This is a genomic window from Burkholderia sp. BCC1999 (assembly GCF_905339975.1).
GTDB lineage: Bacteria > Pseudomonadota > Gammaproteobacteria > Burkholderiales > Burkholderiaceae > Burkholderia.
Map to the genome: position 1 here is coordinate 115,344 of NZ_CAJPHP010000001.1, position 230,686 is coordinate 346,029.

General features: G+C 65.6%; 201 protein-coding genes and 1 pseudogene (2 of these 202 only partly in view). 122 read left to right on the forward strand and 80 right to left on the reverse strand.

Translation table 11 applies throughout. From position 1 onward, the window contains the following. The 3 genes in view from U5809_RS00530 to U5809_RS00540 are tightly spaced (at most 10 nt apart) and all read right to left on the reverse strand, a layout consistent with a single transcriptional unit that may run on beyond the window. On the reverse strand, window positions 1-469 hold the 5' portion of the coding sequence (locus tag U5809_RS00530; protein ID WP_282512172.1) for an ABC transporter permease. The gene continues 185 nt to the left of window position 1, outside the view; 469 of the gene's 654 nt are visible here — the first part of the coding sequence; the start codon lies at window positions 467-469; its stop codon lies off the left edge, out of view. 10 nt (window positions 470-479) lie between these two features. After that, window positions 480-1,391, reverse strand: coding sequence for a glycine betaine ABC transporter substrate-binding protein (locus U5809_RS00535; RefSeq protein ID WP_322085027.1), 912 nt, complete (start codon window positions 1,389-1,391; stop codon window positions 480-482). Continuing rightward, a complete protein-coding gene (locus tag U5809_RS00540; RefSeq protein ID WP_322085028.1) occupies window positions 1,388-2,104 on the reverse strand; it encodes an ABC transporter permease in 717 nt (238 codons plus the stop codon). Before U5809_RS00540 ends, U5809_RS00535 begins: the two co-directional genes overlap by 4 nt. Here U5809_RS00540 and U5809_RS00545 point away from each other — a divergent pair. Then, complete coding sequence (locus U5809_RS00545) at window positions 2,103-2,288, forward strand: hypothetical protein (RefSeq protein ID WP_322085029.1); 186 nt, start codon at window positions 2,103-2,105, stop codon at window positions 2,286-2,288. The two genes, U5809_RS00540 and U5809_RS00545, sit on opposite strands and share 2 nt — an antisense overlap. 365 nt (window positions 2,289-2,653) lie before the next feature. On the opposite strand, the gene U5809_RS00550 is transcribed toward U5809_RS00545, so the two are convergent. Next, window positions 2,654-3,748, reverse strand: a complete 1,095-nt coding sequence (locus tag U5809_RS00550) for an AraC family transcriptional regulator (RefSeq protein WP_322085030.1) — start codon at window positions 3,746-3,748, stop codon at window positions 2,654-2,656. A 251-nt stretch (window positions 3,749-3,999) separates the two neighbouring features. Between U5809_RS00550 and U5809_RS00555 the strand changes: the two genes are divergently transcribed. The 7 genes from U5809_RS00555 to U5809_RS00585 all read left to right on the forward strand — a co-directional run bounded on the left by U5809_RS00555 (window position 4,000) and on the right by U5809_RS00585 (window position 17,288). Next, window positions 4,000-5,391 carry an APC family permease gene (locus U5809_RS00555; protein ID WP_322085031.1) on the forward strand — a complete coding sequence of 464 codons (1,392 nt, stop codon included), beginning with the start codon at window positions 4,000-4,002 and terminating at the stop codon, window positions 5,389-5,391. Window positions 5,392-5,440: 49 nt separating this feature from the next. Then, complete coding sequence (locus U5809_RS00560; RefSeq protein WP_322085032.1) at window positions 5,441-6,838, forward strand: aspartate aminotransferase family protein; 1,398 nt, start codon at window positions 5,441-5,443, stop codon at window positions 6,836-6,838. A 30-nt stretch (window positions 6,839-6,868) separates the two neighbouring features. After that, the gene (locus U5809_RS00565; RefSeq protein ID WP_322085033.1) at window positions 6,869-8,293 is read left to right on the forward strand and encodes an aldehyde dehydrogenase family protein; all 1,425 of its coding nucleotides are present in this window, start codon (window positions 6,869-6,871) and stop codon (window positions 8,291-8,293) included. Window positions 8,294-8,422: 129 nt separating this feature from the next. Further along, window positions 8,423-9,925, forward strand: a complete 1,503-nt coding sequence (locus tag U5809_RS00570) for a M81 family metallopeptidase (protein WP_322085034.1) — start codon at window positions 8,423-8,425, stop codon at window positions 9,923-9,925. Window positions 9,926-10,047: 122 nt separating this feature from the next. Further along, window positions 10,048-11,235: a beta-propeller fold lactonase family protein gene (locus tag U5809_RS00575; protein ID WP_322085035.1), complete on the forward strand. Its 1,188-nt coding sequence runs from the start codon at window positions 10,048-10,050 to the stop codon at window positions 11,233-11,235. A gap of 523 nt (window positions 11,236-11,758) precedes the next feature. Then, window positions 11,759-14,371, forward strand: a complete 2,613-nt coding sequence (locus U5809_RS00580; RefSeq protein ID WP_415877918.1) for a GH92 family glycosyl hydrolase — start codon at window positions 11,759-11,761, stop codon at window positions 14,369-14,371. A 28-nt stretch (window positions 14,372-14,399) separates the two neighbouring features. Continuing rightward, window positions 14,400-17,288: a glycoside hydrolase family 2 protein gene (locus U5809_RS00585; protein WP_322085036.1), complete on the forward strand. Its 2,889-nt coding sequence runs from the start codon at window positions 14,400-14,402 to the stop codon at window positions 17,286-17,288. A gap of 6 nt (window positions 17,289-17,294) precedes the next feature. Here the strand turns inward: U5809_RS00585 and U5809_RS00590 are convergent, their stop codons facing one another. Next, window positions 17,295-17,429 carry a hypothetical protein gene (locus U5809_RS00590; RefSeq protein ID WP_006405345.1) on the reverse strand — a complete coding sequence of 45 codons (135 nt, stop codon included), beginning with the start codon at window positions 17,427-17,429 and terminating at the stop codon, window positions 17,295-17,297. A 401-nt stretch (window positions 17,430-17,830) separates the two neighbouring features. Between U5809_RS00590 and U5809_RS00595 the strand changes: the two genes are divergently transcribed. The 7 genes from U5809_RS00595 to U5809_RS00625 all read left to right on the forward strand — a co-directional run bounded on the left by U5809_RS00595 (window position 17,831) and on the right by U5809_RS00625 (window position 26,298). Next, the gene (locus U5809_RS00595) at window positions 17,831-18,301 is read left to right on the forward strand and encodes a hypothetical protein (RefSeq protein ID WP_322085037.1); all 471 of its coding nucleotides are present in this window, start codon (window positions 17,831-17,833) and stop codon (window positions 18,299-18,301) included. An 87-nt stretch (window positions 18,302-18,388) separates the two neighbouring features. After that, entirely contained in the window at window positions 18,389-19,201 is an 813-nt protein-coding gene (locus tag U5809_RS00600) for an alpha/beta hydrolase (RefSeq protein ID WP_322085038.1), read from the forward strand. A gap of 363 nt (window positions 19,202-19,564) precedes the next feature. Continuing rightward, window positions 19,565-20,740: a class C beta-lactamase gene (gene ampC / locus U5809_RS00605; protein WP_322085039.1), complete on the forward strand. Its 1,176-nt coding sequence runs from the start codon at window positions 19,565-19,567 to the stop codon at window positions 20,738-20,740. Between the two features lie 170 nt (window positions 20,741-20,910). After that, entirely contained in the window at window positions 20,911-23,022 is a 2,112-nt protein-coding gene (locus U5809_RS00610; RefSeq protein ID WP_322085040.1) for a hypothetical protein, read from the forward strand. A 12-nt stretch (window positions 23,023-23,034) separates the two neighbouring features. Continuing rightward, a complete protein-coding gene (locus U5809_RS00615) occupies window positions 23,035-23,295 on the forward strand; it encodes a hypothetical protein (protein WP_322085041.1) in 261 nt (86 codons plus the stop codon). A 37-nt stretch (window positions 23,296-23,332) separates the two neighbouring features. After that, window positions 23,333-25,471, forward strand: a complete 2,139-nt coding sequence (locus tag U5809_RS00620; RefSeq protein WP_322085042.1) for a phosphocholine-specific phospholipase C — start codon at window positions 23,333-23,335, stop codon at window positions 25,469-25,471. A gap of 140 nt (window positions 25,472-25,611) precedes the next feature. Further along, window positions 25,612-26,298: an HAD-IB family hydrolase gene (locus tag U5809_RS00625; RefSeq protein WP_322085043.1), complete on the forward strand. Its 687-nt coding sequence runs from the start codon at window positions 25,612-25,614 to the stop codon at window positions 26,296-26,298. Window positions 26,299-26,310: 12 nt separating this feature from the next. Here U5809_RS00625 and U5809_RS00630 read toward each other — a convergent pair whose 3' ends face one another. The 3 genes from U5809_RS00630 to U5809_RS00640 all read right to left on the reverse strand — a co-directional run bounded on the left by U5809_RS00630 (window position 26,311) and on the right by U5809_RS00640 (window position 28,887). Then, on the reverse strand, window positions 26,311-27,198 hold the full coding sequence (locus tag U5809_RS00630; RefSeq protein ID WP_322085044.1) for a LysR substrate-binding domain-containing protein: 888 nt from the start codon (window positions 27,196-27,198) through the stop codon (window positions 26,311-26,313). A gap of 121 nt (window positions 27,199-27,319) precedes the next feature. Then, window positions 27,320-27,691, reverse strand: coding sequence for a cupin domain-containing protein (locus U5809_RS00635; RefSeq protein ID WP_176046598.1), 372 nt, complete (start codon window positions 27,689-27,691; stop codon window positions 27,320-27,322). A gap of 77 nt (window positions 27,692-27,768) precedes the next feature. Next, complete coding sequence (locus U5809_RS00640; RefSeq protein ID WP_282512000.1) at window positions 27,769-28,887, reverse strand: polyamine ABC transporter substrate-binding protein; 1,119 nt, start codon at window positions 28,885-28,887, stop codon at window positions 27,769-27,771. 271 nt (window positions 28,888-29,158) lie between these two features. Between U5809_RS00640 and U5809_RS00645 the strand changes: the two genes are divergently transcribed. From U5809_RS00645 to U5809_RS00660, 4 genes are all read left to right on the forward strand, one after another. Beyond that, window positions 29,159-30,013: a helix-turn-helix transcriptional regulator gene (locus tag U5809_RS00645; protein ID WP_322085045.1), complete on the forward strand. Its 855-nt coding sequence runs from the start codon at window positions 29,159-29,161 to the stop codon at window positions 30,011-30,013. 42 nt (window positions 30,014-30,055) lie between these two features. After that, complete coding sequence (locus U5809_RS00650) at window positions 30,056-30,718, forward strand: ankyrin repeat domain-containing protein (protein WP_322085046.1); 663 nt, start codon at window positions 30,056-30,058, stop codon at window positions 30,716-30,718. A 139-nt stretch (window positions 30,719-30,857) separates the two neighbouring features. After that, window positions 30,858-31,769 carry an NAD-dependent epimerase/dehydratase family protein gene (locus tag U5809_RS00655; protein ID WP_322085047.1) on the forward strand — a complete coding sequence of 304 codons (912 nt, stop codon included), beginning with the start codon at window positions 30,858-30,860 and terminating at the stop codon, window positions 31,767-31,769. 208 nt (window positions 31,770-31,977) lie between these two features. Further along, entirely contained in the window at window positions 31,978-32,880 is a 903-nt protein-coding gene (locus U5809_RS00660) for a LysR substrate-binding domain-containing protein (protein ID WP_322085048.1), read from the forward strand. Window positions 32,881-33,136: 256 nt separating this feature from the next. Here the strand turns inward: U5809_RS00660 and U5809_RS00665 are convergent, their stop codons facing one another. Next, on the reverse strand, window positions 33,137-33,481 hold the full coding sequence (locus U5809_RS00665) for a DUF4148 domain-containing protein (protein ID WP_322085049.1): 345 nt from the start codon (window positions 33,479-33,481) through the stop codon (window positions 33,137-33,139). Window positions 33,482-33,802: 321 nt separating this feature from the next. Here U5809_RS00665 and U5809_RS00670 point away from each other — a divergent pair, with 321 nt between their 5' ends. Further along, window positions 33,803-34,822, forward strand: a complete 1,020-nt coding sequence (locus tag U5809_RS00670) for an aldo/keto reductase (RefSeq protein ID WP_282511993.1) — start codon at window positions 33,803-33,805, stop codon at window positions 34,820-34,822. Between the two features lie 17 nt (window positions 34,823-34,839). After that, window positions 34,840-35,256, forward strand: coding sequence for an SRPBCC family protein (locus U5809_RS00675; RefSeq protein ID WP_322085050.1), 417 nt, complete (start codon window positions 34,840-34,842; stop codon window positions 35,254-35,256). A gap of 113 nt (window positions 35,257-35,369) precedes the next feature. On the opposite strand, the gene U5809_RS00680 is transcribed toward U5809_RS00675, so the two are convergent. Then, window positions 35,370-36,317: a LysR family transcriptional regulator gene (locus tag U5809_RS00680; protein ID WP_322085051.1), complete on the reverse strand. Its 948-nt coding sequence runs from the start codon at window positions 36,315-36,317 to the stop codon at window positions 35,370-35,372. A gap of 231 nt (window positions 36,318-36,548) precedes the next feature. On the opposite strand from U5809_RS00680, the gene U5809_RS00685 reads away from it, so the two are divergent. Continuing rightward, window positions 36,549-37,337, forward strand: coding sequence for an SDR family oxidoreductase (locus U5809_RS00685; RefSeq protein WP_322085052.1), 789 nt, complete (start codon window positions 36,549-36,551; stop codon window positions 37,335-37,337). 66 nt (window positions 37,338-37,403) lie between these two features. Here the strand turns inward: U5809_RS00685 and U5809_RS00690 are convergent, their stop codons facing one another. Then, on the reverse strand, window positions 37,404-38,372 hold the full coding sequence (locus U5809_RS00690; RefSeq protein WP_322085053.1) for a cyclase family protein: 969 nt from the start codon (window positions 38,370-38,372) through the stop codon (window positions 37,404-37,406). A 306-nt stretch (window positions 38,373-38,678) separates the two neighbouring features. On the opposite strand from U5809_RS00690, the gene U5809_RS00695 reads away from it, so the two are divergent. After that, window positions 38,679-40,262: an aldehyde dehydrogenase (NADP(+)) gene (locus tag U5809_RS00695; protein WP_322085054.1), complete on the forward strand. Its 1,584-nt coding sequence runs from the start codon at window positions 38,679-38,681 to the stop codon at window positions 40,260-40,262. Window positions 40,263-40,322: 60 nt separating this feature from the next. On the opposite strand, the gene U5809_RS00700 is transcribed toward U5809_RS00695, so the two are convergent. Then, window positions 40,323-41,234 carry a LysR family transcriptional regulator gene (locus U5809_RS00700; protein WP_322085055.1) on the reverse strand — a complete coding sequence of 304 codons (912 nt, stop codon included), beginning with the start codon at window positions 41,232-41,234 and terminating at the stop codon, window positions 40,323-40,325. Between the two features lie 101 nt (window positions 41,235-41,335). Between U5809_RS00700 and U5809_RS00705 the strand changes: the two genes are divergently transcribed. Then, complete coding sequence (locus tag U5809_RS00705; protein ID WP_322085056.1) at window positions 41,336-42,355, forward strand: aldo/keto reductase; 1,020 nt, start codon at window positions 41,336-41,338, stop codon at window positions 42,353-42,355. Window positions 42,356-42,441: 86 nt separating this feature from the next. Here U5809_RS00705 and U5809_RS00710 read toward each other — a convergent pair whose 3' ends face one another. Then, a complete protein-coding gene (locus tag U5809_RS00710) occupies window positions 42,442-43,758 on the reverse strand; it encodes an MFS transporter (protein WP_322085057.1) in 1,317 nt (438 codons plus the stop codon). 228 nt (window positions 43,759-43,986) lie between these two features. Between U5809_RS00710 and U5809_RS00715 the strand changes: the two genes are divergently transcribed. Both U5809_RS00715 and U5809_RS00720 read left to right on the forward strand, forming a co-directional pair. Next, window positions 43,987-45,150, forward strand: coding sequence for an iron-containing alcohol dehydrogenase (locus tag U5809_RS00715; RefSeq protein ID WP_322085058.1), 1,164 nt, complete (start codon window positions 43,987-43,989; stop codon window positions 45,148-45,150). A 47-nt stretch (window positions 45,151-45,197) separates the two neighbouring features. After that, window positions 45,198-45,512: an NIPSNAP family protein gene (locus U5809_RS00720; protein ID WP_006497967.1), complete on the forward strand. Its 315-nt coding sequence runs from the start codon at window positions 45,198-45,200 to the stop codon at window positions 45,510-45,512. On the opposite strand, the gene U5809_RS00725 is transcribed toward U5809_RS00720, so the two are convergent. From U5809_RS00725 to U5809_RS00745, 5 genes are all read right to left on the reverse strand, one after another. Then, complete coding sequence (locus U5809_RS00725; RefSeq protein ID WP_322085059.1) at window positions 45,505-46,446, reverse strand: LysR family transcriptional regulator; 942 nt, start codon at window positions 46,444-46,446, stop codon at window positions 45,505-45,507. The two genes, U5809_RS00720 and U5809_RS00725, sit on opposite strands and share 8 nt — an antisense overlap. Before the next feature lie 111 nt (window positions 46,447-46,557). Continuing rightward, the gene (locus U5809_RS00730; protein ID WP_322085060.1) at window positions 46,558-47,340 is read right to left on the reverse strand and encodes an ABC transporter substrate-binding protein; all 783 of its coding nucleotides are present in this window, start codon (window positions 47,338-47,340) and stop codon (window positions 46,558-46,560) included. 40 nt (window positions 47,341-47,380) lie between these two features. Next, window positions 47,381-48,817 carry an NAD(P)/FAD-dependent oxidoreductase gene (locus U5809_RS00735; protein ID WP_322085061.1) on the reverse strand — a complete coding sequence of 479 codons (1,437 nt, stop codon included), beginning with the start codon at window positions 48,815-48,817 and terminating at the stop codon, window positions 47,381-47,383. Further along, a complete protein-coding gene (locus tag U5809_RS00740; RefSeq protein ID WP_322085062.1) occupies window positions 48,814-49,113 on the reverse strand; it encodes a (2Fe-2S)-binding protein in 300 nt (99 codons plus the stop codon). Before U5809_RS00740 ends, U5809_RS00735 begins: the two co-directional genes overlap by 4 nt. Next, window positions 49,106-50,230 (reverse strand): FAD-dependent oxidoreductase, encoded by a 1,125-nt coding sequence (locus U5809_RS00745; protein WP_322085063.1) that lies wholly within the window; start codon window positions 50,228-50,230, stop codon window positions 49,106-49,108. Before U5809_RS00745 ends, U5809_RS00740 begins: the two co-directional genes overlap by 8 nt. 149 nt (window positions 50,231-50,379) lie before the next feature. Here U5809_RS00745 and U5809_RS00750 point away from each other — a divergent pair, with 149 nt between their 5' ends. Then, entirely contained in the window at window positions 50,380-51,294 is a 915-nt protein-coding gene (locus U5809_RS00750) for a LysR family transcriptional regulator (protein ID WP_322085064.1), read from the forward strand. Window positions 51,295-51,373: 79 nt separating this feature from the next. On the opposite strand, the gene shc is transcribed toward U5809_RS00750, so the two are convergent. Further along, window positions 51,374-53,413: a squalene--hopene cyclase gene (gene shc / locus U5809_RS00755; protein ID WP_322085065.1), complete on the reverse strand. Its 2,040-nt coding sequence runs from the start codon at window positions 53,411-53,413 to the stop codon at window positions 51,374-51,376. 53 nt (window positions 53,414-53,466) lie between these two features. Here shc and U5809_RS00760 point away from each other — a divergent pair, with 53 nt between their 5' ends. After that, a complete protein-coding gene (locus U5809_RS00760; protein ID WP_322085066.1) occupies window positions 53,467-54,156 on the forward strand; it encodes a TetR/AcrR family transcriptional regulator in 690 nt (229 codons plus the stop codon). 194 nt (window positions 54,157-54,350) lie between these two features. Further along, window positions 54,351-54,926 (forward strand): ATP-binding protein, encoded by a 576-nt coding sequence (locus tag U5809_RS00765; protein ID WP_322085427.1) that lies wholly within the window; start codon window positions 54,351-54,353, stop codon window positions 54,924-54,926. On the opposite strand, the gene U5809_RS00770 is transcribed toward U5809_RS00765, so the two are convergent. From U5809_RS00770 to choX, 4 genes are all read right to left on the reverse strand, one after another. Continuing rightward, entirely contained in the window at window positions 54,887-56,386 is a 1,500-nt protein-coding gene (locus U5809_RS00770; protein ID WP_322085067.1) for an FAD-dependent monooxygenase, read from the reverse strand. The two genes, U5809_RS00765 and U5809_RS00770, sit on opposite strands and share 40 nt — an antisense overlap. Window positions 56,387-56,580: 194 nt before the next feature. After that, window positions 56,581-56,964 carry an ATP-dependent protease gene (locus U5809_RS00775; protein ID WP_322085068.1) on the reverse strand — a complete coding sequence of 128 codons (384 nt, stop codon included), beginning with the start codon at window positions 56,962-56,964 and terminating at the stop codon, window positions 56,581-56,583. A 244-nt stretch (window positions 56,965-57,208) separates the two neighbouring features. Beyond that, the gene (locus U5809_RS00780) at window positions 57,209-58,582 is read right to left on the reverse strand and encodes an amidase (RefSeq protein WP_322085069.1); all 1,374 of its coding nucleotides are present in this window, start codon (window positions 58,580-58,582) and stop codon (window positions 57,209-57,211) included. Between the two features lie 49 nt (window positions 58,583-58,631). After that, the gene (gene choX, locus U5809_RS00785) at window positions 58,632-59,573 is read right to left on the reverse strand and encodes a choline ABC transporter substrate-binding protein (RefSeq protein ID WP_322085070.1); all 942 of its coding nucleotides are present in this window, start codon (window positions 59,571-59,573) and stop codon (window positions 58,632-58,634) included. A 375-nt stretch (window positions 59,574-59,948) separates the two neighbouring features. On the opposite strand from choX, the gene betI reads away from it, so the two are divergent. Continuing rightward, a complete protein-coding gene (betI, locus tag U5809_RS00790) occupies window positions 59,949-60,587 on the forward strand; it encodes a transcriptional regulator BetI (protein WP_322085071.1) in 639 nt (212 codons plus the stop codon). 248 nt (window positions 60,588-60,835) lie between these two features. Here betI and U5809_RS00795 read toward each other — a convergent pair whose 3' ends face one another. Beyond that, entirely contained in the window at window positions 60,836-61,273 is a 438-nt protein-coding gene (locus tag U5809_RS00795) for a hypothetical protein (protein ID WP_322085072.1), read from the reverse strand. Window positions 61,274-61,395: 122 nt separating this feature from the next. After that, window positions 61,396-62,691 (reverse strand): citrate synthase family protein, encoded by a 1,296-nt coding sequence (locus U5809_RS00800; protein ID WP_322085073.1) that lies wholly within the window; start codon window positions 62,689-62,691, stop codon window positions 61,396-61,398. 103 nt (window positions 62,692-62,794) lie between these two features. Here U5809_RS00800 and U5809_RS00805 point away from each other — a divergent pair, with 103 nt between their 5' ends. The 3 genes from U5809_RS00805 to U5809_RS00815 all read left to right on the forward strand — a co-directional run bounded on the left by U5809_RS00805 (window position 62,795) and on the right by U5809_RS00815 (window position 66,511). Next, window positions 62,795-64,228, forward strand: a complete 1,434-nt coding sequence (locus U5809_RS00805) for a CoA transferase (protein ID WP_322085074.1) — start codon at window positions 62,795-62,797, stop codon at window positions 64,226-64,228. 111 nt (window positions 64,229-64,339) lie between these two features. Continuing rightward, window positions 64,340-64,750, forward strand: coding sequence for a VOC family protein (locus tag U5809_RS00810; RefSeq protein ID WP_322085075.1), 411 nt, complete (start codon window positions 64,340-64,342; stop codon window positions 64,748-64,750). Window positions 64,751-64,945: 195 nt separating this feature from the next. Beyond that, window positions 64,946-66,511, forward strand: a complete 1,566-nt coding sequence (locus U5809_RS00815; protein ID WP_322085076.1) for a methyl-accepting chemotaxis protein — start codon at window positions 64,946-64,948, stop codon at window positions 66,509-66,511. Window positions 66,512-66,560: 49 nt separating this feature from the next. Here U5809_RS00815 and U5809_RS00820 read toward each other — a convergent pair whose 3' ends face one another. After that, on the reverse strand, window positions 66,561-66,968 hold the full coding sequence (locus U5809_RS00820; RefSeq protein WP_322085077.1) for a DUF3224 domain-containing protein: 408 nt from the start codon (window positions 66,966-66,968) through the stop codon (window positions 66,561-66,563). 169 nt (window positions 66,969-67,137) lie between these two features. Between U5809_RS00820 and U5809_RS00825 the strand changes: the two genes are divergently transcribed. Further along, window positions 67,138-67,782, forward strand: a complete 645-nt coding sequence (locus tag U5809_RS00825; RefSeq protein WP_322085078.1) for an HD domain-containing protein — start codon at window positions 67,138-67,140, stop codon at window positions 67,780-67,782. A gap of 10 nt (window positions 67,783-67,792) precedes the next feature. Here U5809_RS00825 and U5809_RS00830 read toward each other — a convergent pair whose 3' ends face one another. Then, window positions 67,793-68,773, reverse strand: a complete 981-nt coding sequence (locus tag U5809_RS00830) for a YafY family protein (RefSeq protein WP_322085079.1) — start codon at window positions 68,771-68,773, stop codon at window positions 67,793-67,795. Between the two features lie 99 nt (window positions 68,774-68,872). Here U5809_RS00830 and U5809_RS00835 point away from each other — a divergent pair, with 99 nt between their 5' ends. Then, window positions 68,873-69,535 carry a glutathione S-transferase family protein gene (locus U5809_RS00835; RefSeq protein ID WP_322085080.1) on the forward strand — a complete coding sequence of 221 codons (663 nt, stop codon included), beginning with the start codon at window positions 68,873-68,875 and terminating at the stop codon, window positions 69,533-69,535. Between the two features lie 76 nt (window positions 69,536-69,611). Here U5809_RS00835 and U5809_RS00840 read toward each other — a convergent pair whose 3' ends face one another. Beyond that, window positions 69,612-70,442 (reverse strand): alpha/beta hydrolase, encoded by an 831-nt coding sequence (locus tag U5809_RS00840; protein WP_322085081.1) that lies wholly within the window; start codon window positions 70,440-70,442, stop codon window positions 69,612-69,614. A 168-nt stretch (window positions 70,443-70,610) separates the two neighbouring features. On the opposite strand from U5809_RS00840, the gene U5809_RS00845 reads away from it, so the two are divergent. The 4 genes from U5809_RS00845 (at window position 70,611) to U5809_RS00860 (ending at window position 74,047) form a co-directional block, all read left to right on the forward strand. Further along, window positions 70,611-71,060, forward strand: coding sequence for a MerR family transcriptional regulator (locus tag U5809_RS00845; RefSeq protein ID WP_322085082.1), 450 nt, complete (start codon window positions 70,611-70,613; stop codon window positions 71,058-71,060). 176 nt (window positions 71,061-71,236) lie between these two features. Continuing rightward, window positions 71,237-72,154, forward strand: coding sequence for an acetoacetate decarboxylase family protein (locus U5809_RS00850; protein ID WP_322085083.1), 918 nt, complete (start codon window positions 71,237-71,239; stop codon window positions 72,152-72,154). Window positions 72,155-72,197: 43 nt separating this feature from the next. After that, window positions 72,198-73,442 carry a saccharopine dehydrogenase family protein gene (locus U5809_RS00855; RefSeq protein WP_322085084.1) on the forward strand — a complete coding sequence of 415 codons (1,245 nt, stop codon included), beginning with the start codon at window positions 72,198-72,200 and terminating at the stop codon, window positions 73,440-73,442. 125 nt (window positions 73,443-73,567) lie between these two features. Continuing rightward, entirely contained in the window at window positions 73,568-74,047 is a 480-nt protein-coding gene (locus U5809_RS00860) for a MerR family transcriptional regulator (RefSeq protein WP_322085085.1), read from the forward strand. A 20-nt stretch (window positions 74,048-74,067) separates the two neighbouring features. Here U5809_RS00860 and U5809_RS00865 read toward each other — a convergent pair whose 3' ends face one another. Both U5809_RS00865 and U5809_RS00870 read right to left on the reverse strand, forming a co-directional pair. Then, window positions 74,068-74,751 carry a type 1 glutamine amidotransferase domain-containing protein gene (locus U5809_RS00865; RefSeq protein ID WP_322085086.1) on the reverse strand — a complete coding sequence of 228 codons (684 nt, stop codon included), beginning with the start codon at window positions 74,749-74,751 and terminating at the stop codon, window positions 74,068-74,070. A 132-nt stretch (window positions 74,752-74,883) separates the two neighbouring features. Beyond that, entirely contained in the window at window positions 74,884-75,591 is a 708-nt protein-coding gene (locus tag U5809_RS00870) for a TetR/AcrR family transcriptional regulator (RefSeq protein ID WP_322085087.1), read from the reverse strand. 45 nt (window positions 75,592-75,636) lie between these two features. On the opposite strand from U5809_RS00870, the gene U5809_RS00875 reads away from it, so the two are divergent. Then, window positions 75,637-77,112 (forward strand): coniferyl aldehyde dehydrogenase, encoded by a 1,476-nt coding sequence (locus U5809_RS00875; RefSeq protein WP_322085088.1) that lies wholly within the window; start codon window positions 75,637-75,639, stop codon window positions 77,110-77,112. A gap of 52 nt (window positions 77,113-77,164) precedes the next feature. On the opposite strand, the gene U5809_RS00880 is transcribed toward U5809_RS00875, so the two are convergent. Next, window positions 77,165-78,043 carry a LysR substrate-binding domain-containing protein gene (locus U5809_RS00880; RefSeq protein ID WP_322085089.1) on the reverse strand — a complete coding sequence of 293 codons (879 nt, stop codon included), beginning with the start codon at window positions 78,041-78,043 and terminating at the stop codon, window positions 77,165-77,167. Between the two features lie 132 nt (window positions 78,044-78,175). Between U5809_RS00880 and U5809_RS00885 the strand changes: the two genes are divergently transcribed. Next, the gene (locus U5809_RS00885) at window positions 78,176-78,808 is read left to right on the forward strand and encodes an FMN-dependent NADH-azoreductase (RefSeq protein WP_282511939.1); all 633 of its coding nucleotides are present in this window, start codon (window positions 78,176-78,178) and stop codon (window positions 78,806-78,808) included. Window positions 78,809-78,835: 27 nt separating this feature from the next. On the opposite strand, the gene U5809_RS00890 is transcribed toward U5809_RS00885, so the two are convergent. After that, on the reverse strand, window positions 78,836-79,453 hold the full coding sequence (locus U5809_RS00890) for a LysE family translocator (protein ID WP_322085090.1): 618 nt from the start codon (window positions 79,451-79,453) through the stop codon (window positions 78,836-78,838). Between the two features lie 67 nt (window positions 79,454-79,520). On the opposite strand from U5809_RS00890, the gene U5809_RS00895 reads away from it, so the two are divergent. Together U5809_RS00895 and U5809_RS00900 are read left to right on the forward strand one after the other, a co-directional pair. After that, window positions 79,521-80,444, forward strand: coding sequence for a LysR family transcriptional regulator (locus U5809_RS00895; protein ID WP_322085091.1), 924 nt, complete (start codon window positions 79,521-79,523; stop codon window positions 80,442-80,444). 309 nt (window positions 80,445-80,753) lie between these two features. Next, complete coding sequence (locus U5809_RS00900; protein ID WP_011549124.1) at window positions 80,754-80,987, forward strand: hypothetical protein; 234 nt, start codon at window positions 80,754-80,756, stop codon at window positions 80,985-80,987. Window positions 80,988-81,188: 201 nt separating this feature from the next. Here U5809_RS00900 and U5809_RS00905 read toward each other — a convergent pair whose 3' ends face one another. Together U5809_RS00905 and U5809_RS00910 are read right to left on the reverse strand one after the other, a co-directional pair. Further along, window positions 81,189-81,590: a hypothetical protein gene (locus U5809_RS00905; protein ID WP_322085428.1), complete on the reverse strand. Its 402-nt coding sequence runs from the start codon at window positions 81,588-81,590 to the stop codon at window positions 81,189-81,191. Between the two features lie 1,072 nt (window positions 81,591-82,662). Further along, a complete protein-coding gene (locus U5809_RS00910) occupies window positions 82,663-83,019 on the reverse strand; it encodes a hypothetical protein (protein ID WP_322085092.1) in 357 nt (118 codons plus the stop codon). 303 nt (window positions 83,020-83,322) lie between these two features. Between U5809_RS00910 and U5809_RS00915 the strand changes: the two genes are divergently transcribed. Further along, window positions 83,323-84,537, forward strand: a complete 1,215-nt coding sequence (locus U5809_RS00915) for an MFS transporter (protein WP_322085093.1) — start codon at window positions 83,323-83,325, stop codon at window positions 84,535-84,537. A gap of 42 nt (window positions 84,538-84,579) precedes the next feature. Here the strand turns inward: U5809_RS00915 and U5809_RS00920 are convergent, their stop codons facing one another. Beyond that, on the reverse strand, window positions 84,580-85,383 hold the full coding sequence (locus U5809_RS00920) for a glutathione S-transferase family protein (protein ID WP_322085094.1): 804 nt from the start codon (window positions 85,381-85,383) through the stop codon (window positions 84,580-84,582). 284 nt (window positions 85,384-85,667) lie between these two features. On the opposite strand from U5809_RS00920, the gene U5809_RS00925 reads away from it, so the two are divergent. Further along, window positions 85,668-86,045 carry a RidA family protein gene (locus U5809_RS00925; protein ID WP_322085095.1) on the forward strand — a complete coding sequence of 126 codons (378 nt, stop codon included), beginning with the start codon at window positions 85,668-85,670 and terminating at the stop codon, window positions 86,043-86,045. A gap of 99 nt (window positions 86,046-86,144) precedes the next feature. Beyond that, window positions 86,145-86,477, forward strand: coding sequence for a cupin domain-containing protein (locus tag U5809_RS00930; protein ID WP_322085096.1), 333 nt, complete (start codon window positions 86,145-86,147; stop codon window positions 86,475-86,477). 133 nt (window positions 86,478-86,610) lie between these two features. On the opposite strand, the gene U5809_RS00935 is transcribed toward U5809_RS00930, so the two are convergent. Further along, window positions 86,611-86,910, reverse strand: a complete 300-nt coding sequence (locus U5809_RS00935; protein ID WP_176046550.1) for an H-NS family nucleoid-associated regulatory protein — start codon at window positions 86,908-86,910, stop codon at window positions 86,611-86,613. A gap of 226 nt (window positions 86,911-87,136) precedes the next feature. Here U5809_RS00935 and U5809_RS00940 point away from each other — a divergent pair, with 226 nt between their 5' ends. Continuing rightward, window positions 87,137-87,625 carry a RidA family protein gene (locus U5809_RS00940; protein WP_322085429.1) on the forward strand — a complete coding sequence of 163 codons (489 nt, stop codon included), beginning with the start codon at window positions 87,137-87,139 and terminating at the stop codon, window positions 87,623-87,625. 36 nt (window positions 87,626-87,661) lie between these two features. On the opposite strand, the gene U5809_RS00945 is transcribed toward U5809_RS00940, so the two are convergent. Continuing rightward, window positions 87,662-88,654, reverse strand: a complete 993-nt coding sequence (locus U5809_RS00945; RefSeq protein ID WP_322085097.1) for an AraC family transcriptional regulator — start codon at window positions 88,652-88,654, stop codon at window positions 87,662-87,664. Continuing rightward, entirely contained in the window at window positions 88,651-89,709 is a 1,059-nt protein-coding gene (locus U5809_RS00950; RefSeq protein ID WP_322085098.1) for an NAD-dependent epimerase/dehydratase family protein, read from the reverse strand. The genes U5809_RS00945 and U5809_RS00950 overlap by 4 nt, the downstream gene beginning before the upstream one ends. 215 nt (window positions 89,710-89,924) lie before the next feature. Between U5809_RS00950 and U5809_RS00955 the strand changes: the two genes are divergently transcribed. From U5809_RS00955 to U5809_RS00965, 3 genes are all read left to right on the forward strand, one after another. Continuing rightward, window positions 89,925-90,329, forward strand: coding sequence for a hypothetical protein (locus U5809_RS00955; protein WP_322085099.1), 405 nt, complete (start codon window positions 89,925-89,927; stop codon window positions 90,327-90,329). Window positions 90,330-90,434: 105 nt separating this feature from the next. Further along, complete coding sequence (locus U5809_RS00960; RefSeq protein ID WP_322085100.1) at window positions 90,435-91,487, forward strand: ankyrin repeat domain-containing protein; 1,053 nt, start codon at window positions 90,435-90,437, stop codon at window positions 91,485-91,487. 309 nt (window positions 91,488-91,796) lie between these two features. Further along, window positions 91,797-92,048, forward strand: a complete 252-nt coding sequence (locus tag U5809_RS00965; protein ID WP_322085101.1) for a hypothetical protein — start codon at window positions 91,797-91,799, stop codon at window positions 92,046-92,048. A 69-nt stretch (window positions 92,049-92,117) separates the two neighbouring features. Here the strand turns inward: U5809_RS00965 and U5809_RS00970 are convergent, their stop codons facing one another. After that, window positions 92,118-93,605 carry a histidinol-phosphate transaminase gene (locus U5809_RS00970; RefSeq protein WP_322085102.1) on the reverse strand — a complete coding sequence of 496 codons (1,488 nt, stop codon included), beginning with the start codon at window positions 93,603-93,605 and terminating at the stop codon, window positions 92,118-92,120. Between the two features lie 55 nt (window positions 93,606-93,660). On the opposite strand from U5809_RS00970, the gene U5809_RS00975 reads away from it, so the two are divergent. The 12 genes from U5809_RS00975 (at window position 93,661) to U5809_RS01030 (ending at window position 114,444) form a co-directional block, all read left to right on the forward strand. Further along, window positions 93,661-94,752, forward strand: a complete 1,092-nt coding sequence (locus U5809_RS00975) for a helix-turn-helix transcriptional regulator (RefSeq protein ID WP_322085103.1) — start codon at window positions 93,661-93,663, stop codon at window positions 94,750-94,752. Window positions 94,753-95,182: 430 nt separating this feature from the next. Next, window positions 95,183-96,169 (forward strand): TRAP transporter substrate-binding protein, encoded by a 987-nt coding sequence (locus U5809_RS00980; protein WP_176046543.1) that lies wholly within the window; start codon window positions 95,183-95,185, stop codon window positions 96,167-96,169. Further along, window positions 96,166-96,744: a TRAP transporter small permease gene (locus U5809_RS00985; RefSeq protein ID WP_322085104.1), complete on the forward strand. Its 579-nt coding sequence runs from the start codon at window positions 96,166-96,168 to the stop codon at window positions 96,742-96,744. The genes U5809_RS00980 and U5809_RS00985 overlap by 4 nt, the downstream gene beginning before the upstream one ends. A gap of 4 nt (window positions 96,745-96,748) precedes the next feature. After that, the gene (locus U5809_RS00990; RefSeq protein ID WP_176046541.1) at window positions 96,749-98,101 is read left to right on the forward strand and encodes a TRAP transporter large permease; all 1,353 of its coding nucleotides are present in this window, start codon (window positions 96,749-96,751) and stop codon (window positions 98,099-98,101) included. A gap of 663 nt (window positions 98,102-98,764) precedes the next feature. Beyond that, window positions 98,765-107,677 carry a filamentous hemagglutinin N-terminal domain-containing protein gene (locus U5809_RS00995; protein ID WP_322085105.1) on the forward strand — a complete coding sequence of 2,971 codons (8,913 nt, stop codon included), beginning with the start codon at window positions 98,765-98,767 and terminating at the stop codon, window positions 107,675-107,677. Window positions 107,678-107,690: 13 nt separating this feature from the next. Beyond that, window positions 107,691-107,984, forward strand: coding sequence for a hypothetical protein (locus tag U5809_RS01000; RefSeq protein ID WP_322085106.1), 294 nt, complete (start codon window positions 107,691-107,693; stop codon window positions 107,982-107,984). A 198-nt stretch (window positions 107,985-108,182) separates the two neighbouring features. Further along, complete coding sequence (locus U5809_RS01005; RefSeq protein ID WP_415877919.1) at window positions 108,183-110,297, forward strand: filamentous hemagglutinin N-terminal domain-containing protein; 2,115 nt, start codon at window positions 108,183-108,185, stop codon at window positions 110,295-110,297. 4 nt (window positions 110,298-110,301) lie between these two features. Continuing rightward, on the forward strand, window positions 110,302-110,433 hold the full coding sequence (locus U5809_RS01010; protein WP_322085107.1) for a hypothetical protein: 132 nt from the start codon (window positions 110,302-110,304) through the stop codon (window positions 110,431-110,433). A gap of 71 nt (window positions 110,434-110,504) precedes the next feature. Beyond that, window positions 110,505-112,238, forward strand: coding sequence for a ShlB/FhaC/HecB family hemolysin secretion/activation protein (locus tag U5809_RS01015; protein WP_415877923.1), 1,734 nt, complete (start codon window positions 110,505-110,507; stop codon window positions 112,236-112,238). A 94-nt stretch (window positions 112,239-112,332) separates the two neighbouring features. Further along, a complete protein-coding gene (locus U5809_RS01020) occupies window positions 112,333-113,187 on the forward strand; it encodes a peptidylprolyl isomerase (protein WP_322085109.1) in 855 nt (284 codons plus the stop codon). Between the two features lie 95 nt (window positions 113,188-113,282). Further along, window positions 113,283-113,426, forward strand: coding sequence for a hypothetical protein (locus U5809_RS01025; RefSeq protein WP_322085110.1), 144 nt, complete (start codon window positions 113,283-113,285; stop codon window positions 113,424-113,426). 193 nt (window positions 113,427-113,619) lie between these two features. Next, window positions 113,620-114,444, forward strand: a complete 825-nt coding sequence (locus U5809_RS01030; protein ID WP_322085111.1) for an alpha/beta fold hydrolase — start codon at window positions 113,620-113,622, stop codon at window positions 114,442-114,444. Between the two features lie 60 nt (window positions 114,445-114,504). On the opposite strand, the gene proP is transcribed toward U5809_RS01030, so the two are convergent. Further along, complete coding sequence (gene proP, locus U5809_RS01035) at window positions 114,505-115,974, reverse strand: glycine betaine/L-proline transporter ProP (protein WP_322085112.1); 1,470 nt, start codon at window positions 115,972-115,974, stop codon at window positions 114,505-114,507. Window positions 115,975-116,453: 479 nt separating this feature from the next. Here proP and U5809_RS01040 point away from each other — a divergent pair, with 479 nt between their 5' ends. Next, window positions 116,454-116,981: a hypothetical protein gene (locus U5809_RS01040; RefSeq protein ID WP_322085113.1), complete on the forward strand. Its 528-nt coding sequence runs from the start codon at window positions 116,454-116,456 to the stop codon at window positions 116,979-116,981. A gap of 74 nt (window positions 116,982-117,055) precedes the next feature. Here U5809_RS01040 and U5809_RS01045 read toward each other — a convergent pair whose 3' ends face one another. Beyond that, complete coding sequence (locus U5809_RS01045; protein WP_322085114.1) at window positions 117,056-118,444, reverse strand: MFS transporter; 1,389 nt, start codon at window positions 118,442-118,444, stop codon at window positions 117,056-117,058. Window positions 118,445-118,575: 131 nt separating this feature from the next. After that, window positions 118,576-119,499 carry a LysR family transcriptional regulator gene (locus tag U5809_RS01050; RefSeq protein ID WP_322085115.1) on the reverse strand — a complete coding sequence of 308 codons (924 nt, stop codon included), beginning with the start codon at window positions 119,497-119,499 and terminating at the stop codon, window positions 118,576-118,578. Between the two features lie 119 nt (window positions 119,500-119,618). Between U5809_RS01050 and U5809_RS01055 the strand changes: the two genes are divergently transcribed. The 7 genes from U5809_RS01055 to yjfF all read left to right on the forward strand — a co-directional run bounded on the left by U5809_RS01055 (window position 119,619) and on the right by yjfF (window position 126,717). Continuing rightward, window positions 119,619-120,197, forward strand: coding sequence for a YceI family protein (locus U5809_RS01055; RefSeq protein WP_282511820.1), 579 nt, complete (start codon window positions 119,619-119,621; stop codon window positions 120,195-120,197). Window positions 120,198-120,224: 27 nt separating this feature from the next. After that, window positions 120,225-120,830, forward strand: coding sequence for an FMN-dependent NADH-azoreductase (locus tag U5809_RS01060; protein ID WP_282511818.1), 606 nt, complete (start codon window positions 120,225-120,227; stop codon window positions 120,828-120,830). A 36-nt stretch (window positions 120,831-120,866) separates the two neighbouring features. Next, complete coding sequence (locus U5809_RS01065) at window positions 120,867-121,718, forward strand: pirin family protein (RefSeq protein ID WP_322085116.1); 852 nt, start codon at window positions 120,867-120,869, stop codon at window positions 121,716-121,718. Between the two features lie 323 nt (window positions 121,719-122,041). Next, window positions 122,042-123,004 carry an ABC transporter substrate-binding protein gene (locus tag U5809_RS01070; RefSeq protein WP_176046520.1) on the forward strand — a complete coding sequence of 321 codons (963 nt, stop codon included), beginning with the start codon at window positions 122,042-122,044 and terminating at the stop codon, window positions 123,002-123,004. 76 nt (window positions 123,005-123,080) lie between these two features. After that, entirely contained in the window at window positions 123,081-124,595 is a 1,515-nt protein-coding gene (locus U5809_RS01075; RefSeq protein WP_322085117.1) for a sugar ABC transporter ATP-binding protein, read from the forward strand. Beyond that, complete coding sequence (locus U5809_RS01080) at window positions 124,592-125,632, forward strand: ABC transporter permease (RefSeq protein ID WP_322085118.1); 1,041 nt, start codon at window positions 124,592-124,594, stop codon at window positions 125,630-125,632. Before U5809_RS01075 ends, U5809_RS01080 begins: the two co-directional genes overlap by 4 nt. Continuing rightward, on the forward strand, window positions 125,629-126,717 hold the full coding sequence (yjfF, locus tag U5809_RS01085) for a galactofuranose ABC transporter, permease protein YjfF (protein WP_322085119.1): 1,089 nt from the start codon (window positions 125,629-125,631) through the stop codon (window positions 126,715-126,717). The genes U5809_RS01080 and yjfF overlap by 4 nt, the downstream gene beginning before the upstream one ends. A 101-nt stretch (window positions 126,718-126,818) precedes the next feature. On the opposite strand, the gene U5809_RS01090 is transcribed toward yjfF, so the two are convergent. Together U5809_RS01090 and U5809_RS01095 are read right to left on the reverse strand one after the other, a co-directional pair. Continuing rightward, window positions 126,819-127,907, reverse strand: coding sequence for an aldose epimerase family protein (locus tag U5809_RS01090; RefSeq protein WP_322085120.1), 1,089 nt, complete (start codon window positions 127,905-127,907; stop codon window positions 126,819-126,821). Between the two features lie 27 nt (window positions 127,908-127,934). Further along, the gene (locus U5809_RS01095; protein ID WP_322085121.1) at window positions 127,935-129,128 is read right to left on the reverse strand and encodes a DNA-binding transcriptional regulator; all 1,194 of its coding nucleotides are present in this window, start codon (window positions 129,126-129,128) and stop codon (window positions 127,935-127,937) included. A 273-nt stretch (window positions 129,129-129,401) separates the two neighbouring features. Between U5809_RS01095 and xylA the strand changes: the two genes are divergently transcribed. The 8 genes from xylA to U5809_RS01135 all read left to right on the forward strand — a co-directional run bounded on the left by xylA (window position 129,402) and on the right by U5809_RS01135 (window position 139,518). Next, complete coding sequence (gene xylA / locus U5809_RS01100) at window positions 129,402-130,724, forward strand: xylose isomerase (protein ID WP_322085122.1); 1,323 nt, start codon at window positions 129,402-129,404, stop codon at window positions 130,722-130,724. A 4-nt stretch (window positions 130,725-130,728) separates the two neighbouring features. Then, complete coding sequence (gene xylB / locus U5809_RS01105) at window positions 130,729-132,207, forward strand: xylulokinase (RefSeq protein WP_322085123.1); 1,479 nt, start codon at window positions 130,729-130,731, stop codon at window positions 132,205-132,207. A gap of 104 nt (window positions 132,208-132,311) precedes the next feature. Next, window positions 132,312-133,340 (forward strand): D-xylose ABC transporter substrate-binding protein, encoded by a 1,029-nt coding sequence (gene xylF / locus U5809_RS01110; protein ID WP_322085124.1) that lies wholly within the window; start codon window positions 132,312-132,314, stop codon window positions 133,338-133,340. Between the two features lie 60 nt (window positions 133,341-133,400). After that, window positions 133,401-134,960, forward strand: coding sequence for a D-xylose ABC transporter ATP-binding protein (gene xylG / locus U5809_RS01115; protein ID WP_322085125.1), 1,560 nt, complete (start codon window positions 133,401-133,403; stop codon window positions 134,958-134,960). Then, complete coding sequence (locus U5809_RS01120; protein WP_322085126.1) at window positions 134,957-136,192, forward strand: sugar ABC transporter permease; 1,236 nt, start codon at window positions 134,957-134,959, stop codon at window positions 136,190-136,192. The genes xylG and U5809_RS01120 overlap by 4 nt, the downstream gene beginning before the upstream one ends. 74 nt (window positions 136,193-136,266) lie before the next feature. Beyond that, window positions 136,267-136,560: a hypothetical protein gene (locus U5809_RS01125; protein ID WP_322085431.1), complete on the forward strand. Its 294-nt coding sequence runs from the start codon at window positions 136,267-136,269 to the stop codon at window positions 136,558-136,560. Between the two features lie 824 nt (window positions 136,561-137,384). Next, a complete protein-coding gene (locus U5809_RS01130) occupies window positions 137,385-138,680 on the forward strand; it encodes an MFS transporter (protein WP_301803453.1) in 1,296 nt (431 codons plus the stop codon). Window positions 138,681-138,735: 55 nt separating this feature from the next. After that, window positions 138,736-139,518, forward strand: a complete 783-nt coding sequence (locus U5809_RS01135) for a substrate-binding domain-containing protein (RefSeq protein WP_322085127.1) — start codon at window positions 138,736-138,738, stop codon at window positions 139,516-139,518. 24 nt (window positions 139,519-139,542) lie between these two features. Here the strand turns inward: U5809_RS01135 and dctA are convergent, their stop codons facing one another. From dctA to U5809_RS01190, 10 genes are all read right to left on the reverse strand, one after another. Beyond that, the gene (dctA, locus tag U5809_RS01140) at window positions 139,543-140,871 is read right to left on the reverse strand and encodes a C4-dicarboxylate transporter DctA (RefSeq protein WP_322085128.1); all 1,329 of its coding nucleotides are present in this window, start codon (window positions 140,869-140,871) and stop codon (window positions 139,543-139,545) included. A 33-nt stretch (window positions 140,872-140,904) separates the two neighbouring features. Beyond that, the gene (locus U5809_RS01145; RefSeq protein WP_322085432.1) at window positions 140,905-141,828 is read right to left on the reverse strand and encodes a LysR family transcriptional regulator; all 924 of its coding nucleotides are present in this window, start codon (window positions 141,826-141,828) and stop codon (window positions 140,905-140,907) included. Window positions 141,829-142,173: 345 nt separating this feature from the next. Beyond that, window positions 142,174-143,376: an MFS transporter gene (locus U5809_RS01155; protein ID WP_322085433.1), complete on the reverse strand. Its 1,203-nt coding sequence runs from the start codon at window positions 143,374-143,376 to the stop codon at window positions 142,174-142,176. A gap of 122 nt (window positions 143,377-143,498) precedes the next feature. Then, window positions 143,499-144,926: an MFS transporter gene (locus U5809_RS01160; protein ID WP_322085434.1), complete on the reverse strand. Its 1,428-nt coding sequence runs from the start codon at window positions 144,924-144,926 to the stop codon at window positions 143,499-143,501. 204 nt (window positions 144,927-145,130) lie between these two features. After that, a complete protein-coding gene (aroQ, locus tag U5809_RS01165) occupies window positions 145,131-145,574 on the reverse strand; it encodes a type II 3-dehydroquinate dehydratase (protein WP_322085129.1) in 444 nt (147 codons plus the stop codon). 19 nt (window positions 145,575-145,593) lie between these two features. Next, window positions 145,594-146,427 carry a shikimate dehydrogenase gene (gene aroE, locus U5809_RS01170; RefSeq protein ID WP_322085130.1) on the reverse strand — a complete coding sequence of 278 codons (834 nt, stop codon included), beginning with the start codon at window positions 146,425-146,427 and terminating at the stop codon, window positions 145,594-145,596. Beyond that, window positions 146,427-147,647, reverse strand: coding sequence for a CoA transferase (locus U5809_RS01175; RefSeq protein ID WP_322085131.1), 1,221 nt, complete (start codon window positions 147,645-147,647; stop codon window positions 146,427-146,429). The genes aroE and U5809_RS01175 overlap by 1 nt, the downstream gene beginning before the upstream one ends. After that, complete coding sequence (locus U5809_RS01180) at window positions 147,647-148,105, reverse strand: MaoC family dehydratase (RefSeq protein ID WP_322085132.1); 459 nt, start codon at window positions 148,103-148,105, stop codon at window positions 147,647-147,649. Before U5809_RS01180 ends, U5809_RS01175 begins: the two co-directional genes overlap by 1 nt. A 2-nt stretch (window positions 148,106-148,107) precedes the next feature. Beyond that, on the reverse strand, window positions 148,108-148,500 hold the full coding sequence (locus U5809_RS01185; protein ID WP_027790149.1) for a VOC family protein: 393 nt from the start codon (window positions 148,498-148,500) through the stop codon (window positions 148,108-148,110). Continuing rightward, entirely contained in the window at window positions 148,497-149,447 is a 951-nt protein-coding gene (locus tag U5809_RS01190; protein WP_322085435.1) for a 2-dehydropantoate 2-reductase, read from the reverse strand. The genes U5809_RS01185 and U5809_RS01190 overlap by 4 nt, the downstream gene beginning before the upstream one ends. 132 nt (window positions 149,448-149,579) lie before the next feature. Between U5809_RS01190 and U5809_RS01195 the strand changes: the two genes are divergently transcribed. Continuing rightward, window positions 149,580-150,500 (forward strand): LysR family transcriptional regulator, encoded by a 921-nt coding sequence (locus tag U5809_RS01195; protein WP_322085133.1) that lies wholly within the window; start codon window positions 149,580-149,582, stop codon window positions 150,498-150,500. Window positions 150,501-150,630: 130 nt separating this feature from the next. Here the strand turns inward: U5809_RS01195 and U5809_RS01200 are convergent, their stop codons facing one another. Then, entirely contained in the window at window positions 150,631-151,356 is a 726-nt protein-coding gene (locus U5809_RS01200) for a TetR/AcrR family transcriptional regulator (protein WP_322085134.1), read from the reverse strand. A gap of 154 nt (window positions 151,357-151,510) precedes the next feature. Here U5809_RS01200 and U5809_RS01205 point away from each other — a divergent pair, with 154 nt between their 5' ends. From U5809_RS01205 to U5809_RS01240, 8 genes are all read left to right on the forward strand, one after another. Continuing rightward, the gene (locus U5809_RS01205; protein ID WP_322085135.1) at window positions 151,511-152,374 is read left to right on the forward strand and encodes an alpha/beta fold hydrolase; all 864 of its coding nucleotides are present in this window, start codon (window positions 151,511-151,513) and stop codon (window positions 152,372-152,374) included. Between the two features lie 16 nt (window positions 152,375-152,390). Further along, a complete protein-coding gene (locus U5809_RS01210; RefSeq protein ID WP_322085136.1) occupies window positions 152,391-153,401 on the forward strand; it encodes a VOC family protein in 1,011 nt (336 codons plus the stop codon). Next, complete coding sequence (locus tag U5809_RS01215) at window positions 153,398-155,164, forward strand: bifunctional 3-(3-hydroxy-phenyl)propionate/3-hydroxycinnamic acid hydroxylase (RefSeq protein ID WP_322085137.1); 1,767 nt, start codon at window positions 153,398-153,400, stop codon at window positions 155,162-155,164. The genes U5809_RS01210 and U5809_RS01215 overlap by 4 nt, the downstream gene beginning before the upstream one ends. Before the next feature lie 26 nt (window positions 155,165-155,190). After that, a complete protein-coding gene (locus tag U5809_RS01220; protein WP_322085138.1) occupies window positions 155,191-156,000 on the forward strand; it encodes a 2-keto-4-pentenoate hydratase in 810 nt (269 codons plus the stop codon). After that, window positions 155,997-156,944: an acetaldehyde dehydrogenase (acetylating) gene (locus U5809_RS01225; RefSeq protein WP_322085139.1), complete on the forward strand. Its 948-nt coding sequence runs from the start codon at window positions 155,997-155,999 to the stop codon at window positions 156,942-156,944. The genes U5809_RS01220 and U5809_RS01225 overlap by 4 nt, the downstream gene beginning before the upstream one ends. An 11-nt stretch (window positions 156,945-156,955) precedes the next feature. After that, the gene (gene dmpG, locus U5809_RS01230; RefSeq protein WP_322085140.1) at window positions 156,956-157,987 is read left to right on the forward strand and encodes a 4-hydroxy-2-oxovalerate aldolase; all 1,032 of its coding nucleotides are present in this window, start codon (window positions 156,956-156,958) and stop codon (window positions 157,985-157,987) included. A gap of 78 nt (window positions 157,988-158,065) precedes the next feature. Further along, window positions 158,066-159,121, forward strand: coding sequence for an amidohydrolase family protein (locus U5809_RS01235; RefSeq protein ID WP_322085141.1), 1,056 nt, complete (start codon window positions 158,066-158,068; stop codon window positions 159,119-159,121). Window positions 159,122-159,241: 120 nt separating this feature from the next. Beyond that, on the forward strand, window positions 159,242-159,967 hold the full coding sequence (locus U5809_RS01240) for an OmpW/AlkL family protein (RefSeq protein ID WP_322085142.1): 726 nt from the start codon (window positions 159,242-159,244) through the stop codon (window positions 159,965-159,967). A 282-nt stretch (window positions 159,968-160,249) separates the two neighbouring features. Here U5809_RS01240 and U5809_RS01245 read toward each other — a convergent pair whose 3' ends face one another. The 4 genes from U5809_RS01245 to U5809_RS01260 form a co-directional block, all read right to left on the reverse strand. Then, window positions 160,250-162,208, reverse strand: a complete 1,959-nt coding sequence (locus tag U5809_RS01245; protein ID WP_322085143.1) for a phosphatase PAP2 family protein — start codon at window positions 162,206-162,208, stop codon at window positions 160,250-160,252. A gap of 337 nt (window positions 162,209-162,545) precedes the next feature. Then, window positions 162,546-164,066 (reverse strand): GGDEF domain-containing protein, encoded by a 1,521-nt coding sequence (locus U5809_RS01250; protein ID WP_322085144.1) that lies wholly within the window; start codon window positions 164,064-164,066, stop codon window positions 162,546-162,548. A gap of 271 nt (window positions 164,067-164,337) precedes the next feature. Further along, a complete protein-coding gene (locus U5809_RS01255; RefSeq protein WP_322085145.1) occupies window positions 164,338-166,686 on the reverse strand; it encodes a sensor histidine kinase in 2,349 nt (782 codons plus the stop codon). Further along, window positions 166,679-167,512 carry a response regulator gene (locus U5809_RS01260; protein ID WP_322085146.1) on the reverse strand — a complete coding sequence of 278 codons (834 nt, stop codon included), beginning with the start codon at window positions 167,510-167,512 and terminating at the stop codon, window positions 166,679-166,681. The genes U5809_RS01255 and U5809_RS01260 overlap by 8 nt, the downstream gene beginning before the upstream one ends. A 1,435-nt stretch (window positions 167,513-168,947) precedes the next feature. Between U5809_RS01260 and U5809_RS01265 the strand changes: the two genes are divergently transcribed. From U5809_RS01265 to U5809_RS01275, 3 genes are all read left to right on the forward strand, one after another. After that, the gene (locus U5809_RS01265; RefSeq protein WP_322085147.1) at window positions 168,948-173,654 is read left to right on the forward strand and encodes a YadA-like family protein; all 4,707 of its coding nucleotides are present in this window, start codon (window positions 168,948-168,950) and stop codon (window positions 173,652-173,654) included. Window positions 173,655-173,781: 127 nt separating this feature from the next. Beyond that, window positions 173,782-174,444 (forward strand): OmpA family protein, encoded by a 663-nt coding sequence (locus U5809_RS01270; protein ID WP_322085436.1) that lies wholly within the window; start codon window positions 173,782-173,784, stop codon window positions 174,442-174,444. Between the two features lie 85 nt (window positions 174,445-174,529). Then, the gene (locus tag U5809_RS01275; RefSeq protein ID WP_415877926.1) at window positions 174,530-174,706 is read left to right on the forward strand and encodes a hypothetical protein; all 177 of its coding nucleotides are present in this window, start codon (window positions 174,530-174,532) and stop codon (window positions 174,704-174,706) included. 183 nt (window positions 174,707-174,889) lie between these two features. Here U5809_RS01275 and U5809_RS01280 read toward each other — a convergent pair whose 3' ends face one another. After that, window positions 174,890-175,078, reverse strand: coding sequence for a hypothetical protein (locus U5809_RS01280; protein WP_175952373.1), 189 nt, complete (start codon window positions 175,076-175,078; stop codon window positions 174,890-174,892). Between the two features lie 163 nt (window positions 175,079-175,241). Between U5809_RS01280 and U5809_RS01285 the strand changes: the two genes are divergently transcribed. The 8 genes from U5809_RS01285 (at window position 175,242) to U5809_RS01320 (ending at window position 181,524) form a co-directional block, all read left to right on the forward strand. Further along, window positions 175,242-175,457 carry a DUF3820 family protein gene (locus tag U5809_RS01285; RefSeq protein WP_282511803.1) on the forward strand — a complete coding sequence of 72 codons (216 nt, stop codon included), beginning with the start codon at window positions 175,242-175,244 and terminating at the stop codon, window positions 175,455-175,457. A gap of 119 nt (window positions 175,458-175,576) precedes the next feature. Then, a complete protein-coding gene (locus U5809_RS01290) occupies window positions 175,577-176,086 on the forward strand; it encodes a hypothetical protein (RefSeq protein ID WP_043184322.1) in 510 nt (169 codons plus the stop codon). A gap of 206 nt (window positions 176,087-176,292) precedes the next feature. Then, window positions 176,293-176,808 carry a hypothetical protein gene (locus U5809_RS01295; protein WP_322085148.1) on the forward strand — a complete coding sequence of 172 codons (516 nt, stop codon included), beginning with the start codon at window positions 176,293-176,295 and terminating at the stop codon, window positions 176,806-176,808. Between the two features lie 104 nt (window positions 176,809-176,912). Further along, on the forward strand, window positions 176,913-178,064 hold the full coding sequence (locus U5809_RS01300; protein WP_322085149.1) for a c-type cytochrome: 1,152 nt from the start codon (window positions 176,913-176,915) through the stop codon (window positions 178,062-178,064). 13 nt (window positions 178,065-178,077) lie between these two features. Beyond that, on the forward strand, window positions 178,078-179,835 hold the full coding sequence (ctaD, locus tag U5809_RS01305; RefSeq protein WP_322085150.1) for a cytochrome c oxidase subunit I: 1,758 nt from the start codon (window positions 178,078-178,080) through the stop codon (window positions 179,833-179,835). Then, window positions 179,832-180,443, forward strand: a complete 612-nt coding sequence (locus U5809_RS01310) for a cytochrome c oxidase subunit 3 (RefSeq protein WP_322085151.1) — start codon at window positions 179,832-179,834, stop codon at window positions 180,441-180,443. Before ctaD ends, U5809_RS01310 begins: the two co-directional genes overlap by 4 nt. Next, window positions 180,440-181,174, forward strand: a complete 735-nt coding sequence (locus U5809_RS01315; RefSeq protein WP_322085152.1) for a heme-copper oxidase subunit III family protein — start codon at window positions 180,440-180,442, stop codon at window positions 181,172-181,174. The genes U5809_RS01310 and U5809_RS01315 overlap by 4 nt, the downstream gene beginning before the upstream one ends. A gap of 8 nt (window positions 181,175-181,182) precedes the next feature. Next, window positions 181,183-181,524 (forward strand): cytochrome C oxidase subunit IV family protein, encoded by a 342-nt coding sequence (locus U5809_RS01320; RefSeq protein ID WP_322085153.1) that lies wholly within the window; start codon window positions 181,183-181,185, stop codon window positions 181,522-181,524. A gap of 379 nt (window positions 181,525-181,903) precedes the next feature. Here the strand turns inward: U5809_RS01320 and U5809_RS01330 are convergent, their stop codons facing one another. The 4 genes from U5809_RS01330 to U5809_RS01345 form a co-directional block, all read right to left on the reverse strand. After that, a complete protein-coding gene (locus U5809_RS01330) occupies window positions 181,904-182,194 on the reverse strand; it encodes a hypothetical protein (protein WP_322085154.1) in 291 nt (96 codons plus the stop codon). A gap of 97 nt (window positions 182,195-182,291) precedes the next feature. Continuing rightward, window positions 182,292-183,470, reverse strand: a complete 1,179-nt coding sequence (locus U5809_RS01335; RefSeq protein ID WP_322085155.1) for a chromate transporter — start codon at window positions 183,468-183,470, stop codon at window positions 182,292-182,294. After that, complete coding sequence (locus U5809_RS01340) at window positions 183,467-184,444, reverse strand: chromate resistance protein ChrB domain-containing protein (RefSeq protein WP_322085156.1); 978 nt, start codon at window positions 184,442-184,444, stop codon at window positions 183,467-183,469. Before U5809_RS01340 ends, U5809_RS01335 begins: the two co-directional genes overlap by 4 nt. 208 nt (window positions 184,445-184,652) lie before the next feature. Beyond that, entirely contained in the window at window positions 184,653-185,060 is a 408-nt protein-coding gene (locus U5809_RS01345) for a plastocyanin/azurin family copper-binding protein (protein WP_322085157.1), read from the reverse strand. A 563-nt stretch (window positions 185,061-185,623) separates the two neighbouring features. Between U5809_RS01345 and uvrA the strand changes: the two genes are divergently transcribed. Continuing rightward, complete coding sequence (uvrA, locus tag U5809_RS01355) at window positions 185,624-191,518, forward strand: excinuclease ABC subunit UvrA (protein ID WP_322085158.1); 5,895 nt, start codon at window positions 185,624-185,626, stop codon at window positions 191,516-191,518. 80 nt (window positions 191,519-191,598) lie between these two features. On the opposite strand, the gene U5809_RS01360 is transcribed toward uvrA, so the two are convergent. From U5809_RS01360 to U5809_RS01370, 3 genes are all read right to left on the reverse strand, one after another. Continuing rightward, window positions 191,599-192,540, reverse strand: coding sequence for an amino acid ABC transporter substrate-binding protein (locus U5809_RS01360; RefSeq protein ID WP_322085159.1), 942 nt, complete (start codon window positions 192,538-192,540; stop codon window positions 191,599-191,601). Between the two features lie 13 nt (window positions 192,541-192,553). After that, on the reverse strand, window positions 192,554-193,861 hold the full coding sequence (locus U5809_RS01365; protein ID WP_176046482.1) for a dicarboxylate/amino acid:cation symporter: 1,308 nt from the start codon (window positions 193,859-193,861) through the stop codon (window positions 192,554-192,556). A gap of 491 nt (window positions 193,862-194,352) precedes the next feature. Then, window positions 194,353-195,087 (reverse strand): ABC transporter substrate-binding protein, encoded by a 735-nt coding sequence (locus U5809_RS01370; protein ID WP_322085160.1) that lies wholly within the window; start codon window positions 195,085-195,087, stop codon window positions 194,353-194,355. A 278-nt stretch (window positions 195,088-195,365) separates the two neighbouring features. Here U5809_RS01370 and U5809_RS01375 point away from each other — a divergent pair, with 278 nt between their 5' ends. Together U5809_RS01375 and U5809_RS01380 are read left to right on the forward strand one after the other, a co-directional pair. Then, a complete protein-coding gene (locus U5809_RS01375; protein ID WP_322085161.1) occupies window positions 195,366-196,844 on the forward strand; it encodes a sensor domain-containing diguanylate cyclase in 1,479 nt (492 codons plus the stop codon). A gap of 188 nt (window positions 196,845-197,032) precedes the next feature. Then, window positions 197,033-197,359 (forward strand): EthD family reductase, encoded by a 327-nt coding sequence (locus tag U5809_RS01380; RefSeq protein ID WP_322085162.1) that lies wholly within the window; start codon window positions 197,033-197,035, stop codon window positions 197,357-197,359. Between the two features lie 128 nt (window positions 197,360-197,487). On the opposite strand, the gene U5809_RS01385 is transcribed toward U5809_RS01380, so the two are convergent. Further along, entirely contained in the window at window positions 197,488-198,057 is a 570-nt protein-coding gene (locus U5809_RS01385; RefSeq protein WP_322085163.1) for a YdeI/OmpD-associated family protein, read from the reverse strand. 86 nt (window positions 198,058-198,143) lie between these two features. Beyond that, complete coding sequence (gene pstS / locus U5809_RS01390; RefSeq protein WP_322085164.1) at window positions 198,144-199,169, reverse strand: phosphate ABC transporter substrate-binding protein PstS; 1,026 nt, start codon at window positions 199,167-199,169, stop codon at window positions 198,144-198,146. Between the two features lie 466 nt (window positions 199,170-199,635). Here pstS and U5809_RS01395 point away from each other — a divergent pair, with 466 nt between their 5' ends. The 6 genes from U5809_RS01395 to U5809_RS01420 all read left to right on the forward strand — a co-directional run bounded on the left by U5809_RS01395 (window position 199,636) and on the right by U5809_RS01420 (window position 205,092). Further along, complete coding sequence (locus U5809_RS01395) at window positions 199,636-200,049, forward strand: metalloregulator ArsR/SmtB family transcription factor (protein ID WP_322085165.1); 414 nt, start codon at window positions 199,636-199,638, stop codon at window positions 200,047-200,049. Further along, complete coding sequence (locus U5809_RS01400; protein ID WP_322085166.1) at window positions 200,042-200,563, forward strand: SRPBCC domain-containing protein; 522 nt, start codon at window positions 200,042-200,044, stop codon at window positions 200,561-200,563. Before U5809_RS01395 ends, U5809_RS01400 begins: the two co-directional genes overlap by 8 nt. A gap of 227 nt (window positions 200,564-200,790) precedes the next feature. Continuing rightward, a complete protein-coding gene (locus U5809_RS01405; protein ID WP_282511748.1) occupies window positions 200,791-201,228 on the forward strand; it encodes a tetratricopeptide repeat protein in 438 nt (145 codons plus the stop codon). A 39-nt stretch (window positions 201,229-201,267) separates the two neighbouring features. Beyond that, window positions 201,268-201,717: a GNAT family N-acetyltransferase gene (locus U5809_RS01410; RefSeq protein WP_322085167.1), complete on the forward strand. Its 450-nt coding sequence runs from the start codon at window positions 201,268-201,270 to the stop codon at window positions 201,715-201,717. A gap of 121 nt (window positions 201,718-201,838) precedes the next feature. Then, complete coding sequence (locus tag U5809_RS01415; RefSeq protein ID WP_322085168.1) at window positions 201,839-203,257, forward strand: HD domain-containing phosphohydrolase; 1,419 nt, start codon at window positions 201,839-201,841, stop codon at window positions 203,255-203,257. Between the two features lie 65 nt (window positions 203,258-203,322). Then, complete coding sequence (locus U5809_RS01420) at window positions 203,323-205,092, forward strand: histidine kinase (RefSeq protein WP_322085169.1); 1,770 nt, start codon at window positions 203,323-203,325, stop codon at window positions 205,090-205,092. 8 nt (window positions 205,093-205,100) lie between these two features. Here the strand turns inward: U5809_RS01420 and U5809_RS01425 are convergent, their stop codons facing one another. Continuing rightward, window positions 205,101-206,804, reverse strand: a complete 1,704-nt coding sequence (locus U5809_RS01425; RefSeq protein WP_322085170.1) for a cobaltochelatase CobT-related protein — start codon at window positions 206,802-206,804, stop codon at window positions 205,101-205,103. A gap of 4 nt (window positions 206,805-206,808) precedes the next feature. Further along, the gene (locus U5809_RS01430) at window positions 206,809-208,008 is read right to left on the reverse strand and encodes an AAA family ATPase (protein ID WP_322085171.1); all 1,200 of its coding nucleotides are present in this window, start codon (window positions 208,006-208,008) and stop codon (window positions 206,809-206,811) included. A 311-nt stretch (window positions 208,009-208,319) separates the two neighbouring features. Between U5809_RS01430 and U5809_RS01435 the strand changes: the two genes are divergently transcribed. The 3 genes and pseudogenes from U5809_RS01435 to U5809_RS34655 all read left to right on the forward strand — a co-directional run. Beyond that, window positions 208,320-208,844 (forward strand): GNAT family N-acetyltransferase, encoded by a 525-nt coding sequence (locus tag U5809_RS01435; protein WP_415877924.1) that lies wholly within the window; start codon window positions 208,320-208,322, stop codon window positions 208,842-208,844. Window positions 208,845-209,083: 239 nt separating this feature from the next. After that, window positions 209,084-209,374 carry a toxin-antitoxin system YwqK family antitoxin gene (locus U5809_RS34650; RefSeq protein ID WP_415877920.1) on the forward strand — a complete coding sequence of 97 codons (291 nt, stop codon included), beginning with the start codon at window positions 209,084-209,086 and terminating at the stop codon, window positions 209,372-209,374. A gap of 43 nt (window positions 209,375-209,417) precedes the next feature. Continuing rightward, window positions 209,418-209,579 (forward strand): annotated as a pseudogene (locus U5809_RS34655) (hypothetical protein); the annotation flags it as partial. A gap of 69 nt (window positions 209,580-209,648) precedes the next feature. On the opposite strand, the gene U5809_RS01440 reads toward U5809_RS34655, so the two are convergent. After that, window positions 209,649-210,899 carry an ATP-grasp domain-containing protein gene (locus U5809_RS01440; RefSeq protein ID WP_322085173.1) on the reverse strand — a complete coding sequence of 417 codons (1,251 nt, stop codon included), beginning with the start codon at window positions 210,897-210,899 and terminating at the stop codon, window positions 209,649-209,651. A gap of 32 nt (window positions 210,900-210,931) precedes the next feature. Beyond that, window positions 210,932-211,876 (reverse strand): hypothetical protein, encoded by a 945-nt coding sequence (locus U5809_RS01445; RefSeq protein WP_322085174.1) that lies wholly within the window; start codon window positions 211,874-211,876, stop codon window positions 210,932-210,934. A 166-nt stretch (window positions 211,877-212,042) separates the two neighbouring features. Here U5809_RS01445 and U5809_RS01450 point away from each other — a divergent pair, with 166 nt between their 5' ends. Further along, a complete protein-coding gene (locus U5809_RS01450; protein ID WP_322085175.1) occupies window positions 212,043-212,918 on the forward strand; it encodes a LysR family transcriptional regulator in 876 nt (291 codons plus the stop codon). On the opposite strand, the gene U5809_RS01455 is transcribed toward U5809_RS01450, so the two are convergent. Continuing rightward, complete coding sequence (locus U5809_RS01455; protein ID WP_322085176.1) at window positions 212,915-214,183, reverse strand: ATP-grasp domain-containing protein; 1,269 nt, start codon at window positions 214,181-214,183, stop codon at window positions 212,915-212,917. The two genes, U5809_RS01450 and U5809_RS01455, sit on opposite strands and share 4 nt — an antisense overlap. A 52-nt stretch (window positions 214,184-214,235) precedes the next feature. Continuing rightward, on the reverse strand, window positions 214,236-215,669 hold the full coding sequence (locus U5809_RS01460) for an MFS transporter (RefSeq protein ID WP_322085177.1): 1,434 nt from the start codon (window positions 215,667-215,669) through the stop codon (window positions 214,236-214,238). 448 nt (window positions 215,670-216,117) lie between these two features. On the opposite strand from U5809_RS01460, the gene U5809_RS01465 reads away from it, so the two are divergent. Next, window positions 216,118-217,239 (forward strand): TauD/TfdA family dioxygenase, encoded by a 1,122-nt coding sequence (locus U5809_RS01465; RefSeq protein WP_322085178.1) that lies wholly within the window; start codon window positions 216,118-216,120, stop codon window positions 217,237-217,239. 93 nt (window positions 217,240-217,332) lie between these two features. Further along, complete coding sequence (locus U5809_RS01470) at window positions 217,333-218,271, forward strand: ABC transporter substrate-binding protein (RefSeq protein ID WP_322085179.1); 939 nt, start codon at window positions 217,333-217,335, stop codon at window positions 218,269-218,271. Window positions 218,272-218,290: 19 nt separating this feature from the next. Here U5809_RS01470 and U5809_RS01475 read toward each other — a convergent pair whose 3' ends face one another. The 5 genes from U5809_RS01475 to U5809_RS01495 all read right to left on the reverse strand — a co-directional run bounded on the left by U5809_RS01475 (window position 218,291) and on the right by U5809_RS01495 (window position 222,961). Beyond that, a complete protein-coding gene (locus U5809_RS01475) occupies window positions 218,291-218,761 on the reverse strand; it encodes a fucose-binding lectin II (protein WP_322085437.1) in 471 nt (156 codons plus the stop codon). A 118-nt stretch (window positions 218,762-218,879) separates the two neighbouring features. Then, window positions 218,880-219,263 carry a GtrA family protein gene (locus tag U5809_RS01480; protein WP_322085180.1) on the reverse strand — a complete coding sequence of 128 codons (384 nt, stop codon included), beginning with the start codon at window positions 219,261-219,263 and terminating at the stop codon, window positions 218,880-218,882. Between the two features lie 15 nt (window positions 219,264-219,278). Beyond that, a complete protein-coding gene (locus tag U5809_RS01485; RefSeq protein WP_322085181.1) occupies window positions 219,279-220,322 on the reverse strand; it encodes a glycosyltransferase family 2 protein in 1,044 nt (347 codons plus the stop codon). Between the two features lie 24 nt (window positions 220,323-220,346). Beyond that, a complete protein-coding gene (locus U5809_RS01490) occupies window positions 220,347-221,726 on the reverse strand; it encodes a glycosyltransferase family 87 protein (protein WP_322085182.1) in 1,380 nt (459 codons plus the stop codon). Further along, entirely contained in the window at window positions 221,723-222,961 is a 1,239-nt protein-coding gene (locus U5809_RS01495; RefSeq protein ID WP_322085183.1) for a glycosyltransferase family 87 protein, read from the reverse strand. The genes U5809_RS01490 and U5809_RS01495 overlap by 4 nt, the downstream gene beginning before the upstream one ends. Window positions 222,962-224,008: 1,047 nt before the next feature. On the opposite strand from U5809_RS01495, the gene U5809_RS01500 reads away from it, so the two are divergent. From U5809_RS01500 to U5809_RS01540, 9 genes are all read left to right on the forward strand, one after another. Then, on the forward strand, window positions 224,009-224,200 hold the full coding sequence (locus U5809_RS01500; RefSeq protein WP_322085184.1) for a Flp family type IVb pilin: 192 nt from the start codon (window positions 224,009-224,011) through the stop codon (window positions 224,198-224,200). Between the two features lie 142 nt (window positions 224,201-224,342). Beyond that, on the forward strand, window positions 224,343-224,534 hold the full coding sequence (locus U5809_RS01505) for a Flp family type IVb pilin (protein ID WP_322085438.1): 192 nt from the start codon (window positions 224,343-224,345) through the stop codon (window positions 224,532-224,534). Window positions 224,535-224,616: 82 nt separating this feature from the next. Continuing rightward, window positions 224,617-224,823 carry a Flp family type IVb pilin gene (locus U5809_RS01510; protein ID WP_322085185.1) on the forward strand — a complete coding sequence of 69 codons (207 nt, stop codon included), beginning with the start codon at window positions 224,617-224,619 and terminating at the stop codon, window positions 224,821-224,823. Between the two features lie 28 nt (window positions 224,824-224,851). Next, window positions 224,852-225,391 (forward strand): prepilin peptidase, encoded by a 540-nt coding sequence (locus tag U5809_RS01515; protein WP_322085186.1) that lies wholly within the window; start codon window positions 224,852-224,854, stop codon window positions 225,389-225,391. A 32-nt stretch (window positions 225,392-225,423) separates the two neighbouring features. Continuing rightward, window positions 225,424-226,824 carry an ATP-binding protein gene (locus tag U5809_RS01520; protein ID WP_322085187.1) on the forward strand — a complete coding sequence of 467 codons (1,401 nt, stop codon included), beginning with the start codon at window positions 225,424-225,426 and terminating at the stop codon, window positions 226,822-226,824. A 35-nt stretch (window positions 226,825-226,859) separates the two neighbouring features. After that, entirely contained in the window at window positions 226,860-227,699 is an 840-nt protein-coding gene (gene cpaB, locus U5809_RS01525) for a Flp pilus assembly protein CpaB (RefSeq protein ID WP_322085188.1), read from the forward strand. 104 nt (window positions 227,700-227,803) lie between these two features. Next, window positions 227,804-229,741, forward strand: coding sequence for a type II and III secretion system protein family protein (locus tag U5809_RS01530; protein ID WP_322085189.1), 1,938 nt, complete (start codon window positions 227,804-227,806; stop codon window positions 229,739-229,741). A gap of 20 nt (window positions 229,742-229,761) precedes the next feature. Next, complete coding sequence (locus U5809_RS01535; RefSeq protein ID WP_322085190.1) at window positions 229,762-230,058, forward strand: hypothetical protein; 297 nt, start codon at window positions 229,762-229,764, stop codon at window positions 230,056-230,058. Window positions 230,059-230,083: 25 nt separating this feature from the next. Beyond that, window positions 230,084-230,686, forward strand: the 5' portion of a protein-coding gene (locus tag U5809_RS01540) for a pilus assembly protein TadG-related protein (RefSeq protein ID WP_322085191.1). 663 nt of this gene lie beyond the right edge of the window; only the first 603 of its 1,266 coding nucleotides appear in the window; it begins with the start codon at window positions 230,084-230,086; the stop codon falls past the right edge of the window.

Sequence of the window (230,686 nt, forward strand, 5' to 3'; positions counted from 1 at the left end):
TCACGCCGATGTTCATCACGACCGCGGTGCGCACGCCCGCGAGAATCACGGGCACCGCCAGCGGCAGATCGACGAGGCGCAGGCGCTGCCACGAGGTCATGCCGATGCCGGTGCCGGCTTCCTTGATCCCCGCATCCACGTTGTGCAGCGCGAGGTACGTGTTGCGCATGATCGGCAGCAGCGAATAGAGGAACACGGCCGTGATCGCGGGCGCGGCGCCGATGCCCAGGCCGAAGCGCGAGAAGAACGGGATCATCAGGCCGAACAGCGCGATGGACGGCAGCGTGAGCACGACCGTGGCGATGCCGAGCAGCGGCCCGGCGAGCCAGTCGTGGCGATTGATGAGGATGCCGAGCGGCACGCCCGCGACGATCGCACAGCCCACGGCGATCGCGACGAGCCACATGTGTTGCAGCGTGAGCTGCAGCAGCTCGGGCCAGCTCGAAGCGAGATAGTCGAATACGCTCATCGGGTCTCCTTCAAGGTAGCGGATGCGTGCGCAGGAACGCGTCGGCGACGTCGCGCGGCGACTGGCCGTCGAGGTCGACGGCCTTGGCCATGGCCTGCATCACGTCGTTGTCGAGTGCGGCCGACAGCGCGTTGAGCTGCGCGGCGAGTTTCGGGTTGCGCTCGAGCGTGTCCTTGCGCACCACGGGCGTCGCGTTGTACGGCGGGAAGAAATGCTTGTCGTCTTCGAGCGGCACGATGCCGAAGCCCTTCACGCGTCCGTCGGTCGTGTAGACGAGGCCGATCTTCAACTGGTTGTTGTGCAGCGCCGTGTAGACGAGCCCCGGATCCATCTGCTTCAGCTGCGCGCGGCCGAACTGCATGCCGTATGCGGCGAGCAGCGGCTTCAGGCCGTCGGGGCGGTTCGCGAATTCCGCATCCATGCCGAACACGTAGTGCTTTGCGGCCGGATCGGTCCGTAGGTGTTCGGCGAGCTGCGACACGGTCCGGATGCCGGTGGCCTGCGCGAGCTGGCTCGGCAGGCCGATCGCGTAAGTGTCGTTGAGCGGCGACGCGTCGAGCCACACGAGCCCGCGCGGCACGTCGAGCGCCTTGACGCGCCGGTACATCTCGTCCGGCGAGAGCTTGTCCTGGATCTTGTTGTAGACGAGCGCGGCGGTGCCCGTGTAATCCCACATCAGGTCGAACTGGCCGTTCTCCAGCGCGCTGCGTACGAGCGTGCTGCCGAGGCCCGAGCGGACTTCCACGTCGTAGCCGCGCGAGCGCAGGTACTGCGAGGTGACTTCCGCGAGCACGTATTGCTCGGTGAAGTTCTTCGCGCCCAGCACGAGCTTCGCGGCGAATGCCGGCGTGCCGGCCGCGAAGCACAACGCACCGGCCGCGCACAGGCGGGCGAGCGATCGAAACGTGCGATGGAGCGTCATGCCGCACCTCCGTGGCGCGCGAGCCAGTGGCGGCTGCCGGCTGCGACGATGCCATCCAGCACGAGCGCGAGGATCGCGGTGAGCGACGCGCCGAGCAGCAGCAGCGGCTGGTTGTCGAGGTAGATGCCGGGGAAGATCAGCGAGCCGAGGCTGTCCGCGCCGATCAGGTAGGCGAGCGGCGCCGTCCCGACGTTGATCGCGAGCGCGGTGCGCACACCGCCGACGATGATCGGCAGCGCATCGGGCAATTCGACGCGAACCAGCGATTGCCAGCCTGTCATGCCGATGCCCTTGGCCGCTTCGCGCAGCGCGGCCGGCACGTTCTTCATGCCTTCGTACGCATTGCGCGTGATGGGTAGCAGCGACGCGAGGAACAGCGCGACGATCGCGGGCACGTCGCCGATGCCGAAGATGCCGAGCGCGATGGCCAGCACGGCCAGTGACGGGATCGTGTTGCCGATGTTGAAGACCTGCATGAAGCGCTCGGCCTGGTGCTGAAATCGCGGCCGGCTCAGCAGCACGCCGGCCGGCACGCCCACGACGATCGCGAGCGTCATCGAGTAGACGACCAGCAGCATGTGCTGGCCCGCGTAGTAGGCGAGATCGTCCGCGCGCTGGTGGAACGTGTCGGCGCCGATACCGCGCGCCAATGCCCAACCGACTGCGATGATGGCTACCAGGCTGCCCACCAGCTGGACAGTGCGTCGAGTCATGAAGATACGCCTCCTCAATCCCGGTGCGGCACGCGCGCAGGCGCACGCCGCGATGACGCCGGATGGCGTCGCGATGGAAGTTCGTGATCCCGGCATGGCCGCGATTGAACTGACGGAAACAGTGCTGCCGGCTGCACGGATGTGCGGCTGGCGGTCGGGTGAACGCGATGCTGCGTTCGTCTGATTGTCAGGTTCAGCCCGGCGGCGCCGTAACGGCGAGGCGCGTTCGAGCAGGGCGCCGTCGAGTGAAGACGGCATGGATGCGGGCGGCTTGACGCCGACCGCTGGGACCGGTGGCCCCTTTGACGTGGCGAAACGGATGCATGCGCAACAAAGTGCGAAATGGCATCACGTTGCGCACGAGATCATGCGTTTTGTGATGAAGTTGGGGCGAGTATAGAGCAATCAAAAGATCGCGTCTACCTTGGGCGAGGCACGCGATCGTGCGACGTCATCGGGATCGATGACGTCATCGGTCTTCGTTAAAATGATTCGAAATCCAAACTATTTGGCGGCGCCGTCGTTCCGAAACGGAATATGCGAGCGGCGTTACGTGTCGATGTCGGCGTCCGCGCGCGGCGTCTTTCCCGTCCAGCGCCGGTACGCGTGACGGAAGCTGCGCGGTTCGCTGTAGCCGAGCCGCTCGGCGATCGCCGCGACCGTCAGCGTATGGTCGTCGAGCATCCGCGCCGCCTCGTCATGACGCACTTCGTCGAGCAGCGACTGGAACGTGATGCCATCCTTGTCGAGCCGCCTGCGCAGCGTGCGCTCCGTCAGGTGCAGCGCGCTCGCGAGCGACGTCATCGACTTGAAGCGCGCGAGGTCGCGTGCCATCAGCTCCTTCGCGCGATCGGCGAAGCGCGTGCCGACCGACGCGGCCCACTGTCGTTCGAGCACTTCGCACTGGCCATGCAGCGCATTGAAGCTGACTTCGTTCGCGAGACGCGGCGCTTCCGTGCCGTTCACCGACGTGAACACGAGGCGGTTGTCGGCCGCATTGAATGCGACCGGACAGGCGAAGTGGCGCGTGTAGTCGGCCGCGTTGCGCGGCGTGCGTCGCGCGAGCTGCACCTGTTCCGGCCACACCGGCTTGCCGACGAGGTCGGACACGATCAGCCTCAGGCTCGACAGGCACATGTCGACCTGGAATCCCTCGAGATCGGGGTCGCCGTTGTAGCGGCCGATGGTCACGCTCATGCCATCCGCGTGCGTATCGATACGTACGTCGAAATACAGCCCCATGAATAGCGGAAATTGCCCCATGCAGCGGAACGCCTGCATCACGGAGCCGCTGATCAGCATCGCGTAGCCGGCGAGGCCGAGCGTCGACACGTGCAGCCGCGCGCCGATCGACAGCCCGATCGACGGTACGCCGCTGCAGCGCAGCAGGTTGCGGAAGCAACGCTGCTCCTGGCCGCGATTCACGTGCAGGTTCGGCGACGCGACTTCGTCCGCGCCAAGCCCCGTGCCTTCGAGCAGCGCGGCGCCGTCGACGTGCCGCACGCGGCACTCGTCCAGCGCAACCGCGATCGCGTGGACGGTGGCCGGAATATCTTCCTGGCGCCCGGCCGGGCGCGCGAGGCCGAGCGACGTGCGCAGGCTGCGCTCGGCCCGGCTCTGGTTTCGTTGGGAGCGGCTGCCCATGATGCCGATACGGTGACGGGGTCGCGTAGAACATAGCCGGAATGTCCGAAAAATGCCAGTGCGGCACAGTAGCATGCAGGGACGGACGGTGCGATGCACGACACCGTGTCCGAAAATATCCCTCGATTACGTCCGCATTTCTCATTCGTCCTCGATTTTTTGGCGCACCACACTTTCTTCCAGTCGTGCCCCGCCGGCAGCGCCGGACGCACGCGTGTTGAGGTCATGAACGCCACCGAAGTGAGGACAGCATGGACAACGACAGGCCAGGTCGAACCGCATTCGCCGCCGCGACGCATGATGTCGGCGCGCCCGCGCATCGGGGTGACCCGGACGAACGCCGCAAGCCGCACCTGCTCGGCCTCTCGACGCTCGTGATCTTCGGCCTCGCATACATGCTGCCGATGACGGTGTTCACGACCTACGGCCTCGTCACGAGCGAGACGAACGGGCATCTGACGGCCGCGTATGCGGTCACGCTGGTCGCGATGCTGTTCACCGCGCGCAGCTACGGCCACATGGCGCGGCTGATGCCGAGCGCCGGTTCCGCCTACACGTTCGCGAGCCGCAATTTCGGCACGTCGGCCGGCTTCATCGTCGGCTGGGCGTTGCTGATGGACTACCTGTTCATCCCGATGATCAGCTACCTCGCGATCGGCATCTACATGAAGCAGATTGTCCCCGGCGTGCCGGCCAGCGTGTGGATCGTCGGCAGCATCGCGCTGATCACCGGGCTGAACATCGTCGGCATCCGGCTCGTCAACCGCGTGAACCTGATCCTGATCGCGAGCCAGCTCGTGTTCATCGCGATCTTCGTCATCGCATCGGCGCGCGTTGCGGCAGGCGAAGGGCTGTCGATGGCCGTCGCATTGCCGTCGTCGGGCGATGCGCGCGCGATCTTCGCGGGCTCCGCGATCCTGTGCCTGTCGTTCCTCGGCTTCGATGCGGTCACCACGCTGTCGGAGGAGACGCGCGAGCCGCGGCGCACGGTGCCGCGCGCGATTCTGCTGTGCACGCTGGCGAGCGGCCTGCTGTTCATGCTGATCGCGTATGTCGGGCAAGTGGTGTTTCCCGACTGGCACACATTCAAGGATCTCGATTCGGCCAGCCTCGACCTGATGCGGCGCATCGGCGGCGGCACGCTGTCGGCGTTCTTCGTCGCCGTGTACGTGGCCGGCTGCTTCGCGAGCGCGATGGCCGGGCAGGCGAGCGTGACGCGCGTGCTGTTTGCGATGGGCCGCGACCGCGTGCTGCCCGAATGCGTATTCGGCCGCTTGCATGCGCGGCTGCGCACGCCGGTGCGCGCGACGCTCGCGGTCGGCGTCGTGTCGCTATCCGCGCTGTTCATCACGCTCGATCTCGCGTCGACGATGATCAGTTTCGGTGCGCTCGTTGCGTTCGCGATCGTGAACCTGTGCGTGATGCGCAGCTATCTGGGCCGGCCCGAGCATCGCCGCTTCGTGGGCTGGATCACGTTCGGCGTGATGCCGGCGATCGGCTTCGTGATGAACGTGTGGCTCTGGTCGGGACTGTCGCGCCAGACGTTCTACGTCGGCATCGGCTGGCTCGTGCTTGGACTCTGCCAGCTCGTGTGGCTGACGCGCGGCTTCACGCGCCCGGCACCGACGCTGTCGATGAATTGAATGACCGGCCGCGCGGCGCCGGTTCTGAAACCTTGAAGGAGGAGTGACCATGAATGCAGTTGACGTCAATCTCGATGCGGATCTGCAGGCGCTCGGCAAGCGCCATCTGCTGATGCATTTCACGCATGCCGATGCGTACCGCGAGAACGCGCTGACCGTGTTCGACCGCGGCGAAGGCTGCTGGCTCGTCGATCGCAACGGCAAGCGCTATTTCGACGGGCTGGCCGGGCTGTATTGCGTGCAGGTCGGCTACAGCCACGGCGCGGAGATCGGCGACGCGATCCGCGAGCAGATGGTGCGGCTGCCGTTCGCGACCAACTGGGGTGTCGGCCACGAGCCGGCGATCCGGCTCGCGCACAAGCTCGCGGCGCTCGCACCCGAAGGTCTGAACCGCGTGTTCTTCACGTCGAGCGGTTCGGAGTCCAACGAATCGGCGATCAAGCTGGTGCGCCAGTATCACCAGTCGCGCGGCGAGCCGCAGCGGCGCAAGTTCATCGCGCGTCGCGTCGCGTATCACGGTACGTCGTTCGGCGCGCTCGCACTGAACGGGATGACGAACTTCCGCAAGCATTTCGAACCGCTGATGTCGGGCGTGCGGCACGTGGGCAATACGAAGCGCTACGGCCGCCCGGCGGGCGAGACGGAAGCGCAGTTCACGCGCCACCTGCTCGACGAGATCGAATCGCTGATCGTGCAGGAGGGGCCGGATACGGTGGCCGCGATCGTCGTCGAGCCGTTGCAGAACGCGGGCGGCAGCCTGACGCCGCCGGCCGGCTACGCGGCAGGGCTGCGCGACATCTGCGACCGGCACGGCGTGTTGCTCGTCGCGGACGAGGTGATCTGCGGGTTCGGCCGGCTCGGCGAATATTTCGGGTCGGCGCGCTACGGGTTGAAGCCGGACATCATCACGTTCGCGAAAGGCATTGCGTCGGGCTACGTGCCGCTCGGCGGCGTGATCGCGAGCGACGCGGTCGTCGACACGGTGCTCGACGGGCCGCAGCAGATGTTCCTGCACGGCGCGACGTACGGCGGCCATCCGGTCGCATGCACGGCAGCGCTCGCGAACCTCGAGATCATGGCGCGCGAGCGCGTACTCGAGAACGTCCGCGACAACGAAGCCGTATTCCGCCAGACGCTCGACGGCCTGCTCGAGTTGCCGTGCGTCGGCGACGTGCGCGGCGACGGCTACCACTATTCGCTCGAACTCGTGACCGACAAGGCCGCGCGTCGCTGGTCGGCCGGCATCAGTGCGCAGGCGTTCGTGTCGACGCTGCTCGCGCCCGCGATCTTCGATGCGGGGCTGCTGTGCCGGGCCGGTGTCGATCACGAAGGCACGCCGATCGTGCAGTTCTCGCCTCCGCTCGTGATGTCGCGCGACGAGATCGTATGGTTCGTCGCGAAGATCCGCGACATCCTCGTCGACACCTACGCACGGGCGACACGCTGAGCGCTGCGTTCTTCATTTCAGGAGCATTCGATGCGAACCTCGCAACAGTCCTATATCGACGGCCAGTGGCTCGATCCGGCCGATGCACGATCGATCGACGTGATCGACCCGGCCACCGCGCGGCCGTATGCGCAGCTCAGGATCGGCGGCGCGGCCGACGTCGATCGCGCGGTCGGCGCGGCGAAACAGGCCTTCGACACGTACTCGCGCTGGTCCGTGGACGAGCGCGTCGCGCTGTTGAAGCGCGTGCTCGAGATCTACCAGCGCCGCTACGAAGAGGTCGCGCAGACGATCAGCCAGGAAATGGGCGCGCCGATCGCGTTTGCGCGTGCGGCACAGGCTGCCGTCGGTACCGCGCACCTCGAACAGACGATCCGTGCGCTGCAGTCGTTCCGTTTCAGCACGCAGACCGATGCGCTACTGGTGTCGCACGAACCGATCGGCGTGTGCGCGCTGATCACGCCGTGGAACTGGCCGATCAACCAGATCGTCTGCAAGGTCGCGCCGGCGCTCGCCGCCGGTTGCACGATGGTGCTCAAGCCGAGCGAGATCGCGCCGTTCAGCGCGATCCTGTTCGCGGAGATCCTGCACGAAGCCGGTGTGCCGCCCGGCGTGTTCAACCTCGTGCATGGCTACGGGCATGAAGTGGGCGATGCGCTGTCGCGGCACCCGGATGTCGACATGGTGTCGTTCACGGGCTCGACGCGCGCCGGTGTCGAGGTCGCGAAGGCGGCCGCCGATACCGTGAAGCGCGTGCACCAGGAGCTTGGAAGCAAGAGCCCGAACCTGATCCTGCCCGACGCCGATATCGAGGATGCCGTCACGCGCGGCGCGCGCAGTTGCTTCAGCAACAGCGGCCAGTCGTGCAATGCGCCGACGCGCATGCTTGTGCATGTCGATCATCTGGCGCTCGCCGAGCAGGCGGCGCGGCGCGAAGCGGAACGTACCGTCGTTGGCGATCCGCGTTCGACGGAAACCGGCATTGGGCCGGTCGTCAGCCTTACGCAGTTCGACCGCATCCAGCACTTCATCCGGCTCGGGATCGAGGAAGGCGCAACGCTCGTCGCAGGTGGCCCCGGCCGTCCGGAAGGGCTTGGCGACGGGTTCTACGTTCGGCCGACGGTGTTCTCGAACGTCGCGCCGGACATGACGATCGCGACCGAGGAGATCTTCGGGCCGGTGCTGGCGATCATGACCTACCGGACCGAAGAAGAAGCCGTCGCGCTCGCGAACGATTCGGTCTACGGGCTCGCGGCTTACGTGCAGTCGAAGGATCTCGAGCGGGCGCGCCGCGTCGCGGCAAGGCTGCGGGTCGGCAACGTCCACATCAATTACCCGGCGTGGAACCCGGCCGCGCCGTTCGGCGGTTACAAGCGTTCGGGCAACGGGCGCGAGTATGCGGAGTTCGGTCTCGTCGAATATCTGGAGACGAAGGGCACGACGGGGTACGCTTGAGCGGCGCGCAAGCGCGCTGACCGGGTGACGGCGTCCTGCGGGACGCCGTACCTTTTGATCGATTGCGAGGAGGTCGACGATGCAGGTTTCGCAGATGAACGACGGCATGCGCGGGGAGGGCTGCGCGCCATGAAGATCCTGATCGCCCGGATGAACCACGAGACCAACACGTTCTCGCCGGTGCCGACGCCGCTTGCCGCGTTCGGCCGCAACGGCCCCGACTGGGGCGAGGAGGCGTATCGCGCGAACCACGGGATGCGCACGGCGATGGCCGCGTTCATCGACGCGGCGGCGCGCGAAGGCGCCGACGTCGTGACGCCCGTGTCGGCGGCCGCGAACCCGAGCGGGCCGGTCGCGGCCGACGCGTATGCGGCGATCTGCGACGCGATCGTCGCGGCCGCGCCCGGTTGCGACGCCGTGATGCTCGACCTGCACGGCGCGATGGTCGCCGAGCAGAGCGCGGACGGCGAGGGCGACCTGCTCGCGCGCGTGCGCGCGGCGCTGCCCGACGCGCCGATCGCGGTCGCGCTCGACCTGCACGCGAACGTCACGCAGAAGATGATCGACCATGCGGACGTGATCGTCAGCTTCAAGACTTATCCGCACGTCGACATGTACGAGACCGGCGAGCATGCGGCGCGCGTGCTGCTCGAGCGGATCCACGGCCGTGCCCGGCCGGTGCTCGCATGGCGGCGACCGCCGCTGATGACGTCGACGCTGCTCAGCGCGAGCGCCGAAGGCGCGATGCGGCGCGCGGTGGAGGCCGCGCGCGCGGCCGAAGCTGACGGGATGCTGGCGGTATCGGTGCTTCCCGGGTTCTCGCTCGCGGACATTCCCGCGCCGTGCATCAGCGTCGTCGTGGTCGCCGACGGCGACCGGGCCGCGGCCGATGCGGTGGCCGAGCGTATCGCGCGGCAGATCTGGGATGCACGCGAAGAATTCGTGTACCGCAGCGCGCCGCTCGACGAATCGGTCACGCAGGCGGCGGCGCTCGCACGTGGCGCGGACCGCCCCGTACTGATGCTCGATCACGGCGACAACTGCATGTCGGGCGGCCCATGCGACACGATGGACTTGCTCGAGGCTGCGCTCGCGCACGGGCTCGACGGCATCGTCAGCGGGCCGTTGTGCGACCCCGAAGCCGTCGCGGCGCTGATCGACGCGGGCGTCGGTGCGACGGTCACGGTGCCGGTCGGCAACCGGCTGCCGTCGCATGGCGGCATGCGGCGCGAACCGTTCCGTGCGACGGGCGTCGTGCGCGCGATCACCGACGGCGAATACGTGATCACGGGGCCGACGTACACGGGGCAGCGTGCGTACATGGGCCGCGCGGCCGTGCTCGACATCGGCGCGGCCACGCTCGTCATCACCGAGCGCACGCAGGAACCCTGGGATCTCGGCGTGTTCGAGAGCGTCGGCGTCGATCCGCGCCGCGCGCGCTTCCTGCTGCTGAAGTCGCGGATGTATTGCCGGCCGGTGTTCGTGCCGATCGCGGCCGCGCTGGTCGAGTGCGACAGCCGCGGCGTGACGGGCTCGGACTATGGGCTGTTCCGCTACGAGCGGCTCGCGCGGCCGGTTTATCCGCTCGACGATGTCGCACAGTGGGAGCCGGGCGCGCGATCGGCAGCGTGACGGACCGCGACGCGAGACGCCGGATTTGCGCGCTTTCCGGCATCATGCGATGGCATCGACCCGTCGAGCAGCAGGGTCGTGCCATCCATTGCGTCCGCAACCGATCCGGAGAACCGACCGCCATGCATTCGAATCCCTTCCGCCTGCGCAGCGCGCGCCTGCTCGCCGCGCTGACCCTCGCCACGACGGCCGTTGCCGTACACGCCGCCGACTGGATCGTGTCCGGCAACGACGGCAAGTACCAACGCGTCGAGGGCCGCGACACCTATCTGCCTTCTCCGCCCGCCGACACGCTGACGCTGCTCGACGCGAGCACGTTCCCGCCGAAGGTCGCACTGCAGGTCGACGTCGAGAACGGCATCCAGGGGCCGCCACAGGCCGTCGCGATCACGCCCGACGCGAAGCTCGCGCTCGTCGGCGCGCCGACGCGCTACGACACGGCCGCGAAGCAGCTCGTGTTCGACACGTTCCTGCAGGTCGTGAAGCTCGACGCCGCGCCGCCCGCGATCACGCGCATCGAGCTCGGCTCGCATCCGCAAGGGATCGCGATCGACCGCTCGGGCCGGCTCGCGCTCGTCGCCAATGTCGACGGCAGCGTGTCGATCCTGCGCATCGACGGCACGCAGGTGACACTCGACGGCAACCTGAAGATCGGCAAGAAGCGGCTGGCCGGGATCAGCTTCACCCACGACGGCAAACACGCGCTCGTGTCGCTGCGCGACGAGCAGGGCGTCGCGGTGCTGAACGTCGACGACGGCAAGGTGACCGACAGCGGCACGCGCCTGAGTACGGGCGTCGCGCCCTACACGATCGACGTGTCGAGCGACAACCGCTGGGCCGTCGTCAGCAACGTCGGGCTGGCGGGGCTGCCGGGCTATACGGGCACGCTCGCGGGCGATGCCGATTCGATCGCGCTGATCGACGTATCGCGCGTGCCGTTCCGCACGGTCCAGTACCTGACGGTGCCGTCGCTGCCGGAAGGCGTCGCGATCTCGCCGGACGGGAAATGGATCGCGGTGCAGGCGATGGACGGCTCGAACCTGACGCCGGACAACCCGGGCCGCCACAAGCTCGGCAAGGTGCTGCTGTTCGCGATCCGCGACGGGCAGGCCGCGAAGGTGAGCGAGTTGCCCGGCGGCGAGGCCGCGCAAGGCATCGTGTTTACCGCCGACAGCCGCCATGTGATCGTGCAGTTCAACGTCGAACGGCAGCTTGCACTGTATGCGGTAGAAGGCGGCAAGCTGCGCGATACGGGCAAGCGGATCGCGCTGACGGGCGGGCCGTCGTCGTTGAGGACGCTGCCGCGCTGACGCGCACGGCATCCCGTTCATTCCTCTCTGCGAGTTCATGCGGCGCCCGGATTCGCCGGGCGCCCGTCGTTGCACGCCCTTCTGCGCGGGCGCTGCAACGCAACAAATGGTGGCAATTTGTACCCAAAGCCACTTAACGACCGATTGTTTAGTTAAACAAGCTGAAAACTCGGGAAACTTCCTGTAGTGAATAAACAGTTGTTGCGGCACTGTAAGCCACTGGGAAGGATGTGACATTCCCGGAAACAGGAGGAGGGGGCGACGGTTGTGGCAGCAACGATCGTCGCTGCGTACATGCATGTGGCAATCGGCGCGACGTCGCCTCGAGGGCATCCGGCGTCGCGTCGCGCCACGCGACGCCGATATGCCGCGCCAGGCCACAAGCATGGCGGCGCTTCGAACTATCATCGACGCCGGATTAATCGTTTTAATTAACGGTACTAATCAAAAAATGAAAAATCCACGATTCTTGCTCGTCGCTGCACTGACCTGTGCAGCGCTTGCCGCGTGTGGCGGAGACGACGTGAACAGTGTTCCGACGGCCAGCAACGGCGCCGGCGATACGCCGTCGACGCTGCCGCCGACCGCTGGGCCATCCCAGCCGTCGCAGCCCGGCCAACCGGCGCCGCCCAAGCGCGTCAACATGCAGCTGACCCAGTTCGTCAACCCGCTTATCGGCACGCAGGTCAACGCGGATTCCGGCTACGCGGGCAACGTGAGCCCGGGTGCGATGGTGCCGTTCGGCATGGTGAACTTCGGGCCGAACACGCCGCGCTACAACTTCAACGGCTCGGGCGGCTACCTGTCGTCGGGCGGCTCGGGCGGCACGATCGACTTCTTCAGCGTCACGCACCTGAGCGGCGTTGGCTGCCCAGGGCAGGGTACGGTCGCCATGCTGCCGACCGATGCGGCGACCGCGGTGGCGTCGGGTGGCCGGCCGATCGGCATCGGGTACAGCTACGCGGATGAAACGGCCCAGCCGGGGTATTACAAGGTGCGCCTCGCGAACGGTATCGTGACGGAGCTGAGCGCGACGGCGCGCTCCGGCATCGCGCGCTTCACGTACACGAACAAGGACAAGGGCTTCTTCTCGATCGATGCGAAGCTGAACGGCAACAGCGATTCGGGCAGCACGAAAGTCACCGCGAACAACGTCTCGCTGGCGCTCGCGAGCGACGGCAAGTCGCTGAGCGGGCAGGCCGTGGCGCCGGCATTCTGCACGCCGTACGGCACGGTATGGAATGCGCCAGTGTATTTCTACGCGACCTTCGACAAGCCGCTGCGCAAGCAGGCCGGCGCGTCGTCGGTGAACACGGCCAGTAACGGCGCGGCGACGCTGCAGTTCGACCTGACCGATGCGGACAGGACGGTGACCGTGAAAGTCGGGATCTCGTCCGTCAGCATCGGGAATGCGCAGGCCAACCTGAAGGGCGAGGGTGAAAAGCTCGCGTTCGACGACGCACGGACGAACGCATCCGGCTTGTGGAACGACCGGCTCAACACGATCCAGATCGACCAGGCCGCGAATCCGTCTTCGCTCGATGCGACGCAGAAGGCGAACCTCACGAAGTTCTATACCGCGCTCTATCGCGTGTTCGGCACGCCGACGCTCTACAGCGACGCGAACGGCGAATTCCGCAGCATGCGTCAGCCGAGGAACGCGGACGGCAGCTATCCGAAGTCGGTCGACCAGACCGGCACGATCCCGCCGCGCGCGACGGCGAAGGTCGGCGACTACGCGTTCCGGCGCGCCGACGGTTCGCAGGGCGGTGCAGGCGCTCACTACACGGGCTTCTCGCTGTGGGACACGTACCGGTCGCAGGCGCAACTGCTGGCGATGCTCGCGCCGAAGGAGTCGAGCGACATGATGCAGTCGCTTGTTGTCGACGCATTGCAGTGCGGCGCTTTCCCGCATTGGGTCGACGGCAGCGACGACTCGACGCCGATGGCCGGCGACAACGCATTGAACGTGATTGCCGGCGCGTACAAGTTCGGCGCGACCGACTTTGATCTGGTGTCGGCCGCGCGGCTGACGAAGCAGTCGGTGTTCGATCCATCGAGCGCCTGCAACGACCGCACGAGTGCGGCGGGGCTCGCCAATTTCCTGACGGCCCACTACCTGTCGCAAAGCGACGACGGCCATTCGTCGTCCGCGACGATCGAGCGCGTGCTGAGCGACCGCTCGGCCGCGGCGTTCCTGCAGGCGCTGCCGGCCAGCGTGCTGAACGCGCCGTCGGTCGGCGTGACGCCGGACAACATCGGCACGCTGTACACGCGGGCGGGATGGTGGCGCAACATCTTCGACTACACGAACAAGGTGATCGCCGCGCGCAACGCACCGCCGTCCGGTTCCGCGCCCGGCACGCTGGGTACGCTCGTGCAGGGTTCGTTCCACGAATCGACGGAACCGAACTACTTCTGGACCTTCGCGCAGGACTGGACCGCGCTGATCGACGCGATCGGCGGCAAGCAGGCGGCCGTCACGCGGCTGAACAACCTGTTCGCGATCACGACGCCATTCTCGACCGTGCCGGGCTCCGCCGACCTGAACGGCGGCGAATCGTCCACCAACCTGTACATCGGCAACGAACCGTCGCTCCAGTCGCCGTGGGGATACAACTGGGCCGGCCAGCCGAGCGGCGCGCAGTACATCCTGCCGATCATCATGTCGAAGTCGTTCACGACCGCGCGCGACGGCCTGCCGGGCAACGACGACATGGGCGCGACGTCGAGCTGGTACGTGTGGGCCGCGCTCGGCATGTTCCCGGTCATTCCGTCGGAAGCCGGGCTCGCGTTGTCCACGCCGCAGTTCGGCGGGATCACCGTCTGGCTCGGCAACGGCAAGACGCTGCGGCTCGAAAGCGACAAGCAGGTCGCGATGGACGCGTCGGGTCATCCGTCGTTCGCGTATATCCGGTCGCTGAAGGTCAACGGCGCGGACTATGCGGGTTCGTGGCTGCCGCTGGGCACGATCGCCAACGGCGGGACGATGACCTACGCGCTGTCCGCGACGCCGACGCAGTGGGCGGCCGCCGACAACCTGACGCCGCCGTCCGGGCCGAACGCGGACTACACACGCATGACGGCAGGCACGTCATCTTCTGCCATGCGACTGGGCCAGGCTGGCGCGCACTGACGACGACACCATCAGGGAGGAACGCAACGTGACATCGAAAGAACGCCGCAAATTCCTGTCCTACGGTGCCACGCTGGTCGGCACGAGCTGGCTCGCGGGCTGCAATGGCGACATCGATTCGCCGGCCGCCTCGTCGGGCATGCCCGGCGCCGACGGCCCGGCAACGGTCACACCCACCGTACCGGGCGTGCCGGCCGACCCGGAGCATAGCCTGCTGGCTGCGCAGGACCTCGCGCAGAACTGGACCTTCGCGCCCGCAAGCAGCCTGCCGGGTGCGGGCGGTGCGCAACTGTCGGGCGCGGGCGGCATGACGGGCATGGCGCCCGCGACGGTGCCCGGCACGGTGCTCAACAGCATGATCGTCAACGGCAAGTATCCCGATCCGTTCTACGGTCGCATCGTCACGGACACCGTTCCCGATACGCTGAAGGACACCGACTACTGGTACCGCACGACCTTCGCGGCGCCGGCGCGGCGGCCGGGGCAGCGGTTGTGGCTGCACTTCGGCGGCGTCAACTACTGCGCCGAGATCTGGCTGAACGGCGCGCTCGTCGGCCGGCTCGAAGGGGCCTTCAAGCAAGGCGCATTCGACATCACGCGGCTCGTGCCGCAGGCGGGCGGCGCAGCGAATCTGGCGGTGCGCGTCGTCAAGCTGGATTTCTCCGAAGGGCCGCTGCTGCCGAATTACAAGAGCGGCGTGACGCGTGGCGGCCGCAACGGCGGCCCGACCGGCGTCACGCTGAAAAACGGGCCGACCTTCTTCTGCTCGGCCGGCTGGGACTGGCTGCCGACGATTCCCGACCGCGATCTCGGCATCTGGCAGCCGGTCCGGTGGTTCACGACCGGCGCGGTGCGCATCGCCGCACTGAATGTCGCTCATACGCTGTCGGCCGATCTCTCGCGCGCCGAGTTGCGGCTCGATCTCGAACTGGACAACGGCTCGGGCGCCGATCTCGTCGCGACGCTGGTCGGCAGCATCGGCAACGGCGCGACGTTCAGCCATGACATCGCGATTCCCGCATCGACTACGACGACGAAGGTGTCGCTCACGTCGTCGGACATCGCGGCACTGTCGATCAGGCAGCCGCGCCTGTGGTGGCCGAACGGGTATGGCGACCCGAATCTCTACGCGGTGACGGTGGGGCTCAAGGTCGGGCGCGTGCTGTCCGACGAGCGCAAGTTGAACGTCGGCCTGCGCCGCATCGAGTATTCGCGCGATATCGGCATGGGCACGCAACTGAGCATCACCGTCAACGGCCTGCCGATCCTCGTGATGGGCGGCAACTGGGGGCTCGACGAAGCGTTGAAGCGCATCCCGCGCGAACGGCTGTTCAACCAGGTGCGACTGCATCGCGACGCCAACCTCAACCTGATCCGCAACTGGAACGGGCAGAGCACGAGCGACGATTTCTTCGACGCGTGCGATCGCTACGGGATCCTGGTGTGGCAGGACTTCTTCTTTTCGACCGAGGGCGACGGTTCGGGCGCCGCCAACGTGCCGCGCGATCTCGCCAACATCCGCGACGTGATCGCGCGCAACCGTCATCGTCCGTCGATCCTGCTCTGGTGCGGCGGCAACGAGGGCTCACCGCCGCCGGCGCTCGTGAAGGGGCTCGACGCGCTCGTCGCCGAGCTCGACCCGCAACGCCTGTGCCTCACGAGTTCGGCGGGCGATACCGGCGCCGGCGCGGTCAACGGCTATTCGTCGGGCGGCCCGTACAACTGGGCGTCGCCGCAGGCCGCGTTCAGCCGTGGCTATGGCACGACGTCGATCGCGTTCCACAACGAAGTCGGTTCGCACTCGATTCCGACACTCGAATTCGTCGAATCGATGCTGCCGCCCGGTTCGTACGAATGCCCGGACGACTTCTGGGCCGACCGCGACATGAACGGCAACGGTGCGTACTACGCCCAGGTCGGCGAGCAGGGCGGCGCCGGATATATCGCGATGACGGCGCTGCGCTACGGTGCGATCCGGAATCTGGCCGACTTCGTGCGCAAGGCGCAGATGATGAACTACGAGTGCATCCGCTCGATCTACGAGGCGAATGCAGCCGTGATGATCGGCCCCGTGGCCGGGAAGATCACTTCGCCGGCCACCGGCGTGATCATGTGGATGACGAACCCCGCGCAACCGAGCTTCGTTTGGCAGATGTACAGCCACGATCTCGAGGAGCACGCATCGTTCTTCGCGGTTCGGCACGGCTGCCGCCGCGTCAATGCGATCCTCGATGCGAATACGTCGGACGTGACGATTGCGAACCACACGGCGGCGGCCGTCACGGGCCGCGTCGAGATGCGCGTGTACAACCTGGACGGCACGCTGAGCAGCCGGACCGCCGCGGATGTCGGCGGCGTGGCGAAGGCGTCGTATCGTGTGGTGGCGAACCTGAAGGCGGCGATCGCTGCCGCGAAATCCGACGTGTGCATCGTCGCGCTCGCGCTGACCGATGCGGGTGGCAATGCGATCGCGGAGAACGTGTACTGGCGGCAGCGCGACGGTGGCGACACGACTTACACGTCGCTCGATGCGATGCCGGCGGCGGCAGTGGCCGTCAGTGCGACGGCATCCGAGGCCGACGACGTGACGACGCGCATCACGGTCGACGTCGCGAACGTCGGGGCGGGCATCGCGTTGATGACGCACCTGCAGGTATTCGACCCGTCGACCGGTGCGCGCGTGCTGCCCGCGTTCTACAGCGACAACTACCTGAACCTGGTGCCGGGTGCGAAGCGGCGGATCACGATCGACCTGCCACATGCGAGTGGCGCACCGGTGTCGCGCGTCGCGCTGCGCATCGACGGGTGGCGGCTCGATCGTCCGAACTGCAAGCTGGGGCTCGGCGGTGTGCCGGTCGTCTTCAACGAGCGTGCGCTGGCGGTCGATCCGGCAGTGGCGACGTTCGCGGCCTGCTGACGTGCGTTACGGACGCAGCAGATCGAACCCGCCGAACACGACGACACCGCTCAACGCGATCATCGCGACGGAGTGCTGGCCGAAATAGAGAATCGCGGCGGCAAGCCACGTCGTGATGCAGAAGGCGCCGATGCGGGCCATCGTGTGTTCCTCGAATGCGTGATGAATGGAGCGCGCCGCACGGCGTTCGCCGCTCGAACCGGCGAGCGGGTCACGAAGGCGACGGAAAAGGCGACCCGCTGCGCCGCGATTGCGGCGTCGGCATGTGTGGCATGCCGCGCCTGACAGGGCGGGAGTCGAAACCGACGACGTTGCGCGCGGGCGCCCGAAGGCGGTCGACGCGCGATGCCGGCCGGCGAAGCCGCAATTTTACCAGCGCCGCCGTGGCGCTAATCTGGCCCTTTCGCGCATGGAATGCGGCGATCTGCGCGGCATTCGTCCGACCCCTACACTCAAGTTTCGTGTGACGAATGCCGTAAACGAGTTGGAAGGCATTTCCCGCCCCGTCACGATTCGCTTACCGACACACACGGACCGACACGATGCAGATCGATCTCTCCACGACCTCGCGCGCCTCACTGGCGGACAGCAGCGTTACCGCAAACACGTCGGCCGTCCCGGCCGCGGCTTCGTCCGCCGACGGCACGACGGTTGCCAAGGGCAGCACCGGCACGACGGGCAGGAGCAGCACCACCGGCACGAAGGCGGCGGCCGGCGACACCGGCGAAACGCTCGGCGCGGCAGGCGCATCGTCGGCGGAGGATCCTGCCGTCACCCAGTTGAAGGCGCTGATCGAGCGGCTGCAAAAGCAGCTCGCGACACTGGAGCGGCAGATGGCGGACGCGGCCCAGCGCGCGAAGGACGACCCGTCCGCGGTCATCGAGCAGCAGACGCTGGGCGCGGAAGCCAGCTCGATCTCGGCGGCGTTGTCAACGGCGATCTCGCAGCTCGCGGCGGCGCTCCAGAAGTCGGGCAACTCGTCGTCGGGCGGGCTGGTGTCGACGCAAGCCTGACGGCTTCGGGCTGCGCGGCCGTCACGGCTGCGTCGGCCACACGCATTACAATCGCAAGCTCGTCTCCCTCGAAAGGACGGCAGAACGATGAATGCGGAACTCGACGACGACGAACTCGTCCGCTTCGACGCCCATGGCGGCACGCCGCTGCCGGCGGCCGATGCCGAAGGCTGGCTGGAACACGACGGCGCGCGCATCTGGCACGCGTCGTTCGGCCATGGCCCGCCGGTCGTGCTGCTGCATGGCGGCCTCGGCCACGGCGGCAACTGGGGCAACCAGGTGCCGGCGCTGCTCGCGGCCGGCTATCGCGCGATCCTGATCGACAGTCGCGGCCACGGTCGCAGCACACGCGACGCGCAACCCTATTCCTACGAACGCATGGCGTCGGACGTGCTCGCGGTGCTCGACGCGCTGCACGTCGACCGTGCGCGCTTCGTGGGCTGGAGCGACGGCGCGTGCATCGCGCTCGTGCTGGCGGCCCGCGCACCGGAGCGCGCGGTGGGCGTGTTCTTCTTCGCGTGCAACATGGACCCGGGCGGCACGAAGGAGATGGTGCCGGGCCCGGTGATCGAGCGCTGTTTCGCGCGGCACCGCAAGGACTACGCGCGGTTGTCCGCGACACCCGATCAGTTCGACGCATTCGTCGCAGCCGTCAGCGAAATGATGCGCACGCAACCGAATTACAGCGAGCGGGATCTCGCGGCGATCGCGGTGCCGGTGGCGATCGTGCAAGGCGAGCACGACGAATTCATCCGGCCGGAGCATGCCGCGTACCTGGCGCGCACGATTCCGGGCGCGACGCTGACGATCCTGCCCGGCGTGAGCCATTTCGCGCCGCTGCAGCGACCCGCGCGATTCAACGCGGCGATGCTGACGTTTCTCGACCGGTTGGCGGGGTGATCGTACGCGGCAGTCGGCTGCCGCCGCCGTTTTCCGACAACGGCTACCTGCTGTTCTCGCGTGGCATCGACCTCTGGCAACCCGGCGTGTCCGAGTTTCTCGAGCATCACGGTTTTCCTGCCGTACACCAGCCTTGACCCGCATGGCGGCCGAGCCGCGAGCGCGGCAGGCGCGGCGACACCCATGGCGATGTGTCGTGTCGCATATCTCATAAGATTTTCTTTAGGCTCGCGCAACATATCGTCGATTGTTGGCGGCCGGCCGGCAGCGGATAGTCCTGCTTCGACAGGCCGGCACGATCGCCGTGTGACGCGTACCGGCCTGTTGCTCACGCAACCATTCGATACCAAAGGAACCGCAACCATGCGATTCAACGTGACACGCTTCGCCGCGACGCTGCTCGTCGCCGCGTGCGCAATCACAACGGCCGGCCGCGCGGCCGCTGCCACTGCCGCGCAGGACGACCTCCACGACACCGTGACCCGCCACATCGCGCCACTGATGAAGCAGTACGCGATTCCCGGCATGGCGATCGGCATCGTCGCGGACGGCAAGCCGTACGTGTTCGACTACGGCGTGATGTCGAAGCAGACCGGCAGGCCCGTCAACGGCGATACGCTGTTCGAGATCGGTTCGGTCAGCAAGACGCTGACCGCGACGCTCGCGTCGGATGCGCAGGAAGGCGGCGAGTTGTCGCTGGCAGACCCGGTCGCCAAATATCTGCCCGAACTGCAGGGCAAGCCGTTCGGCGTCGTCACGCTGCTCCAGCTCGGCACGCACACGCCCGGCGGGACACCGCTGCAGGTACCGGACAGCATCCGCGACGACGCCGGCCTGATCCGCTATCTCGACGCGTGGCGGCCCGAGTATGCGCCGGGCACGCACCGCAAGTATTCGAACGTCGCGATCGGCATGCTCGGCTGGCTCACGGCGAAGGCGATGCACAAGGACTTCGCGACGCTGATGGAGCAGCGGCTCTTTCCCGCGCTCGGGATGACGCACACGTACATCAACGTGCCCGACGCACGCATGGCCGACTACGCGCAGGGCTATACGAAGGACGGCAAGCCGGTCCGGATGACGCAAGGCATGCTGTGGCAGCCGGCCTACGGCGTGCGGACCACGGCAGCGGACCTGTTGCGCTTCGTGCAGGCGAACATGGGGCTGATCCAGGCGGCGCCGCGCCTGCAGCGCGCGATCGATCGCACGCACACCGGTTATTTCCGCGCGGGCCCGCTGACGCAGGACCTGATCTGGGAACAGTATCCGTACCCGGTCGCGCTGCCGACGCTGCTTGAAGGCAACGCGCCGAAGATGCTGTACGACGCGGTACCGGCCAGCGCGATCAAGCCGCCGCTGGCGCCGAACCCGGCGACGTGGATCAACAAGACCGGCTCGACCGGCGGTTTCAGCACGTATGTCGCATTCGTGCCGTCGAAGCGGATCGCGATCGTGATGCTCGCGAACGGCAGTGTGCCGATCGAGGACCGTGTGAAGGCTGCGTACGGGATTCTCGGCTCGCTTGGCGACGGGCGGTAACGTTTCCACGGGCGGGCCGGCGATGTTGCCCGGTCCGGCCCGCCCCGCCCCCAAAAAAGCCGATACCTGTATCGGCGCGCTTCTGCAAAACGAAATACGCGCATCGCATCCCCTGAGCAGAATCCGGGCAGATCTCCGGGCCTATCCGGATAGTCCAGTCAGGGGGAAACATGAGGAAGACCACTCTCGCGCGGCTGCTGTGCGGGCTGACCTTGGTCGGCGCGCTCGGCGCGTGCGGCGGCAACATGGATGGCTCGGGCGGCACCGGCAGCGCGTCGACGAACGCGGCCGGCGGTACCGACAACGGCAAGGGCAACAACGGCACGCCGCCGGGCCAGCAGGTCACGAACCGTGCGCTCGTGATCGAGCTCGACGGCGTCACTTATGCGGCGCTCGCGGCCGGCATCGCGGGCGGCACGTTGCCGAATCTCGCGAAGCTGCAGGTCGCGCCCGCGTATAGCGGCGGCGTCAACGGCCAGCTGTCGCAGCAACCGAACCTCGATACGCCGAGCTGGGCCACGCTGCTCACCGGCGCGTGGGGCAACCGTCACCAGGTGCTGTCCGATGCACCGAACCAGGCGCTGCAGGCGCCGACCGCATTCGACACGCTGAAAACCGCGAACGCGGGCCTGCTCGGCGCGGCAGTCGGATCGCCGGCGCTCGCGACGCTGCTGACGGCCGGACGCAACGCGGGCAGCCTCGACACGCTCGCGAATTGCGCGGCGGTCGACAGCTGCGTCACGCAGCAAGGCACGACGATGATCCAGCAGGGTTACTCGCTCGTCGTCGCGCAATACCATTCGGCGCAGGATGCGGCGCTGAACTACGGCCTCGGCGCAGCGGCGTATGCGAACACGCTGAAACAGCTCGACGCGGCCGTCGGCGCGCTCGTCGCCGAAACCGCGAAGCGCAACAAGGAGAACTGGCTGGTCGTCGTCACTGGCGGCCATGGCCTGAACGCGGCCGGCGGCAGCGACGGCCTGCCGCTGCTGTCCGAATCGACGACTTTCATCGCGATGAACCAGGCCGACAACGGGCGACTGGGCAGCGCCGCGCAGCCGGCGTCGCTGGCCGACCTGCACACGCGTGCGAGCATCGCGGACATCGCGCCGACCGTGCTCGCGCAGTTCGGTGCGCTGCCCGCGGCGTCCGCGTACGAAATGGACGGCGGCGAACTGATCGGCGCGCAGCCGGTGTCGCAGCTCGCCGGTGCGGCGAGTACCGACGGCCACAGCGTCGTGCTGACGTGGGCCGCGCCCGCGAGCGGCGCGATCGCGGTGTACCGTGCGGGCCAGCAGATCGCGACGCTGCCGGCCGGCACGACGACCTATACCGACAGCGATCTCGGCCTGACCGCGGCCGGCACCTACAGCTTCGACTACGTGGTGACGGCTGGCGGTGCACCGCTCGGCAGCATCGCGCGGATCGCGTACGTGCCGCCGCCGCCCCCGCCGCCGCCGCTCGCGACGACGCTGAAGAACGGCCTCGCGTCGTACTACCCGTTCGGCGCTCTGCCGGCCGTCGATGCATTGAACGCGAGCACGATGGGCCCGTTCTCGGCCGCCGCGAACGGCGGCTCGCTGAGCGCCGATCCGTTCGGCGGGCAGGCGCTGCAGGTGACGACGCAGACCGTCGATACGAACGGCTATGACGGCTACAAGCTCGTGCAGAACGCCGACATCACGACGCAATCGCAATTCACGATCGGCATGTGGCTGAAGACGCCGTGTACCGACGTGGTCGGCTTCGGAACACCGGTGTTCGCAAACAAGAACTGGCAGAGCGGCAAGAACGCGGGCATCGCGATCGGGCTGTTCCCGCAGGCATCGGGCGCGCCGTCGGGCACCTGCAACATCCAGTACAACGCGGGCGATGGTTCCACCCGCAATGACCTGAAGACGATGAGCGTGAGCGCGAACCAGTGGGTGTATGCGGCGTTCGTGATCGACACGGTCGGCAAGACGATGACGGCCTACACGTTCGATCCGGTGCTCGGCGAGCAGAAGCAGAGCACGCCGCTGACGGTGTCGGTGGCCGCGCTGCCGGGCCTCGGCACGAAGACCTTCGGCGTGAACGAGGACGGCACGGGCCAGTACCACATGCTTGCGTGCGGCTACCCGGCGAGCCACTACAGCGGCGGCTACACGGTCAACGCGTGCACGACGGTCAAGCCGAACGTCGAGAGCTTCTCCGACGTCGCGATGTGGAACCGCGTGGTGACCGAAACCGAACTGCAGTCGGTCGCGGGCTCGGGCAAGCCGCTGTCGACGATCCTTCACTGACGGAGTGCCGACATGACCATCACAGACCTGCGCCGCGTGCGCGTCGTGCTCGCCGCCTGCGTGCTGAGCGCGCTGGTCGCCGGGTGCGGCGGCGACGATTCGGGCGGCACGCCCGCCAGCGCCGCGAAGGCGAATGCCGCGCCGGCCGGTGCCGGCGGCGCGAGCGCGCCGGTGCCGATCGTCGCGCTGCCGGGCGCCGGCCCGTGCGCCGCCTCGGGCACGGCCGCGCTGCCGTCGCCGTTGCTGAACTCGCAGCTGCGCTGCGCGCCGTGACGCGCGCGCCTTTCCGGAACGACCTTCCTTCCCGATCATGACTTCCATCGACCGCCGCTCGTTTCTCCGTGCCGCCGCTGCCGGCACGGCCTTCTCGATGTTCCCGCCGGCGATCCGGCGGGCGCTCGCGATTCCCGCCAACAACCAGACGGGCACGATCAACGACGTCCAGCACGTCGTGATCTTCATGCAGGAAAACCGCTCGTTCGATCATTACTTCGGCACGATGCCCGGCGTGCGCGGTTTCGGCGATCGCCTGACGATCCCGCAGCCGGGCGGCACGCCGGTCTGGCAGCAGAACGACGGCAAGCGCCCGGTGCTGCCGTTCTATCTCGACAGCACGAAGGGCAACGCATTGTTGGTCGGCGGCGCGCACTCGTGGACCGATTCGCATTCGGCATGGGACAACGGCCGGATGACCGCATGGCCCGCGTCGAAGGGCGATGCGTCGATGGGCTACCTGCGCCAGTCCGACCTGCCGTTTCACTTCGCGCTCGCGAATGCGTTCACCGTGTGCGACGCGTACCACTGCTCGCTGCACGGCGGCACGAACTCGAACCGGATCTTCCTGTGGACCGGCACGAACGGCCCGACCGGCTCGAACACGGCCGTCGTGAACAACGACGGCTGGGACGGCCTGGGTTCGTCGAAGACGGGCCTCACGTGGACGACCTACCCGGAGCGCCTGCAGGCGTCGGGCGTGAGCTGGAAGGTCTACCAGAACATGCCGGACAACTACACCGACAACCCGCTCGCGGGTTTCGCGACGTTCCGCAAGGTCAACGAGACCGTGCCGGGTTCGCCGAATGCGCCGTACACACCCGCGATGGAGGCACTGTCGCCGCTGTACAAGGGGATCGGCAACACGATGCCGGACGGCGGCTTCCTGCAGTCGCTCGCCGACGACATCGCGGCGAACCGGATGCCGCAGGTGAGCTGGATCGTGTCGCCGACCGCCTACTGCGAGCACCCCGGCGCGTCGACGCCGGGGCAGGGCGCGTACTACCTGCAGCGCCTGCTCGACACGCTGACCGCGAATCCGGACGTGTGGAGCAAGACCGTGCTGTTCGTGAACTACGACGAGAACGACGGCTTCTTCGATCACATGCCGCCGCCGAACCCGCCGTCGCGCAACACGGACGGCACGTATGCGGGCAAGTCGACCGTGACCACGCAGTACGAGTACTTCACGCTGCCGAACCCGCCCGGCGATTCGTCGCCGCTCGCACCGGACGGCCGCCCGTACGGGCCGGGCCCGCGCGTGCCGATGTTCGTCGTATCGCCGTGGAGCACGGGCGGCTGGGTCAACTCGGAAGTGTTCGACCATACGTCGGTGCTGCGCTTTCTCGAGCAGCGCTTCGGCGTGCAGGAGCCGAACATCAGCCCGTGGCGCCGCGCGGTGTGCGGCGACATGACGTCGGCATTCAACTTCAGGAACCCGAACGGCAACCCGACGACGTCGCTGCCGGCGCCGACCAAGGCCGCGGCCGATGCGCAGCACGTGCAGCAGGCCCTGATGGGCGCGGTGCCCGTGCCGTCGGTCGCGTCGCAGCAGATGCCGGTGCAGCCGCAGGGCACGCGGCCGTCGCGCGCATTGCCGTACGAGCTGCACACGAGCGCGAGCGCCGACGTATCGGGCGGGCTGCTGTGGCTCACGTTCAGCAATACGGGCACGGTCGGCGCGGTGTTCCATGTGTACGACAAGCTGCATCTCGATCGCGCGCCGCGCCGCTATACGGTTGAAGCGGGCAAGCAGTTGTCGGATTCGTGGCGCGCGGTGGCCGACGACGCGGGCAACTACGACCTGTGGGTGCTCGGGCCGAACGGCTTCCTGCGCGAATTCCAGGGCAATGTCGCGCAGGCCGCGAGTGGCCCCGTGCCGGAAATCCGCGTGTGCTACGACCCGGCGAACGACGCCGTGTACCTGACGATCATGAACGTCGGCAACGCGGCGAGCCAGGTCACGGTCACGTCGAACGCGTACCGCACCGACGGCCCGTGGAGCTATGCGGTGCCGGCCGGGATGCAGGTCGAGCCGTACTGGACGCTCGCCGCGTCGAGCGGCTGGTACGACTTCACGCTGACGGCCGAGAACGGCCTCGTGCGCCGCTTCGCGGGCCGCGTCGAGACCGGCAAGGACAGCATCAGCGATCCGGCGATGGGCGTGTCCAGCTGACGGGCGCCGGCCGTGCGGCCGGCGTCGCATCACCGGGTGCCGGCGGCGCGCCGATTCGCGCCACCGGCTTTTGTGCGCGGCTTCGCGTGGGCGAGGCCGCGCGTTTTTCATTCCTTCCTGTTCACACGACGCTTCATTCGATGACGCAACTCGCGCTTTTCGATCTCGACCTCACCCTCATTCCGTTCGACAGCGACCAGGCCTGGGGCCGTTTCATGGTCGAGCACGGCCTCGTCGACGCGGCCGAATTCGACCGTATCGACGCCGCATTCGCGGCCGGCTATGCAGCCGGCACGCTCGACATCCACGCGCATCTGTGCAACATGCTTGCGCCGCTCGCACGCTATTCGCGCGAACGGCTCGCACACTGGCACGCGTGCTTCATGGCCGATGTCGTGTGGCCCGCGATCTCGCCGGCTGCACTCGACCTCGTGCGCCATCATCGCGAGCGAGGCGACCTGTGCTGCATCGTCACCGCGACGAATGCGTTCATCACGCGGCCGATCGCGCGCGCATTCGGCATCGAGGCGCTGATCGCCTGCGAGCTCGAGACCGTCGACGGCCGGCCCGAGTCGCGCTATACGGGGCGCCCGGCCGGCGTGCCGAGCTATCGGGAGGGGAAGATCGTGCGCACCGATGCGTGGCTTGCGTCGCTCGGTCTTACGTGGACGGATTTCGAGCGCAGCTGGTTCTACAGCGATTCGCACAACGACGTGCCGTTGCTCGAGAAGGTGACCGATGCGATCGCGACGAATCCGGATGAACGATTGCGCGCGGTGGCGATGCAGCGAGGCTGGCAGATCGTCGACTTGTTCGAAACGGTGTGAGCGTGTGCGTCGCTATGCGCGTGCAAACGTACGTTCGTCGCGGCGTTCGACGTTCGCCATGAACGCCGTGATCAGCCGCGTATCGGCGCGCGCATCGAGGTAGTACAGGTATTCGTGCATCGGCGGCAGATCGTCGGCGATCGCGATCGCGCGCAGCTCGGGATGCGCGCCGACCTCGCCGCGCGGCATCAGCGTGCAGCCCATGTCGTGCCGCACGGCTTCGCGAATCGCTTCGCGGCTGCCGAGCTCGATCGCGTTCGCGGGCACGTCGATGCCCGCGTGCTTCAGCACGTGCTCCATCAGCGCACGCGTGCGCGAGCCGGCCTCGCGCAGCAGCAGCGTCACGCGGGCCAGCATCGCGAGCGTCACCGACTCACGCGCGGCGAGCGGATGCGACCGGTGTACGACCAGCACCAGCGGATCGTTCGCGATCGTATGCCGGACGAAGCGTGGATCGTCGTCGCGCTGCGACGACACGGCGACATCGACGCGAAAATCGACGAGCGCGTCGAGCACCTGCTGCGAGTTGCCGATCTCGATGCTGATCTTCACGGCCGGATACTGGCGGCGGAATGCGGCGATCGCGGGCAGGATGTAGAACGGGCCGGTCGTGCCGACGCGCAGGTTGCCCGTGTGCAGTTCGCGCTCGTTGCGCAGCGCGAAATCGATGTCGTATTCCATCTGCAGCATCTGGCCGATCATCGGCATCAGCGACGCACCGGCATCGCTGAGGTCGAGACGGTTGCCGCGACGATGAAACAGCTCGACGCCGTAGTGGCGTTCGAGCTGCTGGATGCGCGACGTGATCGTCGGCTGGCTCACGTCGAGGCGCTTCGCGGCCGCGGTCACGCTTCCCTGGCGGGCGGTTTCGTAGAAGGCGGCAAGAAGCAGGGCAAGCATGGCGACACACGGGACGGGACGACCGGAAATTACCGGTCGCGTGTGTCATTTCCATGTCATCGGCGTGGAAATGCGTGGCAAATTGGGGCGCGATGTTGCGCGTGCCCCGCACTGCTGTCGCTTACCCGGCCGGTTGCTCGTCGTACGCGACGAAGATCTTGCGCGTGCGTTCGACCACTTCCCACGTGCCGCGAAAGCCTGGCGGAATCACGAAGCGGTGGCCGGCACGCAGGGTTTTCCGGTTGCCTTCGAGGTCGGTGATCACCGACGTGCCTTCGAGGATCTCGCAGTATTCCGCTTCGGTGTACGCGACGTGCCAGCATCCGGGCGTGCTTTCCCAGATGCCGGTCGAGAAGCGGCCGCACGGACTCGCGAAGCCGGGCGTGAGCGTGTGCAGCGGATCGCCGGAAATCAGCTTCTCGGGCGATACGCGGTACTGCGTCGGCTCGCCGCTGGGGGCAAACGCGTCGGTGATGGAGGAAACGTCGATCATGATGGTCAGGTTGCGTCGAATTGAAATGAACGCGCCGACGGCGCGTTCGCATGATTGCACGGTTGAGGGCGGCGCGGTCAGTTGCCGGTTTTCAGTTGCTGCCACAGGCGGTTCTCGAGTCGCGCGATGTCGGCCGAACGCGGCTTCGACAGCGTCATCCTGTCGAGCACGTCGGCGGACAGGTACACGTTCGGATCGTGCGCGACGGCCGGCGTCACGTACTGATGGGCCGCCTTGTTCGCGCTCGGGTAGTAGATCTCGTTGGTGATGTCCGCGTTGACCTTCGGGTCCTGGATGTAGTTGATCCACTGCAGCGCGGCTTCCGGATGCGGCGCATCCTTCGGAATCGCCATCACGTCGAACCACAGGATGCCGCCTTCCTTCGGGTTCGCGTAGCGGATCTCGTAGCCGCGCTTCGCCGCCGCCGCTTCGCGGCGTGCGACGCTGACGTCGCCCGACCAGCCGAGCACGACACAGACGTCGTTGTTCGCGAGGTCGTTGTTGTAGCCCGACGAGTTGAACTGCGTGATGTACGGGCGCACCTTCTTCAGCATGTCGAACGCCGTGTGATAGTCGGCCGGGTTCTTGCTGTTCGGGTCCTTGCCAAGATACTGGAGCGCGGCCGCAAACACGTCGTCCGGTGCGTCGAGGAACGACACGCCGCAACTTTTCAGCTTCGACACGTTGGCCGGATCGAACACCAGCGCCCAGCTGTCGAGCGGCGCGCCGTCGCCGAGCGCCTTCCTGACCGCCTGCACGTTGTAGCCCACGCCGTCGGTTCCGTAGGCCCACGGTACGCCGTACTGATTGCCCGGGTCGGATTCGGCGATCTTCTTCATCAGCGCGGGATCGAGGTTCGCGAGGTTCGGCAGCTTCGTCTTGTCGAGCTTCTGGTATACGCCGGCCTGGATCTGCTTGGCCATGTAGTTCGACGTCGGCACGACGATGTCGTAGCCGGAACTGCCGGCCAGCAGCTTCGACTGCAGTGTGTCGTCGCTGTCGTAGACGTCGTAGCGCACATGGACGCCGGTCTGTTTCTGGAAGTCCGGGATCGTCGTTTTCGCAATGTACTCCGACCAGTTGTAAACGTTCAGTTCGGCGTCGGCCGCGCGGGCCGGCGATACCGACAGCGGCGCGAAGCAGGCAACGGTCGCGATTGCAACGGGGAAGGCGAGACGAAAAACGCGGACGATCATGGTCACTCCCTTTCGGAACGAGGGCGGCGCACTGCGAGGCGCAGACGCGCCGCGGGTCGGTCGGCGAGGCGCGCGGCGGGTCGCTTCGAACCGCGAACGCGCCGACGGGCCTCGCCGGATATCGGGAACGACTGTATGTGGCGGCCGGCCGGATGTCTGTCCATGAAATCCGTACAGCCGGGCGGCCGTGCGTAAGGGAACCCGGCGCGAGGGAATTGGCAATGCACTTTTGGCGTGGTAACGGTAAGCGTCCCCACTGCCCGTGCAACGTATGACCGACCATGACGCCGCCGCGACGATCGATATCCAGTTGAATCAGCTCGTGTTCATGTCCGACGCGCTGTCGGCCGTGGCCGGTGCGATCGGATCGCCGGATTTCGTCGCGGTCGTGTTCGAGAACCTGACGCGCATCGTCGATTGCGATTCCATTCATCTGGATTACGAAGACGAGTCGCTGCTCGAGCGTCGCGTCGGCTGGATCGGCAGCTACGGCACGTATCCGGACCAGATCGAGCGCACCATGACGCGCTATTACCGCGATTTCGCGCAGATCGATACCACGTTCGACTGCATCCGCGGCGAACGCGATACGCAGCTGCTGCAACTGTCGACGCTGCGGCTGAACCCGGAAATCCGGCGCGCGTTTTACGATACCGAGGACATTCACGACGAATGCGTGGTCACGTATCGCGTGGACGAGCTGACCTATGCGCTGTCGGTGTGCCGCGCGCGCCGGCTGCCGCCGTTTTCGCTGAAGGAGCTGAGCATCGTGCGGCATGTCGCGCTGATCGTGTTGCCGCTGGCGGTCGCGCATCGGCGTATCGTCGGCGACCGGCCGGCCGATGCGGGCACGGCTCGTGCGCGCGAGGGCATCGCCACGCAGCGACTGCACGACGTGTTCGAGAAGCTGACGTCGCGCGAGTCGGAAGTGTGCGTCCGCCTCATTCGCGGCCGCAAGACGCAGGATATCGCGCACGAACTGGGCATTCGTCCGTCGTCGATCGACACCTATGCACGGCGCGCATTCGCGAAGCTCGGCATCGAATCGCGGCGCCAGCTGCTGAACCTGCTGGTCGATCACGATGCGCTCGACGCGTCGTCGTCGGCGCGCCGGAGCGACGCGTGACGATGTTGCCGTGAAGCACACGCGATACCCGAGGAGAGCCGCATGAGCATGGCATGGGATGGCATCATGGGCGCCGATGTACTCGGCAATGCGGAGGTCGCGAGCCGGCACGCGTTGGCCGACGCGGCACGCAATGGCGAATGGGCGACGATGCTCGACTGCGTCGCGCGACAACCTGACCTCGTCAACGCGACGCGGCTCGGCGGCACGTCGCTCTACACGCCGCTGCACCAGGCCGCTTACGGCGGCGCGCCGAAGGCGGTCGTTGCCGAACTGCTGCGACTGGGCGCATCGCGCATGCTGCGCGATGCGCAACGCGAGCGCGCGATCGATATCGCGGTGCGGCGCGGGCACCGGCATCTGGTCGAGTGGCTGACGCCGCAGCCGCGGCGCTTCGTGCCCGCCGATGCGCTGCTGGCCATCCAGCGCCATTTCCACGCGATGATCCTGGGCCGCATCGCGCACCTGCGCGTCGATGCACTGCGCCTGCCCGAACTCGAACCGCTGCTGGAACTCGACGCGCGGGCCAGAAGCACGTGGTTCGCGGTGCCGGGCATGTACGGCGGCTTCAGCTATGCGTTGCGCACGGATGGCGAGGCGGCCGTGCTCGTGTCGGCGAGCTGGAGCCGCGTGGTCGGCGGCTCGGGCCAGCGCCACGAGATCACCGCGAACGGCTGTACGCTGGTCGAAGAGGGATTCGTCTGACGCGGCCGATCATCCCGTTGCGCTCAAAACTGTTTTGGCGATTCGTGCCTTTCCCGGGCAACGCCGGCCGTCGATACTGCGGCACACGACATTTCGCGAGACGTGACCGGTACTGGCCGTCTCGCTCTCGGAGCAGCGGATGAAAGGCATCAAGATATTCGTGACGGGCGCAAGCGGCTACATCGGCGGCTCCGTGGCCGCGCGGCTCGTATCGGCCGGGCACGTCGTCACCGGCTTGACGCGCGACGGCGAGAACGCCGCGAAACTCGCGGCGGCCGGCATCATGCCGGTCGTCGGCTCGCTCGACGACTCGGCGCTGCTGCATGCGTTCGCGCGCGACGCGGACTGCGTCGTCAACGCGGCCAGCAGCGATCACCGCGAGGCCGTCGAGACGATCATCGCGGCGCTGGGCGGCTCGGGCAAGACGTTCCTGCATACGAGCGGCACCAGCGTGATCGCGGACGACGCACAGGGCGCGCATGGCGATGCCGCCGTATTCGACGAAACGACGCCCGTCGTCAAACCCGCGAAGGCCGAGCGCCACGCGATCGACCGGCTCGCGATGTCGGCCGCGACCCTCGGCGTCCGCTCGGCCGTGATCTGCAACAGCATGATCTACGGCGACGGCCTCGGTATCCGCCGCGACAGCGCGCAACTGCCGCTGCTCGCGGCCATCGCGCGCGACGCCGGCGCGGTGCGCGTGATCGGCAAGGGGCTGAACCGCTGGTCGAACGTGCATGTCGACGACGTTGCCGATCTGTATCTGCGCGCGATCCATACCGCGTCGCCGGGCGCGTTCTACTTCGCGGAAAACGGCGAAGCGTCGTTCGCGGAAATCGGCCATGCGCTTGCCGAACGTCTCGACCTGCCGTCCGTCGTCGAATGGGACGTCGCCGACGCAGCGCAGGTGCTCGGTCATTCCCGCGCGCATTTCTCGCTCGCGTCGAACAGCCGCGTGAAGGCGTTGCGCGCGCGACAGGAACTCGGCTGGGCGCCGAAGCATGGCGCGATGCTGGACTGGATTCGCAACGAGATGCCCGTCGCCGCATGAAGCCGGTGGATCGACCCGTATGAAGAAAAGCGCGCCCGCCTGGGCGCGTCCGCGCGACCGGCCACGGGCCTCACGCAGGATTGTTCCGACAATATTCGCCGCGCATTGTTGAATCGAAATCAACTGTGATTCGCGTCCGCGCCCGCTTATCAACGCGGTGCGGCGGCACTATCGTGACGGTTCCTGAAACCGCTGACGACTGCCGACCATGAAGACGACCCTCGACGAGATGCTCGCGTTCGTGACCATCGCCGATACCGGGTCGCTGACTGGCGCGGCCGACAAGCTGCACCAGCCAACCTCGGTGATGAGCCGGATCCTGCGGCGCCTCGAGGAGAAGCTCGACACGACGCTGATCCGCCGCACGACGCGTCGCCTTGAAGTGACCGAGGAGGGCAAGCGCTTCCTCGAGTACGCGCGCGACATCATCGCGTCGGTCGAATTTGCCGAGGAGCAGATCGTCAGCCAGCGCGAGACGCCGTCGGGGCGCCTGCGGATCAATGCGGCGATGCCGTTCATGCAGCACGTGATCGCGCCGATGATGCCGGGCTTCCGCGAAGCGTATCCGGCGATCGCGGCCGAACTCCATACGAGCGACGAGATCATCGACCTGCTCGAACAGCGCACCGACGTGGCGATCCGGATCGGCGAGTTGCGCGATTCGACGCTGCATGCGCGCCGGCTCGGCAGCAGCCGGTTGCGTATCCTGGCGAGCCCCGCTTATCTGGAGAAAGCCGGCGTGCCGACGAGCGTCGCCGATCTCGCGAACCATACGCTGCTCGGCTTCGTGCAGCCGGAAACGCTGAACCACTGGCCGCTGCGCACCGCCGACGGCGACAGCTATCGAATTCACCCCGCGCTGCAGGCATCGAGCGGCGAGACGCTGATGACGCTGGCGTTGAATGGCGCCGGCATCGCATGCCTGGCCGACTACATGACGAGCAATCATCGTCGTGACGGCAGCCTGGTCGAACTGCTCGTCGACGAAACCGTCGAGTTCCGTCAGCCGATTCATGCGGTTTACTATCGAAATACCCGGCTGTCGTTGCGCATCTCGAGCTTTCTCGACTATGTCGCCATGCAATTGAAGAGCAGCGGCGATATCGACTGACGCGCATCGGCTGCCTGCCGTGCATCGCCATCGGTTGCGCGATGCATTCGTCTGCGGCGGCAGTCGTCTCCTTTCCTGTTGAAATTCAGATCGTTCCGTTTGTCGATCTGGCGCATCGATGCCGCCGTGGCGCCGATTGCATTCGAACGACGCGCGGCCCGAATGCCTGTTCAGGCGATCCGGGCCGGCCATGCTGAAGGCAGGGGCGAGCGGTGGCGCGTATCGAGAGGCGTGCCCTCTTGCGCGTCTACGCGACTCAATGACCGCGATAGATCGAGTCGCGGCCGTTGATCATCGTCGCGCGGCCGGATTCGCTGGTGGTGAGGGCTTCGCTGCCGTAACCGGCTTTGTCGGCGGCCGGTGCGGCATTCGGTGCTGCCTGTGCAACGGCGTTTTCACGCACGCGCTTTTCGGCAGCGAGGATCGCGACCGGATACTGGTTGTGGTCCAGCGCCGGCGTGTAGCCGACGGCCGCGAGGCGAGCCATTTCGGCCTTCACTTCGGCGCGGGTCAGTTGATGGTCGGCCTGCTGCGCGAACGACAGCGCCGGGGCGGAAAGGATCAGTGCGGCAAGCGTGGAAGAAATCAGCGTTTTCATCATGGGTACCTGTCAGGTTGAGTGAACCGCAACCACGTTGATGTCGTTGCGAGTGCAGCCAATATAGGTATCGCGGCGCCCGGGAAAAACGGCTGCCGGCCCAAATGATTTTTGATCTCAAATCACGAATTGGGCGCGGATTCGGTCGAAAGCCTTGCCGGCCGGGCGTCCTGCCCGAACGGGGTGTCGGCATGGCTCATCGAGACAGGTCTCAAATCGGCCAATCAGACCTCGTGGGACTCAAGTGTGTTGAATTCCGTCTTGGACAGACTTAACCTGCATCCCTAGACTGAACTCGCTTTCCCTCACTCCCTGGAGAAAATCATGAGTCTCAAAGACAAGCTGCCCGGTAACAAGATCCTTGGTTTCGGTACTGCCCCGCTCGGCAACATGTTCCGCAACATCCCCGACGCGGAAGCTGCGGCGACCGTCGAAGCGGCATGGCAACACGGCATCCGTTATTTCGATTCGGCCCCGTTCTATGGCGCCGGCCTGGCGGAAATCCGCCTCGGCGACGCGCTGGCGAACCACCCGCGTGACGAATATGTCCTGAGCACGAAGGTCGGCCGCGTGATCCTCGACGAAGTCGAAGACGTGTCGGCGCGCGATCTCGGTGAAAAGGGCGGCCTGTTCGAACACGGCCGGCCGAACCGCATCGTCAACGACTACACGGCCGACGCGACGCTGCGTTCGATCGAGGACAGCCTGAAGCGCCTGCGTACCGACCGCCTCGACATCGTCTGGGTGCACGACATCGCGCAGGATTTCTATGGTGACGAATGGCTCGCGCAATTCGAAGTGGCGCGCAAGGGCGCGTTCCGCGTGCTGAGCAAACTGCGCGAAGAAGGCGTGATCAAGGCATGGGGCCTCGGCGTAAACCGCGTCGAACCGGTCGAGCTGGTGCTCGATCTCGCCGAACCGCAACCGGACGGCATGCTGCTGGCCGGCCGCTACACGCTACTCGATCACGAGCGCGCGCTGCAACGCGTGATGCCGGCGGCTGCCGCGCAGAACGTCGGGATCGTCGTCGGCGGCCCGTACAGCTCGGGCGTGCTCGCAGGCGGCACGCACTTCGAATATCAGAAGGCTTCGCCGGAAATCCTCGCGAAGGTCGAGCGGATCAAGGCGATCGCCACGCGCTACAACGTGCCGATCAAGGCCGCCGCGCTGCAGTTCTCGATGTCGCATCCGGCCACCGTCGCGGTGATTCCGGGCGCGAGCCGTCCGGAGCGGATCGCGGAAGACCAGGCTGCGCTGAACGTGGTGATTCCGGCCGACTTCTGGCGCGACATGCGTGAACAGGGTCTGATTGCGGCCAATGCGCCGCTGCCGACCGATCGTTAATCGACAAAGGTGATGACATGGCACAGGCAAATGCAAGCATCGAACTCCCGGCTTCGGCCGGGACCGTCTGGCAACTGATCGGCGGCTTCGGGTCGCTGCCCGACTGGCTGTCGTACATTCCGGCCAGCGAGCTGGGCGAAGGCGGGCGCGTGCGGCGTCTCGCGAACCCGGCCGGCGACGCGATCGTCGAGCGGCTGGTCGCATTCGACGAAGCGGCGCGCAGCTACACGTACGCGATCCTCGAAGCACCGTTCCCGGTCGTGAACTATCGCTCCACGCTGCGCGTGCGCGAAAACGGCCCGAACGCGTCGACCGTCGAGTGGTCGGGCACGTTCACGCCGCACGGCGCGACCGACGACGACACCGTCAAGCTGTTCCGCGGAATCTACGAAGACGGCCTCGCGGAACTCGCGAAGCGGTTCGCGGCGGCCTGACGGCAGCGCATCGCATCGCATCGTGCGAGCAGGAGCCTGGCGATATCGGGCTCCGTCAGCGCCTTCGTTGCGGGTTCAGGCTCGCAGCGAAGGCGTTGGCATGTTTGCCTGGTCTACGCCGTTGAGTCCGGCGCGCCGCCGTTGTCGACATGCAGTTCGTCGATCAGCAGCCGCGCGCCGGGCGAGATAGGCGCGCCCTTGCGCGTGACGAGTTCATAAGGCTCGCTGCGCGAACCGATCCTGAGCGGCAGGATGCGCGTCATGTCATGCCGCGCGAAGAACCTGGCGACATCGATCGACACGAGCGCGACGAACGACGGATTACCCTGCAGCAGCGCGAGCGTCGCGAACGCCGACGTCGTTTCGAGCAGATGCGGCGGAAAGCGGATGTCGGCCTCGAGGAATTCGCGTTCGAGCAGCAGCCGCATCGGCATGTTCGCGCGATACACGACCCACCGGTACTCGGCGAGATCGCGCAGCGTGAGCTTCTTTGCGCCCTTCATCGGATGGCGCACGTTCGCGACCACCGCGAGCGTCTCGTCCTGCAGCTTCACGCTGTCGTAGAGCTGCGGCGTGCGGCTGATCGTCGTGCGGCAGATCGCGAGGTCGAGCCGGCCCGCATCGATCTCGCTCAGCAGCGCTTCGCTGGTGTCCTCGACGATTTCGACGGACATCTCCGGGTGGCGTGCGACGAGCGTCGAGATCGCGTCGGTCAGCCGCGGCACCGCGCCCATGATCACGCCGACGCTCACGCGCCCGCCGTGCCCGCGCAGGATGCCGACGATTTCCTCGCGCAGGTGCGCGAGGTCGGTATGAATCAACCGCGCATAGCGGATCACGCAATCGCCGACCTCGGTCGGCTCGAGCCCGCGATTGGTGCGATTGAACAACGGCGTGCCGAAGGTCGTCTCGATCTCCTGCAGCGCCTTGCTCGCGCCCGGCTGCGTGAGCGCGACCTGCTGCGCGGCCTTCAGCAGCGAGCCCTGGTCGGCGAGCGCGATCAGCAGGCGCAACTGCTTCAGGTGAAGGCGGGAAATGATTGAGTGCAGCGGCGGCGTCATGGATGTGACAAAAAGTTATACCGGTATCACATCCTGTCAATTGCCGCGCCGGGTGCGCCTCCTTATGCTGGCGCATTTGGCCTTGTTTTAAGCGTGTTCGTCGGACGTGCGAACCGGTGGGCCGCGAAGGTGCGGCGAAACGGGTCGCACGCACTATAACTTGAACTTATTGCCGTGTCGATTGCGGTCACGCCGGAACGATACGCGCCGGATGCCTGGAGCGAAGCAGAAATGGATCTGAACATCGAAGGCCGCTGGGCGCTGGTCTGCGCGGCCAGCAAGGGGCTGGGCAAGGGCTGCGCGCAGGCGCTCGTCGCCGAGGGCGTGAACGTGGTGATCACCGCGCGCGGCAGCGATGCGCTCGAGGCGACTGCCCGCGAACTGCGCGCACTCAATCCGGCCGTCACGGTGGTCGCGGTGGCGGGCGACATCACGACGAGCGCGGGCCGCGCGGCAGCGCTTGCGGCCGCGCCGCACATCGACATCCTCGTGAACAACGCGGGCGGCCCGCCGCCGGGCGACTTCCGCGAGTGGACGCGCGACGACTGGATCGCCGCGCTCGACGCGAACATGCTGACCGCGATCGAGCTGATCAAGGCAACCGTCGACGGAATGACCGCGCGCGGCTTCGGGCGCGTCGTCAACATCACGTCGAGCGCGGTGAAGGCGCCGATCGACGTGCTCGGCCTGTCGAACGGCGCGCGCACCGGCTTGACTGGATTCGTCGCGGGCATCGCGCGGCAGAAGCGCATCGCGGCAAGCAACGTGACGATCAACAATCTGCTGCCGGGGCTGTTCGACACGGATCGCCTGAAGAAAGCGACCGAGGCGTCGGCGCAGGCGGAAGGAACGGACTACGAAGCGATGCGTGAAGCGAAGCGCCGGAACGTGCCGGCCGGGCGTTTCGGTACGGCCGCCGAGTTCGGCGCGGTCTGCGCATTCCTGTGCAGCGCGCATGCGGGCTATCTGACGGGGCAGAATGTGCTGCTCGACGGCGGCGCGTATCCGGGCACGTTCTGATTTCCGGCGCGGCTGCAGTCGAATGCCCGGGGCGCGCGACGTGCCCCGGGCGTGGCGTCATGCGCGTTACTTGATCACGAGTGGATTGACGGGCGCGCCGGTGCTGGCGACGATCTTCAGCGGCGCGGCCGTGTACAGGAACTGCCACTGGCCGTCGCGCGCGCAATCTTCCGCGAGCGCGTCGAGCAGCACGACTTCGGTGAACACGATGCCGAGGTTGCGCATCAGCGCGTTGTGCAGCGGGATCATCACGCCCGACGCGGGATCGACCGTGACCTCGTTGCCCATCGTGTCGGTGACGAGGTTCGGGATCTCCATCTCGCGGAACCATTCGACGAGTTCGCGGCTGAACGTGAGCCCGGGCTCGATGTAATCGCGATAGAACTCGGCCTCGTCGCGCTCGTAGAACGATCCGATCCAGCCGGTGCGGATCAGCAGGATGTCGCGCGGCTCGATCGTCACGTTCTGCGCGCGCGCCGCTTCGAGCAGGTCGTGGTGATCGAACGTCTCGCCCTTGTCGAGTACGCGCTTGTCGCGATGGCGCGCGATATCGATCAGCACCGCGCGCCCGACGATCCCGCGCTCGGCGATCGGCAGGATGCTCGCGCGATCGAGGCCGCCGACCGTGCTCAGCGCGTCATAACCGTTCCACAGCGTATCGTCGTACCACACGTGGCCGAGCGCATCGCACTGCGTCGAGCCCTGCACGTGCATGAAGATCACGTCGTCCGCGTATTCGACGTTGCCGTCGAAGTGCGCCTTGCCCGCGAGGAAGTGGCCCTTGTCGAGCACGTTCATCCGCATCGACGGGCGCCGCCCCGGAAACAGCGGCTCGCCCTTCGCGTGGCCGATATCCACCTGCAGTGTGAAAGTTCGGCCCTGGCGCACGGCGCCGATGCCGCGCATCACTTGTTCGGCCTGCAGATAGTTCAGCGCGCCGACTTCATCGTCGGGCCCCCACTTGCCCCAGTTGGTCGGCAGGCCCTCGAGCAGGCGCTTGACGTCCGGGCCGTCGGCCGGTTTCTGCACACACATGTTCGTCTCCATCGTTATGGTCGAAGCGAGCCCCGAGCCGTCTGACGCCAGGGCATTCGAGTCTCACGGGCGCGCCCGGTATGGCGCGGCGCAGGGCCAGTATGAAGATCGCGCCGCGCATCCGGTATTGAGAGCGGCTCATAGCGTTATGAAAAGCTGTCATGCGCGAAGTATTGACGCGGGCCGGGCGGTTTTGAAACCATCGTGGTCATTCGCGTCGACGTCGCATACGTGTCGTCGCCAATGCATTCATACGCACGCCGGAGCATCGCGTGCGCAGTCGATCGACTCACACAGGAAACGGAAATGAACATCGCAGGCAACTTGCTGATCGGTCAGCACTCACGACGCGGCACTCACGGCGTCACATACGCGATCGACGCGGGGAGCGGCGATCGCATGGAGCCGGCCTTCGGCGGCGCGACCGTCGTCGATCTCGACGAAGCGTGCGCGCTGGCCTGGGCGGCCTTCGACGCGTATCGCGAGACGTCGCCGGAGGCACGCGCCCGGTTTCTCGAAGCGATCGCGGCCAACATCCTCGCGCTTGGCGACGTGCTCGTCGAGCGCTGCGTGACCGAATCGGGCCTGCCGCGTGCGCGTGTCGAAGGCGAGCGCGGCCGCACGGTCGGCCAGTTGCGCATGTTTGCCGGCGTGGTGCGCGCGGGCGATTACCTCGAGGTGCGCATCGATCCGGCGCAGCCGGACCGCCAGCCCGCGCCGCGTCCCGACCTGCGCCTGCGTCATGTCGGCCTCGGCCCCGTCGCCGTATTCGGCGCCAGCAACTTCCCGCTCGCGTTCTCGGTCGCGGGCGGCGATACGGCATCTGCGCTGGCGGCCGGCTGTCCGGTGATCGTGAAGGCGCACTCGGCGCACCCCGGCACGTCGGAACTCGTCGGGACGGCCGTGCAGCAAGCCGTGAAGGACTGCGGGATGCCGGAAGGCACGTTCTCGCTGCTGTTCGGCAGCGGCCGTGAAATCGGCCAGGGGCTCGTACGTGACCGCCGCGTCAAGGCGGTCGGCTTTACCGGCTCGCGCCACGCGGGCACCGAGCTGATCGCGATCGCGAACGCGCGGCCCGAACCGATCCCCGTCTATGCGGAGATGAGCAGCATCAATCCGGTGCTGCTGTTCCCGCATGCGCTCGAACAACGCGGCGATGCGATCGCGCACGCGTTCGTGCAGTCGCTGACGCTCGGCGCCGGCCAGTTCTGCACGAACCCGGGGCTGGTCTTCGCGGTGGAAGGGCCGGCGCTCGACCGCTTCATCGCGGCGGCGGCGGAGCGGCTTGCGCAGGCGCCCGCCGCGACGATGCTCACGCCGGGCATTCACCAGGCGTTCGAGCGTGCGGTCACCGCGTTCGCGCAGCATCCGCAGGTGCAGACGGTCGCGCGCGCGAATGCGCCGACCGGTGCGAACCAGGGGCAGGGCGCGCTGTTCTCGACGAGCGCGGACGCGTTCCGCGAAACGAAGGCGCTGCACGAGGAGATTTTCGGCGCGGCGTCGCTGATCGTCCGCTGTCCCGACCTGAAGACGATGCGCGCGCTGATCGAGTCGCTGGAAGGGCAACTGACGACGTCGATCCAGATCGACGAGGCCGATTACGCGGACGTGCGCACGTTCCTGCCGGCGCTGGAACGACGTGCGGGCCGTGTGCTGGTCAACGGTTTCGGCACGGGTGTCGAGGTTGCCCATGCGATGGTGCATGGCGGCCCGTATCCGTCGACGGCGGACGGACGCTCGACGTCGGTCGGCAGTCTCGCGATCCGGCGTTTCCTGCGCCCGGTCAGCTATCAGGACATGCCGGATGCGCTGCTGCCGGAGGCATTGCGTACGAGCAACCCGTGGGCGCTCAACCGCCTGCTCGACGGGAAGCTGACGCTCGCGCAGTAAGGTTCGCGCGGCAGGCAAGCGGGAAATCGCGCCGCGATGGCGCCCCGCGATTTCCGCGGCTTACTTGCCGGCCGTCGCGACGACCTCCTCGCCGGTCAGGATCTCGCGGAAGATGCCGACCAGCGGCCGCAGATTGACCTTGTGCCACGCGGCCCACAGCGGCGTGTGGTAACAGAACCACGGCAGCTCGCGCAGCACGACGCCTTCCGGCACCTGGTGGCGCAGGCTCTGCTGGATCATCGTCACGCCGAGTCCGGCAGCGACGAGGCCGAGCGCCGCGAGCGGCTCGGTCGCCTCCACCGAGATGTCCGGCGAAAAGCCGGCCTTTGCACAGGCCGCGACGAACGCGCCATGACGCGGCGCGCTCTCCTGCTGCGTCACGCCGATCCACGCCTGCGCGGCGAGATCGTCGGCGACGAGCGTCTTCTTCTTCGCGAGCGGGTGCCCGTCGGGCAGCGCGAGCAGCATCGGATCGTTCAGCACCATCATCGAATCGAGTTCGGGATCGTCCGGTGCGGGCGGCTCGGTGACGAGCGCGATGTCGAGGCTGCGCTCGCGCAAGCCTTCGAGCTGCGCGGCGGATTGATAGTTGTACAGCGCGATGTGTACCGACGGGCGATCGGCGCGCAGCGTCTTCAGCGCGCGCGGCAGCACGCCCGAGTGCGTAGCCGTTTCCAGGTAGCCGACGCACAGGCCGCCTTCGTCGCCGCGGCCGAGCCGGCGCGCGAGCGATTCGAGCCGGTGCGCGTGGCGCAGGAACGCATGTGTTTCGCTGAGGAACGTGCGTCCGTCACGCGTCAGACGAATGCGCTGCTGGCTGCGTTCGAACAGCGTCAGGCCGAGCTTTTCCTCGAGCTGCGCGATCTGGCGGCTGAGCGGCGATTGCGAGATGTGCAGGCGTTCGGCCGCGCGGCCGACGTGTTCCTCTTCCGCGACCGCGATGAAATACTGAAGCTGGCGGATGTCGAGCATATAAGACCATAAGAGACTCAAGTTTGACGAATTATGTCTTGGACAGACTTATTCGTGCAACCTAGACTGGGTTCACTTTCCCGTCAAACCCGGAGCAATCCATGAGTCTCAAAGACACGCTGCCGGCCGACAACCGGCTCGGTTTCGGCGCGGCGCCGCTCGGCAACATGTTCCGCGATATTCCCGACGAAGAGGCGATCGCCACCGTCGAAGCCGCATGGGCGCGCGGCATCCGCTACTTCGATACCGCGCCGTCGTACGGCGCCGGCCTGGCCGAATCGCGCCTCGGCGACGCGCTCGCCGGCCATCGCCGCGACGAGTACTTCATCAGCACGAAGGTCGGTCGCATCGTGTCCGACGAAATGGAAGACGCGAAGGCGCGCGACTACGGCGAAAAGAGCGGGATCTTCGCACACGGCCGCGCAAACCGGCTGGTGAGCGACTACTCGGCCGACGCGACGCTGCGCTCGATCGAGGACAGCCTGAAGCGGCTGCGCACCGATCGTCTCGACATCGTGTGGGTGCACGACATCGCGCAGGACATCTACGGCGACGAATGGCTCGCGCAGTTCGAGGTCGCGCGCAAGGGTGCGTTCCGCGTGCTGGGCAAGCTGCGCGAAGAAGGCGTGATCGGTGCATGGGGCCTCGGCGTGAACCGCGTCGAGCCGATCGAACTGGTGCTCGACCTGGCCGAACCGCAACCGGACGGCATGCTGCTGGCCGGCCGCTATACGCTGCTCGATCACGAGCGCGCGCTGCAGCGCGTGATGCCGGCCGCCGCGGCCCGTAACGTCGGGATCGTCGTCGGCGGCCCGTACAGCTCGGGTGTGCTCGTCGGCGGCGCGCACTTCGAATACCAGAAGGCGCCGCCCGAGATCGTCGCGAAGGTCGAGCGCATCCGCGCGATCGCGGCGCGTTACGACGTGCCGGTCAAGGCGGCCGCACTGCAGTTCGTGCTCGCGCATCCGGCGACGGCAGCGGTGATTCCGGGCGCGAGCCGCCCGGAGCGGATCGCGGAAGATTCAGCGGCACTGACGTTCGATATCCCCGCCGACTTCTGGCGCGAGATGCGCGAGCAGCAGCTCGTCGCGGCCGATGCGCCGCTGCCGATCGATCGTTGAGCAGCACAAGGCCGCTGACGATGTGACGAGGCCCGCTTGCGCGGGCCTCGTCGTTTCGATGCAGGGGAAGCGTGATCGCGTGGCGGTCAGCCGTGCGCGCGCGGCCGGTAGTCGATCATGCTGGAGAACACCGCGATCAGCACGGCCATCACGACGAAGAACAGCAGCGCGAGGAAGTACGAACCCGACCACTGCACGATCAGGCCGATCAGGATCGGCACCACGACGCCGACCATGCTGCCGCAGAAGTTCATCGTGCCGCCGAGCACGCCGGCGCGCTCGGGGCCGCCGACGATTGCCGGCAGGCTCCAGTACATGCCGCAGAAGCGGATGAAGAACATCGCGATGCTCAGCAGCAGCACGACCGCATTCGCATTCGCGATATAGGCCGCCGCGAGGATGCACGCGGCCGCGATCAGCGACGAGCCGCTGAACATCGTGCGCATCACGAGGTTCGGCGACGCGCCCGACGCTTTCCAGCGATCGCCGATGGTGCCGCCGATCAGTTCGCCGACGAAGCCCGACATGAAGATGATGAAGGTCGCGCCGCCGGTGGTCGCGATGTTGAAGCCGTAGGTCTTGTGCAGGTAGCTCGGCATCCACGTCAGCAGCCCGTAGAACACGGCGAGAATGCAGCTGTAGCCGGCGAACATCGCGAGCACCGAGCGGTCCTTCACGAGTTCGCGCAGCGGCACGCGTTCGCCCGCGGCCTTCGCCGGCGCATTCTCGCGCGTGATGTGTTCGAGTTCGGCCGCATTGACGCCCGGATGCTCGGACGGATGGTTGCGGATATAGCGCCACACGAGCACGCCCACCAGCATCGTGCCGACACCCGCGATCACGAACGCGATGCGCCACGAGTCGAACCACGCGATCAGCCCGGAGATCAGGATCGCGCCGAGCGCGCTGCCGAGCGGCGCACCGCCGTCGACGAGCACCGCGCCACGGCCGCGTTCATGCGGCGTCAGCCATGAGCCGATCAGCTTCGCGCCGGCCGGGAACACCGGCGATTCCGAGAAGCCGAGGCCCATGCGCGTCAGCATCAGCAGGAACCAGCTGTGCGATGCCGCTCCGAGCGCCTGGAACGCACCCCATGCGAGCGTCGCGGTCGCGATGATGCCGCGCGTGTGATAGCGGTCGAGCATCACGCCGACCGGAATCTGCATCAGCGCGTACGACCAGAAGAACGCGCTCAGCATCAGACCTTCGAGTGCCGGCGACATGTTGAATTCCGGCGCGATCAGCGGCATCGCGACCGACAGCGACGCGCGGTCGATGTAGTTGATCGCGACCAGCAGCAGCATGATCAGGAAGATGCGCCAGCGGACGTTGGTCGGCCGCGCCGCCGCATCGAGCGAGGCCGGCGATGCCGCGTGAACGGCGGGGGAATTCGAGGGGGGCATGGGTGTCTCCGTCGTTATGGTTGCGGGGGCGATGGCATCGTCCCGTGCAGCGACTGTAGGGGCACGGTTGGATCTTGCCTAATGACGCTTCGTGATCGCGTGATAACCAAATGGCGCGGCGCGCGTGGGGAATAAGCAGGCGTTATCGGGCGATCCGGTTTTTTCATTACCGGCGGCGAACGGCCGCTTGTAGTGTCTGGTGCGGAGACTTCACACGGAGAAAGCACCATGAGCCCATTCCAATACTTCTTTCCCACCACGCTGAAATTCGGCAACGGCCTTGCGCGCCAGGCCGGTGAACTGCTGAAGCCGCTGTTCAGCGGCAAGCTGCTGGTCGTGACCGACGAAGGCCTGATCAAGAGCGGCGTGCTCGAAGGGTTCTTCACGTCGCTGCGCGACGCAGACGTCGCATACGCAATCTTCTCGGGCGTCGAGGCGAACCCGAGCACGGCCGTGCTCGACAGTGCGCTGACGTTCCTGAAGGAGCACCGCTGCACTGCCGTGATCGGCGTCGGCGGCGGCAGCAGCATCGATACCGCGAAGGGCGTGGCCGCGATGGCCACCAACGGCGGCACGATTCTCGATTACGAGGGCTACAACAAGATTCCGGACGAACCGCTGCCGATCTTCGCGATCCCGACGACGTCGGGCACCGGCAGCGAATGCACGGCGTCGACGGTGTTCACCAACAAGGAAACGCTGTTCAAGACGGTGATCGTCAGCCACAAGCTGTTCCCGAAGCTCGCGATCCTCGATGCGGAACTCACGCTGAAGCTGCCGGCCGCGATCACGGCCGCCACCGGCATGGATGCGCTCACGCATGCGATCGAGTCGTACGTGTCGAAGCAGGCGAACCCGGTGAGCCAGTCGCTCGCGCTGGGTGCGATCCGCCTGATCGGGCGCAGCCTGCGCAGCGCGTTCTACGTCGGCTCCGATCTCGCGGCGCGCGAGGACATGCTGCTCGGCTCGTTCCTGGCCGGCGTCGCCTTTTCGCAGTCGAAGCTCGGCAACGTGCACGCGATCTCGCACACGATGGGCGGCGTGTTCAACATCGCGCACGGCATCGCGAACGCGGCGCTGCTGCCGTACGTGATCGATTTCAACCGCCCGGCGTGTCCGGCGCTGTTCCGCGACATCGCGGAAGCGCTCGGCGGCGACGTGGCCGGCGTCGATGCGCAAACGGCCGCGCGCGGGCTGGTCGAGCAGATCGTCGAACTCAATCGCGCGCTCGAGATTCCGTCGAACATCCGCGAGCTCGGCGTCGACCTCGCACACCTGCCGCAGATGGTGGCCGACTCGATGCGCAGCGGCAACGTGCTTGTCAATCCGCGCCTGACCACCGCGCGCGACGTCGAAGCGATCATCCGTGCCGCGTACGCGGGCGAACGCTGAGCGCCCGCGAATACCGATTACCCGATTCGATTCAACCAGGAGCAGTCATGTATTACGAAATGCGGACCTACACGGTCCAGATCGGCAAGATGAACGAATACCTGCGGCACTTCGAGAAGGAAGGGCTGCCGGTGATCTCCCGCTATGCGACGCTCGTCGGCTGGTGGTACACGGAGATCGGCGAACTGAACCAGGTCGTGCATATCTGGGCATACGAAAGTCTGGACGATCGCATCAAGCGCCGCACCGCGCTGTACGAAGATCCGGACTGGCTCGAGAAATTCGTGCCGAAGGCGTTCCCGATGCTCGAGAAGATGGAATCGAAACTGCTGCGCCCGGCCGCGTTTTCGCCGATCAGGTAAGCAGGTGATCCTGTAGCGTTTCGACGAGCAGACGCGCGCCTGGGGACAGGTGCGCGAAGGTGCGCGCGACGACGCCGTACGGCTCGTCGAGCGCCGGGATCGCAACCGGCAGGCGCGCGATGAGGCCGAACCGTTCGCCGAATTCGGCGACTTCGTGCGGGATGACCGCTACCAGTTCGGGATTCGCCTGCAGCAGCGTGAGCGTCGCGAACGTCGACGCCGTTTCGATCGGATAGCGAGGTACGTCGATGCCCGCATCGGCGAGCGCACGCTCGAGCGCGAGCCGCATCGGCGTGTTGACCGGATACGCGACCCATTCGGCATCGGCGAGATCACGCAGCGTCAGCGCGTCGCGCTCGGCCAGCGCATGCGTGCGTGCCGTCACGACCGCGAGCGGTTCGGATTTCAGCGGCACGTAGTCGTACGCCTCCGGGCGCCGGCTGTTGCCGTTGCGGCAGATCGCGAGATCGAGCCGGCCGTCGTCGATCAGTGCGAGCAGGCTCGCGCTGGTGCCTTCGACGATCTCGACCGACAGGTTCGGCTGGCGGCGGCGCAGGTCGGTGAGCGCGCGCGTGAGCAGCGGCACCGCGCCCATGATCACGCCGACCGCGAGATGGCCGCCATGGCCTTGCGTGAGCGCGAGGACTTCGGTGTGCAGGTGTTCCAGGTCGCTGTAGATGAGGCGCGCGTAGCGCGTGACACAGCGGCCGAGATCGTTCGCGACGAGGCCTTTCGGTTGCCGCTCGAACAGCGGCATGCCGAGGATGTCCTCGATCTCGCGCAGCACCTTGGTGGCGCCGGGCTGCGAGATCGCGATTTCTTCGGCGGCCTTGTGCAGCGAGCCGTGGTTTTCGAGCGCGATCAGCAGCTTCAGCTGCTTGAGGCGAAGACGCGATGCGATGTTCGCGAGAGAGGGAACGGCCAGCGGCTTCATGGCAACGACCAAACCGAAAGCGCGCATTATAGCCCGTCCGGTTCTCGAATGATCTTGAGGATCGCTAAGGCAACGCGGGTTTTCCGGCTGTCGGGCCACCCGCGTTCGCCGTCAATTCCCGTACATGTCGAAATCGAAATACTTCGACTGGATCGTGTTGTAGGTACCGTCGCTGCGGATCTGCGCGATCGCGCGATTGAGTGCGTCGCGCAGGTCGCCGTCGGCCTTGCGCACGCCGGCCGCGTCGCCGTTGCCCATGATCTTCGGGTCGTACACCACGCCGCCCGCGAACGAGAAGCCCTTGCCGCGCGGCGTTGACAGGAACCCGAGCTGGCCTTGCACCGCATCCATCAGCACGCCGTCGACGCGCCCGGTGACGAGATCCGCATACGCCTGGTCGTAGCTCGGATACGGGACGACCTCGACCTTCGCCGCGGCCCACTTTTCACGCGCATAGGTTTCCTGGATCGTGCCCTGTTCGACCGCGACGCGCTTGCCGGCGAGCTTCGCCGCTTCCGGGAGCAGCCCCGAGCCGGTGCGCGCGATCAGCCGCGTCTGGTTGCGGTACAGGCGGTCGGTGAAGTCGATCTGCTGGCGTCGCTGTTCGGTCGCGGCCATCGACGACAGGATCACGTCGAACTTGCGCGCCTGCAGCCCCGGAATCAGCCCGTCGAAACTGCTCGATACCCACACGCATTTCGCATTCAGCTTCGCGCACAGCGCGTTGCCGAGATCGATGTCGAAGCCTTTCACGCTGCCGTCGGTCGCCGTCGATTCGAACGGCGGGTAGGTCGGATCGACGCCGATGCGGATGGTCGTCCATTCCTTCGCCGACGCCATCGACGCGAAAGCCATCGCGGCGGCGGAAAGGAGAATCGTGAGGCGCGTCTTCATGGGTTGGCTCCGTTCGTGTGGGGATGAATCGGTTTATGCGTCAGCTCGGAAATTCGCCGCGCTGGAAATCGTTCGACAGTTCGAGGGCGTCGGCCATCTCGCCGACGGTGACCGGCTTGATCGGCGCGCGGATCCGGTAGTACCCGACATCGTCGACGCTGCGCTGCTGCACGTCGGCGATCAGCTCGCCGACCGTCGTGCCGCACCAGCGCCCCTGGCACGGGCCCATCCCGCAGCGCGTGAACGCCTTCATCTGGTTTGGCCCCGGGCAGCCGCGTGCGGCGAGCTCGCGGACCTCGCCGGCCGTGATTTCCTCGCAGCGGCACACGATCGTGTCGTCACCGGGGCGGCGGATGGCGGCGGGCGGCGTGTACAGCGCGTCGAGTAACGGGCGCACCGCGAGATGACGGCGCAATGCGCGCAGCACCGGGCGTTCGCGTGCGGCTCGGCGTTGTGCGTCGAGTGCGCCGAGTTGCGCGGCGATGTCGAGCGCCGACACTTCGCCGGCGAGTGCCGCGGCCTGTGCACCGCCGATGCCTGCGCCATCGCCAGCGATCCAGACATGCGGCACGCTGCTGCGGCCGCGCGCGTCGCACTGCGGACGCCAGCATGCCGACGATGCGTCCCATGCATGCGCGCAGCCGAGCGATCGCGCGAGCTGCGTCGACGGAATGACGCCTTGATGGAGCAGCACGAGCGACGTGTCGAGCGTCTGCACGATGCCGTCTTCGTCGCGAAAGCGGATGCGTTCGGCGCGCGTGTCGCCGTCGATGCCGATCTCGCTCGCGCCGCGATACACGGGAATCCCGGCGTTGCGCACCGCACGCAGCATGCGCCAGCCCTTGAGCAGGTAGTCGGCTCCGCGCAGTGCCGGCAACGCATGCGGGAGCGCACGCCGCCATGCGTCGCGCGGTGTCGTATCGACCAGCGCACGCACGCGCCGGCCCGCGTTCAGCAATTGCGCGGCGAACAGCCACAGCAGCGGGCCGCTGCCCGCGAGCACCGCATCGGCCGACGGTGCGAGGCCCGACGATTTCAGCAGCGTCTGCGCGGCGCCGACACCCATCACGCCGGGCAACGTCCAGCCGCGCACCGGCCACGGGCGTTCCTGCGCACCGGTCGCGATCAACACCGCACGCGAGCCGACTTCGAGCGTGCCGCCTGACGGGCCGCTTTGCGTGAGCATCGCGACGGGCTCCGGTTCGAATGCGACCTGCCAGACGACGCTGCGCGGCAGATAGTGCGCACCGCTCGCGAGCAGGCCGTCGACGAGCGGCCTGCCAGCCGTGTAGTCGGTGCCGAGCCATGACACGAGCGGCGCCGGTGCATCGGTCACGTTGCGGTAGATCTGGCCGCCGGGTGCGCGGCCTTCGTCCGCGACGACGACCGACAGCCCCGCCGAGCGCGCGGCGGCCGCTGCCGCCATCCCGGCCGGCCCGGCGCCGACGATCAACAGGTCACACTGGCGGCGCGTCATGCGAGCCTCGCCTTGCCGTGCATCGCACGCACCTGCATGCCGTCGGAGACGGGTGTCATGCAACCCTGCACGTTGGGCACGCCGTCGACTTCGACGAGACAGTCGAAGCACACGCCCATCATGCAGAACGGGCCGCGCGGCGCACCGCTCACGGCGCTCGCGCGGCACGCGGCCGAACCGGCGGCGAGCATCGCGGCAGCAACGTTGTAGTGCGCGGGCACGTCGTGCGGCGTGCCGTCGATATTGATGCGCACGCGGTCGAACATCGCGGCGGCGGGAATGAGGGATTCAAACATGCCGGGCTTCCGTGGGCGCGGCGAAGCGCGCGGTGGTAAAGGCGGACAGGTCGGCGGGCGCGGCGCCGCCCGCGATCCACGGCGCGACGAGATCGGCATGGGTTGCCGCGAGCGTCACGCCGCTGTGGCAGATCGCGATGAACGCGCCAGGATGGGCGGCCGACGCTTCGTAGACGGGCAGGCCGTCGGGCGTCATGATGCGCAGCGCGCCCCACGCGCGCACGATGCGCGCATGCGCGAGCGCCGGAAACGCGGTGCGTGCGCGGCGCGCGATGTCGACCATCGCGGGGCGTGTCTGTCCGTCGTCGAAGCCGACGTCCTCGGCCGAGTCGCCGAGCAGCACCGAGCCTTCCGGCGTTTGCCTGACGACGAGCGTCGGGTAGTCGAGAAACGGTGCGAGGCGCTCGGTGACCATGATCTGGCCGCGCAACGGCGAGACCGGCGCACGCAGGTCGACCATCGGCGCGAGCCGCGCGTTGTCGAGGCCGGCCGCGAGCACCACGCGCCCGGCTTCGAGCCGCGCGTCGCGCGTGTCGATCTCGAAGCGCCCGGCGCGCGGGCGGATCTCCGTGACTTCGCTGCGCGGCAGATAGACGCCGCCGCACTGCTGGAACGCCTGCAGCATCGCGCGCAGCGTGTAGAGCGGATTCGCGTGGCCGTCGTTCGGCGACCACAGCGCGCCGGCCAGCGATGGCGACGCCGACGGGATGCGCCGGCGCAGCGCTGCCGGATCGAGCACTTCGTACGACAGCGCGGCTTCCTGCCGGCGCAGCGATTCGAGCAGGTCGGTTGCGCTGTCGAGTTCGGCACGATGCTCGAACAGTTCGATGCCGCCCGGCCGCTCGAAACCGCAGTTCACACCCGTTTCGCGCTGCAACTGCGCGGCGAACGCGTGCCAGCGCTCGGACGATTCGCGCGACCAGCGCGCATACGGCAGGCAGCGGCCGCCTTTGCCCTGTACCCACACGAGCCCGAAATTGCCGCGCGCCGCACGAAACGCGATGTCGTCGCCGTCGCAGACGGCGACGGTTTTGCCGAGACGCGCGATACCCCACGCGATCGCCATGCCGACGAGGCCGCCGCCGACCACGACGACGTCGAAGCCGCGCATGGTCATGCGCGGCTCCGGTGTCGCGGGTGCAGCGGTTGCGTGTTATATCCCATGACGGCGCGGCTCCTTGCTTTCAATACGTTGCGGAACCGATGTTCGGACAGGCAAAATGTGCTGTCCAATACAGCTTGATCAACGACCCATAATCCAGTGTTATGACCACGCCATCGCTGAGGATTCGTCAGATCGAAGCGTTCCGTGCGGTGATGCAGCGCCATACCGTCACGCGCGCGGCGCGCGATCTCCACATCTCGCAGCCGGCCGTGAGCCGGCTGATCGCCGATCTCGAGGACCGGATCGGCTTCGTGCTGTTCGAGCGGCAGCAGGGGCGCTTCACGCCTACTGCGCAGGCGCGCGTGCTGTACGAGGAGGTCGAGCGCGCGTTCGTCGGGCTCGATCGCGTTGCGCAGGCCGCCGAGCAGATCCGTGCGATGCGGCGCGGCACGCTGCGCGTGGCCGGCTCGCCGGCCGTCGCGCTCGACCTGCTGCCGGAGCTCGTCACGCGGTTCTCGCACGCGCATCCGGGTGTCGACATCACGCTGCTCGCGCATAGTGCGTCCACCGTCGTCGACAAGGTCGCGTCCGGGCAGTGCGATGTCGGGTTGATCGCCGAACCGGTGCCCCATCCGGCCGTGCGCGGCGAGCGCCTCGCGGAAAGCGCGATGTGCTGCATCGTGCCGCGCGGGCATCGGCTCGCGCGCAAGCGCGTCGTGCAGCCGGCCGACCTGCGCGACGAATCGTTCATGTCATTTCCGCCGAGTTTCGAGGCGCGCAGCGCGATCGATCGCGTGTTCGTCGAAGCTGGCGTGTCGCGGGTACTGTCGATCGAGGCGCAGCTGTCGCAGACGATTGTCGCGTTCGTCGCGAACGGTGCGGGCGTCGCGCTGATCGATCCGGTGACGGCCGCGTACGCGGGCCAACGTGTCGCCGTCAAGCCGTTCGAGCCTGCCGTGCCCGATCACTTCTATCTGGTGACGTCTGCGTCGCAGCCGCTGTCGATGATCGGCGACGCGTTCTGCGTCGATCTGCGCGATGCGTTTGCGAGGATGCGGGAGAAGGGGGCCGAGTGATTCGGCGGGGAGGGGGATGCGACTGCGATGGCGATTGCGAGCGCGCCGGGTGCCTTCGGGCACCGCGGCGCGCGATCGATCAAGCGACGGCCGTGTCGGTTGCTTCGACTGCCGCGGGCGTGGCCGCCGCAGCGGCGCTCGCCAGTCGCCGGTAGCGCGCGAGCGCCCACAGCGGGAAGTACGCGGTATAGCCGTGATACTTCAGGTAGAAGATGCGCGGGAAGCCCGGCGCATTGTGCGAGCGGTGCCACCAGAAGCCGTCTTCCTGCTGCACGGACTGCAGGTACGCAATGCCGCGCTTCACCGAATCGGATTCGCAGTCGCCGAACGCCATTTGCGCGAGCAGCGCCCACGCGGTGAAGTTCGACGTGCTCTCGCCGCCATTGGTGCCGGCGAGCTTCGGGTCGACGTAGCTGTCGTTCGTCTCGCCCCAGCCGCCATCCGCATGCTGCCTTGCACGCAGCCATTCGATCGCGCGTGCGATATACGGCTGCGACTTGTCCTCGCCGGCGAGCGCGAGGCCGGCCAGTACGCTCCACGTTCCGTAGATGTAGTTCGTGCCCCAGCGGCCCCACCAGCTGCCGTCGGGTTGCTGCGTGCGCTTCACGTAGTCGATGCAGCGCGCGAGCGACGCGCGTTCTTCCGCGCGTTTCGTCACGCCGAAGCACAGCAGCACGCGGCCCGACACGTCCTCGGTCGGCGGATCGAGCAGCGCGCCGTGATCGGCGAACGGGATCGCGTTCAGGTACATGCGGTCGCAGTCGGCATCGAATGCCGCGAAGCCGCCGTTGCGCGATTGCAGCCCGCGCATCCAGTCGAGCGCGCGTGCGACGCGCTGCGCATGCGGATTCGTACCGTCCGCGTTGCGATGCGTGCGGCCGCGGCGATCGAGCATCGCGGTGACGACCGCGGTGTCGTCGATGTCGGGGTAGTACGGGTTCGCGTACTGGAACGCCCAGCCGCCCGGTTCGACGTCGGCCGGCGCGTTCTCGATCCAGTCGCCGCGCAGGTCGTTCACCTGACGCACGGCCAGCCAGTCGTACGCGCGTGCGATGCGTTCATCGAGTTCGCGCAGCGCGCCGTCCGGCTCGCCGGCTTCCGGCGCCGCGACGCCGCGCGCCTGCTCGAGCGCCATCGTGCTCCATGCGGTGTCCCACACCGGCGACAGGCACGGCTGGCAATACATGCTGCCGTCCGGACGCGTGAACAGCAGTTTCTCCAGCGCGTTTTCGCAATCGCGACGCAGCGGATGGTCGTCCGGGTAGCCGAGCACCTGCATCATCTGGTAGCTGTACACGATCGGCGGGAAGATGCCGCCGAGCCCGTCCTCGCCGTTCATGCGTTCCGCGCACCATGCTTCCGCGTGCCGGATCGCGCGCTGCCGCGGGCCCTTCGGCATCAGCGGCTCGATATGGCGGACCGTGCGGTCGAGCGCGAGGAACACCTTGCGCATGCCGCTCGCGGGCGGGAAATACTGGCGCTCTTCATCCGGCGGCGTGACGAACAGCTCGCGGATCGAGATGTTGCGCGGATTGCGCGCACGCGCCTTCAGCGAGCAGAGCACCAGCAGCGGCACCATCGTCGTGCGCGCCCAGTACGCGACCTTGTACATCGAGATCGGCACCCACTTCGGGAACAACACGAATTCGATCGGCATGAACGGCGCCGCGCGCCACGGCACCTGGCCGAACGTCGCGAGCAGGATGCGCGTGAACACGTTCGCGCGCGCCGCGCCGCCGAGCTTCAGGATGGCGTCGCGCGCGCGGATCATGTGCGGCGCCCGTTCGCTGTCGCCTGCCGCTTTCAACGCGAAATACGCCTTCACGCTGCACGACACGTCGGGCGCGCCGTCGACGTACAGCGCCCATGCGCCGTGCGTGTCGAGCCGCTGGTTCGCACGCAGATAACGCGCCATCTTCTCCTGGCGGTCGTCGTCGATCTTGTCCATGAAATGCATCATCAGAATGTATTCCGCGGTGATCGTCGCGTCGGATTCGAGTTCGAAACACCAGCTGCCGTCGGGCTGCTGAAGACGCACGAGCGCGTCGCGTCCACGGGCGATCGCGGTGTCGAGCGCGGACCAGGGAGAGGGGGCCGATTTATTCATGCGGCGGATCATACCATCCAGCCGGAATGTTTATATCGAGACGCCCGGGTGCTACCATCCGCACCATGAAAAAACGCCTCGAACCCGCGCCGCACGATGTGTCCGCGCCTGTCGAACCGGCTGGAACGGCCGGCGCACGGGCGCCTGAAGGATCATCGGCGCCGGCCGGAGCCGTCGCCGGCGTGCGGCGAAAAAAAGCGCCGGACCAGGTGCGCGCGCAGCTGCTGGCAGCCGCATCGGAAATCGCGACACATCACGGCGTGGCCGCGTTGACGCTCGATGCGGTGGCCGAGCGCGCCGGCGTGACGAAAGGCGCGCTGCAGTATCACTTCGCGAACAAGCAGGGGCTGCTGGATGCGTTGTTCGGGCAGGCGACCGCGCGGTTCGGTGCGCAGATGGACGCGCGGATGGCGGCGGATCCGAGCGGCGACGGCGCGGCGGCGCGCGCTTATCTGCATGCGGTGCTCGATGCGGCGAATCCGGCCGCGAGTACCGATGTGCTGCGCGTGCTGGTCGCGTCGATGATTACCGAGCAGGACACGCGTGAGCGATGGTCGGTGCCGATGCGCGAATGGACGCGGCCCGATCCCGTACCGCTCGAGCAGGCTGCCACGCTGATGATCTGCCGGCTCGCCGCCGACGGGTTGTGGATCTCGGAGCTGCTCGACAGTGTCGAGGTGTCGGTCGAACTGCGCGCGGAGATCGTGCGGCAGCTCGATGCGATGAGCAAGGGGGTGTTTCCGAAGGGCGATTGAAGAAACCCGTATCACACCGGCTTGCCCGCGCGCGGACGGTTCGTTATTCTGATGCGCATGAACCGATCGCCTGCCCATTCGATTATTTGCGCCGCACTTTTGCCGGCGGGGTAGCCATCGACTGAATGATTGTCATCTCAACCCGCCCGGAAGGCGGGTTTTTGCTTTCTGGGCCCTTCATGGAGTACCTGGAAATGCAGATCGAGCATCCATTTCAAGCGGCATTATCGAATGACGCGGTGTTGCTCCACATGGTGTGCGGCAAGATCGCGTCGGGAAAATCGACGCTGACCGCACGGCTGGCGAACGCGGAGCGGACCGTCCTGATCAGCGAAGACACATGGCTTGCTCGCCTCTATCCGGGCGAGATCCTGTCGATCGACGACTATGTCAGGTATGCCAAACGTATCAAGGACGTGATGGCCGATCACGTTGGTGCCGTTCTGCAGGCCGGCGTGTCGGTGGTGCTCGATTTTCCATTCAATACCGTGGCGGCGCGCGCATGGGGGCATCGCATCGCGCAGGTCGCCGGCTGCGGCCATCGTCTGCACTATCTCGATGTCAGCGATGCGGTGTGCAAGGCGCGCCTGCGTGTGCGTAATGCGCTAGGGGAACACCCGCTCCAGGCGTCGGATGCCGAGTTCGAGCAGATCACGCGGTACTTCGTCGCGCCGGATGCGGCGGAGGGGCTGAATGTCGTGAACTACGGCGACGCGGGTGGCGTGAGTGATCAGCCGGGTGGCCCGAACCAGATGTCCATCGCATCCTGAAGACCGTCTTGCGTGTGGGTTCCAACCCACGCCACATAGCCATCGGGCCGGATCAATACCGCCGTCGGTGCGGCCACCTGGCCCAACGCAGGCAGTTCCCAAGAACCGTCGTATCGGGCGTGAACCAACGTGACGCGATCCAGCCAGCGCGTGATGTCGATGCTGTCGGGTTCGTCCAGATTCAACAGCACGGGCCGGGCACGCCGGAACAGCGCAAAGACGCGGATCGGCCCGTCAGGCGTGATCAGGTCGAGGTCCGGCATGCGGCGGCCGAGCAGCGGATGCCCGGTACCGAGATCGTAATGGACGCCAAGCCCGCACATCTCGGCGGCGGTTCGCTTGCGCGGTTCCTCCATGCGAAACAGCTCCGCGGCGATTTCACGCAACGCTTCGGTGCTGTCGTCGGTGCGCTGCAGGGCGACCTGCGCCATCGTCGTGCGCAGCACGCGGGCCGCGACTGGATGTTGCTCGGCGTGATACGTGTCGAGCAGGCTGTCAGGCGATATGCCTTTCACCACCTGAGCCAGTTTCCAACCCAGATTCACGGCGTCCTGGACGCCGATGTTGAGGCCTTTTCCGCCCACTGGGGAATGCACGTGGGCAGCATCGCCGGCGAGGAGAACGCGGCCCTTGCGGTAGGTTGCTGCTTGCCGTGCCATGTCGGTGAATCGGGAAATCCACGTCAGATTATGCGCGCCGTAGTCGGTTCCGCATGCGGCGACGAGCGCTTCCCTGAGATCCTCCAGCGTGGGTTCGGTCTTCGCACCGACCGCCTTTTCAGTCACCATTACGCCGACGGGTCCCTCGGTGGCAAAGACGATCTTGCCATCACGAATTTCGTATTCCTCACGGCCGAAGGCATGAATGCCCAGCGCGGTACGATGGACGCCCAGTGGCGGTTCCTCCGTCATCTCGCACTCGGCGAGAATGCTGCTGGTCGTTGCATCCCAGCCTGGAAACTCGATGCCGGCGGTTTTACGCACGAGGCTGCGGCCGCCGTCGCACCCGACGAGATAGCGTGCCCGCAGTGACGGACGACTGGACAGTTCGATGGTGACGCCCGTGTCGTCCTGCGTGAAACCCGTCAAGTCGCAGTCGCGATAGATCGGCACGGCCAGCTCGTCGACCCACCCGGCGAGAATGCGCTCGATATGTTTTTGCCGTAGCCCCAGCACGTAATTGTGCCGGGTCGGAAAATCGCTGATGTCCAGACGAATCGACGCAAATCCGGTGACTTGCGCCTTCTGTCCTTCAGCAAGGAAGCGGTCCACGATGCCACGTTGATCGAAAATCTCGAGTGTCCGGGCAATCAGGCCGCCGGCGCGCGAACCTGCAAGCGTCTGGTCGGGGCGGCGTTCGACGATGGCGACATCGACGCCCGCCAGCGCCAGTTCGCCTGCCAGCATCAAACCGGTTGGTCCGCCTCCGGCAATGACAACTTCGTGCTCCGATACCTGCATTGGCTACCTCACGGAATCAATGCCGCCAGTCGAGCCGTTGCACCTCCGAGGGCAAGGGTCGGGGCGCAATGGTCGCGCGTTTCGACGCTCCGAAGGCTTGCCCACTCCTGGCGGATCGGTTGCAGCAGCTGAGAGCCCGACGTGACTCCAGCTCCGCACCCGGCACGACTGGAAAGCCCCATGGCAAGCAACGCTCAGAGATCGCCGCGCACTTCACCGGTTCCCAGCGCGCTCCGCTGCCGGTTGACTTCCGCCCAAAGCTCGTCGCTGTCGTCATTGCGCAGCAGGACCATCCAGTCCAGTTGATCTTCGGTTACGCCGAAGTATTCCAGGATTTCCTGGCGAACCGCATCGACGAACTGCGCGTATTCCGGGGTTGCCTGGGCCCGAGCGTGCAACGCGTCATATTCCGCATCGTCCGCACCGCCGCCGTGCTCGTCGATGTAGCGCGAGATCCACTGGTCACGTTCGTGGTCGTAGTCGGCCTCGGCGCGCATCGCCTGCACGGCCGTGTAGAAATCCAGTTGGGCAAACGCGGCGATCGCCGCCGTTGTCGCCTCGTCGAATGTAGTCGTCATGCCATTTCTCATGTTGATCGTGGCACATGATCGCACAGGCCGTACCCGGGCAGGTGTTACGAATCCGGATGGTGCAACACGCGCTTTGGCGCCGATGTTTGGCCCGTGCAAAGGCGCCATGATCGGGAGATTCATGCGCTCGGGTGCGTCACTCGCCGGGGGCGCACGGGCGACAGGGCATGCGAGCGATGAAAACAACTGTGTGTGGCAGGTTGTCGATTTAGCCGCGTGGGGACCTCCTGCCTCATTTCCAGCCGGTGATTCCTTCGATCTGAGCGCACAGTTGCAGCACCAGTGCATCCTGCGCTGGTTTAGCCGCGATCTGGACGCCTACCGGTGAGCCGCTCGCTGTTCTGAAGGTCGGGCATGACGCCGCCGGCTGGCCGCTGATATTTGCAGGAATAGAAAAAGGCGCAAATCCGTAGCCAGCTGTTCCCCACAAGTCGAGGTCGCCAAAATTGCTGAAGGCCATTTTGCCGACAGGCGCGGGATCCTTCGACAGTGTTGGCGTCAGCAAGACGTCAATGTCTCGGAGGGACGTTAAATATGCTTGCGTGTAGGCGCGACGGCCTTCCAGTGCTTTCTGGTATCCGGCTTCTCCATATCGACGAGCTTTCTCCAGCAGTGCCCACGTGAGCGGTTCGAGCTCGTCTAACTTTGGTTCGCTGCCGATTTCTCTTACCCGCTCGTCGACAAGTTTCTGAATATCGAAAATCCAAAGAAGGTCAATCCAGTCCGTGGATGCGGCGATAGCTGGAAACTGATATCGGGTGATGGAATGGCCCGCATCTTCCAGGGCACGAGCAACGTTCTCCACAGCGTTAGCTTGGCTGTCGCCTACTTCAGCACCCGAGGGGCTGCGTACGCTGATGCCAATCCTCAGCTTCCCAAGTGGCTGAGAGAGGCATCGTAGGAAGCCGGGATCTTGCGTCAAGTGCGCGGTGATATCCAACGATGCCGCGCTGTCTCTGACGCTTCTCGTAACGACGTGATCGGAATTCAAGCCGCTTGCAATCTCGGTGAAGTACGGACCGACGGAATTGAGGCCCGATGTCGGCTTGAAACCGAAAACGCCGCAGCAGGAAGCCGGTATCCGAATTGATCCACCAAGATCGGTCGCGTGGGCGATCGGGACCATCCCCGATGCGACCGCTGCCGCCGCTCCGCCGCTACTGCCTCCCACGGTTAAGGTGTGGTTGGCGGGGTTTCGAGTTACGCCAAAGGCGCGAGGCTCGGTAACGAATTCCGCAGCGAATTCAGGTGAATTGGTTTTGCCCAGTATGACCAGCCCCGCTCGGCGCCAGCGCTCGACAATGTCACTGTCGGGCCGGGGGGCAGCACCGCGAAAATACGCCGAACCGAAGCTCGTGGGCATGTCATGGGAGTAAAGGTTCACATCCTTAAGCAGGAACGGCACACCGCATAGCGGTCCGGATATGGAACCCCGCACCGGGATCGACGCCTCGTAGTTGGTTCTGACCACCGCATTCAGCGACGGGTTTTTCGTCTCGATACTGTCGATCGCTGCCTGAACGACTTCAGACGGGCTCACTTCGCCCGAGGAAATCAACTCGGCCAGCCCGATACCGTCGTACTGCGCATACTCGTCAACGTTCATACTATCTCTCTCAATGCCGTCGCGTCGCAAGGTTGGAAGTCGGTCGACCTTATTTGCCGAGGTATGCCTGAACGGCGGGATTCGCGGGTTTGCCATCAAATGTCGTAACCCCGTTCAGCCACCGCGTCAGCACCTCGGGGTGCTGTTTAAGCCATTCCTTTGCCACGGTCCGCGGATCTTCCTTCTTGACGATACGCGCCATGATCGTGTCTTCCATATTGGTGGTGAACTCGAGGTTGTCGAGCAGCTTTGCGATGTTGGGACAGCGTTCGCGATACCCGTTGGCGACTACCGTATACACTTCGGCCGCACCGTAGTTCGGTCCAAACTCCTTGTCTCCGCCCGACAGATATTTGATTGAGTGTGCCAGGTTCATCGGATGAGGCTCCCAGCCCAAAAACACTATCCACTCCTTGCGTGCGATGGCACGGTCGACCGACACCAGCATGCCAGCCTCGCTCGACTCCATTAATTTGAAATCACCGAGGTGGTGGGCGTTCGCCTTGATCATTTTCTGAATAGAAACGTTCGCATCGTCGCCCGGTTCGATCCCATAGATTCGCCCGCCGAGCTTATCCTTGAACTTCACGATGTCATCGAAGCTCCGCAGACCTTGGTCGAAAACGTAGTCCGGGACAGCAAGCGTGAACTTTGCTCCGATCAGATTGGGTTTGGGTAGGCGCGTCACCGATTTCGACTCGAGGTATGGCTTCGCATTTGAGTCTTGGGACGGCACCCAATCGCCGAGATAGATGTCGAGGTCCTTCCGTTTCAGTCCGGCCCAAGCCAACGGAATCGAAAGCGTAGTATCGGTGGCCTTATAGCCAAGTCCTGCGAGGACATTCTGCGCAAGCGCCGTCGTCGCCTCGAGGTCTGTCCACCCAATCTTCGCGAATCGAGGATCCTTGCAACTCGCGTCGTCTCGCGCTTGTGCGCTCAAGGAACATGTGATTGCCAGAACGCAAACGGACCACAGAGTGCTTGTATTCATTTAATACTCCTAAAACAAAAGGGGTAGAAGCGAGGCAAACAGGACAGGAGAGGTGCAGGCGGCCGGGAAAGTTGGGCAACTATACAATGAATTGGATGGCCATCCAATTTGACTGGCATAGGTACTTACCCGCTATGCCAGCCCTGTTTGGTAATTGAAAGACGTGGCTCAGACTGCGCTCATCGGATGCGATGTCTCGATGGTTAGCGCTCACCGTTGCGGGTGAGATCGGGAAGCCCTATGGCCCGTATCTTCTGTACGAAGTCTCACGTGGCCATCGGCTATTAGGGCTATAGCACGGAGGCGATATACTTTCGGTCCTAGGGGCCGAGTACAGCTGTTCGCTCCGTTAACGCTGATGTCGAAAGAACTCCCATGCCAAGCAAGTCGATCAGGGATATCCGCCGGGCGGACTTGATGGAAGCCGCCTACCTGACCATGCAGGAGCATGGCCTATCCGGAATTACGACAGCACGCGTAGCCGAGCGCGCAGGTATGTCGAATGGTCTTGTCCATCACTACTTCAAAGATAAAAACGAGCTTATCGAAAGTGCGATTCGCTTTTCGACTGCCGAACAGCGCAACGACGTATTGGCTTGTGTCGCGCGAGCGACGACGCCCATCGAAAGGGTCTGGGCGATCATCGAAGGGAATTTTTCAGAGCGCGGTTTTACAAGGCCGATCGCTCAAGGGTGGGTATCCTTCTGCGGAGATGCCTGCTTCAATCCGAAGTTTCTGCGTATTCAGAAGGTCGTTCATCGTCGGATGGACGACAACCTTATTTTCAGCTTGCGCTCGTTGCTACCAATCGAGCAGGCGCGACAGGTCGCATTGGATATCAGTGTCATGATCGACGGCTTCTGGATGCGGCTAGCCCTACAAGGAACCCCCGGTCGCGAAGAAGCGCTTGACCGTATGCGCGCCTACCTTGAACCGGTTCTGGCTCGGTGCGAAGGTGCGCAGCGATCGCAAGCACGGAAAACAAACAGTGCCACGCGCGTGGCACCCGCATAGCCAGTGTGTGCTTGTTGGACGCGCGGTCAAACCTAACGACTGCGCGCAAGCGCGGACACCTCTTTTTCCTTGAAGCGTCCACCTGAATTGCGCAGATGCACGATTTGCGCGCCGACATCCGGTCTCCGCTAGATAGTCTGCCCGTCGGCCGGTGAGCTATTGCCGACGTTCGAATCGCGGCAGTATCCGATGGCCAGATGACTGCTCGTGGTCGAAAACGGCCAATGGCAGCACTTGTCGCCACTGCCTCATGCCCTCGTCGCCGACGCCTCCAGTTCACGGCGGACCCGTCGCAGATCGCGAATCTGACGGATGCCCCAAAGGAACGAGGCAACCAGCCCGGCTGAGATGACGGAGAGCGTCACTGACTGCTGCAAGACCCCGCGTAACGTCATGCCGAGGCCTGCTGCAGACCAGATACAGAGGAAAATGGGTCCCCCCTCGGATTCGCACACAATCTCGCCGCTCTCGTGATCACGCCAGCCGACCAGCGTCTGCCAGTTACCGGCCTCCGACAAATAGGCGGTAATTGTCATCCCTGACTCAATGCGGGGCTTCCCCGGCGCTGCGACCGAATATTCCTTCCGGTTTTTGCTTTCGAATCCGAACAGCGTAACGGACTTGCGGTTTTGAGACGTATGTGTGACGCCAAAAACCCGATCAAGGTGGACTGTTTCGAGGGGCATGTTTGGCGAACCGTCCTGTCAATGTTGGAGTGCTTTCTTGTCGGGGCACGCACTGATCATACGGGCCCGTCCTATCCCGGCCCAGATCAAGTACCGACTTCGTGAACCACTCGCTCGCCCGGCTATCGGGCTTTGAAAAACGTCGCAAGTATGTCGTTTTCCGGAGCCGCATGCTGCGACACGGAGCGCTTTCCCGATCGCGCGCGTGACCGCGGCTGACCCGAGCCGGCACCAACACTGTCCGGCCGCACCCCCGTATAAACCGCACGAGGCCTGATCAACTCCGGATGTTCGCGCTGCTCGAGCCCGTGCGCGATCCAGCCGATCGAGCGGCCAAGCGCGAACAGGCCGAATGCCGCGCCGACAGGAAGCCGCAAATGCCTGCGTAGCGCGACGAGCGCGAGATCCAGAGAAGGCTTGTGGCCGACCAGCGAACTGCCTGCATCGATCATCGTTTTCCATTGCGGATGGCGCGGCAGGATGCGTGACAGCAGGCAGGCCGCCCGCACGTCGCCACCGGGATACAGCGAATGTCCGAACCCCGGCAGATCGTCACCTCGGTGCAAGCGCTCGCGCATTTTTCGCTCGACGTTCCGGTTGCCGATTTCATCCCACATCGCCTCGACACGTGCGGTGGTCGCGCCGTGCCGGCCACCCGACAGACCGGCGAGGCCGCCGATCACGACCGCGCGCAAACTCGCGTTCGTCGACGCCACGCATCGGCCCGTGAAGCTCGATGCGTTCAGTTCGTGATCCGCGCACAGGACGAGCGCGATCCTGATGAGTTCCGCACCGGACGGCCCGACGCCCCATGCGCGCGCGCATTGCTCGTGGATGGGCGCCGTATCGAACCCGGTGCGCAACAGGCATGCCGCGAGGATCCGTACCAGGTCGCCGCAGCCCTGCATCAGGCTGTCGGCCGATTGCTGCCACGCTGCCGTCGGTGCGTCGTCGGTGGCGACGGCGAACAGCGACAAGAGCGCCTGCTCCGCGCGTTGATCGCCGTAGTGTTTGAAGAGGGTTCGCAACACCGTCGGTGCGCGAGGGACGCGAGGGCCGAATGCAGTCCGCTCGTTGCATTGCCAAAGCAGTGCGGCGACTTCCTCGAGACTCGCGCGGCCGGCGAGATCGAGCGCGTCCACGCCGCGATAGAAAAGCTGGCCGCCCTCGATCAGCGTGATGCTCGATTCGAGCACGGGCGAACCCCAGTTCAGCGCGGCTTTCGCGACTTCCTTCGGCTTGCGGCCGCGCGCGCGTTCGGCCGCGAGACGGTCGACGTCCGCTGCGAAGTAGCGGCTTTCACGTGGATTGCCGGAGGGTTCCGCGCGAAGCAGGCCGCGGCTGACGTATGCGTAAAGCGTCTGTCGCGAGACGCCGAGCCGCGCGGCCGCTTCGGTCGAATTCAGATAAGGCGACATGGTACGAGGCTCGATTCGTTCGGCAGGTTGATCAGCATAATCAACGTTGACAATAAATGCGAGCGAGCCGATCTTTGCTTCACCAAAACGATTCGAGGCGAACATGCGTGCCGATCAAATCTCCCGTGTTGCGGCGACGGCCGATGCGGAACCGATGTCGCGTCATCTGCAGGAATTCTGGGCCGCGCTGGGTGGCGCGCCGCAACGTCTCGAGCATTGCAGTTTCAGCGGCTCGGGCGAATTACTGTCCGCGTTTCGCGTCACCGATCTGGCCAGTGCGGCGATTGGCGCGGCGGGTGCGGCTGTCGCCGAATTGCTGCTCGAATCGACCTGCACATTGCCGGCGGTTCACGTCGACCGGCGCATGGCGTCGCTGTGGTTCGGCACGTCGCTTCGCCCGTCGGGATGGACGCTGCCGCCTCAATGGGATCCGGTGGCCGGCAACTATCGGGCGCGCGATCGCTGGATCCGGTTGCACACCAACGCGCCCCATCATCGGCAGGCCGCCTTGACGGTGCTCGGCTGCGCGGCAGACGCACAAGCGGTCGCGCAAGCGGTCAGCCGCTGGGATGCCCATGCGCTCGAAGACGCGATTGTCGAGCGTGGCGGCTGCGCGGCGATGATGCATTCGCGGCAGGAATGGGCCGCGCATCCGCAAGGCAAGGCTGTTGCGTCCGAACCATTGCTGCATGCTCACACCGCGAAGGCGGTTGGGGCGCGCGACTGGCAGCCGTCGCGAGACCGGCCGCTGCGCGGCATTCGCGTGCTCGACCTGACGCGCATACTCGCCGGCCCCGTCGCGACGCGATTTCTGGCGGGCCTCGGTGCCGACGTGCTGCGCATCGATCCGCATGGCTGGGAAGAGCCCGGTACGGTGCCGGACGTCGTTCTCGGCAAGCGCTGTGCGCGACTTGACCTGAAGCAGCCTGCGGACCTCGATACGCTCAAGCGGCTGCTGCGCGACGCGGATGTCGTCGTGCACGGCTACCGTTCCGACGCACTTGCGCGTCTCGGTCTCGACGCCGCGCAACGGCGCGATCTCAATCCCGCGCTCATCGACGTGTCGCTCGACGCGTACGGCTGGACCGGCGCGTGGCGTGCCCGGCGTGGCTTCGACAGCCTCATCCAGATGAGTACGGGAATCGCCGAAGCGGGCATGTGCGTGACGGGAAGCGACGAGCCGGTGAGCCTGCCCGTCCAGGCGATCGACCATGCGACGGGTTACCTGATGGCGGCTGCTGCCATCCGCGGGCTGACGGCGCGACTGAGGGACGGTGTGGGCACCGAAGTCCGCGCTTCGCTGGCGCGTACGTCGGCCGTCTTGCAGTTGCGTTCGGAGCCGATGAGCGACGTGGTTGCCGTGATTCCGGATTCACAACACGACCGCGCGGATCACGTCGAAGCGACGTCATGGGGGCCTGCAACGCGGCTCCACCCGCCGTTGCAGATCGCGGGGGCACCGCTCGCGTGGTTCTATCCGGCGCGGGCATTGGGAGCCTACGAACCGCGGTGGCTGGAATCGAACGTCAGCCTCTGACGAGCGGCGAAGGTGGGGTGTTCGGTATTTGAGCAACCCTTCGCATTCCTTTGCAGACAACCGGTGCGCGGAGGACAATACCGCTGACGCACGCATCGTAGGTTGCGCACCATGGCCACATTCCAGCCCGCCGGATGGCATACCGTCACGCCGCGCATTGTCGTACCGGATCCGGAGAACCTGGTCGAATTCATCCGGACGGTGTTCGACGCCTGCGGAGAATTCCGTGCCGGCTTGCCTGCCGAAATCCGCATCGGCGATTCGGTCGTGATGATCAGCGGCGGGGACGGTCTGCGCGATCCGATGCCGGCGTTCCTGTACGTGTATGTCGAGGATACCGATGCGATCCATCGGCGCGCGATCGCGGCGCGCGCGGTCTCGCTGGAAGCGCCCACCGACATGCCGTACGGCGACAAGCGCGCGATGGTGAAGGATCCGTGGGGAAACATCTGGCAGATTGCCACGCACCAGCGCGACCTGTCGGCCGACGAGATTCGTGCAAGGCTGGCCGGCGGGGAATAGCGGCACGCTCTCTCTGGCTGCCCCACCTGTCGTAATCGTCAAGATTCACGTCGCGTACAGGTAAAACCTTCCCGTTCCTCCCGCCGTTAACCCGTTCGCAGCCCCCGCGCCGCGTGTTGCGACGCGGCGCTCGTCTTTCGTGATCCGGAATCCACATCCGCCGCTGGCCGCGCCCGGCCCGCGCAAGGGAACGTCATGCGAAAACAACTCACCATCCGCGGTGGACTCGTCGCGACCATCGCCGGCTATACCGTGCTGCTCGTGCTGGTGGTTGGCGCCTGCATTGTGGCGCTCTACACGGGCAACGGCTCGCTCGAGGCGATGTACCGCGACGACACCGCGTCGCTGCTGCACCTGAAGACCAGCTCCGAGCGGATGCTCGTGCTGCGCGAACGCATGAGCGACGTCGCGCAGGTCATCAGCGCGGGGCAGTCGGGCAAGGAGGGAGCCGCGCAACTCCACACGCTTCTCAAGCAGAGCAACGACGAACTGGATGCGTATGCGCGCCTGCATGCGCGCGACGCGAACGAGCAGGCATTGTTCGACACGCTGCAAAGCCACCGGCGGGCGCTGCTCGATCGCGTGTTCCTGAAAGCGCTGTCGCAGCTCGACGGCGACGACGCGTTCAACTTCCTCGACACGCAGCGCACGGCGCCGCCGGCGTTGTTTGCCGCCTACCAGGATGCGATCGACGCGCTCGAGTCGTTCCAGGTCGCGCGCCAGAAGGCCCGCTACGACGCTGCCGGCGTGCATTTTCACCGGATCGTGTGGGGGATGGCGGCGGTCGCGGGGCTGGCGCTCGTCGTCGGTTTCTTTGCGCAGCGCGTGCTCGCGAAGGCGATCATCGAGCCGATCAATCTCGCGGTCGGCCAGTTCGAGAAAATTTCGAAAGGCGACCTGACGGGCACCGTCGTCATTGCGGGCGAAAATGAAATGGCCTATCTGCTCAATGCACTGAAGCGGATGCAGGACGGCCTCGTCGACACCGTGAACCAGGTGCGCGCGAGTACCGAGACGATCGTCGGCGACGTTCGCACGATCGCGAGCGGCAACGTCGACCTGTCCGCGCGCACCGAGCAGCAGGCCGTGTCGCTGCAGCAGGCGGCAGCGAGCGTCGAACAGCTGACGGCGGCCGTGCGCCAGAACGCGGACAACGCGCGCGACGCGCGCACGTACGTCGAAGGCGCGGCCGGCATCGCGTCGCGCGGCGGCGAGGCGATGCAGCGCGTGGTCGAGACGATGTCCGCGATTTCGCACAGCTCCGCGCGGATTTCCGGCATCGTCGGCACGATCGAAAGCATCGCGTTTCAGACCAACATCCTCGCGCTGAATGCGGCGGTCGAGGCCGCGCGCGCGGGCGAGCAGGGGCGCGGGTTCGCGGTCGTCGCGACGGAGGTGCGCGGGCTCGCGCAACGCTGCGCGTCGGCGGCGAAGGAGATTCGCGACCTGATCGGCAATGCCGCGCGGCGTGTCGAGGACGGCAGCGGCCTCGTCACGCTGGCCGGCTCGGCGATGAGCGAGCTCGTTGCCGCGGTCGAGCGTGTCAACGCGATCATGGGCGAGACCAGCCATGCATTCGAAGAGCAGTCGTCGGGGATCGAGCAGGTGAACGCCGCGGTCATCCAGATGGAGCAGACGATGCAACGCAATGCGGCGCTGGTCGAGGAGGCGGCCGCCGCGGCACTGTCGCTCGATGAACAGGGTTCACGACTGAGCGCGGCGGTCGCACAGTTCCGTTTGCGTGACGAAATCGTCGCGTGATGCGGGAGTGTGTCGCTGGCGCGGGGCCAGCGCGATCTCCGTGAGCGACTTACTGCGCCGCGTCAGGTAATGCATAGTCGAAGCTGTACGAATGCCGGCCGTTGTCGATATGGATGACCATCGAACCGGCAAGCCCCAGCAGTTCCCCCGTCCCGGAATCGGGCACGACGGTGATCGACTGCTTCGGCTCTCCACGCGTCATCGTGGAGCTGTGCTGCAGGACGAACGTGCCCTGGCGCCCGCCGAGTACACCCTGTACCGTTTCCATCGCCACATAGCCTGCCGAGCCCTGGACGCTGCTGCGAAACGCGAGCATCTCGCCGTGGCTGACGGCTTCCAGGTCACCGTGAAACTGCTTGTCCAGCGACATGCGGCCGAGCCCGGAATTTTCCGCGACGGTGCTCAGGGATTCAGGATTCAGCTTCACATCGAACGGACCGTTGGCCAGCAGTTTCATTGCAGCGCTCCTCGTTGAATGGGCACTCCGCACTATAAGCCAGCCGGGTCCTGCCGGAGGTAACGATTTGCTTGACGCGCGGACATCGAGGAAGCCGGATGCGACGTCGGGTCGTGACTGTGTGGCGCATGGGCGATAATCGTCATCCAGTCGTTGACCATCCGCCCTCGTGACTACCTCCGCGTTTGCCCCCTTTCAGGATCTGGCTCATACCTTGCTCGCCCATTGGCACGACGCCCATGGCGACGGCTCTCATGACACGTCGCATCTGCAACGCGTGTGGAAGAATGCCGCCGCGATTCGTGCCGAGGAGGGCGGCGATGCCGAAGTGCTGTGCGCGGCAACGCTGTTGCATGACTGCGTGGCGGTCGAGAAGGATTCTCCGCTGCGCGCGCAGGCATCGCGGTTGTCGGCGGAAAAGGCGCGGCGGGTGCTGAAGTCGCTCGACTGGCCGGATGCGAAGAGCGACGCGGTCGCGCACGCGGTCGAGGCGCACAGTTTTTCCGCCTGCATTGCGCCGAAGACGCTCGAAGCCAAGGTGCTGCAGGATGCCGACCGGCTCGATGCGATCGGCATGGTGGGCGTCGCGCGCTGCTTTTATGTCGCGGGTCGGATGGGTAGCGCGTTGTATGACCCGGCCGATCCCCACGCGGCGGAGCGGACACTCGACGACACGCGATTCGCGATCGATCACTTCCGCACGAAACTGCTGAAGCTGGCAACCGGTTTCCAGACCGTCACCGGTACGCGCATGGCGATCGTTCGTCGCGATCGGTTGCAGCGTTTTCTCGACGAGTTTTCCGACGAGATCTGAAGGCGACGCTTCAATCGCCGCCGGATCGATAAAGCGCTGTCACTTGCGACAACTCGTCGATGAACTGGTCCTTGAGCGCCTGCGGCCCGAGGATCTTTACGTGCGCGCCGAAACCCAGCAGCTTGCGCGCGCCGTGCTCGATCGATTCGATCGGCATCAGGAATGCGTTCCATCCCGGCGGTACGTCCGTGCTGCGTGACGCTTCGGGAACCGGGGCGGTCTTGATCCGCGCATTGGCCAGCCACGTTTCGCCGCGCGGCGAGACGGCGATATGGGCGGTCAGCCGATGGAGATCGGCTTCGTACCGGCTCATCGCGTCACGCCAGTGCGTGGCCAGATCGAATCGCGCGGGGCGCTTGAAACGGTGGCGCGCCGCGTTGAGTTCGCGGATGTTCGCGAGCCGGAAGGTGAGCGCGCCGGGCTTGCCGACCACCTTCGCAATCAGGTACCAGGCGCCGCCCTTGAGCACGAGGCCGAGCGGTTCGAGCGCGCGGCGGGACAAGCCGCGCCAGCTCTGGTACGTGACGTCGATCCGGTACGCACCCCACACCGCGTCGGCGGCTTCACGCAGGAACTCAGGCGTTTCCTGCGCGCGGTACCAGTCCACGGTATCGATGTGCAACCGGCTGGCGACGCGATCGGCCCGCTCGCGCGAGGCCGGCGGCAGGCTGGCGATCATCTTCAGCCGGGCGGAAGTCGCCATGCCGTCGAGCCCCAGTTCGCCCGCCGGCCCGGGCAAACCCGCCAGGATCAGTGCATGCGCCTCTTGTTCGGTGAGCCCGGTGAGATCGGTGTTCCAGCCGTCGCGCAGCTGAAATCCGCCGTTGCGGCCGCGATCGCCCCAGATCGGCACGCCGGCCGTGGAGAGCTGGTCGATATCGCGCAGGATCGTGCGCTCGGACACTTCCAGCGCTTCGGCCAGCGCCGGCGCGGTCATCCGGCCGCGCGCTTGCAGCATCATCATGATCGACAACAGGCGGCTCGCTTTCATACGCGACACGTTACCTCAAATACCTGACATCAGGTGTCATGTTTTTGGGCTTATGCTTGGCCGTATCGCTGACCCGTTCCCTTGAAGCGGAGACGAACCATGAAGATCATTTCAGGACCGTTGAGCATGTTCGGTGCCAAGGTCGAGATTGCGGCGCACGAGAAGGGCATCGAATTCGAGCTGGTGATGGTGCCGTTCAGTCAACAACGCGGCTACGAGCCCAGGCATCCGGACGTCTTGCGCATCAATCCGAAGCGTCAGGTGCCCGTGCTGATCGACGGCAATCTGGAGATCTTCGATTCCACGCAAATCTTCGAGTATCTCGAGGACCTGAAGCCGGAGCCCGCGTTGTGGCCGGCGCAACCGGCGGCGCGCGCAGTTGCGCGTCAGCTCGAACACGGCAGCGACGAAGTCTATTTCCCGCAAGTCGTCCGGCTGATGGGGCTGGAGGGCACGCCGGACGTTCCGGCGGCGCAGGCCGCGCGTGCCGAAGCGGCGCAATACTATCGGCGCATGGAGCGCGTGCTCGCGGATCGGGACTTTCTGGCCGGCACGTATTCCTACGCCGACATCGCGTTCTACATGGCGCAATTGTTCGGTGCGCGCAAGGGCGCGCCGATGACTGACGAAACGCCGAAGCTGCTGGCGTGGCGCGAACGGATGACGGCGCGTCCAGCCGTGCGCAAGGTGGCCGGTGCGATGGCGGCGTATCTCGCGTCGATTGGCGAAGCGGTTCCCGAATTTATTCGCGAACGTCGGTAGCCGCGTTCGGCAGCCATGCAGGGCGGCCTTCAGCCTGCGACTCCAGCCTGAAGGCCGCACCCGTCATCCGCCGCGTTCAGCTGCGGATGAACGCGAGCAGATCGGCGTTGATCGTATCCGCGTTCGACGTCGGCATGCCGTGCGGGAACCCCTTGTAGAGCTTCAGCGTGCTGTTCCTGGCCAGCTTCGCCGACAGGACGCCAGCGTCCTCATAAGGAACGATCTGGTCGTCGTCGCCGTGCATCACGAGCACCGGGATCGTGGTGCTTTTCAGGTCTTCGGTGAAGTCGGTCTGCGAGAACGCGACGATGCCGTCGTAGTGCGCCTTCGCGCTGCCCATCATGCCTTGTCGCCACCAGTTCCAGATGACGCCTTGCGACGGTGTCGCGCCGTCGCGGTTGTAGCCGTAGAACGGGCCGGCCGGCACGTCGTAGTAGAACTGCGCGCGGTTCGCCGCGAGTTGCGCCTGCAGGTTGTCGAACACCTCTTTCGGCAGGCCGCCCGGGTTGCTGTCGGTCCTGACCATCAGCGGCGGCACGGCGCTGATCAGCACGGCCTTGGCGACGCGGTCTTCGCCGTGGCGCGCGACGTAGTGGATCACTTCGCCGCCGCCGGTGGAGTGGCCGACGTGGACGGCGCCCTGCACGCCGAGGTGGTTCACGACCGCGGCGACGTCGTCCGCATAGTGATCCATGTCATGACCGTCCCAGACCTGGCTGGAGCGTCCGTGGCCGCGACGGTCGTGCGCGATCACGCGATAGCCCTGGGCGAGGAAGAACAGCATCTGCGCATCCCAGTCGTCGGCGCTGAGCGGCCAGCCGTGATGAAAAAAGATCACCTGGGCGTCGCGCGGACCCCAGTCCTTGTAGAAGATGTCGACGCCATCTTGCGTCGTGACGTATCCCATGTCTGCTCCTGTTCGGTGGGCGATATCGATTCGTGACGGTCCTTCCGTGTGCTGCGATCGCCAGGCCGGTGCAACGCGCGCGGCGGCATCGGCCGTCCGCCCGGCTTGGCGATGCAGTCACTCTAGGTTTAAAGTTAGGTTTAATGTCAACACGCTGGCGAGGCAGGTATGAGAATCGGGGAGCTCGCGAAGCTCAGCGGTCTTTCGGCATCGCGGATCCGCTTTTACGAAGCTGAAGGGCTGATCACGGCCGTCGAGCGCAGCACGAACGGTTATCGCGACTACGCCGAGAGCGCCGTGTGGATGCTCGAAATCATTTCCAGCGCGCAAAGCGCGGGTTTTTCGCTCGAGCAGATCCGTCATCTGCTGCCGGTGAAGGCCGGAAACTGGGAGCACGACGGGCTGGTGGCGGCGCTCGAACGGAAAGTCGCCGAGATCGAAGCAATGCAGAAGCGCCTCAAGGAGAACAAGGCGCAACTGCTGGTCGCGATCGACAGCATCAGGAACCGGCCGACCGAACTAAACTGCACCGAACGCACACGCTGGGTGATGGACCGGCTGCGCGGTCACGGCGTCGTGTCGATCCGCGGCAAGGGGCGCCGCACCACGGCCAAATGATTCATCGGCGCGGCCGCGATCGCCGGAAAGGCGCTCGAACGAAGTCCGACGCGTTCCTCTATTCCGGGCCTTGACCTTAAAGTTGACTTAAAGCTTAGAGTGCTTGCTGACGGCAGTGAATCAGCAGGCTTCGGGTGTTGCCTGCCACGGTCAATCATCGACGAGAGGCGACGAGCATGGACAGGCGTTTTACACAGGTCGAATTCGGGCCGCATACGGTCGACGTGCCGGAGGGCGGGTACTACGATCGGTTCCGGATGAACCCGGACCTGGACGAAGTGGCGCGCGACCCTGCCGCGGGGAACATCGATTTTTTCCGCCGGATTCCGAAGCGTCAGGTCGCCTCGCGGGTCGGGCTGACCTGGGCGCCGAACTTCTATTACCGCTCCAGCAGCATCCAGCTGCTGTTTCTTGCGCCGCTCGAACGCCTGCGGACCACGCTGCCGGTACCGCTCGAACCGCTGCGGGCGCTCCCCGGCTACGGGCTGGTCGCGCTGACGTTCTTTTCGTATGCGGTGTGCGACAACGATCCGTATGACGAAGTATCCGTCGCGGTGGTGATCCGCAGGCCGGGTGCGAAAGGATCGCCTGCGCTGGAGCTGATCGATTCGATGCGGCGCCGCAGTTTCTTCGCGCACGTGCTGGCGCTGCCGGTCACGACGGAAATCGCGCGGGTGCGCGGCGTACACGGCTATCAGTTGCCGAAGTGGCTCGCCGATATCGACGTGAACATCGGTGCTACCGCTCGCGCGCGCATCGCCGGCCCCGGTGGCCGGCCGGACCTGAGCCTGAGCGTGCCGCTGCCGGCGCTGACCACCGTGCCATCGCAATCGCACATGGGCACGACGACGATGGTCAACCGCCTCGACGGCGAATGGCATCAGTCGACGGTGCAGACCAACATGCTCTCGTTCGCGCAGCGCCTGCTGCCGCGCAACGTCGAGCTGATTCGGCGCGGCGGGCCGTTGAGCCAGTTGCTCGACGGGCTCGGTGCGTCGACCATCATGCGGCTCGACGTGGTCAAGGACGCGCAGCTGGTCCTGAACCTGCCGACACCCCTGAAGACCTTCGATGAACCCGGAAAACCACGCTGACGATACGGATGCGCGCGACACGCGCGCACCGAAGGAGACACCCATGCCGCAACCCGCCTACGATCTCGTCGTATTCGGCGCCACCAGTTTTGTCGGTCAGATCCTGACCCGCTATTTGTCCGACTACCTGCCGGGCGCTGGCGAGACGCTGCGCTGGGCGATCGCCGGCCGGTCCGAGGCGAAGCTCAAGCAGGTCAGGGCGGCGCTCGGCGCGGCCGGGCAGTCCGTGCCGATCATCGTCGCGGACGCGGCCGACGAAGCGCAGCTTCAGGCACTGTGCGCGCAAACGCGGGTGGTCGTGTCGACCGTCGGGCCATACGCCCTTTACGGCGAGCCGCTCGTCAGGGTCTGCGCGCAAACCGGCACCGACTACTGCGACCTCACCGGCGAGACGCAGTGGATCAAGCGGATGATCGACCGGTACGAGTCGGCGGCCCGGCAATCGGGCGCGCGCATCGTGCATTGCTGCGGCTTCGATTCGGTACCGTCGGACATGGGTGTTTTCTTCCTGCAGCAACACGCGCGCCGGCAGTGGGGCGTGCCGGCCACGCAGGTGAAGATGCGCGTCCGGACGCTGAAGGGCGGCGCGTCGGGCGGCACTGTGGCGAGCGTGATCAACGTCGTGCGGGAAGCGGCGGCCGATCCCGCGTTGCGCCGCGAACTGCTCGATCCTTATTCACTGTGCCCGAAAGGGCATGGCTTTACGGCGCGACAGCATGCGGTTCGGTCCGCCGAATTCGATCGCGATTGCGACGCATGGATCGCCCCGTTCGTGATGGCGGCGATCAACGAGCGCGTCGTACACCGCTCCAATGCGCTGGCCGGCAATGCGTACGGCAGCCGCTTCACCTATGACGAAGCCGTGATGACGGGTGCGGGCCTGAAGGGCCGCCTGACCGCGCTGACGATGGTCGCGGGACTCGGCGCGTTCATGGTGGGCGTCCTGATCAAGCCCGTGCGCGGCCTGATGGAGCGCTTCCTGCTGCCGAAGCCAGGCGAGGGGCCGAGCGCCGAGGCCCAGCAGGCTGGTCGCTACGACTTGCGCTTCTTCGGCCGTGCCGACGACGGGCGGACTTTGCGCGTGAAAGTCACCGGCGACCGCGACCCGGGCTACGGCTCGACCGGCAAGATGCTCGGGCAGGCCGCGCTCAGTCTCGTGCTGGATTACAGCCGTGACGGTGTCAAGAGCGGGCGCGGCGGCGGCTTCTGGACACCCGCGACGATGTTCGACGAACGCTATGTCGAGCGTCTGGTTCGCCATGCCGGGTTGGGCTTCGAGGTGATTTGAGTACAACCCGGCCTGCCAGGGAAGAGGCAAGGATAAAGATCGGATTGCGAATCAACGTGAGGAGACTGCTTGCTGTCACGGTTGGTTGAATGGCCGGATCCGCTCCGGCCGGGGAGTATCGGAACATGAAGATCGGGGAACTGTCGGAACGCACCGGCCTTACCCCTTCGCGCATCCGCTTCTACGAACGCATCGGCCTGTTGACGCTGGTCGAGCGCGAAGCGAACGGCTATCGCACGTATCCGCAGGAAGCGGTGACGGTGCTCGACCTGATCACGGCGGCGCAGAAGGCGGATTTCAGCCTGGACGAGATTCGCACGCTGATCCCGTCCGACTTTGCGCGATGGCAATGCGGGTCGTTGCTGGACGCGCTGTGCCGCAAGGTGCAGGACATCGAGGCGCTGGAGGCGCGACTCGCGCGCAGCAAGGCGCACGTCGTCGCGCTGATTGCCGGGATCGGCGCGAAGCCCGATACGGTGGATTGCGCAACCAACGCGAAGCAACTGCTGTCGGGAATCCCGTCCGCGCATGCCGCGCGCACCGGCGACGCTGTCGCCGCCGACGTGCGTGACGAACCGCTGCCGCGCCGAACGACCGCCCATTAGGCGGCCGCCGGCGCATCGCGTTACAGCAGGGCGACGACCTGTTCGGCCGTTGCCTTCGCCGATTGCGGATTCTGGCCGGTCACCAGGCGGCCGTCGACGACGACGTTTGACGTGAACGGCAGCAGCGCCTTCTCGTAGCGCGCGCCGCGCTGCTGCATCTGCTGCTCGACGTTGTAGGGCACTTTCTTCGCGACGCCGGCCAGGATTTCCTCCACCCACGAGTAGCCGGTGATCCGGCGCCCGGCGACCAGCAGCGAGCCGTCCGACAACCGGGTGTTCAGCAACCCGCAGTAGCCGTGGCAGACCGACGATACGACACCGCCGCGCTCGTAGATCTCGCGCGTGAGCCGCTGCAGCCCGGCATCGTCCGGGTAGTCCCACATGACCGCATGGCCGCCGGTGAAGTAGATCGCATCGAAATCGGCCGAATCGATTTCGTCCGGGCGCGCGGTGTTCGCGAGCAGCGCCTCGTTGGTCCTGTCGGCGCGCCACGCTTTCGACGCGGCGTCGGCATGCGGCCATTTCAGCGAGCGCGGCTCCAGCGGCGACACGCCGCCCTTCGGGCTCACGAGCCGCTGCTCAAAGCCTTTCGCCGCGAAGATCTCATGGGCATGGGTCAACTCGGACAGCCACAGGCCGGTCGGTTGTGACGGATCGGCGTAGTGCGCGACATTGCTGACGACATGAAGGATGCGCTTGGTCATGACGCGGTTTCCTCTTGATCGGCCACGGGCGGACGTCGTCGACGTGCCGCCGGATTGTCGGATGGCAGTACCCATACCCATGGCCTCGATACGCTGCCGAGGCAAACCATAACCTTTAAGTGAAGTTCAAGGTCAAGATCTTTTCGACCGGGTTGCACGCCTGTGCGTGTCGGGCAGCACGAGTCCGTCCAGCAATGTCGTCAGTGCATCTTCGATCGCATGATCGCCCACCTTCTCGCGCACCAGTCGTCCGTCGATCGCGAGCATCGTCAGGCCGTGGAGATGGGCCCAGCACGCGGTTGCCTGGCCGAGCGCCGAGCGCGGGCGGATCGTGCCGGCGCGCTGGCCTTGTTCGAGGATGTCGACCACCAGCAGGAAGGGCGCCTGCACCCGCGGATCGAGATGAATGTCGGACGGCTCCCCGGCATCCGCGGCAAACATCAGGCGATACAGATCCGGGTTGCGCTTTCCGAACGCGAGATGGGCGTAGGCGAGCGCCAGCAGCACGTCCGGTGCGCCCGCTGAGGAGTCGACGGACGCGGCAAGCTCGTCGCGCAGGCGATCGAAGCCGATCAGCGCGAGTTCGTGCAGCAACGCGGCCTTGTCGGGGAAATGCCGGTACGGCGCGGAGTGGCTGACGTTCGCGCGCCGCGCGATCTCGCGCAGCGTGAACTGCCAGCCTTGCTGTTCCTGCAGCGTGTCGAGCGCCGTTTCGATGATCGCGCGACGCAAATCCCCGTGGTGATAAGCCTTGTGCCCGGCGTCCGCATCCCCATCCGACGACATCGCGTTGCTCCTATGTTGACAAGGAACACATTGTGGTCCTATGATCGGCCGCATGCAAGTTGACAGTGTCTACATCGACGCAACCTCGTGAGGTGCACCATGGCCGTTTCCGCAGAATCCAGCTCGAGCATCGACCCGGCGGCGTTGCTGGCCCGTCAGCGCAAGGCATTCGTCACCGAGGGGCCGCCGGGAATTCAGCAGCGCAAGGCGAAGCTCGCGCGGCTGCGTGCCGTCGTGCTCGCGCATCGTCGCGATGTGGAAGAGGCCGTCAGTGCCGATTTCGGGCATCGCTCGCATCACGAAACCGCGATCATGGAGTTGATGGGCGTGGTCCAGGCCATCGATTACCTGACGCGAAACCTGCGCCGTTTCATGAAGCCGCAGCGCCGGCACGTCGGCCTCCTTTATCGGGCCGGGCACGCGCATGTGGAATACCAGCCGCTGGGTGTCATCGGCGTGATGGCGCCGTGGAATTACCCGTTCGCGCTGACGTTCATTCCGCTGGCAACCGCGCTGGCGGCCGGCAACCGCGCGATGCTCAAGCCGTCGGAGCTGACGCCGCGCACCAGCGAAGTGATGCGCCGGATGCTGGCGGACACCTTCCCGAGCGAAGAAGTCGCGGTCGTGCTGGGCGGACCGGAAGTCGGCGCCGCCTTCAGCGGTTTGCCGTTCGATCATCTGCTGTTTACCGGCAGTACACAGGTGGGCCGCAAGGTCATGAAGGCGGCGAGCGACAATCTCGTGCCGGTCACGCTCGAACTGGGCGGCAAGAGCCCCGCGATCGTCGCGAGGGGGCATGTCGATGGCCGGACGATGTCCAGCATCGTGTTCGGCAAGCTGTCGAACGGCGGACAGACATGCGTGGCACCCGATTACGCGCTGGTCCATGAAGACGACCTGGATGCGTTCGTCGCACAATACGATGCGGCCGTCGCGCGCTTCTATCCGGACGGGCCAACCAGTCAGGATTACACATCGATCGTCAGCGACCGGCATTTCGATCGCCTGAAGGGGCTCGTCGACGAAGCGCGCAGCAAAGGCGCGCGCGTGATCGAGGCGGGCGTGAACCCGCGGCACGCGGCGACCCGCAAGCGCACGCTCGCGCCGACGCTGATCGTCGGGGCGGGCGACGATACGGCCGTCATGCAGGAAGAAATCTTCGGGCCGATCCTGCCGGTGCGCACGTATCGCACGATCGACGAGGTCGTGGATTACGTCAACGCGCGCCCGCGGCCGCTGGCGCTGTATTACTTCGGCGCACGGGACGGCGACTGCGAGACGCTGCTGACGCGCACCACGTCGGGCAATGTCGGCATCAACAACACGATCCTGCACGTCGCGCAGGAGGACCTGCCGTTCGGCGGCGTCGGGCCGAGCGGGATGGGCGCCTATCACGGCATAGAGGGATTCCGCGCGATGAGCCACGCGAAAGGCGTATTCGTGCAGGGCCGCTGGAGCCTGCCGACGCTGCTGCGTGCGCCGTTCGGCAAGCTCGCGGATGTCACGCTGGCCGCACTGCTCGGGCGCGGCCGGGAGCCTGCTGGCGGGCGCGTCGAATGGAGCGTGAAGCGGTGAGCCGGGCGGGGCACGGCGCGTGCCTCGCATGTATTCTCGCGAGCGCTGTTCGTCAGGCTCGATTGCGTTTGCCGGCCGCCGTTCGAACGGCGGTTTCGTCGACAATCGTCGCGGCGAATTCGACAGCTGCCGGTACCGCGGCGTCGTGCATCATCACGAATTCCATGTCCGGCAGCGCCGGCAATCCTTCGGATCCGCCCAATTCACGGAGCGTGTCGTCGATCGCGCTGCGCGGCAACGGCGCGATCGCGATGCCGGCGCGCGCAAACGTCAGGATGCCGGTGACGCTCGGGCTTTCGCACGCGATGCGGTAGCCCATGCTGGCCAGCGCGAGCGTCTTGACGGCGGCGCCCCGGTACGGGCATGGATCGGGGAAGCATGCGAGCGGCACGTCGCCTTCCGGAAGCGGCTCGTGGCGTGCGAATGTCCAGACGAGCGGTTCCCGCCACAACGTCGTGCCCTGGCCGGAATGCGAACACCGGCTGCCGATCACGAGATCGAACTCGCCGTTCGCGTGACGTCGAAACAGGCTGTCGCCGATGTCCACCACCAGATCCAGTCGCAAGCCGCGCCGCGCGGCGCAATAGCGGCGCATCACGTCGGGAAGCCAGTCTCCGGCAAAGTCTTCCGATGCACCGATCCGCAGCTTGACGTCGACGGCGTTGCCGGCTCCCAGCCTCGCCCGTGCTTCCTCGCTCAGGTTGAGCATCGCGCGCGCATAGCCGAGCAGGGTCTCGCCATGCGCGGTGAGCGTGACGCTGCGCGTATTGCGTACGAGCAGCGCGCGGCCGACCTGTTCTTCGAGCCGAACGATCTGCGCGCTGACCGCGGATTGGCTGAGGTTCAGCCGGTGGCCGGCGCCGGTGAAGCTTCGCACGTCGGCGACCGCAACAAACGTGTGAAGCAGCGTCGTGTCGAGGGGAGCGCCCATTGATTATCAATCCGGGTTAATTCGATCAATTAATATCATTTCCGGATTATAAGCTGGCCCGATACGCTGCGAATCGCAGTGGGCGATCGCGCATCCCGCGCGTCGCCGCCACTCGTCGCAAGGACTGGCTCCATGACACGCGTGCTTTATATCGAAGGCTCCCCCAACAAGGCCTATTCGGCGTCGATCGACGTGTGCAGCGCATTTCTCGATGCGTACCGGCACGCGCATCCCGATCATGAAATACAGACGCTCGACATCTGGGACGTGGTGCTGCCCGAATTCGATGCAGCCGCGCTGGCCGCGAAATATGCCGGACTGAGCGGCACGGCGTTGACGCCGGAGCAGGTCGCTGCGTGGCAGCAGATCGAACGGCTCGCGGCGCCGTTTCACGACGCGGACAAGTTCCTGTTCGGCGTGCCGCTGTGGAATTTCAGCATTCCGTACAAGCTCAAGCACCTGATCGACGTGATCTCGCAGAAGGATGTGCTGTTCACGTTCGACGGATCGGGTTTCAGCGGCAAGCTGGCCGGAAAAAAGGCGGCCGTCGTGTACGCGCGCGGGCTCAGCTACGAGGCGCCGGGTTCGTTTACGCCAGCCGCCGAGTTCGACTTGCAGCGTCCGTATATGGAAACGTGGCTCAAGTTTGTGGGCGTGACGGACATCGCGGGAATTGTCGTCGAACGTACGTTGTTCGGTCCCGAAGGAAAGGTCGATCGCAGTCGGGCGATTGACGAAGCGCGGACGATCGCACGCGCGTTCTGACGTTGCAACGCGTTGTGTGCGGTGAGGTCAGCGTCCGCCGCGCGCGATGGCGAGCGCGACACCGAAGCCCACGAGCAGGCAGCCGAAGGTGCGGTCGATCCAGTGGCGCAGGGACAGCAGGCGATCGCGGACGGCCGTCGCTGAAAAGCAGACGGCCACCAGGCTGAACCAGCCGGCATGCGCCAGCGCGATGAATGCGCCATAGCCGATCTGCACGATCAACGGCGTGTCGGGCCGGACTGCCTGCATGAACAGGCTGACGATGAACACCGTGGTCTTCGGATTCAGCGCGTTGGTCAGGAAGCCGGTGCGCAGCGCAGCGAGATCGGACAACGGTGCTGCCGGTGCGTCGGATTGCTCGTCATGGGCCTTGGCCATCAGCATCTTGACGCCCAAGTAGATCAGGTAGATCGCGCCGAACAGCTTGACGGTGTTGAAGAGCCACAACGACTGGCGGATCAGCAGCCCTACGCCCAGCAGTGTGTAGCTCACGTGAACCATGACGCCCAGCCCGATTCCCAGTGCGGTGAGTACGCCGGCACGGCGCGACAGCAGGAGGCTGTTGCGCGTGACCATCGCGAAGTCCGGACCTGGGCTGATGACGGCCAGCAACGTGATGGTGACTACAACTATCAATTCAGTCATTGCCTTTTCCTTGCGATGGGAATCCTGATGGCAAAATAATAGCGAGCATGTTCCATCGGGAAAAACGATGATTTCTGACCAGAATGGTGATCCTGACTCACAATCGACCAGTGCGGGCCTGCCTTCGCTGATGGCGTTGCGCTGTTTCGAGGCGGCGGCGCGTCACGAGAATTTCAGTCGTGCCGCCGACGAGCTGTGCTTGACCCACGGCGCGGTCAGCCGCGCGGTGCGTCTGCTCGAAGATGATCTGGGTGTGGCGTTGTTCCTGCGGCGTAGCCGTCGTGTATTCCTGACCGATGCGGGGCGCAAGCTGGCGCAGGCCGTCCATGACGGCCTCGGCCTGATGCGGCACGCCACGCAGGAATTGCGTAGCGAGGCTGCGCGTGCGCGGCGATGGGTGCTGTCGTGCGAGCCGACGCTTCTGATGCGCTGGCTGATCCCGCGCTGGCCGGATTTCCAGGCGCGATATGCGGGTGTCGATATCCACCTGGTCGCTGCGGGCGGGCCGTTTTCGTTCGACAGCGGGATCGACATGGCGATTCGGCGCAACGATTTTGCGTGGCCGGCGGGGTATCACGCGGAGCCGTTGTTCGCCGAGCGGGTGGGGCCGGTTTGCCGGGCGGACAAGGTCGGTGCGTGGTTTGCCGCGCGTCGCGGTGCGCGTTCGTTGAAGCAGGATGCGCCGCTATTGCATACGCGGACCCGCCCGGCGGCGTGGAAGGAATGGGCGGTGGCAGCCGGTCAGCCCGCGGCGGGCGGGCGCGGGCAGATGTTCGACCATTTTTACTTCAGTCTGCAGGCGGCTGTCGCGGGGCTGGGGGTGGCGATCGGGCCGTGGCATCTCGTGCGCGACGACATCGAAAGCGGTGTGCTAGTCGCGCCGATGGGGTTCGTCGAGGATGGTTCGCATTACTGCCTGTTGACGCCGGCGCCGGTGGTGGAGGAGAGTGCGCAGGCGGAGTTGTTGGAGTGGTTGCGGGCGGAGGGGTGACGGGGAGGGTTCGGATGCGCGGTAAATGGGGGCTGGTGCACGGAGGTGGGGGGCGATTGGCTGGTGTCGACCCTGAACGGCCCTTCAGATTCATCCAAAGCGGCCAATCGTTGTGACCTGCGGCGGGATTTTGTAGCCACGCTCGATGAGTATCTTGGCCTCGGCGCGACTGCGGAATCATTCCCGATTAAATCGCTTCTCGCGCAGCGTGCCGTTGGAACCTTCAACGGAGTCGTTCTGCCAAGGGCGGCAAGAACGGACACAGCGTGTACGATCTGGTCTTCAAGAAAACCATCCAAGGAGAGTGGAATGAATCCGGAACAGGCCCGAGCCGAAGAAACCCAGGCGATGGAGCGCATGGTGGCCGCCACGCTGCGCGTGCAGAGTACGTTCGCCTCGATGCAGAAGCAATTTCCGCCGCAAGGCAGCGGCGAGCCTTCGCCGTTCGCGCTGCAAACCTTTGATGCCGCCCTGCAGGAACTTGAAGACGCACAGGCCGCGTTCGATGCGCTGCTGAACGATCTGATCGACGGTAACCGCTAAAGGCTACGCCCTTATCTGCACCGATTGTCGACGATCTAAAAAGCTGTGTCGAACGGCCGTTTGTGGCCGCGCCCTGACGCTGGGGCATGTAACCAACGCGAGCGCTTGCTGTCCATGCACTGCCTCCCGGTCACGCAGCGTCACCACGCCGGGGAGCCTCTTTCCGTTTGAGCCGGCGGGTTTGGAAAGTCAGCGGGCAAGCTATCCGAAAACCCGAGCCCATGCGGCCCGAAGGCGTCGCGCGCGATCTTCGAGGAGATATGAGGCCGCCAGCGTCAAGAGGCCTGAAATCGCACCGGTCACGATGTGCTCGACATAGGGAATACGATAGTGACTCGTGTGCGAGTAGGCGTCGCCCAACGTTGTCAGGACGCCCACGACCAGCGCATTGCCGTATCGATGCGCGTAAAGTTTTGCGGCAGGCGTGAAAGTCAAAAGTACAGCCAGGAGTCCCGTAAGCAGACCTGTATGAAGTGCAATAGTCCAATGGGCAACGCTCATGATATTGCCCCAGCTCCCCGGCATGCAGGTCATGCACGCACTGGTCGGCTGCCAGAAACGCTGGATAAACAGTCTGACGCGGTGCTTCCACTCGGTTGACATCATGCGTTCCCGTCAATGCCGTCGTTTCGGCCGACCTCACCACACCTATCGTTGAGGCAGTTCGCCAGCCCTTTAACGAGGTTGCCGCCTTCGTCACGGATGGATTGACTGTGTGCCGTACAGTCCGAGCAATAACCCGGACATGGGGAATACTACTCCACGATCAGATGGCTGCTGTTTCGGCCGAGACCTAAATTCTGCGCTTGCATCTGTCGATGCGGTCCCGTCAATGACCGGCATCGAACGATGCGCTTCCGCGCGAAGTCGACGCCCGGCATCGACTCAGAGCGGTCCTCCAGAAATGAACCGCAAAGCGGTCATTCAGAGTCTACGCGTTCATGCGATGGGGCTGTGCGGTCCCCCGCTACAATGTTTACTGAAAGCATGCCGACAGCGTTGTTCAGTATCGGTCTTGCAAAGCAGAGGCCCAGGTGTGTTCGCTGAGTTGTCGCGGCCCTGATTACGTCGAGCATTCTTAATGCGAGTATTTCTACATGTCATTTCGATCCCTTCATGACGAGCTGCTCGCATACCACGGCCAGGCGGCTTTCGTCGATGTGCTGATTCCGTGGATAGAGGAGAATCCTGCCGAAATCGAACGGCTCCGATCCATTCGCTCGAGAACCGGTAGGCCTATTCCGAATGAGCCGAAGACGAACGCTGGTTGCTTTACGCAGCTAACCGCGTTTTCGAGCTTCTAGTACTTCGCTTCCAGAGTGGGCGAGCCGATGGAATTGAGTGGCCTGGTCCCGCCATCTCGGAGGATGAGCTTGTGTGCTTCTCCGAGCGCATCGGGTTGGATGTCGTGCGTCCCGTTCGATATTCGCCTTTCCATCATGAGATCGCCGCGCTATCGTGCTCCGCCGAGGCTACCCAGTCACCTCAAATTGCCCAATATCACTGGCCGTGCCTGATGCTCGGTCCTCTTCTCCTGATGCGGGCAGGCGTCACGCTATCTGCAAACGCCAGTGTCATGCGCCCAGGGGTTGCTGACGCGTCTACTCTTTATTGGGCTTATCGCAGAAAGACACGACCGCACCACGACCTTGCCCACGGGTGGGGACACAACTCATCATGGCGAACGTCTTTCAGGCGCGACTACCACCTGGGCGATACCTTTCACTTTAATGTCGACGGAATGGTTGATCTTTTGGAACTTCATGCGGAATCGTGTAACGAAGAGGGGCTGTCGCCGAAAGAGCGCATGGAACTCCTCGCGAACCGCTGCTTTGTTACCGTTAACAAGGATAGCGTCGATCACTTTCCCTATGGTGATCGGTTTTCTACGAAAGCTATGTAGCAGATGTTCGCGGGCTGACCTTTTCATCGAAGGAATCCCCTCCGAGAAATTCGGCTGTTTACAGTCGCCACTCATACGACAGCTTTTGCGTCTGGCCAACTGCGGCCAGCCCCAATCCTTCGTAGCCACCCTACAGACCTTTTCCTGGATGTCGCAAGGCGGACAACTACGCGCGTCGACTCCGTGACGCGTGCCCTCGACTCCTGAAGTTTCCCCACGATCTCGCGAGGCGCCCCTCATATAACTGTGCAGAAGCAAATCGGCGTCACTGTACATTTCATTCCGCTTTTACATAAAACACACTTCCTGTGAATACCGGGGCCGGGAATCTGGAAACGACCATCGTCCCGCTATATGCAGTCAAGAAAGCCGCTGAAAGAAACCGCTCCGCTTACAGCATCGCGGCGGCGATAAAAACCGGACGCCCATTCCATGAACACACCCGTTGACCCACTGCCGTCATCGCCTGGTGCCGCCACGTTCATTCCATTTCTCGGCGCGAGCATCGCGCTTGCCGCCGCATACGGTGCGAGCTTCCTGCTTTCCGAGCATTTGCGTCATTGCGGACTCGATGTGTCAATGGCCGGGGCAGTCATCTCGACCGGCATCCTGACCATGATCGTCAGCTCCCTGCTTGCCGGATGGATCGCGCAGCGAATCGGGCTGATGCGGACGATCGTTGCCGCCGCCGTCGTGATGTCCGTTTCCATGCTCGCGTTCAGTCTGGCCGCGATCGATCCGGCGATTGCGTTTATCGGCGGTCTGCTGCTCGGAATGGGATGGTCGGCGTTCTACATTCTCGCGCCGCTTCAGATCATTCACCATCTGAGGCCCGACGCACGGATCAAGTATCTGACCTTGCTGTCGGGCGGTCAGATGGTCGGGCTCGGTCTCGCGTCTCCGGTTGGCCATTTCGTCGCCAGTCGATTCGGATCGTATTCCATCGTCTATGGCGGCCTGGCGTGCATCTGCCTGATTGCAGCCGCCGCATTCTCCGCAGTCGGAAAGCGGGCGACGCACACGCTGACTCCGCAGATGGCCGCAACCGGCCTGACGCCTGCCAGCATCGCCGAGATCCTGCGCAACGTGACGCGGCTGCCGATCATCATGATTGCGCTCGCCGCTTGCGTTTTTTCCGCGTTATCGAATTTTCAGTCGACCTATGCAGAATCGCGGCACCTGTCGCCGGACCTGTTTTTCGTGACCTTCACGCTGACGACCGTTGCGTGCCGCTTCACGCTGGCGCAAACGATCAGCCGCTTGCCCGTTCGAAAACTCGCCTGCGCGCTATTCAGCGCCACGTTCGTGGCGCTGGTGCTGTTCGTCTCGAACCCGGGCAGCGCAATGCTGTACGTGACCGGCTCGATCATTTTCGCAATCGGCTACGGGCTCAGTTATTCCACGCTGAACGGCATGGCCGTCAATCTGGCCAGCGAAAGGGGATTGTCCGCATCGGCGAGTTCCCAGGTCTTTACGATTGCCTACTTCATCGGCTTGTTCGGGTTTCCTTACGTGGCAGGCGTACTGGTTGCGCGCGGCGGCGTGAATCTGATGATCGATGCGACCATCGCCGTTGTCGTCATCAACCTGCTGATGCTCACTCACACCAGCCTGCGAACCGTCAACGCGCAGATTGCGGCGCGCTGACGGACGCAAGCGGCCAGTCAGTTGAAAGCCGTCTGGAAGTCGTTACTCGGCGCTGCAGTTCCATTCTTGCGGAGCGGTCTGCGTACGGTCGCGTTCTTCCGCGTACAAGCGCAACGCAAATTGTCCGGCGGACGTATCGCGCAAACGCAGGACTTCGTCACGCATCGCGGCGGGCACGTGATCGAGCGCCGGGTAAGCCGCGCGATAGCCCGGCGGAAAGAGCACCGGTGCGGCGAGTGCCGCGAAGGTCAGATCGGCGGCCGTGAAGCGTTCGGCGACCAGGAACCGTCGGCCATCGGCCAGCCGTCCGTCGATCTCGTTGAAGACGCCGCGTACGCGTTCGATGGAGCGCGTGGCGCTTTCCGGCGTAATCCTGAGCGCTGCACGAATGAGCCGCACGACGCCTGGCAGAATGATCGGCAGCAACACGGCTTCGAACCGCGGCACGCCTCGCGACATCACGTGCAGCAGCAGGCTGCGCTCGGGCAGCAATTGCGCATATGCCCAACGCCTCGCATGCGGGCCCAGCACTTCGTCGAATTGCGTCTCGAGCGCTTCGACTTCCGGCCGCAAGTCGACGTCGCGCGGGTACAGACAATCGCCGCCGCGAAGCAGGTCGATATGTACGAGGATATCGGTGGAATCGGTGAAGCGTGCACCGCGATCAAGCAGCAAGGGCACGCTGCTGCCGCCATTGGGTATCGTGGCCAGCCGGTGCAGCAGCGGAGCATGCGGCTGTTCCTGGTAGGCCAGATCGAGCCTGTCGAGCGCCCATCGCGCCTTTTCGCTGTAATGGCTGTGCGGCATCGTGATCAGTACAGCTGGATGAACGCTATCGGTGTTCATTGATATCGCCCTCGCTCGTCACTGCATTGCGCATGCGATCAATGCGGGTCGCCTTCTGAATTGTGGCAAGTTCGAAGAACCGCTTCAAGACGCTTTCCGTGTGTCGGCCCGTGGTCGTCGCGAAAGGTCGGTTCAATGCCTGGGTGTCCGTCTAACTGCAGACGAAAGCGATCGATTTCGGCGCTCGACATTTCTCGGTATCCGGAATTGGCAGCTTCGTTTTTCCTCGATACGCTTGTGAGCGATGATCGACACAGATGCCAGGTCGGTCGAAGGAGAGTCAAATGGCGATCGAATATATTGCGGAGTGCAATCCGCTGACACGAAACCTGCCGCGCTCGCTGGCGACCAAAGGCGGCGACCTGGTATTCGTATCCGGTCAGGTCGCGCGAAACGAAGACGGGAGCCTGGTCACCGGCGATATCGAGGCGCAGACACGCCGGACGTTGCAGAACGTGGCTCACGTACTGGCGCTGGCAGGATGCACGCTGGACGACGTGGTCAAAACCACCGTATGGCTTGAAGACGCGCGCGACTTCGCGGCATTCAACCGCGTTTACGCGGAGTTCTTCCCCGGGAACAAGCCGTCACGATCGACGTTGCAGGCGACGAATATGGCCGGCACGAAGATAGAAATCGAAGCCATTGCATGCAGGCCCTGAATGCCGCCGGTGGCGCGCCAACGGCAGGACTGCAGTGAACATTTCCCGGCACCTTTAAACGCGCTTTCATCATCGGAAGGTCAATGGCGAGGTCGAGCGATGCAACTTCAAACCGGTAACCTGTTCAGCGACGACGGGCAACGCGGCGGCGACGAGCGGATCGATCTCCTCGTCACGGGCCAGCGTCTGAATGTCGAACGGATTGTGTCGATGGGGCACGCGAGCCCGGATGGATTCTGGTATGACGACTCGCGTGCCGAGTGGGTCGTATTGCTGTCGGGAGCGGCCGTGCTCGAATTCGAAGAAGGTTCGATACGGCACGAGATGCACCCGGGCGACTACGTGCTGATCGAGCCGCATTGCCGCCATCGCGTGGCGTGGACGCATGAGGAAACGCAAACCGTGTGGCTTGCGATTTATTACGAACGATGAAGCAAGAATGGGCGTGCGACGTGCCGAATGAGGCAAATCGGCATTAACCCGGAGCGGTCTTTGAATCCCGCCGGTATCAATGCCCATTCACCGGACAGCGCGCTGAACAGCGCACCGGTACGCGCCGAAAATCTTATTCCTGAATCAGGAATCGATTGCGGTTCTTCGCATCCTTGATCCATGCCGGCGCGCGACCGCGGCCCGACCAGGTCGCACCGGTCTTCGGATCGCGATACTTCGCCTGCACGGGTGCCGATGCCTGCTTGGCCGGCCGACCACGACGCGTGCCGAAAATGTCCTTCTCGGTAATGCCGAATTCCGCGACCTTGGCACGGATGTCGTCGACGATCGCCTGGAATTCCGCGACACGCGCTGCTTCGGCTTTCTCGGCCAAAGCGTCCATTTGGGCTTTCAGTTCCTTGTAAGTCGCCATATATCGCTCATCAGGTTGTGTACTCACATGATAGCGGTTTCAACCGGAAATGATGAAGAAAATTTCGCCGACTACGAATTACGGCATCGATATGGCGTGCAGGACTGCTTCGAACACCTGACAAGTGTGTCAGTTTTGTCATTTTTCGCGGATCGGCTCCGCCGGGACAAGATTCGGAGACTCAATTATTCTTTATCTTTTTTATGAAGGATCGGGGAATTCACTGATGAACAGAGACGATAAGCTGAAACAGGTCGCGGCCGATTTCGGATTCGATCCGGACGAGGAAATCAGGATCGGCGGAAAGTACACGCCCGTTCTGGTCGATGGAAGGACGGCCTATATCTCAGGCCAGATTCCGCGAATCGGGGAAGTCGTGCACTTCGTCGGGATCGTCGGCGAATCCATTTCGCTGGATGACGGCCGCCGAGCGGCCGGCATATCGGCGCTTCGTGCGCTGTCGTTGATCCGCAAGCATTGCGGCACGCTCGATGCGATCGCGACGGTGCCGCGCATCACCGTCTATGTGCGGAGCGCGCCTGGCTTCACGATGCAAAGCGAAGTGGCTGACGGCGCTTCCGACGTCCTGTATGCAGTGCTCGGCGACGCCGGCGTACATACGCGTTCGTCGGTCGGTGTGCTGCAGTTGCCCAAAGGCGCGGCGGTAGAGGCCGATTTCATTTTCGGGCTGAACCGCAACGACGCCGCGCGCTGATCGCGCATCGGTTCGACGACGGGGCGACCTTGCGCGTCAGCGTGGCGTCGTCCGCGAGCGTGCGGCGTCGGGTGTCATGCCGGTCCATTCATTGAACGCGCGGAAGAACGAGTTCGGATCCTGGTAGCCGAGCAGGAACGCGATCTGGCTGTAGGGCAGATCCGAGCGATCGAGGTAGTGCCACGCGAGCTTTTCGCGGACATCGGCCAGGAGGGTCTTGAAGTTCGCGCCGTCGTCGCCGAGCCGGCGCTGCAGCGTGCGCTTGCTGATGCCGAGCGTACGTGCAACGTCGTCCGCGGTGGCGAGGCCGCCCGGGATCAACTCGAGCAGCGCCGCGCGCACGCGCTCGACGATGCCGGCGCCGGCCGACAGCGCGTCGAGGCGGCGGCGCAGATCGGGTTCGAAGATCGCCCACATCGCATGGTTGGCCGTCACGAACGGACGTCGGGCGTCCTGCAGCGCCACGCTCACGCAGGGTACGTCGCCGTACTGCGGCGTCACGCCGAAAAACCGCGCATAACCGGGATGCGGCTTGAGCTCGCGCGGCAGCGTGACGGCGCGCGCAGGCAGGTCGGTGCGGGTCGCCAGCCGTGCCAGCTTTACGAAGAAGCCGAGTTCGGCGGCGAGCAGCATGCCGGGCGGCGGCACGTCGCGCTCCAGGAAGTCGACGGCGAGGGTCAGCATGTCGGCCTCGTGCGTCACGCGCAAACGGACCGGACCGATCAGCGGCTTGAACTGGCTGATGCGCCGAATCGCGATATCGAGGTTCGGGCTGCACAGCGCGGCGAACAGCGGCGGATCGAAGGTCTCGACCGAGACGAGATCGAGGAGGCGCAGCGCGACGGCCGGTGTGTCGCTCATCTCCTCCATTGCGCGCCACATGCGGAAGTATTCGCGGGTCGTCAGCCCGCCTTCCGGCCGCGTGAACAGATCGGCGGGCAATTGCGCGTGCCGCAGCAGTTCGTCGACGCGCAAGCCGAGGTCGACCATCACGACCTGCCAGCCGGGTGAGATCGCGAAGCGGTTCATCGCCGCAATTGCCCGGTTTCGACGAGCTGCTGGAAGAAATCGTTCATCGATTCGGCGAGCGGGCGATAGCGGATGCCGAGTTCGTTGCGGCTGCGGCTGTTGTCGCCGCGCCAAGGGAGCCCGACGTTGCGCGCGATCATGCGGCGCGTCACGCCCTTGTTCGCGAGCGGCCCGACGAGCCATACGAGCCATTTGGGCAGGATGCGCCGCGGAATCGGGTAGTCGGCGCCATACCGTTCGAGCAGCGTGGCGGCCATCGCCGGCAGGTTGGTGTCGTGACCCGAGACGATGTAGCGGCCCTTGGCGCTCGCCAGAAACGCGGCACGGAGGTGCGCGTCGGCCACGTCGCGCACGTCGACCGCGCCCATGCCGAGATCCGGTATGCCCATTTTCATCGTGCCGTTGCCCATCTGCCGCACGATCTCGAAGCTCTCCGACGTTGCATGTGGATTGATGCCGGGACCGATCACGAGCGTCGGATTGATCGTCACGAGATCCCAGCGTTGCTGCGCGCGGGCGATTTTCCACGCTTCGCGTTCCGCAACGGTCTTCGAATACGAATACGGCTGATGGGTGAGCGACGAGCTGGTGTTCCAGATCGCCTCGGTGAACACGCCGTTCGGCGTCGCGGCGAGATCGGCATTGTCGCCGTAGATCGCCGCGCAGCTGCTGGTCAGCACGACGCGTCGCACCGATGGTGTGCGATTGGCCGTTTCGAGTACATTGCGCGTGCCGAGCAGCGCCGGATCGACGAGTTCCTTCTGCGGGTCGCGAACCGTGACCGTGAACGGCGACGCGGTGTGGAACACGATGCCGCAACCGGCCATCGCGTCGGCGTACGAGCCGGGTTCGAGCAGGTCGGCGCGGAAAAAGCGGATCGTGCCGGGCTTGCCGGCCGCAATGCGCTGGAGGTGCTTCAGCTTGTCCGGGCTGTCGGGGTCGCGGACGGCCGCGTGGACCGTCAGGCCGGCCTCGAGAAGTCGTTGCACGAGCCAGCCCGCGACGTATCCGGTTGCGCCGGTCACCATGACAGGGAGGTCGGTATCGATATTCATGGGCGTGGGTTCCGTTGCAGAAGTGATGCGCCATGATGACGCTTTTTGCGCGCCAGCTCACTCGCAAAGCGCGCCAATCGATATGCAAGGTGCGACATCGGCCTTGCGTGCCGATGCGCGCGACAGTGACCGGATACGGACGTTCAGGGACGGCCATTGACGCATCGCCGCGCCTCCTATTACGCTCGTCCGCGATCCCATTCCGAGGAAGATCGATGAACGACGCCGCAACAGAACGGCTGGTCGAGCTGGCCCGACATGTCATCGGCTACATGCAGGCCGCGTTTCCCGGCTGGAGCGAAGCCTACGTTCGCTTCAACGCGCCGAGCGAGGCGCAGTATGGCGTCCGCGCGTCCTGCGCGACGGCGGCCGGCGTCGAGTTGATCTCCGCGATGCGCCATCGCGACTTCATCGACGGCATCATGCGCATCGGGCCGCCACTGCGCGACGCGCTGGCGAATGACGGCAGGAAATTCCGCGCCGCGCTGTTTCGCGCCAATGCCCGGTTTTCCTATCGAATGGATTACGACTGGGATGACGCCGCGCGCTGGAACATCACGAAGCTGGATGGCGCGTCCGGCCGTCCGGACGGTCTGGAACGGCTGGAGCCGCTGGAATGACGTGCGCGCCAGCGAGCGCCGCGCGCCGGCAGCGGATGCCAGGCCGGTTTATCACATTGACGAAATGCCGACGATACGCGCACGTTCGAAGGCAGGAGGCCCGCCATGCCGAAAGCAAAAAAGAAACTGCTGCCGAAGGACTTCGACGCACTGCTCGACGAGGGCGACCTTGCAAAGCTGCAGGCGGTGTTCGACACCTGCGACGTGAATGCGCGCGGCGGGTCGAGCAAGCGGACCGCGCTGTCGTTCGACCGGTGTCCTGACGATCTCGCGCGCTGGCTTGTCGCACAGGGCGCGGACATCGGTGCGGCCGACGCGTACGGCAACACGGCGCTGCACGCGCGCGCCCGAAGCCGGCGCAGCCGCTTCGACGTGCTGTTCGAACTGGGTGCGGACGTTCACGATGACGGCGCGTCGATCGGCACCGCGCTGCACGCGGCGGCCGATTCGCGCCATGCGCTGTCCGCCCGGCTGCTGCTGGAGCACGGCGCGCGCGTCGACGCATTGAACCGGGACGGGCACACGCCGCTCGAGCGTGCGCTGCGTACCTGCGGGAATGCGGATCTGGAACACATGGTTGCGCTCGCCGACGTGCTGCTCGGCGCCGGCGCGGCGAAGACGCCATCGATGCCGGCTTGCGTCACGGCGATCGGCGAGCGCTTCGAGTTCATGCGCGAGCGATTCAATCCGGAGACCGTCGACGCGGCCAGCGCCGCGCTGGACCGGCTCTATGCGTTGTTCGACGTGCGGCCGGTGCCGCGCCGCCAACTGCATGACGGCCGGTCGCCGATCGTCGTCGCGGACGGCACGTGGCAGGCGCAACACCAGGCCTTGTGGGCGCAACTGGTGCCGGGAACCGGGCAAGCGGCGACGGTGCAGGGTGAGCTCGTCCGGATCGCGGGCCGCATCGCGCATGAGCTCGATCACAACGGCGGCAGCAACTGGGACGCGGACTTCCGGAAGATGGCCGATGCGTTCGCGTCAATCGTACGTACCGGCACGTCGCTGCCGGCAGCCGATTTGTCTGATGTGGACGCTGTCGTACAGGACGTCAAGCGCCAGGCCGGCGATCCGGCGCAACTGTGCCGGCTTGCCGTTGCGTGGGTGCGCCTGAACCCCGATCCAGTCGAACTCGCGCCGCCGTCTTATCGACGGTAGGCCACCCAGCGCCCGAAATTTCCGGAAACCACCCCTTTCCCGATTTCGGCCAGTATCCCCACTTTTGGGGATGTCGGCGCGGGCCGGTGCGCCTACGATTGGCAGCAGGGCACAGGGGACCGGGTGTAGCGAAAACAAACGAACAGGCCTGCCATTGAAAGTCGATTGCCGCGATCGCCCGCGCAGTTGACTGACACAGCCGCTGCGTACGATGACGCACAGTGTGAGCGTCGCGTCGTTGGCGCCGCGACACGATGGCGCGTTGATGAAGGAAGGCCTGGTGTCGTATTTCGGGGAATTTCAATCAATATGCTGGCAAGAGACTATGTGGAACGAGAGCTCTCTCACATCCAGAGAATGGTGGCTCTCCTGGACAGCGACTCGGTCGCTGACGACGTGTCGATGTCGGGCGCCGGGCGCGTCAGGCATCCGAGTTACTGGCGCGGGCGCCTCGAGGAGCTGATGTCGGCGCCCGATGTACCGCGGCACGTCAGGAAGCTCGGCGAAGCCGTGCTCGCGAAGATCGACGAGCTGGAATCGCGACTCGCGACGATAAAGTAAGTACACGGTCGGATCGTGCGTCGGCACGCATTCCATTGCGTCGTCGATCGCTTCCATCGTGTCCGTTGCTCAACCGGGCGTCGTCACGTCAAGCAGCGCCGCGCGAAATGCGGCCATCTCCGCCGCGGTGCCGATCGATACGCGAAGGTACTCGGGCGGCCCGGACTCGCGAATCAGGACGCCGTGGCGCAGGAGTCCGCTCCAGATCCGGTGGCGATCCGCGAACTTGCCGAACATCACGAAGTTGGCGTCCGAATCGGCCACCGTGAGGCCCAGGCCGCGCAGCCAGCAAACGGTTGCGTCGCGCTCGGCCTTGATCGCGTCGACTTGCGACAGCATCTCGTCACGCGCGACCAGCGCCGCGCAGGCGGCCGCCTGCGTCAGCGCGGACAGGTGATACGGCAGGCGAACCAGCTTCAGCGCGTCCACGATCGCCGGCGCGCATGCACAATACCCGACGCGACCGCCCGCGAACTTGAACGCCTTGCTCAACGTGCGCGTCACGATCAGCCGCGGATGGTCGGGCAGCAGCGTCACCGCGCTGCGGACGCCGTGGCGCCGGAATTCCGCATAGGCTTCGTCGACGACGACCACGCCCGGCGCGAGGTCGAGGATCGCGCGGATCTCGTCGAGCGGCAGCGCGGTTCCCGTCGGGTTGTTCGGTGACGTCAGCAGGATCACGCTCGGCCGGTGTTCGCGGATGCTGTCGAGCGCCTGATCCAGATCCAGCGTGAAATCCCCGGTGCGTGGCAACGTATGCAGGCGCGTGAAGGTTGTCCGGCAGTATTCGTCATACATGGGATACGCGGGCGTAAAGGCCAGCGCCGAGCGCCCCGGGCCGCCGAACGCCTGCAGGATCTGCTGGATCACTTCGTTCGAACCGTTGGCTGCCCAGACACTGGCCGCGTCGACCGGCACGCCGGTGTCGTGCGTCAGGTAGGCGGCGAGATGCGATCGCAATTCGGCGAAGTCGCGGTCGGGATAGCGGTTCGCGTCGCGTGCCGCATCGGCCACCGCGGTCGCGATGCGCTCGACGAGCGCCGGTGACGGCGGATACGGATTCTCGTTGACGTTCAGGCAGACCGGTACGTCGAGCTGCGGCGCCCCATACGCGTGTTGCAACTTGAGGTCCTCCCGGAGCGGCAAATCCGACAGGGCAATGTCTTTCCACGGTTGTTGCATTGAAAACACTCCGTACGTGATCGATGGGGCGGCACAGCAGGTTTTTCGGACGGCAGAAAACAAAAAAGGCGCCGGAGGCGCCTTGGTTGTCGTCTTGATCGGGACGCTGCCCGATGCAATGACTAGATGCGAAACGAACCGCGGCGCAATGGAGGGCGGCCGTGGTGATGGTGCAGCGAGGGCGTGGCGTTTCGGATCGTCATGCGCTGCATCATGGCATACCCTGATCCGGATGAAAAGCCGGCCGCGACACGGTCCGTGCCCAGGTCGATTGCGTTTTCGTGTCGGGAATGACCCATACGTCAGACGAGAAACGGTAACAAACGTGGTATTTCGAACCAAACTCACACGGATAATTTGAACGATCTCGTTCATTGAGTAAGATGCGCTGAAGACGTTCGACAAAAAACGCACGGCGCGGGGTAGCCAGATGCAACTGAACGGATTGATTCCATCGGCGTGGGTCGACGACCTCTACGCCGCGGCACTGGGCGATCAACGATGGGAAGCGGTGCTGGACGGGCTGCGATCGTCGGTCGGCGTGCGCATGGTCACGCTGCTGTCATTCGACGAAGCGGCGAGGGTGCCGGCGATCGAGCAGGCGGCGGGCGACGACGAGTCATGGGTCGCCGAGTGCTACGGCACCTACAACGCCGAGTTCTACCGGTACGACCCGGTCGTGCCGGTCGCCGGCAACTGGCCGGCGGGCCGCTGGTTCGAGGACGTCAAGCACCTGTCCGCGCACCAGCGCACACACAGCGTGTTCTACCAGGAATTCCTGCGCCCGTTCGGGCTCGGCAGCATCTCGGGCCTGTACATCCATCGCGGCGAGGGCACCGGCGCATTCCTCAGCGTCCAGGGCGGCCCCGACTCGCAAGGCCTGTCCGACGAGCAACGCCTCGCCATCGAAATCATGGGCACGCATATCAGCCGCGCACTGCGGATCCAGGCGCGCATCGGCGAACTCGAGGCGCGCGTGGCCGCGGCTGAATCGGCGCTCGATGCGATTCCGGTGCCGGTGTTCCTGCTCGGCGCGCAACGCGAACTGCGCTATACGAACCGCGCGGCCGATCAACTGATCGCGGCGGAGCCGGCGCTGCGGGTCGTGAACGGGCGTTTCGCGCCGGAAGGCTGCATCGACGATGCGCAATGGCGGCACGCGTTCGCGCGCGGCGGGCTGTTGCTGCGGCGTGCGACCGGCGAACCGCTGTCGCTCGCACTGATGCCGGTTCCCGAGCAGTCGCGCCTCGTGCGCGAACGGCCCGGCGTCACGACGTTGATGACGGCCGCCGACCTGTGCTCGCCGGCGGCGCGCGCGCAGCGGTTGCGCGTGTTCTACGGCCTGTCGTCGGCCGAAGCCGATCTCGCCGTGCTGCTGTGCTGCGACGGGCGCTCGCCGCAGGAATGCGCGGCGCTGCGCGGCGTGTCGATCGGCACGATCCGGACGCAGATCAAGGCGATCTACGCGAAGACCGACGTCACGCGCGCGGCGCAACTGACGTCGCTGGTCATGCAGACGTGACGGCGCGGCAGGCGCTTGCGCCTGCGGATTCCCTGCCGGCCGCGGCCGGGGCCGACGCATGGGCATTGCGTCGACGCTCGCGATTTGTGGTCAGTCATCCTATGACGAAATCAAGCAACGTGAAAGCCGGCTGTCCGGCATCGCGAAAGGCGGCTGCGCGGTCATCCGGAGCGAAAACGGACCGGCCGTCGGAAAACGTTTCGCTGAAAATCACCTGAACAGAGAAAGAGATTCCCCAAATTTCGCCCCAAACCATTGGTGACGGCGGTCATAGGGGTATGCACCAAGTGAGTTAAACGATTAACCGACGTACATTCGCTCAACACGTCATACGACGTATGACTCTGCGATTCAGCGGAGCGTCTCGCCGACGCATGTGCCTGCCGACGGATCGCTGCACAACAACGATCGACCATCAAGGAGACTCACCATGAAGCACCGATTCACCGGCTCCCGTACCGTTCTGGCCGTCGCGCTGATGGCCGGCTTTGCGATGTCCGCGCAGGCGCGCGTGTTCCGCTCGGCGGACGTGCACGGCGACAACTTCCCGACCAACATGGCCGTGAAGTTCATGGGCGACGAACTGTCGAAGCAGACGGGCGGCAAGGATTCGATCAAGGTGTTCGGCAACAGCGCGCTGGGCTCCGAGAAGGACACGGTCGACCAGGTGCGGATCGGTGCGATCGACATGGCGCGCGTGAACGGTGCGTCGTTCAACGAGATCGTGCCGGAATCGCTGATCCCGTCGTTCCCGTTCCTGTTCCGCGACGTCGACCATTTCCGCAAGGCGATGTACGGCCCGGCCGGCCAGAAGATCCTCGATGCGTTCACTGCGAAGGGGATGATCGCGCTGACGTTCTACGAGAGCGGCGCGCGCTCGATCTACGCGAAGCGCCCGGTGCGCTCGCCGGCCGACATGAAGGGGCTGAAGGTGCGCGTGCAGCCGTCCGACCTGATGGTCGACGAGATCAAGGCGATGGGCGGCACGCCGACGCCGATGCCGTTCGCCGAGGTGTACACGGGGCTGAAGACGGGCCTCGTCGACGCGGCGGAAAACAACATGCCGTCGTACGAGGAAACCAAGCACTACGAAGTGGCGCCCGATTACTCGGAGACGCAGCACGCGATGACGCCGGAAGTGCTGGTGTTCTCGAAGAAGGTCTGGGACACGCTGTCGCCGCAGGAGCAGGCCGCGATCAAGAAGGCCGCGGCCGATTCGGTGCCGTACTACCAGAAGCTGTGGACCGCGCGCGAGGCATCCGCGCAGCAGCTGGTGACGAAGGGCGGCGCGAAGATCCTGCCGGCCGCGCAGATCGACCGCGCGGCGTTCGTGAAGGCGATGCAGCCGCTGTGGACGAAGTATGAAAAGACGCCGCAGATGAAGCAGATCGTCGACGAGATCGAGGCCACCAAGTGACGCGTCGCACTTCCCTGAACAGCGCGGCGGCCGCGGGTTCGTCGGCCGCTGCCCCGGACGGCGCGGCGCCGGCGCCGGCGCGGCCGCATGCCGCGCCGTTCCTGCGCTGCGTGAACGACGTGTTGTTCCGCGTGCTGGCCGTGATCGCGTCGGCGTGTCTCGCGGTGCTCACCGTGCTGGTGTTCTACGCGGTCGTGATGCGCTACGTGTTCGAGAACGCACCGGATTTCGTCGAGCCGATCGCGCTGCTGCTCGTGATCGTGATCGCGATGTTCGGTGCGGCGATGAAGGTGCGCGACGGCGGCCATATCGGCCTCGACTCGCTCGTGCGCCGGCTGCCGCCGAAATCGCGCAACGTGGTCATCGCGATCCAGCACCTGAGCCTGATCGCGTTCGCGATCATGATCATCGCCGGCTGCGGCAGCATGGCCGCCGAGACGATGGGCGACCGCATCCCGATCATCGGGCTGCCCGAAGGCGTGCGCTACCTGATCGCGATACCCGCGGCGATCGCCATCATTCTCTTCTCGCTCGAGCACCTGCTCGCGCTTCGTCGTTCTTCGTCGGGACAATAACGCCATGGAACTCGCGATCCTGTCCGTCAGTTTTCTGATTTTTCTCGTACTCGGCGTGCCCGTGTCGTTCGCGCTCGGCATAGCCTGCGTGCTGACCTACATGGTAGAAGGCCTGCCGATCGCGACCGCGATGCAGGCGATGATCTCGGGGATGAACGCGTTCTCGTTCCTCGCGGTACCGTTCTTCATCTTCTCCGGCGAACTGATGCTGCACGGCGGCATCGCGGACCGGATCCTGCGCTTTGCGCAGGCGACCGTCGGTCACTTCCGCGGCGGCCTCGGGATGGCGAACGTCGTCGCCTGTACGCTGTTCGGCGGCGTGTCGGGTTCGCCAACCGCCGATACGTCCGCGATGGGCGGCGTGGTGATTCCGCTGATGAAGCGCGAAGGCTACAGCGCCGCGTACGCGGTCAACGTGACGACGCACGCGTCGCTCGCCGGAGCACTGATGCCGACGTCGACCAACATGATCATCTACGCGTTCGCCGCGCAGGGGATCACCGGGATGCTGCACGGCCAGCCGGTGAGCGGCGTGTCGATCGGCGACCTGCTGTTCTCGGGGCTGCTGCCGGTGTTGTGGGTGATGGGCTTCGTGCTCGCCGCCGCGTACTGGCAGGCCGTGCGCCACGGCTATCCGCGCCGTGAAGACGGTTCGTCCGCGCTGCCGAAGTTCCCCGGCTGGTATGCGGTGCTGCGCAGCTTCGTCGGTGCGGTGCCCGGGCTGATGGTGATCGCGATCATCCTCGTGTGCGTCGCGAAGGGGATCGCGACCGCGACCGAAGCCGCCGCGATCGCCGTCGTGTACTCGCTCGTGCTGACCGCGGTAGTCTACCGCACGCTGACGGCCGAGAAGCTGCGCCGTGCGCTGTCGCATGCGGCGCGCACGACAGGCGTCGTGCTGCTGCTGATCGCAGTGTCCAACATGCTGCGCTTCCAGATGTCGTACCTGGAGATTCCAGATGCGATCGAAGGGCTGCTCAAGCAGTCGACCGCCGCGCCGTGGCTGATGCTGCTGTACATCAACATCATCCAGGTGTTTCTCGGCACGTTCGTCGACATGGCCGCGCACATCCTGATCACGACGCCGCTGTTCCTGCCGATCGCGATGGCGTGCGGCGTCGGGCCGGTGCAGTTCGGGATCATGCTGCTGCTGAACTGCTCGCTCGGCCTCGTGCACCCGCCGATCGGATCGGTGCAGTTCGTCGGCTGCGCGATCGGCAACGTGTCGATCGGAGAGACCACGAAGATGGCGTGGCCGTACTACCTCGCGATCTTCAGTGCGATCAACATCGTCACGTACCTGCCGTTCTTCTCGACCTGGCTGCCGAGCCTGATCAGCGGGCACGCGGTGTTCTGATCGTAGCTTGCTTCGCATGACTGCGGCGCCGGACGACCTGGGTTGTCCGGCGCCGCGGGCGTTTTTGCGGGTCGTTTCATGCATCGATTGCGCCGGGATGCGGCCCAAATCGTCGGTGGCAAGTTCGAGCGTGAATCTGCACCGATACCGAATCGCCATCGATTGCATGGCTGACGCCACGGGAAAGTCAAAAACGCGTCTGCAGAACCCGACAATCCGCCCGCTTAATCCCGGGCATCCCATGTGCTGATTGGATGGGGTTTTGCGTGCTATCCCTTGCTGCGCGCGACGATTGCCTCTCAATAACGCATTTTTCATCAAAAAAATCTCGGTAGACGGAAACGGTTTTTAACCTTATTCAGGGTTTGACGTCGCTGACTCGTCCGGCGACCAGTTTTGTGTCATCGGCATGAGAGGCTTGGCGGAAGGGGATTCGACGCTTGTCGGGCGAGATCGGATAATTATTGGAATAATAAAATCTCAAAAAACAATCGAATGACTTGACGTTGATGTGATTGCATCATCGCTGATGCTTAATAACGAAACGGACCAGATGCGGTCTATAAGCATTGATGCATCAGCAGCCCAAGCCATGACAATTGTTGACCATCTTTCGGTTTTGGCTGTGCGAGCATCTGTCGAAAATTCCGAGAGAGACCAACCATGCGCCGCAAGACGCGCGATGTCGTGTTTCGGCACGTTCAACGGGGAACGGCCAAACAGAAAATTATCTTCGGTCAAGCTTCGCTGAAAAGCGAAGAGCATGCGCTTTGGGTCAAGGCAACCGCATGGGTCATGTCGGTTCTGATGTATCTCAGCCCTGCCATGCTTCTGGTCGACCAGACTGCGCATGCTGCGCCGATCATCGATCCGCGTGCACCGATCCCGTTTCAGCCGACGGTGACCGCGACTAGCTCGGGCGTCCCCGCCATCAATATTCCGGCTCCGAACTCCAATGGTGTGAGTCTCGGACAGTATCAGTCGTTCAACGTAGGACCCGAAGGCCTCGTGCTGAATAACAGCACGATTCCGGGTACGCCTCTGCTGGGCGGTTCGCTTGGCGCGAACCCGAATCTGAACGGCCGACCAGCGTCGTTGATCATCAACCAGGTCACGTCGAACAATATCGCAGTACTGAATGGTCCGCTCGAAACCTTCGGTGCTGCGGCGCCGATCGTGATTGCGGCTCCTGGCGGGATATCAGCAAACGGTTTGTCGCTCACGAATATCCCGAATCTCACGCTGACCACGGGCACGCCGCAATTCATCACGGGCGTCGGCGGCACCTCGACTGACTTTGCGCACGCGGGTGCAGTCGCATACGACGTTCGGTCCGGCAACATTTCGATCAACGGGCCGGCAGGAGTAAACGGGCCGGGAGCAGGGATCGAAGGGACTGTCGGGAATATCGACCTGATCGGGCAAACGGTGACGCTGGCGGCCCCGATCCGCGCGGATCAACGAATCAACGTCGTGACGGGCAACCAGCTCGTTACTCCGACCACGACGGGCAATACCGGCACCGCGTACGGTATTGCTGCTAACGGTCTGCCGAACAACGTCACGGCCATTCAGACACCGAACGGCCTGGCGATCGACGCGAACCAGTTCGGATCGGTCATGGCAGGGCAAGTTTATATCGTCCAAACCGCGGCTGGCCTCGGCGCCAACATGCAAGGCCCGTTGACCGCGACGGCGGGCAACGTCGTCGTCAATTCGAACGGCGACGTCACGGTCGGTCAAACGTTTGCCAGCCAGAACGTCAGCCTGACGAGTGCGGGCAACACGACGATCAGCGGTACGGGACTCGCGAACCAGAATTACACGGTCAACGCCAACGGCGACATCAACGTGACCGGTTCGGTGTCGGCCGGGCAGAACGTGTCGATGAATTCCGGCGGCAATTTAAACGCTGCGTCAGTCGCGGCAAACGGTTCGGCGAACCTGACCGCCGGACAGTCGATGTCGATCGGCTCGCTGTCCGCGCACGACGTTGCGTTGCAGGCGACGAATGGTGATCTGACAGTCGGTGGGTTGAGCGCGCCCGGCGTGATCTCGGCCAAGGCCGGACGCGATCTGACGGTGAACGGTGCCGTTCAAGGCGGCAGCACGGTCGCGCTGACGGGTGGACGCAATGCGAGCGTGAACGGTGCCGTGTCGGGCGTCGACAAGACGTCGATTGCGGCGACCACGGGCACTGCGCAAATCGCGGGCAGCGCGATCAGCAACGCGGCACTCTCGGTGACGGCTGGACAGGACGCGCTCGTAGGCGGCAATGTCTCAGCGCAGGGCCCGTTGACCGTCACCGCGAGCGCCGGCGACGCGACAATCTCCGGCACCGCGGTGACGCCAGGCACGCTGACGGTTCAGTCCGGCGGCACCACGACGCTTGGTGGGCAAACGCAGGCCGCGACCGCAAATGTGTCCGGCGGCAATGTGGCCGTCAACGGCGCGCTGACAACGACCCACGACGCGACGCTTGCGGCGACGAACGGCAACTTGACCGGGACTGGCGCGATCGGCACGACGACGGGTAACGTTGCGCTTTCGGCGAGCCAGAACATCGCGTATAGCGGTGCGGTGCAAAGCGGTGGGGCGGTCACCGCGACGGCTGCGCAGGACGCGACGCTGGCGAATGTATCGGCGCCGGGTGCGATCTCGATTACGGCCGGTCGCGATGCGACGGAAACGGGCAATTTGACCGGTGGCAGCACGGTTTCGATGACGGCCGGCCGCGGTGCCAGCGTGAGCGGCACGGTCGCATCAGTGGGCGACACGACGATCACGGCGCAAACCGGCTCGGCGACCGTGAACGGTAGTGCTCAGTCCAATGGTGCACTGGCTGTCAGTGCTGGCCAGAACGCCTCGATTGGCGGCACGGCGCAGGCGCAAGGCCCGGTATCGATTACCGCGCGAGCCGGTTCGCTGACGGGGCAAGGCAACGTCACGTCGTCTCGAGGTGCGGTCAACCTGGCCGCCGGGCAAGCAATCGCGCTGAACGGTGCCGTGCAGAGCGGCCGCACAATCAGTGCGGCGGCGGGTACCAACGCCAGCTTTGGTGGCACCGTTGCAGCGCCGGGCGCCGTTACGATCCAGGCAGGGCAAGATACGACGCTGGCCGGGAGCGTAACGAGCGGCGGGAACTTGAGCGTCACGTCTGACGGAAACACCAGCATCAAGGCGGCGGCCGCATCCGTTGGCGACATGACGCTCGCGGCGAACGGCGGCACCTTGAGCACGTCAGGGAACGTAGTGTCGACGGGCGCGCTGAATGCGAGTGGCCAGCAGGGCGTGAATTTGGGCGGTACGGTCTATAGCGGCGGCAACGCGCAGATTGGATCGACTGCAGGCAACGTCGCGGTGGCAGGCACGGTATCGACCCCTGGCACGTTGAACATCAACGCGGGACAGGATGCCTCGGTTGCCGGGACCGTGCAAAGCGGCCAGAACTCGACGATTGCGGCCGCGCGTGACGCCAACCTGAACGGTGGTCTCGAGGTCGGCAATTCCGGCAATGCGAGTGTGACAGCTGGGCGCGACATCAACGGCACCGGCGCGATCGGCGTCGCGAACGACACGACACTGAAGGCTGGAAACAATATCGGCATCAGCGGTACGGTCCAGACCGGCAACAATCTGACGGCGACGGCAGGTAACAACCTGTCGGTCGGCGCGACAACGGCTGTCGGTACCAGCACACTGACGGCGACGAACGGCGCCGTAACGTTGACTGGCGATGCGCTGTCGGGTGGGGCGACGACGATTACGGCAGGCACGGACGTCAATACCCACGGCAGCGTCAAGAGCCTCGGCGATCTGTCGGTCAACGCGAAGTCGGGCAATCTGACGGCGGCCGGCGCAGTCTCGACTGCTGGCAACGCGGCGCTGAACGCAGGCCAGAACCTGACGCTCAACGGCCAGACGACCGTCTCGAAGAACGCGACGCTCGCAGCGACGAACATCACGACGCAGGGTGTATCGGTTGGCGCGAATCTGACGGCTACCGCGAGCAACGCGCTCGATACGTCCGCAGGGCAACTCAATGCGCAGTTCGACGCGAATGCGCCGGCGCTGTCCGTTGGCGGCAACGCGACGCTTTCGGGTGCGAACGTGACGACCGCAAACGCGGTGGTCGGCGGCGCGACGCAGATCACCGGTACGAAAAGCCTGACGACGGGTGGCACAGCCGCGTTCAAGGGCGACGCGACGTTGGCGGGCGGTACGGTCAATAACGTCGGTACGCAAATGGCGGCCGGCAATCTGAATGTGTCGGGTACGACCGTCACGAATTCGGGTGCACTGTCCTCACTACAAACCGCGACGATCAATGCCGCGGACCTCGTGAACAGCGGCTCCGTCTATGGGCCTACCACGAACGTCACGGCGAGCGGTAGCGTCACCAACTCGGGCAGCCTTCTGGCAACGAACGCGCTGAACGTCACGACGGCGAATCTGAGCAACCAAAAGGGTGTGTTGTATGCCGGTGATGTTGCGAATCCGACCGCTGCGACGGGCAATACGACCGTGACGGTGACGGGGGGCAACGGTTCGTTCAACAATTCAGGCGGCATGATTTATGGGCAGAACAACGCGACGCTGAATCTGCCGAACCAAACGTTGGATCCGTCCGCAGCGACCTTCGGTACGGTCGACAGTCGCAGTGGCGTCAATCTGTCGGCGCAATCGGTCAACAATTCGGGAACGTGGACACTGCCGAGTTCGAACGTCACAGTGTCCACCGCGCAGGGCTTCAACAACACCGGCACGATCAATCAAGGCATCGGCGCACTGACGTTGAATGGTACCGTCGGCAATACCGGCGCGATCAATGGCAACGACCTGACGATCAATGGCTCGCTCGCCAATCGGACCGGTGGCACGGTTGCGGCGCTCGATGCGCTCACGCTCAACGGCGCGGGTACGAATAGCGGCACCGTTCACGCAGACAATACGCTGACGATTGCCGGGACGAGCTACGACAATTCGAACGGGGTGACTAGTGCAGGCAATAGCAAGAGCCCGGCCGGTAGTGGCAATGCAACGATCAATCTGAGTGGTGATCTCTGGAACGCTGGAGGTACGCTGACGGCGACGAACGATCTGAAGATCACGGCAAACAACGTTAACAACTCCGCTGCGGCAACGGTCACAACCACCACGACCACGAAGACCGTCGACAATCCAGGGTTGCTGATGGCCACGCCGATCGGCTCGGAATTGGTCTATGCGATCTATAACGTCGGCAAGGACGGTGGGACGCTGACGCTTGGGCAGGCAAACTTGCCGGCGACGCTCGGCGGGCTCCTGTCGGTCGGCGGCGAGCAGCCGACAAAATCAACCGTCTGGTCGATTTCCAGCGCGCGGCTGATCTATCAAGGCTGGGGCGACGCGTCGTCACCGGTTGCGTCCTCGGGAACAGTCCAGTTTGCACTGGTACCCACGAGTAATGCACCCAAGGGTGCCATGTGGGTTGTCGTGCCGCCTTCTACGCCGGTTTCTGGTGCAACGACGGTTCAATCCCTCACCCTGCCGACCGTTACCGAGACCACCACCACGACCGGTGCGACCGTGACGTCGTCTGTCATCGCGGCCGGGCACGACCTTAACCTGACGGCCAACACGCTGAATAACCAGAGCGGTGTCGTAAGCGCGGGGCACGACGTCAACGTGAACGTGCAGCAGCTCCAGAACGGTGGCTCGAGCTTCACGTCGTCGGTCACCGACACGGTCGATGGCGCGTCGCTGAATGCGTTCCTGACGTCGCTGCAGGCGCTGCAGAAATCCGCGTCGATCGGCGTGGCTGGCACGGCGAACCCGAGTGGCACCTATCAGTGCGAGGGAGGATATTGCCTGGTCGGTACCCCAACGCCGCCGGCAACCTATACGATCAGCGCGCCGGGGACGGTGCCGCTGGAGACGACGACCAGGACCGCCACGACGCAAGGCGCCGTCGGGCAGATTCTTGCAGGGAACAATCTGAATCTGTCGGGCGGCAATCTGACCAATACCGGCACGCTCGCGGCCGGCAATGACGTCACGATTCAGGCGGCAAGCTTCACGAATCAAGGATCGAATGTCGGGTCGAAGGCCGTGACGGCCGGGTGTGCGTCGGGGGTGTCGAATGCCGGCTGCTCGAATCTGAGAACGACCAACCCGAACTCGGAGGCGTACAGCTACCAGCAGACCAACAGCAACGTGACGGCCGGCCACGACATCGTCATTGCCGCCAACCAGGTCAGCAACACCTACGGCAATTTGGTTGCGAAGAACGATGTCGTTATCGGCGGTGCTGGCACGACTGCGGCGAACACGACACAGGCTGCCAGTATGACGAACACGTCGGCCGCAATCGAGGCAGGTCATAACGTGCAAATCAACGCGGCAAGCGTGACGAACACGATTGCCGCGCCGGTGGCGGTCCACCAGAACTATGGTTCGGCGTCGCCCTATAGCGGTTGTGGCCAGAACTGCGAAGCGTATGTCGAGGTGCAGTCGGCTACGCCGTCCACGATTACGGCGAACAACGACCTGTCGATCACAGCGGGGATGTTCAGCAACACCGGCAGTCTCGTCACCGCGCTGAATACCGCGACGATCAATGCGACACAAAGTGCATCGAGCGACAACCAGTACCTGCACGCGTACTGGACTGGTAATCCGGTCGGCAACCGAACGTGGGGCTGCCTGGGCATGGCGTCGACTTGCCAGAATCTGTATGGCGGGGCGTTCAACCCTGGCGATGCGCAAGCTGTGTCGGGCCTGCCGTCGAACGTCGGATTGCCCGATTTCGTGCCGGGTACGATTCAGGCGGGTAATTTGAGCGTCCATTCGCCGACGCTGAACAACACGGGCAACGTGATCGGCCAAACGATCACGCTGACGGGCTCGACGCTCGTCAACGGGATCACGAACCCGAACGTGTTTACGCCGCCGCCAGTTGTCTCGGGGCAGGTGATTTCGCTGGCGCCGCCAACACTGCCGGGTTCGATCGCGAGTTCGGTGAACAGTGCCGGGCTGGTCACGGACCAAAACGGCCGGCCGACGTCGGTCACCGGGATGACCGGTTTGCCGGCCAATACGCCGATCGGTGCGCAGACGGTCGGTCAGCCGGTCGCGCCGGTGGTCACCGTCACGACCCGTCCGGTAGGCGCGTCGCCTGGCTCGGCGTCGGCACCCATCGCTGGGGCGCCGCAAAGCGTCACCGTCAAGACGATCGCGGGTGCGACGACCACCGTGAGCTACCTGACCAGCAATCCTGCCGCCCAGGTGGTCGATTCGCTCTCGTCGGCCTCGCTGATCGCGAATTTGCCCGCGAACCTGCAACCGGGCAGCGTGCCGTTCTACTACGACCCGTACACCGAAAACCAGCTGATCGAGCAAGCAGCATTGCAGGCGATCGGCAAGGGCAGCTTCTACAGCACGACGAGTGCGACCGACAGCACGAGCCAGGCGTCGATCAACAATCAGGACAAGGCAGCGTTGTATGGCGCGGCGCTCGAGTATGCGGAGAAAAACAACGTCGCGCTCGGCACGAAGCTGAGCGATGCCCAGCTCGCGCAGATCAACGCGCCGATGCTTTGGTATGTCGAGCAATCCGTCCCGGAGCCGGGATGCAGCACGACCGGCGGCGCAGCCTGTCCGACGGTGCAGGTGCTGATGCCTGAGGTGCTGCTGCCGAAGAACTTCGCGGAGGTGAACGCTGACGGCGAAATCACGGGAACCAATGTCACGCTCAATTTCGCGAACAGTATCCTGAATACCGGCACGGTCACGGCGCAGAACCTGACGGTCAACACGGATTCGCTGACCAACGAACAGCGTTCGACGGATATCGGCACGATTTACCAGAAGGGTCCGGAAGGCGTGACGTTACAGACCACGGGCACCGTGGCGCAGCAAGGCGGCTTCATGTCGGCCGCCAATTACGATCTGCAGGTGCAAAGCCTGAACCAGATCGGCGGAGCACTCCAGAAAGTCGGCGCGGATGGCGCGGTCGACACGGCCGGCACGCAGGCGATGCTGGCGAATCTGAAGAGCCAACTCGGCGGTAACTTCACGCAACAGGCCGTCACCGACCATCTCGATACCCAGGTTCTCGACGGCGACTCGTGGTTCGACCAGGTCTTCATGACCGGGGTGATGGTCGGACTCTCGATTATGGGGGGGATGGCTGCGTCAGCGGCAATTGGTGCGGCGGCGTCTGCAACGGCGGGGACGACGTTTGCGGCGGCTGTGCCGGCGACAACGACGACGATAGCGGTTGGCGCGACTGAGGTGACTGTAACGACGGCGGCGGCGGTTGGCGCAGGCACGGCGAACGTCGCGTTGTCGGCCGCATTTGCCGGCATGATGAACAGCACGATGAGCCAGTTGAATAGTGGCGGCTCGTTCAGTGTAGGGAAGGTGTTCGAGACTGGCGGTGTGGCGGCACTAACGGCTGGCCTGACGAATGGCCTTACGTTCGATAACGGTAGCTTGGGCTGGTCGTGGAGTGCCTCGCAGAACAGTCTCGCGGCACTTGCGGGCGTGCAATCTGTGGGCAATACGTTCGTGCCGCAGGCTGGTGCAGCAAGCGGTTCCCTGCCGACGGCACTCACTGCACTCGCGGCGGAGTCTACGCTTCAGGCAACCGTTCAGACTGCAATTCAGGGTGGCAGCTTCCTGACGAATCTGCGCAATAGCGCCGTCAGCAATGCGGCCGCGTCCGCGGCTTATGCGATCGGTAATGGCACGGATCCACTGACGCTGCAGAATATCGCTGCACATGCAGCTCTCGGCTGTGCTGCGGGTGCTGCAATGGGGCAAGGGTGCGGTGGTGGAGCCGTTGGCGCGGCTGCAAGTTCTTTCATCACGCCATTCGTTCTTTCCGGACTGGCTTCGAGCGGTGCACCGCTCGATCAAGGTCAAATGGCAATGTTGGCAGCGATTTCCACGTGGACGGGTGGAGGTGCAGCAGGACTTGCAGGACAGAATGCGACTGCCGGTGCAACGTGGGGTCAGAATGAAGCCTTGAACAACGATGCTTTGCACCTCGACAAGGTTCTCGGCGCCGTGTCGTCATTTTGGCAGAGCGCCCGGAGCGCGATACCGGGCGTTCACATGGCGGATCAGGCGCAAGCTGCCGCTAGTGCCGGCAACTATGGATTGGCGACTGCGCTGGCACTTGGATCGGTGGCAGATGCTGGGCTGGGTGTTTTGACGCTTGGCGAGGGAGCTGCCGTAAAGCAAGCCGTGGGCAAAGTCCTCGCAACGGCAGATACTATTACGGTCTACCGCGCTGTCAGCCCGGCGGAATTCAATTCGATCATGCAAACTGGGAAATTCTCGTTTGCTCCCGGTGCAAATGAAATGAAACAGTTTGGCTTCAATTTGGGTGAAGTCATGGCCTATGCAAATACTTCGTCTGAGTATGCGGCCATCATAAAGGCTGACATCCCGGCAAGTGTTATTGGAAAATTTGGTGTATCGTACTCAATTGATCCGTTTATATTCAAGAGCGGGGTGTTGTCTGTAATGAAAGAAAATCAGCTGAGTATTTTTAATTCTGTCGTGAATAATATTGGGCATGCATATTAAGTAGGGGGTGGGTATGGAAAATATTGTTGCCACGATAAAGCTTTCTATCGATGCTCAGGATCCGAAAGTCGCGGGCGTTCGCACCGGATATTCTCCACACCATAAGTTTGCCAACATTGATTGGCTTGCAAGTGGAAAGCACGTCTATGGTGACAGAGATTTACATTACCCTGGGGAAACTCTAAAGGCGAAGATAAAGTTCGCCAGTTGGGAGCACATGCGTGACAACATTAGCGTCGGCGATCGGTTTGATATTTTAGAAAACGATCGCCTGATCGGTCATGGATTTGTCGATGCAATATTATGAGTTAACACGTTCGCCACCTTTGCGGCAGCATCTCGCGAATCCATAGGGGATGTGGGTAAGTCGCGAGCAGTGGCTGCATTTAAATTTTCGTTCGATCCAAATATTTTTGATGCCGTAACGGACGCGACCTATGAGGCAGTGTCGAGCGTCACTGAAAGATAATCGATCTTTAATCTCGTGAAAAATTTTGAGATCGTAATGCGAAAACTGACTCGTAACCTAGGCGGAAAAGGAAAATTTCAAAATGCATGCAACAACCGGAAATCCTATTGCTTGATTCTCGTTGGGGCAAGTATCAATATATCTGCCTTTGCCGTTGGGATCCAACCCGACGGTGGCACGGTAACGTCCGTATCGACGGGCGGGACGGGGCGGCAGACCGTGAACATCGCGCCTGCCTTCGGCGGTGTTTCGAACAACACTTATTCGTCGTTTAACGTGTCGAAGTCCGGTGCCGATCTGAACAACGTCGGCATCAACGCGCGCACGATCGTCAATCAAGTCACGAGCACGAACCCGTCCCTGATCCAGGGCAACATCAACGTCCTCGGCCCGCGCGCGAACGTCATTCTGGCCAATCCGAACGGCGTGACGGTTGACGGCGGAAGCTTCACGAACACCGGCCACGTCGTGCTGTCGACGGGCCAGGTAAGCTTCGCCGACGTAACGCTCGCACCGGGCACGGTGCAGCGCAACGTCGTGCTCAACACGGATCGCGGCACGATCACGATCGGTGCAGGCGGCCTGACAGGCGATCTCATCGGCCTCGATCTGGTCGCGAAGCAATTGGCCGTGAACGGGCCGGTAACGAATACCTACGACAACAAAACCGGTGTGCCGAGCTTTGTCCGTGGGACGGTCGGCAGCAGCACCACGAGCTGGAACGGGGGCATGTCGCCAACCGATAACGGCCACGACTGGCTGATCGGTACCACTTCCCCAGGCGTGGCAAGCAACGCGCTCGCGGTCGACATCACGGCCGCCGGAGGACTGACGGCCGGACGCGTGGAACTGGTCATCACCGATCAGGGCGCTGGCGTGCGCAGCCTCGGCAAGCTCTACGCGAACGCGGGCGATGCCGTGGTCACGTCAACCGGCGACGTCACGATCGCCGACAACCAGTTCTTCGGCGCACATGACGTGTCGATCTCGACGACAGGCGCGGTAACGCTACAGGGTGCCCAACTGAACGCCGGGAACAACGCGACGGTACACGCTGGTTCGATTTCGCTTTCGGACGATGCGGCCGGCCCGTCGACGCTGAGTGCAAACAATGCCGTCAACTTGACCAGCAGCGGCGCCATTACGAACGTCGGCAGCGTGATTCAGGCTGGTACGACGGCGAACGGCACGCCTGCTGGCGGTGATCTGACGCTGAACGCGGCCGGCGATATTCTCAACGGATCGAGCGCCGTCAATCAGGGCATCATTTTCTCGGCCAACGGTAAAACATCGCTGACGGCGGGCGGCAACATCATCAACGATAACGCGCGCATCGCATCGAACGGTGGCATGAGCCTGATGGCGGCCGGCGACGTGCTGAACGTCATCGACCATTCGGGTGGCACGAATGGCGGCCAACCAACTGCGTACACGGATCGCGGCGGCAGCTTCCTTTTCTTCACGCATTCGACGATCGGCGTGAACGTCGACTACGGCACCGTCACTCGGCCCGATCAAATTGCCTACCTCGCGACGACCAGTGGACCGTTGACGATCACCGGACGGAACGTGACGAATTCAGGTGGCGTCATTCAAGCGACTGGCGGTGATGTCGCCATTACCGCGCAGAACGCGTTCACGAACGCGGCAGTGTTCTCGGGGAAGGCGAACTATTCGCGCAGCTGCTGGATCTTCTGTCGCGCCAACGCGTCGAGCAACGTCACTCCCTACGGCGGCACGATTCAGGCGAGCGGCGATTCGCAATCCAGCACGGGCGGCAACATCTCGATCAAGAGCGGCACCATCGCGCGCAACGTCGGCGGCAACGTCTTTGCTACGGGTGACATCAAGGTCGACGCGCCGATCACCTACGCGCAGGGCGTGACGGGATACTCGGCGATCAACCAGGATCGCGGCTTCAAGGCGTTCTTCGGTAGCACGTGGGCGCAACTGATTGCTATGGACGTCGGCGGTGGGTTCGCCGCGAACGGACAGGTGTTCCTGACCGGCGACGGCGTGATCGACGGTGGGTCGTTCAGTGGCGGAAAGGGAGTGACGGCTGCTGGCGGCATCACTACCGTGCGTGCACCGTCGCGAACGCCGGTCTCGATCGATCAGCATTTGGGCCTGACGACGTGGTGGTGGCGTTAAGCGGATGAACTATCGAACGAATAATCGCCCCGGAATCGTCGTCGTCGGTTTTCTGGATATCCCGGTCGCCTTCGCCGCGTCGATGTACAGCGCGGCCGACACCGCCACCACCGCTCACGGGTTTCCGCACGCATAACAACGATGAAAGCACCCGTTTTCCCTCGATACAAGCTGCCGGTGCTGGTCGCGAGCCTCGCAGCATGGTACATGCCGGTTCAGGCGCAATTGGTGCCTCCGGCGGCCCGACCGGTGCAGGATCCCGCGCAACTGATTATCGAACAGCAACGCGAACAGGCACGCCAGCGTCAGCTCGAGCAACCGCCGCCGTCGGTGACGATCCCGCCTCCGTCCGATACGACGCTCGACGTTCCGCCCGGTACGCCGGTCGACGCGATCGTCGAAAGTGGTCCGACATTTCGGGTCGCGGAGATTCTGCTGCAATCGGCCGATGGCAAACCGTTCGAGTCGCCCAGCGGCGTACCGCGCGCGAAACTCGACGCGATCACCGCCGAGTTTGTGAATCACGAACTCGGCACGCACCGCATCAATGTGCTGCTGAAGCGCCTGACAGATACCTTCGTCTCGTCGGGTTACGTGACGACGCGCGCCCTGCTCGGTGCACAGAACCTGACGTCCGGCACGCTCAGGGTCACGATCCAGGTCGGCCACATCTCGGGTTTTGTGGTCAACGGGAAGCCGATTCATCGCCTCAAGCCCGGTGAATTGTCGGCAGGCGGTGGCTGGCTCACCGACGTTGGTTATTCGAACGCATTTCCGGTGTCGTCCGGCGATCCTCTTCGTCTGTCGGACATCGACCAGGGCGTCGCGCAGATCAACCGCCTGCGCCGCAATCAGGCTGCGGTGCAGATCCTGCCGGGCCAGAACGCCGGCGATTCGGTTATCGCAATCGACAACAAACCCGGCGATCGGCTGTATTTCAATCTCGGTCTCGACAACTACGGCAGTTCCGCCACAGGGGTGACGCGCTATCGGGCCGGTGTCGAAGCCGACAACCTGCTCGGACTTCAGGAGTCGCTGAGTCTCAACTTCCTCGACAGTCAGGACAGCAATGCATTGGTAGGGTCGTTTGCCGTGCCGTTCGGTCGAAACACCTTCAGCTACACGATCGCGGATTCGGAATACCAGCAACTGATTGGCTCGACGGCGCTGTTGTATGGCCGCACGCTGTCGCATATTTTTGGCTGGAACTATCTGGTCGGCAGAACGGCAAGCGACATCACCAGCATCGACACGACGCTGTCGTGGCGGCGCACCGACCGGACCATCAACGGGGCAGACCTTGATCCGCAGCGCGTCGCCGTGCTCCGAATCGGCGGGAACTGGCTGCACAAGTTCGTGATGAACGACGCGCAGGGGAATTTCACCGTCAACGGCGGAGTTTCCCAGGGGCTACCGTGGTTCGGTGCAAACCACGATGAGCACGGCATTGCGCGCGACGCAGCGCACAGTCAGTTCACCAAGCTCGATGCGACGGCAACGGTTACGCTGCCGCTGCCGAAGTTGAACGGCGCGGTGCTGGTGTACCGAGGCGCATTGGGTGGCCAGTACACGAATATGGCGCTGTATGGCTCGGAGCAGCTCTACCTCGGCGGCATGGATACCATCCGCGGCTTTCGATCCGGTGAGATTGCGGGGGACCGTGGCCTCTATGCGCGTAACGAGCTCGCGTGGGTGAACGTTCCGATGTGGAAGGAAGGCCGTATCGAGCCGTATGTATTCCTTGATGCCGGCAAGACGAGCCTGATCGGTGCGTCGGGCTTTCCGACGCTCGCCGGCATCGGGGCGGGCCTGCGTGCGCAATGGCAGTGGCGCAAGCAATCGCTGTCGGGCGAGGTGTTGGTCGGTCGCGCGCTGGCACAGCCGGCCGCACTGGGCAACAAGGCGACACTGGTGCTCGGCACCTTGAACTGGTTTTACTAGCGCGATTTTGATCGTGTCCGATTCCCCCGGTGTCGGACATTTTGCGCGGCGGCCGAGGTCGCTGTGCCCATTTACGCACGCAGGAGCATCAAGCATGCACACGACGTTCAACCGGATTCTGATCGCGACGACGATTGCCTGGCAATTGGCGCTACCTGTCCAGGTGCACGCAGAATCCTCTGCGTTGCCAGCGGGTGCCATCGCAACGGTGAACGGTACACCGATCACCAAGGCAGAAGTCGACGCCGTGTTGCAAGCGTCCCGCCAGCCAGATACGCCGCAGTTTCGCCAGGCGATCAAGAATCAGCTGATCGCTCAGGTGCTGATTCAGCAGGCCGCTGAAAAGGCAAACTACGGCAGCAAGCCGGAAGTGCAGACGGCCATGCAGATTGCCAAGACGAATGCCGAGACACAGCTTTTCGTGCGCGATAACGTGAAGCCTGAACCGGTTACGGACGCACAGGCGAAGGCGCGCTATGACGAGATTGTCGCATCGCTCGGCAAGGACGAGGTCAAGCCGCGCATCATCGTGACGAAAGATGCGGTGACCGCCGTGACGGTGTTGGCCGGGCTGAAGGCAGGGCAGTCGTTCGACGCACTGGCACGACAGTACAGCCAGGCGCCGACCGCCGCGGCTGGCGGTGAACTTCCGTGGGTGAGCTTCAAGACACCGGTGACGGACGGGAATACGCAAGGATTGCCGCTCGCCGTTGCGCAGGCGATCACGCAGTTGCCCGCAGGCGGTGTGACGTCGCAATCGATCGCAGTCGGCAACGACGTAAACGGACCGCGAGCGATCGTCAAGGTCGACGCGAAGCGACCGACGCAGGTGCCGTCGTTTGAGGCGGCGAAGGCGACGATTCAGCAGCAGCTGCAAGCGTTGGCGCTCGAGAAGGCGACAGCGAATTTCGTCGGTGGATTGATGAAGAACGCAGCCATTCAACAGTAAGCGCAACCGCGCGCATTTCGCAAACGCGCATCGATTACCGACCGTGTTGTGCGGCTGAACTGTTCCCGTACTGCACGGTCGCATCGGGCAGCTACGTGCTGGTGCAGAACCTGGACGTGTGCAACGAATTCGATATCGCGGTACTGACCAACTGGCTGCTCGAACAGGCCTGCCATCCGATCGCGACGAACCCGGACGTCGCCGGCGGCAACGTGCTGCCGATGTATCGCGGCGGATAGCGCGGTCCGCTTGCAACGCTTCGTGCGGTTTCGTACGTTCCTTGCCGTCGCGCGCGGCGAAGGTTCTGCCGCTCCGTCGTGCGCAATACCAGCAACCTGTGCGATGATGCGCCGCTTCGCGTTCGTTGCAGAACGCCGCCGACCGCGGCGCCCGGTTCCGGGTCACCGCCGAGTCCTGACACCCGGAGACGACATGCCCGCACACATCATCCAAGGCAGCACGCTGCATTACCAGGATCACGGCACCGGGTTTCCGGTGCTGCTCGGACACAGCTATCTGTGGGACGCGGCGATGTGGGCGCCGCAGGTCGATGCGTTGTCGCGCCGGTATCGCGTGATCGTGCCGGACCTGTGGGGGCATGGTGCATCGGGTGCGCCGCCCGACGGCACGCTAACGCTCGACGATCTCGCCGCGCACGCGAGCGCGCTGCTCGATGCGCTGGAGATCGAACAGTGCGCGGTCGTCGGGCTCAGCGTCGGCGGCATGTGGGGCGCGCGGCTCGCGTTGCGCGAACCGCAGCGCGTGCGCTCGCTCGTGCTAATGGATGCGTCGCTGGAGGCCGAGCCCGAGGCGACACGGCTGCGCTACTTCGGGATGCTCGATGCGATCGCGGCGGCCGGCAGCATCGTGCCGCCGCTGCTTGATGCGATCGTGCCGCTGTTCTTCCGCCCCGACGTCAATCTGGCAGACCCGGTGCCGACCGCGTTTCGTGCCGCGCTCGCGAGCCTGCCGGCCGACCGGCTGCGGCAATCGATTGTCCCGCTCGGCCGGCTGATCTTCGGCCGGCCCGACACGCTGTCGGCGCTGGCCGAACTCGATGCCGACCGCACGCTGCTGATGTGCGGCGCGGGCGACATGGCGCGCCCGCCGTCGGAAACCGTGAAGATGGCGAGTGTGATCGGTTGCGCGCATGCGCTGGTGCCGGACGCCGGCCACATTTCGAATCTGGAGAATCCCGCGTTCGTCACGCGTGCGCTGCTCGACTGGTTCGACGCGCAGCAACTGTCGTCGAACTGACGAACGCGTGGGCGGCGACGCCGGCGCGGGCCGCGCGGCGTCGCGTCATGGCGGACCGTGTCAGGCGCGCTCGCCGACCGGCGTGAACTTCCTGCCCGGTACGCGGGTTTCGTCGGCACTGCCGCGCACGAGGCTCAACGCTTCCGCGCGGCTTGCGACACACGGCCCCGAACCGGGCAGCGGTTGGCGCGCCGTCTCGCGCAGCGCGAGTACCGACACGATGCCGATGAACGATGCGCCCATCAGGTAGTACGCGGGCATCATCAGGTCGCCGGTGCGATCGACCAGCCATGCGGTGACGAGCGGCGTCGTGCCGCCGAACAGCGACACCGACACGTTGAAGCCGATCGCGAGCGCGCCGTAGCGGATCCGCGTCGGGAACAGCGCCGGCAGCGCCGACGGCATCACGCCCGTGAACGTCGACAGCAGGATGCCGTAGATCAGCATCCCGCCGAACACCGGCAGCATGCCGCCGGTGCGGATCAGCATCAGCGCCGGCACCGACAGCACGAGCAGGCCCACGCAGCCGGCCATCATCACCGGCTTGCGGCCGACCTTGTCCGACAGGTGCCCGGCGTACAGCGTCATGGGCATCATCAGCACCATCACGAGCAGCACCATGAACAGGCCGTGTGATTCGCGGAAGTGCAGCGTCGCCGACAGGTAGCTCGGCAGGTACGACAGCGCCATGTAGTCGGTCACGTTGAAGATCAGCACGAGGCCGACACACTGCAGCAACGGCTTCCATTGTTCGACGAGCAGCGTCGCGAAGCGTTGCTTCGGCCGCGTGCGTTCGTCCGCCTCGCGTGCTTCTGCTTCCTTCTTGAATGCCGGCGTTTCCTCGAGTTTCAGACGGACGTAGAGGCCGACGAGGCCGAGCGGGCCGGCGATGAAGAACGGCACGCGCCAGCCCCACGACAGCAGCGCTTCCTGCGACAGCGTCGCCGTGAGCAGCGCGACGGTGGCCGCACCGAGCGTATAGCCGATCAGCGTGCCTAATTCGAGGAAGCTGCCCATGAAGCCGCGACGCCTGTCGGTCGAGAATTCGGCGATGAAGGTGGCGGCGCCGCCGTATTCGCCGCCGGTGGAGAAGCCCTGCACGAGGCGGGCGACGAGCAGCAGCACGGGCGCCATGATGCCGATCGATGCGTAGCTGGGGATCAGGCCGATCGCGAAGGTGCCGACGGCCATCATGATCATCGTCGCGGCGAGCACGCGCTGGCGGCCGATGCGGTCGCCGAGCGGGCCGAACACCATGCCGCCAAGCGGGCGCACGAGGAACGCGGCCGCAAACGTGCCGAAGGTGGCGAGTAGCTGCGCGGACGGGCTGCTGGACGGGAAGAACACCCTGCCGAGCGTGACGGCGATGTAGCTGTAGACGCCGAAGTCGAACCATTCCATCGCATTGCCGAACGCCATCGCGCCGACCGCGCGCTTGAGGACGGCAGGGTCGACGATCGTGATGTCATCCAGCTTGATGGACTTGCGCGAAGACCGGGCTTTCGCGGGGTGCGCTTGCGACGGGCTCAATGAACTCTCCTGGAATTGCCTTGGCAGCCGGCCGGGCTGGAATGCAGTGGAGTCGTGCGGGCCGATGGTCAGCGAAGGCGGATGTCTCGGGGGCCTCGATGTCGGTGAAGTGATGCGCGCTGCGGGCGACACCGGGCAAGTTTGTTGTGAGAGCCAGTTTAGAGAAACGGTCGCGGCCGACTATCGGTCATGCGCCCGGAACCCGGTTGTAAACGACACGGAAGGAACGGTGGCTGTCCATCGCTTCGATGCGCATCGGCATCTGCATTCGTTGGCAACGGCGGGGGGAGACCGGGGCAAGGCGCACGAGATGAACAAAAGCCGTCTGCCGCCGTCTTTGGTGGTAGCGTACCGTCCCCGATCGGATATGACGCACGGATGACGACTATCAACTGGCGCTCGTGCCGTCTGATGGCAGCACGTCAATGACGGCTGTGTCGACTCGATAGATATACTTTCGCCAGAGGCCAGGTGTTGCAATGTCCCTCGAGACGTTCGCACTGCCGCTCGATGACGGGGCGATCCCGGCTACTTGTTTTTCTCGAATCGTGATGATGAAGTTATCCAGGCTCACTTCATGCGCATTGATCCTCGTCGCGCCCGTCGCCAACGTGACTTACGCTCGCGATCTGGACAAGAGCGACCCTGACCGCGCCCATATACTGGCCGCCGTTCACCGGCTGAACGACAGCGAACCGGACATGAAGGATTACCACTATTTCGTGGTCGATCTGATCAAGGATCGTGATGCCGCCTTCGCGTGCGTTGCGTTGACGGACAAGGATGGCAGCCTGGAGATGGCGGATGACCAGGCCGAGATCATGAAGTTCGCGCTGAACAAGCGCAGCGCGCAATGGGTAGCAACCGATCTCGGCGGCGTGGGATTTGCAGTCGGTGCGAAGCCGCTGCAATCGGCTTGCAAGGTGGATGGCCGTATCGTCAGCACGCGCGATGATGTCAATGTCGCGTTGAAGGCAACGGGACACAAGCCATTCTCCCCTCGTTGATCGCGGAGAGGGTTGGCGAGACCGACAGGACGGCGGCGCCTTTCCGGAGTTGAGTGTCGCCGCGACGGTTGTCGTCAGGTATTCGCGGAAACTTCCGTCGCAGAAGTCACGACTGCCCCCGCCGACTCATCGGCCAGCGCCCAGCGCTTCACGAGCCCCGCGATCACGAGCACGGCCACCGCGCCGGCCAGCGGCGCGACGGCCATGATCGGGAGAATCTGGCCGAGCCCCAGCCCCGCGCTCAGGAGCGCCGCGCCGGCAAACGCGCTGCCGATCGCACCCAGCCGGCCGAACGCATGCATCCAGCTCAATCCGGTCGAGCGTGCGACGGTCGGATAGAAGCGCGCGGTCAGCGCATTCATGCCGGTATTCGTGCCGGGAACGAACCACCCCCACGCAAAAGCGAGCACCTGCAGGGCCCAGAACGTCGACTGCATCCCGTGCACGGCCCAGAGCGACAGTGCCGCCAGGCAAAAACTCGCGGCGATCACGCGGTAGCGGTCGAAGCGATCCATCAGCCAGCCGATCGCGACCGAGCCCAGCGTGCCGCCCCAGTTCAGGAAGCCGACCATGATCGCGCCCTGCGCGCTCGTATAGCCGGCGTCTTTCGCCATCGTCGGCAGCCAGTTGTACAGCAGGTAAAGGACGAACAGCCCGACGAAATAGCACAGCCAGATCAGGACCGTGCCCGCGACATAGCGCGTCGACAGGATCGTGCCGATCGCGCCGCCTTTCACCTTCGGTTGCGCGGGCAGGAAGAATGCCGTATCGGCGGCCACGCGCGTACGGCCGATCGCGGAAAGGATCTTCGCAATCAGTTCGGGACGCTTGCGCTGGACTGTCAGGAATGCGACCGATTCGGGCAGCCAGCGCATCAGGATCGGGACGCAGACCGCCGCCAGCGCACCGCCCACCGTCAGCATCGTGCGCCACCCGTAGCTCGGGATGATCCAGGCCGCGATGAACCCGCACAGCGCGGCGCCGACCGTGAATCCGCTGTACACGACCGTCACGAGGAACGAGCGCCGGCGTTCCGGCACGTACTCGGACCATAGCGTCACGACGTTCGGCATCACGGCGCCGAGGCCGAGCCCGGTGACGAAGCGGATCGGCAGCATCGTCGCGAGCGACGTCGCGTGCGCGGTGGCCAGCGTGCCGACGCCGATGATCAGCACGCTCGCGACCAGCACGCGCTTGCGGCCGAAGCGGTCGGCGATCGGCCCGCCCAGCAGTGCGCCCGCCGCCAGACCGAACAGCGCGGCGCTGAGCACCGGCGCCAGTGCGCTCTTCGTGACGCCCCATTCCTTGATGAGTTCCGGCACGACGAAGCCGATGATGACGGTATCCCAGCCGTCCAGCGAGATCACGACGAACGTGAGCAGCCCGACGAGCCACTGAAACGGGCTGACGGGACGTTCGTCGATGAATTCCCGGACGTTGATGGCGCTTCCTGATGCCGGCATGGCTGTCTCCTGCGATGGGGCCCCGGGCCCAGGCATGGGCGCCGGTTGCTACCCGACGCGATGCCCCGCAGTGTTCGTGCGCCGAAATTCCGCGTCCAACAAGAAATTCCGTTCGCCGCGACAACGAAACCTTATCGGTCGGCCGCGTGCTCCGGGTACCCCGGTATCCCCTGGCCCAGCTTTTCCAGCAGGAATTCGGCGACGAGCGTGACCGCCGGCGGCAACGGCGGGCGGCTCGTGTAGACGAGCTGCAGCCCGAGGCCCGAGCTCGAGCGTCGATAGGACGGCAGCACGCGCACCATCCTGCCTTGCTCGATCGCCGGCTCGACGAGCAACTGCGGCACCAGCGCGATGCCGAGCCCGGCGATGCAGGCCTGCACGACCACGCGCATGTCGTTGACCGAGAAGCGGCCGGCGATCGAGATTTCCTGCGTGCCGCGCGGCCCCTGCAGCCGCCACATGCTGCGCCCCTGGCGGCTCGATACCGTGAGGCAATCGTGGTCGGCCAGGTCGCGCGGCGTGCGCGGCGCGCCGCGCCGTTCGAGGTAGGCAGGGCTGGCGGCGAGGATCATCGTGCCCGGCGCGATCCGGCGCACGCGGAAACTGCCGCCCGTCTCGACGCCGATGCGCAAGGCGAGGTCGATACGCTCGGCGATCAGGTCGGACGGCGTGTCGTCGAGCAGGAAGTCGATGCTGATCTGCGGATAGCGCGCATAGAACTCGGCGAGCCATTCCAGCTTGAAAAATTCGAACAGGCCGGCCATTGCGGCCACGCGCACCGTGCCGGACGGTTCCTGCCCGTCGGCATGCATCCGTTCGATCTCGAAGATCCGGTCGAGCGCCGGTGCATAGCGCTCGAACAGCGTCTGACCTTCGGTGCTCGGCGCGAGCTTGCGGGTCGAGCGATGCAGCAGGCGCGTGCCGATCTGCCCCTCGAGCTGGTCGATACGCCGGCTCAGCGTATTGGCCGGCATGCGCAGGCGCCGCGCGGCCTCCGAGAAGCTGCCGGCCCGGACGACCTGGACGAACAGCGCGAGATCATTCAGATCGAGCATCGGATTCCTCCAAAAATGGATTAATCAAATCCTATTTATCCGTCTAGTGTAAAGCGGATTCAATCTCCATACTGGTCTCACGCTACAAACGAACCCCCTGATGTTTCAAGGAGATTGAATTGAACAAGACCCTGACGATCGCGGCCGGCGCACTCGCCGCATCGCTGTCGTTTTCCGCATTCGCCGCCGCATCGACGTACCAGCTCGATCCGGACCACACGTACCCGAGCTTCGAAGCCGATCACATCGGCGGCCTGTCGGTGTGGCGTGGCAAGTTCGACAAATCGAGCGGCACCGTGACGCTCGACCGCGCGGCGAAGACCGGCACTGTCGAAGTGACGACCGCGATCGCGTCGGTTCATACGGGCAGCACGAAGCTCGACCAGGACCTGCAGTCGAACCAGTTCTTCGACGCGTCGAAGTTCCCGGAAGCGACCTACAAGGGCGCGATCACGTTCAACGGCGACCGGCCGGCGACGGTGGTCGGCAATCTCACGATGCACGGCGTGACGCGTCCGCTCACGCTGAAGATCGATTCGTTCAAGTGCATGCCGCATCCGATGCTCAAGCGCGAAGTGTGCGGCGTCGACGCGGTGGGTGAGTTCGACCGCAGCGAGTTCGGCGTCGATTTCGGCAAGGCATACGGCTTCAACATGAAGACGCGCCTGCTGATCACGGCCGAAGCCCTCAAGCAGTAACCCCGTCATCCCGTTCGGAGAATCCTCATGAAACTGCTGCACATCGATTCCAGCATCCTCGGCCAAGGCTCGGTCAGCCGCGAACTGTCGGCAGAGATCGTCGCCAATTTCCGCGCCCGCGATCCGGGCCTCACGGTCACGCGCCTCGATCTTGCCGTCACGCCGATCGGCCACCTGACCGGCCAGCACCTTGCCGCCGCGCAAGGCGCGCCCGTCGACGACGCGCTGAAGGCGGACGTCGAGATCGGCCAGCGTGCGCTCGACGAGTTCCTCGCGACCGACATCGTGGTCATCGGTGCACCGATGTACAACTTCGGCATCGCGTCCCAACTGAAGGCGTGGATCGACCGCATCTCCGTGGCCGGCAAGACGTTCCGCTATACCGAGAACGGGCCGGAGGGGCTGTCCGGCGGCAAGAAGCTGGTCATCGCATCGTCGCGCGGCGGCGTGTACAGCGCAGGCTCGCCGGTCGCGTCGTTCGATCATCAGGAAACCTATCTGCGGGACGCGTTCGGTTTTCTCGGCATCACGGACATCACGTTCATTCGCGCGGAAGGCGTCGCGATGGGGCCGGACAAGCGCAGTGGCGCCATTGCATCGGCGAAGGAAGCGGCGGCGGCTCTCGCGGCCTGACGCAACGGGCCGGCTGCCGGCCACAGGAGAACCACCATGTTGAATGCTGTCGAACCAGCGCTGCCGGCCGCCGTCGCCGGTCGTCATGTCGTGTTCCGCACGCATGGCCGCGCGCATGGCCCGGTCGTGCGGATGGTGAGCCCGTCCGACGTCGGCGAGATGATCAAGCCGTTCGTCTTTCTCGACCTGATCGACACACAGGCGCCGATCGGGGCGCAGGCCTTCGGCTGGCATCCGCATTCGGGCATCGCGACGCTGACGCTCGCGATCGACGGGCGCGGCACCTACGCCGAATCCACCGGCCACGAGGGCACGATGGCGCCTGGCGACATCGAATGGATGAGCGCCGGGCGCGGCGTCTGGCATACGGGTTCGGTCGTGCCGCCGGTCAAGGCGTTCCAGCTGTGGGTCGCGTTGCCACCGGGGCGCGAGCTGGCGCCGGCGTTCAGCCAGCACCTGTCGATCGACGACATCCCGATCGACGGCCCGGCACGCGTGCTGCTCGGCCGCCACGGCGACGCGGTCAGCCCGATCGATGCGCCGGCGGGCATCAACTACCTGGTCGTGCAACTGAAGGCCGGCGAGCGCTGGGTGTCGCGGCCGCCGCAGGGCTACCGGGTCGCCTGGACCGCCGTGATGGACGGCAGTCTGCGCACGCCGGACCCGGTCGGTCAGGGCGAGCTGGCCGTCTTCGATGGGTCCGATGCGCTGCTCGAATTCGAAGCGGTGACCGATGCGCGCTTCGTCGTCGGCACGGCCATCCCGCATCCGCACGATCTGCATCTCGGCCACTACTCGGTGCATACGAGCGCCGCCGCGCTGGTGGAGGGCGAGCGCGAAATCGTGCGCATCGGCCACGCATTGCGCGCGAAGGGCACGCTGCGCTGAGCGGCGCGCCTGAAGCTTCCTTTTCCCTTACGGCTTCGCGATCCGGCCGGCGCATTTCACACATGCGCCGGCCTTCGCACATTCGTCGCCGCGAGGCCGCCGCACCATTGCCCGGCGCGCTTAGGTGTTTATACGTATGCCGATTCCGATATCGCCTCAATCCAATATTTCATTGGAAGGTTATCGGGCTTGTTCCTAGACTGATGCGGGGCGGGCAGACCGGGCCGGCCGCACGCGCCGGCCGGCGCAGCCCCGATCCGCGACAGCGCCACGCAGAAACAGAACAGCGCCGCGGCAGACAACGACATCATCGGAGACGGACCATGACATTCATCAGGAAGCTGGCGGCCGGTGCGCTCGTCGCCGCGGCGACGGTGTTCGCGCCCGGCGCATTCGCGCAGCAAAAGCCGATCACGCTCGGGTTCTCGCAGGTCGGCGCGGAAAGCGCGTGGCGTACCGCAAACACCGTGTCGGTGAAGGGCGCGGCGAAGGACGCCGGCATCAACCTGAAGTTCTCCGACGCGCAGCAGAAGCAGGAGAACCAGATCCGCGCGATCCGCTCGTTCATCGCGCAGAAGGTCGACGTGATTGCGTTCTCGCCGGTCGTCGAATCGGGCTGGGAGCCCGTGTTGACCGAAGCGAAGGCCGCGCATATCCCGGTGATCCTGACCGATCGCGCGGTCGACGTGAAGGATCCGTCGCTGTACGTGACGATGATCGGCTCGGACTTCCTCGAGGAAGGGCGGCGCGCGGGCCACTGGATGGAAGAGCACTACAAGAACGACGCGGGCCCGATCAACATCGTCGAACTGCAGGGCACGGTCGGCTCGGCGCCGGCCAACGATCGCCGCGCGGGCCTGCTCGAAGTGATCAAGAACAATCCGAAATTCAAGGTGATCGCGTCGCAGAGCGGCGACTTCACGCTCGCCGGCGGCAAGCAGGTAATGGAAGCGTTCGCGAAGACCTACGGCAAGCAGATCAACGTCGTCTACGCACACAACGACGACATGGCGCTCGGTGCGATCCAGGCGATGGAGGAAGCCGGGATCAAGCCCGGCAAGGACGTGAGCGTGGTGTCGTTCGACGCGACGAAGGGCGGCTTCCAGGCGATGGTTGCCGGCAAGATCAACGTCGACGTCGAATGCAGCCCGCTGCTCGGCCCGCAACTGATGAGCGCGGTGAAGGACGTCGTCGCCGGCAAGCCGCTGCCCAAGCGCATCGTCACGAACGAGACGGTGTTCCCGATGAACGTCGCGGCGCAGGTGATGCCGACCCGCAAGTACTGACCGGTCCGGCAGGTTCGTCACGGGGTGCCGCCGCGCGGCCGCCCGGACGATGGCAACCGCTTCGAGGGGAGGCTGCATGGAGAGTCCGCCGGTGGTCGAGATGATCGGCATCGACAAGTCGTTTCCGGGCGTGAGCGCGCTGCAGCGCGTGAACTTCCGGCTGTTTCCGGGCGAGATCCACGCGCTGATGGGCCAGAACGGCGCGGGCAAATCGACGCTGATCAACGTGCTCACTGGCGTGCATGTGCATGACGCGGGCGAGATTCGCGTCGGCGGCCGGCCGGTGCGTTTCGCCGCGCCGCGCGAGGCCGAGGCGGCCGGGATCCAGACGCTCTACCAGGAAGTGAACCTGTGCGCGAACCTGTCGGTTGCCGAGAACATCTTTGCGGGCCGGCAGCCGATGCGGCGCGGCGCGATCGACTGGAACGCGATCCATGCGCGCTCGCGCGCGGCGCTGGCCGAACTCGACCTGGCGCTCGACGTCACGCGCTCGCTCGATGCGTATCCGATCGCCGTGCAGCAGATGGTCGCGATCGCGCGCGCCGTGTCCGTCGACGCGCGTGTGCTGATTCTCGACGAGCCGACGTCGAGCCTCGACGACAGCGAGGTCGCGCGGTTGTTCGACGTGCTGCGCCGGCTGAAGGCGTCGGGTATCGCGATCCTGTTCGTCACGCACTTTCTCGAGCAGACCTATGCGGTGTCCGACCGGATCACCGTGATGCGCAACGGCGAGCGCGAAGGCGAGTATCTGGCGCGCGACCTGCCGGTCGACGCGCTGGTCGCGAAGATGACTGGCCGTGAGCGGATGCCCGACACGCTGCAGGAGGGTGCGGCTGCTGTCGAGCGTTCGGCCGGCGACGCCGCGCCGTTCCTGTCGATGCAGCAGGTCGGCCGGCGCGGGATGATGAGCGCGCTCGATCTCGACGTGCGTCCGGGCGAGATCGTCGGGCTGGCCGGGCTGCTCGGCTCGGGGCGCACAGAAACCGCGCAGCTCGCGTTTGCCGCCGAGCGCGCGGACACCGGCGCGATCGAGATCGACGGCGCGCGCACGCGGCTCGCGTCGCCGCACGATGCGGTCCGGCACGGCATCGCGTACTGTCCGGAGGATCGCAAGAAGGAGGGCATCGTCGCCGCGCTGTCGATCCGCGAGAACATCGTCCTCGCGCTGCAGGCGCGACGCGGCTGGTGGCGGCTGATCGGGCGCGCGCGCCAGCGCGAGATCGCCGACACGTACATCGCCCGGCTCGGCATCAAGGCGCGCGACGCGGAGCAGCCGATCGGGCTGCTGTCGGGCGGCAACCAGCAGAAGGTGCTGCTCGCGCGCTGGCTCGCGACTGCCCCGAAGCTGCTGATTCTCGACGAGCCGACGCGCGGCATCGACGTCGCCGCGAAGTTCGACATCATGGAGCGCGTGCTCGCGCTGTGCGCGACCGGGCTCGCGATCCTGTTCATCTCGTCGGAGATCGGCGAGGTCGTGCGCGTGAGCCACCGGATCGCGGTGTTGCGCGACCGGCGCAAGGTCGCCGAACTGACCGGCGCCGACGCGTCCGAGGAGCACGTGTACCGGCTGATCGCGGGAGGCCAGTCATGACGTGGCTACGCACGCTGTTTCGTCATCCGCTCGCGTGGCCGGCGCTGACGCTCGCGCTGCTGTTCGCGCTCGACGTCGCGCATCGTCCGGGCTTCCTGTCGATCGCGCTGCTCGACGGCCACCTGTTCGGCGCGCCGATCGACATCCTGAACCGCGCGGCGCCGCTCGTGATCGTGTCGCTCGGAATGACGCTCGTGATCGCGACGCGCGGGATCGACATCTCGGTCGGCGCGATCGTCGCGATTGCCGGCGCGGCGGCGGCAATCGTGCTCGATACCGATTCGTCGAGGATCGGTGTGGCGCTCGCGGCCGCGCTCGGCGTCGGGTTGCTCGCCGGCGCATGGAACGGGCTGCTCGTCGCGTTCGTCGGGATGCAGCCGATCATCGCGACGCTGATCCTGATGGTGGCCGGGCGCGGCGTCGCGCAACTGCTGACGGGCGGCCAGATCATCCCGATCGGTGCGCCCGGTTACCTCGCGCTCGGCGGCGGCTATCTCGCGACCGTGCCGTGCGCGGTATGGATCGCAGTCGCGACGATCGCCGCGACCGCGCTGCTGGTGAACCGCACGGCGCTCGGGCTGTTCATCCGCGCGATCGGCGTGAACCCGGTCGCGACGCGGCTCGTCGGGCTCCGCTCGGGCGCGGTCGTGTTCGGCGTGTATCTGTGCTCGGGCGTGATGGCGGCGCTGGCCGGCATTCTCGCAAGCTCGAACGTGCGCAGCGCCGACGGCAACAACGCGGGGCTGCTGCTCGAACTCGACGCGATCCTCGCGGTGACGCTGGGTGGCACGTCGCTGCTCGGCGGCCGTTTCAGCCTCGCCGGTTCCGTGCTCGGCGCGCTGATCATCCAGACGCTCACCTACACGACCTATTCGATCGGCGTGCCGCCGGAGGCGACGCTCGTCGTCAAGGCGGTTGTCGTGATCGTCGTGACGCTGATCCAGTCGGAGGCGGCGCGCGCGCTTTTCGTCAGGCACGCGTCGCGGCTGCTGCCTGCCGCGCGTTCTCGAACCACCACCGGAGTGACGCCGCGATGAACCGATTCCTCGCACGGCTCGCCGACCCGCGCACGCTGCCGATTGTCGTGACGATCGTGCTGTTTGCCGCGCTGTTCGGCTTCGGATCCGTGATGTACACGGGATTTTTCTCGATGCAGGTTCTGACCGGGTTGCTCGTCGACAACGCGTTCCTGCTGATCGTCGCGATCGGGATGACGTTCGTGATCGTGTCGGGTGGCATCGACCTGTCGGTCGGCTCTGTCGTTGCGCTGACAACGATATTCTGCGCGGTCGGCGCCGAGCGGCTGCACTGGCCCGTATGGGTGATCGTGCCGCTCGTGCTCGCGTTCGGCGCGCTGTACGGCGCGGCGATGGGTGCGTTGATCCATTATTTTCGTTTGCAGCCGTTCATCGTCACGCTTGCCGGGATGTTTCTCGCGCGCGGCGCGTGCTTCCTGATCACGACGCAGTCGATCACGATCAACGAATCGACGTTCCATGCGATCGCGGGCATCAGCGTGCCGGTCGGCGGCGGGATGTTGAGCGCGGGCGCGCTGATTGCGCTCGCGACGCTGGCCACCGCGATCTACGTCGCGCATTTCACGCGTTTCGGCCGCAACGTGTATGCGATCGGCGGCAACGAGCGTTCGGCGCTGCTGATGGGCTTGCCGGTCGCGCGCACGAAGATCGGCGTGTATGCGCTCAGCGGCTTCTGTTCGGCGCTCGGCGGCGTGGTGTTCACGCTGTACGTGCTGTCGGGCTACGGGCTGCAGGCGCAGGGGATGGAGCTCGACGCGATCGCCGCGACCGTGATCGGCGGCACGCTGCTCACGGGCGGCGTGGGCTACGTGGTCGGCTCGGTGTTCGGTGTCGGCATCCTCGGCACGATCCAGGTGCTGATCACGTTCGACGGCACGTTGAGCTCGTGGTGGACGCGGATCGTGATTGGTGCGCTACTGTGCGTGTTCTGCGTGTTGCAGCGGGTCATCGAGCGGCATGCCGCACGGCGGCGCACCGGCGGCACGGGGCAGGGCGAGCGGCCGCAGCCGGCCGATGCGGCCTCGACACGGCCGGCCGGAACGAGCGAGGACGCGGCGCTCGTATCGGCGATGCGGCGCGTGTAGCGGATCGTACGACGCGTGTCGTGCTGCAGATCGACAGGCCAGCGGCGCGCGGCGTGGTCGCGCCGCACCGCCGGTGCGTGTCGCAGGCGGTGCGCAATGCGTCATGCGCGAACGCCCACACGGTACTGCGTGGTCTGTCGATAGACGGTGCCCGGATGAACGATGACGGCGTCGCGCAGGCCGGCCATGTTGACCTGATCCGGGAAGCCGCCGGCTTCGACGCACAGCGCGGCATGGCGCGCACAGCGCGTGCCGCCGCTCACGCGCACGTCGTCCAGGTAGTTGCCCGTATAGAGCTGCAGGCCGCGCTGATCGGTCGACACGACCAGCTCTCGACCGCTTTCCGGATCGTAGATGGCCGCGACCGGCCTGAGCGCTTGTGCACCGTCGCGCAGCACGAAGCAGTGATCGAAACCGCGCGCTCGTGCGAGTTGTGCGTGCGGCCAGTCGAGGCGCGCGCCGAGCGGCGCGCTCTGCCGGAAGTCGAATGCGGTACCGGTCACGTCGGCGGTGCCGGTCGGGATCAGTGCGTCGTCGACTTCGAGGAATGCGTCGGCGTCGATGCTCAGCACGTGGCCGCGCACGTCGCCGCCCGCGCGGCCGCTGAGGTTGAAATAGCTGTGATTCGTCAGGTTGAGCGGCGTGGGCGCGTCGGTGACGGCCGTGTAGTCGATCGTCAGCGCGTCGTCGTCGTCGAGCGCATAACGAACCTGCACGCTCACGTTGCCCGGAAAACCCGCGTCGCCTTCGGGTGAATCGAGCTGCAGCGTCAACCCGCCGCAATCGTCGACGACGGCCCAGCGCTGCCGGTGAAAGCCGTTCGCGCCGCCGTGCAGCAGATTGCCGCGTTCGTTGCGATCGAGCCGGTAGTCGACGCCGTCGAGCCTGAAGCGCGCGCCGGCGATCCGGTTCGCCCACCGGCCGATCGTCGCGCCGAGGTAGACGCCCGACTCGACGTATTCGGCGGGTGTGTCGTGTGCGAGCACGATATCGGCGAAGCGTCCGGCGCGGTCGGGCGCGAGCCACGAGACGACGGTCGCGCCGAGATCGCTGACGACCACGCGCATCCCGTGCGCGTTACGCAGCGTGTAGCGTCGTACCGCGTCGCCGTCGGGCAGCGTGCCCCACGGCTCGGAAGGCACGCGTGCGACGCCAGGCGCCGGGAGGAGAGAGTCGGTATCGATATGCATGGGTGGATTCGATGGGTAAGGCCGGCTTCACTGCGCGGCGGTCGTGCGTTCCTGGTATTCGCGCGGCGTGCACCCCAGTTCGCGGCGGAATACCGCGTACATGTACTGGAGCGACGTGAACCCGCAGCGGATCGCGACTTCGGCACTCGACGCCTGACGGCCGGCGAGCAGCGCTTGCGCCGCTTCGAGCTTGTGGCGCAGGATTTCCTGGTGCACGGTGCGTTGCAGCTCGCGCCGGAAGTGTTCCTCGAGCAGCGAGCGCGACACGCCGACGTAGTCGGCGACCTGCTCGGTCTTGATGCCCTGGCACGCGTACTGGCGAATGAAATGACGTGCGCGCATCACGTACGGGCTCGTGAGCGGCTGGTGGCGCGTCGATTCGAGCACGTTGATCCCGACGGGCGGCACGAGAATGCGCCGGTCGGGAAAACGCGCGCCGCGCAGCATCTGGTGCAGCAGGTGCGCGGCGGTCCGGCCCATTTCCTCGGTGCCCTGGATCACGGACGACAGCGGGATGCGCGTCAGCGTGCGCGTGAGCGGATCGTTGTCGATGCCGATGATCGCGACCTGTTCCGGCACTGCGAGACCGGCGATCAGGCACGCCTGCAGCAGGTGCCGCGCGCGTGCGTCGGTTACCGCGATGATGCCGACGGGCTTCGGTAGCGCGTGCAGCCAGCCAGTCAGCTGCTCGATCGCGTGGTTCCATGCCGACGCGCTCGTCGACAGCCCGCGGTAGATTGGCGCGTCGAGCCCGTCCGCGCGCGCGATCCGGTCGAATGCCAGCTCGCGCTGCTGTGCCCAGCGGTTCTGCTGCGCGACGGGCAGGCTGTACATCGCGAAGTGTGCGAGCCCGGCGCCGATCAGGTGCGTGTACGCGAGCGACACGAGCTTCGCGTTGTCGGTCGCGATATACGGCACGCCGTCCGGGTACTGCGCCGGATCCTCGTAAGACGAGCCGAGCGCGACGACCGGCAGTGGCGAGCCGGCGAGCGCGTCGGCGACAGCCGGGTCGTCGAAATCGGCAACGATGCCGTCGCCGTCGAAATGCTCGATGCCGGCGAGCCGGCAGCGGAAGTCGTCTTCGAGGAACAGGTCCCACACCACACGCGTCGAGCGCAGGTACTGGCCGATGCCGCTGATGATCTCGCGGTCGTAGACCTTGTTGGCGTTGAACAGTAGCGCGATGCGGTGCGGTGTCTGGCTGGAAGGGGCGCGGGTCATCTCGGTCTCGAGGCGCGCGCCGTGCGGGGCGTCGCGCCGTTGTCTCCGGGGGCGCGGGCGGCGCCGCGCGGTTGTCGGGTTTGTCTGATGTCCGGCGATTGTAGGACGGAACGTGTGCGGTGCGCAGTGCGCTGGCAAGAAACGTTAAGCATCCTGCGCAATTTCGCAATTGCAGGCGCGGTGGCACGCGGGCACGATCCAGCCAGATCGAATTCGGCCCGCACGCCAACGCGCCGCGCGCCGCACTGCAACAAGAAACCGGACGGAGACGCCATGTCGTATTTCGAACAGATTCCCGCAATTCGCTACGAAGGTCCGCAATCGGACAACCCGCTTGCCTACCGCTATTACGACCGCACGAAGCGGGTGCTCGGCAAGACGCTCGAGGAGCACCTGCGCATCGCGGTGTGCTACTGGCATACGTTCGTGTGGCCGGGCCACGATATCTTCGGTCAGGGCGCATTCCGGCGGCCATGGCAGCAGCCGGGCGACCCGCTCGAGCGCGCGCGGCAGAAGGCGGATGCGGCGTTCGAGTTCTTCACGAAGCTCGGCACGCCGTTCTATACGTTTCACGACACCGACGTCGCGCCGGAGGGCGACAGCCTGCGCGAGTACGTCGAGAACTTCGCGCGGATGACGGACTATCTGGGCGAGCGTCAGCAGGCCACGGGCGTGCGGCTGCTGTGGGGCACCGCAAACCTGTTCTCGCATCCGCGCTTCGCGGCGGGCGCGGCGACCAACCCGAATCCCGACGTGTTCGCGTGGGCGGCGACCCAGGTGCGCCACGCACTCGACGCGACGCATCGACTCGGCGGCGAGAACTACGTGCTGTGGGGTGGCCGTGAAGGCTACGAGACGCTGCTCAATACCGATCTCGTGCGCGAACGCGAGCAGTTCGCGCGCTTCCTGTCGATGGTCGTCGAGCACAAGCACCGGATCGGGTTCAAAGGCGCGCTGCTGATCGAGCCGAAGCCGCAAGAACCGACCAAGCACCAGTACGACTACGACGTCGCGAGCGTGCACGGTTTCCTCACACAATACGGATTGCAGAATGAAATCCGCGTGAACATCGAGGCGAACCACGCGACGCTCGCCGGCCATTCGTTCCATCACGAGATCGCGAATGCGTTCGCACTCGGCGTGTTCGGCAGCGTCGATGCGAATCGCGGCGATCCGCAGAACGGCTGGGACACCGACCAGTTCCCGAACAGCGTCGAGGAGCTGACCCTCGCGTTCTACGAGATCCTGCGCCACGGTGGCTTCACCACCGGCGGCATGAACTTCGACGCGAAGGTGCGACGCCAGAGCGTCGATCCGGAAGACCTGTTCCATGGCCATGTCGGTGCGATCGACGTGCTCGCGCTGGCCGTCGAGCGCGCAGCCGTGCTGGTCGAGAACGACCGGCTCGACGCGCTGCGCCGGCAGCGCTACGCGCAGTGGGACAGCGCATTCGGCCGCGAGATCCTGTCGGGCGGCTACACGCTGGAGGCGCTCGCCGCCGACGCGCTCGCGCGCGACGTGAACCCGCAGCATGCGAGCGGCGGGCAGGAGCGGCTCGAGAACATCGTGAACCAGGCCATCTACGGGTTGCGCTGACGCCATGTACATCGGAGTCGACCTCGGCACGTCGGGCGTGAAGGCCGTGCTGCTCGACCGCGACGGCGCGGTGCGTGCCAGCGCGAGCCGGCCGCTGACGGTAAGCCGGCCGCGGCCGCGCTGGTCCGAACAGGCGCCGCGCGACTGGTGGGACGCGGCCTGCGCCACGCTGGCGGCGCTCGTCGCCGATGCGCGCGCGGCCGGTATCGATCCGCGCGATATCGAGGCGCTCGGCCTGACCGGGCAGATGCACGGTGCGACGCTGCTCGATGCACGCGGCGACGTGCTGCGCCCCGCGATCCTGTGGAACGACGGCCGCGCGGATGCAGAGTGCGCGGAACTCGAGCGGCTCGCACCCACGCTGCGTGCCGTCGCCGGGAATCTCGCGATGCCGGGCTTTACCGCGCCGAAGCTGATGTGGGTGCGCCGTCATGAGCCGGACCTATTCGCGCGGATCGCCCATGTGCTGTTGCCGAAGGATTATCTGCGCTACCGGTTGACCGGCGCGTTCGCGACCGATCCGTCGGATGCGGCCGGCACGCTGTGGCTCGATGTCGCGAAGCGCGATTACGACGACACGCTGCTCGCCGCATGCGGGCTGTCGCGCGCGCAGGTGCCGGCCGTGTTCGAGGGTAACCGCGTCACCGGCATGCTGCTGCCGGCCGTCGCGCGCGCGCTCGGGTTGCGCGAAATCCCCGTCGTCGCGGGCGGGGGCGACAACGCGGCCGGGGCAGTGGGCGTCGGCATCGTGCGGCCTGGCGATGCGCTGCTGTCGCTCGGCACGTCGGGCGTCTATTTCGCGGTATCGGACGGTTTTCGCGCGAATCCCGAATCGGCGGTTCACAGCTTCTGTCACGCATTGCCGCGCACGTGGCACCTGATGTCGGTGATGCTGAACGCGGCCGGCTGCATCGATTTCACCGCGCAACTGGCCGGCTACGACGGCGTTGCTGCGCTGCTCGCCGACGCGGAAGCGAACGCGCGCGCGGAGCGCCCGTGGTTCCTGCCTTACCTGAGCGGCGAGCGCACGCCGCACAACGATGTGAATGCGAAGGGCGTGTTCTACGGGATGACGCCCGACACGCAGCGTGCGGATCTCGCGAACGCGACGCTCGAAGGGGCCGGCTTCGCGTTGCTCGACGGGATCGACGCGCTGCATGCGGCCGGCCTCGCGCCCGACGGCATCACGGTGATCGGCGGCGGCTCGCGCAGCGCGTACTGGACTCAGATGCTGGCCGACCTGAGCGGCCGTGCGCTGACCTTGCGCGCGGGCGGCGAAGTCGGCCCGGCGCTCGGCGCTGCGCGGCTCGCGCATCTCGCGCTCGAACCGGACGCGCCGCTCGACGCGGTGTGCCCGCAGCCGCCGGTCGTCGCGGTACGGGAGCCCGACATGGCGCGCCACGCGTGGTATCGCGACGCGCGCAGGCCGACGTTTCGCGCGCTGTATCGGGCGCTCGAACCGGTGTTCGCGACAGGCGTGTGACCCGCCGCACGAAACCGTGCCGCGCGGTGGCAAGACGATGGGCGACCGGCTTCGGCGGCCGCCCGGCGTTCGTGGAGTGGTCCAATAAAGAGAGGAATGGAGACATGAAATCCGTCAAACGTCGTACCGTATTGAGCTCGCTTGCCGGCGCCGCTGCGCTGGCGATCCTGACGCTGGGCGCACCGCTCGCGCATGCGAGCAAGGACAAGCCGGAAATCGGCTTCTGCATCGACGACCTGCGCGTCGAGCGCTGGTCGCGTGACCGCGACTACTTCGTGGCCGCCGCCACCAAGCTCGGCGCGAAAGTGTCCGTGCAGTCCGCGGACGCGAGCGAGGAGCGGCAGATCTCGCAGATCGAGAACCTGATCTCGCGCGGCGTCGACGTGATCGTGATCGTCCCGTTCAATTCGAAGACGCTCGGCAACGTGGTCGCCGAAGCGCGCAAGGCTGGCATCAAGGTGGTGTCGTACGACCGGCTGATCCTCGACGCCGACGTCGATGCGTACATCTCGTTCGACAATCAGAAGGTCGGCGAACTGCAGGCGCAGGGTGTCGTCGACGCGAAGCCGAAAGGCAACTATTTCCTGCTCGGCGGCGCGCCGACCGACAACAACGCGAAGATGTTGCGCGAAGGGCAGCTGAAGGTGCTGAAGCCGGCGATCGATCGCGGCGACATCAAGGTCGTCGGCCAGCAGTGGGTGCCGGAGTGGAGCGCGTCGACCGCGTTGCGGATCGTCGAGGATGCGCTGACCGCGAACAACAACAAGATCGACGCGATCGTCGCGTCGAACGACGGCACCGCGGGCGGCGCGATCCAGGCGCTCGCCGCGCAGCACCTGGCCGGCAAGGTGCCGGTGTCCGGGCAGGATGCCGATCTCGCCGCGGTCAAGCGCGTGATCGCCGGCACGCAGACGATGACCGTCTACAAGCCGCTCAAGCTGATCGCGAGCGAAGCGGCGAAGCTCGCGGTGGATCTCGCGAAGGGCACGAGGCCCGCATTCAACGCGCAATACGACAACGGCAAGAAGAAGGTCGACACGGTGCTGTTGCAGCCGACGCTCCTGACCAAGCGCAACGTCGACGTCGTCGTGAAGGACGGCTTCTACACTCAGGCGCAACTGGCGAGCCAGTAACGATGCGGCGCGCGGGCGGCCCACCGGCGTGTCCGCGCGCACACTGCGAGGCATGAGCGAATGACCGAACCCTTGCTGACGATGCGCGGCATCGTCAAGGAATTCGACGGCGTGAAGGCGCTGGACGGCATCGACCTGATGGTGCGGCCGGGCGAGTGCGTGGGGCTGTGCGGCGAGAACGGCGCAGGCAAATCGACGCTGATGAAGGTGCTGTCGGGCGTGTATCCGCACGGCACGTGGGATGGCGAGATCCGCTGGGAGGGCGCGCCGCTCGTCGCGTCCGGCGTGCGCGACACCGAGCGCGCGGGCATCGTGATCATCCACCAGGAACTGATGCTCGTACCCGAGCTGTCGGTGGCCGAGAACATCTTTCTCGGCAACGAGATCACCCTGCCGGGTGGGCGCATGAACTATGCGGCGATGGTGCAGCGCGCCGAGGCACTGCTGCACGAACTGCGGATCGACTCGATCAACGTCGCGCAGCCGGTGATGAACTACGGCGGCGGCCACCAGCAGCTGATCGAGATCGCGAAGGCGCTGAACAAGCGCGCGAAGCTATTGATCCTCGACGAGCCTTCTTCGTCGCTGAGCGCGTCCGAAACGCGCATCCTGCTCGACATCGTGCGCGACCTGAAGCGCCGCGGCGTCGCGTGCGTGTACATCTCACACAAGCTCGACGAGGTCGAGGCGGTGTGCGATACGGTGACGGTGATTCGCGACGGCCGCCATGTCGCGACCGAGCCGATGCGTACGCTGACGACCGACCGGATCATCGCGATGATGGTCGGCCGCGAGATCCGCGACCTGTATCCGCGCGAGCCGCACGAGATCGGCGACGTCGTGCTGGAAGCGCGCAACGTCACCTGTCGCGACGTGACGAATGCGCACCGCAAGCGGGTGGACGACGTGTCGTTCAGCGTGCGGCGCGGCGAGATCCTCGGCGTCGCGGGGCTCGTCGGCGCGGGCCGTACCGAGCTGATGCAGGCGATCTTCGGCGCGTATCCGGGCGCGTGCGCGGCGACCGTGCTGATGAACGGCCGGCCGCTGTCGATCCGCACACCCGCCGATGCGATCCGCGCCGGCATCGCGATGGTGCCCGAGGACCGCAAGCGTCACGGCATCGTGCCGCAGCTCGGTGTCGGCCACAACATCACGCTGGCGGTGCTGCGGCGCTTCGCGGCGCGCGGCCGGATCGACGCGGCCGCCGAGCTGGACGCGATCCGCACCGAGATGCAGCGGCTGTCGGTGCGCGCCGCGCATCCATTCCTGCCGATCGCGAGCCTGTCCGGCGGCAACCAGCAGAAGGCCGTGCTCGCGAAGATGTTGCTCGCCGAACCGCAGGTGCTGATTCTCGACGAGCCGACGCGCGGCGTCGACGTCGGCGCTAAGGCCGAGATCTACCGCCTCGTGTTCGCGCTCGCGAAGCGCGGCGTCGCGCTGATCGTCGTGTCGTCGGAAATGCCCGAGGTGCTCGGGCTCGCCGATCGCGTGCTGGTGATCGGCGAAGGGGAGTTGCGCGGCGACTTCGTCAACGACGGCCTCACGCAGGAACAGATCCTCGGCGCTGCGCTCAAATCCGGCCGGCAGCCGACCGAACCCACCGCAACGAGTGCGACATGAATTCCGAACTTTCTTCTTCTACCCCGGCGACGCAGGATGCGGATGCGCGCCGTTCAAGCGATCACGACGCGGGGCGCCCGGTCGCGCGCTCAACCGGCAGTCAGCTTCGCCAGATATTCGTGCGCTACAAGATCCTCGCGCTGCTGCTCGCGGTCGCGGCGATCTGGGCGTTCTTCTCGGTGCTGACCGACGGCGCGTTCGTCACGCCGCGCAACGTGTCGAACCTGCTGCGGCAGATGTCGATCACCGGCATGCTCGCATGCGGGATGGTGTTCGTGATCATCGCGGGCGAGATCGACCTGTCGGTCGGCTCGCTGCTCGGACTGCTCGGCGGCGTTGCGGCGATCCTCAACGTGAACCGCCACTGGCCCGTCGCCGCGACGGTGCCGGCGGTGCTCGCGCTCGGCGTGCTGGTCGGGCTCTTCAACGGCTGGTGGTCGACCTACCGGCGCGTGCCGTCGTTCATCGTCGGGCTCGGCGGAATGCTCGCGTTTCGCGGGATTTTGCTCGGCGTGACGGGCGGCTCGACGATCGCGCCGGTGTCCGACGGTTTCGTCTTCCTCGGGCAGGGCTACTTGCCGCGCGTGGCCGGGGATGGCCTCGCGCTGCTGCTGTTCGCGCTCGTCGCGCTGCTGGTCGTGCGTCAGCGCGGCACGCGGCGCCGCTACCGGCTCGCGGTCGCGCCGCTGTGGCAGGACATCGTCAAGATCGCGGGCGCAGGTGCGGTGCTGTTCGCGTTCGTCGCGACGCTGGATCGCTATGGCGGCATTCCGGTGCCGGTGTTGTTGCTGCTGGCGCTGCTCGGCATCTTCTCGTGGATCGCGACGCAGACCGTGTTCGGGCGGCGCATCTATGCGGTCGGTTCGAATCTCGAGGCGACGCGGCTGTCAGGCGTCGATACCGACCGCGTGAAGCTCGCGATCTTCGCGTTGATGGGGCTGATGTGCGCGTTCGCCGGTATCGTGAACACCGCGCGGCTCGCGGCCGGCTCGCCGTCCGCAGGCACGATGGGCGAACTCGACGCGATCGCCGCGTGCTTCATCGGCGGAACGTCGATGCGCGGCGGTTCGGGTACCGTGTACGGCGCGCTGATCGGCGCGCTGGTGATGGCGAGCCTCGACAACGGCATGTCGATGCTCGACGTCGACGCGTACTGGCAGATGATCGTCAAGGGCGCGGTACTGGTGCTGGCGGTGTGGATCGACGTGGTGTCGCGGTCGAATCGGCGATGAGGCGGCGCGCCTCGGTCGTCCGTCAACGAGAGGTGGACATGAAACGGAACACGGTGCCGATGCCAGGGATCTCCATGCTGCCGGCGTCGCCGCTCGCGACGCCGGTCGTCGACTACGACCACGGCGTCGCGCTCGGCCTGGGCGATCCGCGCGACCGCCGGATCATCGCGGATGCGCTGCGCACGCTGTTGCGCGAGCGCTCGGAAGCGCTCGCGTTCGCGATGCGCGTGGCGGACGAGCACGATCGTCCGAGGCCGGACGCGAACGATTTCGCGCTGACCGACATCATCCGGCTCGCGCGCATCGTCGAGCGCGCGGAGCGATACGGCGACGCGATGAACGAGCCCGCGCCCTCCGGTGCTCGCTGACACACGAGAGGGCTGGCCGGCGCCGTTCGCGCGCCGGGCTGTGCGCGCGACGTCCGCTTCTGACGCAGTCGCGCGAATTCCGCTTGAACGCCACCGCTTCCTTTTCTCGTACGATTGTCTCCGGTCGATCGGTTGCCGCATCGATCCGCAATGACCCGGATCGACACGCCTGGTCGGCGAGCTCACTTCAGATCATTCGACAAAAAACCGGCCTTGCCCGAACACGCCGGATAACGCATGCGTCGACTGCCGCCTGTGTGGCCCGATCGATGTGTGCTAGCGAGAATGCGCCTGGACCGCCATGGCGCGTCCGTCACCGAAGCAATTCGTACCGGAAAGTTACTCAGGTATGCGGGCAATTCGACGGCAGTTTTTCGTCGCGCTGAACCGATTCGGCGCGTGCGTGATATTGCCAGCCTTGCTGCTTGCTCTGGCGACGCGGCTTGCGCTTGGGGCGTGTTGTGAAGTCCGTTGCATGTTGGCCGACTGAATCGGGCTGGAATGTGCGGTGAGCGATGCAAACAAGCGACCCGCGCGATCCGACTGCGAAGGAGACCCGGCGATGGACACCCCCGATGCGCGCACCGGCGGCCGGCGGCACCGGTCGCGATTTTCATCGGTCGGATCTCGAGCAGCGCCTGCCGGGCGAGCCGGTCCGGAACCCAGGCCGGCGGCCCGCGCCGACCGATGACGATTGATAACGTATCGACATCAATCCTTCCAAAAATTGCACTTATCGTTTGTCGGGCGCCGGGCGAACATGCCGAAAAACGACAATCGATCAGCCCCTCCCGCGTATTTCTGGTTTTTCAGGAGACACCCCGATGCACCCCTCGTCCAGCCTTCCGGCCGAACGTTCGAAGGCCGCCGCGATCTTTCGCGTCACGGCCGGCAATTTTCTCGAGCAGTTCGACTTCTTCCTGTTCGGCTTCTACGCCACGCAGATCGCCAACGTCTTCTTCCCCGCGCAAAGCGAGTTCGCCTCGTTGATGATGACTTTCGCCGTGTTCGGCGCGGGCTTCCTGATGCGCCCGCTGGGCGCCATCGTGTTGGGCGCGTATATCGACGAAGTCGGCCGCCGCAAGGGCCTGATCGTCACGCTGTCCATCATGGCGAGCGGCACCATCCTGATTGCGTTCGTGCCGGGCTACGCGACGATCGGCCTGCTGGCGCCCGTGCTCGTGCTGATCGGGCGGTTGCTGCAGGGCTTCTCCGCAGGTGCCGAACTGGGCGGCGTATCGGTCTATCTCGCCGAACTGGCGACGCCCGGCCGCAAGGGCTTCTTCACGAGCTGGCAATCGGCCAGTCAGCAGGTTGCGATCGTCATCGCGGCGGGCCTCGGCTTCGCGCTGAATCAGTGGCTGAGCGCATCGCAGATCGCCGCCTGGGGATGGCGCGTGCCGTTCTTCGTCGGCTGCATGATCGTGCCGTTCATCTTCATGCTGCGCCGCAACCTGGAGGAAACCCAGGAGTTCAAGGCCCGCAAGCATCGTCCGGGCATGAAGGAAGTGTTCGGCACGCTGGTTCAGAACTGGGGCGTCGTGGTCGCCGGCATGATGCTGGTCGCGATGACCACCACGAGCTTCTATCTGATCACCGTCTACGCGCCGACCTTCGGCAAGACGGTGCTGCATCTGAGCACCGCCGACAGCCTGCTCGTGACGCTTTGCGTGGGCGTGTCGAACTTCGTGTGGCTGCCGATCGGCGGTGCGCTGTCCGACCGGATCGGCCGCCGGCCGCTGCTGGTCGGCATGACGATGCTCACCGTCGTGACCGCCTATCCGGCGCTGTCGTTCCTCGCTCACGCGCCGTCGTTCGCCAACATGCTGCTCGTCCTGCTCTGGCTCTCGTTCATGTACGGGATCTATAACGGTGCGATGGTCGTCGCGCTTACCGAAGTGATGCCGGTGCAGGTGCGTGTCGCGGGCTTCTCGCTCGCCTACAGCCTCGCGACGGCCGTGTTCGGCGGCTTCACGCCGGCCATCTCGACCGGGCTCATTCACATGACGGGCGACAAGGCCGCACCCGGCTACTGGATGAGCTTCGCCGCAGTGTGCGCGCTGCTTGCGACGTTCGCACTCTATCGCCACCGCACAGCGACGTTGACGCCGGCGCATTGATGGCCGGCCTGTCCGTCACGTTCATCCCCACCCACGAATCTGCACGACCACGACGATGAGAAATCCGCTCCTGAAATTTTGCGCAACCGCCCTCGTCGCCACCGCGGCGCTCGCGGCCAATGTGCAGGCTGCCGAACTGCACGTGATGAGCTCGGGTGGCTTCACCGCCGCCTACAAGGTGCTCGGCCCCCGGTTCGCGGCCACGACGGGCAATACGCTCGCAACCGCGCTGGGCCCGTCGATGGGCAAGTCGCCCGAAGCGATTCCGAACCGGCTCGCGCGCGGCGAGCCCGCCGACGCCGTCATCATGGTCGGCTACGCGCTGGACGAACTGATCAAGCAAGGCAAGGTCATCCCCGAATCGCGGGTCGAGCTGGCCGACTCGCGCATCGGCATGGTCGTGCGCGACGGCGCGGCAAAGCCCGACATCAGCACCGCGGACGGTCTCAAGCAGGCGCTGCTGCACGCGAAGTCGATCGCCTACTCGGACAGTGCAAGCGGCGTGTATATCGAACGCGAGCTGTTCAAGAAGCTCGGCATCGAGGACCAGGTGAAGTCGAAGGCGAAGATGATTCCGCGGATTCCGGTGGCATCGGTCGTCGCGAACGGCGACTACGAAATCGGCTTCCAGCAGGTCAGCGAACTGCTGCCCGTCCACGGCGCGACTTACGTCGGCAAGATTCCGGAATCGCTGCAGTCCGTCACGCGCTTCGCCGCCGGCATCCCAGTCGGCGCACAGCATCCGAAGGAAGCGAAGGCGCTGCTCGATTATCTTGCGTCGCCCGACGTGCAGGCCGACGTGAAATCGACCGGGCTGGATTCCGCTTCCGCGCATTGAGCCCGATCGGCGGGAAGGCTTGTGTCAGACCGCCTTCCCGTCGCCGCCGCCGTCTCCCATGACACTGTCTTCATCAGCCCCGTTCGGCAAGGCCGGCCCACCCACCGCGAGCCTCTGCGCAAGACGCGTACGATCGCACGCACCTTCCCACGACGACACGAAGATCACCGCGCACGCATTGCTGATCACGCTGGTCAGCGCGCGTGCCTCCGACATGAAGCGATCGATGCCGACCAGCATCGCCACTCCGGCGACGGGCAGGTCGGGCATGACGGCGAGCGTGGCGACCAGCGCAACCAGCCCGCTACCGGAAACACCGGCGGCTCCCTTTGATGTGAGCAGCATGATGGCGAGCATCACCGCGATCTGCGACGTGGAAAGCGGGATGTCGCACGCCTGCGCGATGAACAATGCCGCGAGCGTCAGGTAGATCGCGGTACCGTCCAGATTGAACGAATAGCCCGCCGGCAGCACGAGTCCCACGATGCCCTTGTCGCAGCCGAGTGCCTCCAGCTTGACGATCAGACGTGGCAGAACGGGCTCCGTGGACGACGTCGCGAGGACGATGAGCAATTCTTCGCGCATGTAGCGCAGGAGCCGCCACAGCGCGAAACCGTGCAGTCGCGCGAGCGGTGCGAGCACCAGCGTGACGAACAGCACGCAGGCCACGTAGAAGGACGCCATCAGCTTCGCAAGCGAGCCGACCGAACCGATGCCGAAACGGCCCACTGTGAAAGCCATTGCGCCGAATGCGCCGAGCGGAGCGAGCCGCATGATCATCGCGAGCACGCGAAAGACGACCTGGGCGACACCGTCGATCAGCGCAAGAACGGGCCGGCCGGCCCGCGGGTGCGCATTCAACGAGAAGCCGAACAAGAGCGACAGCAGCAGCACCGGCAACACGTCGCCATTGGCGAACGCGCCGAGCATCGTGTTCGGAATCACACTCAGCCCGAACGCCACAAGCCCCTGCGGTTCCGCATGCTTTGCATACGGAGCGAGGACGCTCGCATCCAGGTGGTGGACATCGATGTGCATGCCGGCGCCGGGTTGCAGCACGTATGCAGTGACGAGCCCGAGCGCGAGCGCGGCGGCCGTCAACAGATAGAAGAGCGCCAGTGCCCGCATGATCGTGCGGCCGATTGCCTTCCCGTTCGCCAGCGACGTGATGCCCGAGACGATCGTGCAAAAGACGATTGGGGCGATGGTCATCTTGACCAGGCCGACGAACGCATCGCTGAGGGGCTTGAGCATCGCGCCCGCCGCCGGCCATGCGTGACCGATGCCCATGCCGAGCATCATCGCGAGCAGAACCTGCACGTAGAGCGATCTAAGCAGCCTGGCCAACCTCACTGTCCGGTCTTCCTTCGTGTCTCTCTGTCGTCGTTACACCGATGCGCCGCTGCGTGCGATACCGCCACGCTTCGCCTCGATGACCATCCGATGAAACGCCTCGGCGGCTGGTGTGAGCGGTCGTCCGCGCCGCTTCACGATTCCCACACGTCGTTTGACGACCGGTTCGACGAGCGGCACGCTCGTGAGAATAGGGTGGTCATGCCCGGGCATCGCCATCGAGGGTACCGCGGCGACGCCGAGTCCCGCTTCGATCAATCCGAGCAGGGTCGTCACGTGGCGTGTCTCGCAGACGCTCGGTACGTGCGGGGCGACGGCGGTCAGCGCCTGGTCGAGCAGCAGGCGGTTGCCGGAAGTCTTGTCGACCGACACATACTCGTGCTCGTAAAGTTCGTTCCAGGTCACGCGCTTCTTGCGAGCGAGTGGGTGGTCGCGGCGACAGGCGGCAACGAACCGTTCCTGGAGCAACACCTTGAACTCGATCTCCGCCTCCTGGCTGCCGATGAAGCTCACGCCGAAATCCGCCTCGCCGCTGATGACGGCCCCGAGCACCTCGTTGGCGCTTGCATCGAGCAGTTTCACCCTGATGCGCGGAAAGCGCTGATGATAGCGCGCGATGATGGCGGGCAGAAAGTAGTAGGCGACCGACGGCACGCATGCGATCGTCACATGGCCCAGGCGGCTCGATGAAACGTCGCGGATGCCGAGCAGGGCGGCGTCGAGATCGTCGAGCAGTTGTTCGGTACTCTGCGCGAACACGCGACCGACTGTGGTGAGCGAGACGCTACGCGTGGTGCGCTCGAACAGTCGTACGCCGAGCGCTTCCTCGAGCTTGTCGATACGACGGCTCAAGGCCGGCTGGGAAATGTTGACTGCGTCGGCGGCCTTTCGGAAGCTTCCCGTTTCCACAACGGCGCGAAATGCCTGCAAGTCGGTTAAGTCGAAGTTGATCCCCACAGGCAGATCTCCGCCACTCAGATGCGGAGCATTGTGCATGATTCTGCCGGCGCAATGCGCATTGCATTGCCTGAAACCCGATGTCTGCGGGTTTGCCCGCCGTTGTTGCCCGAACCGCACACGATAGTCCCGCGGCGGTGCGCCGACGCATTGTGCAAACGCCCGCTGTCACGCGTCCACGCTTCCGGACCCCGATCGTTCGGCGCTCCGTTCGAGCGGCCAGTCGGCCCGCTCCAGTAGTGCCGTCGCACGGCCGGCACGTAACGGGCCGGTGAAAACCCGGTCTCGTCGAGGCGTGTGATCCTTGCGCTGCGGCAGATCGTCGGATCATGGAAATCGAGGAGATTACCGGGCGACCAAGGTCGCGTGGATGATTTTTGGCAGCCACGCATACGCAATCGTTACCAGCGTCACGCCGACGACGAGCATCGGCACTACCATTGGCCACGCGCCCCACTGATAACGCGGATCGGCGAATCCGGCTGCCGTCTGTCCTACGCTGAAGGCGAAGAACATCATGATGAAGCCGGACCAGGATACGGCGCGGCCTGCAAGGTGAGGCAGGCCGCTGACCGCCCCTGCCTGCCCGCACGGCTGATGGATCCCGTGGCCGAGGCAATACACGCCATGCCCGGCGAGCAGCGGCCAGATGCTGCCGGGAAGCAGCGCGCACCCCAATGCCTGGATCACCGCGCCGCAGAGGCTCAGCGTTGCGCCTTGCTGCACCGTTCGCAGCATGCTCTGACGTCGCAACAACAGGCGGCAGCCATACGTACTCAGGACATAGACGAGCGTACCGCCCGCCGGTATCCAGCCATAACGCTGGGGCGAGATGCCGAGCTGCCCGATGTAGATTGCCGGAGACAGCAGGAGAAAGCAGAACATGCCGGTGTACGTCGAGGCGGCCAGCAACGCCCATACCCTGAACGTGGCATTGCCGAATATCTCGCGCACGTCCCGGATCGAGCCGCGGTTCGAAGCGATTCTGACGAAGCTTTCCTCGAAGCCGTACCAGCACATGACGAGCAGCCCGAATGCATACAGGCTCATCCCCGCGAGCACCCATCGCCATCCGGCATGTTGTGCGACATACGCACCGAGAATCGGCGCGAGGAACGCCATCATCCCCATTCCCATGAAACCACGCGCCATCACGTACGGGCCATCGGCTGCCGAATACCGGTCGCGCACCGTCGCGCGCGCGCATACCAGGATCGCGGCCATGGCAAAACCCTGCATCGCGCGAGCGGCTACCAGCATCGCTGCGCTCGAGGCGAGCGCTGCCGCGAGCGCTGCCACGGCATAGAGCGCAAGGCCGCTCAGCAACACGGGACGGCGGCCGAATCGGTCGGACAGGCTGCCCATCGGCAATTGCCCGATACCGAATATCAATGCGAAAACCGTGAGGCTGACGCTGGCGGAGCCCAGCGTTGCGGCGATTTCAGGCAGCGCCGGCAGGTAACTGTCGGTTGCCACCGGCTGGGCCGCCAGCAGAAGCGGCAACATGAGCACGAAGTTCGGGCGAGCCGGGCGCATGGTGTCCGGCATGTCGTTTTTCGGCACGGTATCAGGCATCGGTGACGCAAGCTGGCTCTGTCAGTGAGGGCGCGGCGGCAAGCTGGAAATGATTGGCGGAAGGGGCGCCGAACACGACGCCCCGTCGAACGCGGCTAGCTGCCGACGGATCCCGGCACGTGTTCGTGCCCGATGCGATTGCGCGACATCGCTTCGGCGCGCAGCCGGTCGTATTCCGCCTTGCCGACCGGTTGAGCGTTCGCTCGTCCCAGGTCGTTCATATGGACACGATGGGTCTCGCGTGCGCTCAAGGCTGCGAGCGACGCAATCACGGTGACGCCGAACGCGATCGCACCGACGATCAACCAGACGTGATGTGCGCCGGGCGGCGCGACCGCCGTGAAAAGCGCGGGCAGCATCGCCGTGGCCGCGGTACCGAGGTTCTGCGCGATTGCCATCGCCGAGACGCGCGTGCGGGTCGGGAAGAGTTCCGGGTAAAAGGCGGGAAACACCGCGTTGTAGCCCTGATACACGACACCCCACATGAGCATCGACATCGCGAATGCGAGCGGCACGTTCCGGATGCTGATCGCATACAGGTACGCGAATGCGAGCAACCCGGCGGCCAGCGAGCCGACGATGATCGGCGGCCGGCGTCCGACCTTGTCGGAAAGGTTGCCGACGAACGGAATCACGATCATCGCAACGATATTGCCGACCACCGTGATCCAGAGATAGACATCTTTCTGGAATCCGATTCCATACGCCGGCTGGACCGCATAGGCCGCGCCGAAGATCGTGGCGACGACCGGAATCACGTTCATCATCGACATGCAGGCAACGCGCACCATGTCGGGAAAGTGGTGCCTGAAAGCGTCGGCCACGGGCGAGCCGGCTTGCGACCGGTTGCGTACCGCTTCGTCGAAGGCCGGCGACTCGTCGACCTCGCGGCGAATGATCAGGCCCGCGACGATGACCAGCGCACTCAGCAGGAACGGAATGCGCCAGCCCCAGCTATCGAATTGCGCGGACGGCATGTAGTAGGCGAGCGGCAGGAACACGGCGGCGGCCAGCACTTGCCCGGCCTGCACGCCCTGTAGCGTGAAGCTGACGAAGTATCCGCGTCGACCGAACGGCGCGTGTTCCAGGATCATCGAACTCGCGCCGGTAATCTCGCCGGCTACCGCGAAACCTTGCAGCAGGCGAAGCGCCACGAGCAATGCCGGCGCGATCAGCCCGGCTTGCTGATAGGTCGGCAGGAGGCCGACGCCGACGGTCGAGATTCCCATCAGGAACATGCAGAAAAGCAGGACGGTTTTACGTCCTCGCGTGTCGCCGAGGTGGCCCAGCACGAACGCGCCGATCGGGCGGGACACATAGCCGACGCCATAAGTGGCCAGCGACGCGATGATGGCCGTCGTGGGGCTGCCGTGCGGGAAGAATATCAGCGGGAAGATCAGCGCCGATGCCGTGGCGTAGATGAAGAAATCGTAGTATTCGAGCACCGAGCCGATCCAGCCGCTGACGGCGGCTTTTCTCGATTGGTGCCTGCCCCTGGGCTCGTCTCGCAAGGTCGTGGTCATTGTCGTCTCCGGATATTGATATGTGTGCCGGGCAAGGCGGGTGATGCGGGGAGTCGTCATTGCCCGATGTGTCGACTCAGTGGTGCGACCTGACCGCGGCCCGTCGATACGGCGCGCGGCGGACACGCGCGGTGCGCTACGCCGCGTCCTGGCGACGGCTGCGCATGCGTCGGTCCCGCATCGGCCGCCGATGCGGGAATCGGCCTATTCCTCGCCGAGCGCCGAAACCGCGGCCCTCAGCGCGAGCAGATAGCTTTGGACACCGAAACCGCAAATCTGCCCGCTGACGATCTCGGCCAGCACGGAGTGATGCCGGAACGGCTCGCGTGCATGAATGTTGGACATGTGCAGTTCGACGACCGGGCACGTGAGGATGGCAAGGGCATCGCGAATGCCGTAGCTGTAATGCGTCCATGCCCCCGCGTTGATCAGCACCGCATCCTGGTGCTCCTCGAAAGCGCGATGAATGCGCTCGCACATCGCTCCTTCGTTGTTCGTCTGGAACGATTCCACCTGCACACCCAGTTCCGTCGCCAGCCCTTGCAGCCGCGCATCGATCTGCGCGAGCGTGATCGTCCCGTACTGCGCCGGGTCGCGCTTGCCGAACATGTTGTGATTGATGCCGTGCAGCATCAGGATCTTCTTCATGCGAATCTCCGTTGCGTGTTCAATCAAAGGGCACGGCCAGGCGATCGATCACCGCGCTGGTCTGGGGGCGTATGCCGCGCCACCACGCGAACGCTTCGGCCGCCTGTTCGACCAGCATGCCGACGCCATCCGCGATCCCGTGTACGCCCGCGTTTTTCGCGAGCCGGAGAAACGGCGTCAGACGCTTGCCGTATGCCAGTTCGTAGGCCGTGCCGGCCGGACTGAACACGCTCGGCGGGACCGGCGGCAAGTCGCCGGTCAGGCTGGCCGACGTGGCATTGACGACCAGGTCGAAACGCCCCATGCGCGCGAGGTCCGCGTAACCGTTGGCAACGAGCGGGCCGCGCCCGGCCACCTGCGCGGCCAGTGCGCGCGCCTTGTCGACGTCGCGATTCGCGATGACGAGTTCCGCCGGCCCGGCTTCGAGGAACGGCAACAGCGCGCCGCGTGCCGCGCCGCCTGCACCGAGCACCAGGACGCGCTTGCCGGCCATCGGCAGATTGAGGTTCGTTTCGATATCGCGCACCAGCCCGATGCCGTCGAAGTTGTCCGCCAGGATGCGGCCGCCGTCGAACTTGAGCGCGTTGGCCGCGCCCGCGATCTGCGCGCGCTCGCTGCGTTCGTCCGACATCGCGAACGCGTCGAGCTTGAACGGCGCGGTGACGTTGATGCCCTTGCCGCCGCCCGCGAAAAACGCGCGAACCGCGTCAGCGAAGGCGCCTGCCGGTTCGATCGGCCCCTCGATCGCCGTATAGCCGAGGTCCTGCCGCGTCTCCTGCGCGAAGAGGCCGTGAATCAACGGGAATTTCGTGTGTCCGATCGGATTGCCGATCACCGCGTATTGGTCGGTCATCATTGGCTCGCTTTTGCGTAGAGGACGCCATCGGCCTGCATCGCGTCGATTTCGGCCGAGTCGAACCCGAGCAAACGCGCGATCTCCGCGTTGTGCTGCCCGAGATCGGGCGCGACGTCGCGAATCGTCGTGTCGCAATCGGAAAACCGGAACGGCAGGTTGGGCAGGCGCAGCGTCCCGTAGCGCGGATGCTGTTGCTCGACGACCATGCCTCTGGCCTGGATCTGCGGATCGTTCAATACCTCGTCGATGCGCTGCACCTTCGCGCACGGAACGTCGATGCCGTCCAGCAGATCCAGTACCGACGCGACGGAACGCGCGGCCACCCACGGCTCGACCACCGACAGAATCTCTGCGCGGTGCGCATTGCGCCCGGTGCTGTCGTGAAACCGCGTGTCGGCGCCGAAGCCCGCCGGGCCGCCGTGCGTCGCGATCAGCTCGGCGAAGCGCTTCCACGCGTCGTCGACTTGCGCGGCGATCACGAGGTCGCCGTCCGCGGCGCGGAACACGCCATAGAGCGTCGAAGTCGGCATGTCGTGCCCGGTTTGCTCGGGCAGTACGCCCTGCAGCGTGTAGCACTGCACCGCATATTCGTGCATCGATACGAGCGTGTCGTACAGCGCCATGTCGATGTGTTGCCCGCGGCCGCTCTTCACGCGCCCCAGCAGCGCGGCGTTGATGGCCGCGACCGCATGGATGCCGGTATACATGTCGCCGAGCGAGATGCGCAGCAGCGGCGGCCGTTCACCCGGTGTGCCGACCATCTGCATGATCCCGCTCTTGGCCTCGGCGATCAGCCCGAAACCCGCGCGATGCGCATCGGGGCCGGTATGCCCGTAAGCCGAGATCGAGCAGTAGACGAGGCCCGGATTGCGCGCCGACAATTCGGCATGGCCGAGCCCGAGCTTGTCCAGCGCGCCCGGCCGATAGTTCTCGATGAACACGTCGGCGGAGTCGCACAGCCGCTGCATGAACGCCTTGCCGCGCGTGTCCTTCATGTTGACGCTCACGCCGCGCTTGCCCATGTTGAGCTGCAGGAAGTAGCCACTTTGCTGGTCGTCGAGCACGGTCGCGTGCTGCCGTCCGGCGTCGCCTGACCCGGGACGCTCGACCTTGATGACTTCGGCGCCGAGCGCCGCGAGACAGCGCCCGACATACGGCCCGGCAAGGAAGTGGCTGTAGTCGACGACGCGAATGCCTTCGAGTGGGCGAGCCTGCATTACAGGGCCTCCGGGCGGCGCGGCACCATCAGGCGATGCTCGCCGCGTTGAACGACCTGACCGTCGTGATTGATCAGCTCCGATGGCAGCACGACGATGCCCCAGTCCGGACGACTCTTGCTCGCCCGCATCGAGCCGACGCTGAACTTCACATGCAGCACATCGCCGACCTTGATCGGCAGCAGGAAATCCCAGGTCCAGCCGAGCGACATGCCCGGCAGAAAGCGATAGTCGCTCTGCGTCTTCAGGCCGTCGGCGATGGACAGGCCGAACAGCCCGTGCGCGACGAGGCAGCCGAAATGGCTCGCGTTCGCGTATGCCTCGTCCACGTGGACGGGCGTATGGTCGCCGGTGAGGTCGGCGTACGCGAGAATGCGCGCCTTGGTCACGATGTAGTTCGGGCTCGTGCACGTGTCGCCCTCGCGGGCGTCGTCCCAGTATTTTTCGACGATCGTCATGGTCACGCCTCCGCGCGCGGGTTGATTGCCAGCGCCTGTGCGACGCAGGAAGCCGGCCGGGCCTGGATCAGTTCGACGGCGAGCCCGTCGGGCAGGCGAAGCCAGTTGCGCCCCTGCGGCATCTCCGTCACGCCGAATCGTTGGGCTGCGGCCAGCGCGGCCTCCAGGTCTTCGCACATCACGCCGAGATGGGCGAGCCGGCCTTCCGGGCCTTCGTATTCCGGCGCATGGATGAACTGCAGGCCGCCGAGCGTCCAGTACTGCCGCGGCGCGTCGAGCGTGCCGTCCACTTCGCGCAGGGTCATGCCGAGCACGTCCTCGAAGAAACGGATGTGCCAGCGGATGTCCTTGACCCAAATCGCAACGTGTTCGAGATAGGCTTTCGTGGCATTCATGCGGCCGCCTCCTGCCGTTGGCGGTCGGCCATCGCACGTTCCAGCCCCTTGATACAGGCAACGAGCGTGGCATTCACCGGGGTCGGCACGCCGTAGCGCTGCCCCCAGCGCGCGACCGAACCGTTGATGAAGTCGATTTCGGTGATCGAGCCTTTTTCCAGGCTCTGCAGCATGGACGTCTTGAAGGTCGCGGGCAGCCCCTCGGCGGCGAGCGTCCAGGCCTGTTCGGGATCGGTCATCGACAGCTTCACGCCGGCTGCCTGCGCCGCCGCGATCGCCTCGGCCACGGCCGCGAGCGACGTCGCCTTCAGCAGCGGCTCGTCGTAAAGCTGCCCATAGGTGAGGCCGGTCAGGCCCGTCAGCGCGCCCGTCGCGACATTCACCAGCAGCTTGTCCCACATCGTGCCGACGATGTTGTCGCTGATCGTCGTGGCGAGGCCGGCGGCATTGAACGCGGCGGCGATTGCCTGCACACGCGGTGTGACGCGGCCGTCAAGTTCGCCGATATAGGTGGTTTTGCCGATCACGCCGGATTCGATATGGCCCACGCCGCGCCGCACGCCGCCGACGTAGGTCTTGCCCGCGAGCACGCGCTCGCGGCCGACGGCGTCGATCAGGATGTCCTCGTGTCCGAGGCCGTTCTGCAGCGACAGCACGGCGGTATCCGGCCCCACCAGCGATCGGGCGCCGCGGATGGCCGCATCGGTCTGGAACGACTTGACCAGCACGACCACCAGGTCGGCCACGCCGACTTCGGCGATCCGAGTCGTCGCGTGAACGGAAACGTGCCGGGTGCCGCCCGCGTCGTCCACGCGCAAGCCGTCACGGCGCATCGCATCGACGTGTGCAGGCGAGCGGTCGATCAGCCAGGTCTCGTGGCCGCCTCGAGTAAGGGTGGCGCCGATCGCGCAGCCTAGTGCGCCAGCGCCCAGAATCGCTATTTTCAATGGCTTCTCCTTTGTCGACCAGAGTTGGTGCTTTGGCGCCTTACTCTGGTCCCATGCAAGGCTGATGTGTGGCATCACGATAGGAGTCGCCGCTCATGCCGGCAATGCAATGGATACAATGACGTCATTGCCATGGACAATAATGCCGCGATGCCAGCCGACCTGCCCGACCTGAAGCTGCTTCAGCTTTTCGATCTCCTGTACGACGTGCGCAGCGTCACGCGCGTCGCCGAGCAACTGGGCCAGAGCCAGCCGACGGTCAGCATCTGGCTCGGGCACTTGCGGGAACATTTGCACGATCCGCTCTTCATCCGGACACCCGGCGGCATGGCGCCGACACCGCAAGCCGACGCGCTGATCGGGCCATGCCGGGAAATTCTCGAATCCCTGCGGCGCTTCACTGCATGGGAGATCGCATTCGATCCCGCGACGGCCCAGCGACGGTTTCGCATCTGCATGACCGACGCGAGCCACATCACGCTGCTGCCTCGGCTGCTGGCCCATGTCCGGGCGCAGGCGCCCGGCGTCCGGCTGGAAGCCGCACGGATCGACGGCAATACGGAGCGCGCGCTCGAATCCGGCGAAGCCGATCTCGCGATCGGGTATGTACCCTGGCTAGGCGGCGGCATTTATCAGCAGAAACTGTATGACCAGGACTGGGTGTGCCTGGCGAACCGGCATCACCCGCGGATTCGCAGTCGCCTCGGGGTGAAGCAGTATCGTTCCGAAGGCCACGTCGCCATTACCGCGGGAACCGGGGCGCAACTCCTCGAACAGGCGCTGCGGCAGGCGCGCATCGACCGGGACGTGGTGTTGGAACTGCCGGGTTTTCTGGGTCTGGGTGCGATCGTCCAGACGACCGACCTGATCACGACGCTACCCCGTCATATCGGCCAGACCCTGGCTCAGGCGAGCGATCTGGCGGTTCATGCGTGCCCGATCCCGGTCGACGGGTTTGCGGTACGACAGCACTGGCATGCGCGCTATCACCATGAGGCCGGCAATCGGTGGCTGCGTGGTGTCGTGATTCGATTGTTCGGTGAGGCACATTGAGGATACCTGACTACTCCGGCCGCCAACATTCGTCAGCACATCCATGAAGCGCGCCAGCATGGCCGCGACGCGGCCCTGCGAGCCCGGCACGTACGAACTGCTGCTGCTCGAGCGGACTCACTGAATGCGCTTAGGCGCGATGGGGCGGCTGCTGTCGAATGCCGGGCGGCAGTTGAGCCTGCATCCTTGCTTGTCCGCGTTCGAGCAGTGAGGCAACGGGCGTTTCGATCGGCGGTAATGCCGTTTCGACCAACTTTTCCGCCTCGCGATGCTCGACGCCCAGTGCGCGCAGAATGGCCGCGACCACCGGCTCCGGAGCGACGTTTTGCGGGCCTTCGCTGGTGATCCTGAGGATCGTCGCGAGCGCGGTTCCGGCGATCACGTCGAGTGCCGTGCCGACGCCGACATCGCTGAAGCGTCCCAGTGCCAGCCCCTGCTCGATGTGGGGCGGGAGGAATACGTAAATCAGGCTGCTCGGCCCCGCCGAATGCAGGCCGGCCGCGCAAATGAAGCGCGCCAGCAGCGGATACGCGCACGCGGCGTGCAGGAACATGCGCACACCGCACGCGATGCGAAGCGCCGGATCCCCGTATTCGTGGACTTCCGTTTCGATCAGGCGCAGCAACTCGTCGTTCAGCTCCTGCGTGACCGCCGCGAGCAGATCCTCGTTGGTGCGGAAGTACTTGTAGAACGTACCCTGCGATACGTCCGCGGCAGCAATGACGTCCTGGATGACGCTTGCGCCGACGCCCTTTTCTGCGAACACCAGCATCGCACTTTCGATCAGCCGGGCGCGCATGCGCTCGCGGCGCTCTGCCGCGACGCGGGTCCGATGGTCAACGGTCGTTTCATTCATGGCGGAATTATAAGGCGACGCAACAGACGCTCCGAGCTGCTAGGTAAAAACGAGTATATTGTCATGATGACAAATATCTCATTATTAAGCCGAGCAAGTTCGATCAACCGTCTGGAGCGACCACGCCGTGAATGCCCCGTCCATGACTCACACATTGACCCAACGAACCGTCCGGGTCGGTGCGCGGACCATTTCCTTTACCGAAGCAGGCGAGGGCCCGGTGGTGCTCATGCTCCACGGCGGCGGCCCCGGTGCTTCCGGCATGTCCAACTACGCGCGCAATGTCGGCGCGCTCGCATGCGTCCACCGCGTCGTCGTGCCCGACCTGCCCGGCTACGGCAAATCGACGAAGGGGCTGGATCGCGGCGATCCGTTCGGCGACCTGGCGGCAAGCATGCTCGGGATGCTCGATGCGTTGCGCATCGAGCGCGCGCACGTCCTCGGTAACTCGCTCGGCGGCGCATGCGCGTTGCGCATGGCGATCGAGCGCCCGGCCGCGGTCGGGCGCCTGGTGCTGATGGGGCCGGGCGGCGTGGACACGACGCGCACATTACCCACGCCCGGCCTCAAACGGCTGCTGAACTACTACAAGGGCGAAGGCCCGACGCTGCAAAAGCTCGCGACGTTCATCCGGGGCGACCTCATCTACGACGGCAGCCTGGTATCCGACGCGACGCTCCAGGAGCGCTTTCAGTCCAGCATCGATCCGGAGGTCGTCGCCAGCCCGCCGTTGCTCGGGCCCAAAGGCATTCCGAATTTCAGGAATCTGGATTTCACGCGCGATCCGCGCCTGGCCGCCGTCCAGCATCCGACGCTCGTGCTGTGGGGAACCGAGGACAAGGTCAATCGACCGAGCGGCGCACGCTCGCTGCAGCGACGCATGCCGAACTGCGACGTGCACCTGTTCAGCAAGACCGGTCATTGGGTGCAGTGGGAGCGCGCCGACGAATTCAACGCGATGGTAGTCGCGTTTCTGGCCGAGGATCGCGCAGATGCGCCCCTCTTCCGCCGCGTCTGACCCGGGGTGCATCGTCATGCCTGACATCGCTAGTTCGCTGGTCGCGCTCGACAGCGTGTTCGGTCGCGTGAATCTCGGCTATGTGCTGATCGAATCCGGTCGCCTGGACGCGTGGATGAGGTTCGTCACCGAGGGGCTCGGGCTGCACGCGGATCGTCCGCAGCCCACGGTGCTCGCCTGTCGCATCGATGCGCATCAACGCCGTTTGATCGTTCACGAAGGACGAGCGGAAGACGTCACCGCAATCGGCTGGCAACTGGCCGACGACGCGGCGTTGCAACTCGTGCTCGTGCGGCTGTCCGCGCTCGGCATCGACGTGCGGCCGGGCAGCGCGAACGAAGCTGCGTTGCGAGGCGTGCAGGGATTCTGGTACTTCATCGGACCGAAACGGCTGCGCACCGAGCTGTTCACCGATGCGGTGCCGAGCGATTCGCCGTTGCGGATGAAGGCGAGCGGATTCGTGACCGGCGCATCTGGGTTGGGGCACGTCGCGATCACGACGCGTCGGCCGGAAGCGATGCAGGCGTTCTGGAAGAGGGTGTTCGACGCACGCTTGTCGGACGAGATCGAGGACAAGATCGACGGCCTGAATCTCGACTTCGCGTTTCTTCGACTGAACGAGCGTCACCATTCGCTTGCAACCGCGTCGACGCGTGGCATCCGTCTGAATCCGCTGCGCACGCAGATTCACCACCTGAATCTTCAGTGCGTATCGCTGGACGACGTGACTCAGGCCTACTTGCGATGCCGTTCGATGGGATACCCGATCGCCAATGCGATCGGCCAGCATCCGAACGACCGCGAGCTGTCGTTCTACGTTCAGACGCCGTCCGGCTTCGAGATCGAACTCGGCTGGAATCCGATCGTGGTGGATGAACGCGCGTGGCACACGACGACCTACCAAGGGATCAGCCTGTGGGGCCATCGCCCAGAGAACCTGACCTTGCGCGCCCGGCTGGGCCGCGCCCGCCGCGCGTTCGCGTCGCTGCTGCATCCGGAATTCATCATCCACGGAGACCAACCATGAACGCAGTGCATCAGGACGATGCGTGCGACGTCGCGATCGTCGGGCTCGGACCGACCGGCCTCGTGCTTGCGCACCTGCTCGGCCAGGCTGGCCATCGCGTCGTCGTGCTCGAGCGCGAGCCGGTGTTTTACGGCAATGCCCGCGCTGTTTATACCGACGACGAATGCATGCGGATCTTCCAGCATCTGGCGGTGGCCGACGAACTGCAGGCACGGATGATGATGGAAACGCCGGTGCAGCTCGTGCGCCCTGACGGCACGCCGATCACGCAGTACATGCCGCGCAAGCGGCCGCTCGGCTGGCCGATCATCAATTTCTTCTACCAGCCGTACCTCGAAACGACGCTGTCGGACACGCTGTCGCGCTATCCGAACGTCACGATCCGGCGCGGACGCGAAGTAGTCGATTTCTCGCAGGACGCCGACGGCGTCGGCATCGTGCACCAGGCCACGCGCGAAGCGCGCTTCAGCGACGCGACGGATGCGCAAACGAGCATGAACGACGATCCCGACGCGCAGTCGTTGCGGGCGCGGTATATGGTCGGCGCGGACGGCGGGCGCAGCATCGTTCGCACGCGGCTCGGCATCGACATGGCCGGCAAGAGCTTTCCCGAGCCGTGGCTCGTCGTGGACATCGAGCGCAAGCCGGGCACCGACGCGCTACGCCACCTGCCGTACTTCAATTTCGTCGTCGACCCGAAGCTGCCGGTCGTGAGCTGCGTTCAGCCCGACAGGTTCCACCGCTTCGAATTCATGCTGATGCCGGGTGAAACGAAGGAGAACATGGAGCGGCCGGAGACGGTGCGCGCGTACCTGTCCCGGTTCGTCGATCCGGACCAGTTCGTCGTCAAGCGCAAGCTCGTCTATACGTTTAATGCGCTGATCGCGGCCAAATGGCGGGTCGGCCGCGTGCTGCTCGCGGGCGACGCGGCACACATGACGCCGCAGTTCATGGGGCAGGGGGCCAGCTCCGGCGTGCGCGATGCGTACAACCTCGGATGGAAGCTGGACCTCGTGCTGCGTGGCGCCGCCGGCGACGCGCTGCTGGACACCTATCAGTCCGAGCGCCATGCGCACGCCAAGGCGATGATCGACGTGTCCGTGCTGCTCAAGAATGTCGTGTCGGCGCGCAATCCGCTGGGCACGCTCGTCCGCGACACCTCGCTCGCGGTCATCCGGATGATCCCGCCGCTCAAGCGCTGGTTTCAGGAGGGCGGCTTCAAGCCGGCGCCCGTCTACAAAAAGCACGCGTACGTCGGCTTGCCGCGGCGGCGCCGCAACGGCCCGGAGGGCGCGCTCGCCCCGCAACCTGAGGTGCGCCGGTTCGATGGCGCGAGGCTACGCATGGACGACGTGCTCGGGCGCGGGTTTTCGCTCGTCGGACTGAACGTCGATCCCGCCCGGTATCTCGATGACGCGTCCGCCGAAGCACTGCAATCGTTGTCGGTACGGTACGTGACGCTCTATCCGTACGGCGGGCGCCCTCAAGGGCTCGAAGGCGTCGAACGCGACAACCGTACCGGCGGCACGATCGAGGTCGAGGACATCGACGGCAACATGATCGCGTGGTTCGCGAAGGCCGGGTTTCGCGACAAGGCCGTGGCGATTCTGCGGCCGGACCGGTTCGTGTTCGCCGTCGTGCCGGTGGCCGAACTCGATCGCACCGTGACCCGCCTGCGCGACCAGCTCGGTATGCCGAACGCTCGCGGCGGCACCCGCGCAACCACGCCGGCGGAGGCGTCGTCGCTCGCCAGGGCCGCCTGAATTCCGACTCTCTCATTCCATCAATCATGTCTCCGTTACCCGATCACTCCCGTATTCATGCCGCCGCCGACGCGCTGCGCAATGCGCGCGCGACGCGCACCCCGATCGAACCGATCGCCGAGCGGTTCGGCATTGCCGGGGTCGCGGCCGCCTATGCGGTGGCCGAAACCAGCACGGCGGCGCGGATTGCCGCCGGCGCGCGCATCGTCGGCCGGAAAATCGGCCTGACGTCGCTCGCGGTGCAGCGGCAACTCGGTGTCGACCAGCCTGACTTCGGCGTGCTGTTCGACGACATGGCATATCTCGACGGCGACGATGTGCCGATGAATCGTCTGCTGCAACCGAAGATCGAGGCCGAGATCGCATTCGTCGTCGGGCGCGACCTCGACGACGACGCACCGAGCTATGGCCGCGTATTGTCATCGCTGGCCTATGCGCTGCCTGCGATCGAGATCGTCGACAGCGCCATCGCCGACTGGCGGATCACGCTCGAGGATACCGTCGCCGACAACGCGTCGTGCGGCGCATACGTGCTCGGTCATCAGCCCGTTGCACTCGGCCGGCTTTCGCTCGGCGAACTGGGCATGACGATGACGAAACAGGGCGCAGTGGTGTCGACAGGCGTCGGTGCCGCCTGCTTCGGCCATCCGCTGCGCGCGGTCCACTGGCTCGCCTGCACGATGGCGCGTCACGGGCAGAAGCTGCGCGAGGGCGACGTGATCCTGTCCGGCGCGCTGGGCCCGATGGTGGCGGTGGCGAGCGGGGACGTCATTCGCGCGCAGATCGGCGCGCTCGGCAGCGTGCATTGCCGTCTCGGCGAAGGAGCAGCGCGATGAGCGCGAAACTCAAGGTCGGCATCGTCGGCAGCGGCAACATCGGCACGGATCTGATGATCAAGATCCTACGGCACGGCGAACGCATCGAGATGGGCGCGATGGTCGGCATCGACGCGGCATCGGACGGCCTGCGGCGAGCAGCCCGGATGGGCGTCGCCACGACGCACGAAGGCGTCGAAGGGCTTGCGCGGATGCCGGGCTTCGGCGACATCGACATCGTGTTCGACGCGACGTCGGCGTCTGCCCATGCGCACAACGATGCGTTCCTGCGTGCACTCAAGCCCGGCCTGCGCATGGTCGACCTGACGCCGGCGGCGATCGGCCCGTACTGCGTGCCGGTGGTGAACGGCGAGCGCCATCTGGATGCGCCCAACGTCAACATGGTGACGTGCGGAGGACAGGCGACGATCCCGATGATCGCGGCGGTGTCGCACGTCGCCAACGTTCACTACGGCGAGATCGTCGCATCGATCTCGAGCCGGAGCGCAGGGCCGGGCACACGCGCCAATATCGACGAATTCACCGAAACGACGGCACGCGCGATCGAAACGGTCGGCGGCGCGGCGAGAGGCAAGGCCATCATCGTACTCAATCCGGCCGAGCCGCCGCTCATGATGCGCGATACGGTATATGCCCTCAGCGATTTCGCCGACGAAGCGCGCATCGAGGCCTCCGTCGCGCGGATGGTGGAAGCGGTGCAGTCGTATGTGCCGGGCTATCGCCTGAAACAGCGCGTGCAGTTCGATCGCATCGAACCCGATCGGCCGATCCGCATTCCGGGCGTCGGCGAACGCATGTCGGGTCTCAAGACTTCGATCTTTCTCGAAGTCGAGGGGGCCGCCCACTACCTGCCGGCCTACGCCGGCAACCTCGACATCATGACGAGCGCTGCGATGGCGATGGCCGAACAGGTCGCCGCCCGCGTGCTGCGCGACGCAACGTGAGATTCCCGACCATGGACAAGAAGGTTTACCTCTCCGACGTGACGTTGCGCGACGGCAGCCACGCGATTCGTCATCAATACAGCATCGCGCAGGCGCGGCACATCGCGATTGCGCTCGACGCCGCGAAGGTCGATTCGATCGAAGTCGCGCATGGCGACGGCCTGCAGGGCGGCAGCTTCAACTACGGTTTTGGCGCGCATACGGATGTCGAATGGATCGAAGCCGTCGCGGATTCCGTTACCCACGCGAAGGTCGCCACGCTCCTGCTGCCCGGTATCGGCACCGTGCACGATCTGCGCGCCGCGTACGACGCGGGCGCACGTATCGTGCGGGTCGCCACGCATTGCACGGAAGCCGACATTTCCCGCCAGCACATCGAATCCGCGCGTGAGCTCGGCATGGAAGCCGTGGGCTTCCTGATGATGAGTCACCTGCACACGCCCGCCGGCCTCGCCGAGCAGGCGAAGCGGATGGAAAGCTATGGCGCGACATGCTGCTACGTCGTGGATTCCGGCGGCGCGATGAACATGAATGACGTGCGCGATCGCGTCCGTGCGTTCAAGGATGTGCTGAAACCGGAAACCGAGGTAGGCATTCACGCGCATCACAACCTGAGTCTCGGCGTGGCGAATTCGATCGTTGCCGTCGAGGAGGGCTGTGCTCGCGTCGACGCGAGCCTGGCGGGGATGGGGGCCGGGGCAGGGAACGCGCCGCTCGAGGTATTCGTCGCGGCGGCCGCGCGTCTTGGCTGGCAGCACGGTGCGGATCTGTACCGCCTGATGGATGCGGCAGACGACATCGTGCGGCCGCTGCAGGATCGCCCGGTGCGGGTGGACCGCGAAACGCTCGCGCTCGGTTATGCCGGGGTGTACTCCAGCTTTCTGCGCCATGCGGAACTGGCCGCCCGAAAGTATGGCCTCGGCACGGTCGATATTCTCGTCGAACTCGGGCGGCGCGGCATGGTGGGCGGGCAGGAAGACATGATCGTCGACGTCGCGCTGGATCTGTCGAATGCACGGGCCGCTTCCGGGTGTGCGACGTAGCGGCCGTTTCGTTGCGCACGAAGAGGCGCTTGAATGATATTTCGTCATACAGATCAATATTTGAAGTCGGAGCTGATCGTGCACCGAATCGATGTCCATCACCATTTCGTTCCGCCGGCCTATCGCGACGCGATGTCCAGGCATGGCATACAGAAGGTAGCCGGCGCACCGTTGCCGGAATGGCATGCGCAAGCGTCGCTCGACGTGATGAACGCGAACGGGATTCAGGCGGCGCTGCTGTCGGTCTCGGCGCCGGGCGTGTATTTCGGCGACATCGACGCGGCACGCTCGCTCGCACGTCAATGTAACGAATATGCGGCGCAGCTCTGTGACGCGCATTCCGGCCGGTTCGGTTCGTTCGCGGTTCTGCCGATGCCGTTTACCGAACTGGCCTGCGCGGAGGCCGTGCATGCGCTCGACGTGCTGAAGGCGGACGGCATCGTGCTGCTCGGCAGTACGGAAGGAAAGTTTCTCGGCGCGCCGGAATTCGCTGAACTGATGGCCGAACTCGATCGTCGGCAAGCCGTCGTGTTCGTGCATCCGAACCTGCATCGAACGAGCGAGGCGCTCGGGCTGGATGCGCCGGGCTTTCTGATCGAGTTCCTGTGCGATACGACGCGCGCGGCGGTCAACCTGATGCTGACGGGGACGCTCGAGCGTTACCCGAACATTCGCTGGATTCTCGCGCATGCGGGCGGATTCCTGCCTTACGTCGCGTGGCGCGTGTCGCTGGCCAACCTGATGCCGGAATATCTGTCGGCGGTACCGGCCGGCGCGCTCACCTACATCCGTCGATTTCACTTCGACACGGCGCTGTCGCCCGCCGCGTATCCGCAGGCTGCGTTGCGCGAACTGGTCGAGCCTTCGCAGATCCTCTTCGGCAGCGATTTCCCGTTTGCGCCGGCACCGGTCACCGCCATGCAGCGCGACACGCTCGAACGGTCGCCCGTTTGGGATGCCGACGCGCGTGCCCGCATCGAGCGCGGCAACGCCTTGCGCCTGTTCCCCCGTTTTGCCCGCGGCGCGGAACGTGTCGCCGGTATGTCGCCACACGAGGGCGGCCCCCTGGCGTCGCTCAGGCGCGCGGCGGCAGGCGCGAGCGTCCGGTTGATCGACCGGCTCAGAGACCGCTGAATCCCGTTTCGTCTGGCACCCCGGACGCGCATGCCGGGCGGATGACCTCCGTCCGGTGGGGACGCATGCCGCCGTTTCCCCGGCGGCGCCATCCTGCACATCACAACAATCGGAGACAACATGAAGCATACGAGCGCGGCAATTCTTCTTTCGATCGCGGCGATGTCGTGCGCCCGCGCACAATCGGCCGGTCAGTGGGTCATGAATGCCGGGTGGCTGCACATGGCACCGCAGGATTCGAGCGAGCCGCTGACGGTGAACGCGCTCGGACGCTCGAGCACGGTGGCGGGTAGCGGCGCGAGCGTGGCGGATACCGATACGTTCGCGCTGACGGCGACCTATTTCGTCACGGATCATGTCGCACTCGAGACGATCCTTGGCATTCCGCCGAAATTGCATCTGAGCGGCACCGGCACCCTGTCGTCACTCGGCGAACTGGGGACGGCGCGTGCGTGGAGCCCGGCGATTCTCGCTCAATATCATTTCGGCGAACCGTCGGCCCGCTTTCGGCCCTACGTCGGCGCGGGCCTGACCTATGTGTGGTTCAGGGACGTACAGTTGAGCAACAAGGTCGCGAGCGGTGCATTCCTGTATTCGCCGACGCTTGGCAATCGCCTCGAGGGCCCCACGTCGGTGACGCTGAGCCATTCGTTCGCGCCGATCGTCAATGCGGGGCTTACGGTCAACATCGATCCACACTGGTCGGTCGGCGTGTCGATCGCCTACGTGTGGCTGTCGACGAAAGCCGACCTGAGCACGCGATCCGCGGTCGGAAACGTGACCAGTTCGACGCGGATCAAGATTGATCCGATCACGACCCTCGTGTCGGTGGGATATCGATTTTGAACGGGAGAAGGTGCCCAGTGCCCGTTTGACAGTCAGTCCCGTGGAGGGAGGTGTCGGTCGTCGCACGGATACAAGAGGAGACCGCTGGAAGTACTGCGTCGGTGCCCTTGCGGCGCTGGCGCGGAAGATCGAGGCCGCGCGGCGAGGACCGGACAACGGCGGCTCGACGGAGCCGCCGTGCACGATCGAACGGAAACCCGACGCGCAAACCTGCGCCCGCCGCGCTTCGCGCCGCCGCACTCGGCCGGCGGCGCCCGCCGCGCGACTCGATGCCGACGCCGGTTACGCCGCCGACAGCACGATCGACACCCCTGTCGCCGTATAAACCGGCGTCGCCTTGAAGCCGTCGACGGTCACCGTCGCGAATTTCGCCGCGCCGGCTGCCGCATCGATCAGTGCGATGGTGTCGCCGGCCTTCGGCGCATAACCGTTGACGAACTTCACGTGCAGCGTGCCGCCTGCGATGGTGAACGCGCCGCCCACGCGCAGCCGTCCGCCGCCGTTGCCGTCGATGTCGAGTTCGAGCGTCGTGCCGTCGAGCTGCGTATAGCGCGTCGCGATCGTGACGGGCGCACCCGCCGCGATCCTGACGCCGCCGCCGGCGCCGACATACACGTCACCGTTGCCGAACGCCGTCGCGGACGCGGCGGCGAGCGTGCCGCCGCTGACCTGCGTGCCGCCCGTATAGCTGTTGTTGCCCGCCAGCGTCAGCGCGCCGCTGCCTTGCAGCGTCAGCTTGCCGGCGCCCGCGATGTCGTTGCGCCACAGGTCGGCGGCGTTGAGGCCGCCTTTCGATGCATCCATCGCGACGATCACGTTGCCGTTGAATGCGCCGTAACCGTCGGCGGCCGCGAACAGGTTCAGCCGGCCCCAGCCTTCCGCATCGTCCATCACCGGATAGCCGGACGGCAGTTCGGTGGTCTTCAGCACGACGCGCCGCTGATCCGCGCCCAGGTACGGGAAACGCGTCTGCAGCAGGATCTCCGCCCCTTTCGGCACGACCGGCGGCGCGCCGGTCGCGTCGAGCGCGCCGAAGCCGTAGGTCATGCGGCGCGCGAAGGCCGCCTTGTTCGTCGTGTAATCGGCGAAGCGGTCGGTTGCCGTCGTGCCCGAGCGCGCGAATGCCGCGAATGTCGAATCGGTCGTGCCGGTGAGCTGCTGCAGCGTCTGGTGCGCCTGGCCGTAGGCGGCCTGCGCGTCGTTCGCGTACGCCGCGAGATTCGCCGCGCTGACGGCCAGCGCGAGCATGCGCCCGCCGATCACGTCGAGCGGCGAGTGCATGCCGGCGAGGATGCGGTTCTCGCCGAGCTCGAGGCCGCGGCTGACCATTTCCTGGAAGCGCTCCGGCACGAGCCACGCCATCGTCACGGCGTCGCGCATCGCTTCGGCCTGGTGGCCGCTGATGAACCCGCCGTCGGTCGCGGGCGTCGTGCTCTCCGCGGGTACGAGCGTGGGGACGACGACGACGCTCGTGCTCCAGCGGTACGGCCGCGCATATTTGTAGAAGCGCTTCGCGGGTTCGGTCGACGCGTTGTTGCCCATCTCGTTGAGCAGGTCGACGACTTTCCCGAAGCTCGCGTTCGCGCTGCCGCCCACACCCACGTTGTTGCCCGAGTCGTTGTACAGGACGGTCGTCGCGTCGGCCGGCACGCTGGTGATGCTGGTCGTCTGCTGCGCGGCGGTGCGCCACGCGGAGGTGAGCGGCCCCATGCCGTCGGTCACGCTGTAGCCCTTGCCGCGCCGGTCGTCGTAGTACGCGGCGTCGGCTTGCTGCGGCGTGCGCGCGGTCGTCGCATTGACCACGTATTGCACGTTCGCCTGCAGCACCGCATCGTTCAGGCTCGTGCCGCACGGCGCGCCGTTGCCGGGCAGCCCGGTGCAGGTCGATGGCGAAATGGCTGGAAACGCGCCGTTGGCCGGCGCGCTTACGCCCGCATCGACGAGCATCGTCGACGGCTGCCACAGGTCGAGGAAGCGGCTGACTACGCGCACCGCGGCGTTCGTCGACAGCGTCGCGTAACGGGCGTCGCCGCGCTGGTTGGTCGCGACGTTGTCGACGAAGGCGGGCACGCTTGGAACCGGCGCGCTGTCGACGAAACCGGGATCGGCCGGCGGCGCCGGCATGGCCGCGCTGGTCGGGGTGGTCGACGCGACATCGTCGCCACCGCCGCACGCGGCGAGAACGATCGCACTCGACAGCGCGGCGACATGCAGCGGGAAACGGCTTCGTGACGCAAACATGCAAGACTCCATCCTGATGGTCGAAGATGGCGAATTGTGGTGACGATTCGTTACGCAGCCGTTAAGGATTTGTTGCGCGCCGTGCCCTGTACGCGAAAATTCCCACTATCTGGTTAATTTCCGCTACTGAACATGGAGAATGCCATTTTCGACGTGCCTGAGACGGGTATGCGGTGGCGTGCCGCTATGTGCCGGCCAGGCGCATGGATGGAAAATCCGGCGACCTCGATATCGAATAGCGATCCCTATTGCCGAAACGTCACGTGACAGGTCCGAGGCCCAGGGCAATCGTTCGTGTGCGACCTGCGGCCCGGAACCGCGACTCGCCCCATGGCCGTCATGCCGAGCGCGCGAGCGGCTCCGTTTCCGCGCAACATACCCGGTTTCTGCCTTCGCGCTTCGCGCGATAAAGCGCCATGTCCGCCTGATGCGACAGCGCGTGCACGGAGGCAGGGCGTGCGCGATGGCCTGTCGCGCAGCCGATGCTGACGGTGAAGGGCGGAACGGGTTTTGCAAATCCGTCGAGCCGGTTGCGTTCGACTTCGCGGCGAATCGCCTCCGCCACCTTCGCGGCGCCGCGTTCGTCGGTGTCGGGCAGCACCGCGACGAATTCTTCGCCGCCGTAACGCGCGGCGAGGTCGCCGCGCCGCTGCGTGTGCGCGCGGATGCATTCGGCGAGAAAGCACAGCGCCGTGTCGCCCTGCGCGTGCCCGTATCGGTCGTTGTACTGCTTGAAGTGGTCGGCATCGATGAACAGCACCGACAGGCTGCCGTCGTGGCCGCGCTGGAGCCGTTCCCATTCGTCGCCCAGCGCGACGTCGAGCGCGCGGCGGTTGTGCAGGCCGGTCAGCGGATCGGTGCGCGTGAGGCCGGTGAGCAGCGTCTGCTTGCGAAGGTTGTCCCGCAACGCAAAGGCAAGCAGCCAGACGACCGCGCAGAAAAGCGCGCAAAGCAGCGACGCCGACACGCCGACCGACCACGACATCCGGATGAAGCCGGCCAGTACGTCGCCTTCGGCCGGGGCGACGACCGCGATCAGCGGTGTGCCGGGTACCCGCTGGAACGTATAGAGCCGCAACGTTCCGTCGATGCGCGAATACGCCGCGTAGAAGCCCGAGTCCTGGTTCAGCATGCGATCGAAGGTTTTCGACCGACTCAGGCGGATCATCTGGTGATCGCTCACCGGCGGATTGCGGGCGAGGATGGTGCCGTCCGCGCGCAGGATCGCGCTGATGCCGTGCGGCCCGACGTTCAGCCGAGACAGCAGTTGATCGAAATAGGCGAGGTCGATCGCAACCACCGCAATTCCGCCGAACGTTTGATCCGGTCGTTCGATGCGCCGGGAAAGCGCGATCGATTCCGTGCCGCCGCGCGAGCGCGCGCGATAGGCCTCCGATACGTAGAGGCCGACATCAGGCGAATCGCGATGGACCTTGAAATAGTCGCGATCGCCGAAGTTCCAGTGGTGGGACGGGCCGCAACACGCGTCGATCAGCTGGCCGTCGCGGTCCGTCACGCCCATCCCCGTCACGTATTGCGCGGCCGCGCGCTGGAACAGCAGGTCGTGCCGCAGGCCGGCGTCCATGCGCCGCACCGCCGGTTTGCCGAGATCGGCGGCGAGCGCGACCAGTGCGTTGTTGGACGTCTCGACGGTTCGCGCGATCTCGCTGACCAGCACGGCGGCGACGTTGCGCGACGTTTCGTGCGCGTGCTCGACGACCTCGCTTCTCGTGGCCCAGAGCGTGACCGCGCTGATGCCGATCGCCGCGAGCGACATCAGCGTGCCCAGCGCGCCGACGGCAAGATGGTTTCGTCCCGCCCAGTCGGCGATTTTCTCGATGGAGGTGGATGCGGACATGCTGGCGCTCGTAGGGGGCCCGGCGCGATGAACCGGGCTGCGCTGAAATCCGGGTTAACGGCAGGTCGCCGAAGAAATCGAGACCGGCATGCCACGCAAATGGGCGGGTTTGGGCGCGCAAACGTGTGCGCGTCGGGTGCTCGACGAGGCGCGCATCGGAAAGTGTGGGCGGGGGCGGCCGGCCAGGCGAACGCGTCGCGGGCTGGACGGTCGACGCGGCGGATCCGGAGCGCGGGCCTGATACGGTGTCGGCGAGGTCCCGTCCGCGCGATCACGCCGGCCCGGCCGCGTCCGTCTCGGCGTCATCCGTCGCGGCCGCGTGGCGCGCACGCTTCAGCGTGCCGGCCAGCTTCTCGATCGCGTGCAGGTCCAGCGTATCGAGCTGCTCGCGCACCGCCTGCACGAAGGCCGCGTAATCCGGTTCGTCCGCAACCTGGCCGAGCCATTCCTCGATATCGGTGAGCCGCCCGTCGCGGGCGAGCAGGATCAGTTCGTCGAGCGCATCGTCGGGCGGGCCATCCATCGCGGGCGCGACGTGCTCCGGCCCGACCTCGTCGCCCGGATGAAACCGCCGCACGAGTTCCGACGCCGGCACGAGCGCATGCCCGACGGCCGGTGCGACGATCGCGAACGAGAACGCCGTGCCGACGCCCGGCTGGCTCGCGACGGCCAGTTCGCCGCCCATCGCGCCGACGATGCGCTGCGCGATGAACAGGCCGAGCCCGGTTCCGCCGTTGACGGCCTGCACCTGCTGGTACGCGCGAAAGATGTCGCGGGTGCCGCTGATGTCGATGCCGATGCCCGTATCGGCAACCTCGAACAGCAAGCGCCATGCGTCGCCTTCGCGCGACGCATGCGCCGACAGCGTGACCGTGCCGTCGCGCGTGAACTTCGAGGCGTTGGACAACAGGTTCAGCAGCACCTGCTGCAGCCGCATCCCGTCGATCGATACCGTGCGCGGCAGCGGCGTGGCCGGCCGGTAGACGAACCGGTTGTCCTGCTGCGCGCACAGCGCGAGTGCATAGCGGGCGATGTCGTCGAGCAGGCCGGGCAGGTCGGTCGCGTCCGGCGACACGCCGAGCGGCTGCAGTTCGGCCTTCGTGAACGCGAGCAGTTCGTCGATCAGCGTGAGCTGGTAGCGGATGCTCCGGTCGATCGAGCGAATCAGCCGCGCCTGGCCGAGCGTCGCGCCTTGCATCAGCAGCTTCGCATAGCCGTTGATCGTCGACAGCGGCGCACGCAGGTCGTGGCTGACATAGCCGAGCGTCTCGATCTTCTGCTGCATGTGGGTCGTCACCTGCTGCAGCGCGTCGTTGAGCGCAACCGTGCGTCTCGCGACTTCGTCGCGCAGGCGATCCTGTTCGGTGAGCTGCCAGTGTTCGAGCCGCTTGCGCGCCTCGGTGCGCTGACGGCCCACGTGGTGGATCCACGCGGCCAGCACCAGCAGGTGCGTGGCGAGCCCGACGATCGCGATGACGGGGTTCGGATAGATGTCGGACTTCAGCCAGGACAGCACCGGCGGCAGCGCGTTCATGCCGTCGAGCACGCGGATCAGCATGTTGAAGGTGGCAATCGCAATCGCGATCAGCATCACGCGGCCGGTCGGCGTCCGGCGGATCGCGAGCAACAGCGCGAGGCTGATGTTGACGATTCCCAGCACCGCGTTCAGCCGCAGGCAGAACCACGTGAAAGTCAGCAGGTCGCCGCATGCGGCGCCGGCCATGCCGATACATTCGAGCGCAAGGAATGCCATGTAGACCGCGCGCATCGGCAGCCTGGCCTGCTCGCGCCGGGCGACCATCAGAATGAAGGCGATGAAGCACGCGATCGCCACGTACGCGAAGATCACCTCACCGCGCGCGGACCATTCGCGCAGCGCGGGCGGCAACGCCATTGCCGTATAGCCGCGGTATGCCGCTTCGAACAGCGTCGTGCCCAGCGCAAGCACGGCCAGCACGTAGAACACGCCGCTGCGCGAAAAGAATCCGATCAGCAGCGCGCACCACACGAGCGCGAGCAGCCCGCCGAAGAAACCGAAGTCCCACATCGTCGCGCGCCGTTCCAGTGCATTCCAAGCCGCACGCGTGAATGCCGCCGGCGCGAGCCGCATTTCCTTGCGTGACGTGACGCGGATCAGCACGGGGAGGCTTTCGCCGGCGTGCAGCGTGACGTCGAGTGCGGGGTAGCGCGATGGCTGCCCGGCCGCATCGCCGCCGCCGTCGGCGACCGGGAAACGGCTGTCGAGCGTCCACCGGCCGTTCCGGCCGACATAGAAGTCGGCATGGTCGACGCGCGCGTCGCGAATCACCAGCACCAGCGGGCGGGCGGCGCTGTCACGGTTGACCAGCATCGCGCGGACCCACCATGTCGACCGCGAGAACTCGATGTTGAACGTCGATGCGCCCGCCGCCGCCGCGCCTTGAACCGGCTCGGCGATGCGCGCGGCGACCTGTTCGGCGGTCATCGTCGTGCTCGCGTCCTCGAACACCGACACGGCTTCCAGTTGCGCGGGGTTCGGCGTCGATGCCGCGCGGGCCGTCGTGCAAGTGACGGCCAGTGCCATCAGAAGCAGCAGCACCGCGCACCATCCGGCTGCCCACGCCGAATCGCGCCTACGCATCGGGATGATGCCCGCCGGGTGTGGGCGGCGCGTTGACCGCATGGCGCTGGCGCCGCCAGTCGGACGGCGTGATGCTGAAGCGCTCACGGAACGCCGTCGCGAAATTGCCGGGCGTGGAGAAGCCGATTTCCTCGGCGATGTCGCCGATCCCCATCGACGTCTCCGCGAGGAAGTGCATCGCGGCGCGCAGGCGCGTATCGCGCAGGTACTCGAACACGGTCTGGCCAAGCTGGTCGCGGAACACGCGCGACAGCCGCTTCTCGTGCGTGCCGACCTGCCGGGCCAGATCCTCGAGCGCCGGCGGATGGCGCAGGTCGCGCAGCAGGACCTCGGCCGCCGCGCGCACGAGGGCCGCATCCGCGTTGTCGGGCATCTCGGGCAGGTGCGCGAACGGCTGGCTGCGCCGCGCGCGCTTCAGGTGGTTGCGGATCCGCGCCAGCACTTCGGTCGGCTCGAACGGCTTGACGATGTAGTCGATCGCGCCGGTTTCGAGCCCCGCGATGCGATCCTCGAGATCGCCCGCGGCCGTCAGGATGATGACCGGGATGGATTGCGTGGACGGCGTCGACGCCAGCAGCCGGCACGCAGCGAAGCCGTCCATGCGCGGCATGCGGACATCCATCAGGATCAGGTCGGGCGCGATCGCCTGGGCGCGGTGATACGCCTGCAGCCCGTCGAACGCGACGCTGATCCGGCATCGCGCGGCACGCAGGATTTCGGTCAGGAGCCGCAGGTCGTTCGGGCGATCGTCGACGACGAGAATATGTGCGTCACCGAGATCCGGCGTGGTGCGAGGCGGCGCCGAACTGGACGAGCGGGATGACATGGTGGCGGACGCGGTGGAAGGGTGGTCGGTCGGATTGAAAGCATCGCTTTCTGCTCAATTGTTGCGAAAAATTATATGTCGACAACAGTACCGATTGTGAGGATTCCGTGCGGCCTGTGTGGGCATATCCGGCAGGGCGCTGCGCAGTTTCGGCACCGATGTTCGGCCGAACGAAATGAGAGTGGAAAAACATGCCGAATTGAATTTTAATATCGGTCTTTATTTCCGGATTTTATCGATTGAAAAATTGAATTGGCCCGAAAGATGAGTTCGAGTGGATTGTGTCGAGAGACGATGCCTTTCAATGTGAAATGGATGGGTCGAGTCAGCCCTGATTCGGTGAGAGCCTTTTGTTTTGTTGGTCAAGAGTTATTCCCGTAAAAACCGGATTTCTAACCAGAGCGTATGAATGTAAATATCGTCCGCTCGGGAAAAGCTTTTTTCCGTTCTGGAAAAGGTTTGTTTGAACGGATACCTGCACACTAGACCCGGCGCGGCTGGAATCGGTTCTTCGAGGGGACGGTTTTGCGTGGATTCCCTGCCGCTGCCATATTCGGATGACGCGATATTCAATGTGACATCGAATGATGGCAATTCTCATGATATGGGAATGCGATGGCGGACAAGAAAATTGGCACGAGGGTAATACAAATTTCATAATTTTCCGAATGCGTTCGTATACAAGATAAGCGGAAAAATTGTGAGGTTGGTCAGGGTGTGACGCATCGACTGGAAAAATCGTCAAGAAAATTCGACCGACCAAATCGATGCGGGGGTCGTTCGGCAAGTCAAGCGCTATTTCCGGAAATCCGGAAAGGCGTTTGACCGCCGGCGGAGAGGGTGAGCGGCTGCGCGCGCAGCCCGGCGGTCTGATCCGTCCGGGCGCGATCGCGCGGCGCGTTCTCGAATCAGGCGGGCACGAAAAACATGAATACAACAGGCATGGCAGGTCAACGCACCGGTTCGAGCGAACCGGATGCGCATGCTTCATACCCGGGGACTACTCGGCGTCATCCTCCTCCTGAATGAATCGTGACGGGCCGGCCCGGGGCACGGGCCGGCCCGTCCATCCGGCGTCTGAACGACGCCTTCCCATTCCATTCAAGGTCGCCGCCGGCTCGGCGCGACGGTGCGTGCACGCGGATTCGCGATGCGCGGGGCAGCATGCCGCCGTCTTTCCCGCGCCATCTGCTTCCGTGATCCGATAACCGGCGAGTGTCGCCGCACGGCGTGCCGGCGCACACGTGCGGCGTGCATTCGCGCGATCGCCCTGGTGATCGCGATTGCCGAGCAGCGTTGTTCGATCGTTTAGTTAGTTATCCAAAGTGAAGCGCGAAGCGTCGCGGTACGGGCGAAGAAGCAGACGGATGCGTCATCGCCTGCCGTCGTGTTCGCTGCCGCGTTATCCAGCACATGAGAACCGAGGGAACACAAGATGAACAAGTCGTTCAAGTCGATCTGGAATGAAGCACTGGGAGCCTGGGTCGCGGCTTCCGAGCTTGACCGTGCGCGCGGCAAGCGTGTTGCGTCGGCAAGCGGCACGCGCGAGCATGCCGCGAGCGAGGGCGCCGCGAGCCGCGCGGGCATGTCTTCGATGCCGTCGCCGCGACGATTGGCTGTGCTGATGGCATCAACGTATCTTGTGTTGTTCCATGCGGGTGCGCACGCGCAGTACGCGCCGGATGGCGGCTCCGCGACAGGCGGCGTGACGTCGATCTCGATCGGCGTCGGGTCGAGTGCCGCGCAGCAGAACTCCACCGCGCTGGGCAACCTGTCGACGGCGGCGGGTGTTTCTGCCACGGCGCTGGGGCCGGGCGCGCATGCGATGGCCGACGCGTCGACGGCGGTCGGCATCAACTCGCAGGCGACCGGGATCAACAGCTCGGCGCTCGGCGTGCAGGCGATCGGCAGCGGCGACTATTCGGTGGCGATCGGCAATCTGTCGAGCGCGACCCAAAGCGGCGCGGTGGCGATGGGCAGTGGCGCGGCGGCGACCGGCGTGTCGGCCGTCGGGCTCGGCAACAATGCGTTGGCGTCCGGCCAGTATGCGGCCGCGCTCGGTCTCGGGGCGAGCGCGGTCGGGGTCCAGAGTATCGCGCTCGGCTACGCGTCGCATGCCACCGATACGGGAACGGTCGCGATCGGCAACCAGTCGACGAGTTCGGGCGCAGCCGGCGTGGCGGTGGGCAGTGGCGCGCTGGCGTCCGGCAATTCGGCCGTCGCGATGGGCGTCAACAGCGGTGCAAAGGGTGGCACGTCGATCGCGATCGGCTGGGGCGGCACGGCCGGTGTACCGGGCTCGGGCACGCAGTCGCTCGGCACCAGTTCGATCGCGCTGGGCTCGTCCACGACGGCCGGTGCCAATCAGGCGATGGCGCTCGGCCTGAGCGCGAATGCATCGGGCGTCAGTTCGATCGCAGCAGGCGTGCAGGCGACCGCAACGCAGCAGTTCGCTGTCGCGCTCGGCAATCTCGCGCTCGGGAGCGGCGTATCGGCGACGGCCTTGGGCCCCGGTGCGACGGCGTCGGCCACGAATGCGACGGCGATCGGCATCAACAGCGTCGCGGCCGCGGGTTCCACCATCGCGATCGGCGACAGCAACTCGGTCGCCGCCGCTGCAGGCGCGGGCTCGATCGCCGGCGGCAACAGCTCGAAGGTGTTGAGTGGCCTTGGGGCGGTCGCGCTCGGCCTGGGTCAGACGGTCAGCGGCAACGGTGCAGTGGCGATCGGCGACCCGAGCACCGCGATCGGCACCGGCGCGGTCACGATGGGGTCGAACAACACCGCGAACGGCAACGGTGCGGTCGCGATCGGCAATTCGAACATCGCACAGGGCACGGGCTCACTCGCGCTCGGCAATACGTCGACGGCCGCGGCCGCCGGTGCGGTGGCGTTCGGCGCGTCGGCCGTGGCGAACAATGCAAACGACGTCGCGCTCGGCTCGGGTTCGACGACGGCCGCGCCGAATCCGACGGCCAGCGCGACGATCGGCGGTGTCACGTACAACTTCAACGGCATCAACCCGACCAGCGTCGTCAGCGTCGGCGCGGCGGGCACCGAGCGCCAGATCACCAACGTTGCGGCCGGGCGCATCAGTTCGGCCAGCACGGATGCGATCAACGGGTCGCAGCTCGCTGCGACGAACCAGGCGGTGAATTCGCTGTCGACGTCGACTGCGTCGAGCGTCAGTTCGTTGTCGACCGGGCTGTCGTCGGCCAACAGTTCGATCACGTCGCTGTCCACGTCGACGTCGACGGGTATCAACTCGCTGTCGACGGGGCTGAGTTCGACCAATAGCTCGGTGACTTCGTTGTCGACTTCTACGTCGACCGGGTTATCGTCGGCCAATAGCTCGATCACGTCGCTGTCCACGTCAACGTCGACGGGTATCAACTCGCTGTCGACGGGGCTTAGTTCGACCAATAGCTCGGTGACTTCGTTGTCGACCTCCACGTCGACTGGGCTATCGTCGGCCAATAGTGCGATTACGTCGTTGTCCACGTCGACATCGACGGGTATCACCTCGTTGTCGACTGGTCTGAGTTCGACTAACAGCACGGTGACTTCGCTGTCGACCTCCACGTCGACCGGGTTGTCGTCGGCGAACAGCGCGATCACGTCGTTGTCCACGTCGACATCGACCGGCATCACCTCGTTGTCAACGGGCCTGAGTTCGACCAACAGCGCCGTAACGTCATTGTCGACGTCCACGTCGACCGGTCTGTCGTCGGCGAATAGTTCGATCACGTCGCTGTCCACATCGACATCGACCGGCATCACCTCGTTGTCGACGGGCCTGAGTTCGACCAACAGTGCGGTGACTTCGCTGTCGACCTCCACGTCGACCGGGCTGTCGTCGGCGAATAGCTCAATCACGTCGTTGTCCACGTCGACGTCAACGGGCATCAGCTCGTTGTCCACCGGCCTGAGCTCGACGAACAGCACGGTCACGTCGCTGTCGACTTCGACGTCAACGGGCATCAGCTCGTTGTCCACCGGCCTGAGCTCGACGAACAGCACGGTCACGTCGCTGTCGACTTCGACATCGACAGGCATCAGCTCGCTGTCGACCGGCCTGAGTTCGACGAACAGCTCCATCACGTCGTTGTCGACCTCCACCTCGACGGGCATCGGTTCGCTGTCCACCGGCCTCAGCACGACGAACAGCAGCGTGACGTCACTGTCCACCGCCACGTCGTCCAGCATCGGCTCGTTGTCCACCGGCCTCAGCTCGACCACGAGCTCGATTTCGTCGCTGTCGACGTCGACCTCGACGATAGTCGGCTCGCTGTCCACCGGCCTGTCGAGCACGAACAGCAACCTGACGTCGCTGTCCACCGCGACGTCGACGGGTATCAGTTCGTTGTCGACCGGCCTCAGCTCGATCGCGTCGAACAACACCAACCTCGGCAACAGCACGGCCGGCGCCATCGGCGGCGGGGCCACCTACGACCCGACGACCGGCACGATCTCCGCGCCTTCGTATGTGACGTACAACAGCGACGGCTCGACGACGGTCAACAACAACGTCGGCTCGGCGATCGACAACATCAACGCGCACGGCATCAAGTATTTCCACGCGAACTCCACCGCGCCGGACAGCCAGGCGCTCGGGGTCGACAGCGTCGCGATCGGCCCGAACGCGATCGCGAAGGTGGACGGCAGCATCGCGCTCGGCGCCGGTTCGGTGTCCGATCGCGCGACGGTGCCGGCCTCGGGGACCATCCGCAACGGCAGCGCGTCGATTCCGTTCAACACGACCGACCAGACGCTGCTGGGTGCGGTCTCGGTCGGCGACGCGACGAGCAAGACGTATCGCCAGATCACCAACGTCGCGGACGGCACCGGCCAGCAGGACGCGGTGACCGTGCGGCAGCTGGCCGGCGCGCTGCAGTCGTTCGCGGTCACGACCACGAAGTACTTCCACGCGAACTCGACGGCCGTGGATTCGCTCGCGGTCGGCGCGGAGTCGGTCGCGGTTGGCCCGACGACGGTGGTCAACGGCGACAACGGCGTGGGTATCGGCAACGGCGCGATCGTCGACGCCACCGCGCCGGGCGGCGTCGCGATCGGCCAGGCGGCAAGCGCCGCGCAGGCCGATGCGATGGCGCTGGGCAGCGGCGCGACGGCCACCGGCGCGCAATCGGTGGCGCAGGGCGCCAACGCGGTCGCGGCGAGCGTCGGCAGTGTCGCGCTCGGTTCGGGCGCGCACGCCACGGCGACCGATGCGCTTGCACTCGGGGCCGGTGCGTCGTCGACGTTCGCGAACAGCATCGCGCTCGGCGCGGGTTCGCTGACCACCGTCGGCGCGCAGACGAACTACATCGCGTACGGCTTGAGCAGCCCGCAGTCGTCGGCCGGCGAAGTCAACATCGGCAACCGGCAGATCACCGGCCTCGCGGCCGGCAAGAACGGCACCGATGCGGTGAACGTGTCGCAGCTCGATTCGGTGGCCAACCAGTTGACGACGCTGATCACCCAGCGCACGTCCAACCTCGGCGGGTCGTACACGACGAATCCGACCGGCACGAACGTGCCGCCGGGTTCGACGGGAGCGAATTCGTCGGCGGGCGGTTCGGGTTCGGTTGCATCGGGCTCGAACAGCACGGCGGTCGGCAACAGCTCGCTGGCGTCCGGCAACGGTTCGACCGCGATCGGCGTCGGCTCGACCGCAACGGGCAACGGCTCGACCGCGATCGGTACGGGCAGCAACGACGGCGGGCGTTCGAACGTCGTCGCGGTCGGCTCGGCGGAGTCGGCGCGCCAGGTCGTCAACGTCGCGGCCGGTACGCAGGGCACCGACGCCGTCAACGTGAACCAGCTGAACGCGGTATCGAACCAGTTCACGCAATCGCTGAACACGGTCAACAACCAGCTCACGCAGATGCAGCAGCAGATCCAGCAGACCGATTCGATGGCGCGCGACGGGATTGCCGCGACGGCCGCCATGGCGTCGATCCCGCACATGGACCGTGACTCGAACTTCGCGATGGGGGTCGGTACGGCGACCTTCCTCGGCCAGAAGGCGATGGCCGTCGGCATGCAGGCGCGGCTCACGGAGAACCTGAAGGCGACGCTGAATGGCGGTTTCGCCGGCAGTCAGCGCGTGGTCGGCGCGGGCATGTTGTATCAGTGGAAGTGATCCTTGCGCATCGAACCGCCCCCGGCGTACGGCGCCGGAGCGGTTCGCGCTGAACGAGAACGCATCCGCATGCGGCGCACTGCCGCGCCGCATGCGCGATATCGAATCGATTTACCGGAGTGAATCAGTGAACAAAATCTCTCTTGCCCTGCTCGTGTCCGTGGCCTCCCTTGCCGCTTGCACGAGCGCGTCCGGGCCGACGTTCAATGCGTACGAACTGCAGCCGAGAAACGGCGTCCGGACGTTTCGCGTCGATTGTCACGGCATCCTGTCGAGCGAAAAGACCTGCATGAAGGTCGCGACGCGCATGTGCGACAAGGAGCCGGTTCGCCGGGTCGATTCGGAGGCGCCGTTCCGCGACGGCGCGGATCCGCGGTCGATCGAGTTCCAGTGCGGCGCGGCACCTGCAGCGCTTCCGGCGCCGGTGGTGGTGGCGCCGGTTGCCACGGAAAAGGTCAGCCTGACCGGCGATGCGTACTTCGCGACCGACTCCGCAACGCTGACGCTCGCCGCCCGCACGTCCCTCGACGCGTTGCTGAGCCGTCAGGCGGACCGGCATTTCTTGGCGGTGACGGTGACCGGCTATACCGACTCGGTCGGTTCGGATGCGCACAATCTCGCGCTGTCGCAGCGGCGGGCCGACGCAGTCGCGTCGTATCTGCGCGAGCATGGCCTGAAGGCCGATTCGGTCACGGCGACGGGCAGAGGGGAAGCCGATCCGGTGAGCACCAACGATACCGCCGAAGGGCGAGCGAGCAATCGACGCGTGGAGATTTCGCTGCAGAAGTAGCGGGAAGGGGCCGCGAGCGGAACCGGCGCAGGCGGCCGGCTTGCGGCCACATCCAGTTTCGGCGCGATGCGGGGCCCGCGCACCGGTGTTCAAGATCGGCGTCGTCGGTGGCGTCGGGCCGGCCGCGACGGTCGACTTCCTGGACAAGATCGTTCGAAACACGCCGGCTTCGCGCGATCAGGAGCACATCAAGCTGCTGGTCGATCCGACCGACGTGCTCGCTCGCCGATGCGTTGCGTACGCGACGGCTGCGGGTGCTTGAGCGGCCCCGCCGGCCATGCCGCGTTCAACGCAGCGGCCGGTGGATGCCGGATGTGTCGCGCCGTTCAAGCGGCGCACGCGTGGATCGGCCGGTGTCGGCCTGGTTCGATTGCGCGGCGACCGCGCGCGTGATGAAGCAGTGTCCGGAGGCGGACAAGCCGGGCGCACGGCTGCGCACGCCAGGTCAGTGTCTGAGCACGCAAACGGCCACGATTTCGTACCCGGGGTCGGCATGCACGTGCGCGGCCTTTTCCGCTTCCTCATACGAACCAAACGACGTGGCATCTTCAACCGCCGGCGCCATGCCGATATCGCCATCCTCGGCGGTGCACAGGAACTGCTCGCCGGTCTTCACGACGTAGACGGACAACATGATTCCCTCCATCGTTAGCAGGGGGAATTCCAGTCTAGCAGGCCAGAAACGGGGCACAGGCGGTTTGCAGCGCGCTTTTTCACGGGGTGGTTGCCGGTGGCGTTGCCGCATCGAATGTCGGTCCGGCGCGCGACAGGAACGGAAAGCCGTGCACAATACGCGCATGCAAACCGCAGACCTCGAACACCTCGTCACCGTCATCATGCCCTTTGGAAAGTACAAGGGTCGACTCATTGCCGACCTGCCCGGGCCATACCTCAACTGGCTGGCCCGTGAAGGGTTCCCGCGCGGTGAGATCGGCCGGCAGCTTGCGCTGATGCACGAAATCGATCACAACGGCCTGCGGGACTTGCTGGAGCCGTTGCGCAAACGCGGATAGCGTCGATCGGGGGCGAAACGCTTCGCATGCGGCATCGGTACTGGCCCGCATACACCTACCACCTCGCCGTTGCTGACATAGAATGAAAAGAGTAGTTGACGGCAAAAAGGGGTGCCAACATGAGACGCCTTTATTTCCTCGTACCCGATACGCAGATGGCCAAGGCAATCGTCGATGACCTATTGCGTGCGCGGATCATCTGGCGACATATCCACGTTCTCGCCGACCACAGCGTCACACTCGATCAGTTACCCGAAGCATCGTTGCTGCAAAGCAGCGATGTCGTGCATGCGCTGGAGCGCGGCGTCGCGCTTGGCGGCGCGGCGGGTGCGCTGATCGGCCTCGTCGCGCTGGTATTTCCCCCGGCGGAGCTCGTGATCGCAGGCGGCGCCGTCGTCGGGTTGACGTTGGCCGGAGCGGGTTTCGGGGCATGGACCGCCGCGATGATCGGCATCGCCGAGCCGAACGCGCGACTCCAGCGATTTCGCGAGGCCATACAGGAAGGCCAGATCCTGATCATGGCCGACGTGCCGGCATTGCGAGAGCAGGAAATCGAAGAGATGGTCGCCCAGCATTTTCCGAAGGCGGACCTGGAAGGCGCCGAGCCTACGACCCCGATCTTCCCCTGACGCGCGACAGCAAGCCGGCCTGCCCGATACCCGGGTTCATCGACACATGTCGTCGAGCGCATGGCCGCGGGCGGCGGGCGGGGGCGTTCGCACGTTGCGCGGGCAACCCGGCCCGCGCTTCCGAGTCGCGCAAGAGACGCAGGCCCGACGCGCGTGACGTCCTCGGCGCCGAAGCGCCGACGTCGAATCGTCGGCAAGGAGGTCGTATGGAACTGCACATTCAATCGCACCATTGGGAGCGTCGTACGCCGGACTGGGTCGCCGCCGCCGTGGCCGGTCTCGCAGGCGGTGCGCTGGTGATCGCGCTGGAATTCGTCTGGTCGACACTCGTGCTCGGCTCGAGCCCGTGGCAACCGACACACAAGATCGCGGCGATGGTGATGGGCCGCAGCGCGCTCGGCCAGATGACGCAATTCAACCTTGAAATCGTGGCGATGGCGCTGCTGCTGCACTACGTGCTCGGCGCGATCATGGGGATGATGCTTGCCGCGATCATGGCGCCGTTCCGCTTCGATTCGAGCGTGGGCATGGAAGCCGCCATCGGGCTGGCGTTCGGGATCGTCGCATATGGGTGGAACTTCTACGTCATGACGGCCGTGTTCCCGTGGTTCGTCTCCGAGCGGGGTTCCGGGCCCTTGCTGGCCAACCTGTTGTTCGGCGTGGTGGCGGCCATCACCTACGGCAGGCTGGAGCGAGTGCGCAAGCAGAACGCGGACGACTGACACATCGCGTTTCCCGCCGCGCCGAGCTTGTCCACGCAGCGTTCGCGGGAGACACGGAACCCGGTGTCGGCGGCTCCGGCGAGTGACATGCAACGAGGCGGCCTATGGCGCTTGCGATTGCCCTGATCCTGATCGTCATACTGGCGGTCGGGTTTCACTTTGCCAGTCCCTGGTGGATCACGCCGATTGCGTCGAACTGGGTGCGCATGGACGACATGCTGACGATCACGCTCGTCATTACCGGCGTGTTGTTCGTCGCAATCAACCTGTTCATCGCGATCGCCCTGGTGCGCTATCGCCATCGCAGCGGGCATCGCGCGGCCTACGAGCCGCACAACCGGAAGCTGGAGTGGTGGCTGATCGGCCTGACCGCCGCCGGCGTGGCGGCATTGCTGGCGCCCGGTCTCTTCGTCTACGCGGATTACGTCCGGCCGCCGCGCAATGTGCTGCAGATGGAAGTGCTGGGCCAGCAGTGGCAATGGCGCTTCCGCTTCGCCGGCCCCGGCGGCAAGCTGGGCACGACGGACGTACGCTACATCAGCAACGACAATCCCTTCGGGCTGAATCCCGCCGATCCCAATGGCCGCGACAACTACCTGATCGAGACGCCCGAGGTGCACCTGCCGCTCAACCGGCCGATCCAGGTCCTGACACGGTCGCGCGACGTGCTGCACGACTTCTACGTCCCGCCGTTCCGGGCGCGCATGAACATGGTGCCCGGCATGGTGACCACCTTCTGGTTCACGCCGACAAAGGCGGGGCGCTACGACATCCTGTGCGCGCAACTCTGCGGCATCGGGCACTCGAGCATGCGCGGTGTGGTGGTGGTGGAAGACGAGGCATCGTTCTCGCGCTGGCTGGCGCAGCAGACCACGTTCGCGCAACGGCAGCAGGCCAGGGTGCAGGCTGCGCCCGCCGCTGCCGGCGGCAGCGCCTTGGCACTGGCCGATCTGGGCAAGATGCTCGCGGCGGCCAAGGGCTGCGTCGCGTGCCATACCGTGGACGGCAGCCCGCGCGTGGGCCCGACCTGGAAAGGCCTGTACGGCAAGACCGAAACGATGTCCGACGGCAGCACCGCGAAGGTGGACGAAGCCTATCTGCGTGCGTTCATCCGCAATCCGACGGCTCGTGTCGTGAAGGGCTTCTCGCCGATCATGCCGCACTTCGACCTGAGCGACCAGGAACTGGCTGCGCTGGTCGCGTATATCGAAGCGCAAGGCGGGCCACCGCCCGCCAGTACCGCGGCCCGGCAGTAGCGGAGCAGAAACCATGACCTACGCGCACACCGACCACGCCCCGCACAGCTTCTGGACCCGCTATGTCTGGAGCCAGGACCACAAGGTCATCGCCGTGCAGTACGCGCTGACGGCCATCGCGATCGGCCTGGTCGGCCTCGTGTTGTCCGACCTGATGCGGCTGCAGCTCGGCTTTCCGGGCAAGTTCGCTTTCATCGACGCGAACCACTACTACCAGTTCGTCACGATGCACGGGATGATCATGGTGATCTACCTGCTGACGGCGCTGTTCCTGGGCGGCTTCGGCAACTACCTGATCCCGCTGATGCTGGGCGCGCGCGACATGGTGTTCCCGTTTCTCAACATGCTGAGCTACTGGGTCTACCTGCTGGCCGTGCTGGTGCTGGTGGTGAGTTTCTTCGTGCCGGGCGGGCCGACCGGCGCGGGCTGGACGCTGTATCCGCCGCAGGCGATCCTGCCGGGCACGCCGGGCGTGGAGTGGGGCATCGTGCTGATGCTCGTGTCGCTGGCGATCTTCATCGTCGCGGCGACGATGGGCGGCCTGAATTACGTGACCACCACGCTGCAGGCGCGCACGCGCGGCATGACGCTGATGCGCATGCCGCTCACGGTATGGGGCATCTTCATTGCGACCATCATGGCGCTGCTGGCATTTCCGGCGCTGTTCGTGTCTGCGGTGATGATGCTGCTCGACCGGACGCTCGGCACCAGTTTCTTCATCCCGGCCGTGGTGTCGATGGGGCAGACGCTCAAGCACGCCGGCGGCAGCCCGCTGCTGTTCCAGCACCTGTTCTGGTTCTTCGGGCATCCGGAGGTCTACATCGTCGCGCTGCCGGCCTTCGGCATTGCGTCGGACCTGATCAGCACGCATGCGCGCAAGAGCATCTTCGGCTACCGGATGATGGTGTGGGCGATCGTGATCATCGGCGCGCTGAGCTTCGTGGTCTGGGCGCACCACATGTTCATCGCCGGCATGAATCCGTATTTCGGCTTCTTCTTCGCGACGACCACGCTGATCATCGCCGTCCCGACCGCCCTCAAGGTCTACAACTGGGTGCTGACGCTGTGGCGCGGCGATATACACCTGACCGTGCCGATGCTGTTTGCGATCGGCTTCATCAGCACCTTCGTGCTGGGCGGGCTGACCGGGCTCTACCTCGGCAACGTGAGCGTGGACATCCCGCTGTCGAACACGTATTTCGTGGTCGCGCACTTCCATATGGTGATGGCCGTGTCGCCGATCCTGGTGGTGTTCGGCGGCCTCTACCACTGGTACCCGAAGGTGACGGGCCGCATGCTCGACGACACGCTCGGGCGCGCACACTTCTGGATCACCTTCGTCGGCACCTATGCGATCTACTTCCCGATGCACTATCTCGGGATTCTCGGTATGCCGCGACGCTATTACGCATATCAGGGCTACAGCTTCATTCCGCATTCGGCGCAGACGCTCAACACCTTCATCACCATCGTCGCGCTGATCGTCGCGGCGGCGCAGTTGCTGTTCCTGTTCAACCTGGCGTGGAGCCTCGTGCACGGCAAGCGTGCCGACGGCAATCCGTGGCGGGCCACCACGCTGGAGTGGCAGACACCGCAAACGCCGCCCGCGCACGGTAACTGGGGCGCCGCGCTGCCCGTGGTTTATCGCGGCGCATACGAATACAGTCCGCCGGGGCAAGAGGAAGACTTCGTGCCGCAAAACCAGCCGCCTGCGACGACGTCCGAACCACCGGCCCACCCCGCGCTTCATCCCGGCGAGGCACACGAATGACCACGCTGCCGCGCCCCTTCGTTCACGACGCGCCGCCGGGCTTGCCGAATGCGGGCCGTACCGGTCTGGTCGTCTTCATGGCGGTCGCCACGACGTTGTTTTCGCTGCTGCTGCTTGCCTATGCGATGCGCATGCGCGAGCCCGACTGGCAGCCGATTCCGCATCCGGCGCTGCTGTGGTGGAACACCGGCGCGCTGGCGCTGGCCAGCGTCGCCATGCAGCGTGCCCGGAAACTGACCGCGCATCGCACCACGTGGCTCGTGTGCGGCGGCGTGCTGGCGGCCGTGTTCGTGGCCGGGCAACTGACCGCGTGGCACATGCTGTCGGCGGCCGGGCAGGCCGTCGCCGCCAATCCGTCCGACAGCTTCCTCTACCTGCTTACCGGCCTGCACGGCGTGCACGTCCTGGGCGGGCTGGTGGCGTGGGCGGTGACGATCGCGCAGCTCAGGCGCGCGAACCCGTTCCGGGTGCAGCACGCCATCGCGCTGTGCGCGCTCTACTGGCATTTCCTGCTCGCGGTCTGGCTCGTGCTGCTGGCGGCGATGTGGTGGCTGACGCCCGGGATCGTCGCCGCCGTGTGCGGGCCGCTGTATGGAGCCGCGCCATGACCACACCCACGGTCCCCACCGGATCCGCGGCCGGGTCGCCCGCGGGCCCGCCCGCCGACGCTTCGCCGGCCGACACCCGGCCCGACGGCTGGCGCGGCGTCGTCACGGACTGGTCGGCCGACCGCGAAGCCTTCAAGGTGCCGTGGGGCAAGGCGATGATGTGGATCTTCCTGCTGTCGGACACCTTCGTCTTCAGCAGCTTCCTGATCGGCTACATGACGGTGCGCATCTCGACCACGGTGCCGTGGCCCGACACGTCGAAGGTGTTCGGGCTTTCGGTCGGCGGCCTGGATGTGCCGTTGCTGCTGATCGCCATCATGACGTTCATCCTGATCACCAGCAGCGGCACCATGGCGATGGCCGTCAACTTCGGCTACCGGCGCAACGCCCGGCGCGCCGGCATGCTGTTGCTCGCGACCGCGCTGCTGGGCGCGGCCTTCGTGTCGATGCAGGCTCTCGAATGGACCAAGCTGATCGTTCATGAAGGTATCCGTCCGTGGGGCAACCCGCTGGGCGCGGCGCAGTTCGGCGCGTGCTTCTTCACGATCACCGGGTTCCACGGCTTTCACGTGACCTGCGGCGTGATCTACCTGCTGCTGGTTGCACGCAAGATCATGCGGCCGGGGTTCATCGAGCACGGCAACTTCGAGATTGTCGAGATCGCCGGCCTGTACTGGCACTTCGTCGACCTGGTGTGGGTGTTCATCTTCGCGCTGTTCTATTTGTGGTGAGGCAGGCCATGGACCACACCGATCCCGCCGATCGTCCCGACGCCGCGCATGGCCAGCAGCATCCGATCGGCCTCTACCTGAAGATCTGGGGCCTGCTGTTCCTGCTGAGCACGATGTCGTACCTGGTCGATTACTTCCACGTGCAGGGCGTGCTGCGCTGGGTGCTGATCGTCGTGCTGATGATCGCCAAGGCCGGGCTGATCGTGTCGATCTTCATGCACATGATGTGGGAGCGGCTGGCGCTGGTGTACGCGATCCTGATTCCGCCGCTTTGCCTGCTGGTGCTCATGGTGCTGATGGCGGCCGAAGCGCATCACACGTTCGGGATGCGGGAGCTGTTTTTTCGCTGATTTCTTCGCCGGCCGCGCGTGTCGAGATTCACCTGACCCGGAACCGCTCGCACCGCTACGCCAGCGCGCTTCGGCGGTGAGGTTCATGCAGCGTTGAACCTGCGATTCGCTCACGTTCGAACCATCCGCATTCCGGCTCATTTGACGCGGAACTTCCCGGGCGACGTCCATCGATCACGCGATCACGTTTCGGTCGCTCGATTCGAAGGAGGGGGCGCGACGCCGGGCACGTAGGGAAATCCGGGTGCGTCGTCGATGAGTCGGGCGACGCGCCACGAACAGGCGATGCGATCGTTTCAGGGACGTTCCCGCGTCATCCACTTCATGGCGCTCCTCCTGTCCGGCCGTATGGGAGATTCGTGGTCGCACGGCTGACGGGTCAGTCGTCGTCCTCTTCGTCGTCGCCGGCCGGGCGGCTGCTGACGAGCTTGCCGTCATCGGCCAGAATCAGGCGCTGTTCCTGGTCGCCCTGCGCAATCGTGACGACATAGAGCGACCGGCCATTCTTCGCGCGCCGTTGAATCGTTTCGACGTGGCCGCCTTGCCGTTGCCGCTCGATCGTCGTTCTTACCGGCGCCGGCACTTGCTCGAGCGCGACGGTCTCACCGGAAGCCCGGTCGGGCGCGCCTCTTCCGCAACCGGACAGGACAATCGAGACGGCGATCGCCATGACGACAGACATCCATCCGCAGGGCCTTCGCATGGCCGCTCCTTTGAGTGGACGAGAATCCGTTCGACAACGCAGTGTCCGCCCCCGTGTACGCGGGTCAGTGATGGAGCAGCGGATACGCCACGAGGCCGACGAGGGCTGCAGCGGTCACGATCACCGGCTCCTGCAGCTTCTTGAAGCGCCATAGCAGCAGCACGGTTGCGAGCGCGAGCAGGGCGGTCGGGACGTCGACGATCGATCGCTTCGCGATGACGAGCACGGAGCCGGTGATCGCGCCGACGGCCGCGGCCGTGATACCGTCGACGAACGCCTTCACGCCGGGCCGGTGGCCGTACTTCTTTACGTACGGCGCGGGAATGACGGTGAACAGATAGCAAGGCAGGAACGTGCCGAGCGCGGCAACGCACGCGCCGGGAAAACCCGCCACGAGATACCCGATGAAGCCGACGGTGATCACGACCGGGCCGGGCGTGATCATCGCGACCGCAACGGCATCGACGAACTGTTTGTCGTTCAGCCAGTGATGCTCGGTGACGACGCCGCCGTACAGGAACGGCACGATCGCGAGTCCGGACCCGAATACGAATGTGCCCGCCTTCATGAAGAACGCGCCGATCTGAACGAGTTGCGGCAGATCGATGCCGCTCAGCAGTCCGCTGGCTGCCGGCAGGTTGGCGGCGGCCACGGCATTCAGTCCTCCCTTGTGCAGCCATTTGGGCGGTGCGCGCCAAAGCCAGCCGACCAGCCCGGCGACGATGAACAGCCACGCAATTTCCGATTCCGTGATGAAAGTCACGACGGCCAGCGTCACGAAGATGGCCCAGAGAAGTTTGTCGTGGCCGACGGTCCTCGTCGTGAGCTTGTATGCGCTCATCGCGATGATGCCGACCACCGCGGCGCCGACACCGTAGAACACGGCCTGCATCCACGACAACCCGCCGAAGTGCGCGTACGCGAAGCCGAGCGCGAGCACCATCACGAACGACGGGATGACGAACGCGAAGCCGACGAGCGTCGCACCGAGAATCCGGTAGTGGACGAAGCCGAGATAGATCGCGAGTTGCGCGGCCATCGGCCCCGGCGCGAGCTGGGCCAGCGTGAGCCCTTCCTTGTAGTCGGCTTCCGTGATCCAGCCGCGCCGCTCGACGAGGTCGCGACGCATGTAGCCCGCGAGCGCGACCGGTCCGCCGAATCCGAACGTACCGAGACGCAGCATGTAGCCGACCAGTTGGCCTAGCGAATAGGTCGGTTCGGTCGCGACGATAGCGGTGGTCATGGCTTGGCCTCGGTCCCGTTCCGGTCGTTCGACGCGAAATGCGCATGCAGGGCGTCGAGTACCGTGCCCATCTGTTCGAGCAGTTGATCGTCGTTGTCCGTACGTTGCCGCATGCCGGCCATCACGGCCTCGAAGCCGACCGCTTCCGGCGCGGTGGTGCCGCCCACATCGAGAGCGTGCACGATCTCGCCCAGCCGCATTAGCGCCGGATCCTGGTCGAGCCCGAAACTCGCGAGCAGCACTTCGAACGTCACGCGTTCGCCGACATGGGTGAACGTTGCGCCGTCGAAATCGAAGCCCAGCGCGTCAACCGGACAATCGGCTGGCGACGCCAGCCAGATGAAGCGCGCGTGCGCGTCGATGAAACGGCGGATCAGCCATGCGCTCGCGACGCGGTCGACCCACATGCGCTGACGTGTCGCCCACGCGCGGCCCTGATATGCATCGATCGCCAGCGGCCGGATCTCGCGGTCCGCAGCGTGCGGTTCGCCCGGCGACAGCACGGTGTCGACCAGCGCAACGAAATCCTGCAGCGCGACTTCGGCGCGAACTGCCGGGTCACCGGGGAAATAGTCGATCGCGCGGAGTGCGTCGAAATCCTTGCGCAGGCGGCGTAGCAGGCGGACGAGTTCAGTGGCGGATTGCCCGGCCACCGTCTTGCGCGCGTCGGCGAGCGTGCGGGCAAATGCCGCGTAGTCTTCGTCGCGATTGAAGAGCGCCCGGAATGCCTGCTCCTGTGATGTGTCGAGGCTCGGTGCGCGCAGCAGATAGGCCGTGCCGCCGCTTTCCTCGATGGCGTCGGCGAGTTCGCGCAACGTGCTTTCGTGTTCGTCCGTGTACGGAAGCAAGTAGATGCCGTCGCGTAGCACCGCGCAGCCCTTCGCCTTGAGCGCGCGCCAGAACCGCATGCGGGCCGTGGCGTTTTCCGTCGGCAGGGTAAGAACGAGAAGCGACCAGATCGAGATGGAATTCATGTAGAAGATTCTACGTAGATGTTGAGGTATCTACAAAGAAATTTTTGGACGCTTTCCGGAACGTATCGACTCGATGGTTCGGATCCGGTGACGGATGACCGGCGGGATGGATGGCCGAATCGGCATCCGGGGGCGTTGCGCTGGCAAGGGGGCGGCTTTCGAGTGGACGTTGTGCGCGATCCCGCCCCCACCCCCGCCCCCGTCACGCTTACGGTGTCACGGCCAGTACCGTGTGCATGCCTGCCGCATAGTGTCCGGGCTTGTTGCAAATCAGGACGTAGCGTCCGGGAGTGAGCCTGAATGACGCGGATTTGGTCTTGCCCGGCGCGATGTCCTCGACTTCCCCGATCTTGGTCAGTTTGTATTCGAGCACCTGTTCCTTGCTGACGGGCAGCGCGTTATCGTCAAGGTTCGTTTTGAACACGACGAGTTCGTGCTCCATGTTGTTGTTCGCGGTATTGGCGACGACAAGTTTGATGCGGCCAGCCTTCACGCTATGCGTTTCAAGCTTGATCGAGTTCGACAGCAAGGTCGCTTTGACCGATTGCTGAGCCCAGCCCGCATGCGAAATCGTGCAAAGCATGACAACGCCGGCAATTCGGTAGACAACACGCATGACAGCCCCCTTTGAATGAAAGTTGCGCAGGCGCGCTTCGAGCGATTGCGCTCGGCGGCTCCGGCGAGCACGAACGTGCCCCTGCCATGGCAACGGCACGGGTCTTTCAACAGCGTGGGATACGTGCAGTAAACGCGCGGCGCGGGCGACTTATTCCTGTCGATTTCGGCGTACTTGCCGCGATGGCGTCTGAACGTCACCCGCCGCGTTGCGCGGCACCGCGTGCGGTGTATTCAACCTGATAGGCAGGCATTGCATGTTGCTTGACGGCGCCATGGCAGGTGCCATGTGGGAGCGCATTGGGCTGTCGGCCATTTTCTTCGCTGGAGCGCCGTTGGTTTTCGTACGGCCATGCAGTTGCTGCTGCTCGCCGAGGTTCCGGCCGCCTGCCCATGACGTCCGCAGGGTCGTCATGGAAAACTGTATGAATATACAGTATAGTACCCGTCGAACTCGAGCCGCACAGGTGCAACCCTTGCGGCCCGTGGGCCGCGCCTGCGGGTATCCGCCGCAGCGTTCCGGCACCGTGAATTCCGGCTAACTCATTCAGACGGGCAGGCAAATTGTCATCCAGCAATCTGATCCGCATTCGCGGAGCACGTCAGCACAACCTCAAGAATCTCGACCTCGACCTGCGCACCGGCGAAATGACGGTCGTCACCGGCCCGTCGGGCTCGGGCAAGTCGAGTCTGGTGTTCGACACACTGTATGCGGAAGGGCAGCGGCGCTACGTCGAAACCTTCAGCGCGTACGCACGCCAGTTCCTCGACCGGATGGACCGCCCGCAGGTCGAGCGCGTCGACGGCGTGCCGCCCGCGATCGCGATCGACCAGACCAACCCGGTGCGCAGTTCGCGTTCGACCGTCGGCACGATGACCGAGCTGAACGATCACCTGAAGCTGCTGTACGCGCGCGCGGCCGAGCTGTTCGACCGCCAGACCGCGCGGCAGGTGCGGCACGACACGCCGGAGACGATCTACGCGGATCTCGTCGCACGCACGCTGGCGGACGATCCGCGTGTCGTCGTCACGTTCCCGGTCGAGCTGCCGGAGGCGGTGTCCGACGAGGAAATCGCGCAATGGCTGTCCGCGAGCGGTTACACGCGCGTGCAGGCGCAGCGCGAAGTCGCGTCGCCCACCGGGCCGCGCAAGGTGCTCGACGTGGTGGCCGACCGCTTCCGCGTGCAGCAGGCCGACAAGGTGCGCGTGGTCGAGGCGATCGAGGCGTCGCTGAAGCGTGGCGGCGGGCGCGTGAACGTGTACGTGCTGGCAGCGGAAGCGGAAAACGCGATTGCCGAGCCGCAGGTGTGGCGCTTCTCCACCGGGTTGCACGATCCCGACAGCGACCTGCGCTACGCGGAGCCGCAAGCGGCGCTGTTCTCGTTCAATTCGGCGTACGGCGCGTGCGAAACCTGCCGCGGCTTCGGCCGCGTGATCGGCGTCGATCTCGGCCTCGTGATTCCGGACGCGCGCAAGACGCTGCGCGGCGGCGCGATCAAGCCGATGCAGACGCCCGCGTGGAAAGAGTGCCAGGACGACCTGATGCGCTATGCGGCGAAGGCCGGCATCCGGCGCGACGTGGCGTGGTCCGAGCTGACCGATGCCGAACGCGACTGGGTCGTCAACGGTTCGCCGGACTGGAACGGCAAGTGGCAGAGCCAGTGGTACGGCGTGAAGCGCTTCTTCGGCTACCTCGAATCGAAAGCGTACAAGATGCACATCCGCGTGCTGCTGTCGAAATACCGCAGCTACACGCCGTGCGACGTGTGCGGCGGCGCGCGCCTGAAGACGGAATCGCTGCAGTGGCGGCTCGGCTCGAAAGAGAACGCCGACGGCGTGCTCGCGCCGGCCGATCGCTTTTTGCCGCGCGGCGTCGACTGGAGCCGCGCGCAGCTCGAAGCGCTGCCGGGCCTGACCGTGCACGACCTGATGTTGCTGCCGATCGAACGCATCCGTCGCTTCTTCGACGGCATCAGCCTGCCGAGCGCGCTGCTCGACGATGCGTTGAAACTGCTGCTTGCCGAAGTGCGCACGCGCCTGAAATACCTGTGCGACGTCGGGCTCGGCTACCTGACGCTCGACCGGCAGAGCCGCACGCTGTCGGGTGGCGAGGTGCAGCGGATCAACCTGACCACCGCGCTCGGCACGTCGCTGACCAAGACCCTGTTCGTCCTCGATGAACCGAGCATCGGGCTGCATCCGCGCGACCTGACGCGGATCGTCGAGGCGATGCAGCGGCTGCGCGACGCGGGCAATACGCTGGTCGTCGTCGAGCACGATCCGTCGGTGATGCTCGCGGCCGACCGGCTGATCGACATGGGGCCCGGCCCGGGCGAGCGCGGCGGTACGATCGTCTACGACGGCACGCCGTCCGACATCCGTTCGGCGCACACGCTGACGGGCGAGTATCTCGGCGGCCGCAAGCAGGTCGCGCATGCGTCGAACTGGGCGCGCCGCGTCGTCGACGCGAATACGCCGCGCATCGTGCTCGAAGGCGCGAGCGAACACAACCTGCGCGATGTGACGGTCGAGATTCCGCTGCAACGGCTCGTCTGCGTGACGGGTGTATCCGGTTCCGGCAAATCGACGCTGCTGCAGGACGTGCTCTATCCGGCGATGGCGCGGCACCACGGCAAGGCGACCGAGTCGCCGGGCGCGTACCGCAGCCTCACGGGCGCCGACCAGGTCGGCGACGTCGTGTTCGTCGACCAGTCGCCGATCGGCAAGACCACGCGCTCGAACCCGGCGAGCTACGTCGGCGCATTCGACGAGATCCGCAAGCTGTTTGCGAAGGCGCCGCTCGCGTTGCAGCGCGGCTACAGCGCCGGCACGTTCAGCTTCAACTCGGGCGACGGCCGTTGCCCGACCTGCGGCGGCTCGGGCTTCGAACACATCGAAATGCAGTTCCTGAGCGACGTTTACCTGCGCTGCCCGGACTGTGACGGCAGCCGCTACCGTGCCGAGATTCTCGAAGTGCGCATCGAGCGCAACGACCGCGCGCTGAACATCGCCGACGTGCTCGACCTGACCGTCAGCGAAGCGGCCGCATTTTTCGCGACCGATGCCGAGGTGCTGCGCGTGCTGCAGCCGATCGTCGACGTCGGCCTCGAATACGTGAAGCTCGGCCAGCCGGTGCCGACGCTGTCGGGCGGCGAGGCGCAGCGCCTGAAGCTCGCCGGCTTCCTCGCCGAATCCGCGGCGGCGGCCAACGGGCGCCGGGTGGCGACGGAAGAGGCGCGCATCGCGCGGGCGAAGCTGTTCATGTTCGACGAGCCGACCACCGGGCTGCACTTCGACGACATCGCGAAGCTGATGCAGGCGTTCGGCAAGCTGCTCGCGGCCGGCCATTCGCTGATCGTGATCGAGCACAACCTCGACGTGATCCGCGCGGCCGACTGGCTGATCGATCTCGGCCCGGAGGGCGGCGACGGCGGCGGCCTCGTGCTGTGCGCGGGCACGCCCGACGACGTGAAGGCCTGCGCCGAATCGCATACGGGCGTGGCGCTGCTGCAGTACGACCGCGCGATGGATGCCGAAGCGGCGCTCGCCGACGAAGGCAAGCCGCTGCAGGCCGTGCTGAACGCGGCGCGCGAGCGGCGCGCGATCGAAGGCGAGGACGTCGTGCGGATCGTCAACGCGCGCGAGCACAACCTGAAGGCACTCGACGTCGACATCCCGCACGGCAAGTTCAACGTGATCACCGGCGTATCGGGGTCCGGCAAGTCGACGCTCGCGTTCGACATCCTGTTCCACGAAGGCCAGCGCCGCTACCTCGAATCGCTGAACGCTTACGCACGCTCGATCGTGCAGCCGGCCGGCCGACCCGAGGTCGATGCGGTGTACGGCATTCCGCCGACCGTCGCGATCGAGCAGCGGCTGTCGCGCGGCGGGCGCAAGAGCACGGTCGCGACCACGTCCGAGGTGTGGCACTTCCTGCGGCTGCTGTACGTGAAACTCGGCCTGCAGCATTGCATCCACGACGGCACGCCGGTCACGTCGCAATCGGTCGAATCGATCGCCGCGCAGTTGCTGCGCGACCATCGTGGCGAACACGTCGGGCTGCTCGCGCCGCTCGTCGTCAACCGCAAGGGCGTGTACACGGATCTCGCGAAATGGGCGAAGGCGCGCGGCAGCACGCATCTGCGGGTCGACGGCGAGTTCGTGCCGGTCGATCCGTGGCCGAAGCTCGACCGCTTCCGCGAGCATACGATCGAGTTGCCGGTCGCCGATCTCGTCGTGTCGCCGGACAACGAAGCCGAATTGCGGCGCAGGCTCGACGAGACGCTCGAGCTCGGCAAGGGCGTGATGCACCTGCTCGCGCCGCTCGACGGGCTGCACGATGCGATGCAGGGCGACCGGTCGACCGCGCGCGTCGGCACGATCAAGGTGCTGTCGGTCAAGCGTGCGTGCCCGGTGTGCGGCACGAGCTACCCGGAGCTGGACCCGCGGATGTTCTCGTACAACAGCAAGCATGGCTGGTGCACGACCTGTGTCGGCACCGGCGTTACGCTCACGCGCGAACAGCGCGCCGCGTACGACGACACCGTGCTCGCCGGGGACGATCGCGGCCGCGAGCAGACGCTGCCGTCGGACGAGCAGGAGCCGGAAGGCGTCGGCAACGAGCCGTGTCCGGATTGCAACGGCACGCGGCTGAACCCGTCCGCGCGCGCGGTGACGTTCGACGCGCATCCGATCGTCGAGGTCGCGCAATGGACGGTGTCGGACACGCGCCGCTGGATCGACGGGCTCGAACTCACCGGGCGCGATGCGCAGATCGCACGCGACATCGTCAGCGAGATCGGCAGCCGCCTCGCGTTTCTCGAGGAAGTCGGGCTCGGTTACCTGAGCCTCGATCGCGCGGCGCCGAGCCTGTCGGGCGGCGAAGCGCAGCGGATCCGGCTTGCCGCGCAGCTCGGCAGCAACCTGCAGGGCGTCTGCTACGTACTCGACGAGCCGACGATCGGCCTGCATCCGCGCGACAACCAGATCCTGCTCGATGCGCTGCGCAAGCTCGGCGACAAGGGCAACACGCTCGTCGTCGTCGAGCATGACGAGGACACGATCCGCCGCGCCGATCACATCATCGACGTCGGCCCGGGCGCCGGCAAGCGTGGCGGCACGCTGGTCGCGCAGGGCGCGGTCGCCGATCTCGCCGCGCAGGCCGATTCGGTCACGGGCCGGCTGCTCGCGCAGCCGATGACACACCCGCTGCAGCCGCGCCGCGGCGTGAGCCTGCCGGGCAAGAAGGGCGGCGCGGCCGTGCCGGAAGCGTGGCTGACGGTGCACGGTGCGCGGCTGCACAACCTGCGTGACGTGACGGTCGGCATTCCGCTCGCGCGGCTCGTCGCGGTGACGGGCGTCAGCGGTTCGGGCAAGTCGACGCTCGCGCGCGACGTGCTGATGACGAACCTGCTCGACGCGGTCGGCCGCTCGGTGCTGTCGTCACCGGCCACGCGGCGCGCGCGCAAGGCCGTGCAGCAGGACGCGCCAGCCACCAACCGCCGTTCGAGCGTGCTCGCACGCAGCGCGCCGCGGCCGTCGCTGAACGTCACGCATGCGTGGCAGGGCTGCGAATCGCTGAGCGGCTGGGAGCAGATCGATCGCGTGCTCGAAGTCGACCAGACGCCGATCGGCAAGACGCCGCGTTCGTGCCCGGCCACCTATATCGGCGTGTGGGACACGATCCGCAAGCTGTTCGCCGATACGCTGGAGGCGCGTGCGCGCGGCTATACGGCGTCGCGGTTCTCGTTCAATACGGGCGACGGGCGTTGCCCCGCGTGCGAAGGGCAAGGCGTGCGCACGATCGGCATGAGCTTCCTGCCCGACGTGAAGGTGCCGTGCGACGTATGCCACGGGCAGCGCTTCAACCCGGAGACGCTCGCCGTCACGTGGCGCGGCCGGAACATCGGCGACGTGCTGACGATGGAGATCGACGAGGCGGTGGAATTCTTCGCGCCGATCTCGAACATCGCGCATCCGTTGCAGCTGATGAAGGATGTCGGGCTCGGCTACCTGACGCTCGGCCAGCCTTCGCCGACGTTGTCCGGCGGCGAGGCGCAGCGCATCAAGCTCGTCACCGAACTCACGAAGGTGCGCGACGACATCACGCGGCGCGGGCAGAAGGCGCCGCATACGCTGTACGTGCTGGACGAACCGACGGTAGGCCTGCACATGGCGGACGTCGCGAAGCTGATCCGCGTGTTGCACCGGCTCGTCGATGCGGGGCACAGTGTCGTCGTGATCGAGCATGATCTCGACGTGATCGCGGAAGCCGACTGGATCATCGATCTCGGGCCGGAAGGCGGCGTGGGCGGCGGCACGATCGTCGCGGCGGCGCCGCCCGAAGCACTCGTGAAGGTGAGCGCGAGCCATACGGGGCAGGCGCTGAAGCCGGTGCTGGCGCGTACGGCCAGCGAAGACGTTGAAGCGGAGCAGCAGGGCGCGGCACGGGTCGGCTGAACGCGTTGTATCCGGCGAGCGGCTCCGGTGCCACGAGCGGCATCGGGGCCGCGCCTGTTTCATCATTCAGGTCGCTGCGCTCATTCCCCCTTCACGCCGATCGTCTCGATGATGGTCTCCAGTTGCGGGCTCATCGGCAGGTTGAGACTCAAGCCCGACGGAAGCGGGCGCAGGAACCAGCGCTTGTACTGACGCGCGATCTCGCCGTCGGTGGCCAGTTCCTGGAACGTGCTTTTCACGACCTGAGCGAGCTGCGGATCGTCCTTGCGGAACATGATGCCGTACGGGTCGTAGGACAGGAAGTCGCCCACCACGTCGTACTGGCCGCCCTTGCTCGCATTCTCGGCAATCAGGCCGTACAGCAGTACGTCGTCCGTCGCGAACGCGTCGGCGCCGCCGTTCGCGACGAGCGCGAAGCCCTGCGCATGGTCCGGCACCACCTGTAGCTGGATCCCGAGCCTGAACCGGTCGTTCAGGTCGCGCAGCGCCTTCTCGTTGGTCGTACCGGCCGTCACCGCGACTTTCCTGCCCGCGAGATCGCGGAACGAGCGGATCGGCGCGCCGCGTTTCACCATCACCTTCGTGCCGGCCACGAAGAAGATCGGCGAGAACGCCACGCGCTTCTGGCGCTCCAGGTTGCTCGTCGTGGAGCCGCATTCCAGATCGATCTTGCCGCTGACCACCGCGTCGATACGGTTGTCGGACGTGACCGGCACCCAGCGGATCGTCAGGCTCTTGTTGATCGCATCCTCGATCGACGACACGAGCGCCTTGCACAGCTCGATCGAATAGCCGATCGGCTGGTTGCGCGCATTCAGGTACGAGAACGGGATCGACGCGTCGCGATAGCCGAGCGCGATCGTGCCGCTGCCGCGCACCTTCGCGAGCGTGCCGGTCAGTTGGGCCGGCGCGAACGGCTCGACGCGCGGCAGCGTCGACGGCGCGTCTTCCGCGCGCGAGGTCGCGCCCGTGGCGAGCAGGCCCGCGAGCGCGAGCGCACGCCAGAATCGCTGCATCTTCATCGCCGGGCCTCCGTCAGACTTGCGTCGGATGTGCGATTGACGCTTCCTGTTCCGCTTCGATGCGCGCCGCGTTGGCTTCGGCTTCCGCTTCCGACAGGAGCTGGCCTTCCCACTTCGCGACCACCGCGCTCGCGATCGAGTTGCCCACCGCATTGGTGGCCGAGCGGCCCATGTCGAGGAACGTGTCGACGCCGAGAATCAGCAGCAGCCCGGCCTCCGGCAGCCCGAACTGGTGCAGCGTGGCCGCGATCACGACGAGCGAGGCGCGCGGCACGCCGGCCATCCCCTTCGACGTGAGCATCAGCACGAGCAGCATCGTGATCTGCGTGCCCAGCGACAGGTGCATGTTGTACGCCTGCGCGATGAATAGCGACGCGAACGTGCAGTACATCATCGACCCGTCGAGGTTGAACGAATAGCCCATCGGCATCACGAAGCTCGAGATCTTGCGCTTCACGCCGAAACGGTCGAGCGCGTCGAGGATCTTCGGGTACGCGGCTTCGGAGCTGGCCGTCGCGAACGACAGCATGAATGCTTCCTTGATCAGCACCAGCAGCTTGAACACCCGCGGCCCGAGGAACACCAGCCCGGCACACACGAGCAAGCCCCAGAGCAGGAACAGGCTGACGTAGAAGTCGCCCATGAACACCGCGAACTTCAGCAGTACCGACAGCCCGTTGACCGCGACGGTGGCGGCCATCGCGGCCATCACCGCGAGCGGCGCGAGCTTCATCACGTAGCCGGTGATCTTGAGCATCACGTGCGACAACTGGTCGATCGCGGCGATGAGGACCTTGCCGCGATCGCCGAGCGCGGCGAGCGCGACGCCGAAGAACATCGAGAACACGACGATCTGCAGGATTTCGTTATTGCTCATCGCCTCGGCGAACGACCTCGGCACCATGTGGCCGACGAAATCCTTCAGCGTGAACTTGGACGTCGCGAGGTTCGCGGATGCGCCGATGTCCGGCAGCGGCAAGCCGAGATTGTCGCCGGGTCGCAGCAGGTTCGCCATCAGCAGCCCGAGCAGCAGCGAGACCAGCGACGCGGTGATGAACCAGGTAATCGATTTCGCGAACACGCGCCCGACCGAGGCCGCGTCGCCCATGTGCGCGATGCCGACGACCAGCGTGGAGAAGACGAGCGGCCCGATCACCATCTTGATCAGGCGCAGGAACACGTCGGAGACGAGCGAGATGTATCCGGCGACTTCGGCGGCGGCCTTCTTGTCCGGAAAGCTCGTGAAGACCATGTAGCCGATCGCGATGCCTGCCACCATCGCGATCAGGATCCAGACGGCTGCAGCATTCTTTTTTCGCATCGTAAGCCTCCCATTCAGCGGTTTCGCAATCGGGGATGGGAGGACGATACAGGACCAGAATGGCGATGAACAGTGCGACCGGGTTCGGGTTTGCGCTAGCGCCCGGTCACGCTGATCGTGGCGGCGGCGATGGCGCCGGTGGCGCTTCGGGCATGATTCGTGCCCGAAGCCGGCGCAACCCGATGCCGCTTTGTGCGGAGCAGCACACTGGCGGTTCGACGTTCGTGACGTTGCCGTGACGGCGGCTCGTTGGCGTCGGAATGTGCGTAGCGAAGCCGCCGGCGCGTCGCGTCAAGGTGATTCGGTTCAATCCTGAATGCGCAGCACGTGATCGATGACGCTGAAGCGCGGTGCGGATCTCGCCGCTCCATTGTCATGCGCCGGACGATATCGCGCGATTCGTCGCGATTACCGACGCGCTTGCGGCGCAGCGCTGATCGGCGAGACGGCCCCGATCATCCGGGCCGTCTCGCATCCAGCGCGGTTGTCGATCAGCCTGCCGGCGCGACGGATGCACCCGTGATGCCGTGCCGGCGCAGCGAATCGGCGACGAAACCCGACGCCTTCATCTCCTCGACGAAATCGTTCAACACCGCTGCGGCTGCTTCGCCGCGGCTCTTCGGCACGCCCATCGCCTGCCGGATCACCATGAAGCGCTCGTCGAGCAGGCGCAGGCCGGTCGTTTTCGCGGCGTCGGCTTCGAGTTGCTGCTTCACGCCGGCGGCGACTTCCAGCGTTTGTTCGAGAAACGTCGGCACGACGGCCGGCGACGTCGGCGCGCGCACGATCTGCGCGGCTTTCAGTTCGCGGGTGAGGAACAGGTCGTACGCGCTGCCCTTGCCGACGACCACGCGGTTGTGCGGCTGATCGACGTCGTCGTTGGTGCGGATCGGCGAAGCGTCGGGCACGAGATAGAAGCCTTCGATCAGTACGTACGGTGCGGTGAACGCGACCGTTTCGCCGCGCAGCGGATCGACCGCGAAGAATCCGAAATCGGCGCGTTCCTCGGTCAGCGCCTGTACCGATTTGCCGGCGGCATCGAATACGACGAGTTCGAGTTCGACCGACAGGCGCTCGGCGAATGCGCGCGCGAGATCGATCGATACGCCGAACGGTTCGCCGCTCGCGGGATCGCGGTTCGCGAGGATCGGGTTGCCGAGGTTGATCGACGCGCGGAGCTTGCCGGTGGGGGTGAAGGCGGAGCGGACGGAAGGGGCGATGGGCATGATCAGGTTCGTGGAAGGCGTAGGGGCAGCAGGGCGATCGTGGACACGCAACGGCGTGTCGATGTCGAGCTTATCACCAGGACGTCGGGGGACGCGTGTTGCAGGGTGTACCTGTTCAGCCCGCCCGGCCAGGATTCAATGGCGCCGAAAGCCGCGGCGCCCGTTTTTCATCCGGGTGAATCTCGCTTGCTTCCGGGCGCTGACTTTTTTAGTATGCAGAATGCTCAACCCGGCCCTTTTCGGCGGTTCAAGCTCGGTCTAAATCCACGAGGACGGACATGCAACAGCGGTCAGCGGCTCCTCTTTACGTCGTGCTGGTGGGCGTCGCCATTGCATGCGTATTGATGGGCTTGTGCACACTCCAGCTGCTACAGAGCCGTGACGACGCGCTCGATCGCGCGCGGGAGACGTCGCGTAACCTCGGCTTGATGGCCGAGCGCGACATCAAGCGCAATTTCGAACTCTACGACCTGTCGTTGCAGGCTGTGATTCAAGGGTTGCAGCGCCCGGACGTGATGGCGGCCGCCCCCTCGCTGCGCAACGGGGTGTTGTTCGATCATGCGATGACTGCCGAGTTTCTCGGCTCGATGCTGGTGCTGGATCGTGACGGCAACATCCAGCTGGACTCGGCCAACGATGTACCACGCAAAGGCAATTTTGCGGATCGCAAATACTTTACGATCCACCGCGACAATCCGAATATCGGGCTGTACGTCAGCGATCCGTTCGAGTCGCGATTGCGCGGCGGAATGCCCAGCATTGCGCTGACGCGCCGGATTTCCCAACCGGACGGCTCATTCGCCGGGGTTGCGTTGATTGCGATCAACCTTGAATACTTCCACAAGCTGTTCGCCGGCCTTGCGCTCGGGCCACATGGCTCGATGTCGCTGATCGGCAAAGACGGCATCATGTTCATGCGACAGCCGTTCGACCCGCACATCGTCGGTCGCGACATCGGCAAGGCCAGCACTTTCCAACGATTCCTTACGGCACCGGAGGGTTCGTTCTCGGAAACCGCAACGATTGACGGGGTGCGCCGGCTCTACTATTTCAGGAATCTGCCGAATCTTCCGCTGATCCTCATGGTCGCGGAAGCCGAACAGGATATCTACGCCGCGTGGCGGCATCGTGCGATCACCATCGGGACGCTGGTGGCCGCGTTCGGCGTCGGGTTTGTTGCACTGGCGGTCGTGCTCAGTGCGCAACTGCGTCGAAGGATGCGCGCGGAATCGGAGCTTGTTCTGCTGGCGCGCACCGACGGGTTGACCGGTCTCAACAACCGGCGCACGTTCGGTGAAATCCTCGATCGAGAGTGGCGCCGGGCGTGCAGGTCACGGAGTGTTTTCTCGCTGCTGTTCCTCGATGTCGACCGATTCAAGGCCTACAACGACACATACGGCCATCAGGCAGGCGACGATGCGCTTGCCGCGGTTGCACGGTGCATCGGCGAGAATATCCGCCGCCCCGGCGACGTCGCCGCACGATACGGTGGAGAGGAGTTTGTCGTGTTGTTGCCCGATACGCCGGCTGCAGGTGCGGAGCTGATCGCGGAAAAAATCCGTATGGCGATCAGCGACCTGGCCATCGAGCATGCATGCAGTGAATTTGGCCATGTGACTGCGAGCATCGGGCTGGCGAGCTGGACGTCGGAACAGGACGGCGACGCAGGTGGCGCGATCAAGGCCGCGGACGAGGCGCTCTATCGCGCGAAGGCGACCGGCCGGAACAAGATCGCCAAAGTTCAGCGTCCGGCTTGAATGCCGCGAATCTTGGGGGGGCAATGTCTGCCAATGTGGGCTGATACCGGGCCGTCGTAGCCGATATCGGAAGGAGGGCGGCGTGGGTTTGTGCACTTTGCCTTGGCCAATCGCCCTGTATCGCCGACCTCGATGTCGGCTCGCGGGCGACGACGCCTCGATTACCGTGCAGCAAACAGGAGAACTCGATGATCAAAGTCAGTGTCATGTACCCGTACGCCGCAGGCGCGCGATTCGATCATGCTTACTACCGTGAGCGGCATATGCCGATGGTGAAGCAGCGGCTCGGCGCCGCATGCCTGTACTACACGATTGACAAGGGCATCGCGGGCGGCGCTCCGGGCACTGATCCTGTTTACGTGGCCAGGTGCGACTTCGTCTGCACTTCCATCGAAGCTTTCCAGGCAGCCCGCGATCCGCATGCGCAGGAGATCATGGACGACATCGCCAATTACACGGATATACAACCCGTGCTGCAAATCAGTGAGGTGATCGTGGAGCGTTCGGAAGGCTGATCGAAGTTTGGATATTGGCAAGCACCGCATCCGCGTATGCACGTCGACGATCTCGCCACGGCTCACCTGAGCGCGGTCGAGCAGACAGCGGGGATGAGCGCATCGCCGGACGAATCTTCAACGTGGCTTTATGGATGGAAAGTTTCGCCCCGGTTCAGCATGTCGATGAATTCGCCGATTTTACGCACCCTTGTTTCCGGCTTTTTTGCATTCTGTATCCGAAACAGAATGGCGTAGCGGTTACGGCTGTTCAGTGTTGCAAAGAACTTCCTGGCTCCCGGATTGGCGTCCAGCGCAGCCTGCAGGTCGTCCGGCACGGTCGAGTTGCTGGCCGACGTATACGCGGCCTTCCAGCGGCCGTCCGTCCTGGCCTTCTCGATTTCCCCCATGCCGGACGGGCGCATTCTGCCTGCGGCGATCAGCGCTTCAGCTCTGTCTTTGTTGAGTTTGGACCAGATGCTTTTTGCCGTGCGCGGGGTGAAGCGTTGTAACCAGTATGTTTCGCTTTCGGCCCGCTTTTGACCGTCGATCCAGCCAAAGCAGAGCGCGCTTTCCAACGCTTGTTCGTAAGTGACGGTTTGCTGCCCGGTGCCTTTTTTCGCCAGACGCAGCCACGTTCCGGTCGAAGCGCTGCCGTTCTCGCCTAACCAGCTTTCCCACTCGGACTGACTGGAAAACGTTAGAGCGCAATCGGTCATGTGGCTATCCTGAATGGTTGAACATGGGCGGGGAGGGTGTCCGCAGTCCGACAGTGGCGATGCGGACACCAACGTACTCGGTGCGCTCAATACGCGAGCGCTTTACCGGAGGCATCCTTGATTTTCGTCTTCCACTGCGTGCGGATTTCAGTCACGACCGAATCGGGAAGTGTGATGTAGTCGAGGTCCGCGGCAGTCTGGTTGCCTGCGCGGAATGCCCAGTCGAAGAACTTCAGCGTTTCAGCACCTTGTGCCGGTTTCTCCTGCTTCGCGTGCAGCAGCACGAACGTCGCGCCGACGACCGGCCATGCGTCCTTGCCCGGCTGGTTCGTCAGGATCTGGTAGAACGACTTCGACCAGTTCGCGCCGGCAGCGGCGGCCTTGAACGTTTCCGTCTTCGGCTCGACCACGGTGCCCGTCGAGTTCTTCAGGGCCGTGTAGACCATGTTGTTCCGCTTCGCGTACGCCCATTCGACGTAGCCGATCGCGCCCGGCAGGCGTTGCACGAAGGCGGCGACGCCGTCGTTGCCCTTGCCGCCCGTGCCCGTCGGCCAGTTGACCGTTGTACCTTCGCCCACCTTCGACTTCCACTCGCCGTTGACCTTCGACAGGTAGTTCGTCCAGATGAAACTCGTGCCTGAGCCGTCAGCGCGGCGAACCACGGCGATGTCGGTATCCTGCAGTTTGACCTTCGGGTTCAGCGCGGCGATCGCCGGGTCGTTCCACTTCTTGATCTTGCCGAGGTAGATGTCGCCGAGCACCGGGCCCGACAGCGTCAGTTCACCGGCCTTCACGCCCGGCACGTTGACGACCGGCACCACGCCGCCGACCACCGTCGGGAACTGGAACAGGTCTTCCTTCGCGAGTTCGTCGTCCTTCAGCGGAGCGTCCGACCCGGCAAAATCGACCGTCTTCGCGACGATCTGCTTCAGGCCGCCAGACGAACCGATGCCCTGGTAGTTGACCTTGCCGCCGCCCGACTTCCGATAGGCATCCGCCCACTTCGTGTAAACCGGTGCGGCGAACGTGCTACCGGCCCCGGTGATGTCGGCAGCGTGAGCGGTGATGGCCACGACGGCCAGGGCGCAGGGAACCAGCATCCGGATGTTCATGAAACGCCTCCTGTCTGCTTTCGATTGCAATGAGCAACTGCTCGGATGCAGTTGCGGTCACGTCGAACTTCTCCAGAATGACATCCGCCGCAAGTCTGGTCGCGATGTCCCCACCCGGTCAGGGTCGCCCGCAAAGAACGGCAGGCCAGGATCGACCTGGACGATCGGATGGGTCATACCAATGGCGGAATCCGTCAGGACGGACGATAGGTAATCTCGCATCGAATGGTGATGGGAGTATTGCATCCGGATGCGAAAACTCAAGGAGCGCGTCGGCGTTCGATGCGCCGGTCATGGCTCGCGCCGCTTGCGGCAATGATGGCCAGTGCTCGATCGCCGGCGCGTCGGGTGGATGGCTTCAACCGCGAAGATGCGGCCTGACGACCAACCGTACGGTTCGCTTGACAAGCGGACTGAATCGGCAGCATGATTAACCAATCGGCTAATTAACCAATTGGAAAAGTAATTGGAAGCGGATCACCTCAGCGTCACATTTGCCGCGCTCGCCGATCCGACTCGACGTGCGATCCTCGCGCGGCTGGCACAAGGCGAGGCCACGGTCGGGGATCTCGCCGGTCCTTTTGACATGAGTGCGCCGGCCATCAGCAAGCACCTGCGCGTTCTCGCAAGGGCCGGCCTCATCACGCAAGGGCGCGACCGGCAGTTTCGTCCGTGCCGAATCGCGCCCGAGCCGCTCAAGGAGGCTGCCGACTGGGCGCTGCAGTACCGCGCTCTGTGGGAGCAGCGTCTCGACCAGCTCGACAGCTACCTGCAGCAATTGCAACAGAAGCCTGACAAGGACGCCGGCGAAAAGGCCGAGCCGAAAACCGCGTCCAGAGATTCCTCAACCCGAACCAGGAAGACTCGTCACCATGACTGACAAACTGTCCGCTCCCTTTGTCATCGAGCGCCGCTTCGCTGCACCGCGCGAACTCGTCTATGCCGCGCTGACGGAAGCTGAGCATTTGAGCAAGTGGATGAGCCCGCCTGGCATGGAAATATCCCATTGCACGGTGGACGCGCGTGTCGGCGGCGTCTTTCACTACGCGATGAAGCCGCAGGGCGCGCCCGACGCGCAGGCGATGTGGGGCAAATGGACGTTTCGCGAGTTGACGCCGCCCGAGCGCATTGTCGTCGTCGTGCAGTTCAGTGATGCGGACGGCGGTGTGACGCGGCATCCGATGGCGGAGCAATGGCCGCTCTATACGCTGTCGACAACCACGCTTGCGGAAATCGAGGGTGGCACGTCGATGCGCCTGGAGTGGCGCGCGCTGGACGCCAGCGAAGCCGAGGAAGCCATCTTCGACGCGTCGCACGCCAGCATGTCTCAAGGTTGGGGCGGCACGATGGACGCACTCGACAAGTACCTCGCGCAACAGCAAGCGGGGCACTGAGTCGGGGGATGCGAAACGAGGCACGTGCCGGACACACGCCGGCACGTGCCGGGCCGGTCCACCGGAAACCGACGCGCACGCGTCATGGCGCTCGGGTATGCTGCGTCACAGTTTGTCAGCCTGGCGAATACATCAAATACGATGATGCATGGCGCGGTCGATACCGCGCTTGCATCGCATCGTTCGCCGTACGACGCCACCTCCATTTCCGGAAAAAAGGACTCCCCATGGCAGAACTGGACAACGCACTTTACGAGCAGATCGGCGCGCTGAGCGAGGCGGGCGACGCGTTGGCGGAAGACGAGGACTACGAAGGCGCGCTCGCGAAATACTGGGAGGCGTTCGACCTGCTGCCCGAACCCAGGACCAACTGGGAAGCCGGCACCTGGCTCATGGCCGCGATCGGCGACGCGAATTTCTTTCAGGAAGACTACGCGGCCGGCAGCGACAATCTCGGCCACGCAATGCATTTCCCCAACGCGATCGGCAACCCGTTCCTGCACCTGCGGCTCGGTCAGTGCCAGTTCGAACTCGGCGATCTCGACCGCGCGGCGGACGAACTGATGCGCGCCTACATGGGTGGCGGGCCGGAGCTTTTCGAGGACGAGGACGACAAGTACCTGCGGTTCCTGGCCACGCGGGCGGACGGGATCCAGGCGCCCTGACGCGCAGGCGTTTTCTCCGCACGACGCGAGTCCCCGCCCATGAACCTGACCTTCGCCCCGACGACGCAATCCGACGCCGAAACCCTGGTCGCGATCCGCATCGCCGCGATGCGTGACAGCCTCGAGCGCATCGGTCGTTTCGATCCGCAGCGTGCGCGCAACCGGTTTCTCGCGTCGTTCGACCCGGCGTTATGCCGTTTCATCGAAGCCGATGGCGCCCGCGCGGGCTTTTACGTGATCCGGCCGAACGACGATCATTGGCTGCTCGACCACCTGTACATCGTGCCCGCGCATCAGGGAAAGGGGATCGGCGCGGCCGTGCTGCGTGAGATCTTCGCGCGGGCCGATGCGCAACGCATGATCGTCCGCGTCGGCGCGCTGCGCGGCAGCGCGTCGAACCGCTTCTACGAACGGCACGGCTTCGTGCGGAGCGACGAAGCGCAATGGGACATCTACTACGTGCGCGAGCCGGGTTCGGCAACCGTGTAGCGCCCGCCGGATGTACGCCGGTTGAAACCGGCACGCACGTATTAGCGTTTTCACCAATATGGAAAACGTGAGGCCGGCCGATGTTGCAGAGAGGATGTGAATAATTGATCCGAGGCCAATTATGACGACATCTGCAACAAACGGCGTGAATGCCATGTCATCCGAAATTCCCGACGCGACAGCGGCATCCGGCGATGCGGACCGCGCACCGTCGATCCTGCTGGTCGACGACGAGCCGAACGTGCTGTCGGCGCTCAGGCGCGTATTGCGACCCACCGGCTACGAGATCCTGACGGCCGACAGCGGCGAGGCCGCGCTCGGGATTCTGGCGTCGACGGAGATCGACCTGATCGTGTCCGACATGCGGATGCCGCACATGAGCGGCGCGGAATTCCTGGCGCGCGCACGGGCGCTGTACCCGGACACGATGCGCATCCTGCTGACCGGTTATGCGGAGATCGCGTCGGTCGTGCAGGCGGTCAACGAAGGCGGCGTGTATCGCTATCTGAACAAGCCGTGGGACGATCACGACCTGCTGCTGACCATCGAGCAGGCGCTGGAGCAGCGCCGTTTGCGCCGCGAAGCGGCCCGGCTGGCCGCGCTGACGGAAGCGCAGAACGAAGCGTTGCGCCTGTTCAACACGGAACTCGAAACGCAAGTGCGTGCGCGTACCGACGAGCTCGGCCAGACCGTGATGTTCCTGGAGGCCGCGCAACGCGACCTGAAGCGCAGTTTCACGGCGATGGTGCAGGTCTGCGCGAGCATGATCGAGCTTCGTTGCGGAGCGGCCAGCGGCCATGCGATGCGGGTCGGCGAGATCGCGCGCCGGCTCGCGCTCGCGGCGGAAATGAGCGAGCTGCACGCGCAGGACGTCTATTTCGCGGGGCTGCTGCACGGCATCGGCAAGCTGTCGCTGCCGGACGAATTGCTGCACAAGCCGCTCACGCGGATGACGACGGACGAGCACCGGCTGTTCCACGAACATCCGCTGCGTGCGCAGATGGTGCTGACGCCTGTCGCGCAATTGCACAAGGTCGCGTCGATCGTGCTGCATCAGTACGAGCGTTTCAACGGGCGCGGCACGCCGGACGGACTGATCGGCGACGCGATCCCGCTCGGCTCGCGGATCGTTGCGATCGCACGCGATTTCGAAGGGCTGCGTCACGGCGAGATCGGTGCGCCGCATTCGATCGAACAGGCGATCGACGTGCTGCGCTCGCAGGCCGGCGTGCGTTACGACCCGCAACTCGTCGGGCGCTTCACCGAGCTGATGCGGGATCCCGCGAGTCTCGGCATCGCGGCGTCCGTCGCCGAGATCCGGTCGGCGCAACTGCGCGAAGGGATGCGGCTCGCCGACGATCTGCGCACGCATCGCGGCGTGCTGCTGATGACGAAGGGCAGCGTGATGTCGGCGCACCAGATCGAACTCGTGCGGCGCTTCGAGACGCGGGAAGGGACCGCCTTCGACATCCTCGTGCTGGCCGGCCCGGCGGCGTCAACGCCGGTGCAGGCGCCCGCCGCAGGCGCACCGCCGGCCTGACGGTCGCGGTGCGCGATCGACCGTGCACCGCGACGCTGCCTTCCCCCTGCTTCGGGCGCCCGATCATGCATGGCACCTACAACATCCCACTCGTTCTGCTGTCGCTCGCGATCGCGACGCTGGCGTCCTATACGACGCTCGACCTTGCGGCGTTCATTTCGCTGCTCGACAACCCGAAGCTGAAGCGGGCATGGCTGGGCGGCGGCGCAGCGGCAATGGGCACCGGAATCTGGTCGATGCATTTCGTCGGGATGCTCGCGTTCTCGCTGCCGATCCCGCTCGGCTATGCATGGCAGGGCACGGGCATATCGCTGGCAATCGCCGTGCTGGTGTCGTATTTCGCGCTGAACGTCGTCACGCGCGCGCGGCTGGGCTGGCGGCGGCTGTGCGCGGGCGGCGTGCTGATGGGCGGCGGCATTGCCGGCATGCATTACACGGGCATGGCCGCGATGCACATGCAGCCGGGCATTCGTTACGATGCCGCGCTGTTTGCCGCATCGATCGGCATCGCGGTGATCGCATCGACGGCCGCGCTGTGGATTGCGCAGGCATTGCGCGTGCAGCAGGCACGCCATGCGGCCGCGCAACGCGTCGGTGCGGCCGTCATCATGGGCATGGCCATTACCGGCATGCACTACACGGCGATGGCGGCCGCGCATTTCGCGCCGGATGCACGGTGCGGCGCCGCGCAAGGCGTCGACGCACCGTGGCTCGCGACGACTGTCGCGCTGTTCACGATGGCGACGCTGGTGGTCACGCTGATGCTGTGCCGTTTCGATGCGCGCACCACTTTCCTGCGCGGCATGACCGACACGCTCGAACGGCTCGTGCGCTTGCGAACCGACGAACTCGAACGCGCACTGCGCCGCTACGAGCAGACGACGCAGATGCTGCAACGCACGCGCGAGAACATGGCGGCCGAGATCGATGAACGCAAGGCCGCGCACGCGCAACTCGAACAGGAAAAGGACGAACAGCGGCGCCTGCTGCATGTGCTCGAGGAAACGCACGAGCAGTTGCTGCAGTCGGAAAAGCTCGCGTCGATCGGCCAGCTCGCGGCCGGCGTCGCGCACGAGATCAACAATCCGATCGGCTTCGTCAGCGCGAACCTCAATACGTTGAAGACATGGGTGCGCAGCCTGCTCGATGTGGTCGCCGCACATGAAGCCGCACTGCCGCGGCACGACCCGGCCGCGCGCGATGCGTTGACCGAGGTGCGCCGCGCGGCGGATCTCGACTACGTCCGCGACGAGATCGTGACGCTGATCGACGAATCGATCGACGGTGCGCTGCGCGTGCGGCGCATCGTGCAGGACCTGCGCGATTTCTCGCGTCCGGCCAGCGACGAATGGCGCATCGTCGATCTGCATGCCGGCCTCGAGAGCACGCTCAACGTCGTCCACAACGAACTCAAGTACAAGGCCGACGTCGTGCGCGACTACGGCGATGTCCCGCACGTCGAATGCCTGCCGTCGCAACTGAACCAGGTATTCATGAACCTGCTGGTCAACGCGGCGCAGGCAATTCCCGAACATGGCGTGATCACGATTCGCACGTCGAGCGACGGCGACCAGGTGTCGATCGCGATCAGCGATACCGGCACGGGCATGGCGCCCGATATCGTGCGGCGGATCTTCGATCCGTTCTTCACGACGAAGCCGGTCGGGCAGGGCACGGGGCTCGGGCTGTCGGTATCGCACGGCATCGTCGAGCGCCATCGCGGCGCGATCGACGTGACCAGCGAGCCCGGGCGTGGCACGACCTTCCGCGTGCGGCTGCCGGTCCGGCGCGCAGGCGACCACGCGAACGCGGCCGCGCTCACGCAACGCGCATGACGACGCGGCTATCGCCGATCCAGCAGCGTATCGCTCAACACGCGGAACGCCGCGCCGGGCAGTTCGTCCAGGTGTTCGACCACGCTGCTGACCGGATAGAACGACTCGACCGAATCGTCGAGAATCCCGACGCCGATCAGCTCGACGCGTTGTTCGCGCAACGCATCGACGCGTGCGCGCAGGTCGGTGCGCAGGATCGCCGGGTTGCCGTCGCCGGTGGCCGGATAGCCGTCCGACAGCACCATCAGGATCCGCCGGCGCGCACGTTTCGACAGCAATCGTTCGGCTGCCCAGCTCAACGCCTCGCCGTCGGGATTCTCGTGGCCGCATTCGATGCACGCGAGGCCGCTCGGATTGTCGGAATCGAACCGCTTGTAGACGCGCAGATCGAGCCGCTCGACGAACCGGTTGTAGCCGAACGTGCTGCGGCCGTCGTCGATCCAGCGCTGGTAATGCGCACGCATCGCGGCATCCTCGACCGAGCTGTAGCCGAGCACTTCGCAGGCGAAGCCCAGCTGCATCAGCGCGTCGCACAGCGCAGTTGCGCAGAGTCCGGCGAGTTCGATTTTCTTGCCGGCCATCGAGCCGCTGCAGTCGATCAGCAGGCTGACGGCCGCGTCGCGTCCCGGTGCCGCGCGTTCGGTGCGGAACGGCGTGCGATAGCCGGGGGTGGTCGCCAGACGGGCGAGTGACGTCCGGTCGAGCGCGCCGCGTTCTTGTTCGCGCTTCCAGCGCGTCTGCTCGTCCACTTTCAACGCACGTTCGAGCCGGAGCTTGAGCGGTTCGGTCTGCGCGCGGGCCGCCGCGCGCAGACGATGCCAGCCGGCCGGTTCACCCTTGCCGGTGAAGTCCGTCACCGTGTCGAACGCGGTCGTCAGCGGGACGGAGAGCAGCGGCCGGTTGTCCGCGGACAGGCGGATCGTGCCGGGCGCGGTATCGCCGGGCGTGGGCGATTCGGTGGACGACGCGGTGTCCGCGATCGCACCGGCGCCTGATTCGGCCGCCACCGGCGCACGCGCATCGTCCGGCGCGCCCTGTCCGTCCGATTCGAATTCGGCGGCGATGGTCGTGCTGTCGATCGTGCTGCCCGGATCGGCCGTGAACATCATGTTGTTCGCCCCAGCCGATGCCAGCGCGCGCACCCGTTCGACGATCCGCTGCGCGGCGCGGATGCTGTCGGCCGTCGACGCCGACGCACGCGCTTCGTCGACGAGATCGTCGGACGCGGCCAGTGTGGCGTCGAGCGACGGAACGTGTTCCGTGGACGAAGTCGGTTCGCTCCACAGCGCGCGCTCGATGCGCCACAGCAGCCTGTCGCGCCACGCCATGCGCGGCCAGCGGCGCAGCGTGTCGGCGGCCGACACCGCCCGCATCCGGCCCAGGAATGCGTTCGCGCCGGGATAGATCGCGACGAGACAACCGGCTGCGCGGCGGTCGTCGATCGCTTGCGCAATGGCCCGTACGGCAGGCGACACCAGCGCGGCGACGTCGTCGAGCGCGCCAAAGCGCACCCGTGCCGCATGGAGGTCGACAAGGCCGGTGATCGCATCATCGTCGATCTCGCCGGCGAGCAGCGTGTCGGGCAACAGCAGCAGGTCGCGCTGCACGACCGGCCCGTGGCGCGCGAACCGCACCTCGATGCCGTGCCGTTGCGTGAGCGTCCGGGCCAGCCGCGTCAGATGCTGCGACCGCGCGTCGTCGTCCCGGTCCATCGCATCAGGCCTCGACGTCGATGTAGTGGCGGATGATGCTGCGGATCAGGTCGGCGTCTTCCGTGCTGACCTTCGCGTAGATGGTCGGGCCGGCGGCCGATTCGGGGTCGCCGGTGCGCAGCATCAGCTCGGCCCAGTCGAGCAGGCGGCGCGTCGAGAACGCGCTGGCCAGATCCTCGCGGACGAATGCGGCGCGGCAGTCGGCGGCGATCGACGCGAGCGTGCCGGCCATCGCCGCCGACATGGCCGCGCCGAAGGTCCGCTGCAGCACGTGCGCCTCGTCGGCCGGCGGCAGGTAGTCGAGGTGGTACACGCGCCAGCGATCGAGGAACGCCTCGTTCGTCACGTTGGCGCCCTGGTACAGGTGGCGGAACTGGCCCATTGCGCCCACCGCGTTGGCGGTCGCGAACAGCCGGAACGACGGATGCGGGACGACGATCTCGTTGCCTTTCTCCTTCAGCAGCAGGCGGCCGCCCGGTTCGAGCACGGCGGTCAGCACCGCGAGGATCGCCGGTTCCGCGAAGTCGATTTCGTCGACAATGAGCCACAGCCCTTCGCGCATCGCGGTCGGCAGTACGCCGTCGACCCAGATCGTCTCGCCGCCCTTGACGGTCCAGAAGCCGACGAAGTCGCCGACCGTCGTCTGCCCGTTCATGTTCGAGCGCAGCACGCCGTGGCCGGCTTGCGCGGCGGCCTGTTCGATGAGGCTCGTCTTGCCGGTGCCGGTATGGCCGATCAGCAGGATGCGGCGGTTTTCCAGGATGTCTTCGAGCACGTTCGTCGTGCGCGCGGTGAACAGGTAGGCCGGGTTCGGCGGCGGCACGAGCGGCCCGCCTGGGCCGCGCGGCATCGGCACGCCGCCCACCCGCACCTGATCGGCTACTTCGCTCGCCGCCGCCGGTCGCAACGCCTGCGCGCGGCGCAGGTCATGCATGAACCCGGCGCGATGGGCAGGAGCCGCGCGGTCGCCGGTTTCGCGCTGGACGAAGCCTTCCTGAATCCACTTGTGCAGCTTTGCGTCGAGATTGTCTGCATCGACGACCGTGTCGACCGACGTGCTGCCGTCGGGCCGGTGATGCTGGATCCGGTACATGTGCGCGCGTTCGGAGCGGCTGACGACCCATTGTCCGGCGGACGGGTCGGCCAGTTGCCGATAGACGCCGAGTACCGACGGGGAGGAGGAGGGGGCAGCGGGTGCGATCATGGTGGCAGACGAGATTGGGCGGCCGGCGCTTCATGTCTTCGATGCATCGCGTCGATTGTATAGTTTTGCTGCGTCGGGCGACATGGGCGGGGGAATCGTCCTGCCGCGATGCAGTGTGGCGCATACGGCTGACGCCACGGGTCGTGCGCCGCAGCATGACTGCTCGGCACCTCGCCATGCCTTGATCAACCGGGCGGAATTTCAGTAACGTAGCAGGCTTGATCGCCCGGCTTCCATCGCACGTCCCCGTGCGGCCCGGCATTGCCATCAATCGTGCGCCGGTCGTTGAAGCCGGCGAAGGAGTGTGGAACGTGACGGTGACAGGAGTCGACGAACGGGTGATACGCCGTGCCAGCGCACTTGATGTGCCGGCGGTGCTGGGGATCTTCGACGAGGTGATCGCGTGGTTCGTCGCCATCGGCAACGAGGGGCAATGGGGCCGCGAGCCCTGGTCGACGTCGCCGAAGCGGATTGCGCTCGTGACCGAAGCCTGTGCGCTGCCCGAGGCGTGGGTGGCGGAAGGGCCGGACGGCCGCATTCTGGGCGCGTTGATCCTGGGCGAGTCCATGCCTTACGTGCCTGCCGCCACCGAGCCGGAAATCTACGTGAGAGTGCTGGTGGCGGGGCGTGATGCCCAGGCGCGCGGTGTCGGCCGGCGCCTGATGGCCTTCGCGGACGAGCGCGCCCGGGCTGCCGGGGTGGCGCGCCTGCGCGTGGACTGCTACGGCGGCGGGACGGGGGCGCTGGTGCGTTTTTACGAGTCCTGCGGGTATGAGCGTATTTCAACCTTCGACGTGGAGGGTTGGCCGGGGCAATTGCTGGGGCGTAGTTTGTGACGGCGCGTGTCCCGGATGCGGCCACGGCGAGTTCCCACCCCATCAGGGAGGCCGCGAAGGGCTTTGTGATTCGCAGCAACTGAATCCTGCTGTTTGGCGCGATGAAGCTCCAGCAGGATGGGGCGGACAAGTGGGGCGCACGTGCCGAACGACCGTGTCGAGTCATGAACGGCCGTCAATGCGTCTAGCGGACAAAGCGTTCGAACCATGAGGTCCGCCAATTTGGAGAACCAGAAAGTATGCCCACTTTGGAAATTGCGGAGATCTGTTACGAGCACGGCGGAGTCAAATATCGTTACTCTCGATATCTGGCTTCTGATGGCAGCCGGTGGATCAGGCACGGGCCATTTGTCGCATACGGGGAGGATGGCACCATAGTTTCAGAAGGGAGCTATGACCATGGCCTCGAACATGGCCCATGGAAAGACTTCCATCCGAACGGCCGTATTGCCGCGTCCGGTCACTATGATCGGGGAAATGAGGTTGGAACCTGGATGTACTGGGATGCGGATGGTACGCCCGAAATATAGAGCGCGTCTCCGAAGCGAATAGGCGCTCCGGGTCGAGAACCGTCGACCTGCAACCGCGCGAGAACGGAGCGAGGGAATGGCCAGATCCCAGTTCGGACATCCTGCCTATTCACGGTCGTACTCGATGCGTATCGACACGTCGACATGCAGCCCGGACGAGGGCGCCCGCCGTATCCGCGCCCACATCGGCGAGCGAGGCGCGTGATTGCGCGTGAAGTGTCTCACGGATGCGCCCAGGCAACGCAGCACCATTCCTGAAAACCCGGCGAATGTATCAGGGCACCTTTCCGGTCGAAGGCTCCGGATAAGGAGAAGGCGCCGCACCCAGCGTCGACCGCACAACACCACCTTGTCCGGCCGAAAATCCCGCGTGTTCCGCCAAACCGTGCACCGCCGGCAACGCAACCCGCACATAAAGAAACGCCCGCCTTTCGCGATCGGGCAGCACTTGCGGCCCGTAACTGAGCGTGACCGCGCCATCGTCGATCTCGCCGGCCTGCGCGAAGCGCCACGCGCGCGGATCGCTGTCGAGCAGGAATTCGGCGCGTGCATACGCGTGCGGCTCGAACAGCTCGGGGATCGCCACCGTCCGCCCGTCGAGCTTGTCGAGCAACGCCTCGACGACGTTGAAGCCATACCCGTCACGCACGATGTCGCAGATGAAGCTGCCCGCGATGCGCGGATTCAGTTCGATGACGTGCGGCACGCCGTCGTGCACGATGCAGTCGAGGTGCACGGGCCCCCACGTCAGCCCGGCAGCCGCGGTCGCGCGCGTGCCGACCTCGATCAGCGCGCGCAGCGTGTCGGCATCGAGATCGAGTTCGGACGTATAGCCGCGCTCGAGAAAACCGGCGCCATGCCGCTTCAGCTTGCGCAGCGCGCCGACATAGCGGCCGTCGAAATATTCGACGCAGTATTCGCTGCCGCTCAGGAATTCCTCGATGACGATACGTTCGGTCGCGAGCGCCTGCGCATCGGTTTGCGCGGCGGCAAGCGCATCGAGCTGCGCTCGCACACCGGCGATGTCCTCGCAGCGCCGCACGCCGTCGCTCGCCGATCCTTCCGACGGCTTGACGACGACCGGAAAGCGCAGCGGGTCGGCTGCGGCCGCGAGCGCCGCCGGCGCGGCCAGCGTGCCCGTGACGAACTGCGCGGCCGGGATGCCGTGTGCGGCAAGCAGCGCCTTCTGGTTCGATTTCGACACGGCGTGCGCGACGTGCCGCGCATCGGGGCCGGGCAGGCCGAGCGCGTCGGCGACCCACGCGGCGGTGCGCGCGTAAGTGTCGTGTGCGGTCGTCACGCGTAGCGTGTCGAGCTCGTCCGCAAAACGCGTGCGCAGCCAGCCGGCGAGCTGGCCGGCGTCGGGTTCGAGGTTCACCGTCTCGACGGCGTCGGGAAACACGCCGTCGAGACGGTGGCCGGGCGCGGTGATGACGGTCACGGCCAACTGGCGTGTCAGCGCGGCACGAACCAGCGCGACACTGCTGCCGGTGGCGCGCGCGCCGATCACGATGAGTCGCTTCATGTCGGATCCTTGATCGGGAGCGGAGGAGGGGGTTAGCGCGTGCGCCGGCGCAGGCGTTGCGCTTCGAGGCGCGGCAGCAGGTGCTGGATGACGCGCGGCAGCGTATAGATCGGCAGCTGCGCGCACGTGAACACGAGCGCCATAGTTGGCGTCGCGGCCAGCCCGAGCGCGGCCCACATCAGGCCGACGTTGCGATTGGCGACGATCAGCGCCACGTTGAGCCGCGTGCGAACGTCGCCGGGCGTCAGCCCGTAAGCGAGGATCTGGAAGCCGGCATTCACGGCGAACGCGAGCGCGATCGCGGTCAATGCACGGTGCGGCGCGTCGATGATCGATTGCTGCATGCCGGCCATGGTGCCGAGCGCGAACACCAGCAGCGCGACGACGACGATCGCGTCGATCGGCGTCGCATAGCGGTCGAGCCGCGAACCGGCAAACCGCCGCACGAGTAGCGCGACACCTTCGGCGCTGCCGATCAGCAGCGCCAGCCGCAACGCGAGACTCAACGGCGAGATCGACACGGCGGCATCGTGGCTGAACCAGGCCGTCAGCAGCGGCGCGGTGAGCGGCACGAACACCATCGACGCGAGCGTCGCGACGAGCGCGACACTGGCGTCGAGCGACAGCATTCGTGCGATCGTCGACGTGCCGCTCGACGGCGGCGCGCAGTACGCGATCACCAGTGCGACGACCCAGTCGTACGGCATGCCGGCGAGGCGCGCGGCGATGCCGAGCGCGACCGGGCACGCGATCATCGTCACGGCGGGCAGCAGCAATGACACGGCCGGCCGACGCGCGACCGCGCGCACGGCGCTGGGTTCGACGCGCAACAGCGTACCGAGCACGAACAGGAACACGGTGACGGGCATCAGCGGCCGCGCGAGGTCCGCAAGCGGCGGCACCAGCAGCCCGAGGACGACGCCGCACGCGAGCACGGTCGGCCCGCGCCGCACGGTCGCCGCGATCAGTGCGCGCACGGGCGAACCTCGGGCCGGCGGCGAACGGAGGTGAAGCCGGAGCAGACAGCGGATGGCATGCGGATTCCTGGGAAGGGGGCGGCCGGCACCGAATATCCGCTAGGCTAATCCGGATGATGGGCGAAGTAAAATGATATAAACTGGATCAGTAACAAGAAAAAGTGATATGAATATTCCTCTGCTCGAAACCTTTCGTGCCGTCGTGCAGGAAGGCAGCGCGTTGCGCGCGGCGGATCGGCTCGGCTGCACGCAATCGAACGTCACCGCGCGGCTGCGCCAGCTCGAAGAGTCGCTCGACGCGCCGCTGTTCGACCGGCACGGCAAGCGGCTGGTGCTGAACGATGCGGGGCGCCGGCTGATTCCGTATTGCGACCGCATCCTGCGCCTCGTCGACGAAGCGACGCAGGTGGTGCGCGAGACGCCGGTCGCGCGCAGCTTCCGGCTCGGTTCGATGGAAAGCACGGCGGCCACGCGGCTGCCGGCGCTGGCCGCCGCGTTGAAGGAGCGCGAGCCGGCGCTCGGTCTCGCCGTGCAGATCGGCAGCGAGCCGGACCTGGCCGATGCGCTGCTGCGCGGCCGGATCGATGCCGCGCTCACCGCTCGCGCGGTGGTGCGGCCCGGGTTGCGTTACGAGCCCGCGTTCGCCGAGGACATGGTGCTGGTCAGCGCGGCCACGATTACGCGCCGGCAACTGCTGGCCGACAACACGGTGCGGCTGCTCGCGTTTCACGACGGCTGCCCGTACCGCGCGGTCGCGGAGCACTGGCTGAAGGCACGCGGCGTCGCGATCGAATCGGTGTCGTCGTTCGGCACGTTCGGCGCGATCCTCGGCTGCGTGGCGGCCGGAATGGGTGTCGCGATCCTGCCGAAGCGGATCACGACCGAGCACGTCGCGCGCAAGGAGTTGCGCGCGCATGCATTCGACGATCTCGACAGCGTGACGACCTACCTCGTCACGCCCGATGAAGCGCCCGCGCTGCCCGAACTCGATGCGTTGCGCGCCGTGCTTGGCCGGCAGGCGGGCGCGCTGCTCGCGCGCTAGGCCGGCGCGACCGCGCGTTCGTCCGCGAAGAAATCGGCCTCGATCTCGCGGATGCGCCGGCAATCCTCGAGCAGCCGCTCGAACGTCGGGCTGTAGAGGCCGACCGTGCCGAGCGCCGTCTGCAGGTCGGTGGTCACGCGCAGCGTGTCGCCCACCTTGATCCATTGCTTGAGGCCGACGAACGACGGCAGCGCCTGGATCGCCTGCCACGTGAAGTCCTGCCGCAGCACGCCGTTACGCGATGACAGCAGCAGCACATGCCCGCAGTAGCCGCGGAAATCCGTCGGTGCGGCCGTTTCGCCGAACAGCCGCTCCGGATGCAGCACGGCTTCGACGGCGGCCGACACGTGATTCTCGCCGCTGACCGCGCTCGTCAGCCGCGGGTCGAGACTGCCGTGCAGCCGCGCGTTCAGCTCGACGATCGTCGGGCCGTCGGCCGTATCGAACAGCTCGAGATGTGTTGGCCCGAAGCGCACGTCGAGCGCGTCGAGCACGTCGGCCGCGTAGTCGAGCAGCGGTGCGTAGCGCGGGTCCGCATGATTCAGCACCAACATTTTGTCGAGCCGCGGCGCGTGCGTGCGGTCGCGATGCACTTCCCACAGGCTGACCACGCGATGGCGGCCCTCGAACGATACCGAGTCGACGATGTATTCCTGCCCCTCGGAATAGCTCTGGATCACGATGTCGTCGTTCGGCTGGTTGTACAGCGAACGGGTGGCCAGCACGTCGCGCGCGGCGTCCTCGACCTGCGCGAGCGTCCGGCAGATCTTTACGCCGGCGACACCTGCGCTGCGCGCCGGCTTCACGACGAGCGGCAGGGTGCCTTGCGCGCGTGCCCATTCGAGCGCTTCATCGACCGACGTACTGTGGAAGTGCACCGGTGCGCGCAGGCCGGCCTGACGGATGCGCTCGTTCATCGCGAACTTGTCGCGCCGAGCGGCCGAGGTCGCGAGGGGGTTGCGACAAGGCACGTCGAGCCGCTCGGCCAGCGTGTCGGCCAGCTCCAGCGCCGCGTCGAGGCCGTGCAGCACCGCGCCGATCCGCAGGTCGCCCAGCTGCGCGAGCGTCGCGTCGATGTCGCCGCGATGCTGGACCTGGCGGATGTAGTCGGACGGCACGAACTGGTTCCGGTAGATTTCCGGCAGATCGGGATCGCTGATCACGTGTGCGCACCGGATGCCGTACGCGCGAAACGCGGGCGCCAGGTAGGCGGCTGTCGACGCGCCGTCGACGATCAGGACGGTATCGATGAAGCGATGCTGCATGGATTCCTCGCTCGGCTGTGGGATCGGTTGAAAGGTGTCGGTCGGACGCGGCTCAGGCCCGCGCGCCGGTATCGGGTGCGTCGCCGGGCCAGCGCACGGCCACCACGATGCAGACGGCGACGAGCACGGCCGCGACGGCGAACGCGTGCGACGCGCCGGCCACGATCGCCGCGCCCTGGCCCGCGACCAGCGCGCCGAGTGCCGCGACGCCGATCGCGGCGCCCACCTGGCGCGCGGTGTTGAGGATCGCGGAAGCCGTCGCCGAACGGCCAGCCTCGACGCTGCCGAGCATCGTCGACGTCAGCGCGGGAATCGCGATCCCGCCGCCGACGGCCATCGCTGCGAGCCCCGGCGCCAGCAGGATGTACGGCGTGTGCGCGGCGAGCGTGTGCCATAACCACGCGTAGCCCGCGAGCGACACGGCGAGGCCGATGATGACGGTCGCGCGGAACCCGTACCTGACGGCGAGCCGCGCACTCGCGATGTTGGCGAGCATGATGATCGTGAGCGGCGCGAGCGCGAGCCCCGATTCGGTCGCCGTGAAGCCGCGCGCGTTCTGGAAGTAGAGGCTGAGCGAGAAGATCAGCCCGTAGAACGAGGCGTTCGTAATCGCGCCGATCGCCAGCACGCCTGGCACACGCGGAATCCGGAAGAACGCCAGCTGCAGCATCGGTGCGGCCACGCGCCGTTCGATCGCGACGAACAATCCACCGAGCACGGCCGATGCGATCAGCGCGCCGGCCGCATACGGATCGCCGATACCCTGCGCGCCGGCCCGGATGATCCCGCCCGTCAGGAGGCCGAGTACCAGCACCGCGACGATCTGGCCGGCCGGATCGAACAGCCGCGTACGCGCGCCGGCCGAATCGCGCACGTGGCGCAGCGTGAGCCACAGCCCGATCGCGCAGATCGGCAGATTGATGAAGAAGATCGCGCGCCAGCCGAGCGAATCGATCAGCAGGCCGCCGAGCGTCGGCCCGGCCGCGCTGATTGCGCCGCCGGTCGCGCTCCACCACGCGACGGCTTTCACGCGCGCGGCGGAGTCGTTCGCACACGCATGCGTAATGAGCGCGAGAGAGGTGGGCAGGATCATCGCGGCGCCGACGCCCTGTGCGACCCGTGCGGCGATCAGTGCGGCGAGCGAAGGCGCGAGTGCGCAGCCGAGCGACGCGAGCAGGAACAGCACGAGGCCGTGCGCGAACAGCCGGCGGCTGCCGAAGCGGTCGGCCAGCGTGCCGGACGTCAGCAGCAGCGCGGCGAACGACAGCGTGTACGCATCGACGATCCACTGCAGCCCGTGAACGCTCGACCCGAATGAATGGCCGAGGCTCGGAATCGCGACGTTCACGACGGTTACGTCGAGCTGGACGATCGCGAAGCCGAGGCTTGCAGCCGCGACGGTCGGGAAGATCGCGCGCAGCGACGTGCGGGATGCCGGCGCGGCGGCGGCCAGTGCGCTGTCGAGCGCCGGAGCACGGTCGCTCATTGCGGCTCCCGGGCAGGATGGCTGGCGGGGCGGCACACCGGCAATGGCACGTCGTTTCCGGCGTCCTCGAAGAAGCAGCAGCGCGGCAGGTGGCATCGATTCATCTGGCGGGTTCCCGTATGGCGGATGAAGGGAGGCGGTTGCGCGTCGGGCGCGGGCCGCATCGTCGGATCCGACAGAAAACTAGCATCGACTCGCTAACGAATACAAATAATAACCAGCGATTTTTTAACAAGCATTCGTGTTAAAGGACGGCATCGATCGATGCGGCCGGCCGCGACTGCGTTGCTGAACTTATATCTATAATTTTTGTTTGCAATCGAATTAATATCATTTCGCAATGCAATGACGGTCTCCTAGTCTTGTCGAGCGCTTCGCACCGAGGACGGCCGAGCGCGGCGGTGATGCCCTACCGCTCTTCGACCCAGAATCTTTATACGAGAGACCTATGACCTATCTCGCAGATGAACGCATCGCATTGACGGCAGTGGAGTCCGCTCATATCCGCAAGACGCTCGGCGCGCTGGCCTACGATCCGGCCGGCGGCGCCGGCTACATCAGTGCGGTGCGCAAGCTCGCGTACAACGCGTTTCCCGACCGCATCGTCGACGCGTTCGACCGCGCGAAGGCGCCGACCGCGGACGCGCACGGTTCGATCGAGATCGACAACCTGCCGATCGACGACGACGTGAAGGGCAGCCCGCGGTTCGAGGAAACCGGCCGCTCGTTCAAGGCCGGCGTGCTGAGCGAGAACGTGCTGGTCGCGCTGAGCACGCTGGCCGGCGAGCCGTATTCGATTGCGCACGAAGGCCGCGAACTCGTGAACAACCTGACGCCGCACAAGACGACCGCGCGCGAGTACACGGGCCTCGGCTCCGAGGTCGAACTCGATTTCCATATCGAGAACGCCGCGCAGGCGCACATGCCGGAAGGCGATACGTCGCCGTTCGCGTTGCTGCTGCTCGGCGTGCGCAGCGAAGCCGGCGGCGGACCGTACACGCGGCTCGCCGATGCGCGTCGCGCGCTGGAGCGGCTGTCGCCGGACGACATCGCGCAGCTTTACGGCGAGCACTACATCATCCGCGTGCCGTACCGGTGGCGCGGCGCCGCGCCGACGCCGCGCGACAACACCGACCTGAGCGCCGTGCTGTCGGGGCCGCTCGACGCGCCGCGCGTGACGGTCGCGTTCTATCCGGACATGGTGCTGGCCGTCAACACGCGCGCCCAGGAGGCACTGGCCAACCTGTACCGCGCGGTGCGCGAGGTGTCGTTCGGCGTCCAGGTGTCGCCGGGCAAGCTGGTGCTGATCAACAACCACTTCACGCTGCATTCGCGCGACCGCTTCGATCCGCAATACGACGAGAACGATCGCGCGTTCCGCTGGGTGCAGCGCGTGTTCGTCGCGCGCAGCCTGTGGAATTTCCGTTCGTTCACGCCGCTGCAGGCGCGCGTGTTCGATCCGAAGGCGCTGTACGCGGGCGAGTCGCCGCAGGCGAGGCAGCCGTCGCGCGTCGCGCAACCGGCGCCGCAGCGCGCGACCGCGGCCGAACTCGAGGCAACGCCCGCGTGAGAGACCGGGCGGGGCGGCGACGTGCGCGACACGTCGATGGCCCCACTCGCGGTTGCCCGACGCATCATCGAATAACAAAGGATTGCACAAGACATGAGAAGAACGACTTTCCCCGTTGCGCGCATCGCTCGCGCGCTGGCTGCAATTGTGATCAGCGGCAGCGTCGCCGCGCACGCCGCGACGTTCGACCTGAGCCCCGAGCAACCGGGCCGGCAGCGCGGCACCGTGAATCCGGCGGTCGAACAGGCGGTGCCGGGCGGCTTCAAGTTTGCCGAAGCGAACACGCTGACGATCGGCATCGCGCCGAACCTGCCGCCGCTCAGCACGTATGCGACGGATGCACGGACCGTCGTGGGCTTCGATCCCGATCTCGCACAGCTGATCGCGGACAGTGTCGGCCGCAAGCTGAAGATCGTACCGCTCGCGTGGGCCGACTGGCCGCTCGCGCTGCAGTCCGGCAAGGTCGATGCGGTGATCTCGAACGTGACCGTCACCGAGCAGCGCAAGGAGAAGTTCGACTTCTCGACCTACCGGAAGGATCAGGTCGGCTTCTACGTGAAGAACGGCAGCAAGCTTGCCGCGATCCGCGAGCCGAAGGATGTCGCCGGGCTGCGCGTCGTGACCGATTCGGGCACGAACCAGGAAAAGATCCTGCTCGAATGGAACCGGCAGAACGTCGCACGCGGTCTCGCGCCGGTCGAGATCCAGTATTACCCGGATGCGGCGGAGCGCTGGGTCGCGCTGCAGTCGGGACGCGTCGACACGATCTTCAGCGTGAATTCGATGCTCGCGTACCAGGCGTCGCTGCGCGGCGATGCGAAGCTGATCGGCACCGTGAGCGGCGGCTGGCCGCGCACCGCCGACATCGCGATTACGACGCGCAAGGGCAGCGGCCTCGCCGAGCCGCTGACGCTCGCGATCAATGCACTGATCGCGAACGGCAGCTACCGGAAGGTGCTCGGCCGCTGGAGCCTCGATGCCGAAGCGATCGACCAGTCGCAGACCAATCCGCCGGGACTGCCGCGCACATGAGCGCCGCGCGCGGCGCCGATCACGTGATCGGCCACTGCAGGATCACGATGGCGTCGTTGTAGTCGCGGTCGGCGCCGTCTTCCGCACCGAGCCAGCCGAGCCAGACCGTATCGCCTGCGGACAGCGGTGCGAGCCGCGCATCGGTCGCGGATGGCCTGCCGTTGGCCGACGCGTCGATCCGGATCTTGCCGCCCCGCGAGTTCAGCGTGAACTGCCTGACGCCGTCGTTGCCGTTGCCGGTGAACGGTGCGGCCGGTTCCGGCGCGTCGGCGATGAACAGCTTCAGGTCCTGCCGGTCGGCGACATTCGCGTAGAAGGTAGCCTTGAAATCGGTGTTCGGCGGCAGCGTGAAGTTGCCGTTGCGGCCGCCATCGCCTTGTGCCGCAAGGCGTTTCGCCGAATTAGGCAGGTGCCGAAGCGACGGCGAATGCAGATTATCCCGTTTGATTGACTGTGGAAGCTGTAAAGGTAAACAGGTCGTTAATAATATTTAAAGCGGCAATTTTAAAATCGGAATCAATCGATTCGATATGCCACATAAATAACGCGACATTGAATCTGTTAATCGATTGGTCGATTATCCGAGGGGGGAAAGGCCGAGAAGCCGCTTACCGGTACGTCCACAGCCGATGCAGCACGAACGTCGTCGGCGGGATCAGCAGCGCGATCGCGACGATGCTCATCCCGCGCGACAGGTCGAGCGCTTCGGCGCCGCGCGCGAGCAGCATGGTCTCGATGAAGCCGGCCAGCGTGACCGCGAGAAAGCGCACCATATTGCGCGTGCGCACCGTCGACGAGAAGCTCCACAGCGTATTCGCGAGATACGAGAATGCCGTGGCGCAGAGGAAGGCGACCGCGTTCGCGGTCACCAGCGTTGCATCGAACAGCGCGAACATGGCGGCGGCGACCAGCGTGTGGATCGCGGTCGAGCAGAGTCCGGACACGCCGAAGCGCACGAGCCGCGTGCGTTCGGCGTAGAGCAGGTCGATCATGGCGGCTCGCGTGCGTCAGCGGGTGCCGATCCGTGCGCGGATCGGCTGCGCACGGCGGCGGGCGGCCAGGCGGCGCGCGTCGCGCGCAACCGGGAGCTCGATCACCTTGCCGTGCGCCTGGTAGCGGCGGCGGATCAGGTAGACGGGCCGTTGCTTCGACTCGTCGTAAATCCGCCCGACGTATTCGCCGACGACACCGATCCCGATCAGCTCGATGCCGCCGATGAACAGCGTGACCGAGATCAGCGATGCGTAGCCGAGCACCGGATTGCCGAACAGCAGCGTGCGGAAGATGATGAAGCTGCCGTACAGGAACGCGAGCGCGGCGATGCCGACGCCGATGTAGGTCCAGCTGCGCAGCGGCACGGTGCTGAAGCTGGTGATGCCTTCCAGCGCGAAATTCCACAGCTTCCAGCCGGAGAACTTCGAATGCCCGGCGCTGCGCGGGTCACGCTGGTATTCGACGATCACGGTCTTGTAGCCGACCCACGCGAACAGCCCCTTCATGAAGCGGTGCCGCTCGGGCAGGCTGCGCAGCGCATTCACGACCTTGCGGTCCATCAACCGGAAATCGCCGACGTTCTCCGGCAGCTTCACGTCCGACAGCATGTTGTGCACGCGGTAGTAGATCGCCGCGGCGGTACGCTTCGCGAACGAATCGCACGCGCGGTTGCTGCGTTTCGCGGCGACGACTTCCGCGCCGTCGCGCCAGTGTTCGATCATCACGGGGATCAGGCTGGGCGGATCCTGCAGGTCGGCGTCGAGCGGAATCACCGCGTCGCCGCTGGCTTCGTCGAGGCCGGCCGTCAATGCCGCTTCCTTGCCGAAGTTGCGGGTGAGGTCGATCACGCGCACGCGCCGCTCGGTGGCGCTGATCCGCACCAGACGCTCGAGCGTGTCGTCGCGGCTGCCGTCGTTCACGCAGACGATCTCGAAGCGGATCGCGTCGATGGCCGTCAGCAACGGAATGACGACGTCGAAGAAGCGCTCGACGGCCTCGCCTTCGTTATAGAACGGCACGACCAGCGAAACGAGCGGTGAATAGAGTGGTTCCCGCATGATGACTCCCCTTGTAATGTCGCGTCACCGGTCGGCGCCGATGGTCGGGCGGCCGGTGCGGCGCATTCCGTACGCCGGGCGGTGGTGCGGCCGGAGCGGATGAGCAAACCCGGTCTCGGTCGAGTGGTCGCGCGCGTCGGGCATCGACGGCACGTCGTGTCTTTCCTGGGCGACCCGGCCGACGAGCAGCGCGAGCGACGCCAGCGTGACGAGCGGCATGAACTGGAACGGCAGGTGCGGCATGACCGCGAGGCCGGCGAGCGGCATCAGCCACAGCAGCATCAGCCATTCGCGATCGAAGCGCCGCCAGCCGTGGGTCCACGCATAGCGGGCGTACCACGCGATCACGAGGCCGTACCAGGTCAGGTCGTAGTCGTACAGGTAAGGGCTGACGAGCAGGCATGCGCATACGAGGGTCGCGGCGCGCAGTGCGTAGGAACATGCGCCGCGCCATGCGTAGACGACGGCGATCGCGGCTGATGCTGCCGACAGGAGTTGCAGGCCGCTTGCGACATAGGCCGGCCAGCCTGCCATCGTGGCCAGCGCGAAGACGGTCGGCATCCGTGCGAGCTTGGCGTGGCCTGCGCCGACGATCTGGTAGACATTGTGCATCTCGTGCGCGAACGCGAACCACGAATCGGCGCCGAATGCGAGCGCCGCGAGTGCGGCGCAGCCGGCAATCGTCGCGGCCCATGCGGCCAGCGCGCGCCATTGGCCGGCGCACAGCAGCGCGAGCGGGAACAGTACCGCGAGCTGCGGCTTCATCGTCAGCAAGCCGAAGCAGATGCCCGTGACGACGGGGCGGCGGTTCAGCGCGAGCAGGCCGACGCCGGCGAGCATCGCGGTGAAGAGGCTGGTCTGGCCGACGATCACGGTAAGGAATGCGCCGGGGAACGCGAGCGCGCACAGCCAGGCGGCATTGCGCTGCACGGTCGCGCGGATCGTCGCGGCGAACAGCGCATAGGTGACGGCGAGCCATAGCATGAGCGCCAGCGTGTACGGCAGCCAGCCGAGCGGCAACACGAGCAGCAGCATCGTCGGCGGATAGAGCCAGGGCTGCGTGCCGTCCATAAGGGTCATCGTCGGAACGGCCAGCTTCTGAACCGCGAACAGCGTGGGGAAACGCCACGCGTCAGCGCCGTGACCGTGCACGGCGAGCCACGCGGCGCTCCAGATTGGCGAGAAATCTGGCGACAGCGGTTCCGGCGCGCCGTTGTTCGACAGGATCACGCGGATCAAGTAGATGCCGATGAACAGCAGTTCGGTCAGCAGCGCGGCGGCTGCATAAAGGCGTACGCGGTCGCGATTGAGCCAGTGCGGGTAGCGGCGCGGGCCCGCGATCGGGAGTTCCGGATGCGCGTCGATGGCGGAATGCACATGGCGCGCGAACGAAGGCGCTTTCATTGCGTGCCCCGTGACGCCCGCGCCGTGCGACGCAAGACGACGAACAGTACCGCGAGCAGCACGACCGGCCCGATTTGCGGCAGCTTCGTCAACCGATTGAACATCTCGAAGGCCGGCAGCAGCCACGCGATCACGAGGATGCCCTGGTCGCCGGGCAGCCAGCCTTCGTCGAGACCGTGCGCGATCAGGCAAAAGACCGCGATGCCGAGCCAGGTGAGTTCGTAATGCCACAGATAAGGCGTCGTCAGTAGCGTGGCGACCGCCAGCACCGCGCCGCGCAGGCGCATGTCGTGCGTCCGGCGCCACACGCTGACGGCCGCGGCGATCGCGAGCAGCGCGACCGCCGCCTGGGCGGCCAGCGCGGCGGCGACCGGTGCGCCGGCGAGCCGCAGCGCGGCGAACGGCGTCGGCGACGCGAGCCAGTACGACGCGAGCATGAAATGCTGCTCGCGTACCGTCGACATGGCATGAGACAACCCGTGCAGCGCGGCCGGGCCGGCCAGTGCGACGCCGGCGGCCGCGAGCAGCGCCGCGCTGATCGCGGCCGCCGCGAAGGTGCGCCACGCACGCGTCGCGATCAGCACGAACGGGAACACGACAGCGAGTTGCGGCTTGATCGCGAGCAGCCCGATCAGCACGCCCGCCACGACCGGACGCTTGCCGAGCAGATGCAGCGCGAGCGCGGCGAGGCCGGCGGTCAGGATGCTGTTCTGGCCGAACAGCGCGGACATGCACGCCGCCGAATACGCGGCGACGACGAGCGCCGCGGCACGCGGCACAGGAAGATGCGCGCGCAGTCCCGACAAGCGCGAGACGGCGAACGCATAGCATAAAAGACTGCCCGCGAAAAAGAGGAAGTAAGCGGGCAGGAAAGGCACGAGGGCAACCGGCGCGATGAACAGCAGCATCGTCGGGGGATAGAGCCAGGGAAGCGGCCGGCTTTGTAGAGACGCACCGAAGTGCGCGAACTCGGCCTGCGCGAATGACGAAGGGTCGTAGGCCGATGCGGCATGGCCTTGCAACACGAGATGCGATGCGGTCCAGAAGACCGAGAAATCGGTGCCGGGGCGGACGACGGCGTTCGACGTGAAGCCGTCGGTCACGACGCCCCACACGACCACCAGTGCGACGAAGAGCATCAGCATGATGCAACTGTACGGAATGATCCGGTCCGCTGTCAGCCATTGAGCACAGCGTATGGCGCGATCGCGCGTTTCACGATTGGCTATGTACATGATGCCCCGTCTGTCGTAGTGGCTGCGTGGTCTGTCGCAGCCGTTTGATGTAGTTGTGCCTGCGGATCGAATCGCGTTGAAACGGCGTTGTCCGGTGAATTCATTGTTGAAGAAAAAATCGCGTGATGCAAATCACGCACTGACTGCCGGAATTTCGATTGCCGAGTGACGGCCTTGAAAACCGTGTTTTCAAGTATGAAAAATCGGGGTAATCGGGTTTCGTGTTTCTGGCTTGAAACATTCCGCGATTTTCACCGGCGTTGCATCCCGCCGAACGCACGGCGCGGGACCGGCGTGCCGCGTCCGGGAAAGTCCCGACGAAATTTTTTCCGCCCTTTGTGCAGCGCGGCGGCGGGCATTCTGACCGACCGTGTCGGCCGCCGCGGGCCGTTCATATTTGAAACATTTCGGGCATCGCACCGTTGGCCGGGGAAGGGGGAAATCGCCGGAACCCTTGATACGCCACGATTTCACTCGGGATGGCCTGCTCTTTGCGTAAGCGTTGGCACGGCAGTCGACGATGTGACGACCAGGCGGTTCCGAAGACAGACACATGGAACCGGCTGCGGAGCCAGCGGGAAAAATGACCGGAGCGCGTCGGGGAACACGCAGCGCCAGGCCGATGAACCGCGATATCAGTCGTCGATCGACCAACCAGACCCGGATTCTTCAGGGCAATAAGAAATCGGCATGCAGCACATGGGGAATAAAAATGAAAGACCACAGCACATCGCGGATCGCAAGCCGCGTTAAAGACACATTGCGGTTTTGCGGGGAGTTCATTTCCCGTTCAATTGAATTCCATGCGTCGAACGGCCGTCGTGCCGTTCCGGTTCGTCGACAAGCCCGGTTCATCCGGCTGGTCGCACCGCACACGCCTCTCTCGCGCTCCGCTTCACTGATTCCCGTTCGCACGGACACGGGTGTACATCCCCGTTCCCGCAGCTGAGCGTCGCGCTCCGATTTTTCGTGTAGTGCCGGTGGTGCCCACCCCCGACGTCTTGACCGACGAAGGGTATTTCATAGCAGTCCGAAAGGAGAGTGCTCATGTCGAGAATCATCGAAAAGATCGCCTGGTTCGCTCAGGATCAGGGCGGTGTGACGGCCATTGAATACGGCCTGATCGCCGCGCTGATCGCGATCGGCATCGTCGCCGCGTTGACGACGATCGGTACAGATCTGAAGACCGTGTTCAGTACGGTCGCCGACGATCTGGACTCTGTAGTAGCAGCAATTTGATGAACGGTACGGCGGACGGCTCCTCCGAACTGTTCGTCGGCACCACACGGCATCAACAACATGCCTCGACGTATCGATGCCGGATCATTCGATCCAGCCGGCACGCGAGGGCTTCGAAAGTGACTACGAAAGGAGATTCATCATGTCCAAGTTCATTCAACAAGCCGGCCGTTTCATTCGCGACGAAGACGGCGTGACCGCCATCGAATACGGCCTGATCGCCGCCCTGATCGCCATCGGCATCATCGCGGCGCTGTCGACGGTCGGCAAGGACCTCAAAACCGTGTTCACCACGATCGCGGACGACCTCGATTCGGCGGTCGCAGCCATCTGATGGACCGTGCCGCGGACGGCTCGGCTGGTGCAGTGCTCGAGCCGTCCCCGGCCATCTGATCAACCTGGAACCGGAGGCCATCATGCAAGCCAAGATGCGTGCCGTCTGTCGCTGGATCGTCGACGAGCTGGGCGTGACGTCGATCGAATATGCGTTGCTCGCGGCGATGTTCGCCACCGCAGTGCTGGGCAGCGTCGTCACGCTGAAAGGCTCGCTTGCCGACACGTACGAGGTGATTGCAGCGGCCGTGACGGCTGCGGTCACCACCGCGCTGGCGTTGGTTTCCTGATTCAACGATTCGATCCGAGAGGTTCGCCATGTTACCTGTTGCGCCGCCTTACCCGGTCCCGTTGTGCGTGACGCTGCTCGCCGTCGCCGCGGCCAGCACGGACATCGCAACCCGCCGCATTCCGAACCGCCTCGTCGCGGTCGGGCTCGTCGGCGCGCTGGTCGCGCAGTGCATGCTGCACGGCGTCCTGGCCGGCGCACTCGGGTGGCTCGCGGGGGCAGCGACCGGCTTCGGGCTGCTGTTGCCGTTCTATCTGTTGCGCGGGATGGCGGCCGGCGACGTGAAGCTGATGCTCGCGATCGGCGCATGGGTCGGGGCGGAAATGACGTTCTACATCGTGCTGGCCACGTTCCTGGCCGGCGGGATCGGCGCCATCGCGTTCGCGCTGCTGCGCGGCCGGATGCGCCAGATGTGGGCGAACGTCCGCGTGCTGATCGCGCGTCGTTCGCAAGGGGCGCACGGAGAAGCCGCCGGCGGCCCCGTGGAAATCGCATCGGTCGGCACGCTGCCGTATGGCGTGGCGATCGCGGCCGGCACGCTGGGCATGTTGTTCGTGTCGTGTGCATAGCGCGACGAACACGCAACGAGGACGGAGCGACCATGAACACGAATCACACCGAACCGAGACGCGACGCGCAGGTGGCGCACCTGCCCGATCCGCTGCCGTCTCGGGAAGCCCATACCAAACTGGGCACGCAGTTGCCGACGGCGCCGCGCACGCTCGAGGAAACCGGGCTGAGCATGACGTTCGTAGCAGGGCTCGTGCTGAAGTCGACGCTGGTGCTTGGCCGCCCGTCGTACGGCGACCTGGTCGAGCGGCACTGCCTGCCGCTCGCGGTGCTCGACGACGTCTTCGCGTTCCTGGTGCGCGAGCGTCTCGTCGAACTCACCCATCGCGGTGCGACCGATCTCGATGTGTCGTTCCGCTTGACGGACGCGGGCCGCGTAATGGCGCTCGAGGAACGGACGCGCAGCGGCTACAGCGGTCCCGCACCGGTGACGCTCGACGCGTATCTCGCTTGCCTGGACAAGCATTCGGTACGCAAGCTGCAGATCAACCAGAGCGACGTGTGGGCCGCGTTCGAAGGCATCGTGATCGACACGTCGATCCTCGATGCGGCGGCCGCGGCGTTGAATTCGGGCCGGCCGTTGCTGATCTACGGCCCGGCCGGCAGCGGCAAGACCTTCCTCGCCGAGCGGCTCGGCTCGCTGATGAACGGCCACGTGCCGGTGCCGTACGCGATCTATGCGGCCGGTGAAGTGATCCAGATCTACGATCCGCTCGTGCATGTCGACGCGGGATTGCGGGCCGGCGGCCAGTCGGTCGACCGCCGCTGGCGCCTGTGCGAACGGCCGATCGTGATGTCTGGCGGCGAGTTGACGCTCGACGAGCTCGATCTCCGCCGCGACGAAGCCGCCGGTTTCTACCAGGCACCGCCGCACATTAAGGCCAACATGGGCATGTACGTCGTCGACGATCTCGGCCGCCAGCGCGTCGAACCGCGCGACCTGCTCAATCGCTGGCTGCGCCCGCTCGATCGTGGCGTCGATTTCTTGACGCTCGAATCCGGCAATCGCTTCGTGATGCCGTTCGACGTGTGGCCGGTGTTCTCGAGCAACCTGTCGCCGGAACAGATCTGCGACGACGCGTTCCTGCGCCGCCTCGGATCGAAGCTGCACGTCGGCGCGATGTCGATCGACGACTACCGCGCCGTGTACAACGCGGCCTGCGCATCGCTCGGACTCGTCTCGGCGAGCGATGCCTTCGACTACCTGCTGCATCGGCTGCACCTGCCGACCGGCAAGGCGTTTCTCGCGTGCTTTCCGGCGGACCTGCTGCGCCTCGTGGCCGCCGGCGCGCGTTACCGCGGCGATCCGCCCGAAGTGACGCACGACGCGCTGTACGACGCGTGGGCGAGTTATTTCGGCGCAGCGCCTGAACGGGACGGCAGCCATCCGCCGCCCGTCGAGCGCGGGGGCCGTACGTTCGTCACCGGTTGAGCGGTTTCTTTCACGATTCGTCGAGGAGCATTGCCATGAAAAACAGTCGAGCGGTCATGATGCTGGTCGTCGCGATGGTCGCGGGTCTTGCCGCGGTCGTGTTCGCGTCCCACTGGCTGGTGCAGACATCCACGAGCTCGGTGACGCCGGTCGCGGTCGCCACCACCGACCTGAACCTGGGCGAACCGCTCGGGCCGAACCAGATCCACATGGTCAGCTGGCCGTCGGGCAGCGTGCCTACCGGCGCGTTCACCGATACCAAGGCGCTCGAAGGGCGCGTCGTACGCACCAGCCTGTCGCGAGACGAGCCGGTGATCGAATCGAAGCTCGCGCCGATCGGCACCAAGGGCGGGTTGTCTGCGGTGATCGCCGACGGCAGCCGCGCGATCACGGTGCGCGTGAACGACGTGGTCGGCGTCGCGGGCTTCGCGCTGCCGGGCAACTACGTCGACGTGATCGTCAACACGCAGGAACAGCAGGGCAAGACCGACGGGCAGAGCATCTCCAAGATCGTGCTCGAGCACATCCTCGTGCTGGCCGTCGCGCAGCAGGTCAGCCGCGACGACACCGCACCGAAGGTCGTCAACGCGGTGACGCTGGAAGTCACGCCCGACCAGGCCGAACGGCTCGACCTCGCGCGCAGCGTCGGCACGCTGTCGCTCGTGCTGCGCAACCAGGTCGACCAGAAGACGCTGAACACCGATGGCGCGACCAAGCTGACGCTGCTCGGCAAGGAACCCGTGCCCGAAGCGCCGCCGGCTCCCGCACACGTGCGGCCGGTACGCGTGCACGTCGCATCGCACGCAGCGCCGGAAGTGCGGCGCGACTGCGTCGGCGTGCTGACGGGCGTGAAGGGCAGCGTCGAGTGTTTCTGAAACAGATCAAACCAGCCAGATAAACAGATCGGCCGCCGGCCAGGCGCGGCGGCCTTGGAAGTCGATAACCGGCACGGCGCCGGTCTCTCGGGGGATCAGACGAAATGAAGATCAAACCGCAATGCACAGGTACCGGCCCACTGCGGACGCGCGTCGCACGGGGCACGATGATGGCCGCGATCCTCTGTTCGGGATGGCTGACCGTTTATGGCGCACTCGCGCAGGAAGGCGTCGAGTCGGCCGTGCTGACGAAGGGCGGCGCCAGCGCGCCGGCCGCGGTCGGCAAGGGGCCGATGCAGATGACGATCAGCATGGCGCCGGTGCCGGCCGCCGCGCCCGCCGCTTCGGCAGGGCCGCTGCGCGGGCCGAACTGCGTCGGCGCCGTGCGCGAGTCGACCAGCGTCAGCGTGCCGCTCGGCAAGTCGCTGCTGGTGCCGATGCCGGAGCCGGTCCGCAATCGGACGATCGGCAATCCGGCCGTCGCGCAGGCCACGATGGTGTCGCCGCAGACGCTGTACATCCTCGGGCTCGCAGTCGGCACGACCAACATGATCGTGCAGGGCAGGAGCGGGGCGTGCCGCGTGATCGACGTCGCGGTTGGAGCGGACGCGGGCGGCCTGCAGGCGTCGCTGCTGCAATTGATGCCGAACGAGCGCGACATCCACGTGTCGACCGCGGCCGGCACGATCGTGCTGGCGGGCACCGTGTCGAGTTCGCAGGCCGCGCAGCAGGCCGTGCAGATCGCACGCGCCTACGGCGACAGCGCCGGCGATCCCGCCGCGGGCGGCAAGGGCGGCGGTGGCGTGCTGAACATGCTCAACGTCACGTCGCCGCAGCAGGTGATGCTCGAGGTGAAGGTGGCCGAGGTGTCGAAGACGCTGATCAACCAGATGGGCAGCGCGTTCAACATCCAGGGCGGGTTCGGTTCGTGGAGCGGCGCGCTGGTCAGCAACCTGCTCGCGGGCGTCGCCAGCGGGGCCGTCTTCAACAAGGCGAACAACAAGCCGTTCAGCATCGCGGCCGACGCGCAGAACACCGATAACCTCGTCAAGATCCTCGCGGAGCCGAATCTCGTGACGATCAGCGGCCAGGAGGCGACCTTCCTCGCGGGCGGCAAGATCTTCATCCCGATCCCGCAGAGCGGTAGCAACGGCGTCTCGTCGATCACGCTGCAGGAAGAGGAGTTCGGCGTCGCACTGAAGTTCACGCCGACGGTGCTCGCCAACGGCCGCATCAGCCTGAAGGTCGCGCCGGAAGTGTCGGAGCTGTCGCAGACGGGCGTCACGCTGAGCGCGACCAACATCGGCGGCACGTCGATCCTGCCGCTGATCACGACACGGCGCGCGTCGACGACGGTGCAGATGGGCGACGGCGAATCGTTCGCGATCGGCGGGCTGATCAAGGACAACGCGACCGGTGCGCTGAAGGCGATCCCGGGTGTCGGCGAAGTGCCGGTGCTCGGCGCGCTGTTCCGCAGCACGTCGTTCCAGCAAGACCGCACCGAGCTGATCTTCCTGATCACGCCGCACCTGGTGAAGCCGCTGCAGACCGCGGACGTCGCGCTGCCGACCGACAGCTTCTCGAAGCCGAACGAAGCCGACGTGTATGCGACCGGCAACATGGAAGGCCGCGGCGGGGTTCGCAAGGCAGGCGCGCAACCCGCGAACGGCGCAGCAGCCGCACCGCAGGCACCGGCCCAGGCACCGGCCCAGGCGCCGGCCCCCGCACCGGCACCGCAATCAGAAGCGCCCGTCGGCCCGGCCGCCGCGCTGCCCGCACCGCGCGCGCCGCAAGGCGCCGATGCGCAACCGCCGGTGCTGGCCGAGCCGCAGAAGGTGCCTACGCCGGTGGTCGCCACCGTGCCGCAGCCCGACACGTCGAACGCGGCCCGCATTGCGCGCATCGAAGCCACCGCCGCGCGCCTCGCGGCAGGCGGCCCCGACACGTCGGCCAAGCCGGCGGCGCGACCGAAGCACCGGGTGACGGCAGCGCAGGCGCAGGTCGCGCGTGCGGGCACCGAACCCCAGTCCACCGATCGTTGAAGCCATCCAAGGGGACACTCATGAAAACCGCCTACCTCGTATTCGTGCGCCGTGCGGCGCTCGCCGTCCCGCTCGCGTTCGCGCTTGCCGGCTGCATGTCGTCGACCCCGGTGTGGGACAGCCGCTTCGGCGATTCGGTCCGCACCGTAATGCAGGCCCAGATCATCGATCCGCATGCCGGCGAACACCCGGCATCGGCATCGGGCGTCGACGGCGGCGCCGCAGCGGCCGCGCTCGACAACTACGACAAGTCCTTCAAGCAAGCCGTGCCACCTGCCAATGCCTTCGTGATCGGCATCGGCAAGTCCACCCAGTAACGACAGGACACTCAGGGAGAATGCCATGAACAGCGCAGCCCGCCATCCGAAAGTCACGCGGCGCAACCTGCACCGCCAGCGCGGTGCCGTCGCGATCATCGTCGGTCTCGCACTGGCGGTGATGATCGGGTTCGTCGGTCTCGCGCTGGATCTCGGCAAGCTGTACGTTACGCGCAGCGAACTGCAGAACAGCGCCGATGCGTGCGCCCTGTCGGCTGCGCGCGACCTGACCGGGGCGATCAGCCTGTCCGTGGCCGAGGCGAACGGCATCGCCGCCGGTCATCTGAATTTCGTGTTCTTCCAGAACAAGTCGGTGCAGTTGTCGACGAATTCGAACGTCACGTTCAGCGACTCGCTGTCCAATCCGTTCCTGACGAAGAACTCGGTCACGACGCCGGCGAATATCAAGTACGTACAGTGCACGGCGACGTTGAGCAACATCGCGCACTGGTTCATCGAAGTGCTGAACGTGCTGCCGGGCACCAAGCTCGCGAATGCGGCCGAAGTGTCGGCGAGTGCGATTGCGACGGTCGGCGGCGGGCAGACAGCGTGCGCGATCCCGGTGTTCGTGTGCCGCGCCACGGGCGCGCCGTCCTACAACGTCGGCGACTGGATCACGTCGCCGTCC

Excerpts from the sequence above, each read along its gene's own strand:
- U5809_RS00800 (WP_322085073.1), bottom strand. The coding sequence starts at position 62,691 with ATGTCGCCTTATCTGAATTCGACCGAAGCGGCCGCGCGGCTCGGCGTC.
- U5809_RS01030 (WP_322085111.1), top strand. The coding sequence starts at position 113,620 with ATGCCCGCACACATCATCCAAGGCAGCACGCTGCATTACCAGGATCAC.
- U5809_RS00835 (WP_322085080.1), top strand. The coding sequence starts at position 68,873 with ATGAAGATCATTTCAGGACCGTTGAGCATGTTCGGTGCCAAGGTCGAG.
- U5809_RS01245 (WP_322085143.1), bottom strand. The coding sequence starts at position 162,208 with ATGTTTGCGTCACGAAGCCGTTTCCCGCTGCATGTCGCCGCGCTGTCG.
- U5809_RS01010 (WP_322085107.1), top strand. The coding sequence starts at position 110,302 with ATGAACTATCGAACGAATAATCGCCCCGGAATCGTCGTCGTCGGTTTT.
- U5809_RS01250 (WP_322085144.1), bottom strand. The coding sequence starts at position 164,066 with ATGTCCGCATCCACCTCCATCGAGAAAATCGCCGACTGGGCGGGACGA.
- U5809_RS01465 (WP_322085178.1), top strand. The coding sequence starts at position 216,118 with ATGACCTATCTCGCAGATGAACGCATCGCATTGACGGCAGTGGAGTCC.
- U5809_RS00715 (WP_322085058.1), top strand. The coding sequence starts at position 43,987 with ATGAGCCCATTCCAATACTTCTTTCCCACCACGCTGAAATTCGGCAAC.
- U5809_RS00615 (WP_322085041.1), top strand. The coding sequence starts at position 23,035 with ATGACCATCACAGACCTGCGCCGCGTGCGCGTCGTGCTCGCCGCCTGC.
- U5809_RS01060 (WP_282511818.1), top strand. The coding sequence starts at position 120,225 with ATGAAACTGCTGCACATCGATTCCAGCATCCTCGGCCAAGGCTCGGTC.
- U5809_RS01530 (WP_322085189.1), top strand. The coding sequence starts at position 227,804 with ATGAAGATCAAACCGCAATGCACAGGTACCGGCCCACTGCGGACGCGC.
- aroE (WP_322085130.1), bottom strand. The coding sequence starts at position 146,427 with ATGACCGACCAATACGCGGTGATCGGCAATCCGATCGGACACACGAAA.
- U5809_RS01440 (WP_322085173.1), bottom strand. The coding sequence starts at position 210,899 with ATGAAGCGACTCATCGTGATCGGCGCGCGCGCCACCGGCAGCAGTGTC.
- U5809_RS01335 (WP_322085155.1), bottom strand. The coding sequence starts at position 183,470 with ATGACCACCGCTATCGTCGCGACCGAACCGACCTATTCGCTAGGCCAA.
- U5809_RS00970 (WP_322085102.1), bottom strand. The coding sequence starts at position 93,605 with ATGAACGAGATCGTTCAAATTATCCGTGTGAGTTTGGTTCGAAATACC.
- xylB (WP_322085123.1), top strand. The coding sequence starts at position 130,729 with ATGTACATCGGAGTCGACCTCGGCACGTCGGGCGTGAAGGCCGTGCTG.
- U5809_RS01290 (WP_043184322.1), top strand. The coding sequence starts at position 175,577 with ATGAGACGCCTTTATTTCCTCGTACCCGATACGCAGATGGCCAAGGCA.
- U5809_RS01455 (WP_322085176.1), bottom strand. The coding sequence starts at position 214,183 with ATGCAGCATCGCTTCATCGATACCGTCCTGATCGTCGACGGCGCGTCG.
- U5809_RS00920 (WP_322085094.1), bottom strand. The coding sequence starts at position 85,383 with ATGAACACCGATAGCGTTCATCCAGCTGTACTGATCACGATGCCGCAC.
- U5809_RS00740 (WP_322085062.1), bottom strand. The coding sequence starts at position 49,113 with ATGTTTGAATCCCTCATTCCCGCCGCCGCGATGTTCGACCGCGTGCGC.
- U5809_RS00930 (WP_322085096.1), top strand. The coding sequence starts at position 86,145 with ATGCAACTTCAAACCGGTAACCTGTTCAGCGACGACGGGCAACGCGGC.
- U5809_RS01090 (WP_322085120.1), bottom strand. The coding sequence starts at position 127,907 with ATGCATATCGATACCGACTCTCTCCTCCCGGCGCCTGGCGTCGCACGC.
- U5809_RS01040 (WP_322085113.1), top strand. The coding sequence starts at position 116,454 with ATGTCCCTCGAGACGTTCGCACTGCCGCTCGATGACGGGGCGATCCCG.
- U5809_RS00720 (WP_006497967.1), top strand. The coding sequence starts at position 45,198 with ATGTATTACGAAATGCGGACCTACACGGTCCAGATCGGCAAGATGAAC.
- U5809_RS01130 (WP_301803453.1), top strand. The coding sequence starts at position 137,385 with ATGCACCCCTCGTCCAGCCTTCCGGCCGAACGTTCGAAGGCCGCCGCG.
- U5809_RS00900 (WP_011549124.1), top strand. The coding sequence starts at position 80,754 with ATGAATCCGGAACAGGCCCGAGCCGAAGAAACCCAGGCGATGGAGCGC.
- U5809_RS01015 (WP_415877923.1), top strand. The coding sequence starts at position 110,505 with ATGCCGGTTCAGGCGCAATTGGTGCCTCCGGCGGCCCGACCGGTGCAG.
- U5809_RS01005 (WP_415877919.1), top strand. The coding sequence starts at position 108,183 with ATGCGAAAACTGACTCGTAACCTAGGCGGAAAAGGAAAATTTCAAAAT.
- U5809_RS01345 (WP_322085157.1), bottom strand. The coding sequence starts at position 185,060 with ATGCGTGTTGTCTACCGAATTGCCGGCGTTGTCATGCTTTGCACGATT.
- U5809_RS01495 (WP_322085183.1), bottom strand. The coding sequence starts at position 222,961 with ATGTACATAGCCAATCGTGAAACGCGCGATCGCGCCATACGCTGTGCT.
- U5809_RS00565 (WP_322085033.1), top strand. The coding sequence starts at position 6,869 with ATGCGAACCTCGCAACAGTCCTATATCGACGGCCAGTGGCTCGATCCG.
- U5809_RS00850 (WP_322085083.1), top strand. The coding sequence starts at position 71,237 with ATGGACAGGCGTTTTACACAGGTCGAATTCGGGCCGCATACGGTCGAC.
- U5809_RS00735 (WP_322085061.1), bottom strand. The coding sequence starts at position 48,817 with ATGACGCGCCGCCAGTGTGACCTGTTGATCGTCGGCGCCGGGCCGGCC.
- U5809_RS00955 (WP_322085099.1), top strand. The coding sequence starts at position 89,925 with ATGAACGACGCCGCAACAGAACGGCTGGTCGAGCTGGCCCGACATGTC.
- U5809_RS00960 (WP_322085100.1), top strand. The coding sequence starts at position 90,435 with ATGCCGAAAGCAAAAAAGAAACTGCTGCCGAAGGACTTCGACGCACTG.
- U5809_RS01180 (WP_322085132.1), bottom strand. The coding sequence starts at position 148,105 with ATGACGATCGTCGAAAAATACTGGGACGACGCCCGCGAGGGCGACACG.
- U5809_RS01265 (WP_322085147.1), top strand. The coding sequence starts at position 168,948 with ATGAACAAGTCGTTCAAGTCGATCTGGAATGAAGCACTGGGAGCCTGG.
- U5809_RS00705 (WP_322085056.1), top strand. The coding sequence starts at position 41,336 with ATGAGTCTCAAAGACACGCTGCCGGCCGACAACCGGCTCGGTTTCGGC.
- U5809_RS00640 (WP_282512000.1), bottom strand. The coding sequence starts at position 28,887 with ATGATCGTCCGCGTTTTTCGTCTCGCCTTCCCCGTTGCAATCGCGACC.
- U5809_RS00805 (WP_322085074.1), top strand. The coding sequence starts at position 62,795 with ATGCGTGCCGATCAAATCTCCCGTGTTGCGGCGACGGCCGATGCGGAA.
- U5809_RS01415 (WP_322085168.1), top strand. The coding sequence starts at position 201,839 with ATGACGACATCTGCAACAAACGGCGTGAATGCCATGTCATCCGAAATT.
- ampC (WP_322085039.1), top strand. The coding sequence starts at position 19,565 with ATGCGATTCAACGTGACACGCTTCGCCGCGACGCTGCTCGTCGCCGCG.
- U5809_RS01285 (WP_282511803.1), top strand. The coding sequence starts at position 175,242 with ATGCAAACCGCAGACCTCGAACACCTCGTCACCGTCATCATGCCCTTT.
- U5809_RS00820 (WP_322085077.1), bottom strand. The coding sequence starts at position 66,968 with ATGAAACTGCTGGCCAACGGTCCGTTCGATGTGAAGCTGAATCCTGAA.
- U5809_RS00945 (WP_322085097.1), bottom strand. The coding sequence starts at position 88,654 with ATGAACCGCTTCGCGATCTCACCCGGCTGGCAGGTCGTGATGGTCGAC.
- U5809_RS00770 (WP_322085067.1), bottom strand. The coding sequence starts at position 56,386 with ATGCAGGTATCGGAGCACGAAGTTGTCATTGCCGGAGGCGGACCAACC.
- U5809_RS01225 (WP_322085139.1), top strand. The coding sequence starts at position 155,997 with ATGAGCGCGAAACTCAAGGTCGGCATCGTCGGCAGCGGCAACATCGGC.
- U5809_RS01430 (WP_322085171.1), bottom strand. The coding sequence starts at position 208,008 with ATGATCGCACCCGCTGCCCCCTCCTCCTCCCCGTCGGTACTCGGCGTC.
- U5809_RS00760 (WP_322085066.1), top strand. The coding sequence starts at position 53,467 with ATGAAAAAACGCCTCGAACCCGCGCCGCACGATGTGTCCGCGCCTGTC.
- U5809_RS00865 (WP_322085086.1), bottom strand. The coding sequence starts at position 74,751 with ATGACCAAGCGCATCCTTCATGTCGTCAGCAATGTCGCGCACTACGCC.
- U5809_RS01070 (WP_176046520.1), top strand. The coding sequence starts at position 122,042 with ATGACATTCATCAGGAAGCTGGCGGCCGGTGCGCTCGTCGCCGCGGCG.
- U5809_RS01515 (WP_322085186.1), top strand. The coding sequence starts at position 224,852 with ATGTTACCTGTTGCGCCGCCTTACCCGGTCCCGTTGTGCGTGACGCTG.
- U5809_RS01200 (WP_322085134.1), bottom strand. The coding sequence starts at position 151,356 with ATGAATGAAACGACCGTTGACCATCGGACCCGCGTCGCGGCAGAGCGC.
- U5809_RS01020 (WP_322085109.1), top strand. The coding sequence starts at position 112,333 with ATGCACACGACGTTCAACCGGATTCTGATCGCGACGACGATTGCCTGG.
- U5809_RS01135 (WP_322085127.1), top strand. The coding sequence starts at position 138,736 with ATGAGAAATCCGCTCCTGAAATTTTGCGCAACCGCCCTCGTCGCCACC.
- U5809_RS00965 (WP_322085101.1), top strand. The coding sequence starts at position 91,797 with ATGCTGGCAAGAGACTATGTGGAACGAGAGCTCTCTCACATCCAGAGA.
- U5809_RS00595 (WP_322085037.1), top strand. The coding sequence starts at position 17,831 with ATGCAGATCGATCTCTCCACGACCTCGCGCGCCTCACTGGCGGACAGC.
- U5809_RS00935 (WP_176046550.1), bottom strand. The coding sequence starts at position 86,910 with ATGGCGACTTACAAGGAACTGAAAGCCCAAATGGACGCTTTGGCCGAG.
- U5809_RS01450 (WP_322085175.1), top strand. The coding sequence starts at position 212,043 with ATGAATATTCCTCTGCTCGAAACCTTTCGTGCCGTCGTGCAGGAAGGC.
- U5809_RS00575 (WP_322085035.1), top strand. The coding sequence starts at position 10,048 with ATGCATTCGAATCCCTTCCGCCTGCGCAGCGCGCGCCTGCTCGCCGCG.
- U5809_RS01370 (WP_322085160.1), bottom strand. The coding sequence starts at position 195,087 with ATGCCCATCGCCCCTTCCGTCCGCTCCGCCTTCACCCCCACCGGCAAG.
- U5809_RS01500 (WP_322085184.1), top strand. The coding sequence starts at position 224,009 with ATGTCGAGAATCATCGAAAAGATCGCCTGGTTCGCTCAGGATCAGGGC.
- U5809_RS00840 (WP_322085081.1), bottom strand. The coding sequence starts at position 70,442 with ATGGGATACGTCACGACGCAAGATGGCGTCGACATCTTCTACAAGGAC.
- U5809_RS00540 (WP_322085028.1), bottom strand. The coding sequence starts at position 2,104 with ATGACTCGACGCACTGTCCAGCTGGTGGGCAGCCTGGTAGCCATCATC.
- U5809_RS00630 (WP_322085044.1), bottom strand. The coding sequence starts at position 27,198 with ATGCTTGCCCTGCTTCTTGCCGCCTTCTACGAAACCGCCCGCCAGGGA.
- U5809_RS00535 (WP_322085027.1), bottom strand. The coding sequence starts at position 1,391 with ATGACGCTCCATCGCACGTTTCGATCGCTCGCCCGCCTGTGCGCGGCC.
- U5809_RS01075 (WP_322085117.1), top strand. The coding sequence starts at position 123,081 with ATGGAGAGTCCGCCGGTGGTCGAGATGATCGGCATCGACAAGTCGTTT.
- aroQ (WP_322085129.1), bottom strand. The coding sequence starts at position 145,574 with ATGAAGAAGATCCTGATGCTGCACGGCATCAATCACAACATGTTCGGC.
- U5809_RS01490 (WP_322085182.1), bottom strand. The coding sequence starts at position 221,726 with ATGAAAGCGCCTTCGTTCGCGCGCCATGTGCATTCCGCCATCGACGCG.
- U5809_RS00670 (WP_282511993.1), top strand. The coding sequence starts at position 33,803 with ATGAGTCTCAAAGACAAGCTGCCCGGTAACAAGATCCTTGGTTTCGGT.
- U5809_RS01420 (WP_322085169.1), top strand. The coding sequence starts at position 203,323 with ATGCATGGCACCTACAACATCCCACTCGTTCTGCTGTCGCTCGCGATC.
- betI (WP_322085071.1), top strand. The coding sequence starts at position 59,949 with ATGCCAAGCAAGTCGATCAGGGATATCCGCCGGGCGGACTTGATGGAA.
- U5809_RS00690 (WP_322085053.1), bottom strand. The coding sequence starts at position 38,372 with ATGTGTGTGCAGAAACCGGCCGACGGCCCGGACGTCAAGCGCCTGCTC.
- U5809_RS00680 (WP_322085051.1), bottom strand. The coding sequence starts at position 36,317 with ATGACGCCGCCGCTGCACTCAATCATTTCCCGCCTTCACCTGAAGCAG.
- U5809_RS01330 (WP_322085154.1), bottom strand. The coding sequence starts at position 182,194 with ATGGCGATCGCCGTCTCGATTGTCCTGTCCGGTTGCGGAAGAGGCGCG.
- U5809_RS00750 (WP_322085064.1), top strand. The coding sequence starts at position 50,380 with ATGACCACGCCATCGCTGAGGATTCGTCAGATCGAAGCGTTCCGTGCG.
- U5809_RS01310 (WP_322085151.1), top strand. The coding sequence starts at position 179,832 with ATGACCACGCTGCCGCGCCCCTTCGTTCACGACGCGCCGCCGGGCTTG.
- U5809_RS01320 (WP_322085153.1), top strand. The coding sequence starts at position 181,183 with ATGGACCACACCGATCCCGCCGATCGTCCCGACGCCGCGCATGGCCAG.
- U5809_RS00810 (WP_322085075.1), top strand. The coding sequence starts at position 64,340 with ATGGCCACATTCCAGCCCGCCGGATGGCATACCGTCACGCCGCGCATT.
- U5809_RS01220 (WP_322085138.1), top strand. The coding sequence starts at position 155,191 with ATGTCTCCGTTACCCGATCACTCCCGTATTCATGCCGCCGCCGACGCG.
- U5809_RS00765 (WP_322085427.1), top strand. The coding sequence starts at position 54,351 with ATGCAGATCGAGCATCCATTTCAAGCGGCATTATCGAATGACGCGGTG.
- U5809_RS01380 (WP_322085162.1), top strand. The coding sequence starts at position 197,033 with ATGATCAAAGTCAGTGTCATGTACCCGTACGCCGCAGGCGCGCGATTC.
- U5809_RS01295 (WP_322085148.1), top strand. The coding sequence starts at position 176,293 with ATGGAACTGCACATTCAATCGCACCATTGGGAGCGTCGTACGCCGGAC.
- U5809_RS01045 (WP_322085114.1), bottom strand. The coding sequence starts at position 118,444 with ATGCCGGCATCAGGAAGCGCCATCAACGTCCGGGAATTCATCGACGAA.
- U5809_RS00855 (WP_322085084.1), top strand. The coding sequence starts at position 72,198 with ATGCCGCAACCCGCCTACGATCTCGTCGTATTCGGCGCCACCAGTTTT.
- U5809_RS01065 (WP_322085116.1), top strand. The coding sequence starts at position 120,867 with ATGTTGAATGCTGTCGAACCAGCGCTGCCGGCCGCCGTCGCCGGTCGT.
- U5809_RS01095 (WP_322085121.1), bottom strand. The coding sequence starts at position 129,128 with ATGACCCGCGCCCCTTCCAGCCAGACACCGCACCGCATCGCGCTACTG.
- U5809_RS01470 (WP_322085179.1), top strand. The coding sequence starts at position 217,333 with ATGAGAAGAACGACTTTCCCCGTTGCGCGCATCGCTCGCGCGCTGGCT.
- U5809_RS00620 (WP_322085042.1), top strand. The coding sequence starts at position 23,333 with ATGACTTCCATCGACCGCCGCTCGTTTCTCCGTGCCGCCGCTGCCGGC.
- U5809_RS01535 (WP_322085190.1), top strand. The coding sequence starts at position 229,762 with ATGAAAACCGCCTACCTCGTATTCGTGCGCCGTGCGGCGCTCGCCGTC.
- U5809_RS01405 (WP_282511748.1), top strand. The coding sequence starts at position 200,791 with ATGGCAGAACTGGACAACGCACTTTACGAGCAGATCGGCGCGCTGAGC.
- U5809_RS01050 (WP_322085115.1), bottom strand. The coding sequence starts at position 119,499 with ATGCTCGATCTGAATGATCTCGCGCTGTTCGTCCAGGTCGTCCGGGCC.
- U5809_RS00875 (WP_322085088.1), top strand. The coding sequence starts at position 75,637 with ATGGCCGTTTCCGCAGAATCCAGCTCGAGCATCGACCCGGCGGCGTTG.
- U5809_RS00745 (WP_322085063.1), bottom strand. The coding sequence starts at position 50,230 with ATGACCATGCGCGGCTTCGACGTCGTCGTGGTCGGCGGCGGCCTCGTC.
- U5809_RS00905 (WP_322085428.1), bottom strand. The coding sequence starts at position 81,590 with ATGTCAACCGAGTGGAAGCACCGCGTCAGACTGTTTATCCAGCGTTTC.
- U5809_RS00650 (WP_322085046.1), top strand. The coding sequence starts at position 30,056 with ATGAGCATGGCATGGGATGGCATCATGGGCGCCGATGTACTCGGCAAT.
- U5809_RS00990 (WP_176046541.1), top strand. The coding sequence starts at position 96,749 with ATGGAACTCGCGATCCTGTCCGTCAGTTTTCTGATTTTTCTCGTACTC.
- U5809_RS00700 (WP_322085055.1), bottom strand. The coding sequence starts at position 41,234 with ATGCTCGACATCCGCCAGCTTCAGTATTTCATCGCGGTCGCGGAAGAG.
- U5809_RS01315 (WP_322085152.1), top strand. The coding sequence starts at position 180,440 with ATGACCACACCCACGGTCCCCACCGGATCCGCGGCCGGGTCGCCCGCG.
- U5809_RS34650 (WP_415877920.1), top strand. The coding sequence starts at position 209,084 with ATGCCCACTTTGGAAATTGCGGAGATCTGTTACGAGCACGGCGGAGTC.
- U5809_RS01195 (WP_322085133.1), top strand. The coding sequence starts at position 149,580 with ATGGACAATAATGCCGCGATGCCAGCCGACCTGCCCGACCTGAAGCTG.
- choX (WP_322085070.1), bottom strand. The coding sequence starts at position 59,573 with ATGAATACAAGCACTCTGTGGTCCGTTTGCGTTCTGGCAATCACATGT.
- U5809_RS00845 (WP_322085082.1), top strand. The coding sequence starts at position 70,611 with ATGAGAATCGGGGAGCTCGCGAAGCTCAGCGGTCTTTCGGCATCGCGG.
- xylF (WP_322085124.1), top strand. The coding sequence starts at position 132,312 with ATGAAATCCGTCAAACGTCGTACCGTATTGAGCTCGCTTGCCGGCGCC.
- U5809_RS01155 (WP_322085433.1), bottom strand. The coding sequence starts at position 143,376 with ATGCCGGACACCATGCGCCCGGCTCGCCCGAACTTCGTGCTCATGTTG.
- U5809_RS00775 (WP_322085068.1), bottom strand. The coding sequence starts at position 56,964 with ATGACGACTACATTCGACGAGGCGACAACGGCGGCGATCGCCGCGTTT.
- U5809_RS01300 (WP_322085149.1), top strand. The coding sequence starts at position 176,913 with ATGGCGCTTGCGATTGCCCTGATCCTGATCGTCATACTGGCGGTCGGG.
- U5809_RS00730 (WP_322085060.1), bottom strand. The coding sequence starts at position 47,340 with ATGAAGACGCGCCTCACGATTCTCCTTTCCGCCGCCGCGATGGCTTTC.
- U5809_RS01125 (WP_322085431.1), top strand. The coding sequence starts at position 136,267 with ATGCTGCCGGCGTCGCCGCTCGCGACGCCGGTCGTCGACTACGACCAC.
- yjfF (WP_322085119.1), top strand. The coding sequence starts at position 125,629 with ATGAACCGATTCCTCGCACGGCTCGCCGACCCGCGCACGCTGCCGATT.
- U5809_RS01485 (WP_322085181.1), bottom strand. The coding sequence starts at position 220,322 with ATGCGGGAACCACTCTATTCACCGCTCGTTTCGCTGGTCGTGCCGTTC.
- pstS (WP_322085164.1), bottom strand. The coding sequence starts at position 199,169 with ATGAACATCCGGATGCTGGTTCCCTGCGCCCTGGCCGTCGTGGCCATC.
- U5809_RS00890 (WP_322085090.1), bottom strand. The coding sequence starts at position 79,453 with ATGACTGAATTGATAGTTGTAGTCACCATCACGTTGCTGGCCGTCATC.
- U5809_RS01365 (WP_176046482.1), bottom strand. The coding sequence starts at position 193,861 with ATGCGAAAAAAGAATGCTGCAGCCGTCTGGATCCTGATCGCGATGGTG.
- cpaB (WP_322085188.1), top strand. The coding sequence starts at position 226,860 with ATGAAAAACAGTCGAGCGGTCATGATGCTGGTCGTCGCGATGGTCGCG.
- U5809_RS01460 (WP_322085177.1), bottom strand. The coding sequence starts at position 215,669 with ATGAGCGACCGTGCTCCGGCGCTCGACAGCGCACTGGCCGCCGCCGCG.
- shc (WP_322085065.1), bottom strand. The coding sequence starts at position 53,413 with ATGATCCGCCGCATGAATAAATCGGCCCCCTCTCCCTGGTCCGCGCTC.
- U5809_RS01185 (WP_027790149.1), bottom strand. The coding sequence starts at position 148,500 with ATGAATGCCACGAAAGCCTATCTCGAACACGTTGCGATTTGGGTCAAG.
- U5809_RS00560 (WP_322085032.1), top strand. The coding sequence starts at position 5,441 with ATGAATGCAGTTGACGTCAATCTCGATGCGGATCTGCAGGCGCTCGGC.
- xylA (WP_322085122.1), top strand. The coding sequence starts at position 129,402 with ATGTCGTATTTCGAACAGATTCCCGCAATTCGCTACGAAGGTCCGCAA.
- U5809_RS00870 (WP_322085087.1), bottom strand. The coding sequence starts at position 75,591 with ATGCGGCCGATCATAGGACCACAATGTGTTCCTTGTCAACATAGGAGC.
- U5809_RS00625 (WP_322085043.1), top strand. The coding sequence starts at position 25,612 with ATGACGCAACTCGCGCTTTTCGATCTCGACCTCACCCTCATTCCGTTC.
- U5809_RS00645 (WP_322085045.1), top strand. The coding sequence starts at position 29,159 with ATGACCGACCATGACGCCGCCGCGACGATCGATATCCAGTTGAATCAG.
- U5809_RS00655 (WP_322085047.1), top strand. The coding sequence starts at position 30,858 with ATGAAAGGCATCAAGATATTCGTGACGGGCGCAAGCGGCTACATCGGC.
- U5809_RS01210 (WP_322085136.1), top strand. The coding sequence starts at position 152,391 with ATGCCTGACATCGCTAGTTCGCTGGTCGCGCTCGACAGCGTGTTCGGT.
- U5809_RS00685 (WP_322085052.1), top strand. The coding sequence starts at position 36,549 with ATGGATCTGAACATCGAAGGCCGCTGGGCGCTGGTCTGCGCGGCCAGC.
- U5809_RS00600 (WP_322085038.1), top strand. The coding sequence starts at position 18,389 with ATGAATGCGGAACTCGACGACGACGAACTCGTCCGCTTCGACGCCCAT.
- U5809_RS00880 (WP_322085089.1), bottom strand. The coding sequence starts at position 78,043 with ATGGGCGCTCCCCTCGACACGACGCTGCTTCACACGTTTGTTGCGGTC.
- U5809_RS00725 (WP_322085059.1), bottom strand. The coding sequence starts at position 46,446 with ATGAAGCCGCTGGCCGTTCCCTCTCTCGCGAACATCGCATCGCGTCTT.
- U5809_RS01255 (WP_322085145.1), bottom strand. The coding sequence starts at position 166,686 with ATGCGTAGGCGCGATTCGGCGTGGGCAGCCGGATGGTGCGCGGTGCTG.
- U5809_RS00980 (WP_176046543.1), top strand. The coding sequence starts at position 95,183 with ATGAAGCACCGATTCACCGGCTCCCGTACCGTTCTGGCCGTCGCGCTG.
- U5809_RS00975 (WP_322085103.1), top strand. The coding sequence starts at position 93,661 with ATGCAACTGAACGGATTGATTCCATCGGCGTGGGTCGACGACCTCTAC.
- U5809_RS00570 (WP_322085034.1), top strand. The coding sequence starts at position 8,423 with ATGAAGATCCTGATCGCCCGGATGAACCACGAGACCAACACGTTCTCG.
- U5809_RS00665 (WP_322085049.1), bottom strand. The coding sequence starts at position 33,481 with ATGATGAAAACGCTGATTTCTTCCACGCTTGCCGCACTGATCCTTTCC.
- U5809_RS01280 (WP_175952373.1), bottom strand. The coding sequence starts at position 175,078 with ATGTTGTCCGTCTACGTCGTGAAGACCGGCGAGCAGTTCCTGTGCACC.
- U5809_RS01120 (WP_322085126.1), top strand. The coding sequence starts at position 134,957 with ATGAATTCCGAACTTTCTTCTTCTACCCCGGCGACGCAGGATGCGGAT.
- U5809_RS00550 (WP_322085030.1), bottom strand. The coding sequence starts at position 3,748 with ATGGGCAGCCGCTCCCAACGAAACCAGAGCCGGGCCGAGCGCAGCCTG.
- U5809_RS00555 (WP_322085031.1), top strand. The coding sequence starts at position 4,000 with ATGGACAACGACAGGCCAGGTCGAACCGCATTCGCCGCCGCGACGCAT.
- U5809_RS00815 (WP_322085076.1), top strand. The coding sequence starts at position 64,946 with ATGCGAAAACAACTCACCATCCGCGGTGGACTCGTCGCGACCATCGCC.
- U5809_RS01410 (WP_322085167.1), top strand. The coding sequence starts at position 201,268 with ATGAACCTGACCTTCGCCCCGACGACGCAATCCGACGCCGAAACCCTG.
- dmpG (WP_322085140.1), top strand. The coding sequence starts at position 156,956 with ATGGACAAGAAGGTTTACCTCTCCGACGTGACGTTGCGCGACGGCAGC.
- U5809_RS01400 (WP_322085166.1), top strand. The coding sequence starts at position 200,042 with ATGACTGACAAACTGTCCGCTCCCTTTGTCATCGAGCGCCGCTTCGCT.
- U5809_RS00660 (WP_322085048.1), top strand. The coding sequence starts at position 31,978 with ATGAAGACGACCCTCGACGAGATGCTCGCGTTCGTGACCATCGCCGAT.
- U5809_RS01260 (WP_322085146.1), bottom strand. The coding sequence starts at position 167,512 with ATGTCATCCCGCTCGTCCAGTTCGGCGCCGCCTCGCACCACGCCGGAT.
- U5809_RS01340 (WP_322085156.1), bottom strand. The coding sequence starts at position 184,444 with ATGAATTCCATCTCGATCTGGTCGCTTCTCGTTCTTACCCTGCCGACG.
- U5809_RS00675 (WP_322085050.1), top strand. The coding sequence starts at position 34,840 with ATGGCACAGGCAAATGCAAGCATCGAACTCCCGGCTTCGGCCGGGACC.
- U5809_RS01080 (WP_322085118.1), top strand. The coding sequence starts at position 124,592 with ATGACGTGGCTACGCACGCTGTTTCGTCATCCGCTCGCGTGGCCGGCG.
- U5809_RS01505 (WP_322085438.1), top strand. The coding sequence starts at position 224,343 with ATGTCCAAGTTCATTCAACAAGCCGGCCGTTTCATTCGCGACGAAGAC.
- U5809_RS01160 (WP_322085434.1), bottom strand. The coding sequence starts at position 144,926 with ATGACCACGACCTTGCGAGACGAGCCCAGGGGCAGGCACCAATCGAGA.
- U5809_RS01480 (WP_322085180.1), bottom strand. The coding sequence starts at position 219,263 with ATGATCGACCTGCTCTACGCCGAACGCACGCGGCTCGTGCGCTTCGGC.
- U5809_RS00695 (WP_322085054.1), top strand. The coding sequence starts at position 38,679 with ATGAACATCGCAGGCAACTTGCTGATCGGTCAGCACTCACGACGCGGC.
- U5809_RS01000 (WP_322085106.1), top strand. The coding sequence starts at position 107,691 with ATGGAAAATATTGTTGCCACGATAAAGCTTTCTATCGATGCTCAGGAT.
- U5809_RS00830 (WP_322085079.1), bottom strand. The coding sequence starts at position 68,773 with ATGAAAGCGAGCCGCCTGTTGTCGATCATGATGATGCTGCAAGCGCGC.
- U5809_RS00895 (WP_322085091.1), top strand. The coding sequence starts at position 79,521 with ATGATTTCTGACCAGAATGGTGATCCTGACTCACAATCGACCAGTGCG.
- U5809_RS01175 (WP_322085131.1), bottom strand. The coding sequence starts at position 147,647 with ATGCAGGCTCGCCCACTCGAAGGCATTCGCGTCGTCGACTACAGCCAC.
- U5809_RS00940 (WP_322085429.1), top strand. The coding sequence starts at position 87,137 with ATGAACAGAGACGATAAGCTGAAACAGGTCGCGGCCGATTTCGGATTC.
- U5809_RS00860 (WP_322085085.1), top strand. The coding sequence starts at position 73,568 with ATGAAGATCGGGGAACTGTCGGAACGCACCGGCCTTACCCCTTCGCGC.
- U5809_RS00780 (WP_322085069.1), bottom strand. The coding sequence starts at position 58,582 with ATGAACGTTGACGAGTATGCGCAGTACGACGGTATCGGGCTGGCCGAG.
- U5809_RS00590 (WP_006405345.1), bottom strand. The coding sequence starts at position 17,429 with ATGGCCCGCATCGGCGCCTTCTGCATCACGACGTGGCTTGCCGCCGCG.
- U5809_RS01425 (WP_322085170.1), bottom strand. The coding sequence starts at position 206,804 with ATGGACCGGGACGACGACGCGCGGTCGCAGCATCTGACGCGGCTGGCC.
- U5809_RS01375 (WP_322085161.1), top strand. The coding sequence starts at position 195,366 with ATGCAACAGCGGTCAGCGGCTCCTCTTTACGTCGTGCTGGTGGGCGTC.
- U5809_RS01510 (WP_322085185.1), top strand. The coding sequence starts at position 224,617 with ATGCAAGCCAAGATGCGTGCCGTCTGTCGCTGGATCGTCGACGAGCTG.
- U5809_RS00610 (WP_322085040.1), top strand. The coding sequence starts at position 20,911 with ATGAGGAAGACCACTCTCGCGCGGCTGCTGTGCGGGCTGACCTTGGTC.
- U5809_RS00635 (WP_176046598.1), bottom strand. The coding sequence starts at position 27,691 with ATGATCGACGTTTCCTCCATCACCGACGCGTTTGCCCCCAGCGGCGAG.
- U5809_RS00950 (WP_322085098.1), bottom strand. The coding sequence starts at position 89,709 with ATGAATATCGATACCGACCTCCCTGTCATGGTGACCGGCGCAACCGGA.
- U5809_RS00995 (WP_322085105.1), top strand. The coding sequence starts at position 98,765 with ATGCGCCGCAAGACGCGCGATGTCGTGTTTCGGCACGTTCAACGGGGA.
- U5809_RS01215 (WP_322085137.1), top strand. The coding sequence starts at position 153,398 with ATGAACGCAGTGCATCAGGACGATGCGTGCGACGTCGCGATCGTCGGG.
- xylG (WP_322085125.1), top strand. The coding sequence starts at position 133,401 with ATGACCGAACCCTTGCTGACGATGCGCGGCATCGTCAAGGAATTCGAC.
- U5809_RS00915 (WP_322085093.1), top strand. The coding sequence starts at position 83,323 with ATGAACACACCCGTTGACCCACTGCCGTCATCGCCTGGTGCCGCCACG.
- U5809_RS00885 (WP_282511939.1), top strand. The coding sequence starts at position 78,176 with ATGACACGCGTGCTTTATATCGAAGGCTCCCCCAACAAGGCCTATTCG.
- U5809_RS00710 (WP_322085057.1), bottom strand. The coding sequence starts at position 43,758 with ATGCCCCCCTCGAATTCCCCCGCCGTTCACGCGGCATCGCCGGCCTCG.
- U5809_RS01520 (WP_322085187.1), top strand. The coding sequence starts at position 225,424 with ATGAACACGAATCACACCGAACCGAGACGCGACGCGCAGGTGGCGCAC.
- U5809_RS00545 (WP_322085029.1), top strand. The coding sequence starts at position 2,103 with ATGAAGATACGCCTCCTCAATCCCGGTGCGGCACGCGCGCAGGCGCAC.
- ctaD (WP_322085150.1), top strand. The coding sequence starts at position 178,078 with ATGACCTACGCGCACACCGACCACGCCCCGCACAGCTTCTGGACCCGC.
- U5809_RS01240 (WP_322085142.1), top strand. The coding sequence starts at position 159,242 with ATGAAGCATACGAGCGCGGCAATTCTTCTTTCGATCGCGGCGATGTCG.
- U5809_RS01385 (WP_322085163.1), bottom strand. The coding sequence starts at position 198,057 with ATGACCGATTGCGCTCTAACGTTTTCCAGTCAGTCCGAGTGGGAAAGC.
- U5809_RS00925 (WP_322085095.1), top strand. The coding sequence starts at position 85,668 with ATGGCGATCGAATATATTGCGGAGTGCAATCCGCTGACACGAAACCTG.
- U5809_RS01360 (WP_322085159.1), bottom strand. The coding sequence starts at position 192,540 with ATGAAGATGCAGCGATTCTGGCGTGCGCTCGCGCTCGCGGGCCTGCTC.
- U5809_RS00795 (WP_322085072.1), bottom strand. The coding sequence starts at position 61,273 with ATGCCCCTCGAAACAGTCCACCTTGATCGGGTTTTTGGCGTCACACAT.